General features: G+C 45.5%; 182 protein-coding genes, 1 tRNA gene and 2 riboswitches (1 of these 185 cut by a window edge). Of the genes, 96 read left to right on the top strand and 87 right to left on the bottom strand.

Translation table 11 applies throughout. The annotated features are described in order from the left end of the window. Positions 1-238 precede the first annotated feature (238 nt). The gene (locus SHAL_RS04270; protein WP_012275962.1) at positions 239-934 is read right to left on the bottom strand and encodes a VC0807 family protein; all 696 of its coding nucleotides are present in this window, start codon (positions 932-934) and stop codon (positions 239-241) included. 817 nt (positions 935-1751) lie between these two features. On the opposite strand from SHAL_RS04270, the gene SHAL_RS04265 reads away from it, so the two are divergent. Continuing rightward, complete coding sequence (locus tag SHAL_RS04265; protein WP_012275961.1) at positions 1752-2288, top strand: DUF3016 domain-containing protein; 537 nt, start codon at positions 1752-1754, stop codon at positions 2286-2288. 202 nt (positions 2289-2490) lie between these two features. On the opposite strand, the gene SHAL_RS04260 is transcribed toward SHAL_RS04265, so the two are convergent. The 3 genes from SHAL_RS04260 to SHAL_RS04250 all read right to left on the bottom strand — a co-directional run bounded on the left by SHAL_RS04260 (position 2491) and on the right by SHAL_RS04250 (position 4202). Further along, a complete protein-coding gene (locus tag SHAL_RS04260; RefSeq protein WP_150102056.1) occupies positions 2491-2877 on the bottom strand; it encodes a hypothetical protein in 387 nt (128 codons plus the stop codon). Between the two features lie 408 nt (positions 2878-3285). Further along, the gene (locus SHAL_RS04255; RefSeq protein ID WP_012275959.1) at positions 3286-3636 is read right to left on the bottom strand and encodes a hypothetical protein; all 351 of its coding nucleotides are present in this window, start codon (positions 3634-3636) and stop codon (positions 3286-3288) included. Positions 3637-3644: 8 nt separating this feature from the next. Then, on the bottom strand, positions 3645-4202 hold the full coding sequence (locus tag SHAL_RS04250) for a GNAT family N-acetyltransferase (RefSeq protein WP_012275958.1): 558 nt from the start codon (positions 4200-4202) through the stop codon (positions 3645-3647). Positions 4203-4489: 287 nt separating this feature from the next. On the opposite strand from SHAL_RS04250, the gene SHAL_RS04245 reads away from it, so the two are divergent. Further along, positions 4490-5410, top strand: coding sequence for a GGDEF domain-containing protein (locus SHAL_RS04245; protein ID WP_012275957.1), 921 nt, complete (start codon positions 4490-4492; stop codon positions 5408-5410). Positions 5411-5578: 168 nt separating this feature from the next. Here the strand turns inward: SHAL_RS04245 and SHAL_RS04240 are convergent, their stop codons facing one another. Further along, positions 5579-5788: a hypothetical protein gene (locus tag SHAL_RS04240; protein WP_041415843.1), complete on the bottom strand. Its 210-nt coding sequence runs from the start codon at positions 5786-5788 to the stop codon at positions 5579-5581. A 77-nt stretch (positions 5789-5865) separates the two neighbouring features. Between SHAL_RS04240 and SHAL_RS04235 the strand changes: the two genes are divergently transcribed. Continuing rightward, a complete protein-coding gene (locus SHAL_RS04235) occupies positions 5866-6279 on the top strand; it encodes an META domain-containing protein (protein WP_012275955.1) in 414 nt (137 codons plus the stop codon). Between the two features lie 157 nt (positions 6280-6436). On the opposite strand, the gene SHAL_RS04230 is transcribed toward SHAL_RS04235, so the two are convergent. Both SHAL_RS04230 and SHAL_RS04225 read right to left on the bottom strand, forming a co-directional pair. Further along, on the bottom strand, positions 6437-7735 hold the full coding sequence (locus SHAL_RS04230; protein ID WP_012275954.1) for a dicarboxylate/amino acid:cation symporter: 1299 nt from the start codon (positions 7733-7735) through the stop codon (positions 6437-6439). A gap of 169 nt (positions 7736-7904) precedes the next feature. Further along, positions 7905-8243 carry a hypothetical protein gene (locus SHAL_RS04225; protein WP_012275953.1) on the bottom strand — a complete coding sequence of 113 codons (339 nt, stop codon included), beginning with the start codon at positions 8241-8243 and terminating at the stop codon, positions 7905-7907. Positions 8244-8400: 157 nt separating this feature from the next. On the opposite strand from SHAL_RS04225, the gene SHAL_RS04220 reads away from it, so the two are divergent. Next, entirely contained in the window at positions 8401-8844 is a 444-nt protein-coding gene (locus tag SHAL_RS04220; protein WP_012275952.1) for a GNAT family N-acetyltransferase, read from the top strand. 104 nt (positions 8845-8948) lie between these two features. On the opposite strand, the gene SHAL_RS04215 is transcribed toward SHAL_RS04220, so the two are convergent. Both SHAL_RS04215 and SHAL_RS04210 read right to left on the bottom strand, forming a co-directional pair. Continuing rightward, a complete protein-coding gene (locus SHAL_RS04215) occupies positions 8949-10316 on the bottom strand; it encodes an L-serine ammonia-lyase (protein WP_012275951.1) in 1368 nt (455 codons plus the stop codon). A 176-nt stretch (positions 10317-10492) separates the two neighbouring features. Continuing rightward, positions 10493-11779 carry an aromatic amino acid transport family protein gene (locus tag SHAL_RS04210; RefSeq protein WP_012275950.1) on the bottom strand — a complete coding sequence of 429 codons (1287 nt, stop codon included), beginning with the start codon at positions 11777-11779 and terminating at the stop codon, positions 10493-10495. Between the two features lie 556 nt (positions 11780-12335). Between SHAL_RS04210 and yjjX the strand changes: the two genes are divergently transcribed. From yjjX to SHAL_RS04185, 5 genes are all read left to right on the top strand, one after another. Further along, positions 12336-12875, top strand: coding sequence for an inosine/xanthosine triphosphatase (gene yjjX, locus SHAL_RS04205; RefSeq protein ID WP_012275949.1), 540 nt, complete (start codon positions 12336-12338; stop codon positions 12873-12875). A gap of 92 nt (positions 12876-12967) precedes the next feature. After that, the gene (locus SHAL_RS22500; RefSeq protein ID WP_012275948.1) at positions 12968-13909 is read left to right on the top strand and encodes a bifunctional helix-turn-helix transcriptional regulator/GNAT family N-acetyltransferase; all 942 of its coding nucleotides are present in this window, start codon (positions 12968-12970) and stop codon (positions 13907-13909) included. Positions 13910-14014: 105 nt separating this feature from the next. Beyond that, on the top strand, positions 14015-15058 hold the full coding sequence (locus SHAL_RS04195) for an NADP(H)-dependent aldo-keto reductase (RefSeq protein WP_012275947.1): 1044 nt from the start codon (positions 14015-14017) through the stop codon (positions 15056-15058). Positions 15059-15154: 96 nt separating this feature from the next. Beyond that, complete coding sequence (locus tag SHAL_RS04190) at positions 15155-16366, top strand: cysteine desulfurase (protein ID WP_012275946.1); 1212 nt, start codon at positions 15155-15157, stop codon at positions 16364-16366. Positions 16367-16679: 313 nt separating this feature from the next. Then, positions 16680-17126, top strand: a complete 447-nt coding sequence (locus SHAL_RS04185) for a SufE family protein (protein WP_012275945.1) — start codon at positions 16680-16682, stop codon at positions 17124-17126. Between the two features lie 52 nt (positions 17127-17178). Here the strand turns inward: SHAL_RS04185 and SHAL_RS04180 are convergent, their stop codons facing one another. The 5 genes from SHAL_RS04180 to nagB form a co-directional block, all read right to left on the bottom strand. Beyond that, positions 17179-17553 (bottom strand): PH domain-containing protein, encoded by a 375-nt coding sequence (locus SHAL_RS04180; protein ID WP_012275944.1) that lies wholly within the window; start codon positions 17551-17553, stop codon positions 17179-17181. Between the two features lie 80 nt (positions 17554-17633). Beyond that, a complete protein-coding gene (locus SHAL_RS04175; RefSeq protein ID WP_012275943.1) occupies positions 17634-19583 on the bottom strand; it encodes a peptidase U32 family protein in 1950 nt (649 codons plus the stop codon). A gap of 131 nt (positions 19584-19714) precedes the next feature. Further along, positions 19715-20032, bottom strand: a complete 318-nt coding sequence (locus SHAL_RS04170; RefSeq protein ID WP_012275942.1) for a cupin domain-containing protein — start codon at positions 20030-20032, stop codon at positions 19715-19717. 64 nt (positions 20033-20096) lie between these two features. Then, positions 20097-20768: a nitroreductase family protein gene (locus SHAL_RS04165; protein WP_012275941.1), complete on the bottom strand. Its 672-nt coding sequence runs from the start codon at positions 20766-20768 to the stop codon at positions 20097-20099. Positions 20769-21002: 234 nt separating this feature from the next. Further along, positions 21003-21794, bottom strand: a complete 792-nt coding sequence (gene nagB, locus SHAL_RS04160; RefSeq protein ID WP_012275940.1) for a glucosamine-6-phosphate deaminase — start codon at positions 21792-21794, stop codon at positions 21003-21005. Positions 21795-21974: 180 nt separating this feature from the next. On the opposite strand from nagB, the gene SHAL_RS04155 reads away from it, so the two are divergent. Continuing rightward, entirely contained in the window at positions 21975-22586 is a 612-nt protein-coding gene (locus SHAL_RS04155) for a pseudouridine synthase (RefSeq protein ID WP_012275939.1), read from the top strand. 45 nt (positions 22587-22631) lie between these two features. Here the strand turns inward: SHAL_RS04155 and SHAL_RS04150 are convergent, their stop codons facing one another. The 3 genes from SHAL_RS04150 to prfB form a co-directional block, all read right to left on the bottom strand. After that, positions 22632-25091 (bottom strand): putative bifunctional diguanylate cyclase/phosphodiesterase, encoded by a 2460-nt coding sequence (locus tag SHAL_RS04150; RefSeq protein ID WP_012275938.1) that lies wholly within the window; start codon positions 25089-25091, stop codon positions 22632-22634. 702 nt (positions 25092-25793) lie between these two features. Beyond that, a complete protein-coding gene (gene lysS / locus SHAL_RS04145; RefSeq protein ID WP_012275937.1) occupies positions 25794-27299 on the bottom strand; it encodes a lysine--tRNA ligase in 1506 nt (501 codons plus the stop codon). Positions 27300-27311: 12 nt separating this feature from the next. After that, positions 27312-28410 (bottom strand): peptide chain release factor 2 gene (prfB, locus tag SHAL_RS04140; RefSeq protein WP_190273621.1). Its coding sequence is split into 2 segments (ribosomal slippage): positions 27312-28334 and positions 28336-28410, totalling 1098 coding nucleotides; the frame shifts between segments, so codons are not numbered across the junction. Positions 28411-28720: 310 nt separating this feature from the next. Here prfB and SHAL_RS04135 point away from each other — a divergent pair. Next, on the top strand, positions 28721-29713 hold the full coding sequence (locus tag SHAL_RS04135; protein WP_012275935.1) for an ion channel: 993 nt from the start codon (positions 28721-28723) through the stop codon (positions 29711-29713). 304 nt (positions 29714-30017) lie between these two features. Then, positions 30018-34343 carry a formate dehydrogenase subunit alpha gene (fdhF, locus tag SHAL_RS04130; protein WP_012275934.1) on the top strand — a complete coding sequence of 1442 codons (4326 nt, stop codon included), beginning with the start codon at positions 30018-30020 and terminating at the stop codon, positions 34341-34343. A 78-nt stretch (positions 34344-34421) separates the two neighbouring features. Here the strand turns inward: fdhF (SHAL_RS04130) and chrA are convergent, their stop codons facing one another. Together chrA and SHAL_RS04120 are read right to left on the bottom strand one after the other, a co-directional pair. Further along, positions 34422-35630 carry a chromate efflux transporter gene (gene chrA, locus SHAL_RS04125; protein WP_041415840.1) on the bottom strand — a complete coding sequence of 403 codons (1209 nt, stop codon included), beginning with the start codon at positions 35628-35630 and terminating at the stop codon, positions 34422-34424. Between the two features lie 165 nt (positions 35631-35795). Continuing rightward, positions 35796-36971: a glycerol-3-phosphate dehydrogenase/oxidase gene (locus tag SHAL_RS04120; protein WP_012275932.1), complete on the bottom strand. Its 1176-nt coding sequence runs from the start codon at positions 36969-36971 to the stop codon at positions 35796-35798. Between the two features lie 239 nt (positions 36972-37210). On the opposite strand from SHAL_RS04120, the gene SHAL_RS04115 reads away from it, so the two are divergent. The 3 genes from SHAL_RS04115 to SHAL_RS04105 all read left to right on the top strand — a co-directional run bounded on the left by SHAL_RS04115 (position 37211) and on the right by SHAL_RS04105 (position 40219). Then, positions 37211-37627 carry a hypothetical protein gene (locus tag SHAL_RS04115; protein ID WP_012275931.1) on the top strand — a complete coding sequence of 139 codons (417 nt, stop codon included), beginning with the start codon at positions 37211-37213 and terminating at the stop codon, positions 37625-37627. 334 nt (positions 37628-37961) lie between these two features. After that, positions 37962-39386: a thioredoxin domain-containing protein gene (locus SHAL_RS04110; RefSeq protein ID WP_012275930.1), complete on the top strand. Its 1425-nt coding sequence runs from the start codon at positions 37962-37964 to the stop codon at positions 39384-39386. Positions 39387-40021: 635 nt separating this feature from the next. After that, positions 40022-40219 (top strand): hypothetical protein, encoded by a 198-nt coding sequence (locus SHAL_RS04105; protein ID WP_012275929.1) that lies wholly within the window; start codon positions 40022-40024, stop codon positions 40217-40219. Positions 40220-40301: 82 nt separating this feature from the next. Here the strand turns inward: SHAL_RS04105 and SHAL_RS04100 are convergent, their stop codons facing one another. The 4 genes from SHAL_RS04100 to SHAL_RS04085 all read right to left on the bottom strand — a co-directional run bounded on the left by SHAL_RS04100 (position 40302) and on the right by SHAL_RS04085 (position 45080). Next, complete coding sequence (locus SHAL_RS04100; protein ID WP_223296240.1) at positions 40302-41405, bottom strand: GGDEF domain-containing protein; 1104 nt, start codon at positions 41403-41405, stop codon at positions 40302-40304. Between the two features lie 88 nt (positions 41406-41493). After that, positions 41494-43068 carry an alkyl hydroperoxide reductase subunit F gene (ahpF, locus tag SHAL_RS04095; RefSeq protein ID WP_012275927.1) on the bottom strand — a complete coding sequence of 525 codons (1575 nt, stop codon included), beginning with the start codon at positions 43066-43068 and terminating at the stop codon, positions 41494-41496. Positions 43069-43364: 296 nt separating this feature from the next. Beyond that, a complete protein-coding gene (gene ahpC, locus SHAL_RS04090) occupies positions 43365-43934 on the bottom strand; it encodes an alkyl hydroperoxide reductase subunit C (protein ID WP_012154009.1) in 570 nt (189 codons plus the stop codon). 402 nt (positions 43935-44336) lie between these two features. Then, positions 44337-45080 (bottom strand): spermidine synthase, encoded by a 744-nt coding sequence (locus tag SHAL_RS04085; protein WP_012275926.1) that lies wholly within the window; start codon positions 45078-45080, stop codon positions 44337-44339. A 297-nt stretch (positions 45081-45377) separates the two neighbouring features. On the opposite strand from SHAL_RS04085, the gene SHAL_RS04080 reads away from it, so the two are divergent. After that, entirely contained in the window at positions 45378-45902 is a 525-nt protein-coding gene (locus SHAL_RS04080) for a DUF3332 domain-containing protein (RefSeq protein ID WP_012275925.1), read from the top strand. A gap of 134 nt (positions 45903-46036) precedes the next feature. Here the strand turns inward: SHAL_RS04080 and SHAL_RS04075 are convergent, their stop codons facing one another. Further along, positions 46037-46774, bottom strand: coding sequence for a dienelactone hydrolase family protein (locus SHAL_RS04075; RefSeq protein WP_012275924.1), 738 nt, complete (start codon positions 46772-46774; stop codon positions 46037-46039). A gap of 204 nt (positions 46775-46978) precedes the next feature. Further along, positions 46979-47968: a 2-hydroxyacid dehydrogenase gene (locus tag SHAL_RS04070; protein WP_012275923.1), complete on the bottom strand. Its 990-nt coding sequence runs from the start codon at positions 47966-47968 to the stop codon at positions 46979-46981. A gap of 450 nt (positions 47969-48418) precedes the next feature. Between SHAL_RS04070 and SHAL_RS04065 the strand changes: the two genes are divergently transcribed. The 5 genes from SHAL_RS04065 to asnC all read left to right on the top strand — a co-directional run bounded on the left by SHAL_RS04065 (position 48419) and on the right by asnC (position 51313). Continuing rightward, positions 48419-48829 carry a hypothetical protein gene (locus tag SHAL_RS04065; protein ID WP_012275922.1) on the top strand — a complete coding sequence of 137 codons (411 nt, stop codon included), beginning with the start codon at positions 48419-48421 and terminating at the stop codon, positions 48827-48829. After that, a complete protein-coding gene (locus SHAL_RS04060) occupies positions 48789-49349 on the top strand; it encodes a class I SAM-dependent methyltransferase (protein WP_049763868.1) in 561 nt (186 codons plus the stop codon). Before SHAL_RS04065 ends, SHAL_RS04060 begins: the two co-directional genes overlap by 41 nt. A 39-nt stretch (positions 49350-49388) precedes the next feature. After that, on the top strand, positions 49389-49679 hold the full coding sequence (locus tag SHAL_RS04055) for a hypothetical protein (RefSeq protein WP_012275920.1): 291 nt from the start codon (positions 49389-49391) through the stop codon (positions 49677-49679). Between the two features lie 113 nt (positions 49680-49792). Then, a complete protein-coding gene (gene rluA / locus SHAL_RS04050; RefSeq protein WP_012275919.1) occupies positions 49793-50470 on the top strand; it encodes a bifunctional tRNA pseudouridine(32) synthase/23S rRNA pseudouridine(746) synthase RluA in 678 nt (225 codons plus the stop codon). A 381-nt stretch (positions 50471-50851) separates the two neighbouring features. Beyond that, positions 50852-51313, top strand: coding sequence for a transcriptional regulator AsnC (gene asnC / locus SHAL_RS04045; RefSeq protein ID WP_012275918.1), 462 nt, complete (start codon positions 50852-50854; stop codon positions 51311-51313). Positions 51314-51383: 70 nt separating this feature from the next. On the opposite strand, the gene SHAL_RS04040 is transcribed toward asnC, so the two are convergent. From SHAL_RS04040 to SHAL_RS04030, 3 genes are all read right to left on the bottom strand, one after another. After that, positions 51384-52490: a succinylglutamate desuccinylase/aspartoacylase family protein gene (locus SHAL_RS04040; protein WP_012275917.1), complete on the bottom strand. Its 1107-nt coding sequence runs from the start codon at positions 52488-52490 to the stop codon at positions 51384-51386. Positions 52491-52546: 56 nt separating this feature from the next. Continuing rightward, positions 52547-53932, bottom strand: coding sequence for a lysine-sensitive aspartokinase 3 (lysC, locus tag SHAL_RS04035; RefSeq protein ID WP_012275916.1), 1386 nt, complete (start codon positions 53930-53932; stop codon positions 52547-52549). 144 nt (positions 53933-54076) lie between these two features. Next, a riboswitch (Lysine riboswitch) is annotated at positions 54077-54259 on the bottom strand. 101 nt (positions 54260-54360) lie between these two features. Then, the gene (locus SHAL_RS04030; RefSeq protein ID WP_012275915.1) at positions 54361-54789 is read right to left on the bottom strand and encodes a DUF3293 domain-containing protein; all 429 of its coding nucleotides are present in this window, start codon (positions 54787-54789) and stop codon (positions 54361-54363) included. A 560-nt stretch (positions 54790-55349) separates the two neighbouring features. Between SHAL_RS04030 and arcA the strand changes: the two genes are divergently transcribed. After that, the gene (gene arcA / locus SHAL_RS04025; protein ID WP_012153996.1) at positions 55350-56066 is read left to right on the top strand and encodes a two-component system response regulator ArcA; all 717 of its coding nucleotides are present in this window, start codon (positions 55350-55352) and stop codon (positions 56064-56066) included. A 429-nt stretch (positions 56067-56495) separates the two neighbouring features. Here arcA and SHAL_RS04020 read toward each other — a convergent pair whose 3' ends face one another. Next, entirely contained in the window at positions 56496-58742 is a 2247-nt protein-coding gene (locus SHAL_RS04020; RefSeq protein ID WP_012275914.1) for a S9 family peptidase, read from the bottom strand. A 238-nt stretch (positions 58743-58980) separates the two neighbouring features. Between SHAL_RS04020 and SHAL_RS04015 the strand changes: the two genes are divergently transcribed. Beyond that, on the top strand, positions 58981-59970 hold the full coding sequence (locus SHAL_RS04015) for a class 1 fructose-bisphosphatase (protein ID WP_012275913.1): 990 nt from the start codon (positions 58981-58983) through the stop codon (positions 59968-59970). A gap of 572 nt (positions 59971-60542) precedes the next feature. Here the strand turns inward: SHAL_RS04015 and SHAL_RS04010 are convergent. From SHAL_RS04010 to SHAL_RS03975, 8 genes are all read right to left on the bottom strand, one after another. Continuing rightward, a complete protein-coding gene (locus SHAL_RS04010; RefSeq protein ID WP_012275912.1) occupies positions 60543-61139 on the bottom strand; it encodes a hypothetical protein in 597 nt (198 codons plus the stop codon). Between the two features lie 75 nt (positions 61140-61214). Beyond that, positions 61215-61994: a DUF2971 domain-containing protein gene (locus tag SHAL_RS04005; RefSeq protein WP_012275911.1), complete on the bottom strand. Its 780-nt coding sequence runs from the start codon at positions 61992-61994 to the stop codon at positions 61215-61217. Between the two features lie 636 nt (positions 61995-62630). Then, entirely contained in the window at positions 62631-63596 is a 966-nt protein-coding gene (locus SHAL_RS04000; RefSeq protein ID WP_012275910.1) for an ABC transporter permease, read from the bottom strand. Between the two features lie 3 nt (positions 63597-63599). Then, a complete protein-coding gene (locus tag SHAL_RS03995) occupies positions 63600-64730 on the bottom strand; it encodes an ABC transporter permease (protein WP_012275909.1) in 1131 nt (376 codons plus the stop codon). Next, on the bottom strand, positions 64727-66316 hold the full coding sequence (locus SHAL_RS03990; RefSeq protein ID WP_012275908.1) for an ABC transporter ATP-binding protein: 1590 nt from the start codon (positions 66314-66316) through the stop codon (positions 64727-64729). The genes SHAL_RS03995 and SHAL_RS03990 overlap by 4 nt, the downstream gene beginning before the upstream one ends. Positions 66317-66457: 141 nt before the next feature. Continuing rightward, on the bottom strand, positions 66458-67462 hold the full coding sequence (locus SHAL_RS03985) for a BMP family lipoprotein (RefSeq protein ID WP_012275907.1): 1005 nt from the start codon (positions 67460-67462) through the stop codon (positions 66458-66460). Positions 67463-68479: 1017 nt separating this feature from the next. Next, complete coding sequence (locus SHAL_RS03980) at positions 68480-69457, bottom strand: hypothetical protein (RefSeq protein WP_012275906.1); 978 nt, start codon at positions 69455-69457, stop codon at positions 68480-68482. A gap of 607 nt (positions 69458-70064) precedes the next feature. Continuing rightward, positions 70065-71855, bottom strand: a complete 1791-nt coding sequence (locus SHAL_RS03975; protein WP_012275905.1) for a flavocytochrome c — start codon at positions 71853-71855, stop codon at positions 70065-70067. A 434-nt stretch (positions 71856-72289) separates the two neighbouring features. On the opposite strand from SHAL_RS03975, the gene SHAL_RS03970 reads away from it, so the two are divergent. Further along, entirely contained in the window at positions 72290-74317 is a 2028-nt protein-coding gene (locus SHAL_RS03970) for an ATP-binding protein (protein ID WP_012275904.1), read from the top strand. A 103-nt stretch (positions 74318-74420) separates the two neighbouring features. Next, positions 74421-75803, top strand: coding sequence for a sigma-54-dependent transcriptional regulator (locus tag SHAL_RS03965; protein ID WP_012275903.1), 1383 nt, complete (start codon positions 74421-74423; stop codon positions 75801-75803). 103 nt (positions 75804-75906) lie between these two features. On the opposite strand, the gene SHAL_RS03960 is transcribed toward SHAL_RS03965, so the two are convergent. The 6 genes from SHAL_RS03960 to SHAL_RS03930 all read right to left on the bottom strand — a co-directional run bounded on the left by SHAL_RS03960 (position 75907) and on the right by SHAL_RS03930 (position 86450). Further along, positions 75907-77163 carry a dicarboxylate/amino acid:cation symporter gene (locus SHAL_RS03960; protein WP_012275902.1) on the bottom strand — a complete coding sequence of 419 codons (1257 nt, stop codon included), beginning with the start codon at positions 77161-77163 and terminating at the stop codon, positions 75907-75909. A 492-nt stretch (positions 77164-77655) separates the two neighbouring features. After that, positions 77656-78876 carry a hypothetical protein gene (locus SHAL_RS03955; protein ID WP_012275901.1) on the bottom strand — a complete coding sequence of 407 codons (1221 nt, stop codon included), beginning with the start codon at positions 78874-78876 and terminating at the stop codon, positions 77656-77658. A 1-nt stretch (position 78877) separates the two neighbouring features. Beyond that, positions 78878-79531, bottom strand: a complete 654-nt coding sequence (locus SHAL_RS03950) for a condensin complex protein MksE (RefSeq protein ID WP_012275900.1) — start codon at positions 79529-79531, stop codon at positions 78878-78880. Beyond that, positions 79531-83220 carry an ATP-binding protein gene (locus SHAL_RS03945; protein ID WP_012275899.1) on the bottom strand — a complete coding sequence of 1230 codons (3690 nt, stop codon included), beginning with the start codon at positions 83218-83220 and terminating at the stop codon, positions 79531-79533. Before SHAL_RS03945 ends, SHAL_RS03950 begins: the two co-directional genes overlap by 1 nt. A gap of 444 nt (positions 83221-83664) precedes the next feature. Further along, positions 83665-85035, bottom strand: coding sequence for an alanine/glycine:cation symporter family protein (locus tag SHAL_RS03935; protein ID WP_012275897.1), 1371 nt, complete (start codon positions 85033-85035; stop codon positions 83665-83667). Between the two features lie 204 nt (positions 85036-85239). After that, positions 85240-85373: riboswitch (glycine riboswitch) on the bottom strand. 372 nt (positions 85374-85745) lie between these two features. Further along, positions 85746-86450, bottom strand: a complete 705-nt coding sequence (locus tag SHAL_RS03930; protein ID WP_012275896.1) for a DUF3581 domain-containing protein — start codon at positions 86448-86450, stop codon at positions 85746-85748. 246 nt (positions 86451-86696) lie between these two features. On the opposite strand from SHAL_RS03930, the gene SHAL_RS03925 reads away from it, so the two are divergent. The 4 genes from SHAL_RS03925 to SHAL_RS03910 all read left to right on the top strand — a co-directional run bounded on the left by SHAL_RS03925 (position 86697) and on the right by SHAL_RS03910 (position 92611). Beyond that, the gene (locus SHAL_RS03925) at positions 86697-88886 is read left to right on the top strand and encodes a TonB-dependent receptor family protein (protein ID WP_012275895.1); all 2190 of its coding nucleotides are present in this window, start codon (positions 86697-86699) and stop codon (positions 88884-88886) included. Between the two features lie 580 nt (positions 88887-89466). Next, a complete protein-coding gene (locus SHAL_RS03920) occupies positions 89467-90219 on the top strand; it encodes a hypothetical protein (protein ID WP_012275894.1) in 753 nt (250 codons plus the stop codon). Between the two features lie 270 nt (positions 90220-90489). Continuing rightward, positions 90490-90915: a GNAT family N-acetyltransferase gene (locus SHAL_RS03915; protein ID WP_041415836.1), complete on the top strand. Its 426-nt coding sequence runs from the start codon at positions 90490-90492 to the stop codon at positions 90913-90915. A 523-nt stretch (positions 90916-91438) separates the two neighbouring features. Continuing rightward, a complete protein-coding gene (locus SHAL_RS03910) occupies positions 91439-92611 on the top strand; it encodes a sugar transporter (protein WP_041415835.1) in 1173 nt (390 codons plus the stop codon). Positions 92612-92721: 110 nt separating this feature from the next. Here the strand turns inward: SHAL_RS03910 and SHAL_RS03905 are convergent, their stop codons facing one another. From SHAL_RS03905 to hrpB, 3 genes are read right to left on the bottom strand one after another with little or no spacing between them, the layout of a single operon-like run. Next, positions 92722-93222: a hypothetical protein gene (locus tag SHAL_RS03905; protein WP_012275891.1), complete on the bottom strand. Its 501-nt coding sequence runs from the start codon at positions 93220-93222 to the stop codon at positions 92722-92724. Beyond that, positions 93215-95575: a penicillin-binding protein 1B gene (gene mrcB / locus SHAL_RS03900; protein WP_012275890.1), complete on the bottom strand. Its 2361-nt coding sequence runs from the start codon at positions 95573-95575 to the stop codon at positions 93215-93217. Before mrcB ends, SHAL_RS03905 begins: the two co-directional genes overlap by 8 nt. Before the next feature lie 24 nt (positions 95576-95599). Continuing rightward, the gene (gene hrpB / locus SHAL_RS03895) at positions 95600-98137 is read right to left on the bottom strand and encodes an ATP-dependent helicase HrpB (protein WP_012275889.1); all 2538 of its coding nucleotides are present in this window, start codon (positions 98135-98137) and stop codon (positions 95600-95602) included. Positions 98138-98287: 150 nt separating this feature from the next. Here hrpB and thpR point away from each other — a divergent pair, with 150 nt between their 5' ends. Then, positions 98288-98821, top strand: coding sequence for an RNA 2',3'-cyclic phosphodiesterase (gene thpR / locus SHAL_RS03890; RefSeq protein WP_012275888.1), 534 nt, complete (start codon positions 98288-98290; stop codon positions 98819-98821). 66 nt (positions 98822-98887) lie between these two features. Next, the gene (locus SHAL_RS03885; protein WP_012275887.1) at positions 98888-99199 is read left to right on the top strand and encodes a hypothetical protein; all 312 of its coding nucleotides are present in this window, start codon (positions 98888-98890) and stop codon (positions 99197-99199) included. A gap of 277 nt (positions 99200-99476) precedes the next feature. Here the strand turns inward: SHAL_RS03885 and SHAL_RS03880 are convergent, their stop codons facing one another. Both SHAL_RS03880 and pepB read right to left on the bottom strand, forming a co-directional pair. Continuing rightward, positions 99477-100472, bottom strand: a complete 996-nt coding sequence (locus SHAL_RS03880) for a winged helix-turn-helix domain-containing protein (protein WP_012275886.1) — start codon at positions 100470-100472, stop codon at positions 99477-99479. 169 nt (positions 100473-100641) lie between these two features. Beyond that, on the bottom strand, positions 100642-101919 hold the full coding sequence (gene pepB / locus SHAL_RS03875) for an aminopeptidase PepB (protein ID WP_012275885.1): 1278 nt from the start codon (positions 101917-101919) through the stop codon (positions 100642-100644). A 272-nt stretch (positions 101920-102191) separates the two neighbouring features. On the opposite strand from pepB, the gene sfsA reads away from it, so the two are divergent. The 8 genes from sfsA to SHAL_RS03835 all read left to right on the top strand — a co-directional run bounded on the left by sfsA (position 102192) and on the right by SHAL_RS03835 (position 109034). Next, the gene (sfsA, locus tag SHAL_RS03870; protein ID WP_012275884.1) at positions 102192-102896 is read left to right on the top strand and encodes a DNA/RNA nuclease SfsA; all 705 of its coding nucleotides are present in this window, start codon (positions 102192-102194) and stop codon (positions 102894-102896) included. A gap of 158 nt (positions 102897-103054) precedes the next feature. After that, a complete protein-coding gene (gene dksA, locus SHAL_RS03865) occupies positions 103055-103498 on the top strand; it encodes an RNA polymerase-binding protein DksA (RefSeq protein ID WP_012275883.1) in 444 nt (147 codons plus the stop codon). A gap of 54 nt (positions 103499-103552) precedes the next feature. Continuing rightward, positions 103553-104431, top strand: coding sequence for a tRNA glutamyl-Q(34) synthetase GluQRS (gluQRS, locus tag SHAL_RS03860; RefSeq protein ID WP_012275882.1), 879 nt, complete (start codon positions 103553-103555; stop codon positions 104429-104431). Between the two features lie 180 nt (positions 104432-104611). Beyond that, complete coding sequence (locus tag SHAL_RS03855; RefSeq protein WP_012275881.1) at positions 104612-105904, top strand: polynucleotide adenylyltransferase PcnB; 1293 nt, start codon at positions 104612-104614, stop codon at positions 105902-105904. Continuing rightward, positions 105904-106398, top strand: a complete 495-nt coding sequence (gene folK, locus SHAL_RS03850; protein ID WP_012275880.1) for a 2-amino-4-hydroxy-6-hydroxymethyldihydropteridine diphosphokinase — start codon at positions 105904-105906, stop codon at positions 106396-106398. The genes SHAL_RS03855 and folK overlap by 1 nt, the downstream gene beginning before the upstream one ends. A gap of 135 nt (positions 106399-106533) precedes the next feature. Beyond that, positions 106534-107328: a 3-methyl-2-oxobutanoate hydroxymethyltransferase gene (panB, locus tag SHAL_RS03845; RefSeq protein WP_012275879.1), complete on the top strand. Its 795-nt coding sequence runs from the start codon at positions 106534-106536 to the stop codon at positions 107326-107328. Positions 107329-107391: 63 nt separating this feature from the next. After that, positions 107392-108243 carry a pantoate--beta-alanine ligase gene (gene panC / locus SHAL_RS03840; protein ID WP_012275878.1) on the top strand — a complete coding sequence of 284 codons (852 nt, stop codon included), beginning with the start codon at positions 107392-107394 and terminating at the stop codon, positions 108241-108243. Between the two features lie 272 nt (positions 108244-108515). Next, positions 108516-109034, top strand: a complete 519-nt coding sequence (locus SHAL_RS03835) for a hypothetical protein (RefSeq protein WP_012275877.1) — start codon at positions 108516-108518, stop codon at positions 109032-109034. 200 nt (positions 109035-109234) lie between these two features. On the opposite strand, the gene SHAL_RS03830 is transcribed toward SHAL_RS03835, so the two are convergent. From SHAL_RS03830 to mpl, 5 genes are all read right to left on the bottom strand, one after another. After that, positions 109235-110005, bottom strand: coding sequence for an ABC transporter permease (locus SHAL_RS03830; protein WP_223296275.1), 771 nt, complete (start codon positions 110003-110005; stop codon positions 109235-109237). A gap of 2 nt (positions 110006-110007) precedes the next feature. Next, on the bottom strand, positions 110008-110952 hold the full coding sequence (locus SHAL_RS03825; RefSeq protein WP_012275875.1) for an ABC transporter ATP-binding protein: 945 nt from the start codon (positions 110950-110952) through the stop codon (positions 110008-110010). A gap of 136 nt (positions 110953-111088) precedes the next feature. After that, entirely contained in the window at positions 111089-111622 is a 534-nt protein-coding gene (gene hpt, locus SHAL_RS03820) for a hypoxanthine phosphoribosyltransferase (RefSeq protein ID WP_041415834.1), read from the bottom strand. Positions 111623-111629: 7 nt separating this feature from the next. Further along, on the bottom strand, positions 111630-112283 hold the full coding sequence (locus SHAL_RS03815; protein ID WP_012275873.1) for a flavin prenyltransferase UbiX: 654 nt from the start codon (positions 112281-112283) through the stop codon (positions 111630-111632). Positions 112284-112289: 6 nt separating this feature from the next. Then, the gene (mpl, locus tag SHAL_RS03810; RefSeq protein WP_012275872.1) at positions 112290-113675 is read right to left on the bottom strand and encodes a UDP-N-acetylmuramate:L-alanyl-gamma-D-glutamyl-meso-diaminopimelate ligase; all 1386 of its coding nucleotides are present in this window, start codon (positions 113673-113675) and stop codon (positions 112290-112292) included. Positions 113676-114017: 342 nt separating this feature from the next. Here mpl and SHAL_RS03805 point away from each other — a divergent pair, with 342 nt between their 5' ends. The 3 genes from SHAL_RS03805 to SHAL_RS03795 all read left to right on the top strand — a co-directional run bounded on the left by SHAL_RS03805 (position 114018) and on the right by SHAL_RS03795 (position 116943). Next, a complete protein-coding gene (locus tag SHAL_RS03805) occupies positions 114018-115334 on the top strand; it encodes an anaerobic C4-dicarboxylate transporter (RefSeq protein WP_012275871.1) in 1317 nt (438 codons plus the stop codon). Positions 115335-115446: 112 nt separating this feature from the next. Continuing rightward, entirely contained in the window at positions 115447-116118 is a 672-nt protein-coding gene (gene bluB / locus SHAL_RS03800; protein ID WP_012275870.1) for a 5,6-dimethylbenzimidazole synthase, read from the top strand. Positions 116119-116232: 114 nt separating this feature from the next. Next, positions 116233-116943 (top strand): oxidative stress defense protein, encoded by a 711-nt coding sequence (locus SHAL_RS03795; protein WP_012275869.1) that lies wholly within the window; start codon positions 116233-116235, stop codon positions 116941-116943. 81 nt (positions 116944-117024) lie between these two features. Here SHAL_RS03795 and SHAL_RS03790 read toward each other — a convergent pair whose 3' ends face one another. The 4 genes from SHAL_RS03790 to SHAL_RS03775 all read right to left on the bottom strand — a co-directional run bounded on the left by SHAL_RS03790 (position 117025) and on the right by SHAL_RS03775 (position 122622). Continuing rightward, the gene (locus SHAL_RS03790; RefSeq protein ID WP_012275868.1) at positions 117025-118206 is read right to left on the bottom strand and encodes a porin; all 1182 of its coding nucleotides are present in this window, start codon (positions 118204-118206) and stop codon (positions 117025-117027) included. Positions 118207-118432: 226 nt separating this feature from the next. Then, the gene (locus SHAL_RS03785; RefSeq protein ID WP_041415833.1) at positions 118433-120322 is read right to left on the bottom strand and encodes a GGDEF domain-containing protein; all 1890 of its coding nucleotides are present in this window, start codon (positions 120320-120322) and stop codon (positions 118433-118435) included. Between the two features lie 378 nt (positions 120323-120700). Beyond that, the gene (locus SHAL_RS03780; protein ID WP_012275866.1) at positions 120701-121981 is read right to left on the bottom strand and encodes an O-acetylhomoserine aminocarboxypropyltransferase/cysteine synthase family protein; all 1281 of its coding nucleotides are present in this window, start codon (positions 121979-121981) and stop codon (positions 120701-120703) included. A gap of 116 nt (positions 121982-122097) precedes the next feature. Next, positions 122098-122622: a DUF3087 domain-containing protein gene (locus SHAL_RS03775; RefSeq protein WP_012275865.1), complete on the bottom strand. Its 525-nt coding sequence runs from the start codon at positions 122620-122622 to the stop codon at positions 122098-122100. 415 nt (positions 122623-123037) lie between these two features. Here SHAL_RS03775 and SHAL_RS03765 point away from each other — a divergent pair, with 415 nt between their 5' ends. The 3 genes from SHAL_RS03765 (at position 123038) to SHAL_RS03755 (ending at position 126071) form a co-directional block, all read left to right on the top strand. Next, complete coding sequence (locus SHAL_RS03765) at positions 123038-124456, top strand: Na+/H+ antiporter NhaC family protein (protein WP_012275864.1); 1419 nt, start codon at positions 123038-123040, stop codon at positions 124454-124456. A 156-nt stretch (positions 124457-124612) separates the two neighbouring features. After that, positions 124613-125329, top strand: a complete 717-nt coding sequence (locus SHAL_RS03760) for a DUF998 domain-containing protein (RefSeq protein ID WP_012275863.1) — start codon at positions 124613-124615, stop codon at positions 125327-125329. Between the two features lie 7 nt (positions 125330-125336). After that, positions 125337-126071 carry an RNA pseudouridine synthase gene (locus tag SHAL_RS03755; protein WP_012275862.1) on the top strand — a complete coding sequence of 245 codons (735 nt, stop codon included), beginning with the start codon at positions 125337-125339 and terminating at the stop codon, positions 126069-126071. Positions 126072-126128: 57 nt separating this feature from the next. Here the strand turns inward: SHAL_RS03755 and SHAL_RS23555 are convergent, their stop codons facing one another. From SHAL_RS23555 to SHAL_RS03745, 3 genes are all read right to left on the bottom strand, one after another. Continuing rightward, positions 126129-126254, bottom strand: coding sequence for a hypothetical protein (locus SHAL_RS23555; protein ID WP_263053411.1), 126 nt, complete (start codon positions 126252-126254; stop codon positions 126129-126131). 32 nt (positions 126255-126286) lie between these two features. Next, complete coding sequence (locus SHAL_RS03750) at positions 126287-128443, bottom strand: S46 family peptidase (protein WP_012275861.1); 2157 nt, start codon at positions 128441-128443, stop codon at positions 126287-126289. A gap of 305 nt (positions 128444-128748) precedes the next feature. Beyond that, entirely contained in the window at positions 128749-129948 is a 1200-nt protein-coding gene (locus tag SHAL_RS03745; RefSeq protein ID WP_012275860.1) for an amino acid permease, read from the bottom strand. A gap of 677 nt (positions 129949-130625) precedes the next feature. Here SHAL_RS03745 and SHAL_RS03740 point away from each other — a divergent pair. Beyond that, positions 130626-131180 (top strand): TMEM165/GDT1 family protein, encoded by a 555-nt coding sequence (locus SHAL_RS03740; RefSeq protein WP_012275859.1) that lies wholly within the window; start codon positions 130626-130628, stop codon positions 131178-131180. 125 nt (positions 131181-131305) lie between these two features. Here the strand turns inward: SHAL_RS03740 and katB are convergent, their stop codons facing one another. The 6 genes from katB to SHAL_RS03710 form a co-directional block, all read right to left on the bottom strand. After that, a complete protein-coding gene (gene katB / locus SHAL_RS03735; RefSeq protein ID WP_012275858.1) occupies positions 131306-132772 on the bottom strand; it encodes a catalase KatB in 1467 nt (488 codons plus the stop codon). Between the two features lie 520 nt (positions 132773-133292). Continuing rightward, entirely contained in the window at positions 133293-133547 is a 255-nt protein-coding gene (locus SHAL_RS03730; protein ID WP_012275857.1) for a YgjV family protein, read from the bottom strand. Positions 133548-133765: 218 nt separating this feature from the next. Further along, complete coding sequence (locus tag SHAL_RS03725) at positions 133766-134203, bottom strand: PaaI family thioesterase (protein ID WP_012275856.1); 438 nt, start codon at positions 134201-134203, stop codon at positions 133766-133768. Positions 134204-134626: 423 nt separating this feature from the next. Next, positions 134627-135337 (bottom strand): purine-nucleoside phosphorylase, encoded by a 711-nt coding sequence (gene deoD / locus SHAL_RS03720; protein WP_012275855.1) that lies wholly within the window; start codon positions 135335-135337, stop codon positions 134627-134629. A gap of 98 nt (positions 135338-135435) precedes the next feature. Continuing rightward, entirely contained in the window at positions 135436-136662 is a 1227-nt protein-coding gene (locus tag SHAL_RS03715; protein ID WP_012275854.1) for a NupC/NupG family nucleoside CNT transporter, read from the bottom strand. Positions 136663-137233: 571 nt separating this feature from the next. Continuing rightward, the gene (locus tag SHAL_RS03710; protein ID WP_012275853.1) at positions 137234-137869 is read right to left on the bottom strand and encodes a DUF2238 domain-containing protein; all 636 of its coding nucleotides are present in this window, start codon (positions 137867-137869) and stop codon (positions 137234-137236) included. 235 nt (positions 137870-138104) lie between these two features. Between SHAL_RS03710 and serA the strand changes: the two genes are divergently transcribed. Then, entirely contained in the window at positions 138105-139334 is a 1230-nt protein-coding gene (gene serA / locus SHAL_RS03705) for a phosphoglycerate dehydrogenase (protein ID WP_012275852.1), read from the top strand. A gap of 309 nt (positions 139335-139643) precedes the next feature. After that, positions 139644-140615 (top strand): tRNA-modifying protein YgfZ, encoded by a 972-nt coding sequence (gene ygfZ / locus SHAL_RS03700; RefSeq protein ID WP_012275851.1) that lies wholly within the window; start codon positions 139644-139646, stop codon positions 140613-140615. Between the two features lie 77 nt (positions 140616-140692). Here ygfZ and SHAL_RS03695 read toward each other — a convergent pair whose 3' ends face one another. Continuing rightward, positions 140693-141712: a response regulator gene (locus tag SHAL_RS03695; protein ID WP_012275850.1), complete on the bottom strand. Its 1020-nt coding sequence runs from the start codon at positions 141710-141712 to the stop codon at positions 140693-140695. Between the two features lie 104 nt (positions 141713-141816). After that, complete coding sequence (locus SHAL_RS03690; RefSeq protein WP_012275849.1) at positions 141817-147102, bottom strand: PAS domain S-box protein; 5286 nt, start codon at positions 147100-147102, stop codon at positions 141817-141819. Between the two features lie 323 nt (positions 147103-147425). Here SHAL_RS03690 and SHAL_RS03685 point away from each other — a divergent pair, with 323 nt between their 5' ends. From SHAL_RS03685 to SHAL_RS03650, 8 genes are all read left to right on the top strand, one after another. Further along, a complete protein-coding gene (locus SHAL_RS03685; protein ID WP_012275848.1) occupies positions 147426-148094 on the top strand; it encodes an ABC transporter ATP-binding protein in 669 nt (222 codons plus the stop codon). Continuing rightward, positions 148087-150615: an ABC transporter permease gene (locus SHAL_RS03680; protein WP_012275847.1), complete on the top strand. Its 2529-nt coding sequence runs from the start codon at positions 148087-148089 to the stop codon at positions 150613-150615. The genes SHAL_RS03685 and SHAL_RS03680 overlap by 8 nt, the downstream gene beginning before the upstream one ends. Next, positions 150612-151712, top strand: a complete 1101-nt coding sequence (locus SHAL_RS03675; protein WP_012275846.1) for a lipocalin-like domain-containing protein — start codon at positions 150612-150614, stop codon at positions 151710-151712. Before SHAL_RS03680 ends, SHAL_RS03675 begins: the two co-directional genes overlap by 4 nt. Positions 151713-152072: 360 nt before the next feature. Then, positions 152073-152348: a chaperone NapD gene (locus SHAL_RS03670; RefSeq protein ID WP_012275845.1), complete on the top strand. Its 276-nt coding sequence runs from the start codon at positions 152073-152075 to the stop codon at positions 152346-152348. After that, entirely contained in the window at positions 152338-154818 is a 2481-nt protein-coding gene (gene napA, locus SHAL_RS03665) for a nitrate reductase catalytic subunit NapA (protein ID WP_012275844.1), read from the top strand. The genes SHAL_RS03670 and napA overlap by 11 nt, the downstream gene beginning before the upstream one ends. Before the next feature lie 60 nt (positions 154819-154878). Next, positions 154879-155613 carry a ferredoxin-type protein NapG gene (gene napG, locus SHAL_RS03660; protein WP_012275843.1) on the top strand — a complete coding sequence of 245 codons (735 nt, stop codon included), beginning with the start codon at positions 154879-154881 and terminating at the stop codon, positions 155611-155613. Continuing rightward, positions 155610-156518, top strand: coding sequence for a quinol dehydrogenase ferredoxin subunit NapH (gene napH, locus SHAL_RS03655; protein WP_012275842.1), 909 nt, complete (start codon positions 155610-155612; stop codon positions 156516-156518). Before napG ends, napH begins: the two co-directional genes overlap by 4 nt. Further along, complete coding sequence (locus tag SHAL_RS03650; protein ID WP_012275841.1) at positions 156515-156940, top strand: nitrate reductase cytochrome c-type subunit; 426 nt, start codon at positions 156515-156517, stop codon at positions 156938-156940. Before napH ends, SHAL_RS03650 begins: the two co-directional genes overlap by 4 nt. 73 nt (positions 156941-157013) lie before the next feature. On the opposite strand, the gene SHAL_RS23395 is transcribed toward SHAL_RS03650, so the two are convergent. After that, positions 157014-157187 (bottom strand): adenine nucleotide alpha hydrolase family protein, encoded by a 174-nt coding sequence (locus SHAL_RS23395; RefSeq protein WP_263053418.1) that lies wholly within the window; start codon positions 157185-157187, stop codon positions 157014-157016. A 122-nt stretch (positions 157188-157309) separates the two neighbouring features. Then, positions 157310-158194: a universal stress protein gene (locus tag SHAL_RS03645; protein WP_012275840.1), complete on the bottom strand. Its 885-nt coding sequence runs from the start codon at positions 158192-158194 to the stop codon at positions 157310-157312. A 277-nt stretch (positions 158195-158471) separates the two neighbouring features. Between SHAL_RS03645 and SHAL_RS03640 the strand changes: the two genes are divergently transcribed. Then, positions 158472-158732, top strand: coding sequence for a DUF5062 family protein (locus tag SHAL_RS03640; RefSeq protein ID WP_041415827.1), 261 nt, complete (start codon positions 158472-158474; stop codon positions 158730-158732). 248 nt (positions 158733-158980) lie between these two features. Here the strand turns inward: SHAL_RS03640 and SHAL_RS23195 are convergent, their stop codons facing one another. Beyond that, positions 158981-159130 (bottom strand): hypothetical protein, encoded by a 150-nt coding sequence (locus SHAL_RS23195; RefSeq protein WP_190273620.1) that lies wholly within the window; start codon positions 159128-159130, stop codon positions 158981-158983. A 129-nt stretch (positions 159131-159259) separates the two neighbouring features. On the opposite strand from SHAL_RS23195, the gene SHAL_RS03635 reads away from it, so the two are divergent. The 3 genes from SHAL_RS03635 (at position 159260) to SHAL_RS03625 (ending at position 164234) form a co-directional block, all read left to right on the top strand. Beyond that, the gene (locus SHAL_RS03635; RefSeq protein WP_012275838.1) at positions 159260-160162 is read left to right on the top strand and encodes a LysR family transcriptional regulator; all 903 of its coding nucleotides are present in this window, start codon (positions 159260-159262) and stop codon (positions 160160-160162) included. 133 nt (positions 160163-160295) lie between these two features. Continuing rightward, positions 160296-162887 (top strand): cation-translocating P-type ATPase, encoded by a 2592-nt coding sequence (locus SHAL_RS03630; RefSeq protein ID WP_012275837.1) that lies wholly within the window; start codon positions 160296-160298, stop codon positions 162885-162887. A 102-nt stretch (positions 162888-162989) separates the two neighbouring features. Beyond that, positions 162990-164234 carry a cation:proton antiporter gene (locus tag SHAL_RS03625; RefSeq protein ID WP_012275836.1) on the top strand — a complete coding sequence of 415 codons (1245 nt, stop codon included), beginning with the start codon at positions 162990-162992 and terminating at the stop codon, positions 164232-164234. Positions 164235-164383: 149 nt separating this feature from the next. On the opposite strand, the gene SHAL_RS03620 is transcribed toward SHAL_RS03625, so the two are convergent. Further along, a complete protein-coding gene (locus tag SHAL_RS03620; protein ID WP_012275835.1) occupies positions 164384-168937 on the bottom strand; it encodes an ATP-binding protein in 4554 nt (1517 codons plus the stop codon). 122 nt (positions 168938-169059) lie between these two features. Between SHAL_RS03620 and SHAL_RS03615 the strand changes: the two genes are divergently transcribed. The 10 genes from SHAL_RS03615 to SHAL_RS03570 all read left to right on the top strand — a co-directional run bounded on the left by SHAL_RS03615 (position 169060) and on the right by SHAL_RS03570 (position 180585). After that, a complete protein-coding gene (locus SHAL_RS03615; RefSeq protein WP_012275834.1) occupies positions 169060-169971 on the top strand; it encodes a LysR family transcriptional regulator in 912 nt (303 codons plus the stop codon). A 211-nt stretch (positions 169972-170182) separates the two neighbouring features. Next, positions 170183-171343, top strand: a complete 1161-nt coding sequence (locus SHAL_RS03610; protein WP_012275833.1) for a PA0049 C-terminal domain-containing protein — start codon at positions 170183-170185, stop codon at positions 171341-171343. A gap of 315 nt (positions 171344-171658) precedes the next feature. Continuing rightward, a complete protein-coding gene (locus SHAL_RS03605; RefSeq protein ID WP_012275832.1) occupies positions 171659-172243 on the top strand; it encodes a SprT family zinc-dependent metalloprotease in 585 nt (194 codons plus the stop codon). A 195-nt stretch (positions 172244-172438) separates the two neighbouring features. Continuing rightward, complete coding sequence (locus SHAL_RS03600; RefSeq protein WP_223296272.1) at positions 172439-173143, top strand: endonuclease; 705 nt, start codon at positions 172439-172441, stop codon at positions 173141-173143. Between the two features lie 13 nt (positions 173144-173156). After that, a complete protein-coding gene (gene rsmE, locus SHAL_RS03595) occupies positions 173157-173888 on the top strand; it encodes a 16S rRNA (uracil(1498)-N(3))-methyltransferase (protein WP_012275830.1) in 732 nt (243 codons plus the stop codon). A 144-nt stretch (positions 173889-174032) separates the two neighbouring features. Further along, positions 174033-174986: a glutathione synthase gene (gshB, locus tag SHAL_RS03590; RefSeq protein ID WP_012275829.1), complete on the top strand. Its 954-nt coding sequence runs from the start codon at positions 174033-174035 to the stop codon at positions 174984-174986. A 14-nt stretch (positions 174987-175000) separates the two neighbouring features. Next, positions 175001-176311, top strand: a complete 1311-nt coding sequence (locus SHAL_RS03585; protein ID WP_012275828.1) for an alkaline phosphatase — start codon at positions 175001-175003, stop codon at positions 176309-176311. A gap of 171 nt (positions 176312-176482) precedes the next feature. Continuing rightward, positions 176483-177508: a methyltransferase gene (locus SHAL_RS03580; protein WP_012275827.1), complete on the top strand. Its 1026-nt coding sequence runs from the start codon at positions 176483-176485 to the stop codon at positions 177506-177508. Between the two features lie 185 nt (positions 177509-177693). After that, complete coding sequence (locus tag SHAL_RS03575) at positions 177694-179358, top strand: flagellar assembly protein A (protein ID WP_012275826.1); 1665 nt, start codon at positions 177694-177696, stop codon at positions 179356-179358. A gap of 102 nt (positions 179359-179460) precedes the next feature. Further along, positions 179461-180585 (top strand): site-2 protease family protein, encoded by a 1125-nt coding sequence (locus tag SHAL_RS03570; protein WP_012275825.1) that lies wholly within the window; start codon positions 179461-179463, stop codon positions 180583-180585. Between the two features lie 59 nt (positions 180586-180644). Here SHAL_RS03570 and SHAL_RS03565 read toward each other — a convergent pair whose 3' ends face one another. From SHAL_RS03565 to SHAL_RS03555, 3 genes are all read right to left on the bottom strand, one after another. Next, the gene (locus SHAL_RS03565) at positions 180645-181028 is read right to left on the bottom strand and encodes a hypothetical protein (protein ID WP_012275824.1); all 384 of its coding nucleotides are present in this window, start codon (positions 181026-181028) and stop codon (positions 180645-180647) included. A 20-nt stretch (positions 181029-181048) separates the two neighbouring features. Continuing rightward, the gene (locus tag SHAL_RS03560; RefSeq protein WP_041415826.1) at positions 181049-181417 is read right to left on the bottom strand and encodes an adhesion domain-containing protein; all 369 of its coding nucleotides are present in this window, start codon (positions 181415-181417) and stop codon (positions 181049-181051) included. Positions 181418-181501: 84 nt separating this feature from the next. Then, positions 181502-181822 (bottom strand): hypothetical protein, encoded by a 321-nt coding sequence (locus SHAL_RS03555; protein ID WP_398364916.1) that lies wholly within the window; start codon positions 181820-181822, stop codon positions 181502-181504. A 399-nt stretch (positions 181823-182221) separates the two neighbouring features. On the opposite strand from SHAL_RS03555, the gene SHAL_RS03550 reads away from it, so the two are divergent. From SHAL_RS03550 to SHAL_RS03490, 13 genes are all read left to right on the top strand, one after another. Continuing rightward, on the top strand, positions 182222-182863 hold the full coding sequence (locus SHAL_RS03550; protein WP_012275822.1) for a 4Fe-4S dicluster domain-containing protein: 642 nt from the start codon (positions 182222-182224) through the stop codon (positions 182861-182863). 29 nt (positions 182864-182892) lie between these two features. Continuing rightward, positions 182893-185112, top strand: coding sequence for an aldehyde ferredoxin oxidoreductase (locus SHAL_RS03545; RefSeq protein ID WP_012275821.1), 2220 nt, complete (start codon positions 182893-182895; stop codon positions 185110-185112). A gap of 4 nt (positions 185113-185116) precedes the next feature. Further along, on the top strand, positions 185117-185635 hold the full coding sequence (locus SHAL_RS03540; protein ID WP_012275820.1) for a YdhW C-terminal domain-containing protein: 519 nt from the start codon (positions 185117-185119) through the stop codon (positions 185633-185635). Positions 185636-186445: 810 nt separating this feature from the next. After that, the gene (locus SHAL_RS03535) at positions 186446-187678 is read left to right on the top strand and encodes a serine/threonine protein kinase (RefSeq protein WP_012275819.1); all 1233 of its coding nucleotides are present in this window, start codon (positions 186446-186448) and stop codon (positions 187676-187678) included. Positions 187679-187974: 296 nt separating this feature from the next. Continuing rightward, positions 187975-189195: an arginine deiminase gene (locus SHAL_RS03530; protein ID WP_012275818.1), complete on the top strand. Its 1221-nt coding sequence runs from the start codon at positions 187975-187977 to the stop codon at positions 189193-189195. 51 nt (positions 189196-189246) lie between these two features. Then, positions 189247-190188: a carbamate kinase gene (gene arcC, locus SHAL_RS03525; protein ID WP_012275817.1), complete on the top strand. Its 942-nt coding sequence runs from the start codon at positions 189247-189249 to the stop codon at positions 190186-190188. Between the two features lie 84 nt (positions 190189-190272). Continuing rightward, a complete protein-coding gene (gene argF, locus SHAL_RS03520; RefSeq protein ID WP_012275816.1) occupies positions 190273-191277 on the top strand; it encodes an ornithine carbamoyltransferase in 1005 nt (334 codons plus the stop codon). A gap of 165 nt (positions 191278-191442) precedes the next feature. Then, complete coding sequence (locus SHAL_RS03515; protein ID WP_012275815.1) at positions 191443-192672, top strand: RidA family protein; 1230 nt, start codon at positions 191443-191445, stop codon at positions 192670-192672. Positions 192673-193442: 770 nt separating this feature from the next. Continuing rightward, entirely contained in the window at positions 193443-194384 is a 942-nt protein-coding gene (locus SHAL_RS03510) for a DMT family transporter (RefSeq protein WP_012275814.1), read from the top strand. Positions 194385-194412: 28 nt separating this feature from the next. Beyond that, positions 194413-195720: an MFS transporter gene (locus tag SHAL_RS03505; protein ID WP_012275813.1), complete on the top strand. Its 1308-nt coding sequence runs from the start codon at positions 194413-194415 to the stop codon at positions 195718-195720. 164 nt (positions 195721-195884) lie between these two features. Beyond that, on the top strand, positions 195885-196817 hold the full coding sequence (pyrB, locus tag SHAL_RS03500; protein ID WP_012275812.1) for an aspartate carbamoyltransferase: 933 nt from the start codon (positions 195885-195887) through the stop codon (positions 196815-196817). Continuing rightward, positions 196817-197275: an aspartate carbamoyltransferase regulatory subunit gene (pyrI, locus tag SHAL_RS03495; protein ID WP_012275811.1), complete on the top strand. Its 459-nt coding sequence runs from the start codon at positions 196817-196819 to the stop codon at positions 197273-197275. The genes pyrB and pyrI overlap by 1 nt, the downstream gene beginning before the upstream one ends. Before the next feature lie 432 nt (positions 197276-197707). Then, the gene (locus SHAL_RS03490; RefSeq protein WP_041415825.1) at positions 197708-198646 is read left to right on the top strand and encodes a helix-turn-helix transcriptional regulator; all 939 of its coding nucleotides are present in this window, start codon (positions 197708-197710) and stop codon (positions 198644-198646) included. 184 nt (positions 198647-198830) lie between these two features. Here the strand turns inward: SHAL_RS03490 and SHAL_RS03485 are convergent. After that, positions 198831-198915 (bottom strand) — tRNA-Leu (locus SHAL_RS03485). 338 nt (positions 198916-199253) lie between these two features. On the opposite strand from SHAL_RS03485, the gene SHAL_RS22495 reads away from it, so the two are divergent. Beyond that, positions 199254-199388 carry a DUF3149 domain-containing protein gene (locus SHAL_RS22495; RefSeq protein ID WP_012275809.1) on the top strand — a complete coding sequence of 45 codons (135 nt, stop codon included), beginning with the start codon at positions 199254-199256 and terminating at the stop codon, positions 199386-199388. Positions 199389-199480: 92 nt separating this feature from the next. On the opposite strand, the gene SHAL_RS03475 is transcribed toward SHAL_RS22495, so the two are convergent. Then, positions 199481-200098 carry a superinfection exclusion B family protein gene (locus SHAL_RS03475; RefSeq protein WP_012275808.1) on the bottom strand — a complete coding sequence of 206 codons (618 nt, stop codon included), beginning with the start codon at positions 200096-200098 and terminating at the stop codon, positions 199481-199483. A 188-nt stretch (positions 200099-200286) separates the two neighbouring features. Then, positions 200287-201108, bottom strand: a complete 822-nt coding sequence (tcdA, locus tag SHAL_RS03470; RefSeq protein WP_012275807.1) for a tRNA cyclic N6-threonylcarbamoyladenosine(37) synthase TcdA — start codon at positions 201106-201108, stop codon at positions 200287-200289. A gap of 382 nt (positions 201109-201490) precedes the next feature. On the opposite strand from tcdA, the gene SHAL_RS03465 reads away from it, so the two are divergent. Together SHAL_RS03465 and SHAL_RS03460 are read left to right on the top strand one after the other, a co-directional pair. Beyond that, on the top strand, positions 201491-202552 hold the full coding sequence (locus SHAL_RS03465) for a porin (RefSeq protein ID WP_012275806.1): 1062 nt from the start codon (positions 201491-201493) through the stop codon (positions 202550-202552). A 635-nt stretch (positions 202553-203187) separates the two neighbouring features. Further along, positions 203188-204237, top strand: coding sequence for a porin (locus SHAL_RS03460; RefSeq protein WP_012275805.1), 1050 nt, complete (start codon positions 203188-203190; stop codon positions 204235-204237). Between the two features lie 302 nt (positions 204238-204539). Here the strand turns inward: SHAL_RS03460 and SHAL_RS03455 are convergent, their stop codons facing one another. Beyond that, positions 204540-205199, bottom strand: a complete 660-nt coding sequence (locus SHAL_RS03455) for a thiopurine S-methyltransferase (protein WP_012275804.1) — start codon at positions 205197-205199, stop codon at positions 204540-204542. Here SHAL_RS03455 and SHAL_RS23010 point away from each other — a divergent pair. Further along, positions 205179-205358 carry a hypothetical protein gene (locus SHAL_RS23010; protein ID WP_150102053.1) on the top strand — a complete coding sequence of 60 codons (180 nt, stop codon included), beginning with the start codon at positions 205179-205181 and terminating at the stop codon, positions 205356-205358. The two genes, SHAL_RS03455 and SHAL_RS23010, sit on opposite strands and share 21 nt — an antisense overlap. Before the next feature lie 42 nt (positions 205359-205400). On the opposite strand, the gene SHAL_RS03450 is transcribed toward SHAL_RS23010, so the two are convergent. Continuing rightward, on the bottom strand, positions 205401-205742 hold the full coding sequence (locus SHAL_RS03450) for a hypothetical protein (protein ID WP_012275803.1): 342 nt from the start codon (positions 205740-205742) through the stop codon (positions 205401-205403). A gap of 243 nt (positions 205743-205985) precedes the next feature. Here SHAL_RS03450 and SHAL_RS03445 point away from each other — a divergent pair, with 243 nt between their 5' ends. After that, positions 205986-207803 carry a protein kinase domain-containing protein gene (locus tag SHAL_RS03445; protein ID WP_041415822.1) on the top strand — a complete coding sequence of 606 codons (1818 nt, stop codon included), beginning with the start codon at positions 205986-205988 and terminating at the stop codon, positions 207801-207803. 2 nt (positions 207804-207805) lie between these two features. Here SHAL_RS03445 and SHAL_RS03440 read toward each other — a convergent pair whose 3' ends face one another. Next, positions 207806-208441, bottom strand: coding sequence for an FxsA family protein (locus SHAL_RS03440; RefSeq protein ID WP_012275801.1), 636 nt, complete (start codon positions 208439-208441; stop codon positions 207806-207808). 338 nt (positions 208442-208779) lie between these two features. On the opposite strand from SHAL_RS03440, the gene cutA reads away from it, so the two are divergent. From cutA to SHAL_RS03400, 8 genes are all read left to right on the top strand, one after another. Further along, entirely contained in the window at positions 208780-209103 is a 324-nt protein-coding gene (cutA, locus tag SHAL_RS03435) for a divalent-cation tolerance protein CutA (protein ID WP_012275800.1), read from the top strand. Further along, entirely contained in the window at positions 209100-210926 is a 1827-nt protein-coding gene (locus tag SHAL_RS03430; protein ID WP_012275799.1) for a protein-disulfide reductase DsbD, read from the top strand. The genes cutA and SHAL_RS03430 overlap by 4 nt, the downstream gene beginning before the upstream one ends. A 206-nt stretch (positions 210927-211132) precedes the next feature. Further along, positions 211133-212899 (top strand): cation:proton antiporter domain-containing protein, encoded by a 1767-nt coding sequence (locus SHAL_RS03425; protein ID WP_012275798.1) that lies wholly within the window; start codon positions 211133-211135, stop codon positions 212897-212899. A 95-nt stretch (positions 212900-212994) separates the two neighbouring features. Further along, on the top strand, positions 212995-213948 hold the full coding sequence (locus tag SHAL_RS03420) for a TolB family protein (RefSeq protein ID WP_012275797.1): 954 nt from the start codon (positions 212995-212997) through the stop codon (positions 213946-213948). A 62-nt stretch (positions 213949-214010) separates the two neighbouring features. Continuing rightward, the gene (locus SHAL_RS03415; protein ID WP_223296239.1) at positions 214011-217226 is read left to right on the top strand and encodes a glycoside hydrolase family 2 TIM barrel-domain containing protein; all 3216 of its coding nucleotides are present in this window, start codon (positions 214011-214013) and stop codon (positions 217224-217226) included. Between the two features lie 93 nt (positions 217227-217319). Next, on the top strand, positions 217320-218741 hold the full coding sequence (locus SHAL_RS03410; RefSeq protein WP_012275795.1) for a solute:sodium symporter family transporter: 1422 nt from the start codon (positions 217320-217322) through the stop codon (positions 218739-218741). 335 nt (positions 218742-219076) lie between these two features. Beyond that, on the top strand, positions 219077-220231 hold the full coding sequence (galK, locus tag SHAL_RS03405; protein WP_012275794.1) for a galactokinase: 1155 nt from the start codon (positions 219077-219079) through the stop codon (positions 220229-220231). Between the two features lie 11 nt (positions 220232-220242). After that, a complete protein-coding gene (locus SHAL_RS03400; RefSeq protein WP_012275793.1) occupies positions 220243-221274 on the top strand; it encodes an aldose epimerase family protein in 1032 nt (343 codons plus the stop codon). Positions 221275-221321: 47 nt separating this feature from the next. Here SHAL_RS03400 and SHAL_RS03395 read toward each other — a convergent pair whose 3' ends face one another. The 6 genes from SHAL_RS03395 to guaD form a co-directional block, all read right to left on the bottom strand. After that, complete coding sequence (locus SHAL_RS03395; RefSeq protein WP_012275792.1) at positions 221322-221738, bottom strand: hypothetical protein; 417 nt, start codon at positions 221736-221738, stop codon at positions 221322-221324. Between the two features lie 650 nt (positions 221739-222388). Next, positions 222389-222574 (bottom strand): hypothetical protein, encoded by a 186-nt coding sequence (locus tag SHAL_RS03390; protein WP_041415821.1) that lies wholly within the window; start codon positions 222572-222574, stop codon positions 222389-222391. Between the two features lie 105 nt (positions 222575-222679). After that, positions 222680-227053, bottom strand: a complete 4374-nt coding sequence (gene fdhF, locus SHAL_RS03385) for a formate dehydrogenase subunit alpha (protein ID WP_012275791.1) — start codon at positions 227051-227053, stop codon at positions 222680-222682. A gap of 220 nt (positions 227054-227273) precedes the next feature. Next, the gene (locus SHAL_RS03380) at positions 227274-228026 is read right to left on the bottom strand and encodes an outer membrane protein OmpK (RefSeq protein ID WP_012275790.1); all 753 of its coding nucleotides are present in this window, start codon (positions 228024-228026) and stop codon (positions 227274-227276) included. A 47-nt stretch (positions 228027-228073) separates the two neighbouring features. Then, entirely contained in the window at positions 228074-229450 is a 1377-nt protein-coding gene (locus tag SHAL_RS03375; protein WP_012275789.1) for an NCS2 family permease, read from the bottom strand. Between the two features lie 224 nt (positions 229451-229674). Then, positions 229675-230686, bottom strand: partial view of a guanine deaminase gene (gene guaD / locus SHAL_RS03370; RefSeq protein ID WP_012275788.1) — the 3' portion only. Its footprint extends 305 nt past the window's final position; only the last 1012 of its 1317 coding nucleotides appear in the window; its start codon lies beyond the right edge, outside the window; the stop codon is at positions 229675-229677.

Here is a 230686-nt window from a genome sequence, read left to right as displayed (position 1 = left end):
TGGTTCAGGCTCGGGGGGACATAGATGTCCCATCTGAGCCGTTAGGCAATTTTTATTGGAGCATGAGGCCCGTATCTAATGCATGTAACTTCGTCGGGGCGTCATGGTGGATGCAAGGAGGATAAGGACGAGCAGTCCTCCTTGCCCTGGTGTGGGATGGAATCCCACGACCTTTATCAAGCGCAGCTTGATTGCTTATCGCTGTAAAGCGTAAGTCAGGCGCAACCTGACACAATTATTACTGATTGGCCAAAACCTCTTCCAGCTTAAGCCCAGTTAAATCATGGATAGTGCGCCATAGGTAATAAAATATTCCCATCATCATCACCATAGAAGGCAAGGCTATCATGGGGTAACTGTATAGGGTCAACTCTCCCAACTGTTCATTAAACTCAGGGGTACCCGTTGGGCTAGTCACTATCCATTTAGCCAATATGTAATTCATGGTGGCTGAGAACGCAAACGAGCCCGCAACCAAATAGGTGGCCTTCATCAATCGCTGTTCAAATGCCGCCACACAATTGTTCTGTTGCAGTCGCTTAATGATCTTGTCAACGTCCATTACCGCTGGATTAAATACAATGGCTTTAATTAGTGGCTTAGAGGTAAAGGTCGAAATAAGTACTGCAATGCCGATAGCGGCTGGAATAGCGGCCTCTTTGATTGCCAACCACTTAAGGTCAAGTTCCAGTAAACCAATGCCACCGGTTAACAGCACATTGGCTAATCCAAGCAAGGCAATAAAATTAAACTTCTTATACTTTATTAGCTCAAATATGCCCCACCCCAGCGGAAAGCTTAACGCCACCATTAATCCACCACTCGCCCCGAGCTGATCTTCACCACTTAGCTTCATTAGAATAAAAGCAGGTATGGCGATGCTCACTAACAGGTCAACCATAGGCCGAGGTTTATGTGTCGATGTACTACTCATGTGTTGTTTTCCAGGCGAAGTATGCAAGCTTCGCTAAAATTTTAAGATAAAAACCAGTACTGTTGCTTGTATGATGCCAGTTCTCTGATGCTAGCTTAGTGCTTCTAAGATGCCAGTATTGCGACTCAATAGCGTATAGCGACGTAAAAATACCTTGTTCTACGTCAAGTGTCACTCTTCATCAAACATTGCTGAGACCGAGCTAACTGGTGACTGCAACATAAATGAGGGGCAGAGTAAACTTTCTAGAACTTCTATGCTCAATAGCCATTGCTCACAGAAAACACCGATTCCCCATCGAAGGTGCCGAAGTGCGTTGAAAACTCTTTAATAAACGAGAGTCGCAGGATGTCGACAGGGATGTCGGCGTAGCTTTCGCGGGGCAAACCGTTCTATGGCATCTGACCTATAGGGATATTGGAAATGTCATTATGATGTAGGGAACATCATTGACCATGCCATCACGACATTTGCGAATCCATTTACATCAGATGCCCCATCGGAAGCGTTAGACTATTTCGAATAAGCACGAGCAGTCCTCCTTGCCGAGTGTGAGCTGGAAGCTCACGACTTTAATTGTTAGACGTAGTCTAACTTAAAGGTCAGGCATAGTCTGATATGTGGCAAAGCCACGACCTTTTATCAAACGAAGTTTGATTGCGTCCCCCTCATAAGTGGCGAAGCGCCACGACCTTTATCAAGCGCAGCTTGATTGCTTCAAAGCGTAAATAGTTAGATGCTCCCTAACTAAAAATAAACTCGCATTATCAGAGATCTGAGTTATAAATAGATAAGCCTGAAATCAAATGGAGCCAACATGAAACACTTTCTAATGACAGCAGTTATTGCCGCGATATTAACAATAAGCGGTTGTGCCCAAAAGCAAGAACCAACCGTCCCAGAAAGCTTTTTGACCAATGATGGCAATGTTAATATTCTTTGGCAAAACCCAAGTGACTATAGCGATATCGAAGCAACTATTGGTTTACAGTCTAAATTTGAACAATACCTTTTTACTCAACTTACTGATGAACTTGGAAACCTAGCTAATAAACACTTAGCTAATGACCAACAGCTCGACTTGACCGTGACAAACGTAGACCTAGCCGGAGATGTACAACCAACTTTTGGTGCGGCCGCTAACGAAATTCGCATTGTTAGCGATCTGTACCCGCCAAAAATACGTTTTGATTATGTGCTAACTCAGAATGGAAAAGTCATAAAATCCGGAAGTGAACAACTTAATAACATGGGCTTTCTATATGATATCCAACCCATAACCAATGATGCCTTCCCCTACGAGCGAGACTTACTGATTGATTGGTTTAAAAAGACAATAATGCCTGCGTTATAATGCAGAATAATGCCGACTCCCCAGTTTAATCTGGGGCGGCAGGGACTCTTTTGTAAGAATTAGGCTGGAGGGGCTTGCTTGTGCCCCTTCTTGGCTGAGTGTTAGCTGGAAGCTTATGACCTCAAACGAAGTTTGACTGATTTAGCTGTTAGAGGCAGCCTAACGGCAAGCTCAACTGTGCTGAGCTAACTTAAACGAGTTGTTAGTTTAATTTGCTTGAAGAACTACTGTAACCGTCTTCCATTATCAAATTTTTGGCCTTTTCAATATCAAGTTCTTCTATGGGCAAACTTAAATAATAGGGCAAGGATACAATTCTTTTACTCAGCTGGATAATCTTACCCTCTTCCAATCGTTCAATTACTGAGTGCAAGGTTTCCTCCAAATTTTCTGGAGCTCCCTGATATTGCCTGCTCATATAGTCAATCATTTGCTGAATAGTATGCTGGCCATCAGCGAGCGAGACGACAACGCCTAACCACTCATCCAAGGGGGTTGCTCTATCGGGATAGTCTATATCAACTAAAGATACCCTTTTGTTTTTGAAAGAAAAAACAGCATTTCGGTAAAAGTATTGCGTATTATCCATAAGACTAACCATCTCCATAACTACTTTGAAGCTCAATATGTGTACTGCTATTTGATACGGCTATCTAAAGCTAACGCTGTATTCAATTGCAGCACGATAACGCTTTTGGTCGCTCGATTAACGCACTAAAACTACCATTGCTAAGTGCCTGTTGCAAATCGAATATTTCTAGCCTTTCATCAATGTACAGCTTGAGGCTGATTAAATATGGCCTTAAAGTGATTATAGATTAGCGACAGTTCACGACGTTAGCGCATCCGTATGCAGCTCTAGCAGCAAACCCTAGCTACAAACCCTAGTTATAAACCCTACTTATAAACCAATAGAGCCACCAATGTTAAACGCCAGTTAAGTGTTTGCAATCACTCGATAAGTTAAACTTATCGCAAAAGTTCACAGTAAACACCTTTAACAATGGTCAAAGTGTGCATTCTCCATGCACATAAATTCCAGCTGTCGCATAGAAAGTACTGGTGGCTGCAGCACCTGAATCGATTCGGCTGTAATCGCTTCTAAGTCAGCGACTTCATCGATTTGATTAGCGTAAGAGTTAGTGCGGCCACAATAGATAAAGTGATGGTTCCAGCGCACTAGATAAGCAGTTTGCTGCTTACCGTCAACAGTCAGCTCAGTTTCTAGGGCGTGACACTCTTCACCTCTATCCGTTAATACCGCAACCACTAACTTAAGGTTGTCGAAAGCCGATAGATTTAACGTTAGGTATGGAGTAAAGATTGAGGCGACAGATTCAGACAACATAAAGATCCTTAGAAAAAGCTTTCGTTAGTTGGTAACACTAATAGGTAATAATCACGCCCATCGAAGCTGATATAATCGACAACTTGCATACCACCTTTACGAGTATGGGCGGCAAAAGAGCCTGCATTATCTTCGGCGATAAAGGTCAGCATGTAAGGCAGCTCGTTGGCGACCAGCTTCTTAACGAAGGTCACTAACGCTTCGAAAATACCTTGGCCGCGATGGCGACTGTCAATCCATATAGGCCCATATTGACAGCAGTTCTTCTCGGTAAGTTTCGCGCGATCATAATCGAGACGAGGTAAACGATTGAGTAAATTACGATAGATAGGCCATTGCCTGAAGAAAGACCATCGCCCCGCAATGACATAACCTACAATTTGTCCCTCAACTTCAGCTACGACGACCCAATGCTGGTTAACCAGTGTGGTTAAGTCTGCTTGAGTGAAGGACTGGCCATCAAGCGAATTGTCACGCTTATCCACTGCAAGCTCGTCCTGTAGGTGCTCTTGCTCCAGCGCAACCAAGGTTGCAATGTCAGCCTTTATAGCCCGTCTTATATTCATCTCTGTCTTCTACACTCAGTATCTACGCTCGGTCTCGACTCTGTTGGAGTAAAAACACTAATCTTTTGCTAATTATATCCGAATTACGGCTAAGGTCATTAGGCTTCAACTTATTGATCAATATCTGCCATATAAGCACTTTTACCCAAGTGCTCCGATGAGCACTATTCAAACATTCACAGATCAAGCTTTTACACTTTTAACATTTTAACAACCACAAAAAGTCCGTATAGTTATTCAAGCTTGATAAAACTATTTGCTGCCCTAAAAAATAAGCGAGCTCACTCATGTTAGCCCAAAAAATTAATCACAACATTTGGATTAGAGAGCAAGACCACCCCGCTATTAGCTTGCCAAGGTGGCAGCAACAAGTCGACTTAATTGACGACCTTTATCAATCTAAAGCCACGGTTATTATTCAGTCTAACGGTAATCAGGCCCAGATAACCTGCAGCAGTAAGCAGGCTGACAATATCTTCTCCGGTGGCGATATGCTCCAAAGAGAAGGACTCATCGATGCAATCTGTGAAACCATCAGCTACGGGCTAGTCCCATTTGAGCCCTCTAAAGTGGTTGGCAGCTTTGCTTGTTTCAACATATTGCTAGCTATCAAACTCAATTGGCCAGATGGCAGATTATTTGGCTGCCTAGTGATTTGCGATCCCGCGGCTGATAAAGTTAGTGCGACCTCTGCAGCTGTCTGTGAATCAGTGAAAGCACTGATTCAGGGTGAGTTGAAACAGATGTACCTGATGGAGCAACTGCAGAGAATGTCGGTACAGGATGAGTTTACCTGTATGCTCAACCCTTACGGCTTTAACCTAATGGCTCCTAGGCAATTGAGTTTAAGCCGCCGCTTCGGTTCTCATGCTGGAATTATTGTATTAGAAGATATGCCAACCCCTGTGCATCAACAAAAATACACTGAGTCACAACGGATCCGAATTATCGCTAGAGTCATTTCAGAAAGCATGCGTGAAGCCGATATTTCTGCTCGAATTCAAGATGAACAATTTATTATTCTCGCCTTTGTCGACAATGAGTCTAACCTCGATAGTTTAATTGCACGGTTACGTAAACGACTCAATAAGGAAGCACCGGAAATTAATCTCGTGACGGGTAAATGCTTTTTTACTCCTGACACTCAGCTGACATTAATTCCGATGCAACAAGAGGCGATCGCAGATCTTGAGAAAAATAGGAAATAATAGGTTCTAGGAAAAGCTAAGACGAATGAAGCCGATAGAAGCTGAGACGGCAAAGGCTGGTAAGGCAAAGACGAGACAAGCAGAAAAGCAAAACCACATCTATCCAATCCAATTGATAACACTTTTGCCCTTCTTTATCCTAGTACCTGATTTTCCTAGAACCTTCTTTTAATTTTGCTTGCGTGCCCACTCGAAGAAGAGCGCAATAGGAAACGGCGACATCATCACCATCCCCAGACCCGCTAGACTGGCAATAAGTACCATACCTTCTACTTGTTGCGACATATTGGACAAAAAAAGGACACCAACGGCACATAGCAGCATGCTTAAACCTATCCAATGCAATATTTTTAGTGTTTTAATTACATTTTTTTGCACTGCAAACCGCCTTTTTCTATTGATTTTAGACTAATATATTCACAATTAATTGATATTAACTACCTCGGATCCAGAACATGATAAAACAATCCTTAATCGTAGCAAGTTTGCTATTGGGTTTAGCAGCTTGTCAATCAACGCCTCAAGTTCAAGTAGAGGATTTAGCCATTGAAGGTACATGGCACATTGAGTCAGCACAAGGCCAGCCAGTCATCGATTACAGCCCTGCAGAACTGATTTTTGATGCAGATGGTAATCTAACAGGCAACAACAGCTGTAATAACTTTTTCGGTGGCTATGTACTATCGGGTCAGTCACTGCAGCTACAACCTGCAGGTAACACAATGAAAGCCTGCGTTGACGCACTAATGGCGCAGGAGCAACGTGTGATGCAAGTGATGCCTACGGTTACCCAAGCTCAAATGGAAAAAGGTAAGCTAGTGCTAAAAGATGCTAGCGACAATACCGTTATGGTACTCAGCAAAAAGTAATATCAATCGATATCAGTGCTGAGCAAGATGTGTGTTAGCAGCTAGAGTAGACTTTTACCATCCATGGTAAATCGTCATAAATGTTCCAGACATAAAAAAACCGCCTTTTGGCGGTTTTTTTATGCGTTAACACAATGGTGAATAATTAATTAAGCAATTAAGACTTTAACCTTTCAGCCATCTCTGCACTTTCTTCGGCATTGGCGTTGTAATGCTCAACGTCGATTTCGCCTTCAGATTTTGCAATCACAGTGGTCGCGACTAAGTCACCAGACACGTTCACAACCGTGCGCGCCATATCCAAGATACGGTCGATACCGGCAATCAGGGCAACACCTTCAAGCGGTAGACCCACTGTGGTCAATACCAAGGTTAGCATTACAAGGCCCGCTCCTGGCACACCAGCGGTACCAATTGAGGCTAACGTTGCAGTTAAGATGATAGTGATGTAATCGACCCAAGTCAGATCGATACCAAAAGCTTGCGCCACAAACAGTGCCGTAACGCCTTGGTAAAGCGCGGTGCCGTCCATGTTAATCGTGGTACCTAGAGGCAGTACAAAACTTGAGATCTTCTTGTTAACGCCTAAGTATTCGCTGGCACATTTCATACTGGCTGGCAGCGTGCCTGCAGAACTAGAGGTGGTATAAGCGACAGCAATCGCATTGCTAATACCTTTGAAAAATTGAATTGGATTAAGCTTAGCAAACACCACTAAAACAAAACTGTAGAAGCCAACAACATGCAAGAAGCAACCGATATATACTGCCACAATCACCTTGATTAACGGCATCAACATATCCACGCCGTATTCGCCCGCAACCCAAGCCATCAAACCAAATACGCCGTATGGTGCAAGCTTCATCACTAAGTCTGTAAGCTTATACATGGCTTCGGCTAGACTTTCGAACACCTTAATTGCTGGTTTGCCATGCTCGCCAATCAACACCAAGGCAATACCTAGGGCTACCGCAAATACAATAACTTGTAAAATCTGACCACTAGCAAGTGCAGCAATCGGATTAGTAGGCACGATATCAATCAAGGTTTGCATCACAGATGGCGCTTGCTTAATTACTTCAGCTGTTTCATGAGGCACCATATCTAAACCAGCACCAGGCTGCATAAATTGGCCAACCGCTAAACCTAGCGTAATGGCGATAGAGGTTGTGCCTAAGTAGAAAGCGAACGACTTGAAACCAATGCGGCCCATCTTTGCAGTATCTTGCATAGAGGTCACACCGACAATTAAAGAACAGAACACGAGTGGCACAATCAACATCTTGATCGTGTTAACAAATAGCGTTCCAATTGGTTTCAAGTAGGTCGCCTGCTCACCTAAGCCTATGCCAGTTAAAATACCTAATAGCATACCAATCATTATCTGTAGCCATAGGGGCACAGACATCCAGCTCGACCACACTTTTTTCACCAGTGAAGGTTGTTGAATTGACATATTTAAACCTTGAAACAATTGAAGGGGGGACTACCAGCGCATGACTAGCTCAAAAATAACGCGGCAGTTTAGCATAAGCTTTAGAAGCGAGAGATGATCTGTATCACGCTGATACATTCCATGGATTAGCCATAACAATAACAACTAGTGCACTGAGGAATTCATAATTTTATGCATCAAATTTTGAGTTTTTGTTATTTTTGGAGAAACGCATTTGATAAAGTGCAGCGGGAGGCTGATCACGTTCAATAAGATAACTCCAATAAGCATCATCAAAGCCTGAAAAAATCGCTTTGCCTTCGGCACGTAAAATCAGCCACCACCAAACGATCCCCCAGAGCCCTAGTGTGAGTAACGTCAGTACAAAATGCCTAGCATGCTTAATCTCTTGTGTCTTAACCACTGTCCGAGGCTGGTTTTTATATTTAGCAGATTCAGTCGATTTTATTGAAGTTTTTGTGGCTCTTGAGCTTGTAGCTCTTGAATCCGTTGATTGCGCTTTTTTCATCGCGACTCCACTTATACGAAGGCCATAGAAAAAGTCTAGCAGAGTTCGACTTTAGTCGAATAGCAATGACTAGACTTTAGTCGAATAAGAATGGTTAAAAAAATACCGGAGAAGCTTAAGCTTCATGCTAAAGTGGGCGAAAAAAGGAACCCGACAGATGATAATTCGTAAAGGACAGATAGCAGATCTGCAAGCGCTAGTTAACTTTAACCAGGCGATGGCACAGGAAACTGAAGGCTTAGTCTTAGATGGACAAGTGCTAACAAAAGGGGTGAACACCCTACTGACATCACCCGAAAAAGGCTTCTATCTGGTCGCAGAGATTGACGGTGAAATTGCTGGTTCTCTCATGGTGACATTTGAGTGGAGTGATTGGCGCGCTAAAGACTACTACTGGATCCAGAGTGTGTATATTCGCCCTGAAAATCGCCGCCAAGGGATCTATGGCAAACTTTACCAAGCGGTAAAAGATATCGCTGCTGAGAACGGTGGTGCTGCTAGCTTTAGACTCTATGTTGAGCAAGACAACACTAAGGCTCAGCAAACCTATAGTGCCTTAGGCATGGAGCAAAGCTACTACTTGATGTACGAACAGAAATAGTTGCTATCGCCGCTCCTCGACTTGAGCAAATGACAGACATTAAAAAGGCCATCATTTGATGGCCTTTTTGCTACTCATGCCAGACAGAATCTGGCAATAAAAAGTTAACCGCAGATGCTGGTTACCTTGATAGCCAAACCGCCTTGGCTGGTTTCGCGGTACTTAACGTGCATATCTTTACCCGTCTCGTACATAGTCGCGATAACTTTATCTAAGCTCACCTTTGGTGCGCAGTTACGACGCATAGCCATACGCGTAGAGTTAATCGCCTTAACAGCAGCAATCGCGTTACGCTCAATACACGGTACTTGTACTTGGCCTGCAACTGGGTCACAGGTCAAACCTAAGTTATGCTCCATGCCAATCTCAGCCGCCATACAAACTTGCTCAGCATTAGCGCCCATGACTTCAGCAAGACCTGCTGCCGCCATAGAACACGCTACGCCAACTTCACCCTGACAACCGACTTCAGCGCCAGAGATAGAAGCGTTGCGCTTGTATAATGAACCCACTGCAGCCGCAGCGAGAAAGAAGCGCGTGTATTCTTGCTTACCAACAGGTTTAATGAACTTGTCGTAATACGCTAGTACTGCAGGAATGATACCCGCTGCGCCGTTTGTTGGTGATGTAACTACGCGGCCACCAGCAGCGTTTTCTTCGCTAACAGCCATAGCAAACACGTTGATCCAGTCAACGATTTCCATTGGGTCGCTTGATAGACGTTCACCCGTTTGTAACTGGCGGTAAAGTGCTGGAGCGCGACGAGCTACTCGTAGCGGACCGGCAAGTACACCTTCAGTTTGACAGCCTTTTTCAATCGCCTGATGCATGGTTTCCCATACTGCACCAAAGCCATCGTAAATAGCTTGTTCACTGTTGAATGCCAATTCATTCTTGAACATGATGGTGCTGATGCTTAGACCGGTCTCTTTACAGATCGCCAGTAGCTCATCAGCAAAATTAAACGGGTATGGCACTTCAACAGGGTTTTCAACATCTTTGCCGAATTTTGACTCTTCAACAATAAAGCCACCGCCTACTGAGTAGTAGGTCTTACTAAGCACAACTTCATCGCCTTTATAAGCGTGTAGCATCATGCCGTTTTCATGCAATGGTAATGCGTGACTATGGAAAATCACCGCATCGTGACCAAAGTCTACCAGCTGCTTTTCGCTGCCCATAGGTAGCTTCTGAGTCTGCTCAACGTCAGCAATAAAACCAGGGATAGCATCAATATCAACGCTCTCAGGTGAGTTACCACCTAGGCCGACAATAATGGCGATATCGGTATGGTGGCCTTTACCGGTTAACGATAAAGAACCAAAAATCTCAACACTTAAACGAGTCACTTGCTCAAACTGACCGGTCTGACGAACATCATCGATAAACTCTTTGGCGGCCTTCATCGGCCCGACAGTATGAGAGCTCGATGGGCCCACACCTATCTTAAAAATATCAAATGCGCTAAACATTAAATCACCTCGGTAATAGAGGAGGACCAAGAGAACTCCTAGCCCATAGTCAAACAATATGGAACGATAAAACTTAACTGATAAAGCCTAGGCAAGAGCGCTAGGCTTTAAAAAAATCGGGCTATTTCAGTGTGCTAGCACATCTTGAAAACAGCCCAGCTTTTACAGTTATCTTATTACATCAAACCAAACAGAATCGCAGTCATTGCAAGTAGACCCGCAATCACAACGAAGATGTTGCTGAAACGACCACGGTATGCAGCTAAGGCTGGAACTTTGTGAATCGCATACATTGGCATTAGGTAAAGAATCGCAGCGATGATTGGACCACCTAATGCTTCAATCATACCCAAGATGCTTGGATTAATAATTGCTACGCCCCAGATAGTGAAGAACATGAAGCCTAAGATAAACTTGTTTAACTTAGAATCTGATACTTCTTTATTTGATGAACGTAATTGCTTAGTAATAATACCTTTCATGCCTTCAGTTGCACCCATGTAGTGACCGAAGAATGAAGAGATAATCGCAACGAAAGCAATGAATGGACCGAAGTAGCTTACAAATCCACTTTCATGCACGTTTGCCAAGTAAGAAAGAATTGGCAAGTTCAGCTCTTTCGCTTCAGCAAGCTGTGCTGGCGATAGTGCTAACACACATGAAACAACAAACATCATCACGAAACCTACCAACATAAATGTGGTGTTACGTAGAATGACATCGGCTTTACGTGCTGCATTTCCACCATGTTCACGCTTAAGTGACACAGAGAACTGTGAGATCGCTGGCGAGTGGTTAAAGGCAAAAATCAGTACTGGGATGGTTAACCAAACCGTACCTAAAAAGTCAACGGTGCTTGGCACAACTTTTAGTGCATCCATCTTCCAATCAGGAATAAGATAAATTGACATGAATGCCAAAATCGCAACTAATGGATATACCAATAGCTGAGTCACCTTAAGCATGAATTTCTCACCAGCAACCATCACTGACATCATGCCAAGAATAAGCACGCCTGACAGGATGAAGCGTGGAGGCGAAGCCATACCAAGCTGGTTAACGATAAAGCTATCAACCGTGTTGGTAATACCCACACCGTAGATTAAAACAATTGGGTAGATAGCAAAGAAGTAAAGCAAAGTAATTGCCTTGCCCGCACCCACGCCAAAATGTTCTTCCACTACGTCGGTGATGTCGCTGCCTGGCTTGCTTGAAGAACAAACAAAGCGTGACAAACCACGGTGAGCGAGGTAAGTCATTGGACCAATGATGGCAACCATCATCATTAGCGGCCAAAAACCGCCCATACCAGCGTTAATTGGTAAGAATAAAATTCCGGCGCCTACAGCGGTACCGAATAAGCTCAACATCCAAGTCGTATCTTGACGTGTCCAAGGCATTGACTTAGTCGTTGCCGTATCATTTTGTACCACTTCTTGTGCACTGATCGCGTCTTTTTGCATTCTTTGTACCTTAAAGGTGCTGAGAGGCACCGTTTAATTTTGATCTCAGGAGTAATTTCGCGGTTAAGAATATCCTAATGCATACTCCAAATATTGATCTGGGTTCACATTCTGTAATTGATTTTCAAATCGTAATCAAATTGAGAGCTAGATCGCTTAAATCATGTAATAAGTTTTCATTTGATCATCACGAACGCAACACAACCGAACCTTAAGTTAACATTAAGTTTACGTAAATCATGAATTACTCATGTACAGCCTCGAATCGTGAAAACTCAGTAGCGGACATAAGTCGCAAAAATATCAATTTGCCGACACACCACACCAATTCAGTATCGGTTTTTGAAGTGCGTCACAGCTTTTAAAGGCAAAATTCACCCTGCCATTAGCTAATCTAATGATGATTTTTGTTAATTTTTATTAAGCATTAGTTAACCGGGGTTAAATCCATATCAATGATGCCTTTACAGCCCTATTCTTTAATGATGAAAATAAGGAAGAAATACAATAAACTAGTGCGACAAAAGTGTTCCCTACTCGAGAAAACATAACCAAAATGAAAGACACTATTAGCATCATCGTTGGCTCAAAGAATCCCGTTAAAGTAGGCGCCGCTCAAAACGCCTTAGCAATCCTTTTTCCCAATAAGCATATCGAGTGTGAAGGTGTCGATGCGCCGTCATTAGTCGCAGATCAGCCTATGACTGAAGCCGAGACCCGCTTAGGTGCAATCAATCGCGTCAAATATTGCCAAGATAAGTATCAAGCCGATTACTTTATTGCAATGGAAGGTGGCGTCGACTTGTTTGATCATGGCCCCGCGACATTTGCCTATATAGCAATCGCACATAAGGCGCAGGTGAGTGTTGGGCGCGGCGCGCAATTACCTTTGCCCATGCCAGTTTATCAAGCGTTAACTCAAGGCCAAGAGCTCGGCCATGTGATGGATAGCATGTTCAATACCGTTAATATTAAACAGAAAGGTGGCGCAATAGCCTTGCTCACTGAAGGCCATGCGACTCGCCAAGGTAACTATACCCAGGCGATTATTCTTGCAATGGCACCGATGCTGCACCCTCACTTGTACATTAATTAGTCTTTACTTTATTATTTTCATCTTAATACGCTTGATTTTGAAAAAGAGTCCTCGTAAGTTAGATGCTAATCGCAACTAAATAAGAACTGTCGATGAATCAAGCTCAAGCTAATAACCCTTTTGCTGCTTCTCTGCTACGTCGCCTCTCTAGGCAACTTATCCGTCAACTCGGTTTGTTAGGTGCTGCCTGCGGTAACCAGCCTCTCTCCCCAGTTCAAGCCCATACCCTAATTGAGTTAGGCGAAAACAGTTACTCAATTAAGCAACTCGCTGAAATCATCAATATAGACAAATCTAACGCAAGCCGAGCCGTAAGCCAGCTTGTAGAAAAAGGGTTTGCTAAGTCGCAATCGAACCCGAAAGATAATCGTAGTTTAGTGGTACAAATTACCCCGAAAGGAAAGAAGCAGCTGCTTCAGTTAAATAAGCAACAAAACCAGCAGTTCAGCGACATTATGGCCCAGCTCCCCGCAGAACATATTGCAGAGCTGGAGCTCTCACTAAGGCGTTACAACAAAGCCGTGCTGCAGTCTAAGTCCCAGCAAGGCTATAGCATCAGAAGTATTACAAGCGATGACAATGCACAGATGGCCCAAGTGATCCGTCAAGTGTCAGCCGAATATGGCCTAACAGCAGACAAAGGCTATGGCGTAGCCGATAAAACTCTGGATAACCTGAGTGAGGTTTATCAAGCCCAGAATGCCCATTACTGGGTTATAGAGCTCGAGGGTAAGATTTTAGGCGGCGCTGGCATCGCGCCATTGGTTGGACACCCTGACACCTGTGAATTACAGAAGATGTACTTCCTACCCGAAGTACGCGGCAAAGGCTTTGCCAAGCGTCTAGCGCTGCAAGCTATTCGCTATGCTAATGTTCAAGGCTATACATCATGTTATTTAGAAACCACCGCTAACCTTATTGAAGCTATAAAGCTCTATGAATCGCTAGGCTTTAAGCATCTCGACGGGCCAATAGGCAATACTGGCCATGATGCCTGTGAGATCACCATGTTACGTCCGCTGAGCGCTGGTTAAACTATTTATCTGCTGAGGTATTCAAACTGCAGCTAAGTTAATGGTTTTTATTGGTAAAGCTTGCTAGCCTCAAAGTAAGTGGTCTTCGCATATAAGTGAGTTTTTATGGAATATAGACGTCTTTCGCATTCAAGTTTAAATGTTAGTCAAATCTGTTTAGGTACAATGACTTGGGGAGAGCAAAACACCCAAGCACAGGCATTCGAACAACTGGATTATGCTATCGGTGAAGGCATTAACTTTATCGACACTGCTGAAATGTACCCTGTACCACCAAAGGCTGAAACTCAGGGTGAAACTGAGCGCATCTTAGGTAACTACCTTAAGCACAAAGGCAATCGAGAAAACTTAGTCATTACCACTAAGGTGGCCGCCCCAGGTGGTAAGAGTGACTATATCCGCCCCAATATGGCACTCGACTGGTGTAATATCCATGCTGCAGTTAACGCATCCCTTGAGCGTTTACAAATCGATACTATCGATCTATACCAAATCCACTGGCCTGACAGAAACACCAACTTCTTCGGTGAGCTTAGCTACAACCAGCAAGATGAACATGAGAAGCTTACGCCGATTATCGATACTTTAGAGGCACTATCAGATCTCATCAAAGCAGGTAAAATTCGCTATATCGGCATCTCTAACGAAACGCCTTGGGGCTTTATGGAGTATCTGCGCCTAGCCGAGAAACATGACTTACCTAAAATAGTCTCGGTGCAAAACCCCTATAATCTGCTAAATCGTAGCTATGAAGTGGGGATGGCTGAAATTAGCCACCGCGAAGAGGTGCCATTACTCGCTTATTCACCACTGGCTTTTGGTGCGCTATCGGGCAAATACCTTGATAACCAATGGCCAGAGGGGGCGAGAATGACGCTGTTTAAGCGCTTTGCTCGCTATACTGGCACCAAGATGGCAACGGATGCCACAAAAGCCTATGTGGAGCTGGCTCGAGAGTTCAATATGAGCCCAGCGCAGATGGCCTTAGCCTTTGTAAACTCCCAAAAGTTTGTCGCATCAAACATCATTGGCGCCACCAATCTTGAGCAGCTAAAAGAGAATATCGACAGCATTCACTGCGCTATTTCTCCTGAGTTACAACTACGCTTAGATGAGCTAGCACTGATTTATCGCTTCCCTTGCCCTTAAAAGCGATGCTTTTAACAGTCTAAACTTGCTTTAGGCGCTCAGATCTTACAAGATCTGAGCGCCTTTTTATTTTTATCGATAACCTTGGATCAATTAATGGATCTCTCAACGCTGCGGTCACAGTTCCCAACCCTTGCTCAATCTAACGACGGCTACCCTCTGTGTTACTTAGACACGGCAGCAACGAGTCAGAAGCCCCAGCAAGTCATTGATGCCATGAACCACTATTATCATCATGATAATGCCAATGTGCATCGCGCAGCGCACCAACTATCGGCACGTGCCACCAGCCAGTATGAGGCGGTGCGTGACAAGCTCTGCAAATTTATTAATGCCTATCGACGTGAAGAGATCATCTTTACTCACGGCACCACTGAATCGATTAATATTGTCGCCAACGGCTTAACGGCTCAAATTAAGCAGGGTAGCCTGATTTTAATCGATAGCGCCGCCCACCACGCCAATATAGTGCCTTGGCAAGAGCTCGCAAAGCGCACAGGCGCAGTAATTAAGCCTATCCCACTGACGGCAGATTGCCGCCTAGACTTAGCGGCATTTGAAGCGCTATTACAGCAAAAGCCCGCCATCGTGGCGCTGAGTCATGTATCAAATGCCTTAGGTACACTCAACCCGGTTAACGAGTTAGTTGCCAAAGCCAAACAAGCTGGCGCTATCACCTTAGTCGATGGCGCTCAGGCTATCGCGCATATGAAGGTTGATGTTCAAACTATCGATTGTGATTTCTATGTGTTCTCAGGCCACAAGATGTATGGCCCGACAGGCATAGGCGTCTTATATGGTCGCTTCGATATTTTAGATAACCTAAGTCCCTTGATGACGGGCGGCGAGATGATCAAAACCGTCAGCTTTGAAGCAACCGAGTTTAATCAGCTCCCCAACAGACTCGAGGCAGGTACGCCACCGATTGCAGAAGTGATCGGCTTAGGCGCCGCAATAGACTTCATCGAGGCACTGCCAGCTGAACAGGTCCATGCAAAAGAGCGGGAGCTACTCAACTACCTACAAGCATCTCTAAAGAGCCTAGGGGATGTAATACTTTATGGCGCCCATCAGGACAATATCGGCGCAGTCGCCTTTAACCTCGCCGATGAGCACCATCAAGATGTGGGCATTTTATTAGATCAACAAGGCATAGCGGTGCGCTGCGGCCATCACTGCGCGATGCCCTTGATGCAAAGTTTAGGCTTAAAAGGCTGCTGCCGCGCCTCGATTGGCGTTTATACTAATAAGGCCGATATCGACCGCTTTATTATGGCGATGGCGTCGGTGAAAGAGTTATTACTTTAAAAAGAAGGTTCTAGGTTCTAGGAAAGGCTAAGATGGTAGCGGCCGAGTAAAGCAAGAAAAGCAGGAAAATATTAGAGCAACCGCAATCAAAGCCCATTGTAGGTCGGTATTTATGCCGTCACAGGTTAAAAGCAGGTTCTAGGGAAAGCTAAGAGCCGGAAAAGCTAACAAACGGCAAAGGTGGCGCTTTTGGCTTTTGTTGTTCCTAGTAGGGCGTAGCCCGTCCTCGCAGCGAAGCGTCCTAGGTCCTAAGCCCTATAAAAAGCAAAGCACATTTTTATTTAATTATTTATCAATTCAAATTAGGTCGAGTATGAGTCAGCAAGTTCAACCCTCTGCAGAGCAATTTTTAGCATTAACCCTTGAAAGTGATACTGCGGCAACCGTGGAGTTATTTGAACAAGCAGGTAACTGGCAGGAGCGCTATCGTCAGATCATGCTATTAGGTAAGAGCCTGCCAAAGCTTGATGATAACCTGCGTGTTGAAAGCGCACAGGTTCGCGGCTGTGAGAGTAATGCCTGGCTGTATCACAGTGAAATTGACGGTAAACACTACTTTATCGCCGACAGTGACGCCCGCATCGTCAAGGGCTTAATTGCCCTGTTATTGATCGCCTGTAATGGCAAAACCAGCAGCGAAATCACCGCGTTCAGCCCAGACAGTTATTTCACTCAGCTAGGGCTTCAGGGGCAGCTCAGCCCCTCACGCACCAATGGCTTGCTGGCACTCGCCAAGGCAATAAAGCTCGCGGCCGAATAATATCCCAAAAGAGCTATCTAGCTGAGCTAGCAATAAGCCCTATCAACAAGAGCTATAAAGATAGATTAGCGATGGTCTTTTGAATCCCCACCACATCGGTGCCGCGTTTTAGCTCTTTCACTAATGGATCTTTTTGACCCGAGATCCATATTTTTAGCTCAGAATCCATATCGAAAGTGCCTGCGGTTTCCACTTCAAAATGGGTTATCGACTTATATGGCACCGAGTGATAACTCACCTTCTTACCGGTAACGCCTTGCTTATCAATCAAGATCAGACGCTTGTTGGTAAACACGAACATATCGCGAATAACCTTATAGGCTAAGGTTAACGACTCATCATCGGCCATAATTGGGCTTAACTCTTGAGTTAACTCGCTTAAGTTAACCTCAGATGCGTTGCCCATCAGTGAATCTAATAATCCCATTGTCTATATTCCTTTATTCAATAAATCTAAAGCCTAGCCTAAAAGCTAAGCCTTAAATATAAGCGCTAAACCTAACAGGGTTAATCCTTTGAGCGAACTTGCCTGTTTTCACCGACCACCATCATTTCACATTTCGGGCAGTCAAACACCAGCTTTAATACATCTTTACCAATTTCTAGCACCATAGGATCGGCCTTGATCCCAGGCACCTGTTTCGGACACAAGTTGAAGTTAAAGCGCAGGCAGTGCTTAGTCACCATTAATGGCACATCTTCAGTGATACCGTTTTTCTCGTAGGTATCTTGAATTTCAATCACGCCATGACGTTGATAGAACGCCTTAGCCTTTTCGTTCGCCACATTACCTAGATAGCTCAAATGCTTAACAGGGTATACGGCATCTTGGTTATATGACCAAGCCTGAGGACGCTGATAATCGTTGGCTCTCGCCAGCTCTAGTGCCGCCACGGTGTCACGACGAAGACCATTTAGCAGTGATGTTGGGATAAACCAGGTCTCGGCAGTTTCGATGCTGATGTTGTGAGCCTTAAAATCGGTGCTACCCAGCTTTGCCAGCTGCTTGCGCAAGCCTTGCTGGGCTTTTTCGATATCGGTTGCCGCCGTTTTCTCAACGACTAATGACTCAGTGGCACTGTGACCATAAACGTCTGTCATGGTCAGTGACACGCCATCACAGGTATCGGCCAAGACTAAATCTACGCCGATGATGCGCTTAGCCGACTCTTTGGCCAATACCGCTTCAAATGCTTGATTATGATTACGGTAAATCGTCATGCCCACTTTTAGCTCTTTTGGCATGCGCAGCACAAATAACTTCAAGCCGTCGGCGCGGTTTACACGTAGGCCCTTTAGCTTGTCATCTGACTGCTTAGCCTCGGCATAATCACTTGGGAAGAAACACAGACCGTCGCCATTGTTAAAGGTTTCAGTTGAGGTCACTTCAATAAAATCGCTACCAATGTGTTTAACCGTCGCGACCTCTTCACCGATATATTTAGGCGAGCGAAAATCATTCATGCCTTGACTACGTTCATGGACAAAATAGTCTGTCTTACCGCGGTTAAAGGTCTTTTCAGGATCCGGGGTAAAGCTGTGCTCACAACGGCCATGGGATGAGGCGACAAACTCAGGACGCCTCGCAATAATCTTATCTAGCTCTTGACGATAATGGGCGGTGACGTTTTTAACGTAGCTTAAGTCTTTTAAGCGGCCCTCGATTTTAAATGAGCGCACACCGGCGTCGATCAAGGCTTCTAAGTTGTCTGTTTGGTTATTATCTTTAAGGGATAATAGGTGCTCATTTTGTGCCAACACTTCACCCTGACGGGTTTTTAAGTCGCCTGGTAGACGGCACATCTGCGAGCATTCACCGCGGTTGGCACTGCGGTTACTGAACGAGTGACTTAAGTTACATAAGCCGCTAAAGGCCACACAAAGTGCGCCATGAATAAAGAACTCTATCTGCATATTGGTGTTAGCGGCAATATCGCGAATTTGGCTTAAGCCTAGTTCACGGGCTAACACCACCTGAGAAAAGCCGACCTGCTCTAAGAAGGCGACTTTTTCTGGACTACGGTTATCCATCTGCGTACTGGCATGCAGGGCAATAGGCGGCAAGTCCAGCTGCAATATGCCCATATCTTGCACGATAAGCGCATCGGCACCTGCCTCGTAGACTTCCCAGATGAGTTTTTGCGCCGCTTTAAGCTCATCGTCCATCAAGATGGTATTGATGGCGACAAAGACTTGGGCGTGATATTGATGAGCAAAGGTACATAAGCGCGCGATATCTTCGACACTATTACCGGCAGTGGCTCGCGCACCGAAGGCGGGACCACCGATATACACAGCATCGGCACCATGGCGAATGGCTTCGATACCCAAGTCAGCATTTTTTGCCGGAGCCAGCAGCTCTAGACGATTGTTTTGCTTCTCTACAGGAGTGCGCGCACCGTCAGCTGGCTTGTCGCTGGGCTTATCGCTAGGAGTATAGATGCCAACATTGCTCATAAAAATCACTCAAAAAGGGTTAACACAAATATTTTGGGCGAAGATTATAGCAAAATTGGCAAGCTTTGGCGTTAGCTAATATTAAATCAATTTTTAAGCAAATTTGTTTACAACCTTATTTGTTTGCAACCTTAGTAGTGAACCGCTAGCCAGATAGTCTCAACCTCTTCACAGGTCCAGGCCACGCGATGTTTAACGTGGGCGGGTATATTAAGATACTCCCCCGCGCCAAGCTCAATCACCTCACCATCAATAAATTCAAGCCTAGCTGCGCCCTGCATTACCATCACCCATTCACTGCGGTGTTGATCGTACCATTCACCCAAAGGCGTAATATGCGCCTTGGAAATGATGCGCTCAATGAGCAGCTCACCTTGCTCCACCAGTGGCTCAAACGCCTCTTCAATTAAGTCTTGTGGTAATGCTTTTAAGATATTGTGCTTTTGCATCTCGCCTCACTTTTTGTCATTAACCGCCGCGCCAAGCTACGACTATAATAATAGGCTACTGCGATTATAAAATGGTGCAGATCTCCTCTAAGGACTTTTTCTGCAGTGCATGCTCAGGCACGGTCGCATCATCACTTGGGTAGCCGGCAATTATTAGCATATAGGGCCGTTCGTTATCCTTGTCGCGACCACAGACTCTACTCAAAAATGACATAGGTTTTGGGGTGTGGGTTAAGGTGCCAAGCCCGGCATTATGTAGCGCCTGAATAAGAAAGCCAGTGGCGATGCCAACTGATTCGTGCACATAGTAATTGGTTTTCTGCTCGCCCTCCTCTTCACTGCGCTTTTGACTGAAAATAGCAATCAACCAAGGCGCGTGTTCAAGGTAAGGTTTGTCGGCATTAGTCCCTAGAGGTTTGAGTGCATCAAGCCATTCTTCCCCTGCACGACCTGCATAAAATGCTCGCTCTAATGCTTCGGCTTCATGACGAATTTGGGCCTTTATCTCAGGGCTGTTAATCGCGACAAAGTGCCACGGCTGGTGATTGGCACCATTGGGCGCAGTACCTGCGGCGAGAATACATTTCTCAATGATCTCTTTAGGTACGTCTCTATTGGAGAATTTACGAATTGAGTGACGACGTTGCACCTGCTTATAGTTAGCATCGGCACGCTCAAGCATCTCAACTTGTGGGTATTCAATAAAATCATTAAGTGGCTGGTGTGCTTGAGTCATCTCGAATCCCTTTATTACGTTATTTACATCCCATTTATTGACCTAGTTGGGCGATGTCTGCTGCCTTTAACATCGCAAACTTACAATAGACATATTATTGCCGAAATAACAAATATCGGTGCGACAATATTTGGGGCTAAGCCTAAACGTAAGCCTAATCTATACGTAAAAAGACAAGCTCAGCTTGTCTTTTTATAGTGAATTGGCACCTAAACGGGCGTTTACCAATCTAGTCTACAAACCCAATCTCGCCATCAGCTTTTGATTCTCGACTTCGATGTGTTTATAGAAATCTCGGTCTGTCAGCTTAGAAGCTGCGGCTTCGTCGATCACTAGCACTGCATCTTGGTGTAGTTGCAAGGCTGATGCAGGGCAAGCGGCGGTTAATGCACCTTCAACCGTTGCTAAAATAGCCTCAGCCTTATTCTCGCCCGTTGCTAATAGCACGACTTTCTTGGCATCTAAGATAGTGCCAATACCCATGGTGATCGATAGGTGCGGCTGATACTCACCTTCTTTGAAGAAACGAGCATTGTCATCAATCGTCGCTTTAGTTAAGGTCTTCACTCGTGTGCGCGACATCAAGCCCGATGAGGGTTCATTAAAGCCGATATGACCGTTACGACCAATACCGAGTAGTTGAATATCGATTCCGCCTGCAGACTTAATCTTATCTTCATAACCCTGACAAGCTGCAATCGGATTTTCGGCGTCACCAGGAGGAACAAAGGTCTTGCTCTTGTCGATATCAATGTGATCGAACAGCTGCTCATTCATAAAGTAGCGGTAACTTTGTGGGTGCGTCCCCTCAAGCCCTAGGTATTCATCTAGATTAAACGTGGTGACAGCTTTAAAAGAGATCTGCTTATCTTTGTTGGCGGCTATTAAACCTTGGTAAAGCGACAGCGGTGTCGAGCCTGTGGCTAATCCCAATACCGAATCAGCCTTTTTCTGCAGCTGCTTAATAAAAATATTTGCGCCATATTCAGCAACCGACGCACTGTCTTTTAATATTACGATTTGCATAAACTTGATCCAATATCTGTTAGCGGCAGTTAACTATGTAACATTACTATAACCTTATACGAGCCGAATGACAACGCTGTCATTAGCTATTGTTTAAACCGTTTATCCGCTTTCTCGCTACTCAAGCGAAGCGCTTTAATTAACGGTATAATCAATGTCCCCTTGTCCAGAGTCTCTTGTATGTCTGTTGTCGATAAATCTAGCGAACCTAAGCATCAACACTTTTTGATCTACAAGCCCTACGGTTTTCTAAGTCAATTTGTACCTGAAACACGTAAGAGTAAACCGTTGCTCGGTCAGCTATATGAGTTCCCAGAGAAAACAATGGCAATTGGTCGACTCGACCATGACTCAGAAGGCCTGTTACTACTGACCACCGATGGGATGCAGAGCCACCTTATTCGTAGTAAAACCATTGAAAAGGAATACTATGTGCAGGTTGATGGCGAAGTGAGTCAAGCACAACTCGCGAAGCTACGACAAGGAGTAGAAATTGGCATTAGCGGGGGTAAATATCTGACTTTACCCTGTAAGGTTGAACTATTGATCCACGAACCAAACCTTCCAGCAAGAGGAAAAAAGATCCGCGATCCTCGCCACGGCCCAACCAATTGGCTTTCCGTTACTATAGATGAAGGTAAGAACCGTCAAGTAAGAAAGATGACCGCCGCTGTGGGCTTGCCGACGTTAAGATTGGTTAGAGTCAGGATTGGTGCTATTCATCTTAAGCAGATGCAACCTGGCGAGGTTATCCCTGTGACCGGTTTTGCTATCGATACAGAGCATCGATAGCAACGGCTTTAGGTATTACGACTTAACAACCTATAAGGATGGCGATTAAACTCTGTCGTCAGCAATTAAAAACGCTGTCAGCTCTTCGACTAATTTAGGCTTACTATAAAAATAACCTTGAGCGTGATCGCAGTGATTGTCCTTTAAGAAGTCTGCTTGGGCTTGGGTTTCTACCCCTTCGGCGACCACTTGCAAATTCAACGCATGCCCCATCGCAATGATAGCCTTGGCAATCGCGGTATTGTGGGTATCAAATGGTAAGCCAGCGACAAAAGACTGATCGATTTTAAGCTTATGGAGCGGCAGTTTTTTAAGGTAACTGAGTGACGAATAGCCTGTGCCAAAGTCATCTATCGACAACTCGATGCCCATCTGACCTAGTTTCGCTAGATCTTGGCTAACCAGCTCAGGATTGGACATCATGCAGCTTTCTGTCACCTCAAGCTCTAAGCTACTCGCTGGCAGCCCCGTTTGTTTGAGGATCTCAGCGACCTCATCAACAAAGCTACTGCGTTGAATCTGCTGGCCGGCGACATTCACCGCAATTCGGCCAAAACTCACCCCTTGCTTACGCCAGCGTTGCCCCTGCTCACAAGCACGCTTTAACACCCAGCGTCCAATATCTTGAATTAAACCGATCTTCTCGGCCAATGGAATAAAGATATCGGGAGAAATGCTGCCAAGAACAGGATCGACCCAACGTAGTAACGCCTCAAACCCAACCACGTCCCCGGTACGAAAACTGATCTTTGGCTGATACTCGAGATGAAATGCATTCAGCTCTAGCGCATCATGCAGTGCACTCTGTAACTTGAGTTTAGCAACTGACTCTTGAGTCAATGACTCGGTATAAAAGGCATAACTGTTTCGTCCATCTTGTTTAACCCTGTGCATCGCCACTTCTGCATTGACCAGTAATCCGCTGGAGTCTTGTGCATCATCGGGATAAATCGCGACCCCCATACTCGCAGTCAAGCGCGCCTGCCCATGCTCCGCCAGCAGAAAGGGTTGATCGAACATTTTTCGAAGCTTATTAATACTAAGCAGTAACCTGTCGTTACTATCGATATTGGGTAAGATCACCGCAAACTCATCACTGCCCAAACGAGCAACTGTAGCTAAATTGTCTAAGCCAAAATTAAAACGGCGACTCAGCTCAAGCAGGACTTCATCCCCCATGGGGTGGCCATAGCTTTCATTGATCTGCTTAAAGAGATCGACATCGATATAGACTAAACCAAGACGTGTATTGCTATGGCTTGCCTGTTTTAGCTCTTGCTCCAAGCCTGTATTAAGCGCCATGCGATTGGGCAGTTTAGTCAACGGATCGTGAAATGCGACTCTAGCAAGTTCGGCTTCACTCTGTTTTTGTGCCGAAATATCATTAAACACTGCGACAAAATAGCGGATCTGATGCTCGTCATCGTAGACAGCACTGATATTGAGCATCTGCGGAAAAATAGCGCCGTTTTTACGACGATTCCAGATCTCACCGTGCCACTTGCCTTTGGTCAGTAAGTCACTCCATAACTTGGTAAAAAAAACTTTATCATGGCGGCCTGAATTAAACACCCTTGGATTTTTTCCAAGAAGTTCCTCTTTTTCATATCCAGTGATCTCTTTATAGGCACCGTGGGCATCAATAACCGCACCATCAACATCGGTAATAATCACACCCTCTACCGAGTTCTCAAACACTCGTGAGGCCAGCTCGAGCTGATCTTTCGCCGCCTTATGAGATGAGATATTACGTGAAATGCCGAGCACCCCGGTTAACTCTCCATCATCATCCATAATAGGGACTTTGGTTGTCTCGAGCCAAGAGTCAACATCGCCAATGTCCAAGCCTTCACACTCTCCGGCCGATACTTCCACGCCTTTGCGTATAGACTCCATATCGCTGGCGATAAAATGCTTTGCTAAACGCGGCTCAAATAGCTCATCATCGGTAAAATTTAAGATCTGCTCTCGAGAACGATTCCATGCAAGCTCAACACTGTGATTAACCATCATGTAGCGTCCAGATGTATCCTTCATCCAAACATGCTCTTTCATGCAATCGATAAACGTTTGCAAACCCACAGGGCTCGCTTGGTGACCCACATCGCGAACCGAACTTTGTTTGCATTTAAAATCACGATAAATTTTACCCAAGTCCTGCTCTATGCTGTCAGCACATACTTTTAATAAGTGCCGGATCTCGGCCTGTAGCTCGCATACTGAAAGAGTAGAAACTTTATTTGAAGGGGTGATACAGAGATAGCCAAACAAGGCACCCGCAGGCCAATTAATGGGTAGCAGACACCGAATATGACTGTCGAAATAAGAGCTTGTCTCGCCAGTTCCAGTTAATTGGCTATAGCTATCGTGATAGAAAAGCTCAGGACTAAGCTGCTGAGTTTTTAGCTGCTCAAGGCTAATATTGGCATAGCCGATAGCAACAAACTTATCGGTTTGATCTATCTGGAATAACGCGGCCCCGCACTGGGCTATTCGTGCCAGCATATCGATAGATTGCTGCCATTCACCCCGTTGTGCTTGCGTTATTTTGATATTAATCAACTCTATGTCCTATTAATCTTTCCATTGTGATTCAAAAAGTATTCTGTCAGCTATCGATGGCAATAAAAGTGAAAAAACACACTTTTCAAACAAAAATATCAAAAACAGGCTTAACCTTAGTATTTAAGACTAAAAAGATAAAGACGAACCCTAGATAAAATTGCAGGAAATCAGCACGAGACAAAATGGTAATATTTATACTAAAGAATAGTTTTTTCAGACGCGTAATCAGCGCGTTAATCTAACATTTATACTAACAAAATCATAGACATTAGCGTCAACCTATCTCATTAGGCACAAGAGCTACCCCCACTCTATACCATTAGAGGTATGCATTAGTTTTCACCTATATATAAAACAGTGACTTCTTTAGCCCAGTGCTAAATCAAACCAAGATTAAGGTGCGCTAAATTTTATAGCGACACTCTGCATCAGTAACTGAAATAAACTTAGGTCGTTAGCAGCCCAACAAAATACAGGGAATCAAATTATATTTGTTTGATAAACATCAATTAAATCGTGAGATAAACCTTTCATCAACGGCCCCTAGATCACAGAAATGCAAAATTCGAAATTGTGGTATAAAAAAACCAGCCTAGTGGCTGGTTTTTAAAGTCTTATAGGTATGCACCTATATTCCAGAGATTAGTTAGCCTGTGGGCGCATCGCTGGGAATAGGATCACGTCACGAATTGTGTGCGTGTTAGTGAATAGCATCACTAGACGGTCGATACCGATACCTTGACCCGCAGTTGGCGGTAGACCGTGCTCTAGTGCAGTGATGTAGTCTGCATCGTAGAACATAGCTTCGTCATCACCCGCGTCTTTAGCATCAACCTGCGCCTTGAAACGGCGGTCTTGATCTTCAGCATCGTTAAGCTCTGAGAAACCGTTAGCCACTTCACGGCCGCCGATGAAGAACTCGAAACGGTCAGTGATGAAATGGTTGTCGTCGTTACGACGTGCTAGCGGAGAGATGTCTGCTGGGTAGCCAGTGATGAACGTAGGTTGCATCAACTGAGTTTCAGCTGTTTCACCGAAGATCTCTTCGAGTAGCTGACCACAAGTCCAGAACTTCTCAACTGTCATGCCTAGGCTCTTAGCCAAATCACGCATAAATTCAACGTCTTTAACTTCTTCGTAAGTCATCGACTGGATTGTTGCATTGTCAGGGTTGTACTTCTTGATCGCATCCAACATGCTCAAACGTGCATATGGGCCACCAAAATCAACCGTGTGCTCACCGTATGGCAGTTGTGGCGAACCACAAAGCTCAGTGGCGATAGAGCTTAGCATCTCTTCAGTCAAGTCCATTAGATCGTTGAAATCTGCATACGCCATATAGAATTCCATCATAGTGAATTCAGGGTTATGACGTGGAGATAGACCTTCGTTACGGAAGTTACGGTTAATTTCGAATACGCGCTCAAAACCACCAACCACTAGACGCTTAAGGTATAGCTCAGGTGCAATACGTAGGTACATCGCGATATCTAGCGCATTGTGATGCGTCGCGAATGGACGTGCTGAAGCACCACCAGGAATGCTGTGCATCATTGGTGTTTCAACTTCCATGAACTCTTTCTTCACCATGAAGTTACGAATAGCCGAAACGACTTTAGAACGCATGATAAAGGCTTCACGTGACTGTTCGTTAACGATCAAGTCAACATAACGCTGACGGTAACGTGTCTCTTGGTCTGTTAGACCGTGGAACTTTTCAGGAAGTGGGCGCAGAGCTTTAGTTAGCAACTGGTACTCTTCCATGTTCACATATAGGTCGCCCTTACCCGATAGGTGTAGCTGACCCGTCACACCGATGATGTCACCGATATCTAGACCTTGGAATTTCTCTTTAAGATCTTTTTGAACGTCTTTACCCGCATAAGCTTGGATACGACCGCTCACATCTTGAATAACCAAGAATGGACCACGCTTAGCCATAACACGGCCAGCGATTGAACGCTCAATGCCCATGCCTTCAAGCTCTTCTTTGGTGTTGTGACCAAATTCAGCTTGAATGTCTGCCGCTTTGTGTTTTCGATCGAAGTTGTTCGGGTGACCGTTTGCAGGGCAGTTGGTACGAATGTGCTCTAATTTAGCACGACGCTCTGCAATTAACTTGTTCTCGTCTTGTGTTTGTTCAGTCATCTTCTTCTCTCGTTAAAGGCCAGATTTCAGGCTAGCTTCAATAAACTTGTCCAGATCGCCATCTAAAACGCTCTGGGTATTTCGGTTTTCAACGCCGGTACGTAGATCTTTAATACGCGCATCATCGAGCACGTATGAACGGATCTGGCTGCCCCAGCCAATGTCTGACTTGGCATCTTCGGCGGCTTGCTTGTCAGCATTCTGCTTAAGCATTTCTAGCTCGTACAGTTTTGCTTTTAGCTGTTTCATCGCTGCATCACGGTTCTTATGCTGCGAGCGATCGTTCTGACACTGCACGACAGTGTTAGTTGGCAAGTGAGTAATACGAATTGCCGACTCAGTTTTGTTAACGTGCTGACCACCCGCACCTGATGCACGGTAGGTGTCAATTCTTAAGTCCGAAGGATTGATATCAATCTCAATCGAATCATCAATTTCTGGGTAAACGAATACCGAGCAAAAAGAGGTGTGACGCTTACCTGAAGAGTCAAATGGTGACTTACGTACTAAGCGGTGAACACCGGTTTCGGTACGCAGTGAACCAAAGGCATATTCACCGGTAAACTTGATTGTTGCCCCTTTAATACCGGCAACATCTCCACCCGTCACTTCAATCAATTCAGGTTTGTAATCATGGGCATCACCCCAACGTAAAAACATACGCAGTACCATATTGGCCCAATCTTGAGCCTCTGTACCGCCAGAACCTGATTGAATATCTAAGTAACAATCTGACGCATCATGTGGACCCGAGAACATGCGACGGAACTCAAGTTCCTCTAAACGCCTCTCAAGATCTTGTAACTCAGCAGCGGCATCATTGAAGGTTTCTTCATCGTCCTCTTCAACGGCAAGTTCGAGTAATCCCTCGATATCTTCTAGGCCACTGTCCATATCGTCGATAGTTTTCACTACCGCTTCAAGTGCTGCACGCTCCTTGCCTAAGGCTTGGGCGTTCTCAGGATCGTTCCAAACTTCAGAGCTTTCAAGCTCTCGGCTGACTTCTTCTAGACGCTCACTCTTGGCATCGTAGTCAAAGATACCCCCGAAGAAGGTCGGTACGGTCGGCGAGCTCCTTGATTTTGAATTTAACTGGATTTACTTCAAACATGATTTAATCAACTTCTAATTGCTAAGTATTAACGGCCAAAAGCGTTAACGACTATGTTACTACTGATGGAAAACCCGCTATTTTAACCCATGCTTTGCATGAAACATAGCGGCAAAGGGCCACAAAATAGCAATTTTATTAAACAAAATAGCTTCAAGTAGCAAAAAGCAAAACTTCCCTCACAAGCAGGACTGCTAACATCGAGCCTATGCCCCTCAACGAGGATTGAAGCTTGGGGCTAATTCTGCAGATTTGATAGCGGCTGTCTATACTCATTATTACCGAGTCGCAATGATGGTTAACGCTATTTATGCCTACAGATAGCCAAGCATCTAATCTCTGTCGTTATCATGAAAACAATCAACACACCTGCCAAGAAACCGCCGGAGAATCTGGGCTGTGCTACTGGCATGATCCTAATATAATAAAAAACAATCCCGATGATATGCATAAGCTTGAGCTGTATGCTCGCAAGGGTGGCCAACTCAGAGGGATCTGCTTAAACCACGCAAAACTGGCCAATATCGATCTGGTTCGTCATCGAGAGAAAGTTGGTTTCGACTTGAGTCATGCAGAGCTGTACCGCGCCGACTTAAGTGGTGCGCACCTGTTTAATATCAATTTGGAAAATGCCAGCCTAATGAAGGCCGACCTGCGTGAAGCCAGTGTGCACTGCGCTAACCTTAATGGGTGTAATTTACTCGGCGTTAAATGGCTTGGCGCAAAAATCGAAAATATTCATACGGGTAAAACCTTACGCCAAGAGCGCATTGCTCGAGCGGCAGGAAAAGCCGGGGATAAAGACAGGGCTATGGATTACTTCGAGCAAGCCGAAGAGATCTATCGCGACTTACGAAAAGCTGCCGATAGAGAGGGCCTATTTGCCATGTCGGGGCAATATATCCGCAAAGAACTCACTATGCGCCGTCATCAAATGCCAAAACTCTGCTTCAAGCGCATCATATCAAGAGCTATCGATCTGTTCTGTGGTTACGGTGAAGCTCCACTTAGGGTAGTGGGTTTCTCGCTGGTTCTTATTCTGATTAGTGCCATCATGTATTTTTTTAGTGGCCTTAATTATGCGGGTCAGTTACAAGTTTTTAGTCTTAGCAATGATTTCGTTAGCAATTTATTGTTATTCCTCAACTGTATTTATTATTCAGTCGTGACCTTTACCACACTTGGGTATGGAGACTTTACCCCTATAGGATTTTCTAGAGCGATAGCGGCTTTCGAAGCCTTTACAGGTAGCTTTACCATCGCGTTATTCGTGGTGGTGTTTGTCAAGAAGATGACTCGCTAAGCCTATGATAATCTGTTAAAAAACACTCCTAACACTTCCACTTTTCCACGCAAGAGATCCAGATCACAGATTAGACCAGTAGCAACAATTAACGCGCACACTTCCAACACCACCTGTGAGCCAGCCTGCAATTTTAGCTAAAACTTAAGCTGCATTTTCTGCGTAAAAAAAGGCCGCAGGTATACTCGAAGCAATAATGATTTCGCCAAGTCCGTTCTCTGTGAATGCTGATGTTGCGCCTAGGCTCTCAATTCCTAGTAAGCGCATTAATCAAGCTGCGACCCTATAATTAAAGGCCCATGCGATGAAACAAATAATAATTGATGGCAAGACCCTAGTAGCCAATCAACGAGACACTCTGTTAGACGTCGCGCTTAATGCCGATATTGCCATTCCTAACCTGTGTAAGAGCAATGCCCGTTCTTTAATAAAGAGCTCTTTAGTTAATGACAGCAAGCAACACTGTAATCTTTGCCATGTAGAGCTCATTGCTAGCGATAATAGTATTACCAATGTTCGTGCCTGTGAGACCCTTATTGGCGATATCGCAATGCAGAATGTTGAAGTTATCACCCGCTCTGCTGCGCTCAGTAAACAGCGAAAAGCAGCCCTGCATACGATTTTATCAGATCACTTTGCCGACTGCGAAGCGCCATGCCAAACGGCTTGCCCAGCTGGCGTGGACGTACAATCTTATCTGTACCATATCGCTCAGGGCGATCACACCGAAGCCGTTAAAGTCATTAAGCAAACCTTACCCCTGCCACTTTCTATTGGCCGTGTTTGCCCCGCTTTTTGTGAGTCTGAGTGTCGTCGTGGCCTAGTCGACGAACCCGTCGCTATTCGCCAATTAAAGCGCCACGCCGCCGACTTAGATCTCGATGATGCCAACCCTTATGTACCGCCAAAAGCGCCTGCGACCAATAAGAAAGTCGCCATTATCGGTAGTGGCCCTGCGGGTATTTCAGCTGGCTATTACCTGTCTAACAATGGCCATGATGTCACGATTTTTGAGTCCATGCCGCAAGCGGGTGGTTGGTTAAGATACGGTATTCCAGAGTATCGCCTCCCCAAGGCCATTCTCGATAAAGAGATCGAGCTTCTCTGTAAAAACGGTCTAAATATTCAAACTGATACTCGTCTTGGCCGCGATATTCACCTCAATGGTTTGATCGAAGATTTTGATGCCGTCTGTTTAGCCATTGGCGCCCAAAAGGCGGTACCGATGAACTACCCAGGCATCGAGCTAAAGGGCTGCTATTTAGGGGTCGATTACCTCAAAGATTACTGCACCAATAAGCAATACAGCACTGGCAAAAAGGTAGCGGTGATTGGTGGCGGTAACACAGCCATCGATTGTGCCCGCACCGCTAAACGTGATGGCGCCGACGTGACCTTGGTGTATCGTCGTACTCGCGACGAAATGCCAGCAGAGCCCTATGAAATTCACGAAGCCGAGCAGGAGGGGATTAAGTTCCACTTCCTCACCAACCCGATTGAAAACCACAGCGATGAAGCGGGCCGAGTTAGCAGCGTTACCTTTGAAGTGATGGCACTGGGTGAACCCGATAGCTCTGGGCGCCGCTCACCAACACCGACAGGCGAGACCTTTGTCGAAGCCTTCGATACGGTTATTCCTGCCGTATCACAAACTCCAGACATGGAGTTTCTTGAGCATCCTCAGAGCCAGTTAGCCACCGGAGCTGTCGCCCTAACTCGCTGGAATACCTTTGAGGGTTGCGAGCACACCATGTCTGCGGGTCAGTCTGCCGGCCTTGATAAGCTGTTTGTGATTGGTGACTCAAGAACGGGCCCCGCTACCGCGGTTGCTGCTGTTGCCGATGGGCGCAAGGCGGCGGATGCCATTGAGAAATTACTCACACAAGGCCTAACTTGTGAGTTAGTAAAGCAGCCTTTTAATTCGACCAAGGCGGCTAAAACTAGCGCACTGAAATCACTTAAGGTGGACGCGCTTTATCCATCGACTAAGGTACAGGCTCGTAGCCAAATGCCTGAGCTTGATAAGCTACAACGTGCGCTTAACTTTAGCGAAGTGGAGCTTGGCTTTGAAGCCGATGAGGCGATGAAAGAAGCGGCGCGCTGCCTCGAGTGTGCCTGTCAGGCCAACACCGACTGTAAGCTGCGTGATTACGCTACCGAGTATAAGGTCAAGGCTAGTGAGCTCGATATAAGCCAAGCACAACACTTTAGTATCGACAGCAGCGCACCATTTATCACCTTCGATGCTAACCGCTGCATTAGCTGTGGCGCCTGTGTTGAAACCTGTAAAGGCGCTAGCGGCCATAACGCGATCTCTTTTGCTAAAGATCACTACCAAGCTATCCCTATCTCATGTGCTAGCTCATGTGACAGCTCATATGACAGTGATGAGCGCAAAGCGCCGCGTGTAGGCTTTAGCGCCAGCATGAATGACAGCGATTGTGTGCAGTGTGGTAACTGCGTACAGGTTTGCCCAACGGGCGCACTGGTTGATGCTCGCGATAAAACCCAAGGTTTAACGCCGGCACAAAAAGCACCGCTTAAAACCGTCTCTACCATCTGTACTTACTGCGGTATTGGTTGCCGTATCAACATGCAAGTGGATGAGCAAAAGAACCAAATTCGCCATATCGATGGTGATATCTCATCGCCGGTAAACGAGGGGATGCTGTGTGTTAAAGGCCGCTTTGGCTTTGACTTTGTCGGCAGTGATAAGCGCCTGACCACACCACTTATTCGTAAAAATGGTGAGCTAGTTCCAGCAAGCTGGGACGAAGCTATCTCTGTTGTGGCTCAGCGCTTTAGCGAGATAAAACACACCTATGGTGATAAAGCACTAGCGGGGCTATCGTCAGCTAAAGCCACTAACGAAGATAACTTCGTATTCCAAAAGTTCTTCCGCAGCGTGCTGGGTAATAACAACATCGATCACTGCGCTCGTTTATGTCACGCATCAACGGTTACTGCACTTCGCGAAAGCATAGGTAGCGGTGCGATGACCAACGATATTCCAAGCATTAAAGATAGCGACCTTATCTTTATCATTGGCTCGGACACCGAAAGCGCTCACCCAATTATTGCCTCTCGCATCAAGCAGGCAGTAACCGATCATGGCGCCCGCTTGATGGTTGCCGATCCAAAACGCGTCTCTATCGCCGATAAAGCCCAGCTTTATGTGGCACAAAGACCGGGTTCGGATGTGATGCTACTGAACGCCATTATGCAGCAGATCATCAAAAACGACTGGCATGACTTAGATTACATTCAAGCGAGAGTCGAGGGCTTCAGCCAGCTCTATGATGAAGTGATGAGCACCGATTACAGCCCTAAAAATGCTGAGCTCATTACTGGCGTCAGCGCCAGTGACATCATTGAGATGGCTCGACTGATTGGCACCGCTGAAAAAACCGCTATCTACTACGCCATGGGCGTGACTCAACATACCTCGGGTCACGACAATGTCACGGCTATCTCTAACCTGCAGCTATTGTGCGGCAACATAGGGGTAAAAGGCGCAGGCATTAACCCACTGCGCGGCCAGAGTAACGTGCAAGGTGCCTGCGATATGGGCGCACTGCCAAACTACTTCAGTGGCTACCAGAAACTTGACGACCCACTAGTACAGATGCGCTTCCGTGATGCTTGGGGCAAGGAAGATCTCTGTGCAGATATCGGATTCTCTGCAACCGAGATGATGCATGCCCTGACCCATGGCGAACTGAAAGGTTTGTATGTGATGGGTGAAAACCCAGTGCTCAGCGACCCGGATCAGAAGCATGTACTGCAGGGCTTAGCCGCAGCAGAATTTGTCGTGGTGCAAGATATCTTCTTAACCGAGACCGCCGAGCTTGCCGATGTGGTGTTACCTGCTGCGGCCTTCGCCGAAAAGCTAGGCCACTTCACCAATACCGAGCGCCGAGTACAGCAATTATTACCCGCTGTAACTCCGCCGGGGCTTGCTAAAAATGACTGGGAGATCATCCAGCTAATTGCCGTTCAGATGGGTGAAGAGTGGACATACCAAAATGAGCGACAGATTTGGCATGAGATCACCGATGTGACTCCGCAATATCGCGGTATTACTTGGAAAGTGATCGATAGCTTAACGGCAAATGGTCGTCTAGGCCTGCAATGGCCGTGTCCGGCTGAAGGTCACCCTGGCACGCCTATTTTGCATACCAATCAGTTTACTCATGGCAAAGGTAAGATGCGTGCTGTGCATTATCGCCTGCCGGCAGAGATGCCATGTGAGGAATACCCACTGGTATTATCGACGGGCCGTTTGTTGGAGCAGTTCCATACAGGCACCATGACTCGCAAGACTCCAGGCTTAAACCTGCTTGGATCTCCAAGAGTGATGATTTCAGTCTATGACGCTGAAAAGCTAAGTGTGAATAACGGTGATATGCTCAAACTCAGCACCAGACGCGGTGAGATTGAGATCCAAGCCTTCGTCACTAAACGTGCACAAGCTGGGGTATTGTTCCTACCGTTCCACTTTGCGGAATCCGCGGCCAATAAGCTCACTAACAACGCCCTCGACCCTGTGGCGAAAATCCCAGAGTTTAAGGTGTGTGCCGTCAAAGCGGAAAAAGTGGCTGAGAAGCTAGCCGAGGCAGAACTCGTCTAGCTAGAATCATAGTCGATCAAAAAAGGCGGTAAGAGCATGCTCTTACCGCCTTTTTATTTATCTGGACCTCTAAGGAGGCTAGCCAGCAAACGCGCCTATTACCGCCCCTGTCACGCCAAAACCTGTCACTAAGATAAAAATATTGGGCTTAAAGATTTTAAACAGACCAAAACCTAATACTACCAAGGCCATATCCAGTGGCGATAACACTGCGCTGATAAAGATGGGGCTATACAGCGCCGCCAACAAGAAGCCCACCACGCAGGCATTGACTCCTGCAACGGCGCCAATCACTTGTGGCCTTGCACTGAGTGCATGCCAGCTTTTAAGTGCCACCAGCATGAGTAAGAAGCCCGGCAGAAAGATAGCCAGTGTAGCTACTAAGGCGCCAATTAACGGCTGCTCCACCCAGATCTCAGCCCCTAAAAATGCCGCCAAGGCAAACATAGGCCCCGGTACCGCCTGTGCTAAGGCGTACCCCGTTAAAAACTGATCGTTACTCATGGTATCGCCAACACTCGATTGTAGTAGAGGCAGCACCACATGCCCACCACCAAATACCATACTACCCACTTGGTAGAACTGGCTAAACAACTCAGTTAAATTCGAGATCCCTGCTTGCTTAGATAGGCCGATAACCACCAATGACGCGATCAATAAGCCACTGAAGAGACTTAACCAAAAGAAGTTAAGCTTTATCGGTTGCTGTACTGTGGTTTTTGTTGCGGCTTTCGTTGCAGTTGTAGCCACGCCCTCATCCGGCTCAGCAGATAGGTAATATCGCCCCACCATGGCGGCGCTGATGAGCAAGCCAAACTGCACTAACATCGAAGGCTGCAACAAGATAATCGCGCAGCTTAGCAGCATCAATAATTTAGCCTGCTTACGCTGACAAAACTGCTTGAACATGATCCAAATCGCATCAGCAACTACCACTACAGCCAATAACTTAAGCCCGTGGATAATCCCTTGAGTAAATGAGTATTCCAGCCATTGACTACTGGTGACGGCAAGCAAAAACAATAGAATAAACGAAGGTAAGGTAAACCCTATAAAGGCAGCAATAGCGCCCAACAGACCACCGCGATGATAACCGATGGCAAAACCCACCTGACTCGAACCCGGTCCAGGCATAAACTGACTTAGCGCAACGAGACTGCCATAGTGTTTGTCATCGAGCCAATTAAGCTCCTGCACAAAAGTCTGTCTAAAGTAACCGATGTGCGCCGCGGGTCCACCAAATGACACTAACCCTAACGAGAAAAAACGTAGAAAAATTTGAAACATAACCATCCATCTGTGCGCTCATGCACTTTAAAAACAAACTATTCAAAATAACAACCCATCAAGAATATGACACTAAGGTTACAGAATAATGAAACTCATGAGCTTGGCATCATTTCAATCACCTCGCTACTGCCGCTATCTTTTTAAAATCGCATTCAAGGTTAATTAATCGAGTTGCAGTTTATCGAAATTGGCTAAAGATGGTCGCTCACCAATGGCATCTTCAACCCACTCAATCACTTCGGTTGCCGTGGTTCTATAGGTCGTGAGTTTACCGCCGTAAAGACTTAATAGCTTAGGATGGCTAAGCTGGCTTTTTTGCAATGTATCTCGCGGCTGGTCAAACGCATTGCCCGACAGTTTAGGTAGCACTCTCACACCACAAAAACTATCGACAACCCGCGCCTTCAAAGCGTCTATATCACCCAGACAGGCAAAATAGTGTTGATAAATGCCAAGCAAATACTCTTCCTCTGCGGCGGTGATCTGAGGTTTGTCGCTTAATTCATCAAGCACTACCTCAGTCGTACCAATTAATGTTTGTCCATTCCAAGGCATCACAAAAATAACCCGTTTGTCGAAGCAAGACTCCAGATAAAGGATGCCATCATTAGCTGGAATATCGAGCAGCAGATGACTGCCCTGCACCCACTCGATAGGCTCTGCTGCGATAGGCGGAAACACATTTTCAAGCACCTGATTCACCCATGGACCCGCCGCATTCACTACTGCCAGCGCTTCTACCTCTTGCGCTATTTCTTCCGTTTGATAGCGCACCACACAATGGCTCGGCAAATGCTCGATATGCGTACATTGAGCATGCTCAATCACATGCGCCCCTAAGGCACGAGCATTTTTTATCACGGCTTGTGTCAGTCGCTTGTCATCTGTTTGCGCATCCCAATATTGGTAAACGGCTTTTAGCCCCTTAAGTTTGAGTCCTTTAATTTTCGACCAATCTACAGAGGGAACTGATTTAAACAGCCCCAGCTCATCGAAATCACTGAGCACGGCATACAAACTAAGCCCCGCTCTTATCGCCCACGAACTACGATGGCTGGTGTCATACACGGGAATATAAAATGGGATTGGATTCACTAACGAGGGAGCCAGCTTAAGCAAGGCTTTTCTCTCGGCCAGAGACTTTCTTACCAAGGGAAGTTGGCCAGATTCGAGATAGCGCAGCCCACCGTGGATGAGTTTACTGGAGTTAGCCGACGTCTGCCCCGCAATGGTGTCTTTCTCTAACAGCAATACACTATAGCCAGCTGCAGCTGCGCACTGAGCGATACCCGCTCCATTGATCCCACCACCAATGACGAGAAGATCGACCGTCGCCATTTTTGCTCCTTGATTAGATTGATCACTCATTACCATGCATAGCCCAATAATTGCACCATGATGAACAGAGCAAACTACGCCACAAATATCTTCTAGAGCTGTGCAGAGTGCAGTTCATCATTAGAACATTTAATCTAAAGGTGATTGTATTTTCTCTAGTAATAGCATAAATTTTCGCACAATGGAGTAGCACTAAACCGCTCTTTAGGGTGATTTTAAGCTTAGCAAGGAAGTACGGTATGAAGTGGATAGCCGCAGTTTGTTTACTATTTGCCACAAGCACGATGGCTCAATGTGATAATAAAACTCACATTATCGATATTATTTATCCCAAAAATAGCTCTTATTTCTCAAGCCAGTACACATCTCAACTCGATGAGCTAACCAAAAGTACTCAAATCAATACAGGCTATTTACTACTTGAATTCAAAGTGAATCAAACCCAAGCGACAGAAGAAACACGTAACTATAATAAGTGGCTAGCAGAAAGACGTATTGAAAGAGTAAAAACCTATCTTAATGATGTCGCTTACCCTGCGCCGATTATCACTAAAATATTAACCGCGAGTACCGACGAAAACCGTAATGTGAGCCTAGTGTGGTGTACAGATGAAGCCGAACAACCGCAGATCCAAATCGCCAGTAAAGATGAGTAATTCTACGGGTTAAGTTTACGTTCAACGTGTTAACCAGCATTACAGCTCAATAGCAGTAAAGAAAACTCAAACTCAAACTCAAGCAAAACGAAACCACAACCACAACCACAACCACAACCACATAAAGTACATCAACAAAAGCTTAATCAAGCTTTTATAATTATTGCTAAAAGTTTAACTTTATTGTTAAAAATTGGTTGTAGTTCCCAAAAGTAAATTATTCGAGATTTAACCTGCAAAAACAAAACATTAATTTAGCCATTCCTAAGCATTAAAGTAGAGTATTAGTAACAAACACGCTTAATTCATGGCTAATACGTCTGCCGGAGTTCGCATGCCTAAGTCTATTATTCTTTTTATTGCCCTTTTATTATCTTGCCTATCTCTGCCCAGTTTTGCCGCTACAGAAGCGACAGCGACGAACAACATCTGGCATTACACCAATGCGCAGGGAGAGCTTAAGGTTAAACTGTATTTCTTCTGGTCTAAGACCTGTCCTCACTGCGCCGAGGCGCACCCTTTTATCGATAGCCTACCCGAGCGCTACCCCTGGATAGAGGTGGAAGATCATATGATCACCGCCGCGAATACGATGGAAGTGTGGCAAAACGTCGCTAAACAGACGGGAACCGAAGCGCGCTCGGTGCCCTACTTTGCCAGTGGCGAAAAAGCCGTTGTCGGTTACAGCAGCCAAGCCGTTACCGGCGAGTTTTTAGTGCAACGATTAAAGTCCTATTACGTTTCGCTTGGTGGCGTATTAGCACCAGAGGTCGAGGGCGACTACGCCACAGCTGCGCCTGTTTCAGGCGGCTTATTTGAAACCTGTAGTGAAAGTAGCAGTAAAAGTGGTGAAGGGATTTGCGATTTGGGTTTAGATACCAGCAGCAAACTCGCTTCTTCTGATGTACAACCCGTAGAGTTACCACTGGTTGGTGTCGTTCACCCTGAGCAGATGTCGCTGCCATTACTAACGGTGGTACTCGCAGGCGTCGACGCCTTCAACCCTTGCGCTTTCTTCGTATTGCTATTCCTGCTCTCTATCATGGTTAACGCTAAGAGCCGCACTCGCATGCTGATTGTTGGCGGCATATTTGTGTTCTTCTCAGGCTTTATCTACTTCATTTTTATGAGCGCTTGGCTCAATATCTTCCAACTGCTTGGTGCAGGTAGCGATGGCGGCTGGATTATTCTCGGTGCGGGGATGTTAGCGCTGGTAGCAGGGGCGGTGAACATCAAAGATTACTTCTTTACCAAGGGAGAGGTCACCCTGTCGATGTCGGCCAAAAATCGAACTGGTTTGATTAAACGCATGGGTAAACTCACCAGCGCCAGCAGCATGACCGCCATGATAGCCGGTACTGTAGTGTTATCTATCTTAGCCAACGCCTATGAGCTGCTATGCACCGCAGGCTTCCCGATGATCTATACCAGCGTATTGTCGATGCATGACTTAGAGACCTTCGAGCGCTATATGTATCTGGTGATGTACAACGTAGTTTATGTCATCCCACTCGCGGCTATCGTTATCGCCTTCAGTGTATCTCTAGGTAAACGCAAGCTCACCGAGAAAGAGGGTCAGACCCTTAAGCTGATGTCAGGCATCATGATGATGGGACTCGGTGGCATGTTGGCAGTTGACCCAACAGCGCTGCAGAATGTGGCCTTAGCGATCGGCCTTATCTTAAGCTCTATCGTGTTGACGGTGATTATCACGCTTATTCGTAAGAGTATTGAGAAGGCTCAAGCAGCAAAGTCTTAATGTTAATTACTAAAGGCCTTAGCTTGCTGTAAAGCTGAGGCCTTCGTTTTCTAAAATAAGGACCTAGATCCTAGGACGCTTCGCTGCGAGGACGGGCTGCGCCCTACTAGGAAAATCAAAAGCTGAAAGCACCGTCTTTGCACTTTCTTAGCTTTCCCGCTTTTACAATCTCTGCTTTTCCGTAGGTTGGCATTTATGCCGACAAGCCTTATATAAAACCAAAACTGATGGGCTAAAGTCTAACCTACAAATGAGCAAAGCAATGCCTTTCCCGTCTCAGCCTGAACCGTCTTTTCCCTTCGTTTTTCCGTCTTTGCTTTTCCTAGGACCTAGAACCTGCTTTTCCGTAGCTCGGTATTTATGCCGACAAATCTAGTATAAAACCATGATTGATGGGCGAAAGCCCAACCTACAAAAGACAAAGTGGTGCCTTTCCCGTCTTAGCCTGTTCCGTCTCAGCTTGAACCTTCTTTGCCTTTTGCTTGTCCGTCTGTGCCTTTCCTAGAACCTACTTTTCCTAGCACCTGCTTTTCCGTCTTAGCTTTACAACCGATACACTCTGTAACACGACAATCCTCAAGCCATGATGTGCCACGCCGATAACCGAATAACATTCCTACTTAATTGAGAAAAATATGGCTGTAACTATCTCTAGTGCGAATCTTCAACCGAACATGAGTCATGGTGATGTTGGCGTGAAAGTCGCTCAAATGGCTAAAGATCAACAAAAGATTGAGGGCGATATTGCATTAAGCTTGATCAATGCGGCGGCCCCTGAAGCGGCGAAGGCGCCTGTGGGTAATACTGGCCACAATATTAATACTACGGCCTAAGCGACGGTTTCACACTCAAGCTCCTCTCAGAGAGATCCCTACTCTGGGAGCGCTTTTACAGTGAAGGGGGGACTAAAGAGCCTTACTCTGAAAGGTAACAATCTCTACCCGCTGACTTGGCTTGATATAACAAACTGTCGGCGGTCTCTAGCAACTGAGCTGGTTCCATCCCCTCGTGCCACTGCGCAATGCCTTGAGAAACAGTAATAAAGTCTGAGACTCCTGAGCCAGGGTGCGCAAGCTCTGTATCGGCTATTGCCTGTTTAATCTTTTCGGCGACTTGAGTGGCACCGCTTAGATCAGTATCTGGCAGTGCAATCACAAACTCCTCTCCGCCGTAGCGGGCAACCAGATCCCTTGGCCGTTCGAGTGCGCTATTTAATACACCTGCGATCCTCTTTAAATATTTATCACCCACTTGGTGGCCAAGACTGTCGTTAAGCGGCTTAAAGAAGTCCACATCGACCATGATGATAGACAACGGTTTATTATTTCTAAGTGATGCCTTTATCTCTTGGGTTAGCACCTCGTCAAAATGGCGACGATTACTGATATTGGTCAAGCCATCAATCATGGCTAAACGCTTAAACTGCTGTAACAATTTCTTTTTTTCAATATTACGGCTCACCGCTTTGAAAAACCAACCCGAAATAATTTTTTGGCCTGATAATATGATGCCCAAAAAACATAAAAATTTAGTCAGCGGGTAAATCAGCACCTGAGAATACTGCATAGAGTGATAAACAGCGCTAAAGGCTAAAAAAGGAAATATGGCGAAAGCCATCACATTTCGATTAGGAAACAGCGCCAGTGCAAACACTAACACCAGTACATCGGCTAAAGACTCAATGCCCGGCATGTTCTGGTCAGATAGCAAAGCTAAACCCAAAAGCACATAACTCCAACCACTAACCAACAAGATTAAATAGAGATACGTTTGTTTTACTCCCACGTTTTCAAATCCAGCGAGCTTAATCGTTATTAAACCTAGTAAGAGCACTATAAATAGCGGGATAAACTTAAATTGTAATGAATGAAGATCAAAGTAAAAACCATCAAAAAAATAGCTATTTAGCAGTACAACAGATAATAGTACGCAGCTGACATAGGTTGCCCACAGAATACCGCGCTTTAAAATCGTAAAGGCTTCTCTCTTCAACTGAGGTTGGTACTGATATGACTTCAAAGGAATCCCTTCACTTATCATTATTATTCTGTGACTAGCTCAATAAAAAAGCCAGCATCTGCTGGCTTTATATTAACGAGTAATCCCTTTAGGCTGCAACATTATCTCGGCTAGACTCATCGACATCGTGACGAATTAAGTAGTCAAATGCACCCAGTGATGCCGTTGCACCACTCCCCATGGCAATAATAATCTGCTTATAAGCTGAGTTTGTCACATCACCCGCAGCAAATACCCCAGGTAATGAAGTTTCGCCTTTTGCATCGACAACAATCTCACCGCGCGCTGTCATATCTATGGTGTCTTTTAGCCACTCAGAGTTTGGTACCAAACCAATCTGTACAAAGATACCTGCCAGGTCAACATGATGGCTCTCGCCTGTGGCTCTGTCGGTATAGTTAAGGCCGTTAACACGCTTACCATCGCCAGTCACCTCAGTGGTCATCGCCTCGGTAATGATATCAATGTTGCCCATCGACTTTGCTTTACGCTGCAGCACTTCATCGGCACGCAATGTTTTATCAAATTCAAGTACGGTAACGTGCTCAACAATATTCGCTAAATCAATTGCCGCTTCAATACCAGAGTTGCCACCGCCAATAACCGCAACACGCTTACCTTTAAACAGTGGGCCGTCACAATGTGGGCAGTACGCCACACCACTACCACGGTATTCTTGCTCACCCGGTACGTTCATTTCACGCCAGCGTGCCCCCGTTGCCAGTAATATTGTTTTACTGCGCAGCACCGCGCCGCTTTCAAGCGCTAACTCAAACAGCTCACCCGACTTTAGGCTCAACGCGCGTTGATTATCCATAATATCAACATCGTACTCATGTACGTGGGCCTCAAGATTAGCCACCAGCTTAGGGCCTTCTGTCGCCTTAACTGAAATGAAGTTTTCGATACCCACGGTTTCAGCGACTTGACCACCAAACTTATCGGCAACTATGCCAGTACGTAGACCTTTACGTGCCGCATAAATTGCTGCCGATGCGCCTGCTGGGCCACCGCCAACCACTAATACATCAAACGCTTCTTTCTCGTTTAGCTGCTCAGCTTTTCGACCCGCCGCATTGACGTCAAGCTTGTTTAAGATCTCAACCGTGCTAATGGCGCCCATTGAGAACGGCTCGCCATTGAGGTACACAGAAGGGACCGCCATGATGTTGCGCTCATTCACTTCATCTTGGAATAGTGAACCATCAATCATCACGTTAGTAATGTTCGGGTTAATCGCCGCCATCATATTCAGCGCTTGAACCACTTCAGGACAGGTTTGACAGCTTAAAGACACATAGGTCTCGAAACGATACTCACCCGGTAGCTGGCGAATTTGTTCAATCACGTCGCTATCTAGCTTGATTGGGTGACCGCCGCTATGCAGAAGCGCAAGCACCAAGGAGGTAAACTCATGACCCATAGGCAGGCCTGCAAAGGTGATCTGACTATTCAATTGTGGATTGATGACTGACATCGAAGGAGTACGCTCACCCACTTGATCTATTACTGAGATGAGTGGAGACAAGCTATCGATATCTGCAGCAAGTGACTTTAACTCTTGGGCTTTTTTACTGTCATCAATAGATACAACCAGCTCAACTGGATGCTTGAGGTTTTGCAAATAAGTGCTCAGTTGATTCTTTACGTTTGCATCTAACATGATGACTCCTAAATATGTGAAAGCTAATCTGATATAGGTGAGCAGCAGGCAGCATTAGCCACAAGCAACTAAATGCTCACTAAAAAATAAAAAGTGGTCTTAAAAATAAATGTGTATTGCGACTAGCAAGTGTTCTGAAAAATAGTTCTGTAAAAACAAGTTCTGTAAAAATTTGTTCAGCTTAGATTTCAGGGGGGACACTAAGCTGAACAATGGAGATGAAATCGCTTGATAACTATCTAGGACATTAGCGAGAGGTGGATCTCGCTAACACACTGCTATCAATTATCTATCGCTTAAATCTTACCAACTAGGTCGATTGATGGTGCAAGTGTCGCTTCACCTGGCTGCCATGCTGCTGGGCATACTTCACCGTCGTGAGTTGCTACATACTGAGCAGCCTGAATTTTACGAACTAGTTCAGCTGCGCTACGACCAATACCTAGGTCATGTACTTCAGCAACTTTGATCTCGCCTTCAGGGTTGATAACAAATGTGCCGCGTAGTGCTAGACCATCTTCCTCAATCATCACACCGAAGTTACGTGTGATAGTACCCGTTGGGTCACCAATCATTGGGTACTGGATTTTACCAATGGTGTCAGAGCTTGAGTGCCATGCTTTGTGAGTGAAGTGAGTGTCAGTCGATACTGAGTAAACTTCAACGCCCATAGACTGTAGCTTCTCGTAATGGTCAGCCATGTCGCCTAGCTCGGTTGGGCATACAAATGTGAAATCAGCTGGGTAGAAGAATACAACAGACCACTTGCCTAGAAGATCTTGCTCTGTCACAGGGTGGAAGTCACCGTTGTGAAAAGCAGTTGCTGAGAATGGCTTGATTGTAGAGTTGATGATTGACTGATGCATGTGATGCTCCATTTTATCTGTTTTAATCGTTAAAGTTGAAAATACTATGTCTTAAAATTCAACAAACTGAGATGAGTGATGATGAGTCTCTTAAAGCCAGTTCGTTTTCGATGGGAGAATAGTAACGGAGCGCATAAAATTATGATAACGGGTAAAAACTATCAATCTAATCTATTTTTCCGAATAGGATTAACAAAGCTGAGATATTAGATGTTTAACAGTCACTTATATAAGAGCTAGATAAGAATTGGATAAGTGTTAGCGGGGATATGTCGAGAATAAACTCCTCTAACTAGCAGAAAATGAAGTTATTAACGAAAAAATCGATTAACGCGCCCCCCTAGACAAAGGACTCGCTAATACTAGAGCAGTATTAGCGAGATGCGAGCTAACCTACAGGGCTTACTCCCAAACATCGAATCGCGTCAGGGATCTGCCAAGCTGGAAGTCCAGTTGCTGCGACAAGGCCTGCGCCTTAGTTTTTAAGCCGCTAGTACTGATTTCACGCTTGGCCTTACCCGCAAACACCACCCAATTACCACTCCCTGTGAGGCAGGCGCGAACTTCGACGAAGTACTTATTAAGATAAGCCAGCAACTCACGGTTTTGGCTATGCTCTTTCCAGCAATTAAGCACAAGGTAACCATCGGCTTTAATTAAGGCGGCGCATTGGCCAATAAATGTATCCGACACCTGAGCAGAATCAACACCTTCGGCACTATAAATATCGGCAAAGATCACGTCGACGCGCTTATGATCGCCAGCCTCTAAAAACTGTTTCGCATCCTGATTAATCACCTTAAGCTTTTTGCTCAAAGGCAGCTGAAAATAGCGTTTAGCCAGCTCAATTACATCTGCTCTAAGCTCAACGGCGGTCAGTTTGATCCCCGCATCGAAGTGACGCAGTGCATGGATAAGCCCACCACCGCCTAACCCGAGTACGATAGCGCTTTTAGGTTGGCTATAGAGCAACACCAATAACATAGCTTGCACATAGGTGTGCTGCGGAATATGGGGGGCAGCTTTGAGTAACTTACTCTGCTCATCATTTTCACCAAATGCCAGAATTCTCGCCTCCTTATCTTCTAACACGATAAGCGGGCCATATTCATCTTGGGTTTGGTGCAGTACTTGGTAATCAGACATGGGGTCTCCAGAAATTGGAGCGCTATTATGCGTTAAATTCTGCTTTAATAAAATGCCACTGTTATCGCCACAAAATCCGATTGCAGCGAGGCTAAACAGTAACAACTAATACACATCAACGAGAAAAAATCAGCACCAAACCAACTTTAGAGATAAACACCACAGCGACCAAACAAATCACCGAAATAACACCACAAACAAAACATTTTCCCAACCCAGAGTTGCGAGCCTTGTCACATCTCAATTTTTACCGATACATACAATCAGCGCCATTCTCAATTCAGTAAGATTAAACCAATGAAAAAGACAATCTCTGCAGTCGCGCTAACTGCAATCCTAAGCACTCAACTTACCGGTTGTATGGGCCAAATGGGCCTAAGCGCCATGGTAACTAAGGCTAACCTTAGCGCTGTAGACAACCGTTACGGTCGTGCAGGCCTGTTCATCTTAATGAGCCCAATTTATGGCTTTGCTGCTACTGGCGATCTATTTATTATTAACAGCATCGAATTCTGGACTGGCACCAACCCTGTAACAGGCCGTTCACCTGCGGTTGTCGACATGCCAGTTGAAGCGATTTTCAAGGTTAACCAACACATCGATGGCGACCTAACAACCGCCCCGCTAAAGAACGTTAAGTTAACTAGCGCTTCAATGGTTGCAACTGACGAAAATACCTTGGCAATGACACTCATTTATGAAGATGGTAGCCAGCAGGTTATGTCTGGCGTTAAGCAAGATGAGCATGTTGATTTCTATCTAGATAACACATTCATTGCGCGCGTGAGCACTGATGAGCTTGCCGCGTACCAGCAAGGTTAATACCAATAGGTATAATGAATAACGCTTACTCCGTGATCTGAAAAGGGCCAGTCATACTGGCCCTTTTTTTATCCGTGTTGATTCAAAACGATTAACGCTTGCTGCGTTACTTGAGCGTATTTACTTGAACGTAGTTACTTGAGCGTTCGTTGAAAAAATGCCACCGCCTGCAGATACATCTGCAGTGCGAGCGCCGGGTCATGCCTAATATCTTCATCACGCATAAAGGCGTGTTGAGCGTTGACTTCCAACCAGTTAAACTTAGCCTCAGTTGCTTCAAGCTTGTCATACACCAGCTTGCGCCCCTCGCTTGAAACATGGGGGTCTTGTTTACCAAATATCATCACTAACTCGGCTGCTATATCGCCGGTTCGGCTCAAGGAGTCATTGCCTTTGTCACAAGGCAAAGTGTTGGAATGAATATCGGTTGGGTACAAACAGAAGGCTCCTTGAATATCGGGATTTAGCGCAGCGCGATAGGCTAAGTGCCCGCCAATACACACCCCCATGCTACCGATATGACTACTGCAAAAAATCAAACTACGAGCAAAGTCGACCAGTGCTTCGGTGTCACTGTCATGATGTTCAAGGCGCTTAGCAAACTTGTCAGCATTACCTTTGTCTTTACCGATATCGTCGTACGCCAGCACGGTGCCAATAGGATTAAGCTCGTGGAATACTTCAGGCACCAATACCACAAAGCCATGACCGGCGAGGATCGCTGCCGCACGGGCGATAGGCGCCGTTTGCTGAAAAATCTCTGAGTAGAAAATAATGGTGGCGAATTGCCCTTCGCAATCGGGACGATATAGGTAGGTCCGCATGGTTCCTGTCGCGGTCGAAATATCATGGACTTCTTGAGTAATGATCATCGGCTCTTTCCTTAGACGCTGTTAGCTAAGCTATGACTCGCCACATTTGCGACAAGCGGTAAGATAATGGCTATCTTCTTGTATCGATTATAATCTATCCTCTAAATAGCTTAAGCAAGTGGTTTATCGCTATAAAAAAGGCAGTAGCGCTCAAGTTATTTGCACCTAAGTCGCTCCTGCCCACTTATTACCTAACAAATTATTTTAATACAGCTGGTTGGGGCACTCTTCTCCCGCCAGTAGCTGGGTGACATTTGTCAGTGTCGTGTGTGCAATCGCACCTAATGCTTCTTCGGTTAAAAATGCCTGGTGACCTGTAAAAATCACGTTGTGACATGCAGACAAACGTCTAAATACGTCATCTTGAATGATTTCACTCGACTTATCTTCAAAGAAAAGCTCTTTCTCATTCTCGTATACATCTAATCCTAGTGAGCCCAGTTGTCCTGACTTCAGAGCTTCCATTGCATCGAGCGCATTAAGCAAACCACCACGGCTGGTATTGATGACCATAACGCCAGGCTTCATTTTTACAAAGCTGCCCTGGCTCAATAGATGAAAGTTATCTTTGGTCAACGGGCAATGCAGGCTAATGACATCACAAATAGGATACAGCTGCTCAAGTGTGAGGTACTCAACGCCTAAATCGATCACGTCTTGGTTAGGGTAAGGATCGTGGGCCACCACTTTACAGCCAAAACCCAGCAATACTTTAATTGTCGCGAGGCCTATCTTACCCGTGCCGATAACCCCAACCGTGCGGCCATGCATATTAAAGCCCACGAGCCCATCTAGTGAGAAGTTCGCATCACGGGTACGCTGATAGGCTTTATGAATTTTGCGATTAAGAGTAAGCATGAGTGCTACTGTGTGCTCTGCAACCGACTCAGGAGAGTAAGCAGGCACATTAACGACCTTCATTCCTAAACGTTCGGCGGCTTCTAGATCGACATTATTAAAGCCAGCGCAGCGCATAGCAATAATCTTAGTGCCACCTTGAGCGAGTTCAACTAGCACTTCTTCACAAAGAGAGTCATTAACAAAGGCGCACACGACCTCAAACCCTTCAGCGAGTTTTACAGTTTGCATACAGAGGCGGTAATCAAAATACTCGATACTGGCACCAAAGGTCGTGTTGGTTCGATTAAAATGCTGCATATCGTAATGTTTGGCGCTAAAAAAACCAATTTTCATTGTAGAAACCTTATCTAAATGAGGAAGAAATCTAAAATAGTGTATTTGATATTAGCAGATTTGTCTTGAGGGCTATTGATCTAAGCATTGTTGGCGGCTATAGAATTGAAGAAAAAAAAGCGAGCTCCTGACAGCTCGCTTTCCAGCTTATTCTGAAGGCTTTGCTAGGGAGTTAAGGATAAGATATCTCCAGCATTCAGATCGAAGCTATTATTGACTGAGCATAAAAATATCAATAATAGCAAGGAGTAAGCATATGCCCACCATATTAGCACTATCTATAAAGAGGTACCGCCAACTGTCTCACAAATTTGCTGTACAAATGGGTATTAGAGCCGACTAAGTCAATAAAACCTCTTGTTAATCTGAGCTTGTGATCTGTCAATGCTTTTCAAATAGTCATTTCCTGATAAGATTTACCGCAACCTAGCAGCACAAGACTCCTTAAATATGGCCAGAAAAGAACTCACAGAAAAACAATTTATGGTCCAACGTTTTTCTAAGACAGCCCTACGCGCTTTGCATATCTTGGGGATCACCGGAGCTGGCGGTGGCATTTTACTGCATGTTCCCCAGGAACAATGGCTGCTCTACTGGATCATGGCCATGAGCACAGGCTCTGCCATGATGCTATGGGAAATAGTGCGTGACTGGCGCTGGCTAATTCAGCTAAAGGGTGTGCTGACTCTGGTAAAGCTCGGCTTGCTAGGCTTGTTTATCCCCTTTGCCGCATACAAGCCTGAGTTGCTGATCGCTATCGTGTTATTATCTGTGGTGGTATCTCACGGCCCTGCAGGGCTAAGACATTTTTCAATAGTACATGGACGCAGAATTGGTGGAAGAAAAGAAGTTAAGGGCTAACAGCGCAGAGCTTATAACTCAGTTTTCAGCGCTGACTGACTACCTCAAACCCGGTTGTCAGGTACTCGATCTTGCCTGTGGTAGCGGCCGCAATGGTCAGTGGTTTACCAACAGAGGATGCCATGTTAGTTATCTAGATAGAGACCTATCCGGGCTTGATGTGGTAACCGATGATGCCAGCTCCATAGAGTTACTCAAGTGGGATCTTGAAAATGGCTGTGCGCCTGCATTGCCTCAAGAGCGCTACGATATCGTTCTGGTGTTTAACTACCTACATCGACCACTGTTCGCGCAGATCATCGATAGCGTTAAGCCCGGTGGGCTGATTATTTACGAGACCTTTACCGAGCAACAAGCGCAAATCGGTCGACCACGCAATCCAGCCTTCCTGCTTAAAGCGGGGGAATTAAAGGCATTAGTTGCCAATTGGCGCACTCTCCATTACGCTGAAGATCTATTCACTGAATTACCCACGGCAAGCTATAAGGCACAGCTTATTGCTCAAAAGCCGCTGGTATAACAGCTATTGCTATAAAACAGCATGAAATGGAGGCTAGCTATGTTCCCCTATCCAGAACCGTATCGAATTGCGCTGCCACCAATGATCACAGGCTTTATGGTTATCTGGGCACTGCTCAGTCGGTTAGTGTTTGGCGATGCCAGCATATTAAGCCTGTATCCACTATTAGCTCTGTTTCCCATTATTATATTGCTGCATCTATATCTGATCTGGGATGCCAGAAGTATGGGGCGCTTAGATCAATCTTTCTATGCCTTGATCCACTGTGCACTGGCATTTGTGGTTTGGACCTTTGCCATCATGCATGTTAATGGCAGAGGCTTCTCCTAAGCCTTCATGAGCCACAACAGTCAAGTCGATTTAATAACGACGCTCTCGAATCTACTTGCATGACGAACGATCAAAGAGGTATCTTTGCCGCGCATTTTTAATAAGGTTCCATCATGACTGATTTCGTCTACTCACCTCCCACAACGCCTTGGCTTGAAATACTTCACCAAGATAAAGACATTATGGTCGTTAACAAGCCGTCGGGGCTGTTATCTGTACCGGGTCGTGATCCTGCCCACGCAGACAGCACCTATAACCGCGTACTAGCAGAATTTCCTCATGCAAAAATAGTACACCGCTTAGATATGGCAACCTCGGGTGTCATCGTGGTCGCTTTGCTGCGCAGCGCCGAATCAGAGCTCAAGCGTCAATTCAGAGATAGAGAAACCGAGAAGACCTACTATGCGAGAGTGGCAGGTCATGTTAAGGAGACCCACGGCACTGTTAATCTGCCACTTATTTGTGACTGGCCCAATCGCCCGAAACAGAAGGTCGACCATAAGATAGGTAAACCATCACAGACTCACTATGAAGTGATCAGTCGCGGAAAACGCTCAACCTTGGTAAAGCTCACGCCTATCACCGGACGCTCGCATCAGCTACGTGTGCATATGATGGCATTAGGCCACCCAATTTTGGGCGATAACTTCTATGCTGACCCATTAGCCAAGAGACTCGCACCACGCCTACTGCTGCATGCACAATCGCTAACGATTACCCACCCTTACACTAAAGAGCGAATGACCTTTAGCTGTGATGCGCCGTTTATGAATGCCGAGGGCGAGCAGTAACTTTTCTGGCTCCGAAGCAGAATGTTCCTCATTAGTCGTGCTTATAAATAGTGCTCATAAATAGTACTTATAAATAATGCTCATAAGAATGATGCGTCAACGGCTCCTCCCTTTAAGCGCTGACGCATTATATATTTATAATGATAATCACAACTTACTGAGTGTTAGACCAATTTTTAAGACCCTAGTGCCTACACGACCGTAGGCGCTAACGCTAAAAACCCAATAAGCGTTAACGCTAAAAACCCAATAAGCGTTAACTACGGCACGCCTTTGATGCTAGATGAGTAATCACACTCACTTCTTTGACAAATCAGTAGAATATTCATCAAAAAATACGTAAATTGTTTAATTAACCAATAAGCAATTGACCTATTTATTATGGAAGCCCCATTTCAAAGAGACTCACTCGACAATCAAATTTTGTCGGCATTAATGAAAGAAGCAAGAACGCCCTTCGCCGAATTGGCTAAACGTTTTGGAGTGAGTGCTGGCACCATCCATGTTCGCGTCGAAAAAATGAAGCAAGCAGGGATCATCACAGGGGCGCAGATCACCGTTAACCCTAAAGCCTTAGGTTACGATGTATGCTGTTTTATCGGCATTAATTTAAAGAGTGCCGGAGACTATCCTGCAGCCATATCTAAACTCAATGCACTTGAAGAGGTGGTTGAGGCCTATTACACCACAGGTAACTACAGTGTTTTTGTAAAGGTCATGTGTCAGTCTATCGATGGACTGCAGCATGTATTGATTAATCGTATTCAGTCTATCGATGAGATCCAATCGACCGAAACACTGATTAGTTTACAAAACCCCATCGTACGGGCGGTTAAGCCTTAGCTCTTGTCTAGATGACAATAAAAAAGGCTAACTGATGTTAGCCTTTTACATATTATGAGCTCGCTCATAGTTAAAGCTCAAACAGATTGGTCATTACCTTGTAGAGTTCGGTGCCCTGATAGACAGAAGCTGATGCAAAATGCAGGATAGGCACACAATCTTGCTTAAGACTTAACGGAGTCAACTCGTTATCAGTGCCATACAGATCCAGCCTTAAAATATTTGCCAGAGTCTCACCCGTTTGCAATGGCTCACCCAGCTCAGCTTTATACTCAACCATCCCCGCCGTTGGCGCATGAAACTTCTTATAGTCTTTTAGATAACAGCCGTACCTTGGCATTTGAGCTGGTGCAACTTTATCGCTGACCACACCACGATGACTCAAGTAGGCTAAGATCCCCTGAGCATCGTTAAGGGCATCATCCATATCGATACGCTCTTGGCTAGCTAACTCCAAAGTAAATGCAGATACAGGAACGCCTAGAGTGCGTCCCTGTGATTGCGCATAGTCAGCCAGCTGCCACCAAGGGCAAAACACCGCTTCATCCATGGCGCCACCAAAATCATTAGGGATCACAAGAGTAAAGGGAATAGAGAAATACGATGCTGAATCCACATCGTATTCGGGACAATACATATGCTTACAAGACTTAGGGCCAGTATGCAGATCGATAACGATATCGGCTGCATGGGCCATCGACTGCAGCGTCACCGCAAGGCGTTTGCCTGTGGTCACGCCCCACTCACTATTTAAGTGAGCCTGACATGACTCAATCAATAACAAACGGTATGCCTTGATCAACGCCTTGTCTTCTAGATGAGCATTCTCTTGATACCAACTGGCGACATCGAGTTTGTGATCTAGATATTCTCTGTTCCAGTTAACCCCAGTGATAGGATCGAAACGCCCAAGGGTGAACTCACCACTTTTTTGATTAATCCCTAACGGGTTAGCCAAGGGAAGTAACGTCACTTCCCCCTTAACATCCATCGTCTCCAGCTGCTTCATCAACTGAAAAATCACCGCGTTACCTTGCACCTCGGCGCCATGCACATTGGCCTGAATAAATACGCTCGGCGCACTAAGGTCCTGTGCAGGAAGTCGGTAAACAGGAACATTAAGCTCCTGCCCCGTAGCCAACTCACCTACCTTTAGGCTCGATTGGGTAAATTTCATCAATGACTCGGTTACCTTTCATCTCTATCTGTTAGCAGTTATCTGTTATCTGTTATCTAGGCTTCAAACAGGTTTTCATGCAGGGCGCGAATAACATTGGCCGCCTCTGATTCATCCACCAGAATACACAAATTATGTGGGCTCGCGCCTTGACAGATCATGCGTACATTATAGGTCTCCAGTACTTCAAACACTCTTCGGCACACGCCAGCGGTCGAGGCGATGTTGTTACCTATCACCGCCACTAAGGCTAAGCCATCTTCGACGCGCACCCGACAGTGTTGTGATAACTCTTGCAGCAGTGCCTCACTCAATAATCCTTGGCCGCTAGAATCTGACCCGGTTTTATCTAATGTCAGTGCCACGTTAACCTCGGAGGTGGTGATCAAATCGACACTGATCTTATGCCGTGCAAGCGTGGCAAACGTCTCGGCGAGAAAGCCTTGCGCATGTAGCATCTGCAAGCTGTGTAGATTGAGTAGAGTTTGATCTCGGCGCACCGCGACGGCACGATAAACAGGCTCGCTTTCAACCTTATGGCGGATCCAGGTGCCACCCTGCTCAGGTGCCCAGCTTGAGCCAACGAAGACCTGAATCTTTTGCCTCACCGCAGGTAAGATAGTTGCCGGGTGTAGAACCTTGGCACCAAACGTCGCCATCTCGGCGGCTTCGTTAAAGCTGATTTCGGCGATCGGACTCGCATTCGGGGCGAGACGAGGATCGGTGGTATATATACCCGCCACATCGGTCCAGATCTCAACGGCATAGGCTTGCAACGCCTCGGCTAACAATGCTGCAGAGTAATCACTACCACCACGGCCAAGGGTTGTGGTGTTACCTTCACTATCGGCACCAACAAAACCTTGAGTCACTATCACCTGATCGGCGAGCAAAGGCTTAAGATTAGTTTGCACTAGCTCAGCAATTTGCTCGATTTGTGGTTCGGCGCGGCCATGATGGCTATCGGTTCTAAGCACTTGACGCACATCAAAAGCCGATGCGCTAGCCCCCTTCTCTCGCAATACGGCGGCAAAGAATATTGAAGAGCACATCTCACCTTGAGATAAGAGCTCATCCATTACAGCCTTGCTGCGGATCAGCTTTAGTCGCTCCACTAGAGCCGAGATATGGCTGAGAGTGCGATCAATCTTTGCGGCCACATCACTGGGGTTACCGAGCTTATCGAGGATCTGATATTGAATTGAGGCGATCTTCTTGATCAGCGCCTTTGACTCATCACTACTGATTTCAGCCTGAGTGAGCGCGACTAACTGATTGGTCACGCCACTCGATGCACTCACCACCACAACCCGTGTTTGCGGGTTAGCAATAATAATATCGGCGCAGCGCTGCATCGCAGCGTAATCGGCAACCGAAGTGCCGCCGAACTTAGCAACCGTTAACTTAGAAACTGATATTGGAGATTCTGATGCTATAAACATAGTACAGCCTCCATGCAAAATAGAGATGACTGACACAGACAGAAATGGGTATTTTGAATAACTAACATGAAAAAGCTCCGAACTAACTTCGTCCGAAGAGCCTGGTGCTATTGATTGCACCCCAAAAGATGGGAAACAGCGATCGCAACCAGAAGCTCTCCACCATAAAAAACATTGGTGACAATCGACAGGATTCAGCCTGAACAACCAACATTCAAGCCCGACCAAATGGCTATGAATATCTCGGCGCTAATCTCCCTCATAAGCCATCATTGGGGTTTGGCCCCCTCCAACTTACTACCTAGTTAGCGCTCCTCTTCTGTAGTTATTTTGTATACCTGCATTATCTGCTTTGTATACAAAATAACAGAGTAAAAAATATCAAAAAATAACCAATTAAGTCAACGGAAATCTAAATAGATTTTATTTTAACCAATATCAGGAAATTCTAACAGCAGCTTGACCCGTGGCGAGAACGCACCTAAGTGAGCATCGAACTTAGCTACTAAACAGGGAATCAAATGTAAACAGTCCGCTTCAACATAATAGATGGCATTTTGGTTAAACTGACAACCCAATTTAACCGCTTGAGCCTTATCAATGACAACTGCCCAACTCTTCTCCATATGTTTTCTGTCATGGGAGGTACCTATCATAGCGCGATAAGGAAGACCTAATCTGTGTATTTCATGCTGAAGTTTCCGGTCAAGCAGACCATTTTGGCAAGCCGTTAGCACCTCTCCACAGGGGTTATATGCGGTGATAATAGCGAACGATAATTGCGAAGATAATATTTGAGTAAACAGAAATTCAGTTTCTTTATAAAAGCGCCACAGCGTTTCGATAGAGTCATTCATACTAACAATTTCTCAAATTGAGGTGGAATTATTATAGCAAACTCGTTAGCACCTCCTAACAGTGTGATCTGCATCACTATTTGCAATTCTATCAATTTCAATATAATCAACAGCATAGTTTTCAAAAAGTGATCTAAATCATATCGTCGAGGAATTTTGTTAACATTTCATTTGTTAACAAATGCCTAAAACGAGTACAATGGGCTTGTTGATTGGCTCACCTCGATACATGTAACGAACACATTTTGTTACACATATCTGAAACAGATAGAAGAGTAATCCACACAGCAGTATCAAATGTGGCCTATGTTTGATTTAACATTTAAACTTCATACAAAACGGTAGTTAAGGAACTTTTTCCTACTATTGTTAATCAAAGTTTATACAGTTCACGTTTTTCCATATGTGAGATACCCATACTTTGCTTATCATGCAGTGTGTTGCTGTTTCGAGCCAAATTTGAAAGCACCTACGTGTATCAGTGAGTTATCAGCATAACTAGATGGAGTATAAATATTATTATACTCATGGTTAGAATTGACAGAGATTAGGTAATTAATATGCAAAACCCGCACATTCTTATTGTTGAAGATGAAGCAGTAACAAGAAACACACTTAGAAGTATTTTTGAAGCAGAAGGATATGTGGTAACGGAAGCCAATGACGGCGCTGAAATGCATAAGGCTATGCAAGACAACAAAGTTAACTTGGTCGTTATGGATATTAACTTACCAGGCAAAAACGGTCTTTTACTAGCTCGTGAACTTCGTGAAATTAATAATATCGGTCTAATCTTCCTAACGGGCCGTGATAACGAAGTAGATAAGATTCTAGGTCTTGAAATTGGTGCTGATGATTATATCACTAAGCCATTCAACCCACGTGAATTGACTATTCGTGCTCGTAACCTATTAACTCGCGTTAATAGCACAGGTACAGATTCAGAAGAGAAAAGCGCAGTTGAGTTCTACCGTTTCAACGGTTGGAGCCTTGAAATCAACAGCCGCTCTCTAGTAAGCCCACAAGGTGAGTCATACAAGCTACCACGCAGTGAGTTCCGCGCGATGCTTCACTTTGTTGAAAACCCAGGCAAGATCCTAAGCCGTGCAGACCTTCTAATGAAGATGACTGGCCGCGAGCTCAAGCCACATGACCGTACTGTTGACGTAACAATCCGTCGTATCCGTAAGCACTTCGAAAGCTTGCCAGATACGCCAGAAATCATCGCAACAATCCACGGTGAAGGTTACCGTTTCTGCGGTAGCTTAGAAGATTAATTCTAAGCTACCCAAGCTGTACTGCTAGCGCTGCAGTGAATAAAAAGCCAGTCGATTGACTGGCTTTTTTTATGCTTAAATTTCGACACTATTGTTCTAACATGCATATTTAATATATGCTTAAATTAGAGTATAAACTTAAGTAAAACTGAAATTCACTTAGGATAAAACCTAATTATCAGCCATAAGAAATGATAAACCATTCAAATGTATACCTATAAAGCAATAGAGTCTCATATAATTCTACGCTCTACTTCCCTACGGCTAAGCATATAAATACAGATTTCGATTCAAGCCAGCCTTGTTGTTATTAATGATATTTAATTTCAAATTAACCTTAATAAAAAAGGCGTGGTCTATTAATTGCAGTCTATTAACCACAATTAACAGTACCAACGCCTGATTTATATCACACTAGCCATTGCGTTATTACTGCTTAAGTTCTCGATTTAAAAAATCTGCTAGTGAGCGATATAAATGTACTCGCACCTTTTCACCACGCATCGAGTGTTTCGAGCCTGGGTAATCGATCATCTGGAATAACTTGCCCTCATCCTGCAGCGCCTTATAGACTCGAGTGCTGTTCTCAAACAAGACATTGTCATCGGCCATGCCGTGGTACATCAACAGACCAGATTGATAACCACCAACATACGGCAACACGCTACTGGCCTCATAACCTTTGGCATTGGTTTTAGGGTGGCCCATATAACGCTCAGTATAATGGGTGTCATACAGAGACCAGTCTGATACTGGCGCACCAGAGATCGCCGCCTTAAAGTAGTCTGGCGCTTTAAATAGACTCATCAGTGCCATGTAGCCGCCATAGCTGTGGCCATAGATAGCGATATTATCAGAATCAACATACGGCAGGGTGCGCAGGTAATCCACACCGACCTTTTGATCGTTCACTTCAACCTCGCCAAGCTGCTTATAGATCACATACTCAAACTGGGTGCCACGATGGGCCGAACCGCGGTTATCGAGCTGATAAACGATATAGCCTTGCTGTAAAAGATGCTGAGTAAAGTAGTCTTGATGACTCCAGCTATTGACCACCAACTGTGCATGGGGGCCGCCATAGACGCGTACTACCACCGGATACTGCTTTGAAGCATCAAAGTTGGTCGGCTTGAATAGGCGGTATTGCAACATTTGGCCATCTTCGACTTTCAGCTCACCAAACTCCGGCACCTGCCACAGACCAAAGTAGTCATAAAGTGGATGGCCTTGTTTAACTTCGTTTTGCTCAACCCAAGCTAAGCGTTCACCACTTTTATCATGCAGGCTCACCTGTGGCGGCTGTGACAAACTGCTGAAGTAATCAAGGTACACAGGTTTATTGTCGGCAAATACCGTGGAGTGCATGCCGCTACGCTGACTGATGTCTTCAACCTTGCCACCAGCTAGTGCCACGCGGTAAAGCTGCTTCTCTATCACCTTGGTTTTACGACCAGTAAAGTAAATCTCCCCGGCTTTTTCATCGATATACTCGACCGCATCCACCGCCCAGTCACCTTGAGTTAACTGACTAATCACCTTGCCATCTAGGCCAATTAAATAAAGATGGTTAAAGCCATCTCGCTCTGACGCCCAGATAAATGCCTTTTGCTGCTTTAAAAAGTGCAGGTCGTCATTAAGGTTTACCCAAGCCTGACTGCGCTCTTTAACTAAGTCTCTATCATTTTTAATGTCATCAATCGCCACCACACGTAGATCTAGCGCTTGCTGATCGCGGCTCTGCCACTGATAAGACAGATGCTTACTGTCTGGTAGCCATTTTACTCGTGGTAGATAGATATCGGTCTCTTTGCCTAAATCGACCCAAACTACTTTTTTATCTTTAAGGGTCACAACCCCAAGTTCAACCTTGACGTTGTTTTCACCTGCGTAGGGATAACGCTGCTCGGTCAGCTTAATTCCGTCGGCGTAAATTTCGTTACGAGTCACCAGCTCAACACCCGCCTCATCGATGCGAGTGTAGGCAATCGCTGACTCATCGGGCGCCCACCAGTAACCCGTCATTCTGCCCATCTCTTCTTGAGCGACAAACTCAGCCATGGCATTTTTAATCGCGCCGCCACCATCAGTGGTTAAGGCTGTGATTTTCTGGGTTTTCAGATCCAATACATACAAGTTTTGCTCTCGCACAAACGACACAAAGTGGCCTTTAGGCGACAGTCTGGCGTCGGTAGCGAAGCCTTCACCCGTTGCAAGCAGCTTGACCTTGTTATCTGCAACTGAGTAGTAATACAGTTGACCTGCTGCAGGGATTAAAATCGCAGCGCTATCATCAGACCAAAAGTACTCCATGATCCCCTGACCATAAATACGCTGGCGCTCACGGCGCGCTTTCTCTTCGTCAGACAATTCACCCGCCTCCAGCTTATCGGCATCGATAAGCAGACTCTGCTTACCCGTTGCCACATCCATCTGCCACAAGTCGTAGAGATGCTGATCCTCTTTACGGCCCGCAAGGTAGGTGACGCGCTTACCATCGGGTGACAGTTTAAGTCCACGCGGGCTGCTTCCAGCCAAGGCTGGAGAGGCATACATGCGTTCAATGGTAAGAGGTTGCGTGCCGCCAGTAGGCGCAGGAGAGGTTTGGGCAATAGCCGCTGGCGCTAACACTATCGACAAAGACGCCAACAGTAAACTCATCCAATTTTTTTTCATTATTATTCCCTGGATAATACACCTCAAAGGTGCTTGGCTGAAAATTCGACTACATTGTGCCTTAATCATCACTAAAACAAAAATTGTGCAATTTTTTGCCAATCATTCCAGCCGAAAAGCCAATCTTTACAGCTGAAAAAACTGCCATACTCAGGTATCATCGCGTCAATAATAAAGAATACACTTTTGTCCTGACCTCAAACTCAATTTACTCACGTAAAATTGTATAGGAAACAAGATGCAAACTCTGGCTGAAAACCTGACATCACAAGCAATTTCTCCTACTCTTGAAAAGCTGATCCTGACCCTAGCTAACACCTCAAAAGAGATTAGCCATGCAGTACGCCACGGCGCACTCGCAGGCGTGCTAGGTGCAACAGAGCAGGAAAATGTTCAAGGCGAAACACAGAAGAAACTCGATATCATCACCAATGATATGCTCAAAGATGCCCTAAAGGCCGACGGTACAGTGCGTGGTATCGCCTCTGAAGAGGAAGACTATGTGGTTGAAGCCGATGCCAACGGTGAGTTCCTAGTCTGTTTTGATCCGCTAGATGGTTCTTCAAACATCGACATTAACTCACTTGTCGGCACCATCTTCTCGGTATTACCAGCGCCAGCAGGCGAGCTAACAGAAAAGAGTTTCCTACAAGCAGGTCACAACCAAGTTGCCGCAGGTTATGTACTATATGGCCCATCAACCATGCTTGCGCTAACTACAGGTCAAGGCGTACAGCTATTCACCCTAAACCCAGAGACTAACCAGTTCTTGCTAACCAATGCTGCTATGGCTGTCAGCAAAGACACCGGCGAATTTGCCATTAACATGTCAAACCAACGCTTCTGGGAAGCGCCAATGCAGACTTACATTAGCGATTTGCTACTAGGTAAAATTGGCCCACGTGAAAAGTCATTCAACATGCGCTGGATTGCAGCCATGGTTGGTGACGTGCACCGCGTACTTTGTCGCGGCGGTATCTTCACTTATCCGACAGATAACAAAAATCCAGAGAAGCCATACAAGCTACGTTTAATGTACGAAGCTAACCCAATGGCATTCTTAGTTGAGCAAGCAGGTGGTAAAGCGTCAACGGGTTATGAAACCATTATGGATATTGAGCCAACTGCAATTCACCAACGTGTTGCGGTGATCTTAGGCTCAGCCAATGAAGTTGATGCTTGTCTTGAATATCACGGTATTGATTACAGCGAAGAACCAGCTTTATAGGTTCTAGGAAAGGCTGAGACGGTAAGAGCCGAGAAAGCTAAGACGGTGTAGGCTAAGACGGTAAAAGCCGGAAAAGAAAAAATCTAAAAGAAAAGCACAATCCTATGTTAGTTAGGGTTGTGCTTTTTTTTGCGCCGAACTTTTTGGCGCAGGGAGCTTGTTGTTATCAGGCTACGCCTGACTTTTAAGTTAGACTGCGTCTAACAACTAAAGTCGTGAGCTTCCAGCTCACACTCGGGCAAGAGGGGATCAACAGCAATCCCCTCTTGCATCACCCCTGCCGCCCCGACGAAGTTACATGCATTAGATACGGGCCTCATACTTATGGATAAATAGCTAACGCTTCCGATGGGGCATCTGATGTGAATGGATTCACAAATGCCGTGATGGCATGGATGCCAAGGAGCGGCCTGTCCCGCGAAAGCTATGCCCACATCCGTGTGGGCATTACGGTTATTTCTTCAACGTACTTCGGCAACTTCGATGGGGAATAGGTGTTTTCTGTGAGCTAAATAGGGGAAGTTAAATTAGGTATTTGAATGCTTACTCTGATCCTACATATCTTAGAATGTTTACTGGTCCCACATATCTCTAATTATCCTGTCATTTTGCTTTTTAAGCATCAACGTTTCCGCGGAAACTTTCATATCATGCCAACAGGAAAATGAAGTATTGGCTGTAATAAATTCATCCCAAACTTCTAATTTAAGATCATCTTGTGTTTTTAGTTGTATGCCTGAACTCTCAACCATTGACTCTAAATCTGAAAAACTTGAGTTTTTTTGGATGAAGTCTGGAGAAAGAAGTTGGTTCAACAAGAATGTACTTTCGGCTCTTTTAGAAATTTGCTTTTCACATTTAACACATAGGAAGTACGATTGAAACTCACCTGCCAACTCTGCAATCTTCATGCGTGTTGTAAATGACTTATTACAACAAGAGCAATTTTGCGCTTTTAATGACGCTTGTTTATTTGTGCGGTTGTAGCACTTTTTACACAGAGCGAGCCGTTCTCCACCTTTTTCGAGAAAGTATCTATTCTGCTTTCTATGGCTAATAACTTCATCACACTCACAGCAAACCGAATGCTTTTTATCCATGTAGTATATGCATACCAAAAGAGTCACAATACCGCTAAATATCAAAGCTATAAGCTCATTATTTTCCAATTAGTTGCTCCGAATGTATAACGCCCGCGTCATTTGCCGCAGCGAAGCGGAGGTCAAATGCACGCGTTTGTTATATCACTCTAAATTACGAATCTTAATACTACTTTTCGCCACATAAGCTTGTTTAAACTTTACCTTATAGGGCAAATTTTCTTTGATGTATGACTTAGTCTTATCTGAAGTTCTGCACCCGAATATTATCGATTTAATCCATTCTGGCTGATATTTTACTAGTGCAAATTTTTCTCCCTGCTTCGAAATCAGGTGATCCATTGCATGGCTCATTTGAAATCGATACTCTGACTCATACTCCCATTCATCCAGCTTAATTAGAAGAGATTCCCAGATACGGATACCTACATCATCTTTAGACATCGATCCACAGTGAATTTTTATCAGGTCGAGAAGCTTAAAATCAGCTATATCACTTTGATAAGTTACCTTTTCAGCTTTGACCATGTTCGCGTCCCACTCTATACAAAAGCCAGCGTGTGAGCTTGCATAGTGTGACCACATCAAATTGCTTGTTTCACAATCTGTGACGCAGTAATACAGGTAACTGTCGAACAGTTTTTCAATGTCATCGTTAAATTTACGAATTTTTGCCTGCCAGTCTTCACCTAAATACAAGCGTCTGAATTCAGCTCGCTTTGAAGCAGGCAAGCTTCCTGCTATCTTTTTCAGCTGACTTCTATCAGGGGAAATGAAATTGATTTTTGAATCAAACAGATCATTGAAGTTCTTCCTCGTTGAGAATGTAACTTCGGAGTTAAAAAGATTGATCAGTGAATACTCTTGCTCAAAGTTTTCATCTTGATCAACAGGGCAATACTTATAGAAACTTGTATTGTTCAATTACTGTCTTCCTTGGATGATATAACAGCTTATTATCTAGCTGCTCGATAATGTTCCGTTTAAAATTCAACCTAGCTGCTACCACACCATACCAAATGGCTGTTTAATAATGAAAAAGTATGAAGCGTATAACTAAAATCTTTAATACCAAGCCCGAAAAATTGAGCGTCTTTATGTAGAGGTCTCTACATTCTTTTACCAATCATCATAAATTCAATAAGTTATCAAAATAGTGGAAGTTTATCGAGCATAGAACACCTGATTTTTTTTTGCGCACTTTACCAACTAGTTAGCAGACAGATAAACCTCTCTCTGTAATAAGCAAAAAGACAAACTCAGACACCACACTCACAGAAAACACCAAATCCCCATCGGAGTTGCCGAAGTACGTTGGAATAAATCGCGTGATGCCGACATGGATGTCGGCGTAGCTTTCGCGGGGCAGGATGCCCCATCGGAAGCGTTAGCGATTTATCCATAAGTACAAGGGAGACAACTTCGTCGGGGCGGCTGGGGAGATGCAAGAGGGGGAAGCTGTTGTCCCCCTCTTGCCCGAGTGTGAGCTGGAAGCTCACGACTTTAGTTGTTAGACGCAGTCTAACTGATTGACTTCAACAACGATAAACCACGCTATCGCTAGCGAGACTTAACATATGGTTGACCAATCGCCTTAGGCCCAACTGCGCGGCCGATAAAACCTGCTAGTAACAACACAGTTAAGATATACGGTAATACCTCAATCGCCTGTACTGGGATCTCGCCGACAAGTGGTAACTCAACACCTTGCAGACGAATCGCAATAGCATCAAGGAAACCAAATAGTAGACAACCAAATAGCACTGGAACAGGTTTCCACTTACCAAAAATCAACGCAGCTAAGGCGATGAAGCCTTTACCCGCACTCATATTAGGAACAAAGCCAGCACTGTGGGCTGTCGATAGATAAGCCCCCGCAATTCCAGCTAGAATTCCGGAAATGATAAGTGCACGATAGCGGATCCAAGCAACTGAAATACCTGCAGTATCTACAGCATGTGGGTTTTCGCCCGCAGCACGTAACCTAAGGCCAAAACGAGTTTTATAAATAACCCAATAACAGACTGGAACGGCAAACAGCGACAAATAAACTAAGAAATTATGGCCTGAGAAAAGTTGGCTATAAAATTGGCCGAACACAGGAACATCGGCTACCGCCTCAGCTCCCGGCAGAGTGATAGCGGTAAAGCGTGAGCTGTCAGTTAGCGCTGGTGTCTGCCCGCCTAAACCAAACCAGAAACGACCTAAGGTTACTGTCAAACCAACCGCCAGCATATTAATTGCCACACCGGATACGATCTGGTCGCCTCGGTGAGTAATGGATGCAAAGCCATGGATAAGTGCCAACAGCACTGAAATACCGATACCAGCCAATAGACCAAGCCAAACAGAGCCCGTTACGGCAGCCATTGCCGCTGCGGCAAAAGCGCTAGAGAGCATCTTACCCTCCAGTGCAATGTTGACGATGCCTGAACGCTCAGAGAAAAGTCCGGCGAGCGCAGCAAGAATAAGTGGAGCCGATACCCTTAGCGTTGCATCTAAGATCAGAATGATACTCTCAAACATAATTTATGCCTCCGCCTTAACGCCGTTTAGGGGCTTCTTCTTTTGATCAAGAAACACAAATAGCTTTTCAGCTGGTTTGACTAACATCAATGCCAATGCACCACTGAACAGAACAACAAGCGCCTGTACGACCTGAATCATCTCACGGTCGATATTAGGGTAATCAAAAGATAGCTCCGCACCACCTTGATAAAGTACACCAAACAGTAAGCTTGCTAAGATAATACCTATCGGATGACTGCGACCAATCAAGCAAACGGCAATACCGGTAAAGCCGTAACCGGCAACAAAATCAAGTTTTAGCTGCTGACTGTACCCCTGAACTTCATTCAAGCCCATCATGCCAGATAGCGCACCAGAGATAAGCATCACGACGATGATTAACTTCTTGTAGTTGATTCCGCCATATTCTGCGGCACTTGGACTCGCGCCCATTGCTCGAATGGCATAGCCCCAGCGAGTACGCCACAGCAGTGCCCAAACTAATACACAACAGATAAGTGCAATAAAGAAGCTTAAGTTCATTGGTGACTGTGAGAATGAGATCCCAAACCACTGGGTCATCTCATGAAACATCGGTAAGCCAGCGCTATCTTCAAATACTCGAGATACCGGTGCCATCTGCCCCTCAAGTTTAAGCACGTTTACCAGTAGGTAAACCATCAACGCCGAGGCGATAAAGTTAAACATGATGGTGGTGATCACGATATGGCTACCGCGATACGCCTGTAGATAGGCTGGGATCAGCGCAAAAAGCGCACCAAATAACATACTTGCAAGCATAGTGATTGGCAGCAGGGCCCAGAAAGGCAAGGTACTATCCAGTGCTAAACAGGCAAGTCCCACACCTAAGCCACCCATATAGGCTTGACCTTCACCACCAATATTAAATAGGCCTGCAGAGAACGCGACCGCAACGGCTAAACCGGTAAAGATAAAGTTAGTTGCATAATAAAGCGTGTAACCAATACCCTCTTGGTAACCCAAGGCGCCGCGTACCATTACGCCAGCAGCTTCTATCGGGTTCACATCAACCGCAATAAAGATGCCAGCCGCAAAGGCAAAAGCAAACATGATATTAATCAAAGGCAAAACAATAATATTTACCCATGATGGGATTTTAGAGTCATTCATACCTGACCTCCATTATCCGAAGCCAGCTCATCAGGCAGTATATTTGCCATCATCATTCCTAAAGTTTTCTCATCAGCCTTGCTGGCATCAATCTCACCAACCACATGGCCGTCAAACATCACGATGATCCTATCCGCAAGCGACATCACTTCATCGAGCTCAACAGAAACCAGTAATATCCCCTTACCCTGCTCTCTTAACTCGATAATACGTTTGTGAATAAACTCAATCGCACCGATATCGACACCACGGGTAGGCTGACCGATAAGCAAGATATCAGGATCTTGATCCACTTCACGGGCAATAATTAGCTTCTGCTGGTTACCACCAGAAAACAGTGAGCTTCGCAGCTTAGGATCGCGGGGTCTAACATCCCACTCCTCCATCAAACGGTTACACTCAGAGGTGATGTACTTAGGTTTATTAAGAAGCGCGCCGTTATACTGAGCCTGGTTTTGATGACCCAGTATCGATGACTCTTCTGCCGAGAACGACTTGATTAGCCCCATGGCCAGTCTATCCTCTGGAATGTGACCAACCTTAAGTTGACGCATATCGTCGGCGCAGCTTGGGTTTTCAGCATCGATAACCCTACCTGCGATTTTAATTGAACCACGTGTCGGTGTGATAAGCCCAGCAAGTGCACTTAATAACTGTGATTGACCATTACCAGAGACACCCGCAACACCGACGATTTCACCGGCTCTAATCTCAATCGACACCTCTTTAAGACGGTCGACGCCCATACTATCGGTATAGGTTAGGTTATGTGTTGAAAGCAGTACATCTGTTGGGTTAGCATCGCTTTTTTCAGCTTGAAGGCGAACCTTACGGCCAACCATTAGCTCAGCGAGCTCCTCTTTATTGGTTTTGCTAGTCTCTCTATGAGCAACCATTGCGCCTTGGCGCATAACTGACACATTATCAGTGGCCGAAAGGATCTCTTTTAGCTTATGGGTGATCAATAAGATAGTGACGCCTTGAGCACGCAAAGCATCAAAAATATGGAATAGGTGCTGGGTTTCTTGAGGAGTCAGTACGCCAGTTGGCTCATCGAGAATGAGGATTTTTGCACCGCGATAAAGCGCCTTTAAGATCTCGACTCGCTGCTGTAGTCCTACTGAAAGATCTTCAATTAGGCTATCAAGTGGCACATCGAGTTGGTACTCTTTGGCTAGACGTTCAAGCTCCTGTCGTGCCTTCTTTAGACTAGGTTTAAGTAAACCGCCCTCTTCAGCACCTAATATGACATTCTCAAGCACGGTAAAATTGTCAACCAACATAAAGTGCTGATGAACCATGCCGACGCCATAGCTAATGGCTTCTTTTGAATTAGCAAGCTTGCGCTCAATGCCATCAATCAGTATCTCACCTTTATCAGCGGTGTAGAAACCATAAATGATATTCATCAAGGTGGATTTGCCTGCGCCATTCTCACCGATAATGCCGTGAATGGTGCCAGCAGGAATTTTTAAGCAGATCTCTTTGTTCGCGTGAACAGCACCGAATTTTTTGTCGATACCACGAAGCTCAAGTGCTGTGGGACGGTCATCGGATTTTTCTTTTGAGTGTATGGACATGGTCATAATTCTCTCAAATGTCCTAATAGGTATTGATGAATAAGCATTGATCAAAAAGTGATTTGGAAATTAAACTCTTAAAAATTGCCACTTTACAAAAAGCTCCCTAGTCAAAAAACTAGAGAGCTTCATCTAACTTAGTACGGCTTAGTATTTACAGCTGTTGTCTTTCATATAGTCATGAACAACGATATCGCCCGCGATGATCTTTTTAGTAATATCGACCATTTTAGCTTCCATCTCAGGAGTCACAAGTTCACGGTTATACTCATCAATTGCCCAGTTAACGCCATTTTCTTTAAGGCCACGGCTATCGATACCGGCAACAAATTTACCTTGTTCAGCATCTTTAAATACTTCAAATGTTGCAACACCAACCAGCTTAACCATAGAGGTTAGCATTACACCTGGGTGTATGTAGTTTTGGTTTGAATCAACACCAATTGCGTACTTGCCTTCATCTTTAGCAGCTTGATAAACACCAACACCAGTACCACCAGCAGCAGCGAAGATCACGTCAGCGCCTTTAGTGAACTGACTCTTAGAAAGCTCTGCACCACGTGCAGGATCATTCCATGCAGCAATAGTAGAACCAGTCATGTTTTGGAAAACTTCAGCATCTTGACTGATGAACTTCGCGCCCTGCTCGTAACCACAAGCAAACTTACGAATTAGAGGAATATCCATGCCGCCAACAAAACCAATCTTGTTAGTTTCAGATTTCATCGCTGCAAGTGCACCGACAAGGAATGAACCTTCGTGCTCTTTAAAGACCAGTGATTTAACATTTGGAAGGTCAACGACTGAATCGATAATAACGAATTCAGTTTCAGGGTATTTCTTAGCCACTTTTTCAAGTGCTGAGCCATACATAAAACCAACAACAACGATTGGGCTAAAGCCACGACGTGCTAAACGTTCAAGACCCTGCTCACGCTGCGCATCATTTGAAGGTACGAATTCACGCACTTCAACATCTGAGCTTTCGTTAAACTTCAATACACCATTTTGATAAACGGCTTGGTTGAAAGATTTATCGAACTTACCAGTTGTATCAAAAGCAACAGCAGGCTTAAAATCTGCAGCTGTAGCAGCAAACGAACACATTGCTAGAGTAACTGCGGCAGCAGTTGCGCTCAGGATTTTCATCATTCTCGTCCTTTATTAGGTGTAGGTATTATTTTTGGTATTATCGACAGCTCTAAGCAGTTAAAACCCCGAGCTCGAAGCCATCATTTAAGATCAAGAATCCAGAGCTTACAGCAGCACTGAATATGATTACTAGTGCCACATTGCACGCAAATTAACGATAATTAAACAAGTCGTCACTTGTACTTTTAGTACAAATAACGGCTCAATCATGCTTCAAATCACTGTTTTAATCACACCAAACCGAGACGAGACGGCCCTACTTTAATCTCAACAGCATTATCCCACCAATAGAACGACCAACCCAAAACAAGCGCAACTTTACCAATAACATACAAGCACTTATGCTCACGCACAAAAACCAACCAGCAAACAGCCGCAGCACTGTCTTATATTTAGGATAAACCTCGGCATGAATTAAAATTACTAAACTTAAAGTTAAAGTAAGCTTATTTGGCCGCCTGAAGCGAATATCGGTAATTTAGCAACCAAAAAAACATCAGCAAAATCAATATTAAAAATTTAATTATTTTTACTATTTTTCCATTTGTTTGAGCTGCATCAGTATTTGAAGTATCACATCACAGGCTAACGGTAGTGGCACAATGAATTTGACCACGAGTAAACTCACTCACTTTGTAGCAGCTTGCGTATTTCGGCGATGGGGATCACCCACTCGGCTGAACCTGTAAATAATTAGCTGTACATTTGATGCAATCAGGCAACGTTTGATAAAGATCGCCTAACGGCTAAAATGGAATATCTGATGTGCATGGGCTAATTTTTTAACTGAATTTTTTAACTTAAGCCACCCATGTTAAATCAACAAGATACTACAGTTTCCCAGCCTTAGGTCCCAAGGCGCACTAAGCTATCGGCTCATATTCTTATGGGGGGCTTGTTAAAGATGGCAAAACACGAGCTGGTAATGGTTTAAGCGGTAGAGTGATGGATTTTAGGCAGCAAAAATTGGCTCATCGATTAACTCTATGAACAGAGGTGATTGTTTGAATGAATTATTTAGCTTGCCTGAAGGTACTGGCAACAATGTGAAAAATGCCGTCGACGCTTTTCTAGATGTTCACAATAATGAGTTAGCTCTTGTAAAGTCCCTACAGGCCCATGAAACAGCTTACCAAATTCTGAAGTAACCTTTATCCAGTTATCACTCGGAATATTGAGCCTATTCAGTATCTTTTCGGCATTAGCTGAAATTGCCCCACGCTTGTCATCACGAATGACTCGCCCCGTTTCATCAACAAGCGTTAAGTAATCCTGAAGCGAGAAATTAAAGCCTTTTGATTGCTGCTTTTTCTCGTTGCCAATAAAGGGCAATAGCTTAGCGGGTTGCTTGCCTTTTAGCGCTGCTTTCACTCTCAGCTGTAAACTGGTGTAGTCTGACTTTTCAGGCGTCTTGGCTATCTTAGCTCTGATGGGATTAAGTTCGACATAAGCCATACAGGCCAGCACTGCAGCTTCATCAAGTAGCGCTTGTGACTTAAAGCGCCCTTCCCAAAAATGACCAGTGCAATTGTCCTCATAATTAGCTTGCCTTGCTATCGGCTCATTGAGACAGCGCATAAACCAACTGATATCACTTAGGCGCGAACGGTAAGTAGCAATGAGGTGTTTTAATGTTGCTACCATGCACTCTTCAACCACGTCACCTTTAGTAAACTTTTGCGTTAAATCCGTACCGTTAAATAGCTTATGCCACTGTTCAACAACCTCTCTATCTGACCAACTATTTACCGTTTCTAAGTCAATGTAAAGCACTACATGCAGATGATTACTCATCACTGCATAGGCGGCTACATCAATCGCAAACACCTCCGTTAATTTCAGTATTTGCGCTTCGACCCAGCCACGGCGATGATCATAGTTCTTGCCAGTGTGCTCATCGTCACCACACAAATAGGCGCGCCGAACTACACGGCTACAACAATGATAATAGGGCGTATCTTCAAGGCTAATTAAGGTACTTCTTGCGCGGGGCATAACAACCTCCTACTTCAGCAATACCTAAAGTTTAGTAAGAGATCTCAAAACACTCCATTAAGGATGGGTGTCTAAGAATCATCTTTTGCTCCCCATCGAAGTTGCCGAAATGCGTTGGAAACTCTTTATAAACCAGAGTCGCGTGATGCCGACATGGATGTCGGCGTAGCTTTCGCGGGGCAGGCCGTTCTTTGGCATCCATGCCATCACGGCATTTGTGAATCCATTCACATCAGATGCCCCATCGGAAGCGTTAGTGATTTATCCATAAGATAGGAGGGAGACAACTTCGTAGGGGCGGCTCGGACTCTTTATAAAAGAAATGGTCAAGAGGGGGAAGCTGTTGTCCCCCTCTTGCCCGAGTGTGAGCTGGAAGCTCACGATGTTGGTCAGGCGTAGCCTGATGCATTAGCAATGTGGAGCAAAGCGCCACGACCCTTATCAAACGAAGTTTGATTGCATTAAACGCTAAGCAACTAAACGCCAAAGTAGCAGATACAAAAAAGCCTCCATCTATAAGATGAAGGCTTTTGCTTCTTAATCGAAGGCTGAAACTTAACTCAAATCTCAACCCCGACTAACACTTCCAAGATTAATCTAAAGAAGACTAGTTCTTCTTAGAGTACTCAGCTGCATTCTCACCAGCCATTCTACCGAAGGTGACGATATCAGAGATAGCGTTACCACCTAAACGGTTAGCACCGTGAACACCACCAGTTACTTCACCCGCGCCATATAGACCTGGGATAACTTGCTGCTTCGCGTTCATGATTTCAGCTTTAGAGTCAATCTTCACGCCGCCCATAGTGTGGTGAACACCAGGAGTCACTTCGATTGCATAGTAGTTACCTTCGTTAAGGGCACGAGGTAGGTTAGGACGACCGAAGTCTGCGTCCTTACCGCTCTTAACAAAGCTGTTGTAGCGTGCAACGGCTTCAGTAAGGGCTTTACCATCAATCTCTTCCATCTCGCCCAGCTTAATTAGCGAGTCAGCGCTTGGAGCAACACCTAGACCGATATACTTATCAATCTTACTCAGAGACTTACGTACTGAGTCATCGAAGATTAGGAACGCAGACTTACCTGTTTGGTTCAGAATCGCTGCAGAAGCCTTATCACGTGTAGTGATTTCGTTGACGAAGCGCTTACCTTCACGGTTAACTAAAATTGCACCGTTACCACGAACCGCTTCAGTTACCATCACACCACCTTTAACAGATAGCGTTGGGTGAGCTTGAATGTACTGTAGGTCTGTCATCGCAGCACCTGCATTACCTGCTACATCGATACCGTCACCTGTTGCACCGGGTTGGTTAGTTGAGATGAAGCCTTTTAGCTTAGGATCAAGCTTAGCGACACGATCGTTGTTCTTAGCAAAACCACCTGTTGCTAGGATAACTGCGTCAGCTTTAATCCAGTAGTAACCCTTGTACATACCTTTAACGAGCAGACCCTTAACGTTGCCTTTATCGTCTTTAAGGATTTCAATACCACGGGTGTTCATGCGCATATCAACGTCACGCTTAACCGCGTTATCGTATAGTACTTGGATTACGTGAGCACCCACACCTGCACCACCGGTTGGACGGTGTGAACGGTTAGCTGAAGCGCCACCCATACGACCTACGTCATTTAAATCTGCGCCCATGGCAGTCAACCAATCAACTGAACCTTTAGAGTGTGAAGTCAATACTTCAACTAGCTCTGGCTCATTTAGGTCACGACCACCTTTCATGGTGTCTTTGTACATAGACTCAACGCTGTCTTTGATGCCTTTTGCTTTTTGCTGATCGGTCCAAGCGGCGTTCATGCCACCCGCAGCAAGCTTAGCGTTACCACCAATGAGTGGCTCTTTTTCAATAAGAATAACGCTAGCGCCGTGATCGTGTGCAGATACTGCTGCAGAGAAACCTGCACCACCTGAACCTACAACGACAACATCAACGGTGTCACGCGGTGCTTCAGCAAGCGCCGCTTGACGATCTTCAGTGTCTTTTAATAGCTCATCGATGCTTGGCTCGTGACGTTCCCACTTCTTAGTGTAAGGCATGTCAAAGTCGAAGCTATGGCAAGAGTCACAGTAGACCATAGATTTTTCGTGAGCGCTGTGACAAGAAGTACAAGCCACTTCGCCAGGGAAATGAGAGTCATGGGCATTGTAGTGCTCATGTTTTGTTTCTTCAGCAACTTCAGCGAGTGTGCCGTGACAAGCTACACATTGTGCGTTCTCGTAGGTTAAGCTATCGTTTGAAAGCTCACCGTCTGGCATGTGGCAGCTATCACACTCTTGGTTTTCACCGTGGAACTCTGCCAAGTTATCAGCAGCAATGGCGTTAGACATAAAGCCTGCTGAGCCTAGAAGTGTTGCGATACACACTGCTTTTTTAAAGTTTTTCATCTCATTTCCTCGCCTTTTTATTGCTGCAATCAGCAGCGCAAAAAGCTATCACGTTATATACGACAGTCATAAATGCTGTCTTAAATACTCAATTCGAGGTAATTGTCTGCCTATTGAGATAAGTCAGCAACTGCATCTGCTCAATAGCGATGGAAACTGAACACTCGATCACAGCTTGTAAAAGCTATCATGCAAACATGCATAACCTTCTAGGCAGTTATGCAAAAATGCATAAGCTGACGTTAACAAGATCACAAACGGGCCAATTCAAAACCCGAGTATTCAAAAGCTGAGCCTTCAAAGTATGACTATTCTAGAAATAAGAAAAACCGGTTAAACCAAGAACTCAGTCGTTTTCAAAGCCTATTTATCTTGATTTAAAATCGAGAAATCCCGCACAGTTATCTTGTATAAGCTCATGCTAAGATTCCGTTATGAAAACATTTGTTAACTTAGTTTGCAGCTTTTGTACGCTTTGTGCCGTTGCATTAGCGGGGCTATCGCTGCCGGTATACGCAGACGAATCCTATGAAAGCCAAAGTATCGTCTTTGGCGTTCACTCAAAGACCGCCCCTCTAGAGTGGCGCAATAATGGTGTCGACCAAGGCTTTAACCTTGAGTTGATGGACCGCATCGGCCAGCTCATGGGCAAGCGCATCATCATTCGCCGTAAGAGCTTTCAGCAACTTTTAAAAGACGTGCACGACCGTGATTCTCTCATTGATGTCATTGCCGTAGTCAGCCCGATTACTGTCGATAGAGAGCTGAGTCAATCAGATCCTATTTACGCCACCCACGCCAAAGCCTATACCCTACAAGGTAAGTCCTTTATCAACGGCTGGAGCGATCTGGAAGGTAAACGCGTCGCCATCAAGAAAGGCGCCTTTGTCGATGTGTACATTTCAGGAAAAAAGCAGGATTTTACCCGTGTCGATGTCGATCTCTATGAAACGGGTTTTCAAAAGCTAATAAAAGGTGAAGTCGATGTGGTCATCGCAGAGAACTTTGTTGCTAGGCGTCTGATGCCACTGTACCCCTCTGTCCGTAGCTCTAGCGATCCTCTTATTTACGGCGCATTTAACTTTGTCAGCAACGAGAAGAATGCTGAGATGATGGCGCAGATCAATGACGCGCTCAGACAACTTAAGCTTTCGGGGGAATACGACCGTCTCGTCAATAAGTGGTTTGGTACCGGCCGTGAAAAAGTCGATCTCAACTCTGCTCAAAAAAGAATGTTGTCACTCGCTATCTTTGTTAGCTTGCTGTCGGCCGTCGGTATGCTATTAACGGGTTTTATCAGCCTCAGCCTACGTAAGCGCTCTAAGGCGCTTAAAATAGAGCTAGCCCAGCGTAAGAAAGCAGAATTGGCAATATCTAGCCTTTCTAAGCAGTTCCAATCCGTGCTCGACGGTATTCCCCATGGTGTGACCCTGTTTAACCAAGACGGTGAATGCCTGTGGAGTAATGATAATAATAACGACCTGCTGACTGATCCACTGTTTCACTATATTGATGGCGAAAGCTTTAACTTGAGCCATGCGCTATCGGATGTACTAGTTGAGCAGAAATCGCAAACTGCGGATATGCAGATCAATGACCAATATTGGCAGTTGCAGCTACACCCTATTAGCAAACAGCAGGTGGTGATTCTGTTAGAGGAAGCCACCGAGCAACACAGGCTGCGTCAAGCCAACGATGAAGCTAGCCGCCTCGCATCACTCGGTGAGCTCTCGGCCGGCATTGCCCACGAAATTAATAATCCAACCGGGATTATCGTTCACTCTATCGCCTTTATTAACGATGCGCTTAGAGATCTATCTGAGGCCAGTAATCATTACCAGAAGCAGAATCCCTTCTGGAGTGTTGCCGGACTCGCACCGGATCTTGCTATGAGTGAGCTCGAGTTAAGCAGTCAGTCTATTCATGAAGGGGCTGAGCGTATTAGTCGTATCGTTAACGACCTCAAGCGCTATGCATTGCCGACCTTAGCCGACGAATATCAGCCTATTAGTCTTAATGAAGTGGTCGCGGTATCACTGCGCCTTACAGCCAACCAGACTAAGATTTTCAATGTCACTACCGATCTGCTCACTCCCTCTCCTATCGTGATGGGGGATGCGCAACAACTACACCAAGTGCTGATTAATCTTATTCAAAATGCCTGTCATGCCATAAGACAGGACGCTGAGTGTTATGAATGCGGTAATCACATCGACATCAAGACCTGTGTCGAAGATAAACATATCTGCTTAATTGTCAGCGATAAAGGTGTGGGTATGGATAGAGCAACATTACAAAGAATTACCGAGCCATTCTTTACCACCCGTCGCTCAAGTGGCGGAACAGGCTTGGGTTTATCGGTCTGTAGCCGCATCATAAAAGAACATAAAGCCGACATGCAGATCACCTCCCGCCTTGGCGAAGGAACGGTGATTAAAATACGCTTTCCGTTGGAGTATTAATTCCTGAAATATTTACCAGCACAGCACTAATATACAGTACGGCACCGAATTAAAACCTGAGAAGCTCTGAACTGAACAGATATTTAATAGGATTGGTATCACCATGAAACTTGCTAGAAACATTCTCCTAGTTGATGACGAAGCCTCTTGGCTACGAACCCTGTCTATCACCCTTAACCGATTGGTGCCTGAAGCCAAAATTGATACCTGTGTCGATAGCCGTCAGGTGATGAGTCGGCTGCAGACGGGTGATTATGCCTTGGTGCTGCTGGATCTGACCATGCCGTTTCACTCCGGTGAAGATCTGCTAGAGATGATCCGTAGCGAGTTTCCTAAGACCCGTGTACTGATAGTCACAGGCGTAAACGAGGTCGACACCGCGGTGCGTTGCATTAAAAACGGTGCCTATGATTACTTTATCAAAACCGATAAGGTCGACGACCTTGCCCGCACCGTGCGCCGTGCACTTGAAGTGGTAGGCCTTGAACGTAACTATCTGCGCATCAAAGAGAGCTTTTTAAGCCGTACCTTAAGCCGCCCAGAGGTATTTAATAATATCCTCACCTGCGAGCCCGCACTGCTAGATCAGTTTCGTTATCTGGAGGCGGTGGCCTTAAGCCCAGAGCCTATCCTTATTCAAGGTGAAAGCGGTACCGGCAAAGATGAGTTTGCCAAGTCTTGCCATCAGCTTATCTGCGCCGACGCCCCCTTTGTTAACGTAAATTTAGCAGGGATCGGCACCTCGGCATTCGAGCTACAGCTATTTGGCCAACTCCACACAGGCGAAGACGGTCAGATCAGCGCGCAAGCCGGGGTGCTGCATCAGGTGCAGTCAGGACTGCTGTATCTAAATGAAATTGGCGACTTGCCCATTGAAGCCCAAGCTAAGCTTGTGGATGTGATTGAGCATAAGCAGTACTACCCTATCGGCAGTGACAGAGCCTATCCGGTACTGTGTAAGATCATCACCTCGACTCAGCACGACTTATTAGCCCTTAACCAAGCGGGTAAATTTAGAAGCGATCTGCTCTATCGCCTGCGTTCTCACACCATCAAACTACCACCACTGCGGCAACGTAAACTGGATCTGTCGATGCTGATTAATCACTTTATCAGTTTGGCGGCCAAGGAGATGGGACTGTCAGAGCCACAGCAACCCGCCTCCCTTGCCCAGCAACTCAGTGAATATGATTTCCCCGGTAATCTACACGAGCTTAAGGGGATGGTGTTTGACGCCGTTAGCCGCAGTGACGGTATTGCACTGAATATCACTCCCTTTATGGAAGCGATTAATCTCAGCAAGTCGAGTCATGCAACACAAAGCGATCAGATACTCTTCCCCAAAAACCTACCGACATTGGCGCAGATGAGTGACGCCCTCATTCAAGAAGCGATGAACCGCACTGCTAATAGCCAAACCGCAGCGGCGCAGATGCTAGGTATAAGCCAGAGTGCTTTGAGCCGGCGCATCACTAAAGAAAAATAACCAAAGATAAGAAACTAAAGAAAAGAAACAAGAAGCAGAAAACAAAAATGCCAGCAAGTTGCTGGCATTTTTTATCTTTAATAATAGAGGGCTCTACAGCGGATTATACTTGAGCCTGCGCTGCGACTAACTTAGCGTCGCCGCTCTTTTCTGTTTCATCAACAATAGTCAGTACTGCAGTGTCACCCACGACGTTACAAGAAGTCAGCACCATATCGATTAAGCGGTCTAGGGCTGCCACAATTGCGAACGCTTCGATAGGTAGCCCCATCTGATGGATAAGCACACCAATCATCACCATGCCGCCGCCAGGTACGCCACCAGCGCCGACTGACAGTAAGAAAATACTAAATAACAATGCGGGTAGCTGCTCCATCGGAATTGGCGCGCCAAATGCGTTAGCCACAAAGAAGATAGCGATAGTGATATAAATCGATACGCCGCCCATGTTCATGGTCGCGCCGAGCGGTACGCCAAAGCCTGCAACAGAGCGATTAACACCGAGCTTCTCGGTTAGGGTGCGCATAGTCACTGGAATGGTCGCATTTGAGCTAGCAGTCGACAGTGAAAACAAAATTTGCTCACGAGTCTTAGCGCGAAACTCTTTTGCCGATATAGGAGTAAATAGACTAACGGCGAATGGGTAGACCACAAAAATCCACAGTAATAATAGGCTTAAGATCAGCGCTAGGTATTCAACCACGCTGCCAAATATCGCCGCCTCTAGTGTCGCACCAAGCTTTAGCATCAGTGCAAATACACCGATTGGCGCTAGCTGCATCACTACACTTATCAGCTTCATCATGATCTTGTTTGCCACTTGGAAGCCGTTTACCGCGCTTTGCGCCGCCTCACCAAGAGATTTAATCACGCCACCGAGTAACAGTGCCATAAAGATAACTTGTAGCATGTTACCCGAGCCAAATGCGGTAATCGGGTTGCTCGGTACGATACTCACAATCAAATCGACAAGATTAGGTAGCTCCGTTGCGACGATATCGACACCGCCACCGCTAGACATATCAACGCCCTTACCAGGAGCGAGCAATAACGCCACGCCCAATGCCGCGAAGATCGCCACTAAGGTGTTGATGATGTAAAAGCCGAATGTTTTACCGCCTAGGCGGCCGAAGCTGTTGAGATCTTTAAGCTCACTCACGCCGCAAACGATACTAACAAAAACTAAAGGTACCACTAACATCATGATCATATTAACGAACATGGTGCCTGCGCCTGAGGCTAAGTCAACGATAGTGCCAGAGAAAAAACTAATGTCTGCGAGGAAGTATTGAATGATAGAGCCAAAAATTAGCCCTGAAAATAGACCGATAAAGATCCGAGTCGAAAGTGATTTTTTCATTTGCTTGCCTTATTGGGACATGTCTTAGCGCATGCCTTCTATTGCCTTCAATTTTGATGAGTTATAGGTTTTCATCTCTTTGTGTCGAGGATAGTGAAACATGCTGGCAAAAATTTCAATCTAAAAGGGACAAATAGTTTTGAAACAGCTTAGTAACGCCGACAAAAACAATGGCGCAAGCATCTGTTTTTATTAGAATTAAAACCTAAACCCACAAAGCAGCATTAGGCATAACTTTTACAACAGCAACATTTTCATATCATTTTAAGCACGAAAACTTAAAAACTACACAGTCAATTGCACTAGGCGTAACTGGTGCAACAGTTGATTCGTCTACAAGCCACACTGCAAAAAGTGATAACCGTTACGCACAAGCCAATACACCGATTAATGCTCATAAAAAAAGCACCTTTAAAAGGTGCTTTTTTTGTATCATTTACAGACCCCATCGCCATAAGTTAAAGCCTGTTAGCCCACGCTAAACACAGGTTATTACGCCAACCACAGCTCCACATCTTTGATGATAAAGTTACCACTATAGACTGGGTCAGGCTCACCGATATGCTCAAGCTCGAAGTAACTACGATGCTCTTCAGGCAGTCCCTCATAGCCGCAGATCACCTGATACAACCATGACTCTCGATCCCAAGCGAGCTGATGCTCATCGAGGTAATCCAGCGCCGACTGACTCTTACCCGAGTCGATGACCGCGCAGAAATAACCATCAACCGCCAGCTTGAGCGGGTTATCCGGAATATCGAAATCTTCCACTTGGGTTAGGTCTACAGAGACATCATGCTCACGCTGACTGCTCACCTCATTTAAGCGGTCGATGCGCTTAATGTTAGAGACTACCTCAAACAGCTCAGACTCCAGGCTATGGTTATGCACGTCCACGGCAGCCGGAGCCAGAAGGCGCTCGGCGATATTAAATAGCGCCGGCAGTTGCTTGTGACTGACATGGTCCGCAGGACGATAGTCTGGATGCAGGTCGGTATAGAGCAACCAACCTTTTAGTAATCGAGTACGGCCACGAATTTGGCGGAAACGTCCCAATAGTTCTAGCAAACGCGCCTGCACTACACTCAGCTCCTGAGTACAATCACTCAAGGTCTCTTGCAAGGTCGTCACCAGCAGCTTTCTTAACTCGCGAATATCACCGGCTATCTCACCGAGTTCGCTAAACTGAAACATCTCAAGACCGTTTAGCAGCTCTGTCACCTGACTCTGAGCCAACTCGTTCTCACGAATTTTGGCATTGATACTGCCCACATAACCAAACTCGTTGTTGATACGGCTCCACAGCACACGAATCGAGTAACGCAGTCCATCGGCGAAGCTATAAACATGCTCGCTCAAGTCGGCAAGATAAGCCTCTGAGGCACTGAAATCCACATTATGGCGCGCCTCTTTATAGTGGTCGGCCAAGGTCTTGATGGTCGCAAGTGATGAGCCCACATTAGAATCGATTTGACGGTTACGCTCATCGCTTAAGGCTTCCTCAAGCAGGGCCCGCACCGAGCGCTTAAGACGTAGCTCCTGCTCAGGCTCTGGTCGCCACAGGATATCGCTTTTCTGTAGCTTATCGATGGCTGCAGCGTTGCTCTCATCGACCGATACTGAGCCCGACAGATAAACGTCCATCACCAACTCTGCATGGCGTCCAAGCTGTTTTAGCAGCTTAACACCAGCTTGGTGTAAGTTACTGCTCATATTAGATCAGATCCCTTTGAGTTGCGGTCTCGGCCTGCGCTTCAAGACTTAAGCCTTCGGTCTCGTCGATAAAGCGGATCACCTCATACAGATAATCTAACTTACCGGTGGCGATATAAATTTGCTTCTCGCTGTTGGGACGAGTCAGATAACCCAGCTCCACTAAGCGTTTAAATACCAGCTTTATCTGGGCATCCACGTTAGTACTGGTAGAGCCAAATAGGCGGTAATGACTGATTTTTGCTAACTGCTCACGAAACGCAGGGGTATCTTCGATACGGGTTTGCAGCTCAGTTAAACGCACGGCGACGCCTTCAGATAGCGGCGCATCTTGACCACTGCCCTCTTGCACCAGCACTAACCACTCCACCAACGGAATAAGCGCGTTACAGATATCTTTAAACTGCGATGAGATCACCTTACGCTCGCTATCACCTAGCTGTTGATAACCACAGAAGAACACTTCACCTTCGCCTGCCGAGCCGATGGTGCGGTTGATCTGATTCAGATACTGCTCAACATGTTCACGAGTCGAGGGGCTTTTCAGTGCGCGCCAGCCGTCTTCATCTGTAGTGCGACAGATAAACTGACCTTTAAGCAAACGTTCAATAAGGGCGCTAGTGCCAACGATAGTGGTTTCGGTTGCTTGGCTCATTACACGGCCTCCTGAGTGCGTCGCTGATTAAGTTTTTCGGCGATAGGATTAACTTGAGGCTTAACCACCTGCAGTTTCTTGGTTTGTTTATTGATGATGTAACGGTTAGCAAATAAGCTCAGTACCTCAGACTCTGGATTCGGGAACGCCCCCAGCACCGAGATATTGTTGTTCTCACAGGCATCGAAAATCTTCTTCACGTTACCATGGTGCAAAGTCCCTAGCTCATCGATAGGCCAGTGAATGGTTACCTCGGCGCGACCACGTAGCAGACGGGTAAACGCCAGCAGGAACTTACACAAGATCAGGTACGCCATACCGTGACTCGATGATTCATTTAGCTGTCTATCGGTGCGAATAACCAGATCGCTATTGCCCTCTTTGAGACGCAGCTCAATTTCAAGCAGCTTAGCGATACCACCTGACAGTGCAGCTCGGCCGATAATGTCTAACGCGCGGCGCATGCTGTTGGTGTAATCTTCCCCCGGCAGGTCGTTAAAGCCGTCTGCTTTCCAACGCTTAAAGGCTTTTACAAACTGCTCCAACTCAGGCCAGAACTCTAGCTCACTGATGCGCGAGCGAATTTTAACTGCAGATTCTGATACGCCATCGAGGAACAGCTCTTCACCCACTTCACGGGTAATGCGCGCACTTTGCGAGGCGATGCGGCGGTCGATATCGGCGAGTACATCATAAAAAGCGGTCAAGTCGACACCAAAAATACGCCCCTGCTCACGCAGCGCCATAATTGACTGCGGTACCATGACGTTAAGCAGCTGCTCAAGTTGTGGCACTAGTTTGCGGTAATCAAGAATGCGGATGCCTTTGTCATTAACAAAGCTTGATTCTTCACGGGCACGCTCCCAAGTTTCAGATAAGCCTGAACCAGACTTGCTGGCAATAACCGAGTCAAAATGCTCAACATATTGCTTCACCGAGCCCATCATTGAATCACGCTTTAGCAGCTGATCTTCACCTTGACGTAGTCGCTCAGTCAAACTGCCTTGGGCATCATCATTACTGGCTGGTAACTTAAGCTCACTCAGTTTACGCATCACGCTGCGCAGCTTAGTTAAGTTCTCTGAGGCTTCAATTTGCACCACATCCGAGCGCTTACGCTCACCATCGAGCTCATTACGCTTAGCTTTAACTTCGTTGGCCTTACTCTTTAGCTGCTGCTCTAGATCTAGGCTGGCGTGTTTTACCTTACTGAGCTCTGACTGCAACTTAGGCTTACGCTTAAGCCAAGTGTGTTGGTACCAGTCTTCATAACGCAGTACTTCGCTGCGGCGCTGCTCCGCCTTGCTGATACTACTCTCGAGGGTGCGAATTTCTGCCTTAAGGGCGACGATTTTCGCTTCGTCGACGCCACGAGATTTAAGCTCGTTTTTGTACCACTGCTCACAGGCCTTTTGCTCGCTTGCAGCGTGGTCACGACGGCTCTGAATATTACTCTTAACTTGGTTTAGCTGACTGTCTAAGGCGCCAACCACTTCTTGCCAGTAAGCATTCTTTTCCATGCGCGCTTCAAGCGCTTGCTCTTTTTGCTCTTCGAGCCACTCTTGCTGCTGGCCTTGTAGCTGCTTGATATCGCTGTCGATACGAGCCAGTTGCTTTTGTGACGCCGCTTTACGCTCGTTTAGTGCAAGGTTTATCTTCTCCTGCTCGGCGCGCTTGTCATCAAACAGGCGGCGCAGGTCATCACGGCTATTCTTATAGGCGGTGCGGGCAAAAGTCAGCTCACGCAGTAGTTTATCGAGCTCGGCGTTGCTGGTAACCAAGGACTCTTCGGCTTCGGCCTGCAGCTCTTTAGCGCTAGCCAGCATCTCCTTGGCATTTTCATGCTTCACTCTCAGCTCTTGCTCTGAAGCTGCATACTCTGGCGCGTCAATGGCTTTTAAGTCCAGCGCGATGCCATATAGGGCTTCGAGACTTTCAGCATTCAGTTTGTCAGCAATCAGACTTGGGTGTAGGTCGCTACGGTGCAGTAACTCAGAGTTAATCACCTTACCGAGCGTGTTTTCCCAGCCAGTGGCCTCTTTGCGTAGAAACTCAAGCAGAGTGTGCGACTGTGGGAACAAAATATGAGTCAGCTCTTCAAGCTCACTTTGGCGCTCGGTAACACGAATACCAGCCACGCGCAGACTTTCGTTGGCCTGATCGCGCTTAGCTCGAAGCTTACGCTCTTCACTTGTTAGACGATCCACTTTAGCGTTGCAGGCTTCTTGCTCTTCGTCGGCGCGAGAGATGCGCTCATCGAATACCGCAAGCGCCAGCTTTTCCTCTTCTGAGTAAGTCACGCTGTCGACACGCACCTTTAGCTCGGCGGCATTGACCTTAAGCTGATAGGCTTGCTCGCTAAACTGCGCCTGACCTTTCTCGGTCGACTCACGCCACTGCGCTTCCAGCTCTGCTAGCTCGCTGCGGCCAATCTCTCTTTGCTTATCGCGCGACTCACGTAGGCTATCTTGCTCTTGATGCAAGTTTTCTAGCTCACGGTTAAGGCCTTCACCAATTTTACTGCGGCGAGCATTGTAAGCCGCTTCAATATCTTGATGCTTCTCGGTTTGCAGCTTATGACGCTCAGTTAGGTTCTCTAAACTGCCGCGCCAGCTCGGGAGCTGCTCTAGATCTAATTTAGCCTGCTCGATATCGGCATCTTGGAAGCTAGCATGCTGATCTTCAATCGAGTCCAGCTCATGCTCACATTTGGCCACGTCACCTTTGGCAGCCGACAAGTCTAAGTTAAGCTCATCGCGCAGCTCTTTCCACTCATCATCGAGTTGACGCAGCTGAGCATTAAGGGCTTTAGAGAGGTCTTGATGATGCTCTTGACGTTCAATCTCTGTAGTTTCATCTTTGCTGTAACCACGGCGTAGACTGGCAAGGCGTTGCTCGGTGCTAAGCAGTTGGTCAAACTCCTGCTCTAGCTTTTCAAACTCAGGGCGAATTTGCTCAAAGCCTTGGATTAGTTGGCTCTCGCGGATCCAGGCTTCGACCCGTTGCGGATTTAAGCGTGAGCTTGGCGGATTTACGCCATCTTCCTCTAGGATGGCCGCGATCATCGACTTGATCGTCTCCATCTTGCCCTCTTTCGAGTGCACCGCTTTAGCCAGCTTTTCGATATGACGCAGCGAGTGTTCCGCTTCACACAGTGAGAACTGACGCGCATAGTTACGCAGCTCATTACGATTACTACCCGTGCTTAACAGGGCACGGTCATTCTGGATAATGGCGCGATATTCGCGGGTATTGAGTAGGTTAGTCACCGCCACACCAGCGCGCTTCATCTCACGGCCAAGCTCAGCCATGGTAAAGCACTGAATGCTATCGCCTTGCTTGGTTTTGATGTAATCGTCTAGCTCAAAGCCTTTTGCGATAAAGCGGTAGTTAACGCCTTTGCCGTCGCCAGCAGAAGCCAGTACCGCCTGATAGGCTAGACCATCTGACTTGATATATTCATAAATAATAAAGCTTGAATCATGGGGCAAGTACCAGCGCTCGAAGCTGTCACGGGTTGATGGCACCACTCGACTCGGGTATTCACCATAAAAAACGGGGACCAGACGCTGCAAGGTGGTTTTACCCGATGCGTTAGTGCCGCAAATATTGGTGTGGCCATCCAGCGCCAGTTCTACCACGCCCGGTAGGTGAGTATCGATAAGTATGATGCGATTTAAGCTTGGCATTGCATTCCTTAATCCAAACAGAGCCGTAACGGTAAGCACGGTGGGCTTACATTAAGCTATAGGTGTCAGGTCTAATGTTAGGTCTATAAAAGTTTTGATGGTCACTAAATTAAAGGAAAGCGCTACGCTTGGCAATTATGCCAAAGTGACTAAAGCGGCGGTTTCTGTAACCAAATATCAGAAGCGAGATCATACGCCATTTTTAGGCATTTTGATGCTCAATCAATCGGCAGTTAACAAGCGACACTTGCAGCCAATAACTTTAGCCTTATCAAATAAAGAGCTGAATAAATTATCGAATAAAGAGCCCAAGAAAAAGCCCATCTCACTATTGATGAGATGGGCCTAATTTTGCTTTGATTAATTAGCTGAACTTTAGAGAATTTTCGGCTTTTAAAACTAATAGTCCTAAACGCTCAATGGTCTCGCAGCAATGACCAAGGCTTAAGCCTGCGAGCCTTGGGTCGCTAACACTTGCTGCTTAGCAAAATATTTGCGGGTCTCTTTTAAGATCACATGCCTTAGACCAATAAGTGCAATCAGGTTAGGAATAGCCATTAGACCGTTAACGGTATCGGCTAACATCCAGATAAAATCCAGATGAATAAAGGCGCCACCAGCGATTAACCCTAAGAAGGTAAATTGATAGATTTTGACTCCCTTCTCACCAAGACGGCTACCCGTTAGATAATACCAGCAGCGCTCGCCGTAGTAGTTCCAACCTAAAATAGTGGTAAAGGCGAAACAAACCAAGGCGATGGTCACCACATATTGACCTACAACCACTGAACCACTCGCCGCAAATGCCGCGCTGGTCATGGCCGCACCTGCGGTATCCCCACTCCAAACGCCGGTAATAATCAGCACTAAACCTGTCATGGTACAGATCAAGATAGTATCGAAGAAGGTTCCCGTCATGCTCACAAGACCTTGCTCAACCGGTTCGTTAGTCTTAGCCGCTGCAGCGGCAATGGGCGCGCTGCCTAGGCCCGACTCATTGGAGAACACACCGCGAGCAATACCAATTTGCAACGCTTGAGCAACCGTCGCACCTAAGAAACCACCCGCGGCAGAGATAGGTGTAAAGGCTGAATGAATAACCAACTCAAACGCTGGAATGATCTGATCACTAAAGGTAAACAGTACCCACATACAGGCTAATACGTAACCGATTGCCATGCTAGGAACGAGTTTTTGCGCCACGTTAGCGATGCGTTTAACGCCGCCCAGTGTTACCGCTGCAACCATAAGAGTTAGCACCACGGCGGTGACCCAAGCTGGAATTTCAAAGGCAATCGTCATGGCATCACTAATGGCATTGACCTGAGCAAAGGTACCAATACCGAAAAATGCGACACCGACACCGAAGATGGCGAAGATTTTAGCCAACCACTTAAGGCCTAGACCGCGTTCGATATAATACATAGGGCCGCCGGCAATATTACCGCGAGCGTCAGTGGTGCGGTACTTTACCGCTAGCATACATTCGGCATACTTGGTTGCCATGCCAAAAAAGGCCGCTAACCACATCCAAAATAGTGCCCCTGGACCACCAATTTTAATCGCGGTGGCGACACCCACAATATTACCGGTACCAATGGTTGCCGACAGCGCGGTACATAGCGCAGCAAAGGAGGACAAGTCACCTTTGCCAATTGCGGGTTTAAACAGTAAACCCAGTGCCATAGGTAATTTGAAGACTTGGATCAATTTCAGTCGAACAGTGAGATAGAGGCCGGTTCCAACCAATAAGCATAGGGTGATAGGTCCCCAGACAATGGCATTGATATCGGCTAAAAGCGCGTGAAAATTCATGGTATTCCTCGAGTATTAAACAACAAAACTCTCTAATTAAGAGTTATTAATAATCGGAGGAGGAAAAGAAATGGCTGTTGCAGATCACTGACGTATGCAACGAGCGATAGAGTCCACCTAGCTTCACTAAACGTGATTTAGGCAGAAAAAGGCGCAGCGACAAACGACAGTGACTTTATGTAGTTAATAATAACTAACACAGTCATCCTCTCCTCTGTCCTTTTGCCTGAGCGTTTCGCGTAAACTCAATGATAGAGTTTGCACTTTCGCCTTCGGCGCTGTGTGACAATTAAGCTTACGAACACTTATCTGCTCACAGTCTCTCCAGAGGCTCGTCCAGTAACAGTCCTCACCACCATGTGGCACCTGAAAGAGTGCTTTGTTAACGCGTTAGCAATAACAAAGTTGCCTCGTCGGTGTGGGGTTACTCCCCACTCTCCTGCTACCTTCATCCGAACGGATCCCAATCCTTGTCTCACCATTAGGGTCAGCAAGCGATAGGGACAGATAGAATGCGCCCTCGGCGCGCTTGCAGCAAGTGAGCTTAGTCACATTTTTAACACTAGCCATTTATTTGCACGCTTTTAACTCAAGTTGGTGCAATTTCGTTCTAAAATCCAAATCTCAAAATCTGGCACTTAAAACTAAAAAGCCACTTAAGCAAAATTGCGTTAAGTGGCTTTAACTAGAATTAACTGTAGTGACAGTGTTTAAGAGAATGCGATTCTGCGCCCCTCATAGGCATCAAACATCTGCTGCGCAGGCTCATCTTCATATGGACGCAGTCCGCTCATCACTAGCGTTTTGACACCAGTGCCCACGACGGCATCACCGCTGAGTAGCTCAAAGGTTAGGGTCACATCACCGCGCTTGCCTTCGATCTCAAGCTCTTGCTTAACCAGTTTCAGGCTCACCTCGGTAAAATCGAGCGTGGTTAAGTCAAACGACATGCTCTCGTAGATCACCAAAGGGCGAGCTGGATTAATCATCATCTGATGTTGTTTCATCATCGGCACCAGAATGTGCATGAAGTTCAGCCCAGAGAACGCCACATATTTACGAATAAAAGACTCTATCTGGGTCTCGCAATGACGTACATCACCACTGCTATGTACTTTGAGATAGCACTTATCTTTGTCATCTCGAATATCAAAGTCTTCTTTTACCGCATCTGGAAACTGCAGTTTGACACCATCACCCACCATACCGGCAAAGTTAAAGGTCATTTTCTGGCTTAAGCCATATTCATTCAATACTAAGGCAAAAAGCAGATCTCCTGGCACACAAAAACGCTTAGCGGCTACATCGTGGATCGGGTTGAAATCTTGCGCAACGATTTTGGCAAAATCACTCGCCTGCTGAGGAGTGATGGATACAGATTGATTTTCTTTTTGAAAATAAGAACTTAAAAACATATTCACTCAAACATCTAATTAGCCATAAAAATGACTCGACAGTGTATACCAAGATTTGATTTTGACTCACCCGATGACTTACTCCCCCATCGTGGTCTTTGACATAGTTGAGCGTTAACAAATGTAAAGATTTACACCATTAAGTTAATTTCAAGCATCGAAGGCTAAGATCTTGTTGAAAATGAGAATGAATAGCATTAAGATTCCGAGAAATTATTCGAAGCCTATACCCAATTGGGAGTTTCTATGTCACACCGTAAAACGCTATCTTTAAGTTTACTTTCAACTGCACTGCTCACTGCGCTTTCGCCTCAAATAATGGCACAGGAGTCAGACTCTCAGGCGACCATGGAGCAGATAAGTATCTTTGGTAAGCAAAACCCACTCAATACCGTTCCTGGTAGTGCATATAAGATCAATCAAGCCGAGCTAGATACCTTCAAATACACAGATATCATGCGCACACTCGCGAGTATCCCAGGCGTGTATATTCAGGAAGAGGATGGCTACGGGTTAAGACCGAATATTGGTATGCGTGGCACAGGACAAAACCGCTCTGAAAAAATTAGCATTATGGAAGATGGTGTCTTAGCGGCGCCAGCCCCCTATGCCTCCCCCGCCGCCTATTACTTTCCAACGCCTGGCAGAATGCAATCAATCGAAATTCTAAAAGGTAGCTCGACCGTTAAATATGGACCAAGAACCACAGGGGGCGTGATCAATATGCTCTCTCGTCAGATCCCAGAGGAGGAGCTAGCAGGCAAACTCGATGTTGCTGCAGGCCAAGATGGCTTCGGAAAGCTCCATGCCTATGCCGGTGGTCAGGGAGAACGAGTCGGTGCGGTAGTAGACTTCTATCGCTATCAAGCCGATGGCTTTAAACATATCAACGGAGTCGGTGGCGACACCGGCTTTGAGAAGAATGATGCACTGGCAAAAGTGAGCATTCGCTCCGCAGACGATGCCAAATATGCGCAGGTGCTAGAGTTTAAGCTGAAATATTCAGATGAGGTTTCAAATGAAACTTACATGGGATTAACAGATAGCGATTTCGAAACGACACCCTATGCTCGTTACTCGGCCTCGCAAAAAGATGTGATGAACACCGAACATAAGCAGTTGCAGATCAACCATATTATCGACTTTAGCAACAACCTTACCCTAGGAACCACAGCCTATTACAACGATTTTGCCCGCAACTGGTATAAAGCCGATCAAGTCGACGGGCTTAAACTCAATAAAGGTGGCATCGAAGCGGCCTCTGCATTTGATAAAAATCCATCAACGGCGCCAATGGATGTACGCGTTAAGGCGAATAACCGTAGCTATATTTCACAGGGGATCCAGACTGAACTTAACTGGTATCTCGATAGCCATGATCTGGCCTTTGGCGCTCGCTATCATGAAGATGAGATGGATAGATTCCAGTGGGCCGACCATTATAATCTAGACTCGAATCAGGTGATGACATTAACCGAGAGTGGTATCCCCGGCAGTGACTCTAACCGCGTAGATAGCGCAAAAGCCTTGGCGCTTTACGTTCAGGACAAGATCCAGCTAGGGGATTTCAACATTACTGCAGGAGTTCGCTACGAAGATGTTAAGACCAATCGTACCGACTGGGGTAAAGAGAACCCAGGACGTGACGGTCAGCCAAGCAAAGATATCGACAATAGTTTCTCGGCAACCTTACCTTCACTCTCGGCAACCTACCAGATAAACAGCGAGTTCTTAGTGCTAGCTGGCGTTCAGAAGGGGTTTGCGCCTGCTTCTCCCGGTAATTCCGATAAAAAAGAGGAGCAGAGTTGGAACTATGAGGCCGGCGCCCGCTATAACGCTGGCGAGCTTAGTTCAGAGGCGATCTTCTTCTACAGTGATTACAGCAATATGCATGGTGAATGTACGGCATCTATCGGTTGTGATGATGACAATATTGGTAACCAATACAATGGTGGCGAAGTCGATGTTAAGGGATTGGAGTTTAGCCTAGATTATAGCTTTAACACTCAAAACGATATCAGCTTTCCAGTGAAGCTTGCCTATACCTACACAGATGCCGAGTTTGCTAATAGCTTTAAGTCTGATTTCGACCCATGGGGTGATGTAACGAAAGGAGATAAACTTCCCTATATCGCTGAAAATATGTTGTTTGCTTCAGCTGGTGTCAAAGTCGACAGCTGGGAGCTTACTGTTGCAGCCCGCTACAGCGATGATATACGCACCAAAGCTGGCCAAGGTGAAATTGCGCAAGAGGATCTAATCAAAGCGAAAACCATTGTCGACTTATCTGCCCGTTATTTCATCAGCGAATCGCAGGAGCTTTACCTCACCGCTGAAAACCTATTCGACGAAAAATATGTCACCTCAAAAGTCCATGGTTCCAACTTTGTTGGCAAGCCGTTGACCGTGTCAGTAGGCTATACATATACATTTTAATCCAAACAAAAAGGTGAGCATTAAGCTCACCTTTTGTCACTTGGTGGGAAGCAAAGAAGGTTCTAAGTTCTAGGTGCGAGAAAAAGCCAAGACGGGAAAGGCCGGATAAGAGCCGATAGAGGCTAAGACGACACAAGCCAGAAAAGCAAAACCATATCTAGTTCAATTAATAGGTCATAGTTAATTGGTTATAGTTAATTGGTCATCTGTGATGGGCTAAAGCCCAACCTACATCAAAAATAGTTACAGGCTCTTGACGGTATAGCTGGACGCAGTCAGCTCTAGCCGCGAAGCGTCCTCGCAGCGAGTATACGAGCGCCCTAGGCTTTTTAGATTTTAGTAAGATAGAGTAAAGCCAAAACAATAACAAAATACGGAAATTAACCTGAGCGACTTCGAGTAAAACCATGCCATATAACGGCACAATATAACTTCAGTTCTCAAGCATGCTCTCTGTTGCACCACCGCCGCTTACACAAGGATATGCTAATGCTATATCAGAGTAAATATCACTACTCTTATCAATAAAAACAGTGCTAAATTATAGTTACCAATCGCTTTATCAATGGCAGAGTAATTAATGAATTTTAAAGTCAAAATCCTCGTGACTAGTTTGTTATGTCTTAACATCAGTGGCTGTGAATATATCGACAATATATTGCACCCTGACGATGGTGATGAAGTGATCGTCGATAAAAACTTCAGAAGTGATGCGCTACAACTCGGCTTATCTGATGACACCATAACCCGTTTATGTACAGCGACAAATAAGATTAGCGTTAAATGCATCACCGAACTTAATGTTGAAACAAGTCAACAAGAAGTCAGAATTGAATACGCTTACAACGATGTTATTCAGAAAAATAATTACGCCAAAAGCACGGTTGCCAGCCGAGTTATTTTTCATCTTCCCGCAGACGGTGCCACTGCCAATATTGAATTTGAAAATAGCCGAGCTTACCAGTTCAATGATGGTTATCAGTACACATGGCAGGAACCCTCTGATTTTGCTACCGCTGATTTGGTAAATGATGCCAAAGAGTCAATTGCAACACTCGCTAATTTTTCTGTGACAATTCGTGTATCTGATTCTGAGCTATCAAATATTTCAGCAGCTTCAATAAGTAATGATGATTACTCATTAACTCAAGCGCAAGATTTGATTAATGTAGCCAACACAGTGTTATTTCCCGAATTAATCGTCAATGTCACTAGCAGCGAACCAACAGTGCCTACTGATGCATCATTTGCGATGTTTACTGCGGGTCATCGCGCTATTTTAGCTGATTATTCTTCTGTTTTTTCAACCGCGATAGAACAAAGCTGGTTCTAGGTTCTAAGTTCTAGGAAAAGCAAGGTTCAAGCTAAGACGGGAAAGGCCAGATAAGAGTCGATAGAGGCTAAGACGACACAAGCCGGAAAGCAAAACCATATCTATCTATTTCAATTGGTAACACTTTTGCCTTTCTTTATCCTAGTACCTGCTTTTCCTAGAGCCTTCTTTAATTGTAGGTCGGCATTTATGCCGTCATTCTTGATGGGCTAAAGCCCAACCTACATCAAAAAGCAGAGCCAAACTAAAACAATAAAAATGGATGTTAAGATGAACATAGACGTGCTCCACGAAGAGGCTCCCGCAATCTTTGATGCCTTGGTCGATGGCGTTCGGCAGCATAACTTTGCCCATATGGGACCTGAATCCTCCAAGCCGCTAGCGGTTGTGGCTCATGATGGTGATAATAATGCCAGTGGCAAGTTGATTGGCGGTGTCGCGGGGTGCACTATCTATGACAACTTCTTGATTAACGTGGTGTGGGTCGATGAAAGCGCCCGAGGCACAGGACTTGGTCGCGATCTTATGCAGCGAGCCGAAGTTGAAGCCAAGCAGCGAGGCTGCACCATGGCACAACTCGATACCCTCTCCTTTCAGGCACCGGTTTTTTATCAAAAACTCGGCTTTGAAATTATCGGTACTGTGCCAAGCACAGCAAAAAGTCCAGAGCGCTATTTCTTATTGAAGAGGTTTTAAAAATTAAAAGAAGGACCTAGGTTCTAGGTCCGAGGAAAAGCAAAGACGATATAGGCTAAGCCGAGAAAGACCGGATAAGAGCCGATAAAAACAAAGACGAAGAAAGCCGGATAAACAAAACCATATCTATCCAATCCAATTGGTAACACTTTTGCCTTTCTTTATTCTAGTACCTGCTTTTCCTAGAATCTTATTTTAATGTAGGTCGGCATTTATGCAGTCATTGCTGATGGGCTAAAGCCAAACCTACATCAAAAACAACTGCAGGCTCTTGACCGTATAGCAGGACGAAGTCCGCTCTAGCCGCACAGCGTACTCGCAGCGAGTGTACGAGCGCTCTAGGGCTTTTAGCTTTTAGGACCTAAAAAACTGAAGCATAACAACTAAGACAAAACTGCTGCGCTGCTCACAAATCGCACATCCCACAACCTGCACCTTCACCTCCACTCTCGCCAAAAATCTCGTTTGGGCGTAGACTTGCCGCCCTTTCAATTTTGATTTAGACCCAATGAAACCAGACCCGATGAAACAGCGCCTTCTCAATTGGGCACCAGTATGGTTACTGGCTCTGACCGCCTTCGTTTTTGTCTCAACTGAATTTGTCCCGGTAGGCATCTTAGCCGCCCTCGGCCAAAGCTTTAATATGAGCGCCGTCGCTGTGGGTCCCATGCTTACCGTGTATGCCGCCGTAGTTGCGCTGGCATCTCTGCCTGCAGTGCTATTGTTTGCCCGCTTTGAGCGTAAAAAGCTGCTGTTAGGAATAATGGCGGTGTTCATCATCAGCCATGGGATCTGCGTCTGGGCGCCGAGTTACGACATTCTACTATCGGGCCGCATCGGTATCGCCTTAACGCACGCATTATTTTGGGCGATCGCCCCTGCTTTAGTCGTACGGTTAGCCCCTGAGGGACAAGGCGCCAAAGCCTTAAGTATCTTCGCTACTGGCTGCGTACTAGCGCTGGTATTGGGCATTCCACTCGGACGAGTAATAGGCCAATTAATCGGTTGGCGTAGCATTTTTGCCTTAATCGGCTTGCTCACATTCGCCATGATGTTACTGCTGTGGCGCGGTCTTCCTAATTTACCCGCGACCCATGGCGGCAGTTGGCGCAGCCTGCCCGCATTAGCACGTAACAAAGCCCTGCTCTGGTTGTATCTGTTAACCATGACCCTCGTTACCGCTCACTACAGTGTTTACACTTATCTGGAGCCACTGCTGCAAGAGCATTTTGGTTACTCGGCGAATATCACCACCATGATCTTGCTGACTTTTGGTGGGGCAGGCTTAATTGGTAGTGCGCTATTTAGTCGCTATCAGGCGCGTAATGCTCAACAGTTGCTGATGATCGCGATAGCATCGCTCGGCACTTGCATGGCGATATTACCGTTTATCGCGAGCCAAATATGGCTATTGCTGCCACTGTGTATTTTATGGGGCACTGGTATGATGTTGATGTGTCTGTCGCTGCAATCTAAGGCGTTAAAACTCGCACCCGATGCCACCGATGTGGCAATGGCTATCTACTCGGGTCTATTTAACGTGGGGATTGGTAGCGGCGCCCTGCTTGGCAGTATCGTTGCGGCGCAATATGGCGTCGTTCAAAATGGCACCTGGGCAACCCTATTGGTACTACTGGCTTTAGTGCCGCTGTTCTTTTTACTGCAAGCACGCCGAGCAACACTGGCGGTTCACTAATACCCTTTAATCTATTTACGCTGTGGCCATTTTATAAGCCAGAATGTATTAAGCCACTGTGCATTAATCCACAATGCATTAAATAATGTTGGCTGCGAAGCTTCTGTTTATTAAGAGTTTCGCAGCGAGTTTAGCTCTTTATGCCACAGTTCCCATGAGATAGCTCTTCCAGGAAATGCCACTTTAGCGAAAGGCCAACTCTCTGCCAGCCAATCAATAACGGTTTGATACAGCAGTTCATCTAACTCGATACTGTCGTCTCGAATCCAAAGGTGAACGTCGCAATCATAGTGAGCAGACTGGCTTGGATCTATGTATATAGAGCCCAAGCATTTGTCTTTTGATTTATTAAGCACTGAGTAAGCAAAAGCTTTACCTAAATAAAACTCCTGCTGATGAACTTGCAAGCTCAAGCTATTCTCAGCGAAAGTCATATCACTTCGAGGCCAATCTGATGCTGGGCCAAAAATGCCCTGTAGTCGTTGCTGGCTCGACATGACAGCGTCAAAGTCTAACGCTGCCACTTGATCTTCTAATACTCTGAAGTGAAAGTATGTTGATTCAAAACACCTTGGTGGCTCGAAATTATCGGCAATAAAGGGCTTAGCCACCTATCAGTTTCTTCCACCAAGGCAGTGGCTCACCGCAGTTAGCCACTGGCTGATAGCTTTCTCTCAGCGCAGGCACCTTTACCACATTGGCGCATTGTGGCTCTTCCGCCTTACCCGTATTGCGTTCAAAGTAACCTTGAACCACGCCATCGACAGGCGCCATACGTAAGCTCAATGGCGCACGGTTATTTAAGAAGGCCTGATACACCGCCATCGCGCCGCTACTACCGTATAGCCCCGTCTTGCCGTTATCATCTCGGCCAACCCAAATAGCGGCCACGTTTCGCTCATCGAAACCGGCAAACCAAGAGTCGCGCGAGTCGTTACTGGTACCGGTCTTACCCGCTAAAGTTACATAGGGGAATGCACTGCCCAAACGTCTCGCCGTACCCGACTCTACAACTTGGGTCATGGCATATTTAACCAAGTAGTTACTGGCAGCAGGAATACCCTGTACCGCTTGCGGCCTAGAGGCTGCCAGCGGTTGGTTTTCGGCATTCAATACTGTCGTCACCGAATTTAAGTGGCGATAGCGTCCATCATCGGCAATGGTTTGGAATACCTGTGCGACCATTAATGGCGAACCATTCACCGCGCCAAGTAGCATAGAGGGATATTCAGGGATCTTATCCTTCCAGCCTGCTTTATCTAGCGTTGTTGCCACACTACTCACACCAATCGCCATCCCAAGGTTAACCGTCGGCACGTTCATCGATTTTTTAAAGGCCGTTAACAGTGGCACTTGATCACGGAACTTTTTATCGACGTTCTGTGGTGACCAAGTCTTGCCTTGGCCATTTTTCAGCGTAATAGGTTGATCTTTTAGAGGCGACATCAAATTGTATTGCTTGCCATCACTCAAGGCCGTGGCATAGACAAATGGCTTGATTAATGAGCCTATAGGTCTGCGAATTTCTACCGCGCGGTTAAAGCCTTTATAGCTTGGTACCTTATCGCCCACCATAGCGGCAATGCCCGCCGAATATTTATCGGTCAGTACCATGCCCACTTGCAGGCTTTTATCGTTTTTCCCTAGCTGCTTAAGGGTCTGTTCAACCGCTTTTTCAGCGGCCTCTTGCGCCATAGGATCCAGTGTGGTGTAGACCTTTATTCCAGATTCCTGCAACAGAGCATCGCCATAACGGTTAGCAAGTTCATGCTTAACCACAGAGAAGAACGCAGGCAGCTTTTGATGCACTGACTTGTTGGCTAATCGAAGCCCCAGAGGAGACTCTACCGCCGCTTGATACTGGGTTACATTCAGGTCGCCCGCTTCCATCAGCAAACGCAATACTAAGTCGCGTCGCTTCTGTGCACGCTCAGGGTAACGCCACGGGTTGTAATAAGAAGGCCCCTTAATGACCGCCACCAAAAATGCCTGCTGCGGCACCGTTAGCTCAGCAATTGGGCGACCAAAATAAAACTGCGAAGCTAAGCCCATACCGTGCACGCCACGGGCTTTATCTTGCCCCATATACACTTCATTAAGATAGGCTTCTAAGATCTCATCTTTCTCATAACGAAAATCGATAATGATCGCCATCAGCGCTTCGCGAAGCTTGCGGCTAAGCGAGCGTTCACTGGATAGGAAGAAGTTCTTCGCCAGCTGCTGAGTCAGGGTCGAGCCACCTTGTACAGTACGTCCCGCGCTGATATTCACCATAGCGGCACGAATAATGGCAAACGGATTAACGCCGTGATGCTCATAGAAACTGCGGTCTTCAACTAAGATAAGCGCATTAACGATAGGCTTAGGGATCTTATCGGTCGCCACAAACAGCCTATCTTCACCGTCACCGGTAATAATTCTGTCCAGCAGTACCGGCTCAAGATGGAACACGGCTAACTGGCGCTTATCGCTGCTACGGGCGACCGACACCACACCGTTACTGTCGAAGGTGATCATCACCCTCTGCTCGGCTTGATCCCCTTGAGGGTGCAAAAATGGTCGACGCCATAGATCGATTTTAGTCTTAGATGCTGAAAATTCACCGACTTGACGCGGGTTAGCCACCTTACGATAGCCAAGCAACTTAAGTTCTGACATCAACTGGCCATGGCTCACCGCAGCACCAGGATAAAGTGCCATCGAGCGGCTAAACACCTGTGCCGGTAGATGCCACTTTTGCCCCTCAAATTTTCGAGCAATAATTTGGTCGAGGTAGATCCCATAGGAAGCAATAGCCACAGCTAAAACTAAGCCCAGTTTCCAGCTGATCGACCAGAGCTTCTTGCCCCAACTCACACCCGCTTTCTTTGGAGCTGACTTTTTAGCTCGCGGTTTTTTAGCGGCAATTCTCTTCTTCGCTGGCGCTCTTTTAGCGCCTGTTTTAGGTGTAACTTTATCTGTCATTATCGGTCCGCGACGTGCTCAAGCTTATTGCGAGCTAAACGTCTTCTTTTTAGTAAATTTGGTCGGTTGGGTATTGGCGGGATCATCTGGCCATAAATGCTTCGGATACCTTCCCTTCATCTCTTTCTTAACATGCTCATAGGGGCCTTGCCAAAAACTCGCAAGATCGGCGGTTAACGCTAACGGCCTATGCGCGGGGGACAACAACTCCATCGTCACGATGAGTTTGCCCTGTGCAAGTACTGGGCTTTGTGCCATGCCCAATGCTTCTTGTAGTCTTACGCTCAACAATGCGCGGCCGTTAGTATCATAATCGATTCTAACTTGAGTCCCCGTCGCCATTGGCCAGCTTCTTGGAAGTAACGCCTCAAGTTGCTGCTGCAACTCCCAAGGTAATAAATTAAGCAGCAGAGTATAACAATCTATTTGCTGTAATTGTGCCAAACTGCGCACGTCATCCAAGTAAGGGGCGAGCCAGGTATCAAGGGTATTGAGCAGTGAGTCATTATCGAGAGCTGGCCACGCATGTTCTGGGCAGTATTGTTTGGCTAAGGCGACACGATTTTGCAGTCGCTGGCATTTACTGTCGAAATTAACTAATGCTAAGCCCTTTAAGCTTATCTGCTCTAATATAGCGCCCTTGATTAAACGTTTATCGACGACTTTTATCGCCTCTTTGGTTAATAAGATCTGGCCAACTTTACGCTGTTTTTCAGCGTAAAAACGGCCTTTAACATCGTCCCAGCCGCAATACTCTATGCTATCAACCAATCCGGCTAACTGTGCATCAAATAATTGCTCATTCAGCGATGCAGCAAGATACACCTTGCCCTGACTGCGGCCTTCTGTTTCTTGAAGGTCAGCAACCACTAACCAACTCGCTCCCGCTAGTGCATCGTCATTGGCCAGTTCGACACCACTGCCATTGGCCAATTGATAGCCGCTTACCCCACGGGCCTTGGCGATTCGGTCAGGAAATGCAAAAGCCAGTAACATGGCGATATTATCATTGCTGGCATGGCGCACCGCATCGCTAAGTTCGATATTGCCTAATGCGGCCAGATTTAGCGTGCTAACCCAATTTCGGATCTGCTGGCGTGTCTCGCCTTGAATGGCTTCATTTAGGTAACGGCTAATATCCGCACCTTGCCGGCTACGACTACGCGACTCAAGGGTCGCCGCTAAAATACAGGCCAGTACGGCTAAATGAATATCTTGTTGTTGCTTGGCTTGCTGCTTAGCAAGCAATAACATGTGCGCCAGTCTCGGGTTACACCCGAGCTGGTGCGCAGCGCGGCCGTGGCGAGTGATCAGCCGTGAATCGTTAACCATCCCCATAGTATGAAGTAAGTGCCAACTTACATTTTCATTTACCGCCGATGGCTCGGTAAGCATAGGTAGCTCGCTCAAGGATTTAACTCCCCAATAGGCTGCATCGAGTACCATTGACAGTAGATCACTATGCACAATCTCAGGCTCGTCGGCCTTTAATAACCGCCCATGCTCCTCTTGGCTCCATAATCGAGTACAGAAACCCGCCATAAGACGACCTGCTCGACCCGCACGCTGCGCTGCCGATGCTTGGCTAATTCTTTTTAACGATAAACGAGTGACACCCGTTTTAGGGTTAAAACGTGCCTGACGCTTATAACCAGAATCGATAACCTGAGTAATCCCCTCAATAGTCAGACTCGACTCGGCGACGTTAGTAGCGAGTACCACTTTTCGCATGCCACTTGGCGCGGGAGCTATCGCCAAGTCTTGTGCCTTAGCGCTCAGACTGCCATAGAGCGGGCAGATAATAGACGTCTTTGAGTCTAAACGTGCGCTCAACATGGTGTGTAAACGGTTGATCTCGCCCTGACCAGGTAAAAAAGCCAACAAAGACCCCTGTGAGTGTTGATCAAGACTATTGATGATCACCTTGGCCATATGTTCGAGCCAGTGCCCCTGGTTGGGGACGCTGCTATAACTATGCTCAACAGCAAAGCTGCGGCCTTCACTCTTTAATAACGTGGCTTCTGGCATTAACTCAGACAGAGGTAAGCCAGACAGGGTCGCAGACATGGCGAGGATCTTTAGGTCTTCGCGAAAGCTCGCCTGGATCTCTAGCGCCAGCGCCAAGCCGAGATCTGTTGTGAGGTGCCGCTCATGGATCTCATCGAAAATCACCATCTCGATCCCCGATAATTCAGGATCTTGCTGGATCATACGGGTAAGAATACCCTCGGTAACTATCTCTAAACGCGTATTGGCACTGACCCGCGAGTCACCTTTGACTCGATAGCCCACCTCTTTGCCTAATTCGCAGCCCCGCTGTTTGGCAATAAACTGCGCTACATTACGCGCAGCGACTCGCCTAGGCTCTAGCATCAAAATCTTACCGCTTATCTCTGACCAATCGAGCATATCAAGCGGCAGAGCGGTCGACTTTCCGGCACCCGTTGGCGCTTCGAGGATCACCTGCTGCTGACACTTAAAAGCGTCACGCAGTGGTTGTAGCAGTGCATGTATAGGTAATGAGGTCACGAGAGGGTCTGTTACCGTTATGTTCAAATTCATGTACTCAGTGATAAACCTAAATAAACTTGGTAGCGTCAACGAAGAGCAACACGAATGGACTGGTTCTGATTGCCCACTAGTGTACTCTAAAAGGGGCTATAGACTAAACTGCTAGTATTATCGCAGCATTAAAAATTCAGGAAACCTTGGATGCCTAACAATACAAAGAGCCAAACTAAGCGTGTCTTCTTAGGTTTCTCTCTCGATAGTCTTCAAACCCAGAGCATCATCGCGATTCAGGGCCAACTTCCCAATAGCGTCCGCTTAGTACCTAGTGCTAACCTGCATATGACACTCGCCTTTTTAGGTGCCGCCACCCCAGCTCAAATAAATGCCATTATCGATAGTGTCGATAAGATGAGTCGACCTAAGTTTAGCGTTATGCTCGATAGCTTAAGTCATTGGGAAAAGCCAAAAATTCTCTGTCTTAGAGGTGATGCGACCGATCCAGGCTTACGCCAATTCGCACAGGATGCGCAGTGCATTGCAGCAGAACTTGGCTTACATTGCAGCGAGTATCACTATAACCCCCATATCACGCTTGCACGCAAGACTAAGGCAGAAGTAAGAGGAGTCGACTACCCGCCCTTAATCCTAGCCCCGTCGCAACTGCAGCTGTTTGAGTCATATTCCGGCCTTAATGGGGTCGAATATCCAACACTTCACTGTTGGCAACTCGCTTAAGCCTTTGTCATCGATTCAATCTGAGCTACCCTATGTAGCATTAAGTTCTAGCTATTTGAGATAACCATGGAAACGACCGAAATAACTAAAGCACAACTACTTGCCTTACTGACTTCTTGGAAGCTAGGTGAGATAGATGCCGAAGCGCTACAAAACTGGATGGTGACTCACTACGATCCACCAGAAGTGAAAATTGGCACTGGTGAAGCGGAGTGGACTCAAGAAGCGATGAATATCGTGATGAATGAGTATGAAATTGCCAAAATCGCCAAGTTCAGATTAGACAACGCTCAATACGCCATCGATTTTGTTAATTGCATTGAGAGCAACTTTAATCAGACTAAGCATCTGTTTATTCAAGACGGCTTTAGCGATTAACTTCCAGAGTTTGTTCGGCTAAAAACAGGCGAAAAACAGACAAAAAAAGGCCACCTCTCTCTAGGTGGCTAATCGAAGAACCTTTGTAACAACAGAGCACTCTTAATTAAGATCTTTTAACTTAACTAGTCAGTAATAAGAGCCCTGTCCCCTTGCTGCATCACTAAACAGCAAGTTAACAACCTGTTAAATCTATAGGTATCATAGCTTCTCTCAATTACCTACTGAGAAAATTTGAAATTGTTTGAAAAGTTTTGAATTTGAATCGTTTAGCCATTTATTTCTGTTCAACGTGGCTCAATACCAACTTATAGAGCGATTCAGAATCGAGCACCACGGCCTGTCCGCCACTTTCATCGATCGCATCTACAACCCCCGCCGACTCGACATAGGTGTATAGATAAAATGGAGTCTTGTTGCCACTCGCCCTAATGGATTGCAATAACTTGAGCCCCGCTAACGAGTCGCCGTGACGTCCCATGTCCGAGATCACCGCTTGATAGTGATACATAGATAACAGCATCAAAGCTTCTTCTGAGGTCACCGTGCTATAAACTCCAATCCCCTTTTGCTCAAAAAAGGCTTTTTCTACCAAGTTATTTTCCGGGTGATCATCGACCCACAGTATTCGGCCAGTCGCCCCATTTAGCTCGCTGTAAGCCAACTGCCTTGCGGGGGCTTTATCATGATTTAAACCGTCAACATGCTCGTGACTTGAACCGCTAACATGCTGATGACTTGGACTACTCGCATGCCAAAACTGAAATATCAGACCGATCACCAACAATAACGCGATCAGCGCTTTAGCAAGGTTTTCCCACCAGGCAGATTGATTGGAGGTTTGCGTTTTTTGCTGCAAAGGAGGCTCAGCTGACTGGGCGCTCTTTTCAGGCTCAACTGTTCCTTGAGCGGCATCAGATTCTTGCGCTTGGTTTTGCAGTTCTAACGGAACCGGCGCCACAAGTTGCTTACCCAGCACATGCTCTAAGCGATAACCGCGGCCATGAACCGTTTGAATAAGCGGGCCTTGATAGCCTGCTTGATTAAAGAGTTTTCGAGTATCGGACACAAGCTTAGATAAAGACATATCCGAAACGACAGTCTCTTGCCAGATCTGGCTTAAACAGTCTTGTTTACTGCAGTGTTCAGGGTAGGACTGCGCCAAGATAAGCAACAGAGTGACATTTCGTTCATCGATAGCAACGCTTTGATTGCCGACATGCAATTCAAAAGTTTCACTGTCGATAGAGAATTCACTAAAAGTGAGCTTCATATGCAGAGGAGCCTTTGCTAGTGGTAACCAATAATAAAGTAACAATAGTGCAACAATAATGAGGTTTTAGCAAAGGCTGTTTGCTCGGGCTACTCGAGCGTCCATCGATGGCGTCTGTAAATAAAAACCCTACAAAATGCAGGGTTTACAGTGACTCATGCCGTAGCGATTAGTCTTCTAATAGGCCTGCAATGGTTAATACGCCGTGGGTCGTCGCACCCGCTGACCATAAGGCATCCCCCGTATCTGAAAACGCCGAAGCTAAATCGATATGCAACCAGTTGGCTTCTGGTGCAACGAAGCGCCATAAGAAACCAGCAGCATTTGATGCACCGCCCGCTCCGCCGCCTTTCATGGGACGACTATTTGCGGTATCAGCGTATGCACTTGGGCAATTATCTTTATGCCAAGGGTCTAGCGGCAGTGGCCATACACGTTCCCCCACAGCCAATGCTTTTTGCTGTGCCAATGCTAGCACTTCAGCCTTTGGTGAGAAAATCGCATTATAGTTAGTGCCTACCGCCATAACCGCGGCGCCTGTAAGTGTCGCGGCGTCGATGATCAACGGTGCCCCGGTTTCAGATGCCGCTTGTAAACCATCGGCTAACACTAGACGACCTTCGGCATCGGTGTTAACCACTTCTACAGTGACACCATTTTTATATTTAAGAATATCTCCGAGCTTGTAAGCGTGGCCACTAATCAAGTTTTCTGCGCAGCATAAAAACAGCTTTACACGTTTATTGAGACCAGACTTCATCGCAAGACCTAGCGCCGCCGTCACGGTTGCAGCGCCACCCATGTCGCACTTCATGCCCAGCATACCTTCTGAGCCTTTAATGCTATAACCGCCTGAGTCAAAGGTGATCCCTTTACCAACAAGGGCAACGGAGACTGCGGCATCAGAGCCTAACGGATTAAAATCTAGCTCTAGCAATGCCGGTGGACGCTCACTGCCACGCCCAACCGCATGAATACCAATCCACTTTTTCTCTAATAGCGCTTCGCCTTCAATAATCCGGTAGCTAACCTTGTCACCACCGATAGCGCTTAGCCACTTTGCCGCTTGAGTCGCTAGTGCCACTGGCGATAAGTTTTCAGGAGTTTCATTAATGAGATGGCGCGCAAAAGTGGCACTTTCCAGGCGGCTGGTTAGCAAGGCCTGAGTAGCGTCATCACCCGTCCAGTGAATAACAGGAGTGGTCAGTGCGGTGGCAAACCCTTGGGCAAATGCCCATTGCAGATCTAAGCTCCATAACTCACCAGTAAGGGCAACCTTAGTCACCCCTTGAAGCTCTAACTTACGCGCCGCCTGCTGTACATGCAGCAGGACGTCTCCCTCTATTAAATGAATAGAAGCGACATCCCCTTGAAAAGTCACATCGGCTTTCCCCCAATGGGCGGCAGCGGCTTCGTGAGTCAGGGTGACTTTCATTAAATCTGTCATTCTAGGTCCTTATTATATCAATCTATGTTCCGATAACTGCAGCTATGTTGCTTGAGTTATCGTCAATTAGCCTATTTTTAGTGCAAGCAGTCTACTGGATCCTTACCGATTTCTAAAGACTAGAGAGATAACAAGCACTGATAACAAGTGGCACTATATAAAGACAGATAAAAGCCGCTAGGTTTTGCTGCACAAAACCACAGCAATTCGCCGCCAACTGAAGCTGAAACTCTGTTAACCTACCGCAAAACAAATCAAATAAAGATGACTTTATGGAATTTAGTTCCGCTTTCGAAAGTGGTGTGCTGCTGCAACGCTATAAGCGCTTTTTAACTGATATCACGCTAGATAATGGTGAAGAGGTGACGATTCACTGCCCTAATACAGGCTCGATGAGAAACTGCTTATTTGTTGGTGAGAAAGTCTGGTTCTCGGTGTCTGATAATCCTAAGCGCAAATATAGCCGTACCTGGGAGCTAGCCCAGACGCCAGAGGGCCACATCATAGGGATCAATACCGGCCGTGCCAATGCGCTAGCAGAAGAAGCCATTAACAACGGCATCATCACCGAACTGCAAGGCTATGGCTCACTGCGCCGAGAAGTAAAATATGGCAGCGAAAATAGCCGTATCGACATTCTGCTCGAAGACGCTGATAAAGCTAACTGCTATATAGAAGTCAAAAGTTGTACCTTATTAGAACAGGGGCTGGGATACTTCCCCGATGCGGTAACCACTCGTGGACAAAAACATCTAAGGGAACTGATGGAAATGGTCGAGCAAGGACAACGTGCAGTCCTGCTATTTGTTGTTCAGCATTCGGGCATAAATTGTGTGCAAGCTGCCGCACATATTGATCCAAGTTATGCAGCACTCCTTAGCGAGGCTCATGCAAAAGGTGTAGAGATTATCGCCTATAAAGCCGACTCATCGCCTATAGAGGCACGCTTGGTTAAATCCTGCCCAGTTAGGCTTTAAATCAAAAGATAGGGTTGAAATTGTTCTTAATAGCGGACATAGTCAAAGAATAGACCCCGATTAACACAAATTATTTGCCTAGTATAAAGCTTTCTGGTATAGATAGCGGCCGTTATTAAAGACGCCCTACAACGCAAATGATTAACAGGAGATGCGTTATGCCTCAAGGCACTAGAAAACTTGGCGTGCTCGCTATCGCAGGTGTAGATCCTTACCAGGAAAAACCAGGTGAGGAGTACATGAACGAGGCTCAATTGGGTCACTTTAAGAAGATTCTTGAAGCATGGCGTAACCAATTGCGCGAAGAAGTTGATCGTACCCTTAATCACATGCAAGACGAAGCTGCTAATTTCCCAGATCCTGTCGACCGTGCAGCTCAGGAAGAAGAGTTCAGCTTAGAGTTACGCGCTCGTGATAGAGAACGTAAGCTAATTAAGAAGATCGAAAAGACAATGCAACATATCGAAGAAGACGATTTTGGCTTCTGCGAATCTTGTGGTATCGAAATCGGTATTCGTCGATTAGAAGCACGTCCAACAGCCGATCAGTGTATTGACTGTAAAACGCTTGCTGAGATCAAAGAAAAGCAAATGGCAGGTTAATTTCTGCCTAAAGTGCGGAGCTTAGGCTCCGCTCTTTTGTTTTATTATCAGTAAATGGTTAATACGACTCCCTATATAGGCCGCTTTGCGCCTTCCCCATCTGGTCCTCTTCATTTTGGTTCATTGGTTGCTGCCCTCGGCAGTTTTTTGCGTGCCCGCTCCATGGGCGGAAAATGGTTGGTTCGTATCGAAGATATCGACCCGCCACGAGAGATCGCAGGCGCAAGCAGTGCTATTTTGAAAACCCTTGAAGCCTATGGCTTAGAGTGGGATGACAGCGTGCTCTATCAGAGCCAACGCCTTGACGTATATCAGGCTAAAATTGATCAGTTACTATCTGATAACCAAGCTTATTATTGTCAATGTACGCGCAAACAGATCCAGACCATGGGCGGAAGCTACGATGGCCGATGTGGCGCACTATTACAGCCACTGACCCAAGGCGCAATTAGAGTTCGTAACCCGCACGCAATCGATCATTTTGTCGACCTGCATATGGGACGAGTATCTGTAGATAAAGGCTTTGCTGCAGAAGACTTTATTATCAAGCGTAGCGATGGGTTATATGCTTATCAGCTCGCTGTCGTGCTCGATGATATTCATCAGCAAATTAGCGAAGTGGTAAGAGGATGCGATCTGCTTGAGCCAACTTGTCGTCAAGAAAGCTTATATCAAATCCTAAAAGCACCCGTGCCCAAGTGGCTACACTTGCCATTGGCCTGTGCAGAAAAAGGCAGAAAACTGTCTAAGCAAAACCATGCGGCTGCAATCGATAATTGTCACCCGCAAGCCAGTATTAATGCGGCCTTAACTTTCTTAGGCCAACGTTCGGTGACTATGGAGTCTCATGTCAGTAAGATGATTGAACAGGCCGTGAGTCAATTTGATTTGACCAAGGTGCCAAAACAATCGGAAATACTGCTTGATACGTGAGATCAATCGTATACTCATTAAGCTTTAATTGAGTTATCATAGCCCACTTGTTTTTACCCAAATTAAGATCCAAATCAGAGGTGTCCCATTTTTCGCCGTATTAGCCAATTCTGTAAACAGCTATTTGAAGATACTCCAAAAGCTGAAGAAAACACGCAGACAGGTCTTAGTTTAGAGGTCGTGCCTAGAAATGCGCACGCTATTTCTCGCAGACAGATCAGTGACAATGCGATCAAAGTACTCTATAGACTGCACAAGTCAGGCTTCAAAGCCTACTTGGTAGGCGGTGGTGTACGCGATATTTTATTGGGCTTACAACCGAAAGACTTCGACGTTGTTACCAATGCCACCCCTGAAGAGATTAAACGACTATTCCGTAACTGCCGTTTAGTTGGTCGTCGCTTCCGCCTCGCTCATATCGTTTTTGGGCGCGATGTGATTGAAGTTGCGACTTTACGCGGCCATCACGTAGATAGCGAAGAGAAGATCTCTAAGACCAATGAGTCTGGCCGTCTATTGCGCGACAACGTCTACGGCAGTATCGATGAAGACGCCGAGCGTCGTGACTTTACCGTTAACGCCCTATATTACGACATCAGTGATTTCTCTATTCATAGCTACGGCGGTGGGTTACAAGATCTAGAGTCTCGTACAATCCGTTTAATTGGCGACCCAGAGACTCGCTATCGTGAAGATCCTGTGCGTATGCTACGTGCAGTGCGTTTCGCGACTAAGCTGGATATGACCATTGAAGCGAATGCCGCAAAACCGATTAAAGGTTTAGCGCGATTGCTTAAAGATATTCCTGCTGCTCGTATGTATGAAGAAGTACTGAAGCTGTTTTTCGCCGGGAAAGCACTTGAAAACTTCCATATGATGCGCGAGTTTGGACTATTTGAACCGCTATTCCCTCAGGTTGAAGCACTGTTAAAAGAATATCCAAGCGGTGAAACCGCTAAGTTATTGCAAGAGATGATGACAAGTACCGATGAGCGCGTCGCACAAGACAAGCCGGTTACCCCAGCATTTTTCTATGCAGCGCTGCTTTGGTACCCACTAAGTCAGCGTGCTGACGATATCGCCCTAGAAAGCGGTCTATCAACCTATGACGCTTACACTGCGGCCATGGGTGATGTCATGGAGCAGCAATGCCGCACCATTAGCATACCGCGCCGCTTTAGCACTGTGACCAAAGATATTTGGCAGCTACAACTTAGGTTCGAACGTAACAAGGGCACCAAGGCATTTAGATTCATTGAGCATCCTAAGTTTAGAGCCGCTTATGATCTACTCTTGCTACGTGGCCATGCCGAAGGTGGTGCTACCGCGAAGAATGCCGCATGGTGGAAGAGCTTTGTTGAAGGCAATGAAGATCAGCGTAATGTGATTGCACGCTCAGCCAATAAAGGGGGTCGTAACCGTAACACTAATCAACGTCGACGCCGCAAGCCTAGCACCAAACCTGCAGAATAATGGCTCAAGTCTACGTTGCGTTAGGCGCAAACTTAGCCGATCCGATAAGCCAGCTCAATAGCGCTTGTGAAGCCTTATTGAGCTTGGCAACTGTGGACTCACTTGCCACCTCCCCCTATTATCGTTCAGCCCCCATGGGCGATGTCGAGCAACCTGATTACGTCAATGCTGTCGTGGGATTTCAAACCATGCTCGCGCCTATCGAGCTACTCGATGCATTACAAGCTATTGAAAACCAGCAAGGCCGCTTAAGAGAGCTACGCTGGGGTCCAAGAACACTCGATTTAGACCTATTACTTTACGACGATCAATCTATCGATACTCCTCGTTTAGTCGTGCCTCACTATGGCATGCGTGAACGCAGCTTTGTACTGGTGCCTCTGAGTGATATCGCTCCAGAGCTCATCTTGCCAGACAAAACGCCATTATCGAGTCTCGTCAATAAGTCATTGAAAGCAGAGTTAGTATTGGCACAAGCGCCAACTGTGAAATAAGTGACATTCAGCCAATGTTGTTTTCTGCTAGTATGGCCAGTATCCGTTTAAAAAAACATTCGACACCGAGAACATTGAAGTTGAGCCTTTATTGGCATATAACAACGTCACAAATTGGGTTTTAAAATTACCATTATGTCCAAAATTACAAGTTCTACACTGCGTACCTTTAAGCAAGAAGGTAAGAAATTCACTGCATTAACGGCCTATGATGCCAGCTTTGCCAGCGCGTTCGATAGCGAAGGTATTGACGTGTTATTAGTCGGTGACTCAATGGGAATGGTACTACAAGGACATAGCGACACTCTGCCGGTCACGGTTGACGATATTGCCTACCATACCCGTTGTGTACGTCGTGGTATTGAGCATTCACTGTTGATCGCCGATATGCCATTTATGAGCTATGCCACACCAGAGCAGACCATGGTTAACGCCACCACGCTAATGCAAGCAGGCGCAAGCATGGTCAAGGTTGAGGGCGGACATTGGCTACTAGAAAGTGTCGCCATGCTGACTGAACGCGGTATTCCTGTCTGTGCCCATTTAGGCCTAACGCCACAATCTGTTCATGTTTTTGGTGGCTTTAAGGTACAGGGTCGTGACGCCGATAATGCACAGCGCATCCTTGATGAAGCTAAGGCGTTAGAAGCCGCGGGAGCACAACTACTGGTAGTTGAATGCATACCCGCATCGTTAGCAAAAGCGATTACCCAAGCCCTCACGATACCTGTTATCGGTATTGGCGCAGGTAAAGACACCGATGGTCAGATCTTAGTGATGCACGATGTGCTTGGGATCTCCAGCGGCTATATTCCCCGTTTTTCTAAAAACTACCTCAAGCAGACTGGCGAAATCCGTGCAGCCGTTCGTGCCTATATTGACGAAGTGGCTCAAGGTGTTTTCCCAGGCGATGAGCATACCTTCAACTAATGATATGCTCTCGATCCCCTGATTGAGAGCGCACTTTCAAATTAGTGTTAGAGCAATAAAATCATGATCACGACTCAATCTATTTCTGATATCCGTGCCCAAGTTAAAGCATGGCGTCAAAAAGGCGAAACCGTTGCATTTGTGCCGACGATGGGCAACCTGCACTTAGGCCATATCACTCTAGTCAAAGAAGCTAAAACACGTGCCGACCATGTAGTTGCTTCTATCTTTGTTAATCCGATGCAATTTGGTCAAAACGAAGATCTCGATGCCTACCCAAGAACCTTAGCCGAGGATCAGGCCGCATTGACTGCTGCGGGCGCCGAACTACTGTTCACCCCAACACCTGAGATCATCTATCCAAAAGGCATGGATGCACAAACCTATGTTGAAGTGCCGAGTATTTCAGATCTGCTTTGTGGTGCTAGCCGTCCTGGACACTTTAGAGGAGTGGCAACCGTCGTCTGTAAACTGTTCAACATAGTACAGCCAGATATTGCGGTATTCGGACAAAAAGACTTTCAGCAATTATTGGTGATACGGACCATGGTGGACGACTTGTCTATGCCAATTGAGATTGTCGGTGTTGATACCATACGCGAAGCCTCGGGTCTTGCCATGAGTTCACGCAATGGTTATCTCAGCGCGGAGCAAAAAGATCAGGCTTCGCAGATAAAGCGCAGTTTAGACAAGATGGCCGAGTCGCTCAAAGCTGGCTTAGCGTTCAAGGATATTATCACTCAGGCGCAAACAGAGTTAGCCGAGGCAGGCTTTAGAAATGATTATCTAGAGATTAGAAATGCCAATAACTTCGCTATCGCAGACGCTGGTGATGTTAAGTTGGTCATTTTAGTTGCCGCCTACATGGGCTCGACTCGACTTATCGACAACCAAGTCGTTACGCTCAACGCCTAAACGACAACGACTCCACTCGACTCTACTCTACTCTACTCTACTCATAGAAACAAAAAAACGGTATAACCTAGAGTGTTAAGCCGTTTTTTTATCGCTCCATCATAACTCTCAATTTGCCATCAAAAAACTGGTGTTATTATGTTACTTACGCCATAGTATGCGTACTGTTAAAATTGTGGAACTATTGTTAATTTAAAGCGATAACCTCAAAATTGGCATAGCTTGTACCTGTCATTAACTAAGCACCAAGCTCGATAAGGATATTTAGCCGGATGGCGAGAGTTATTTTCACACTGGTTTGCCTTATGCTAACAGGCACAGCACAGGCAAATAGTATTTTTAAGTGCATAAAAGACGATAAAATCGTCTTTAGTCAGCTGTCATGTCCAAAAGAATTCCGCCAGCATAAAATCGAGTACCAACTGGGGATCACTACCGAAATCGATTCAGATAAACGCATTAAAACCCTAGATCCGCTGCAAGCTTTACTCAACAAGAAAACTATCTCTAAAGAACGTTTACTCCAACTGCTGGATAGTGAAGTGTATCGCCTACGCCAAGAAAATAGTTACTACGAAATACTCAGAGCGAGTGAGTTACAGAAACTTGAACGCAATCGTTATTGGCAGAAGAAAGAGACTGACGATCCTGAGTATATTGAATCGCTTAAAGAGATGAACCAACACTTCGACAATCTTATCGCCAATAATACCAAGGTTATAAATTTATTAGGCGATCACAAACAACAAATTGAACAGGAATCCCCCTCTATTCAATTGATAAGTCGCTAGCCACAGCTTATGAGTTGCTCTAGCCTTTGATAGCTGCAACTCCTTCAGCTAAATCCGCCTGAAATATTTAATAGTCTGCCCAAAACAGTCTATGGCTTGAACACACGCAGATGCAATGGGTATAAGCCTATTTAAGCGACACATAAAAAAACCAACAGCAAGCTGTTGGTTTCTAGAGAAGAAATAATTACGAAATAAAGCTAGCTTCTAAGGCCGATACCACGAGAGATCAAGTAGTACGCCACACTCCACAGACCGACACAGAATCCCACCATCACAGCAACGGATAAAGGCACGCTAATATCGGCGTATCCTAAGAAGCCATAGCGGAATACGTTAATCATATAAACGACGGGATTTAGCGCCGACACGCCCTGCCAGAAATCGGGTAGCAGAGACAGCGAGTAGAACACACCGCCCAGATAAGTTAGCGGCGTGAGCACGAAGGTCGGTACGATACTGATATCATCGTAAGTCTTGGCAAATACCGCATTGATTAAGCCACCTAAGGCAAACAGTATCGCCGTGAGTAGCACGGTCACCATCACTAAGCCTACATGATGGATACTAATATCGACAAAGAACATTGCCACCATGGTAACGATAGCGCCCACGCATAGGCCGCGTGCGACACCGCCGCCAACATAACCTGCAATAATCACATAATGCGGTACGGGCGCCACGATCAGCTCTTCTAAATTGCGCTGAAACTTAGCGCTGAAAAATGAGGAGGCCACATTAGAGTAAGAGCTTGTGATCACCGCCATCATGATAAGACCGGGTGCGATAAACTCCATATAGGAGACGCCGCCCATATCACCGATACGCTTGCCGACCAAGTTACCGAAGATCAAAAAATACAAGGTCATAGAGATCGCAGGCGGCACTAAAGTTTGCACCCAGATACGGGTAAAACGGTTAATCTCTTTGGTTAAAATACTTTTAAAAGCCGTGAAATACAGCGCCTTCATGTTCATTTCACATCTCCGCCATGCTTACCTTTCTCAACTAGCTCAACAAACAACTCTTCCAAACGGTTTGCCTTGTTGCGCATCGATAGCACCTGAATACCTAGCTCATTAAGCTGCACAAACACGCTGTTTAAGCCCTGCTCCTTGGCAACATCCACCTCTAGCGTATGGCTATCGCTCAAGCGACACTGTACACCGCTAAGCTCAGGCACTGAGTTGAGATCATCTTTCAGATCAAGAATAAAAGTTTCCATATTCAAGCGGCTTAGCAAAGACTTCATACTGGTGCACTCCACCAGCACGCCTTTGTCGATAATGCCTATATTACGGCATAACATTTCCGCTTCTTCTAAATAATGGGTAGTAAGAATAATCGTCACGCCTTGAGCATTGAGCTCAGTAAGGAATGTCCACATTGAACGGCGCAGCTCAATATCGACACCAGCCGTTGGCTCATCAAGGATCAGCAGCTTTGGCTCATGCATCAAGGCACGGGCAATCATTAAGCGACGCTTCATGCCGCCAGAAAGCTCACGAGCTGCACTATTGCGTTTTTCCCATAAGTCGAGCTGACTTAAGTACTTTTCGGCTCTAGCAAGTGCTACATCGCGTTTTACGCCGTAATAACCAGCCTGATTGACCACAATTTGCAGTACTGTCTCAAATTGATTGAAATTGAACTCTTGCGGCACTAATCCAATACACAGCTTCGCTAGTTCTAACTCTTTATCGATATCGTGTTCGAACACCGAGACTTTGCCAGCGCTCTTTTGCACTAGTGAGCTAATCACACCTATCGTAGTCGATTTTCCTGCGCCATTAGGTCCTAAAAGTGCAAAGAAATCACCTTTATTGACCGTTAAGCTGATCCCTTTAACCGCTTCAACTCCGCCTTTATAGGTTTTCTTTAGAGAGTCGATAACGAGGGCGGCTTCTGAATTTGCCATGCTTGTTTCAATCCATTTGAGATATATAAAAACTCCCGCGATTGCGGGAGTCGATAGTCTAATTGCATCCCTAATAGCAGCGCAATCCGTTAACTTAACTAACGAGTCACTTTAAGGCCGATATTAGGGCTGAAATTTAGTCCTCTAGCGGCACAACTTTAGCGATGTACGGCAGATTACGGTACTGCTCCGCGTAGTCGATACCATAACCAACGATAAACTCGTCAGGGATAGTAAAGCCAATAAAGTCAACGGGTACATCAACTTCGCGGCGTTCAGGCTTATCCAATAGCGTACAAAGCGCTAGGCTCTTTGGCTCACGGATCATCAGCATTTCGCGTACCTTGTTCAAGGTATTGCCTGAATCAATAAGATCTTCAACGATCAGTACATCACGCCCCTGAATTTCAGACTGGACGTCTTTTAAGATTTTTACATCGCGGCTGCTACTCATCTCATTACCGTAGCTTGACACCGACATAAAATCGATCTCAACGTGACCTTTAATGCGTCTGCAAAGATCTGCCATAAAAACAACAGAACCTTTTAGCAGGCCAACCATAAGTAGGCGGTCGCTATCGGCGTAATGAGCATTGATCTGCTCTGCCAAAATATCCAATTTTTGATCGATCTCTTCAGCAGTGATCATCACTTCAGTGGTGTGTTTCATAAAACTCTCAGTAGTCGATGTCGCTAACGTTATGCTTGTCATAACCCCAACGATTCGTTAGTGCATGGTTAACGCCCAAATGGTCAAGAATTCGAGCGACCATGAAGTCTACCAGATCTTCGACCGATTTGGGATTATGATAAAAGCCTGGTGCGGCAGGCATGATGGTCACCCCGAGCTTAGAAAGCGACAACATATGCTCTAAGTGTATGGCGCTAAACGGAGTTTCTCTTGGTACCAAGATTAATTGGCCACGCTCTTTTATTACCACATCGGCGGCTCTTTCAAGCAAATTATTACTCATCCCGCTAGCAACTGCCGCTAAAGTCCCTGTGCTACATGGACAGATCACCATCTGCTTAGGTGCTGCAGAGCCAGATGCCGGTGGTGAAAACCACTCTTCTTTGCCTAATACTATCAGCTCACCAACGACGTCGCCAAACTGGGCAAGTAGCTGCGCCTTGGCTTTTTGGGGGTTAGCACTGAGTTGAAGCCCTTGCTCCGTTGCCAGCACGACCCGAGCGGCAGAAGAGATCATCAGAAATACCTGATAATCACTATTCAATAAACACTCTAGCAGCCTAAGTCCGTAGGGAGCGCCAGATGCACCTGTCCATGCCAAGCTGATTGACTTTTCTGCTTTACGATATGTCACACTCATGACTAATTATTTACCCATTTGACTGCGAAGTTTAGCAAGCAGCTTTTGATGTAATCCACCGAAACCACCATTACTCATTACAATAATAGTATCTGTGCTACAGGCTTGAGCAGCGACCTTGTCAACAATCTCGTCAATATCATACAAGACCTCAACCGGAATAGAGGCTGAACTCATAGCAGAACGCATGTCCCAGTCAATATTACCCGCTTGATATAGATAAGCATTACTGGCCAACGCTAACGAGTTAGCTAAAGTATCTTTATGCACGCCGCTTTTCATGGTGTTAGAGCGGGGCTCTAAAATCACTGTCACCTTAGCTTCGCCTACTCGAGCACGCATGCCACTCAGTGAGGTAGTAATCGCCGTTGGGTGGTGAGCAAAGTCATCATAGACTTCGATACCATTAACCGTATCGAGCAGTTCCATGCGGCGCTTAGGCGGTGCAAATTGCGTTAATGCCGCAATCGCCGCATCGGGTTTTACGCCCACATGCCTTGCTGCAGCTATCGCCATAACGGCGTTTTCAATATTGTGCTGACCGATTAACTGCCAGTCTAAAACACCTTGCGACTCACCATCGAAGAAGACTTCAAATTTGTGGCCATCTTGGGTTAGGTTCACCGCATGCCAACCCTGTGAGCTTGGTGCAAGATGATAAGTCTCTTGCTCGCTCCAGCAACCCATTTCGATCACTTGCTGCACACTGACCGCATCGGCTGGCCATATGATTTTGCCTTCTCCCGCTACGGTACGTATTACGTGATTAAACTGACGTTGAATGGCTTTTAAATCATCAAAGATATCCGCGTGATCGAACTCTAAGTTATTAATCACTAAGGTGCGCGGCTGATAGTGGACAAATTTAGAGCGTTTATCGAAAAATGCACTATCGTACTCATCGGCTTCAACGACAAAAAAGGGTGAGCCACCAAGACGAGCCGATACACCAAAGTTCTGTGGTACGCCGCCAATCAAGAAGCCGGGCTCATAGCCGCAATCTTCTAAAATCCACGCCAACATGCTCGAGGTCGATGTTTTACCATGGGTACCCGATACCGCTAACACCCAACGCTGGGGCAGAATATGCTCGGCAAGAAATTGCGGACCCGAGGTATATTTAAGGCCGCGATTTAATACCGCTTCGACGCAAGGGTTACCTCGGCTCATAGCATTACCAATCACGACCAAGTCGGGTGCGTCGTCCTCAGAGCTTCCCAGCTGAGACGGATCGAAGCCTTGAATAAGCTCAATGCCCTGCTCTTCAAGCTGAGTGCTCATCGGAGGATAAACATTGGCATCGCTGCCCGTTACCTTGTGCCCTTCTGCTCTAGCTAATAGCGCTAAGCCGCCCATGAAAGTGCCACAAATTCCTAAAATATGTACGTGCATGCCTGTCACTCTGATGAATGAAAAATCTGCCTCATTCTACCCAATTGTGACAAGCTTTGTCAGTTAACTCGCGTTTAAATCGACGCAATTACAACAGACGGGCTACGAGCTGCAGCAATAAAGCTTTAGTAAGCCGCTATGTCCGAATTTTTTCATCAGTTCCAGTTCACATTCTTTGCAAAAAGTTGATCAATTCAATGCGCCCTATCACCTTGTGAAACTCCCGCTATTTAAGCATTCATTAACATACGGTATAACCAGCTTTTAGAGGCCGACATCATGGACAGTGTCTATGTCAGCACTCTGTCAACGAGTCGCTTATCCGCTTAAAGGAACCCCGCTATGTTCTTCATACATATGCTCTTATTATTAACTGTTATTTTTGTAGGGATCCGCCATGGTGGTGTGGCCTTTGGTCTACTCGGTGGCTTAGGGGTATCGATATTAGCCTTTGTATTTGGCATTGCCCCCGGTACTCCCCCTATCAACGTGATGTTGATTATTTTAGCGGTAGTCGCTGCATCGGCGACACTAGAGGCGACGGGCGGCCTTAAATTACTGGTGCGTTATGCAGAAAAGCTGCTGCGTAAACACCCAAACCAAATCGTATTTCTCGGTCCATTGTGTACTTACTCACTCACCGTTTTGGTCGGTACCGGTCACTCTGTTTATCCTCTACTTCCGGTTATCTATGATGTTGCCTATAAGAAAGGCATTCGCCCTGAACGACCATTAGCTGTGGCGACAGTCGCCTCACAGATGGGGATTACCGCCAGCCCTATTGCAGCTGCGGCGGCTGTAGTGATTGCCACCTCAATGGAGAATAATCTCGATATCAGCTTAGTGGACGTACTCCTAGTCACGATTCCATCGACATTAATCGGTGTGTTAGTCGCGGCCACTTGGAGCCTTAATCGCGGTAAAGATCTCGATAAAGACCCAGAATTTCAAGCTCGTCTGCAAGATGAAGACTTTAGAAACAGCCTAGTTGATACCGAAATTGAATCTAGCGATGTGGCGAAATCAGACAGTACCGCCAAGAAAGGCCTAACCATTTTCCTACTGGGTATACTATCTGTGATTGCCTTAGCGATATTTAGCGACCACTTGCTACCTGAAGGCGTGAAAATGTCGGTAGCGATTCAGTTTATGATGCTATCTGTGGGTGCGGTTATCTTGCTTGCAACCAAGATAGACCCGAAAAAAATCGTCCACAGCAATGTGTTTATCGCTGGTATGACTGCGGTGATCATTATCTTCGGCATCGCTTGGCTAAGTGACACCATTATTGGTCACCACAAGGCTTACTTAATCGAGTCGGTAAGCGATATCGTCCATGCCCATCCGTGGTCATTTGCCATCGCCATGTTTACCGCCTCGGTATTCCTTAAGAGCCAAGCTGCAACCCTGACGATCATGCTACCACTTGGGTTCTCTTTAGGTATTCCAGCCCCAGTGCTTATCGGTGTCTTGCCTGCTTGTTACGCCTATTTCTTCTTCCCATTTTATCCAAGCGATCTGGCGGCCATCAGCTTTGACAGAACTGGCACCACTCATATCGGTAAGTATATAGTCAATCACAGCTTTATCATGCCGGGATTTATCGGGGTTATTACAGCAACCGTGATAGGCTATTTCATCTCTATGATGGTCAATTAGTTTCAAGTTTACCTACCGCTGATTTAGCTGCATATTACAGCTAATACGGATATGCTTTAGGCGCCCTAATGGGTGCCTTTTTTATGCTTGCCCTTTCACGATAGAGACAAATATGAGCCGACAATTTACGTTAGATGATAGCCAGTTACTCGCCGACATTATTCAGCTAAGACGCGATGTGAGAGGTAATCGCTTTCTATCAAAGCCCATCGATGATGACACTTTAGATAAACTACTCGATGCCGCACTCAACGCCCCTTCCGTTGGTTACTCTCAACCTTGGCAGTTTGTGGTGATCCGCGAAGATGCCGTTAAACGGCAAGTGCATCACTCTTTTATTGAAGAAAATGCCTCAGGTGCAAAACTGTTTAATGGTGAAAAACAGAGGCAATATCAAAACTTGAAGCTTGAGGGGATCTTGGAAGCCCCGGTCAACCTCGCGATTTTTTATCGACCTAAACCGGGTGCGGTACTGGGACAAACTAGCATGGCTGACATGGGCCGATTTAGCGTGGTATGCGCCATTCAAAATCTGTGGTTGATGGCTCGTTCACTCAATATCGGAGTCGGCTGGGTCAGCATTATCGACCCAGAGTCGGTAAAAAAGATCCTCAACGCACCTCAAGATGCCGAACTTATTGGCTACCTCTGCATAGGTTATGTTGAAGATTTTCTGGCCGAACCTGAGTTAAAAACCCTTGGATGGGAAAAACAAAAAACCAAGAGCCAAGTGATATTTAAAGAGACCTTTAATTCGTCTTGCACGGAGGGGCAAAGCGCTTGATGCGGGCAACACCAAAAAAATCATAAAAAAAAACTCTTTTTTTAAAAGGCTCCGTTTGTACTAAACAAGACAAGCAACTAATACTTATAATCAGTTTTTACTTTTGGAGTCATTATGAAATCATCAATTATCGCCGCACTTATCTCAGGCTTTATCGCTTCGACTAGCATGGTCGCCACAGCTCAGGCTGCCGATGTCGATTTTCCTAGCCTGAATACTGTAGGCAGCAGCCAACTCACCGTAGAGGCCGACATGGCTGAAGTAAATGTTGAAGTGGTGATTAAGGCCAAAACTGCACTAGAAGCCAAAACTGCGTCAGACAAAGCGGTAGCCAACTTTTTAGCACGCCTTGAAAAGTCCGGTATCGATAAAGAGCTTGTGCAAAGCGCCAATATCAACCTGCAGCCGCAGTACCACTATGAAAAAAATAAGCCTAATCAGCTTATCGGATACAGCGCTAGCCGTCGTATTACGGTCACAGTAATGGATCTAGCCAACCTCAATCGCATTCTCGACTCAGCCCTCGAGCAAGGCATCAACCGCATCAATAATATCGCCCTTAAATCGAGTAAAGAGGCGCAATATGTTGAACAGGCGAGAATGGCTGCAATTAAAGATGCCCAGCAGAAAGCTAAGATATTGGCCGAAGGCTTTGGTGAAAAGCTCGATGGGATTTGGCAGATCAGCTACTTTGAGCAGCGTCCAATTCAACCTGTGATGCTAAGAATGAACTCAGAAGCAAAAGGCTTTGACGCGGGCCAAAGTTACCAGCAAGGCCAAGTGACTATCCAAGATAGAGTCGAAGTGACCTACCGTTTGAAATAGTCTTAGGCTAATCAATCAAAAAAGGCTTATCAAGCATCTAGATGAACTTGATAAGCCTTTAATATAAAACATTAAGTTAGCCTAAAGAACAAAACGTACACCTATCGCTACGCCATCATCTTCTGGTATACCCATCATCTCTTCCTGCACTTTATTGGTACTGTCAAAGTTACTTAAATCTTTACGCCCTTCAAGATAGAAAATAACACTGTTATTCCAAATATAGTGGCCACCTGCAACGAGTGATTCACGCTCAAAAATATCGCCGTTATAGGCAGCCTCATACTCATCACCAGCCTTTAAAATATTGTATGAGAGGAAAACCTTGAAATCACCTTCAAATAGATAGGAAAAAAGTGACTCGAGACCGGTTGCATCAGGGATCATACGTCCAAGGTTATCTGTATCGTGGTATTCTTGTTGGTTAGCATTGAGCGCTGCATAAACCCCTTGATCGTCCCATGACCCCCAAGTCACACCACCACCATAAACATAATCAGTTTCGGTCAGTCGCGAACCATTAGAAGCTCTTGCTTTAAACTCACCAAAGTTAGCACCCGCTGTGAATGTTAGTCTATCGGTTGCATCTAGAGTAAGACCCGCACCATAGGTATAGTTATACTCTACATGAGTCACTGTTGTTGGAGTCGTTACCATTGCAGCAGCTTGGTCTACCGGCTCTATGACATCGAAGGAATCATCTTTTAATTGCACCTGCAGCGCAAAACTAAACATACCGAAGCTATTACGGTACTGCACCGCTTTATCGGCACGGCCTGTACCATTAAAGGAGCCATCTCCTTGATAAGTGTACGTACCTGATGCATTACCATCCCATACAAAGCCATAGTTAGTATTGTAAACAACGTCATACCATGCGCCCCACTGCTTACCTATTGCGAGAGAGCCTAGCTTGTCATTACTCACACCAACATAACCTAAACGGTTGCTCAGAAAATTATCTGTGGTTGTCTCAAAGAAACTCTCACTGCTATATGACAAGTTGGTGTCACCAAAGGGGTTTACCCCCCACTCTAGCTTGGCATAAGCCTTCCAGTCATCAGACATTTCACGGGTAAAGCCAATATTGACTCTAGAGCTACCGTTTACGACTTGAGTCTGACCTTGGGTATCAATAATACGAGCATCAATATAGCCGCCAATTCCTATAGAGTTTTTATCATCCTTATAGATTTCAACAGCAAGAGCCGATGGCATTAAAACCATTGTGGCAAGGGGGAATATTGCTAGCGCTTTTTTCATGGGATCTCCAACCTTGGTTATCAATTTATCAATCCGTTCAGCGAACATCCTAGCTGGCATCGTATCGCGCTTTGGCACGAACACACTTCAGCACTCGCTAAATAAAAAACATAGCAAACAAATGACTTAATACAAGTTTGAGCCCCTGAAATTCTCAGGAATGAAGGCGATAGCTCCATACCGAGAATTAGGCTTAGGTAGTAATTAGGTAGTAATCAAAGCGGGATTAAGCGAACTGCTCAACAAGATAGACTTGATTCTTGCCAGAAAATTTAGCCTTATAGAGTCCTTTATCTGCTTGATGGATCAAATCAGTCAAACTCATTTGAGGAGATTTTAATCCAGCGACTCCTAGGCTCACCGTTAATTCAATAATCACATCATCAAATTGAAATGGTTGTGCTGCGATCCCCTCACGTAAGCGTTCAGAAATAGCAGATGCCTCCGCGTTACAGGCATCAGGCAGGATAATTAAGAACTCTTCACCACCAATTCGACCAATTAAATCGCCCCCTCTCAGCCAACGGGCACCGCGTTTAGCAACGGCTTTAATTGCCAAATCACCAATATGGTGACCATATTGATCATTGATCAACTTGAAATTGTCGATATCAAAAATAATCACAGCGAAGCAACTCTGCTTCTTAATTGCTTTATCGAGCATTCGCTGGCCAAATTTAAAGGTATGTGCGCGGTTAGCGATACCCGTTAAAAAATCAGTTTGAGCACTATGCTTAAAGGCTTTACGAGATTGCCACAGAAACAAGATTGCAATTAGGAGCACCATAGCCACCAAGAAAAAGATGCTTAGCCTTAAGTCATAGATCCGTGCTTTATCCGCTACCGCCGCTAAGCTCAGCTCGTTAATCGCCAACTGGTTAGCTAACAACTGATTCTCAAAATCGGCCAGCTTAGCGCTATGCTCTAGCGCTGAATCGATCACCTCATTGTCGATAATCTGCTTATTATTTTGTCGTTCCTCATCGATCACTTGGAGCAAAGTATTCATCGCAGGTAAATATTGATGCTGCTCAAATGCAATAATAGCGTCTGCAGTTAACATCATGCTGGACATATTTTTAGGGAAATTCTTGTCTTGCCTAAATACGCTTGCCATTTGCGCCGCTTTTTTTACATCACCTACACGCAGATACGCTAAGGAAAGAAACTGATAGCTACTGCTAATAAAATACTGCTCACGAGTTGTTTCTTTCAAAGATATAGCATGCTTAAGATGTTCTATTGCTTCTACATAATGATGTGTCGCTAACTCGACTCGCCCAGCATTTAGGTGGGCAAAAAAACCAAAATCTGCAAATTCAGGTGTAGATCTAACCAAAGCAAACTGTCGTTCAATATTGTGTCTCGCCTTCTCCCAATCCCGCAGCTTAATCGCCTCGCTGATCATGTTATGCAGCATATTAAACATGTCTTGAGTATCATCGACCTCACTCCATGCCTGGTAGGCTTTTTCAAAATTCATATAGCCGCGCTTATGCAGACCCACGGTGCGATAGAGAGAACCAGTCGCATTATAGATCATCGCCTTACGGGTATGATTTGCACTGCCGTCGGTGTTGATAATCAGCATAGCTTCATCAAGCAAGGCGAGCCCTTGATGAACGTTGGTGACTTTGTTATAGCAAAATGCATTCTGAGTTAACGTCTTAGCTAGCAGCTCGTTATTACCTTGCTGCCTAGCGAACACCAAGGCCTTTTTTCTATCGACACAATAAGCCTCGGGATCGTTAGTCTTTAAGTAGAGGACGAAAGAACGTTCGAGATGACTTTCAATGAGTAGATCCGATACACCTAATGGCTGCATCAGTGCAATCGCCTTATCATAGCTGGCTATCGCCTGATCTAGCTTACGGTTTCGCTCATATTGCTTGCCATATAAAAAACGTAATTGGGCTAACTCTTGAATGCTGGCGTTGTCAGCGTCGAGTTTAAACTGACCAAGTAAGATCAGCGCATTGGCAGGAGATGAGTCTTCAAGATCTTGCTCTAATTGAACAAAAGGATCGGCTGCATATCCGCATAGGCTCGTCAAAGAGGTAAAACTCACCAGCAAAGAGAGTACCATTATCTTGAGCCATTTTTTTACTGTGTACACCCGAAATCCAGATTATTTACAATGAACCTCAAGCAGCTTAACACATCGAAATACTATATTTACAGTGCTGAATTAAAAGACATTATTTGATAATGGATCCAGTCAGAAAAATAGCGATTTATCACAAGCTATCACCATAATTAAACACAAGAGACTAGTCGATAGGTTTAAAAGAAGGTGCTAGGTCTTAGGCAAAGCCAAGGCGGGAAAGGCCGGATAAGAGCCGATAAAAGCTAAGACGAAAAAGCTAAAGCGAAAAAACCATTGTAGGTCGGCATTTATGCCGTCATCGACGATGGGCTAAGACGGACAAGCAAAAAAGTAAATGCAGCCAAACCAGCTTAGTGCTTTGGCTGCATCTGATAGGGTTCGCTAGTCTTAAACCGCTTTATCCAGTGCCTGCGCCACGTCGCTAATAATGTCATCGATATGCTCAATCCCCACAGAGATGCGTACTAAGTCTTCACTGACGCCCGCCTTAGCAAGCTCACTGGCATCGAGCTGCCTGTGAGTCGTCGACGCTGGGTGACAGGCTAACGACTTAGCATCGCCGATATTGACCAGTCTTAAAATCATCTGCAGCGCATCGATAAAACGGCCACCAGCGACCTTGCCATCATCTGCTTTTATGCCGAAGCTGATGATCCCCGACGCTTTACCGCCAGTGATCTTGTGGCAGTTATCTTGAAAGGGGCTATTTTCCAGCGCGGCGTAATTAACCCAGCTCACCTTAGGATGAGACTCTAAATACTGGGCCAATGCCAAGGCATTTTCACAATGGCGCTCCATTCTTAATGCTAGCGTTTCTAACCCTTGTAACAGCAAGAAGGCACTTTGAGGCGATAACGCTGCGCCGGTATTACGCAGTGGCACCACGCGGCAGCGACCGATAAAGGCGGCTGGGCCGAAGGCTTGGGTATAAATCACGCCATGGTAAGAGGGATCCGGCTCATTGAGCAGTGCAAAACGCTTAGGCTCTGCCGCCCAGTCAAACTTGCCGCTATCGATTATCGCGCCACCTATGGTGGTGCCATGGCCGCCAATATATTTGGTCAGCGAATGGATAACAATGTCGGCGCCATGTTCAAATGGCTTACACAGCACCGGAGTCGCCACCGTATTATCAACAATCAGAGGAACGCCGTGCTTGTGAGCGATTTCGGCTAAACGCTGTAGGTCGACAATATTGCCCGCGGGGTTACCGATAGACTCACAAAACAGCGCCTTAGTGTTATCGTCAATCAAGGCATCGAGCTGTTCGAAATCATCGAATGCAGCCATACGCACCTCTACGCCTTGGCGCGGCAAAGTATGAGCAAACAAATTATAGGTGCCACCATAGAGCTGACTGGTACTAACGATATTGTCGCCCACCTGAGTCAATGCTTGAATCGCATAGGTAATCGCCGCCATACCCGATGCAAGTGCGAGTGCTCCTATGCCGCCTTCTATCGCCGCAAGGCGCTGCTCGAGCACATCTGTGGTGGGGTTCATGATGCGAGTGTAAATATTACCCGGTACTTTCAGATCGAACAGATCGGCGCCATGTTGAGTGTTATCGAAGGTATAGGAGGTGGTCTGATAAATAGGAACGGCTGCAGCCTTAGTGGTCGATTCCGATTCATATCCGTGGTGCAGCGCTAAAGATTCGAGTTTCATCGCGTCATATCCTATTTCATTGATTGAAATAGCAACATAACAGCTGGCCATCTAGAAGTCTAAATAAAAATACACCACTCACTAGATGGCCGATAGAGGCGATGGTCCAAACGGGATTAGATCTGCTCTAGCATCTGTGGCTCAAACTGCTCCGGAGTAATGGTTAAACCCAGTGCCGCAATTTTGTTATTTAATTGCGCAAGATCATTGTCGACCGTGGATAGTGTCAGCGTGTTGTCATCGAGCGTGTAGACCTGCTTTAAGCTGACAAAATAGAAACTCAAGATAATAAAGGCGTTCACCTCTTCATTGTCGGCGGCTAGTTTTATCTTGGCCAACTTTCGATAAATTTGATTATGTAGCTGCTTTAAGCGCCAAACGTAATACACCTCGCGCATAAAAGGCTTCTGCTTTTGGGTATTGAGTACGCCACCACAGGTGAAAATGGCGAGAATGACACCCATCAGATTCAGGTGAAAGTTACCGGTAGACTCGCCGCTTACCGCCTCGGTTGCGCCGAAAAAGTGGATCAATACAGCGCCGTATACTAGCGCCAATATCGCCAGACTCGCCACAAAGCTCATGATCACTAGATTGGTATTCTTACGGTAGGTTTGTTTATCAATATCCATCAACTGCATGATTCATCTCTTTTATTATTTGGTCTTCCACAATGACTTGTGCCTCTCAAAAAGCACACACTCATTAAGTACGTTAGCGCGATCGCGTCACCGATTGTGTACTAGAGCTTAGCATTGAAAGCTAAAGCCTAAATGAACTTTTGTTAAATTAAATTGCTGCACCGCCCAGCTTATGAACAGTTTGCAGTAAGTGCAAATATTGAAAAGGCTTTGTGTTTTTCCGCCAAAGTTGGCAACTTAAGCCATTACTTAAGAGTTGACTTAAATAGCGATAACTAAGCCAACCGAGTTCACAAGTTTCATCATTTACTCGATTAGCAGTAAAAACATCTAGACGTCTAAATTGACAGACGTCTTTCGATCTCATATCCTCTCAACTATTGAGATGTACCATTCTATGATTTAGCAAACACTAATGACTAGTCTGTTCCAGCTAGGAGGGCGATGGGAACAATGGTTCGAAGATAGATTGAAGATAAGAGAGATAACATTGACGACTTCCAGTAATGCCCAAAATGCTGCAGCGACCACTGCACCATCGTTTTTAGCCCTGACGCCACTATTTCTGTTCCTTGCACTTTTTATTGGTGCAGGCGTTTACTTTCAAAGCCAAGGCGTAGATTTTGCCTTTTATCAATTACCAAGCGTAGTGGCAATTTTACCGGCCATTATTTTTGCCATTTTGATTTCAAAGCAAAAACTTAACCAAACGATTGAAACCTTTATCGCAGGCATTGGCCACTCAAATATCATCGCCATGTGTATGATTTATTTGTTGGCGGGTGCCTTTGCCGCAGTCGCTAAAGCCACTGGTGGTGTCGATGCCACTGTCGCCTTAGGTCTGTCGCTAGTGCCATCTAACTTACTGCTACCAGGCTTCTTTGTGATAGCGGCATTTATCGCAACAGCCATGGGTACTTCAATGGGCACCATCGCAGCGGTAGCGCCGATTGCACTAGGTGTCGCCAACGAGGCACAAATTGACTTAGCCATTATGGCGGGTGCGGTGATCTCGGGCGCACTATTCGGTGACAACTTATCGATCATCTCTGACACCACTATTGCAGCCACTCGTACTCAGGGCTGTCATATGAGAGATAAGTTTAAAGAAAACCTTATCTTTGCTATTCCTGCTTCAATCATCACTTTAGTGATATTTACCCTTGCAGGACAAGGCCAAGCGGATGTTGCCCCACAAGATGTCGACTTTATCAAAGTCATCCCATATCTAACGATTTTATTCTTAGCCGTTGCCGGTGTTAACGTATTTGTTGTACTGACAATCGGTATCTTACTCGCGGGCGTTACAGGCATAACCACTATGGATTACGGCGTGATCCAGTTCGGTCAAGATATCTACGCGGGCTTTGGTAGCATGCAAGAGATCTTCATCCTGTCTATGTTAGTCGGTGGTTTAGCGGCACTAATGCAGCAGCAAGGTGGCTTAGCGTTTGTTAGCCAACAGATTGAAAAGCTAATCGGTCGTTTCTCTAAAGCTAAAGGCGAAGCATCATGCCGCGCATCAGAGCTTGGTATGGCAGCTATTGTGGCAACGACTAACACTTGTGTGGCAAATAACACGGTATCGATTGTCGTTACAGGCGATATTGCTAAAGACTTAGCACAGAAGCATGGCGTTACACCAAAGCGTGCGGCCAGTATTTTGGATATCTTCTCCTGTATCATTCAGGGTCTTATCCCATACGGTGCACAGGCGCTATTAGTGGCCTCAACCTTTAGCCTATCTCCGCTTGAAGTTGTCAGCCACGCTTGGTACTGCATGATTTTAGCAGTAGTCGCCGTTGCGATAGTCATCTTGCGCAAACGTCATTAATCAGGCTGTTTACTCGTTCGCGGTAAAAAAAGTGTGTTCAAGATGAACACTCTCATATAATTAGAGGAGTACATGTAGATGTGCTCCTTTTTTTATTGCTCATACACAGAGCATTGCTAAAACTAAAGAATAATAACTTAAATTGCGAAGGCAAACATGGACGATAAATTACAGCACCAATCGATACAGTATGATCTTCACCGCTTAGTGGTGTTGATGATTTTTATCGGTGCCTCAATTGCAGCAACGGGCGTGTATTTATCCGTCTGGTTTGAATATCAAAATATAGGTATCGACGTCTTAAATCATCGCGCCGATTTTCTTGGAGACTACACCAAAACGCCCTATGCCTTTATCTACAATATGTCCTTAATGGTTGCAGGGCTTTGTACTTTACTATCGATGACAGGTTTATACCTGCTACGGCTCAGCTCCTTTAGTCGTTACTTGTCGCTTAGCGGCTCTGTAGTGGGTTTATCTATTGTCTTAATGGGTATGTTCCCCATTAATTACCTTGAAGTTCATCGATTAATATCGACTTGCTACCTCATCGGTACGGTAGTGATGTTTTTTCTCTGTATAAGCGACAAGTTTAGTCATAATTCAGTTTGTAGCTGGCCAGTATTCTTTTTAAGTGTCCTAGGTTTTATCGCTGCATCTGGGCTGGTGCTTCAACTTAACTGGCACACCTTAGACTATACCCCTTGTATCAATCACACGATTAAACAGCATTACTGCTGGGTTGCTATTACTATGTGGACCCTGACCAATATCATCATGCTTTGGTGTCTTGCATTCGCTTGGAGCATACGTAATATTGCGATTAAAAATTACCTAGAACTGTCACAGCGCTACTTAGCTGGAGAGTATTAAGCCCCTCATGAGACTCGCAAAATACCTTGCCCTAACCGGCTGTTGCTCCCGTCGTGCGGCGACCCGCTTGATAAGAGACGGCCAAGTTCGCATTAATGACCGACTCGCAAATCATGTCGATAGCGTCAGCCTCATCGACACCCCAGAAGGACAGCGCAGCGCCGAGCAGATCTATGTTAACGATGAGCTCGTTTGCCCTATCGAAGCCAAGGCCTATTGGTTGTTTAATAAATCCGTCGGCACAGATAGCCGCTTGCTCGCTCATCTACCAAACAGTCTAATACACCTTTTGCCAGAGACACCGCGGCTCTACCCCATCGGCCGTCTCGATAAAGACAGTCGTGGCTTACTGATCTTAACCAACGATGGTGAGCTGACCCATAAGCTAATGCACCCCGATTTTGGCCATGCTAAGACTTACCATGTGCAGCTCGACCGTGATTTTGATGATGCTTTTCTGGCAAGCATGGCCGCCGGGGTGAGTTATAAGGATGTCACCACCTTGCCGTGTATCATGCAGCGTTTAGCTGCTGATAAGTATCAGATTACGTTGACCCAGGGGCTTAATCGTCAAATACGCCGTATGTCTCAGGCTTTGGGGTTTAAGGTTATCGACCTTAAACGGGTATCGATTCAGAGTTTGCAGTTAGGGGATTTGGCAGAAGGGTCGATGAGACCTTTGAGTTCTGCAGAGTTAGCAGATTTGTTGGCTTCTGTAGCTTGCCCAGAAAGCAGCGCTTGAGCTTGGAGTTAGACTTTGTCTAACAAGTTCTGTTGGAGGTAATCAAGCTGCGCTTGATTAGCTTACAATGGTTACACGCAGTCTAACTGAAAGCTCAATACCAACCTTGGGCGTATGACCACCACCAAACAAACCACCAAAGATCAAAAAAGCCGAAACACTTTCATGTTTCGGCTTTTGCATCCAAAAGACCTATCTAACCTTGGTCTATAAGGTTAATTAACAATTTCCATCTCTTCTAATAGGTTATCGGCATTATCTAAGTACTTCATTACCCAAAGCATATAACGGCTATCCACTTGGATAGAACGGTTAGTCTCAGTATCGTAACCCCAGTCACCGATAATGCTCTCGTACACACCGTCAAACAGCAGGCCAACCAACTCGGCGCGACCATTCAAAGTGGGTGAACCAGAGTTACCACCAGTGGTATCGAGAGTCGATAGGAAGTTAACTGGCACTGAGTCCAGAGACTTTACATAGTAATCACCGTACTGCTTGTTCGCGATAAGCTCTAGCTCTTTAGCCGGTGCGTTAAACGGCTCAACACCCGTGTCTTTCGCTAAAATACCCTCTAAACGAGTAAACGGCTCTGCGTAAAGGCCATCTTCAGGTGAGTAACCTTTCACATGACCCACGGTCACACGTAGGCTTGAGTTGGCATCGGCGTAAACTGGCTTACCTAGCTCGCGGTTATAGGCGATGATGGCGTCCATATACATAGGACGCACCTTCATTAGCTCACCCGCTAACTGCTTTTTCTCTTTTTCACGCTTCATGCGCTCGTCATAAGTCGCTACCGCGTACTGAATGAACGGGTCTTTTGAGTTGTTGAACTCAACTACAGACTTCTCCATCCACGCTAGGCGCACTTCTTTATCAGAAAGCGATGTGTTGGCGTACATCTTATCAAGGGTCTTGTTGAGCTTAGCCGCATCGAAGTTATCGGTGATCCCAAAGGCTTTATCAAACGCGGGTAGGCGCTGATCTTTCGGTAGCGCTGCGTAGCGAGTAATGAGATCCGCTAGCATGGCTTTATCAACACTGGCCGCATAACGGCGCTCGATACGCTCCATGCCCGAGGTAAAGCGAGTCATATCACGGTCTTGGTAACCTGGCTCACGCTCCATATCTGGCAGGGCTTTTTCATTGGCGAGACGATATAAGCGATTTGCCGTGCTCATCATGGTGCTGTAACCCATGTAGCCTAGTAGTAGATCACGCTCTTGGTCTTGCTGGCTCTTGGCGATTAACTTATCCAGCTCTGCGAGCACTTTACCGTATTGCTGCTTACGCTTGCTGTCAGCATTAATCCAGTTAGCCAGTTTTTGCTCGAGCGCCTTACGGTCATCAAGCATGGTTGATTTGCCGTAAAACTCGATCATCGAGGTGAAGTTTTTAGCATAGTTAGCAAGGCCTGCAATTGAGCTTTCATACTTGATGCGCTCATCGCTGCCCTCTGGCGCGGTTTCTTTGATGATCTCGATTAGGCGCTCACGTAAGACTTTACCTTCTGGATACGACCACTCAAACTGGTTTTCCACTTCGTAAGCGGTGCGGTAACGGTTGGTACGGCCGGGATAGCCTGCGACCATCACGAAATCACCTTCGCTGACGCCTTTAGCCGAGACTTTCAAGAAGCTCTTTGGCTCAAATGGCACGTTGTCTTTGCTGAAATCTGCAGGCTTGCCATCTTTCGATACATAGGCGCGGTAGAATGAGTAGTCGCCTGTGTGACGTGGCCACATCCAGTTATCGACATCGCCGCCGTACTTACCTACGCTTGCCGCTGGGTTATATACTAGGCGCACATCGCGAATTTCTAACTGCTTAACTAGGTAGTACTCGAGGCCGCCGTGGAAGCTGTATACCTTACAGCGGTAACCGTCCTCTTTCTCACATTCGGCCACTAAGCCTTTCTCTTTTTGCTCTACGCCTTTGTAAAACGCATTACCGATTTTGTTTTCAAGGCCATCTTTTACCTTGTCGGTCACATCGACAACGCTTTCTGTCACGTAGACACGCGAGCCTGGGGTTGCCGGCAGCTCATCGGCAAATGTCTTAGCGAGAAAACCGTCACGAAGCAGATTGTTTTCTGGTGTTGAGTTGTACTGGATTGAGCCGTAAGCGCAGTGATGGTTAGTTACCACTAGCCCTTTGGGTGATACAAATGATGCCGTACAGCCGCCAAGGCTGATCACGGCGTTCATTGGAAATTCGGTCAGTTTTGAAATTGAGTTAACGTCAATTTCTAATCCCTTCGCTTTCAGTTCGTCTGCCATGGCAGGAAGTTGATGAGGCTGCCACATACCTTCGTCAGCTACGGCACCAAAAGAGGTTGCGATAGCCGCTGTCAAAAGCCATTTTTTCATTTTATAAGTCCATTTCTTATTTATTTATTTATATTATTTTTAAAATTTTTGTTGATTGCTTGTCTCTCGATATTCAATTTATAGCACTTGGATAAGCCAGTTATAGCGTTAACCCCGTACTATTCTTGGGCCGTAAAAAGCAAAAAAGCCGAGCCCAATATTTTCATATTCGTGCTCGACTTTATCATAGGTGGCTGCGTTGATAACAGCTTCTGAATTAATCTCTTACAAAGCTATAACTTTGTATAGGTAAGAGTCGCTAAGGTTGTTACAGACTGATGCTGTCATTTATTAAAGTGCAACGATTAAAGTGCGACCCATAGCTGAGCCAAGATAATAGTTAAACCCGCAACGGCCGCTAAGCCTAGCGCCGCGTTGCCACCAGATACCTGATAACCACCCAAGTTTTGCTTACGTAGGCCCAATGCCATCGCTATCGGTAGGAAAATAATCATCACTACCAGTGGAATTGCCGCAAAGCCCAGCACCTTGAAGAAGCCATCTGGATAGTAAAGGGCACACAATAGCGGTGGTATAAAAGTCAGTAACCAAGTCTGTGCACGTCCCTTCCAGCTCTCTTTCGCGCGAGTCAGCTCGGCAACATAATCAAACAGACTCATGGTTACGCCAAGGAATGAGGTCACCAGCGCAAGGTTGGCGAACAGATCGATAAAGTGCTTCAGGATTGAAGACTCGGCAACGCCTTGCAGCGCCGTTACTAGCAGTGGCAGTGAGCCATCAAACTCATGAACCGTTTTGCCGCCTAACGTACCCAAGGTCACCACTAGCCACAGGATATAGCACACTAGCGGAATGGTTGAACCGATAATCAATACCTTACGCAGCGACATGGCATCGCCGTCTAAGTAACGCACGATAGTGGCGATACAGACATGGAAACCAAAAGAGGTAAACACGATTGGAATAGCCGCCAGCCATAGGTTAGTCAGATCACGCCCGTCGACTAAGCTATCGGTAGTGTTGGTCATCATCATGCCCATGTCGACTTCTGGCATCAAGTACGCGACGACAACGACCAGCAACGCGATCATAGTGGTAAACAGCACACGTGAAACTTTATCAATCCAGCCGACACCAACGGCAATAAAACCACCGAAAATCAAGGTGAACAGCAGCACTGCAAACTGATTGTCCATCTTCATGCCAACCAGTTCCATTTTAGACTCAAGCAGCGAAGAGCCGCCCATCAGATAGACCATGGTAAGCGCAAACAACAGGCTTAAGAATGAGCCGCCTTGAATAAGCTGACCTAGCTTACCTAAGGTTTTACCCGTGATGCTATGCAGGTTTAAGCCAACACCAACACGTAGGTTAATTTCAAGCATTAATAGGGAGGTATAGATAGATACACCCCAAATCGTGATAAGTAACAGCAGCGCGGGAATGGTACCTAATGAAGCAGTAGCCAGCGGTAATGCCAACATGCCACCACCAATTGCCGTTCCGGCAACAATGGCGATAGAGCCAAGTATTTTTGAGTTCACAAAATTGTCCTGTTAAATTTTATTTATTTATTTAGATAGGTCAGATTTAGAACGACTTTGAGGGAGAGGATTTTGCAAGCTAACAATATCATTAACAGCCCCCAATCGAATCTGGTCATCATCGACCTTGCGATTCCAATTGGCCCCAACGGCTAGTTAAATAATACGTGTATTCACCTTATCAACATAGCCACTGAGGCTGGATAAATCGTGGAAAATACAGATTGAATTGCTTCATTACGGCTCTACTCTAAAATTGACTGAGTTGACATTAACAGCTGCGCCCCCTGCTAGCAAGCCATCTAGAGCAGTTAAAACCAACTCGGCACGAGTTGGTAACATAGCTGCAAAACTTAAGCAGCAGTTACATTACGTTCCGCTTATTTTGCTAGGAATTTCACGCCACACACTCGCTAACATTGATAAAAACAAGCCAGTCGCTATAATGCCGCCTCCGCTTCAGGGGAGTAGCTATCGGTAGAGTGACTCAAGGATTACTTAAGTCTTCTACTGAGTATGTATCAACATAATTGGCCTAATGCCATGGTGCATACAGCAGCTTGATGTGCAGCAGCACATCGAGTTTGCCCAGCAAGACCTGAGCACCGCACCTCTTAATTTGGGGAAGAGTTGCAGTGCTTAGAGTTTGCTATTTGCCCCCATTATAGGATTGAACCTTGGAAGCCCTGCTCGCCTCGACGTTTACCGTTGCCATCGCCGAAATCGGTGATAAGACTCAGCTATTAGCGCTTATCTTAGCCGCTCGCTTTAAAAACAAGACAGCCATTATTCTCGGCATATTTCTATCGACTCTAGTTAACCACTTTGCTGCGGCATGGCTTGGTCAATGGGCTATCTCTTGGATCAGCCCTGAAACGGGACGCTACTTAGTTGCCGCCTCTTTCTTTGCCATCGCGCTATGGGTATTAATTCCTGACAAAGTCGATGCAGAAGAAAGCCATTTCTATTCAATGGGGCCATTCTTAGCCACCTTTATTTTGTTCTTTATCGCCGAGATGGGCGATAAGACTCAGATAGCCACCGTAGTGCTATCGGCCAAATACGACGCCTTAGCCATGGTGGTGATGGGCACGACCTTGGGGATGCTCATTGCCAACGTACCTGTGGTCATTGCCGGACACTTTAGCGCCGAGAAGCTTCCCATGAGCTGGATCCACCGCGGCTGCGCAGTCCTGTTTGCACTGCTCGCTGTCGCGACTTTGGTTTTTTAAAGAAGAGCCGAACCGAGACGGCTTAAGCTGGGACGATACTGGCTAAGACGAACAAACAAGAAGTAAAAAGCCTGTGAAGATAAACTCCACAGGCTTTTTCTTTTCCGGCTCTTACCGTCTCTGCTTTATCCGGCCTTTAACGCTTCTTTGACTCGCTGACCGTAATCGCTATCGGCGGCGCTGAAGTGCTCGACCATCTTATTTTGGGTCGCTTCGCTCACTACACTTAACGTGCTAACGATGTTAGCAACCAATCTTGCCTTCTCATCTTCAGGCAATAAACGGTATAGATCACCGGCTTGACTGAAGTCATCTTGGTCATAACGGCTGTAACGGTCAGCTTCACCATCTAAACGCAATGGTGGCTCGGCAAATTGCGCCAGTTCTTGCAGACCATCATTGCTGTTAGGGCCATAGTTACTGCTTGCATCGCCACCAGTCTGGCTGCCTGAGAATGGGCATTGTGTTCCCGCCATCGCACCACCACGTTGGTGATGATTAGCCGTAGTTGCATGGGGGCAGTTTACTGGTAACTGGTTATAGTTGACGCCTATGCGGTAACGCTGGGCATCAGCATAAGCAAATAAACGCGCTTGCAGCATCTTATCTGGTGATGCACCCACTCCTGGTACTAGGTTGCTTGGCGCTAACGCTACCTGCTCAACCTCAGCAAAGTAGTTTTGCGGCATACGGTTAAGCTCAAGCTCACCAATTTCAATCAGTGGGTAATCTGTGTGTGACCATACTTTAGTCAGGTCAAACGGGTTGATCTTATAGGTGTTCGCATCAGCTTCAGGCATAATTTGCACGTTTACCGCCCACTTCGGGAAGTTACCATCGCTAATGGCGGCAACCATATCGCGCTGAGATGAGTCTGGATCGATCCCTTTTAGAGTATCTGCCTGCTCTGCCGTTAAGTTGGCGATGCCCTGCTTAGTCTTATAGTGGAATTTAACCCAGAAACGTTCACCTTCTGCATTCCAGAAAGAGAAAGTGTGCGAACCATAACCGTGCATCTGACGGTAGTTTGCAGGAATACCGCGGTCTGACATTAAGATAGTCACTTGATGCATGGCTTCAGGGTTTAGTGCCCAAAAGTCCCACATCGCATGAGGATCTTTAAGGTTGGTTTGCGGATTGCGCTTTTGAGTATGAATAAAGTCTGGGAACTTAATGCCATCACGCAAGAAGAAAGTCGGCGTGTTGTTACCCACGATATCGTGATTACCACGTGTGGTATAGAAACGTAAGCCAAATCCGCGAGGATCACGCTCGGCATCAGCGCTGCCCATCTCACCACCTACCGTTGAGAAACGCACGAAAGTTTCAGTCTGCTTGCCCACACCGTTAAAGTGATCGGCAATGGTGTATTCGCTCATGTCACGGGTTAGCGTAAATGTGCCATACACCCCGGTTCCTTTTGCATGCACGATACGCTCAGGAATGCGCTCGCGGTTAAAGTGGGCAAGCTTCTCAATTAAATGCCAATCTTGCAGCAAAAGCGGGCCACGCTCTCCAGCGGATAGTGAATTTTGGTCATCGCTGATTGGTGCGCCATTTTGTGTGGTAAGAACTCGGTTATGCTGACTCATTAATTACTCCTCAATCTTGGCGTGCTCGAGCCAAGTTTCAATTAAATCAAAAATTGTGGCCATGGTTTATCCCCTATATGCGATATGCTATGGCAATACAGCATAGATGCCGTATGTCGATGAACAGATAATAGGCCCACAACAACAAACAATAAAGCGATTAAAGGCGATAAGCTTAATCTAAATAACAGGTTAAACTTGTAACGAACGACTGGTTAAGCGATGCGTTGTGAATTGCTCAAAAAAACATAGATAAAATGTTATTTAATTAAGTGGTTGCAGAGTAATCTTGATAATGATTAGCAATTGTGATGTTAATCAATAAATTGAATGTTTGAACTTATTCGCTAATAGGTAGCTAACTTGTAAGTGCCAAATACTGGCAATTGCGATTTAAGTTAACAAGAAATAGTAGGAATTATTTTATTTAAGCGTTTTCACGCCATTTACATTTGTTAAAAAGGAGGTAAATAGATTATTTCCTCCTCAGTTAACTGTACTTCAATGTATTAAAACCCTTTTAGAGTTCTGTAGAATCTTTCATATGTGAGTCAGCTTTGTACAGTTTCACCAAATAATAGGCATCAATAAGCACAATAAAGAAGTTAACCAGAGCCACCGGAATCGCATCAATAGCTAATCCATAGGCGACAAAAAGTGCCGCGCCGATTAGATTCCACCAACGTAGTTTTTTGATGTTTGCCATCATTAGCGATATCGCGACAACGACCGACGCTAGATACCCGACCCATTCCCAAATTGTTGCGTTATCCATGCGCTATCCTCATTGGTTTTTGTCGAAGTAAGTTATGCAGTAAACATAACTTGAGAGTCCAATAAGTATGAGCAAAAATTAGCTATTAAAACAGCCCGTAGCCAAATAAAATTGCTCACTTCTTCGCAGATAGTTACCGTCGGAAAACAGGCCTAGAAGTTAACCACGCCCTTTTTTTGGCCTAACCATTAAGCCTTTAATGCTTAACTATTAACTCTTTAGCGCTTAACCACCGCGGCTGTCATACGAGAGATACAGCACAGCTCCCCTGCACTATTATGAATGAGCACTTCCCATACCGAGCTGCGCTTACCTAGGTGAATAGGCTTAGCAGTGGCGGTAAGTATGCCATTACGAGAGGCTTTAAGATGATTAGCGTTGATCTCTTGGCCAACACAGTAATAATTCTCAAAGTCGACAGCAAAATTTGCCGCGTAACTCGCAACGGTTTCAGCCAATGCCACATTGGCCCCCCCGTGAACAATCCCTAGTGGATTATGTACCGCTGGTGACGCAGGCATGGTTGCCTTCATATAGTCATCACCAATCTCGGTAATAGTGATCCCCATCGTCTGCATTAAGGTGCCTTTACCATGCATACCGGCGTCCATTTTCGCGCATACCTCAAGACTTACAGGCTTAAACCAAATCGACATATTTAATTTCCACTATTGTTGTTATTCATTCTTGACGTTTACTGCTAGTACTTATTTCTTAGCGCTTATTCTTAGCACTCATTCTTAGCACTGGGCACAGTCTACTTTGTCAGACAGGATCTTTAAACAGGTAAGATGAGTGACTTAAACTGGCTTATTGAAAGTAATTGCTAACAGATTGTGTCTTGCGCTCGCTTTGTGAGGCACTAGGTCGTGCATGAAGAGTATCAATGCCGAGTGAGTAGGAGTGAAGAGTAATAATGAGAGAGTAAGTTGGCCCGCGAGAATACTTAATATTTTTTGTCGATTACGTAAACGTACAACTTAGTGTGCATAATCGCGGGCCAGAGGGTAAAGAGATACGCTGTTCTATTTTTCTTTGTAAATAGTCGCGCAGCCTATCTTGCCAAGCTGAATTCTTTATTAAAGAAGATCTTCAACAGCATCTAATGTGAGCTTTATCATATCGTTTAGTGTCTGCTGACGCTCTTCGGCCGTTAGGTGTAAGCCTTGGCGAAGGTGATCGGTTACCGTCATCATAGCCAGTGCGTTAGCACCAAACTCGGTCGCTACACCATAAAGACCTGCTGCTTCCATTTCGACACCTAAGATGCCGTACTTTTCCATCAAGTCGTAACGGTTCTCATCGCTGCTATAGAACAGGTCTGAAGAGTACAAGTTACCCACATGGTAGCTAGCACCTAACTTTTCAGCAGAGTCTGCAGCACGCTTCAACAAGTTAAAATCGGCAATCATAGCAAAATCTGTGTTAGCAAAACGGGTTCTGTTAACGGCAGAATCTGTGCTCGCGCCCATCGCCATTACCACATCCATCAACTTAATATTGTTACTTACCGCACCACATGAACCAATGCGGATAATGTTCTCAACGCCATATTCGGTGATTAGCTCTTTGGCATAAATTGAGATCGATGGGATCCCCATGCCTGAACCCATTACAGAGATCTTCTTGCCTTTGTATTCACCGGTATAACCCAACATATTACGAACATCAGTCACTAGTACTGCATTATCTAAAAAGTTGTCTGCAATGTATTTAGCTCTTAGCGGATCGCCAGGCATTAATACGGTTTTAGCAAATGCGCCATCAGCGGCATTGATATGTGGAGTCATGATATTTTCCTCAAAAAATTTAGGTGCTTGCTTGCGCTATGTAAGCAAGCACTTTTCATCTAAAAACTAATAAACAAACACATTATTTACCCAGCGAGTTAACCCGCTAAGCTATATAGTAAACCTGCGATGGTACCGCTCATTAAGTTCGCTAGAGCAGCGGCAATCAGTGCCTTCATACCTAGAGCACTTAAGTCATGGCGACGTTCAGGGCAAAGTGCCGCTAAACCACCAATGACCATGGCCAGTGAGCCGATGTTAGCGAAACCGCACAGTGCGAAACTGATAATGATTTGGGTCTTTTCTGATAGCTGGTCAGACACTTTTAAGAAGTCGATATAAGCAACGAACTCGTTAATCACCATCTTCTGGCCGATAAACGACGCCGCTTGTGTCGCTTCACTCCAAGGCACACCCATCACCCATGCAAGTGGTGCAAGTAGGTAACCTAATATAGCCTGCATGGTTAGGTCTTCAATACCAAACCAACCACCTATGCCGCCTAAAATACCGTTAACCATGGCGATCAGTGCGACAAACGCTAATAGCAGCGCTGATACAGACAATACTTGCTGCATGCCCATTGCTGCGCCGCCCGCTGCTGCATCGAGAACATTAGCTGGCTTGTCAGTCACATCGTCCATCACTTTCTTGATGTCGTTTAGTGGTGTTTCGGTCTCAGGCCATATCAACTTAGCAAACAGTAAACCTGCTGGCGCCGTCATAAATGCAGCAGTAAGCACGTATTTAACGTCAACGCCCATCTGGATATAACCAATCATGGTGCCGCCAGCAACCGATGCCAAGCCGCCAGTCATTACTGCGAATAGCTCAGAGCGAGTCATGTGCTTTACAAATGGGCGTACCATTGAAGGGGCCTCAATTGGGCCTACAAAGATATTGGCTGTTGCTGATAGTGATTCCGCACGGCTAGAACCCAGTAGCTTTGATAAACCGCCACCAATAAGGCCAATAATCAATTGCATAATACCAAGATAATAAAGTACGGCGATCAATGAGCTAATGAAAACCACAACAAATAGCACGTTAATAACAAAAATGAAGCCAACACCAAATTTAGCCAGATCACCAAATAGGAATGCTAAGCCTTCATTGGCATAGCCGATAACGTGCATCACACCACTTGATGCACCATCAAGCACTGCCTGACCCATAGGAACGTACATAACAAAGGCACCAAAGGCGACTTGAAATGCCAGCGCACCCAGTACGGTTCTAGGGTTAATTGCTTTTCTATTTTCTGATAATGCAACCGCTAAGCCCATAAGGCAAAGCATGCCGAACAAACTGATGAAAACTTCCATACATTTATTACCATTTAAATATCAATATGACGGCAGTGTATACAGACGGAATTTTGCTGCAAGGAAATTGCTCTAGTTTGGCGAAGATAAACGATGTTTTTATCGGCTTGGACAACAAATCTTAATGAAACGGGTGAAAAACAAATAAAACACAACAAGCAGAAAACACAAAGGCAGTACATGACTTACAATAAGACCACCAACACACATAACTTTAAACATAAGAGTTAAAATTTAGGCAGCTTATAAACAGCCTAATTTGACTCTTAAAGCACAAAAAACAGATCAAACAACTACAAAACTGAAAGTTTACCACCTAAAAAGTGAGGTTCAATGAATTCATTTAGCAAAGAAGTTGTGGTTTTAACTCCAATCTTTGCGCCATTATTAGCTAACTGATCTTAAATCGAGGTTAAGGCATACTAGAAATTGCACCTTTCCGTCTTAGCTTTTCCTAGGGTCTACAATCTGCTCTTCCTAGAACCTGCTTCTAACCTGTGACGGCATAAATGCCGACCTACTTTAAAAGAAGGACCTAGTATAAATAGGTACTAGGCGCAAGGCAGGTCGATCATAATTTGTCTTCAGCTAGTTTTACTCGTAACTGCTTATCATGTACACGACTGAGCAATACAATGGCAGATATTGCTCCCACCAGCGCCATTGCCATATCGGACTGGGTGTCCCACACGTATCCTTGCGTGCCTAAAAACGCCTCGGCATCCTCACCTGTCAACTCGGCAACCCACCACTCTATTAGCTCATAAAAAGCAGAGAATGCTAAAGTAAAACAGACTGCAAGAAAGTTACACCAAGCACCTAATTTAACAACACTGAGGCGTATAAACACTTCACGCGCCAAAATAGCGGGAATAAAACCTTGGGCAAAATGCCCGACCTTGTCGTAGTTATTACGCTCCCCGCCCGTCCAATCGCTAATCCAATCAAACAGCGGCACCTCGGCATAAGTGTAATGCCCACCGACCATCAAAATAATGCAGTGAACCAAGATCAAGCCGTAGGCCAAATTCGTTAATGTGAAGCTATTGCGGGTGTAGATCAGAATAGGCAGGGCGATTAAGGCCGGTACGACCTCTAAAAACCAGGTAAATTGATCCTTAGGATTAATCCCTGACCAGATTAATACGGCGAAGAATGTCACTAGCCATACAGCACTTTTATTCAAAATTTCGCCCTCATATACCATATTGTTCTAAATTAAGAATAAACACTTTAGCCATCTAGCCCTCCACAGCCACCATAAAAAGTGCTACTTTGTTACCTCTGTTACGCTTTCGAAGTAAATTTCAGTTGTGAAGGCTTTGCAGTCCTTAGTACATTGGTAGTCTATACCCAAACCACTCCTACAACGTAGAGTTTAGTCGTCTCTGCGGTGGCATTAAGTATACATAATACATATAAACTAAAAGGGTACATAAATCATGGCGAAACATTCGCTGGACAAGGATAAAATTAAGATCCTGCTGTTGGAAGGCGTCCACCAATCTGCGGTAGATGTATTTGAACGTGCGGGTTACACCAACATTGAATATCACAAAGCATCACTAGCTGAAGATGAATTACAAACAGCGGTTAAAGATGCACACTTCATTGGTATCCGCTCCCGTACCCAATTGACTGAAGAAGTATTATCCCAAGCCGACAAACTCATCAGTGTTGGTTGTTTCTGTATTGGTACCAATCAGGTCAGTCTCGCTGCGGCTGAAAAGCTGGGGATCCCGGTATTCAACGCGCCTTTCTCAAATACCCGTAGCGTAGCGGAACTGGTATTGGGCGAGATCATCATGCTACTGCGTGGGATCCCACAGCGTAATGCATTGGCTCACCGTGGTGGTTGGCTAAAGAGTGCTTCGGGAAGTTATGAGGCTCGCGGTAAGACCTTAGGTGTCATCGGCTACGGTCATATTGGTACTCAGCTTGGTATTCTTGCAGAAACTTTGGGTATGCGCGTTATCTTCTTCGATATCGAAGACAAGCTACCACTGGGTAATGCACAGCAAGTGCACTCTCTACAGCAGCTGCTATCACTTGCCGATGTGGTGAGTTTACACGTACCAGAAACACCACAGACCAAAGAGATGCTCAGCTATGAAGAGCTGGCCTGTATGCGTAAAGGCAGCATTTTAATTAATGCTTCTCGCGGTACCGTTGTCGATATTGATGCGCTCGCGGCTTCATTAAAAGAGGAGCACCTTGCTGGCGCCGCCATCGACGTGTTCCCTATCGAGCCTAAGTCGAATGACGATGAATTTATCAGCCCACTACGCGGCTTAGATAATGTGTTGCTGACGCCACATGTTGGCGGTAGCACGGCTGAAGCTCAAGAGAATATCGGTATCGAAGTCGCGGGTAAGTTGGCTAAATACTCAGACAATGGCTCGACCATGACGGCGGTGAACTTCCCAGAGGTGTCACTTGCTCAACACTCTGGTACGTCGCGCTTACTGCATATTCACCGTAACCGCCCTGGAATCTTGATCCAAATTAACTCCGCGTTTGCAGAAAAAGGCATTAACATTGCTGCTCAGTATCTACAAACAACCGCTGAAATTGGCTACGTGGTAATGGAAGTCGATTCAGATCAGGCCGAAAATGCATTGGTTGAATTGCAAGCGATTGAAGGCACGATTAGAACCCGTTTACTTCACTAAAGCTGGGGAAATCTGGGTAAATCAGAGTCATGACTAATTCAGAGTCATGACTAGTCGATTCAGGCTTAGGTTAAGAACAGAAGATGCGTTGGTTGAGTTGCAAGCGATTGAAGGCACGATTAGAACCCGTTTACTTCACTAATAAACTTGTACTTGGTTTAAATCGATGAGTAAGGCCGTATAATTCACATTATACGGCCTTTGTTCTTTATATATATTGAGTAGCAATAGTTTGAACTGCTGCGCTTGCACGGCAAGATTTTAGCGGTACAATCATTGTCCTTATTGGTTTAATTCTTGGATCCTCATATGACGCTGTCAACTTCTCAGCCAACTTGGCCTCTTAATGGACAACAGCCTGAACTGCTTTTTTCTGAATTAACACACCTAGGTTTAATCTCAGTCACTGGGGAGCAAGGTCGCAGCTTTATTCACGGCCAAGTCACTACCGATATCAGCTCGCTTGAAAGCGACCAATGGCGCTGGGGCGCGCATTGCGATCCTAAAGGTAAGATGCTGGCCAGCTTTAGAACCTTCGCCAAAGGTGACACCCTTTTCTTGATGATGCCAAAAGAGACCTTGGCACTGGATCTACCTCAGTTGCAAAAATATGCGGTATTTAGTAAAGCTGAGCTGTCTGATGCCAGTGATCACTGGTTATTGTTAGGCGTGGCGGGCGAACAAGCTAAAACATGGTTAACGGCTCAGTTTGGCGAGCTTACCGATGAGCTAACCTTAATCGATAACGGCATGATCATCCACGATGCGGGTCGGTTTATCCTCGCGATAGAACAAGACCAAGCCGCATCACTTATCAGTGCTATCGAACAACCTATCTATGATGCTACTGCATGGCAGGCACTGGAAATCGCTGCCGGTTATCCAAACCTAGGTGCTAATCATCAAGGACAGTTTGTACCGCAGATGTGTAATGTCCAAGCAGTCAATGGGATCAGCTTCAATAAGGGCTGTTACATGGGACAAGAGACGATTGCTCGAATGAAGTACCGCGGGGGTAACAAGCGTGCGCTTTACATTGTTAGCGGCACGGTATCAACACCTTTAACAGCCGATAGCCAGCTTGAAATTGCACTAGAAGACGGTGAAGGATTTCGCCGCGCAGGCACTATCATCGAGGCTGTTCAACGGGGTGACCAGGTATTATTAACAGCGGTATTAGCTAATGATACTCAACTTGATGCTAAGTTAAGAGTTGCCGATGATGCGAGCTCTGAACTGACATTAATTGCGCTGCCTTACTCGCTAGAAGAGCAAGATTAATCCAGCCCCCAATTCGTTCGTAATAGAAAAGGCGCTTTATGCGCCTTTTTGTTTATCCCGACTAATCAAGACTAAATCTAACCCGTCTCATTGTGAGCATCGCGAACTTTAGTCAGCTCATCAACAATCTGCTTAAAATGCTGCACTAACTTTGGGTCAAACTGCTTTCCAGCTTCACTCTCGATTAAGGTCATGGTCGCCTCCACTGTCCACGCTTTCTTATAGGGGCGAATCGAAGTTAAGGCGTCAAACACATCGGCAATCGCCACTATCCGACCCTCTATTGGGATCTCCTCAGCCGACAGCCCATTGGGGTAACCGCTGCCATCCCATTTCTCGTGATGTGTTAAGGCGATTCGACGCGCCATCTCCAGCAATGGATCATTGTGCTCACCGATGATCTCGGCGCCGATTTCGGCGTGAAGCTGCATCTCCACCCACTCTGTAGCATCGAGCTTAGCTGGCTTTTTTAAAATAGAGTCTGGTGTGCCTATTTTACCGATATCATGCATAGGCGCAGCATTGTAAATCAGCTCGCAATAGTATTCAGGTAAACCCGATTGAACCGCCAACAAGCGCGCATAGTGACTCATTCTGACAACATGTAAGCCAGTCTCGTTATCTTTATATTCTGCTGCGCGGCCCAGACGACGAATGATCTCGAAACGTGTTTCTTCGAGCTCTTTAGTTCGCACTTTAACTTCCTGCTCGAGTAGACATTTTTGGTCGTAGAGAGCCAAATGGGTTTTTACCCTCGCCTTCACAACAGGCGCACTGACGGGTTTTGTAATGTAATCGACGGCGCCAAGCTCAAACCCTTGCGTCTCATCGGCGACATCGCTAAGGGCGGTGACAAAGATGACGGGAATATGGCAAGTTAATGGTTCTTGCTTTAGTCGCTTACATACCTCATAGCCATTCATTCCCGGCATCATCACATCCAGAAGAATAAGATCCGGTGTGGTTTTACTCGCCAATGCAAGGGCTTTGGGGCCATCAATCGCAACCTTAACTCGGTAGTCCCCACCTAAGATCCCAACCAAAATATCAATATTCTCGGGGGTATCATCCACAACTAAAATGGTGGCCTTATCCATTAAACCATCTCTCCTTTTAGTATTCACGCTAGCAATCAAGTATAGCTGCTCGCTTATTATGCTTGGCACTAAAACAGCTTAGGTTACCTATGATATTTTTACTGTCACGACCTGTCTTTAAACTGCTCTTGAATCAGCTCTGCCGCCTCATCAAACTGGTAGCTGTTAACCATGGCTACTGCAGGGCTCATCTTCTGCCATTGCAATTCAGTGACTCGCTCCCTGATGTCATTCATTTTATCAACCGCATCGGAGTCAGCCTCCTCTAGCATCTGTAATAGCTGTGTCACTTCCTGACTTAGTTCCTTATCCGACAACAAAGACTCTGGTGCGCCACTTGCCTCGACCTCAACAGCGTCATCCAAACTCGCCTGCCAGCTCGCTATTGCCGCACATATCGATGTCGTTAGCTCGGCTATCTGACTCAGTTCATCTGTCACATCTGCCTTTGGTGAGTCTTGCAGCTTAGCCTCAAGCTGACTGGCTAGATCGACCAATAGAGGCGAGCACAAATTACCAGACACGCCTTTAAGGGTATGGGCATAGCGGATCGCGTCAGCGGTCTTACCTTGGCTAAGCGCTGACTCTATCTCCTCGGCGATATTACTTTTACCACTATGGAAACGTTCCAAGATCCTGCGATAAAGCCGCACAGAGTTCTGTACCAGCTGCAAACCTTTGTCGATATCTAACGCCTCATGCTGCGGCCAAAACGGCACATTTTCGCTCTCCTTACCGTCTAAGTTGGTAAGCGTAATGGCCTGCTGACTATCGCCTAAATACTGCAGCAAGGTGCTATAGAGTCTCGCCACCTCAATAGGTTTGGCGATATGGTCATTCATGCCTACTCGCAGACACATCTCCTTGTCGCCTGCCATCGCATTCGCCGTCATAGCAATTACTGGTAACTTTTCTAGCCCTGGCATTTTCCTTAGCTCTCGCGTGGCTTGATAACCATCCATCACCGGCATCTGACAATCCATCAGCACCAGATCGAAGCTTTGCGTTGCCAGTTTTTCCAGTGCCACTTGACCGTTCTCGGCGATAGATAGCACCACCCCAACCTGCTCAAGAAATTCGGTGGCCACCTCCTGATTCATATCATTGTCTTCAACCAACAAAACTCGCTTGCCCTGCAACTGCAAAAGCAACTCTTGGCTGATGTCGCTCCCTTTGCGACGAACCACCATTGCGCCATTTTGGCCGAGCGAAGACATGATACCGTCAAGTAAGCGCGAAGCACTGATGGGTTTAGTGATGTAACTGGCTATGTCACTGTGCTCTACCTGCTCGATAAACTCGGCATTGGCATGGGCCGAGACGATCAATATTTTGGGGGGATGTTCTTTCCCAGATAGAATTTTCTGCGCGGCCTCGATTCCATTCATCTCCGGCATTAACCAATCGATCAGCGCCACCGGATAGTCAGTATGTTGACAATGCTCAATCGCTTCGGCACCACTCTTAACGGCATCGACCTTAAAGCCCATGCTCTCAAGGGTGGTACGCATAATATCTCGAGCGGTAGCGTTATCATCCGCCACCAAGATCCGCATCCCTTCAATCTCACGTTTCACTTTTAACAGCTGATTATTGGCAACCTTCAGCTTCACGCTAAAGTAGAAGCTACTACCATTGCCAAACTGGCTTTCAACACCAATCTCGCCGCCCATCAGTTCCACGAGCTGCTTACTGATAGCCAAACCTAGCCCTGTGCCGCCATACTTTCGAGTGGTTGAGGTATCCGCTTGGCTAAAGGACTTAAACAGTCGTTCACGCTGCTCTTCGGTGAGACCTATACCGTTATCTCGCACACTAAATCTAAGCACGATGTCATCTTCGATGCGCTCTAGCTGACTGATGGACAGCAGCACCTCTCCCTGCTCGGTAAACTTAATGGCGTTACTCATTAGGTTGATAAGCACCTGACTTAGGCGCAGTGGATCGCCCTGCAACTGCCTTGGAATATTAGGAGCAACCGCGAAGAGCAATTCTAGCCGCTTATCGGTTGCCTTGACCGAGAACATGTCACTCAAGTCTTCGAGCAGGGTATCGAGCTGAAAGGGGACTGACTCGATATCGAGCTTGCCTGCCTCTATCTTAGAAAAGTCCAGAATATCGTTAATGATCCCCAGCAAAGACTTAGAGGCTCTATCAATTTTCAGCACATAGTTTTGCTGCTTTCTGTTCAGCTCAGTCTGCAAGCAGAGCTGTGACATACCAATGATGGCATTCATCGGGGTGCGAATTTCGTGAGACATATTGGCTAAGAAATCACTCTTTGCCTGATTGGCCGCATCGGCACTGTCTTTAGCCTGCTTTAGCTCTTCTGAAAGCTGTTTCAGCGAAGTGATATTGGCCATAGACAGCACAACAGAGGTTAACTTGCCTTGAGGATCTTGCAGCTTAGTCAGGGTGATATCCATCCAGATACACTCACCCGATTGGTTTAGCAATCGTAGCTCGGTGAGCAGATTATCACTGCCACCCTCGGTAAGGTCGGCAAATACTTCTCTAGCCTTTTCACGATCATCTAGGTGTTGAAAATCAAAGAAAGAGCAACTCTTTAATTCGGCTACACCTGTCTGCATATAAAAGCTAAATTGCTCGTTGCAGTCGAGAATATTACCGCGCTCATCGACATTGACGATACCGATCCCCGCATTATCAAAAAGTGCTCTAAAGTGAGCCTCACGATCTTCTAACTCCTTATCAATCTGTTTGCGATCAGTAATATCCATTAAGTAACCGTTCCAGATAATACAACCATCGGCCTGCAGATCTCCGCGAGCGCCAGCTTGAAGCCAGCGGATCTCACCAATCGGGTGGCGGTACCTAAACTCTTCGGTCCACTGCAGCCCTTTACTCGTTTGGCCCGAGAGCGCCTCAATAATATGCGAGCGCTCCTCGCTGATAATACACTCGGCAACTAAGTCAAAATCATTCATGACTTCGTCACGGTGAAAGCCTAAGGTGGTGATGCAGGCACTAGATAGGAAGGTAAATGTACGCTCACCGCTACTGCACCAATGCAACTGGTAAACCGTACTTGGTATCGATTCGGTAATCGTCTCCAGCTGCTGTTGAGACTGGACGATCTCCTCTTGAGCTAACTTACTACTGGTGATGTCATTAATACTGCCATCGAACCAAAGCACGCCCCCCTCATCACCGTAACTCGCCTTACCTTTCTCATGGACCCAATGGATACTGCCGTCTCGGTGCTTGATTCGATATTGAATTTCGAAGCTTTTTTGCGCTAGCAGTGCCTCCTCAATAGTACGAGTTGTGGCCTCAAGATCTTGCTCGATAATCAAACTAGCAAAACTACGACTGCTATTTTCAATAAAGTCCGATGCGGGAAATCCAGTAATATCACTAATATTATTGCTGATATACTCCATCACCCAGCTCTCGCCGATCCGAGTGCGGTAGACAGCTCCAGGAATATTAGTCACTAAGCCTCTAAAGCGACTTTCGCTATCTTTTATCCGCTGAGCAACCTCAAGCTCAACCGTCATGTCTCTAACCGTTGCTGCCACTTGACGCTTGCCATCATCGGTTACTGGCAGCAAGCCTAAACTTATCTCTACAGGAAACTCACTACCGTCACTCTTACGCGCATTAAGCGTCTGCCCCTTGCCCATCTTGCGATCGCGTCCCTCCGCTATAAACTGAGTTCGCAATGCAGCATGTCGATACCTAACACCGTCGGGAACTAACTCATCCACTGACATCGCCAACATCTGCTGCTTATCGTAACCAAACAGCTGTTGGCAGCGACTGTTGGTAAACACCAGCTGTCCCGATTCTTCGACAATCAGCATCGCCTCTGGTGCAGACTCGAGTACCGCATTTGACCAAGCGACGGCAGAGAACTGCTCAGTCACATCATTAAATAGCATCTCAATCGAAAGCAGTTCCCGATTGTCAGATAGCAGAGGCTGCATAAACAGATCCAAGCGGCGGAGCTTACCGAAACCATCGATCATCTCTATCTGGTGCGGCGGCACATTCTCACCAAGCAGAGCCTTGTCCATATACTGCCAATTTAACTCGTTAATGGGATTGTCAGAAAACATCCTTTGATACTTACGCTTGAGGAGTTCAGGGGTGACCCCCAATACCTTTTCAACGCCATCACTCACTTGATCAATCACTCCATTTGGAGCCACAGAACAGTAGAAAGACTTATCACTCATACCATCGATCAACTTGGCAAAACGATTGCCACGAGAGTCCAGCAGCGCCTCTTCCCGCTCCTCCAACACCTCAGCCATATCATTGAATTTATCCGTTAAGGTAGCGATTTCGCTCATCGCACCAATTGGCTTTTCAATCCGTTTAGTTTTTCCAGCACCAAAAGCGACAATGCCAGCTTCTAACTCTTCAATCGGTCGAGTTAAGCGTCTAGCAGTAATATACCCAGTCAATAAAAGTAAGACTGAAAGTAATAGTAAGTTGAGACTCAATGAGGCTATATCACGAAAAAACTCGTCATAAAGTAGTTGCTCGGAAGTCATGATAACCACCCGCCAGTTCAAGGCTGGAACCACCCCGATACTGGCAAGGTATTTTCCCCCAATGCTGTCTTCTATATAGGCGTAACCCGGTTTACCACGGTGAACTAAATCGATAAATTTTTGGTTTTCTTTTGACTGGGAGAGCCAGTTATCGACCCCATTCTTAAGCAATAAGTCGTTATTTTGATGATAAATTAGCTGACCTTTGTCATCGATAACCACAATGCGATTTGCTGAGTTCCCCACCATTTGTGGAATAGAGTTAAGGGCAAGATCGACAGTCACTACCCCCAAAAAAGGCCGCGGCTCACCAAATGGTTGCGAGAAGCTCACCATTAAGACATTCCCAGCACCTTCATCTAAATAGGGTTGTGACCAGTAACCATCTTCATTATCAATAGCTTGACTCCACCAACCCCACTCACCATTAGTGTAATCGTAACCCTCAACACCGATATCTATCATGCTAATCTTGGATTTATCACGATAAGCGTAAGGCGCAAACAGTTCACGTCCCTCGACAAAAAACTTTTGAAACGCAATTGCACTGCCGTAAAAATCGCTATGGCGTTCGAGACGGTGGCTTAACAGCAGCTGAAGCTTTGCTTTGTCGGCCAACTCCTCTCGACTCCCCATCTCGGTCAGCAGCTCGGCAAATGAGCGGGTATCGGTTTCAGCGGTGACAAGAAAATGATCTAATCTCAAGGCTGCATTTTCGGCAATTTTCCCGATATGCTGATAGATATCTTGCTCTTCATCTTGAAAATTAATCCAAGCATTAACGCTAGAAACGGCAGCCATAATTGCAATCAAAGGCAAGGCTATTTGCGATAAAATTCGGCTACGAAAGGTGCGAAGTCTGCTCATATCCCTGATCCATAGTGACTAACGTTTTATTGGCTTACAGCAAAGAGCGGCCTTATTCTCACATTAAACGGCCCATCGCATGCCTTACCTAAAATAACTCAAGCTTAGTTTAGGTAAGACTGTGACTTCACACCGAATAAAAGAGATCCATTCACTTTTAAAGATGCTAACTCTATGATGAAGTTGAAATAACACATTTATTAAATCACCTTAAACAACAGCATTCAATATAAAAACCGTTTATTTAATAAGCTACAACATCAGTAAAGCATGTTAGATTACTATTTGAATTAAAGGATAATAGTGCAGCGACAGGGGTGATAATGGGGAGTGAAATTGTCTGGCTGAGTCGAGTCTCAAAAGGCTTTAACGATGGTGACAAATATCACCAAGTTTTAGACGATATTAACCTTAGGCTAGGTACTGCCGACACCGTTGCATTAACCGGCCCTAGTGGCAGCGGAAAAAGCACCCTGCTCAATATCATCGGCGGCTTTGAGTTCATTAAACAGGGCCAGCTATATCTCAACTCGAGTAACACTTCTAGCTGGCAAGATAAGCAATGGAGCCAATTTCGACGCCAACACCTAGGGATGGTGTTTCAGCAATTTAACCTATTAACGCCACTCAATGTTAAAGACAATATCGCCTTTTCTCTACGATTAAACCAACAACAATGGACCCCTTGGTGTGACTACCTCATTGAGCAGCTTGGATTAGAGGAGGTTAAACATAGAAGTGTAGAAACCTTATCCGGCGGCCAGCAGCAGCGTGTCGCCATCGCTCGCGCTCTTGCCCATAAACCCAAGTTATTACTCGCCGACGAACCCACGGGTAACCTAGATGAAAAAGCGGGTCAACAGGTAATGACCCTGCTTACTCTGCTCGCTAGAGAATCTAATACCGCAATCTTAATGGTCACCCACAGCAGTGAGTGCGCCGCCTTTATGAAAAGGCGCTGGCACCTCGAAAAGGGTAAGATCCATGAGTAGCCTAGCGGGACAGGAGCTGTGGCTTACGATGCGTTTAACTCTGAGCGTATTTATGCGCCACTATCTAAAATCCCCACTGCAAGCTGGAGCTATTTTACTCGGCATCATTTTGGCGGTCACTCTACTTATTGGGGTCAGAGCCACCAATGAAAATGCGGTGCGCAGTTACTCCGAGGCGACCGAGCTCCTAAGCCAAAGAGCGCAACTGCTACTCACGCCTCTGAGCGGTAACAAATCAATTGAGGAATCGGTTTATTTCACCCTGAAACAAGCCGGTATAGCCCAAACGTTAGCCGTTTTAACTGGCACTGTCACCGACGATAGAGGTCAGCGCTGGGATATCCAAGCGAGCGATCTTGTTGCCGCCTTATCGATACAAACTAAGGGCTCATCTACAGGTAGCGAACAGCAGAAAGCCGCGTTATTTTCAGAAAAACTCCCCCTCGCCAAACTGTTATCGGGCGAACCTATCATCCTAATGAGTCAAAGCCTTGCGGCGAAGGTCGCCCCTCAAGCAAAAATGCGGCTATATGGCATCTCCCTTAAGGTGATTTCATTAGACGATGATCTTGGACTCGGCAATGCTATTCTAATGGATATCTCACTCGGGCAAAGACTGCTAAATCAAACAGGAGAGCTCAGTTATATCGCCCTGTTTGGCGATCCAGATAACTTAACGGAGCAGATCTACCGAGCCTTTAATCAGCAAACGAGTAAGCACTTTGAATTGACCCCTCAAGATGGCGGCGAAAGCCTGACGAGTCTCACTCGCAGCTTTCACCTAAATTTGAGCGCAATGAGCCTACTGGCATTTATTGTCGGGTTATTTATTGCTTATAACGGCGTGCGCTACAGCCTATTGAAACGCCAGAAACTATTGGTACAACTGCAACAGCAAGGCATACCACAACGAGCCTTGTTGCTGGCACTGTTACTTGAGCTACTCGCCTTGGTGCTAGTGGGGTCTATGGCCGGGTTTATTCTTGGCTTGCAGTTAAGTCACTGGCTACAGCCGATGATTGCACTGACACTCGAGCAGCTTTACGGTGCAAGGCTGATGCCTGGAGTCTGGCAGTGGAGCTGGCTATATCAGGCGATTGGACTCACTTTTGTTGCGGCTCTACTTGCCTGTTATCCACTGTTTAACAGCTTAGCTAAACAGCCGCTGGCTCGAAGTGCCAGCCGATTCGAACTACAGAGTCATGCAAGAAGACAACACCTAAGACTCTTTATCATTGCGATAATACTGCTCGTTATTGCCGCGGGACTATTTCCACTGACACTGGAATACCAACAAAGCCTCGTCCTGCTAGGCGTGGTTACCATCGCAATTCCACTACTACTGCCACAGGTGTTGCATGTGGGATTATCCCTTGTCGAGCGAATCACTCCTGCAGGACTGTGGCAATACGGCGTGGCAGAAAGCAAAGAGATTATCGGCCCGCTTTCTCTCGCCATGATGGCAATGCTATTGGCGCTGACCGCCAACATCTCCATGAACACCTTAGTTGGCAGTTTCGAAATCACCTTAAAACATTGGCTCGATGACAGGCTCTATGCCGACCTGTATATCCGCCCTCCAAGCGACAAAGTGGTCGAAACTAAAGCCTTACTGGCAAGTTTACCCGATGTCAGTGCTATCTATGGTCAGTGGCTACACACGAGCCATTATCAAAACGATCCTGTGAGCTTAATGACCCGCGATACGCACTCGCTGCGAAACAGTAATCAGATAAAGGCTCAATCGAGCGATCATTGGCAAGAATTCTTTAATGGTAAGACACTGATGATCAGTGAACCGATGGCGATTAAGTACCGCCTCAATATTGGCGATAAGATCTCACTGACAGAGTTTGAAAGAGCCTCGCTACCTCCTCTGCCTATTGGGGCCATTTTTTATGACTACGGCAATCCCACAGGCCAAGTGATTGTCAGCCAAACCACTTGGCAACAGCTGGGCTTGCCAGCCGCTCCTAGCAGCATTGCCGCCGATTACGATAAGCAGATCGGTGAACTTGAATCGATACTGCAAACTCAGCTGTCGCTGTCTGCCGCGCAGATGTATAGCCAAACTAAAATCAAGCTTCGTGCACTGCAGATCTTTAAGCGCACCTTTTCCATTACCTTAGTACTCAATAGCCTCACCTTACTGGTTGCCGCCATCGGTCTATTTAGCGCCTGCTTGATGTTGACCCAAGCTAGGCAAGCCCCCCTAGCAAGGCTCTATGCTCTGGGAGTGAGTCGAATCCAGCTGCGCACTATGGTTTCAGGGCAGATGTTACTGATCGTGCTATTCACCTGCTTGCTTGCCCTGCCAACGGGAGCCTTACTCGGTTACCTGCTGATTAATAAAGTCACCCTACAGGCCTTTGGCTGGAGTATCGCAATGGTGTGGGACTGGTACGCCTATTTCCGAATGTTAGTCATCGCCATGATCGTCAGCGCCGTCGCGGTGATCTTGCCGCTGCTGTGGCAGACCCGGCGTCCATTGAACAGTCGCTTGCAACAGGAGGCGCTATGAAAACGTTTTACCGTTTAGCTCTACTATTTCTGCTTAGCGGCTGCGACTCTGAACCAAACTCGTTATCTACTGGTATGGGACAACTGCTCGATGGCAATATTCAGGGTTACACAGCCGTAACTGAGGGCAAGCAGCTATCGTTTCCTCGAGATCACCAGGCGCATGATGACTTTCGGCAAGAGTGGTGGTACTTAACTGCCAATCTAACCACTGAGACTGGTGAGCATCTGGGTTTACAATGGACTCAGTTTCGTATTGCGCTTGCTCCGCCCGCTCCAGATACAGCTAATGGCAATGGCCTGCCATCTAGTTGGCAAACAAAGCAGCTATATATGTCGCATACTGCGCTCACCAGCAAGCAACAGCATTTAGCCGAGGAAAAGTGGTCTCGGGGCAACCCACACTTTGCCGGCACCCAAGTGTCGCCACTTGCGATCCAACAAGACAATTGGCAATGGCGAAGCAGCAATGATGAGTTGTTTCCAGCCACTTTGTCAGTCGCAACCGACGAGTTCAGTTACCAGCTCAAGCTCGAAAGCCAGTCACCTTTGCAACTACAGGGCGATAACGGCTACAGTCGTAAAAATGCCAGCGGCACAGTGGCGAGTTACTACTACAGCCAACCTTTTATCAGGGTAAGTGGCACCATCGAACGAGATGGGAAAACAATGATGGTAACCGGAGATGGCTGGCTAGATAGAGAGTGGAGCTCACAATTTCTTGCTAAGACTCAGCAGGGCTGGGATTGGTTTGCCCTAAGGCTAGATGATGGCTCTGCGCTGATGCTGTTTCAACTCAGGGATAATAGTGATCCTAAACAACATTTTTATAGTGGTAGACGTATGTACCCCGATGGGCGCGGTAACAACATTAATCATCAGCAGATTTCCATGACTGCAACCGCTTGGCAGCAAACACAGTCAGGCCACTATCCTGTAAGTTGGCAGATCGCCATTCCCTCAGAAGATATTCAACTGACCACTCAAGCCCTCAATGCCAATTCAACCATGCCGCTGTCTATCCCTTATTGGGAGGGGCCCATCAAAATTAACGGTAGTCACAATGGCTTAGGCTATATGGAACTCACAGGATATTAATCAATATTTAATAACATATTTACCTAAACCCTGATATATTCCCAATTCGTTTACACAGCCAAAACCAAGTGTAAATGAAAATCATTATCAATAATTAAGCATCTGAATATCAAACCTTTTTAATGTAGCGCAAGCTAACATTTCGAATGATCAAAATTCAAACAACACGCCGCTATTCATTGATAAATCTGTGAATCAGATCACCATGAAAAAGTTGATCTCGGTCTACAAAAACTACCAATACCCCTTGCGAGGTATACCCACAGTTTCTGTGAGGTCTAGACTCGAGATAAACCTTTGGTAGAGAACATCGGTATAACCCACCTAGGTGAGTTAGCCAAATCAATAAAAGGTAGAAAGATGAGCCAAGAATTTCATATTACCAGCCTAGTCGTGCATGCCGCACCGGGTGCTGTGACTGAAATTAAGAATAAAATATCAGCTCTTGAAGGCACCGAGATCCATGCCGTTACCGATGAAGGCAAGTTTGTGGTCACCATTGAAGGTGAAACCCAACGCGCCATCCTCGATAACGTTGAAGCGATAAACGCCCTAGAGGGCGTGTTAAATAGCAGTCTAGTTTATCATCAAGTCGATCCAGTAGAAGAAAAGAGTGAGGAACACCATGAGCATTAGCCGTCGCGAGTTTCTAAAAGCCAACGCCGCCGTTGCAGCAGCAACAGCTGTAGGCGCGACTCTGCCAGTTAAGATAGTCGAAGCTGCAGAGCAAAAAGATAACATCAAGTGGGACAAAGCACCTTGCCGTTTTTGTGGCGTAGGTTGTAGCGTTCTCGTGGGCACAGATAATGGCAAAGTTGTCGCCACCAAAGGTGATCCAGAAAGCCCTGTGAACAAAGGCCTTAACTGTATTAAAGGCTACTTCCTTTCTAAGATCATGTACGGTAAGGATCGTCTAACTACGCCGCTTTTGCGTATGAAAGATGGCCAATATGATAAAGAAGGTGAATTCACTCCAATCAGCTGGGATAGCGCATTTGATATCATGGCTGACAAGTGGAAAGACACCCTTAAGACTAAAGGTCCAACTGCAGTTGGTATGTTTGGTTCTGGCCAGTGGACTGTTTGGGAAGGCTACGCCGCCTCTAAACTACACAAGGCGGGTTTCTTAACCAATAACATCGATCCTAACGCACGTCACTGTATGGCATCAGCGGTAGGTGGCTTTATGCGTACCTTCGGTATCGATGAGCCTATGGGTTGTTACGATGACTTAGAAGCCGCCGATCAGTTCGTGCTTTGGGGCGCCAACATGGCTGAGATGCACCCAATCCTTTGGGCTCGTCTATCAGATCGCCGCCTAAGCAGCCCAACGAGTCGCGTACACGTATTATCAACTTACGAAAACCGTAGCTTCGACTTAGCCGACAACGCCATGGTCTTCCGTCCGCAGTCTGACTTAGTGATCCTTAACTATGTTGCCAACTACATCATTCAAAACGATGCAGTAAACAAAGACTTCGTTAACAAGCACACTAAGTTTGCACTCGGTACTACCGATATCGGTTACGGTCTACGTCCAGATCATCCACTAGAGAAAAAAGCTAAGAACCCTGGCAACGGTAAGTCTAAGCCTATCAGCTTCGACGAGTACGCCAAGTTCGTTAGCTCGTACACCCTAGAATATGCAGCCGAGATGAGTGGTGTTGAGCCAGAAAAGCTAGAGCTTATGGCTAAAGCTTATGCCGATCCAAACGTGAAGATGATGAGCCTGTGGACCATGGGTATCAACCAGCACACTCGTGGTGTTTGGGCCAACAACATGCTTTACAACATTCACTTGTTAACCGGTAAGATTGCCACTCCTGGCAACAGTCCGTTCTCACTAACGGGTCAGCCATCGGCTTGTGGTACAGCACGTGAAGTCGGAACGTTCGCGCACCGTCTACCTGCTGACATGGTAGTAGCGAATCCTAAGCACCGTGAGATCACCGAAAAGTTATGGCAAGTTCCAGCGGGCACGATTCCGCCAAAGCCGGGTTTCCACGCAGTATTGCAAAGCCGTATGCTTAAAGATGGCAAGCTGAACTGTTACTGGACTATGTGTACCAATAACATGCAGGCCGGTCCAAACATCAACGATGAAATGTATCCAGGTTTCCGTAACCCAGAAAACTTCATCGTGGTATCGGATCCATACCCAACAGTAACAGCTATGGCGGCTGACTTGATCCTACCAACGGCGATGTGGGTAGAAAAAGAAGGGGCCTACGGTAACGCTGAGCGTCGTACTCACATGTGGCATCAGCAAGTTAAAGCACCAGAAGGTGCTAAATCTGACTTGTGGCAGCTAATGGAGTTCTCTAAGCGCTTTAAGGTCTCTGAAGTATGGCCTGCAGAGCTTATTGCTAAGCAACCAGAACTTGCAGATAAGACACTATTTGACGTGCTTTATGCTAACGGCGTGGTCGACAAGTTCCCATCGTCTGAGTGTAAGGGTCAGTACAACGACGAAGCTGATGCATTTGGTTTCTATGTCCAAAAGGGTCTATTTGAAGAATACGCTCAGTTTGGTCGCGGCCATGCCCACGACTTAGCGGACTTTGATACTTACCATGAAACCCGTGGTCTACGCTGGCCAGTGGTTGATGGTAAAGAAACCTTACGTCGCTTCTCAAAAGGTGACCCTTATGTGAAAGGCGATAAAGAGTTTGATTTCTACGGTAAGCCAGACGGTAAAGCGGTGATCTTCGCGCTACCATTTGAGCCCGCAGCAGAAGAGCCAAACGAAGAATACGATATCTGGTTATCAACTGGCCGTGTGCTTGAGCATTGGCATACAGGTTCGATGACGGCTCGCGTTCCTGAGCTATATCGCGCCTACCCAGATGCACAGATCTTTATGCACCCAGAAGATGCTAAAGCTCGTGGTCTTAAGCGTGGCGATGAAGTGATCGTTGCCTCACCTCGCGGTGAAGTGAAGACCCGTGTAGAAACTAAAGGCCGCAATAAGCCGCCAAGAGGCGTGGCATTTATGCCATTCTTCGATGCGCGCCAGCTGGTCAACAAGTTAATACTCGATGCGACAGATCCGCTGTCAAAAGAGACAGACTTCAAGAAGTGTCCAGTTAAAGTGATGAAAGCATAAGCTTTTCACTAACAAACTTAACTTTAATCGCTTAAGCAAAAGCGGAGAAAACTAACGCAAATGAGTACGGTCAATCAAAGTAAGTTCGCAGCCAAAGGCGTTAATCGCCGCCAGTTTTTAGCCACATCGGCAAAAGCTACCTGCGCTATGGGCTTACTAGGAATGGGGTTAACGGCGGTTGCTAAGCAATCTAGTCAGTTAGACCCGCTCGCGATAAGACCGCCAGGTGCATTAAGTGAAGACGATTTTCTCTCGGCCTGTGTACGCTGTGGTTTATGCGTAGAAGCCTGCCCCTACGACACCCTCAAACTGGCTCGCTGGTTTGAAGGTGCGCCAACGGGCACGCCCTACTTTACTGCACGCAATACTCCCTGTGAGATGTGTGAAGATATCCCCTGTGTTAAAGCCTGCCCATCGGGCTCGCTGAACCATGAACTAACGGATATTGACGACTCAAAAATGGGTATTGCAGTACTGACCGATGAGAAGAACTGCCTTAACTTTAAAGGGTTGAGATGTGATGTTTGTTACCGGGTTTGCCCGCTAATCGATGACGCTATCACCCTAGAGATGCAACACAATGCTCGCAGCGGTCACCACGCGATGTTCCTGCCCAAGGTCAACAGCGACAGCTGCACTGGCTGTGGGAAATGTGAACATGTGTGTGTACTAGAAGAGCCTGCGATTAAGGTGTTACCGACTCATATTGCTTTAGGTAAAACGGCTTCACACGATACCTATATCAACACCGAAGAGACTACGCTTGAGATGTTAAACAAGGGGCTTGAGTTATGAGCCAGACACTAAAGCAAAAACCGACAACACATGGCTTTGCCAAGGCGGCAATTAAAGAGTTAGGATGGTGGCGCGCCCACAAATTCCTATTTCTTCGTCGCCTATGCCAAGTCTGTGTCTTTGCACTGTTTGCCATTAGCCCTTTCATCGCAACGTGGGCTGGTGTTTGGTTGCTTAAGGGCAACCTCTCTGCCAGTGAACTCTTCGGCGTTGTCCCTTTGTCTGATCCACTTGCCAGCTTGCAAGTATTGATGACAGGACATTTACCCGAGCTGAGCTTATTACTTGGCGCCGTCATTATCGCTCTGCTGTATGCAGTGCTTGGCGGTCGAGTATTTTGCAGCTGGGTTTGCCCCGTAAACATGGTGACAGATCTCGCCAGCTGGTTACGACGTAAAATGAACTTGCCTCGCACTACAGAGATGCCAAGAAACTTACGTTACTACTTGCTTGCACTCGTACTGATCTTACCCGTACTGACTGGCCTTACTGTTTGGGAGTGGGTAAATCCCGTTCCTGTACTGTATCGCGCGGCACTGTTTGGTGCTGGCAGTGGTTTATGGATCTTGGCCGCCATCTTCTTACTGGACATGTTTATCAGTGAGAGAGCATGGTGCGGACACTTGTGCCCAACGGGTGCACTCTTTGGCCTTATCGGCAAAGTGAGTCCGGTAAAAGTATCAGCCGTAAACGCAAAAGATTGCGATAACTGTATGGATTGTTTTGTTATTTGCCCTGAAAGACAGGTATTAAAGCCTGCACTCAAAGGCAAGCAACCCATGATAACCGACAGTGATTGTACTCAATGCGGCCGTTGTATCGACGTTTGCGCCCAACGCGTTTTCCAGTTTCAGAATCGAAAGAACCAAAATCGAATTGCCCTAAAGGCGGAGAACAACCAATGAAAAAAGTACTCACCTTAGCTGCGCTAGTGATGGCGCTTAGTGCTTGCTCTGGTCAGCAAGCAAACACTCAAGCCGAACCCGTTAATGTTATTTCACTAGGTAAGTCTGAGATCACCGATATTCGTGCAGCCGATCCTGCGCCGCTTTATCCAAAGCGCGGTAAGTCTATCGAGCGTACCTTCGTGCATCAGCCTCCTATGATCCCGCATAAAGCCGATTACCCAATCACGCTGAAGAAAAACGGCTGCATCAGCTGTCATAGCCCAGCAAAAGCTAAGCGTATGAAAGCGACTGCAATTGATCCTTCTCATATGTTGGCCAACGGCAAGCTAAACAACGAGTACTACAACTGTACTCAATGTCATACACCGCAAGCTGAAAATAAGCAGCAGTTGGTCGAAAACGACTTCTCTGTTCAATAAGCTTTAGCTAGCTTTAAACCATTAAAAAACCACCTCAATTGAGGTGGTTTTTATTTTATTCACTCAGAGATAATTATTCCAAAGGCTCCAACTTCCCTTCGCGTGCCGGAACAATCAGGACATTGGCGCGAATACGACTAAGTATAGATTCAGCCATATTGCCAACGACAAAGGCGTAGACTCCTTGACGCTGCACCGTACCAAGCACTAAATAGCGTACCTTATGCTTACAAGCTAATTGATAGATACACAGATCGGGGTCGCCAACGGTAATATGAACACACTTAGGGTCGATATTGAGCTTATCAAACAGCGCTGATACTTTGCCCGAGACTGTCTAACCATTGCATGGGTGTAAACTATCTCCTATCAACTATCTCCTAGAGGCTGCAATACCCCCTCGCGCGCAGGCACAACCAACACATTACTGCGGATACGACTTAATATTGATTCTGCCATATTGCCAACCACAAAGGCGTAGACTCCTTGACGCTGTACCGCACCAAGCACTAAATAGCGTACCTTATGCTTGCAAGCTAATTGATAGATACACAGATCGGGTTCGCCAACGGTAATATGAACACACTTAGGGTCGATATTGAGCTTATCAAATAATGCTTGATGCTTTTCTCGAGCTTTTTTTATCATCGCATAGGTATCGACGATCTCCATATCATGGATCACCTGAGGCAATCGGATCACAAATGCAAGATGTAGCTCGCAGCCAGTCGCTTTAGCCAACGCGATAGCTTGACGAATAACAGATTGATTTAGTTGCTGCTTTAAAGTTTTTTTACTGTCAAGATCTAAGGCCATCATCACGGTGTTATTCTTCTGTACCGGATGATCGGTCAGTAGCATCAATGGCACTCGGGTGTGACGGATAAGATTCCAGTCTACAGGTAAGTAATGATCGGCATGGTGCACCGCTTTAACGATAAGATCGAAGCCATGGCGGTCTGAATGATGACAAGCATGCTCATAAAGATCTTTGCTCCAGACACTGTGGATTGGTGTATCGGCGGCATCGATACTCTCTAACTCCAGTTCAATCTTAGCCATGCGTTGCTTCATCACGTGCTTTTGCGCAACAGCAACAAACTTGGGATTGTAATATTCGGCATTACCAAAGTATTCAAAACTATAAGCAAATACTTCGGCGCGCTTTCCTAACTCTCTGGCAAGCTCAACCCCTGCCGATATCGCATCGACATGAGCCTCTTCTCTCTGGGAAATAATGAATACTTTGTCCATCGCACTCTCCGGTTACTACTACCTAATACTAGCTTAGACAAGTTTGTCCCTATGTGCCGTTAAACCGATACGATTAACGATCCGGATCAAAACATGAAAAAGCTACCTCTTAGGTGGCCTAGCCTCAGTAGGACTCGTCACCACGGTGACCTAATCATCGACAACAAGCTTGGAGTTTTCAATAGATTAAACTGCCGTTATCAACGCTATGTCACTTGCTATAGTCCTATTTTCAGGTAACGTTATAACAACATCAATTGACATAAGAAGCGTTAATATGAAGTCAGGTAAGCACGATGCACAGCTACTCAAACTTGCGTTAGAAATTGGTGTTGGCTACGCCAAGAAGAGAGGTTTTGCCGATTTTGGTCAAGGGATCTCTCCAAAAGACAAAGTTGAATGTATTTATCGGTTACTGGTGCAAGATAACCTTATCCAAGCATTATCAAAAGACAAAGAAGATGGCCCCAATATGAAACACAAACTGGTGTTATGGATCAGCCGCCAACTGCCACCAGAGCATGAACTGCTTAACTGATCATTACTTGTCACTATCAATCCACCTGCTACGCTCAGTGGCAGGTATTACTCATCGAGGTCTTCCCTCAAAAAAGCAGTAGCTTAAACCTATTAGGTAAGGCCTAATGCAGGGAATATGACAAAGTCATCTTTTATTTTAAGCAAAATACTCACGCCAAGTTTGAGGGATTTTGACGCGAGCAAGTGCAACTAAAGATGCAAGGTTTAACGCAAACCTTTATCAAGCTAAATCACTAAGCAATAATGTTATGAAGCCAGTTTACTTGGCTTTGTCTGCTCTTGGGCTAAAGATTGCTGCTGGCGAGAGGCATTCTCGAGCTTTTGCTTTTCGGCTTTATCCATTGGTTTAGCGGCTAAATATAGAGCTTGAGCGAATAAACCTTGATATGACTTCATTTTTTTTCCTGTCGTTACTATAAAAGTAGTTGCGATAAAATAGTCGAAATAGTGTGCTTGCGGTCAAAGTAATCCTTATCCTACTATTAGTAAAATGAATAATAACCATCAACTAAATTCCATTTAAGCATGAACATACAGATTAAGAGCTTGCACTGCTTTGTGACCTTACTAGAGGTTGGTAACTACACCCGCGCTGCAGAAAAATTACACCTTACTCAGCCGACACTGAGCAAGATGATCCAGCGCTTAGAAGAAAATTTAGAGCAACCGCTATTGATTAGAAATAATCAAAAAGTGATCGCAACTGAAGCCGGACGAATGCTTGCCAATAGCGCTCAACAAATAGTTGGACAGTGGCATCGATTACAAGAAGAGTTGAATAGCTTGAATGGCCTGCAAACAGGACAGTTACGATTGGGTGTCTGCCCCATGATGGGTGAGATGATTATTAGTCTGCTCAGCGAATATCGTAAACGCTTCCCAAAAATTGAGGTCAGCATCGTCGAATTAGGCGGCTTCGGTGCAGAGCAAGCACTACTCAATGACACCTTAGATCTCACCTTTACCGCGCTTCCTACTACACACTCGCAGGAGTTTTATAGCCATAACCTTAAGGGTTACCCTCTATTAGCATGCATACCCAACGGCCATAAACTTGAAAAGTCAGAGGCTATTACATGGGCCGCTATTGAGCCTCACCCCTTTATTCTCTATAACGATGATTTTTCTCTTACAAAACTTATCCATAGATTAAGCCGCAAGGCCAATGTGGAACTCAATATTGCGGCCCAAAGCGGCCAATGGGATTTTATTGCCGCTATGGTAGAGGCCCAGATGGGAGTCGCCATCTTGCCAAAGCCTATCTGCGACAAGGTAACCTCAGACAAGCTAGTTTATCGGCCATTGTCGCCGAACTTAACCTGGGATCTGGCGCTGATTTGGCGTAAAAACTTACCACTAACGCCTGCAGCAGAAAGCTTCATCAACTTAAGCCGCGAGCTAAGTCCTGATACCCCTCTGTATAAATAATTTTGACTCCTTAGATCCTTTAATCCTCGTCACAACCAAGCCTTGATGCGATCAAGCCCCAAACTTTATTTCTTTACCTATAATTATTGACTATAGAACAAGGGATAAACAAATCTGGATAGCGGGGGATAATGTGGCTGTGGCAACTCAAGGACTGACGACCGTTCAGGCACTGGCGCGGTTGCAACAGTACGGTAAGAACTGTTTGCCAAAACCCTCAAGAAATAGCTTCTTATCGCTATTTCTACTCCAGTTTCGTAGCGCATTTATCTACGTACTACTGGTGGCCGTTATTGTCTGCTTGCTGCTGGGGCAACTTATTAATGCATTCTTTATCTCAGCAGTATTACTGATCAACGCTCTCATTGGCACCATTCAAGAGTACTCGGCGCAGCAGGCTGCCGATTCATTGGCTCATATGGTACCCCAGCAAAGTCGTGTTTTGCGTGATGCTCACCCTATACTCATTCCCAGTGAGGACGTAGTTCCTGGTGATTGGCTCATACTCAATAGCGGCGACCGCATCGGTGCCGACATAGCGCTTAAACAATCCACCCAGTTTCAGGTCGATGAGTCAGCCCTAACAGGAGAGTCAATCTCAGTTAGCAATACGAAACAAGCATTTGCAGGTACTTTAGTCACTCATGGCCGAGCAGAAGGCGAAGTCATCGCTACAGGGAGTAAGACTCAAATTGGCCAGATAGCCAAGCTTGTCCATCAAGGCGAGCCAACCAAGCCGCCGCTAATGCAGAGGATCGATCAGTTTACCCTGCGGATCGCAATCGCGATTCTCATCATCATCGCCTTTATATTTGGCCTCACTCTCCTGCGTGGCGCCGCCCTCTCTGAGGTCTTTCTACTCGGCGTTGCATTAGCCGTATCGGCCATCCCCGAAGGTCTCCCTGCAGCGATTACCGTGGCGCTTGCCATCGGTATGAAACGCATGGCGAAGGCAAACGTCATCGTGCGTAAACTGGTTGCGGTTGAGGCGCTCGGCTCCTGCACCTTTATCGCCTCTGATAAGACTGGCACCTTGACGGTCAACGAGATGACCATAGGTCAAATCTGGCTGGCAAACGACCAGCTATATGATGTAACAGGAGAGGGGCTGAGCCCAACGGGTCAGGCATACCGTCACGGACACGATAGCCCGGTCGACTTGCAGCATGAAACTGCACTCAAACAGTTAGTCACCGTTGGAGTCTTTGCCAATGAGGCACACTTGGTCTTTGAGGAGGATAAGGTTCATGCCGATGGTGATGGGGTCGATCTGGCATTTCTCATTTTAGGCCACAAGCTTAAAACTCTCCCCGATACAAGGCGTAAGCGGCTGACTCTGTTTCCCTATGAGTCGGAGAAAGGTTTTGGTGCCAGTGTCGATGAAACAGAAGCGGGTCCCGAGATCTCGGTAAAAGGGGCGGTAGAGAAGATCCTACCCATGTGCTCAATGAGCAAAGAGATGCGGCAAACCATTCTTAGCCAAAGCCACTCTATGGCTAAGCGTGGTTATCGAGTCCTCGCCTTGGCTCATGGTACAGGCACGCCACTCGATGATCACTTCAATGGCCTGAAATTTCTAGGCTTAGTCGCCATGAGCGATCCCTTAAGGCCCGATGCTATCGATGCGGTAGCTGCCTGTCGACAAGCTAAAATCAAGGTGGCGATGATCACAGGAGACCACCCAGCGACTGCACTGAGCTTATCACAACAGCTCAAAATTGCCGGTGAGACCGATAGCGCAATCACGGGTCAGCAACTCGAACAAGCAAGGCTTGAGGATATCAATTCCTTTGATCGACTGGTGGCTAACCATAGAGTGTTTGCCAGGGTAAAGCCCAAACAGAAGATGGAGATCACCGAGTCGCTTATCAGACAGGGCGAGTTTGTCGCCATGACCGGAGACGGCGTCAATGATGCTCCAGCACTAAAGCACGCCCATGTGGGGATCGCCATGGGTCTTAGGGGGACCGATGTGGCCAGAGAAAGCGCATCCTTGGTGCTCACCGATGATAAGTTTAGCTCCATAGTAAAGGGGATTATCGAAGGGCGCATCGTCTATAACAATATCCGTAAGGTGATCTACCTGCTTATCAGCACTGGAGCCGCTGAGATCTTGCTGTTTATCCTCAGCGTATTATTTGCACTGCCAATTCCCCTCTTCCCGCTTCAGATCCTCTGGCTCAATATCGTCACCAATGGTGTGCAAGATGTTGCGCTTGCCTTCGAGCCTGCCGAAGGCAGAGAGTTATCTCAAGCCCCGCGATCACCAAAGGAACCCATTTTCGATCGACTCATGCTTGAGAGAGTCTGCAGCAGTGCTCTCACCATGGGCTTGGTGGCATTCGCTCTATTTGCGAGTTCGCTACATATGGGCGTCGATGAAGTTGAGGCTCGAAATCTAACATTAATGTTGATGGTGTTATTTGAAAACGTTCACGCACTCAACAGTCGCTCTGAACACAGATCTTTACTGCGGACACCTCTGTTTAGTAACCCAATATTGCTTATCGGCATTCTTGTGGCCCAAGGGATCCATATTGGTGCCATGTATACACCTGGACTCAGTGATGCACTGCAGCTCAGCCCTATTAGCCTAGAACAGTGGCTTGTCTTGCTCGCCACAGCCTCAGTGCTCTTCGTTGTGGACGAAGCACATAAAAAGTATTGGCACACTAAGCATCATCCTAAATCAGCAGTCTCGATAGCTGAACATCCGCGAGAATAGTAACGATTTGTAAGGTGGAGTACCGTGACTAGGTCAAATATTAGACTTAATACAGGCCCACAACTATTCTAATATTAGTCAACCAGAGGGTTGGAAATACAGATGCGCTTTCTATATTTAGTTCTTGTATTGCTAACAGTTACCCGAGTATTTGCGGTGCTAGCCAAACGGTTAAATTTGCCGCCAATCGTGGGTGAGCTGGTGTCAGGGATCGCACTGGGGCTGTTTCTTCACCGTTTTCAAGACCTATTCCCCCTGCTATGGCAGGTGACTCAAGGTGAAGCGTTTGAGGCGCTGGCCGATCTGGGGATGTTTTTCCTCATGCTATTGGCGGGCGTGAGAATGAGCCCACTGGACTTTAAGAAAACATCCAGCTCAGCCCCCGCTGTGGCGGTCGGCGGTATGTTAGTGCCTATTATTGCAGGCACCCTGATAGGACTGATGCTATTTCCTGAGTCCCCCTTCAAGACAGTCCAAAGTTGGTTCTTAGGCACTGCCCTTGCGGTTACCGCCGTGCCAGTAACCATTCGAATGCTGATGGAGTTTAACCGCTTAGATACCGAAGAGGGCAAGACCATTGTCGCCGCGGCGCTTTGGGATGACTTGTTAAGTTTATTTATCCTCGCACTGTTGTTAGCGACCATCTCCAATGGTGGCACCCTCTCTTTTAGCTTGGGCTTATGGGGCCCGCTGTTAGCCAAGGTGCTGTTGTTCTTCGCGATTACCATCCCTGTCGGTTACTACCTGTTTCCTGTGGTCGGCCGTTACCTTAAGTACGTCAATATTCCCGATATCGATTTTAGTATGCTGTTGATCGCCTCTCTGGCGTACGCGGTGCTGGCGGAATTGCTGGGGCTACATTTCATTATCGGCGCCTTCGTCGCAGGCATGTTTTTTCATCCTGCCGTGGTGGAAAAAAAAATATATGACCGAGTAGAGAGGCAGACCTCCGGCATCACCTCCGGCTTTCTCGCACCAATCTTTTTCGTGTCGATAGGGTTCCATCTAAACTTAACCGCTCTGGTCTCTATCCCCTGGTTTGTCGCGTTACTCATTATCGTCGCCGTGCTCAGTAAGTTAATAGGAGCCGGACTCTGCGCGCGCGCCACAGGCCACAGTACCCAAGAGTCGCTGCGGATCGGAGTCGCGATGAGTGGCCGAGGAGCTGTCGAGATTGTTTTAGCAGGTGTTGCCTTGCAAGCCGGACTATTCAACCACCCAGACCCTACCCCGCCGATTATCTCTGGACTCTTCTCAGCGATTGTGATCATGGCAATTGCCACCAGCATTATTACCCCACTGTTATTAGCCTTTCTAATTCGCTATCACGGCGTCGATAAACAATAAGTTTCAGATACCCCCCTTCCTACGCAATCCCTGCGTTCAGGGATAAGTAGTTCCATGTACAAAAAAATACCCACATTACGTGGGTATTTTTAGTTGATTAACTTTCCTCTATTACCTTCAATCAGGCCTATAGGGGAATAACTAAACGGTTAGGCAACGGGTGATACTACGAAGAGTAATTCACCTTGAGACACCTGTTGACCGTTACTGTTAAGAATACGCTCAATACGATACTGCTGATCTTCAGGGTAAAGTACTGCATTCTTACGGTTAAAGCCGGCTAGCGTCACCTGCGAGAACATCTTCATCGCTTCTGTAAGCGCTAAAGTCTGATCTACAGTAACGATGTCGCCTTCCTTAACGAAGTCAGCTTCACCCGGTGCTGGAGAGGTATAGAAGATACCTGCGCCTTGAGCCATAACTTTAAGCTCATTACTCTCACCCACGCGAAGTGATGCTGTATCAACACCAACAGTCTCTGCAGCCGCTTCCATTTCAGCAATCATCTCAGACACGTCTAGCTCAGCCATAAAGCGTGGTAGATAATTAGTATCGTATACGCCTTCATTGAAGGTGCCATCTTTAAGGATGCGCGTTAGCAATGGAATATTGGTCGCGATACCTTTAATCACGACTTGATTTGCTAGGTAGTCGTGTAACTTAACAATCACATCTTCACGGCTCTCACCACGGCAGATGATCTGGGCAATCAAGCTATCGTAGTAAGGAGAAACCTCTTTACCTTCGCCAGCGATTGAGATGATTTCAATGTCATCGCGCTCAGGCATCTGGTACTCAGTGATTAGACCTGGGTACGGCAGTAACTGCAGTACGCCATGGCTATCAAGGGCGGCTTTCTCTGCCGTTACACGCACTTCCATCGCGTAGCCGATATTTTGTGGCTCTAGCTCGGCAATCGAGCGACCCGCAGCGATATCAAAACCAGCACTGACAATATCGATACCTGATGTGGCTTCAGTAACGGGATGCTCAACCTGTAGGCGAGTGTTCATCTCCATAAAGTAGACTTCATTCGCGTCTAAGTTATAGATAAATTCAACGGTACCCGCGCCCATGTAATCAGTGGCATCACCCAATAAACGGGTATATTCCATCACGCGCTGCTTAAGCTCATCTGGCAACATCGTTGAACCAGACTCTTCAACCACTTTCTGGTTGTTACGCTGCACAGAACAGTCACGTAGACCCAGTACCTTAGTGTTACCAAACTGGTCACGTAGTAACTGGACTTCGATGTGACGTAGTGAAGTCACATATTTTTCTAGGTAAAGATCACCATTACCAAATGCAGCTGCCGCTTCAGTAGAGGTCTTTTGGAACAAGGAGATCATGTCGCCTGGACGCTCAACAACCTGAATACCTTTACCGCCACCACCTTGTACCGCTTTAAGCAGTACTGGGTAACCGATTTCGCTCGCAACGTTTACCGCTTGCTCAGCATTAGTCAAAATACCATGGCTACCAGGTACAACTGGCACGTTTTGCGCCTGTGACGTCTTAATCGCATTCGACTTGTTACCCATAGTCGTCATGCTGTGCACGCTAGGGCCGACAAAGTTAACGCCGTTGTTGACACAAAGTGCAGCAAACTGCGGGCTCTCAGATAAGAAACCGATACCTGGGTGCAATGCATCAACGTTTTCGTATTCGGCGACTTTAAGCACCGAATAGGCGTTTAGATAACTTTCATCTGAAGTGTTACCACCGATACAAACTAGCTTGTCGTTGTCTTTTAACATGTCTGCAGGTACAGAAGTCATATCTGGGTCTGATGCAACCAGTACGACCTTGATATTGTTATCATGGGCCTTACGGATAAGCTTAACCGCGGTACAACCACGAGCATGAACCAGTACTTTCTCAATCGGCTTCATTAGCTGACGAGGGTCATCCTGAACAATCACTTCTTCAGCGATCAATCTTTCAGGTACCAGTGTCGATACCGCGCTAGCAATCACATCAACAATCTTAGCCGTTGGCTTAGGCATCAATGGATCGATGCTTTGTAGTTGATCGTCAATCGTGTCACTAAATGGGTTGGTAACTAGGGCATCCATCGCGCCAGGTACTTTAGACAAGTAGTTAGATAGCGTTGAAGTAGACGGTAAGTATGCCGGAACAACCATTTGACCAGCAAACGGCATGTTAGTACCTGATAGGTAATAAGTTTGCACCAGAGGGTGAGTCACAAAACTCGCCTGTGCACCACCAGTACAGTCACCGAAACCAAACATCAATACTGGCAATTCGTTATCGCGAATAAAGCGAGTAATACGATCGTTTACAACAGCCATAGAGAATAGCGCCGCAGCACCTTCTTTAGTCTGCATACCACCCGAGCTGATAAAACAGATAACGGGCAGCTTACGCTTAGCACACTCAATCAATAGCGCACTAAATTTCTCAGCTGCCGCCATATCGAATGCACCCGCTTGGAATGCCGTATTTGATACCGCCACACCCACGCGCATTGGCTGACCGTTATGCTCGAAATCCGCAAGACCGGTGATTAAACCACATGGGCGAATGCCCCTGTCTAATGCATCTTCGATTGAAAGACGAAAGCCAGGGAAGTTCAATAAGTTAGCTGAAATCTTATCACCGTTAATCTCTTCAAATTCGGTGAAGAACTTAGCGACAATTGATTCCCAACCCATTTTGCCTGTGCGCTTTTCGTCACGTAGTACTTTCTGGATTAGCAAATCTTGGTAACCCATAGTCAAACGGTTCCAGAAGTCTTTACGACGACCGATACGCACAGGGTTAATTGCGCCAGTGTATTCACCGCTCTCTTCTTCGCTGTCGAAGTATTCAGGCAGTAAACGCTCGAAGAAGTAAGTCAAAATAACGAATAGACTATCGTTCAACTGTGGGAAACCAACACTCTTCCACTGCTCGGTACGAGTCAGTAGCTCGGCGCGGTTTGACTGTGACATAAAGTACTTCAGCCACTTGTAGAACTTGCTCTTGTCGTTGGCAACATTTTGCGTTGAAAGCGCACGGTCTATCGAGTCGTGTAGCAGGTTATCAACTGAGTTACGTGACAAGCTCTTAGACATCATGGCTTCTTTTGCGATAGACGCAAGATTGCCCACGACGTTGTCGTAAAGCGCATCAAATACCAAGATATTATGGCACTGCCAGATGAAGTCTTCACGAAGCTCGTCATGAACAATCACATCTAACACGGTTAACTTGTTAAGCTCTGGCCAATCAGCTTGAGTCACTTCAGATGGTAGTGTCTCTAGGTAGTGAATTAGCCCCTTGAAGTTGTTTTCAGCGTTACCTTTCCAGCGATGGTATAACGACCAGCTAATATTAAAGATCAGCGCCTTACGGGCTTTCTTATAGTTCTCTTTTGGTTCACCCAAAATCAAACGCGTTAGCATGTTACGCTCGGTAGACACATCATCACGCTTAGCGATGAAGTTGCCCCATAGCTTGTTCAAATCTTCGTCATAAACCAGTTTATCAGGGCTTGATAGCCAAGATTGGAACACTCTGTCTTGCTCTTGCTGAATACGTGCAAGCAAGTCCCCTTCAGGCACGCTCACCTTAGATAGGCGACCATACTGTTCTAGTGAGATAGAGTGAATACGACTACGCAGCGTTAAGTAACGCAAATAACGGTAAGCACTACCAAATAGATTCAAATGCATGGTTGGGTTGTTAGCAACCGCCAATTCTGCATTAAGCTCTAACGCTTCTAGACTCTTAGATGGGTTTAAGAAACGAGCTAAACTGCGGTTGTAATGCTCACGTAAGTCTTCTGACTCACTAACAAAGTTTATCGCTGCTTTCTCTACTGCTTCGATGCTGCTGATGATTGCACGGCGCAGGTTATGTTGACGCTCATCTTTATCTGATGGCGAGAAGTCGATGATGCCATCGATGCAACCAGAGGTATAAAGCTCTTCTGGCGATACACCTACAGATTTCGCACATTCCTGCCAAGACAAGTTGTACTTACGCGCAATGCTTTGCAAACCTTGTGGCTGAATGGTGTTAAAAATACCATCACGTAGCGATAGCAAGATGTTTGCGGCGGCGAGTGGTATAGCGCCGCCAGAGTAGCCCGCACCGATAACGATACCGACAGTTGGTACGTCAACGTTGGCGCTCTCGGCAATCGCTTTAGAAATAGAGTGTGCTTGGTTCTGGCTGTTGGCGACTTCACCCGCGTCGGCACCAGGAGTGTCGATAAGGTAGACAATCGGCATAGACAGTTCGGCGAAGTGACGAATGGCTTTACAGCAAGCGATGTGATGCTCTGGCATCCACGCGCCGTTTGCCGTTGTACGCTCTTGGGCTACAAAACCGATACGGCGAGTACGAGATCCAAAATTCAGTTCAATCTCTGCACTATAAAAAGGGCCGATATGGGTTTCGGTAATGAGCTTACCTTTAAGGTCGGCAATGATGCGCTTAGCACCAGGGCGATTTTTATCTTGAGTCGGTTGGATCACCTTAGTGACATAACCATCAACGTCTAACTGAGCCAAGTCTTTTAGGTTAGCTTGAATCGCGTCATCGTCTAAAAGACCTTTAATCTCTTCTGAAAGCGTCTGCTTGCTGTGCTCTGGGAACAATGAAAAGTCTTTCGCTAACTGCTCTGCTTTTAGAAAAAGTGGATCGGCAGTTTGCACTTGAGTCATGTTAGCGGGCTGATTTTTGCTGGTCATCGAAAGATCCTCTGCTTTTAGCCTCTGAAATTTTTAGCCCGTAAATATAACTTTGTTATCCTGTCAATTGCCATTAAACTGCACTAGACGCTTTGTTCCATATTTGAGACAGTGGAGATAACATGCCTGATTTAAACGGTATGATGCTCTTTGCGGCAGTTGTTAGAGCTAAAGGTTTCTCTCAAGCTGCCCGTGAAATAGGCATGCCAAAATCAACCATTAGTCGCAAGGTTGCCCAGCTAGAAGAACAGCTCGGCGTGCGACTCTTGCAACGAGACACCCGTAATCTGAGCCTAACTCAGGTCGGCGCGCTGTTTTTTCAGCATTGCTCCAGTATAAGCGATGAAATAGAGGCTGCCAAAGCCACAGTAGAGAATACCCATAACGACGTTTCCGGCTTGTTGCGTATCGCAATTCCCGTCTCTTTTAGCCAAGAGTTAATTGCCACATTGTGTAGTGGCTTTCTGCGTCTATACCCCAATGTTGAGCTCGACGTGCAGTTTACCGACAGCGACGTGGGTCTAGTGGGTGAAGGTTATGATATCGCCATTAAATATGGCCCACTACAATCGTCCGATTTAGTGGCAAGACTGTTGTTTGAACGTCAACCGATCTTGGTCGCAAGTCCAGGCTACTTAAAAATACATGGTACTCCTGCAACACCTCAAGATTTAGCCGAGCACAGTGGTATTTTATTGGGGACGTCACGTTCTGCGCCTATCTGGCCTTTAGGCAAAGGCGCTAGAAAAACCATGGTCAACTTTCAGCGTAAAGTGCGAGTCAATAGCGCTGTTATGGTTAAACAATTCGTTATGGATGATTTTGGCATCGCCATGTTATCTAACTCTGTTTGTAAAAACGAATTGGCTAGCGGTTCTCTAGTGCCACTCTTGCAAGAGTGGCCAATGGAAGCATTTAAGGTTTACGGGGTGTATTCAAGCAGACGACAACTGGCCACTAATATTAGCGCCTTCTTAGACTTCTTCCATAAACGTTTCACCAGTCAGGAATCTCTGCAATCATTGATGATGTAGAAGCCTCTCAACTTACCCGCGTCGAGACGCAATAGGATAGCCAACCTAACTATATCGCTAGCGCATAATTCACACGACTTTCAATGATATTTATTGTGGTGCATACTGAGCAATACAGATCTCAAAAAACAATGTAAAACTGCAACTTACTCTACACTAAGCCTGAAATGGATAAGCTTGTGTTGCAGCAATAATATCAAAGGAACTGGCAATGAAAAAAACTCGTTCAGCACTGCTTCTTAGTGCCTTCACCGCGCTTACGCTGCCTCATAGTGCCTTTGCTACACTCGACATTGAAGAGTCGAGACTTGCACAAGCGAACCAAGCTATGCCACAGGTAGTCAAGCGCTATCAAGCCTTTGTTGGCGGCTTAGGCGAAAAGTATCGTCAGCATTCCGATGAGCTAAAAGTCACCCAGATGGTAGCCCATCAAGGGCTTAGATTATGGCAACAAGCGGTGAGAGATGTGCAGTCGGGCCATTTAGATGATCGCTCTCTATATTGGAATCGCCTCGCTATGCGTGAGCTACTCAAGACCCAGAAACCTGACTTCAATATCGCTTCCTGGCAGCAAGAGATCTTGATTAAAGCCGTTGAGAAGTCATCACGTGGTTTTAGCGATCTCGACTTTAAAGACGACGCTCAGATAAGAATTCTACTCACAGGCTTTGACCCTTTTTTTCTCGACCGCAATATAGAACAGAGCAACCCGTCAGGACTCGCAGCGCTGGCACTAGACGGTTACCGCTTTAAGGTCGATGGTAAACAGGCACAGATAGAGACCGTAATGATCCCAGTGCGCTTTGCCGATTTCGATGAGGGCATGATTGAGTCGCTGCTCACCCCCATCTATCGTGATAACAGCGTCGATATGATCTTTACCGTCAGTATGGGACGTGATGATTTTGATATCGAACGCTTCCCTGGCCGCAATCGCAGCGCCGCAGCACCCGATAACCTCAATGTGCTAACAGGCGCAAGCAAACAGACACCGATTGCACCTAAATTTAATGGCGGCAGTTTAAATGGCCCAGAGTTTGTTGAATTCTCTCTGCCTATTACGGCAATGCAAACGGTAAAAGGCCCGTGGAAAGTCAATGACAACCACACGGTTTCAACTCTAGAACAGGGTGAATTTGAAGCCCGCTCCCTAGCGCAACTACAAGCTGCCACATCGGTAGAGGGTTCTGGTGGAGGTTACCTGTCAAACGAGATCTCATACCGCGCTATATTGCTGCAAAAGCAATTTAACAGCAGCATTCCTGTAGGGCATATCCACACTCCGCGTATCACCGCTTTTGATGTCAAAACCGAGAGTGCTATCGTGACACAGGTTAAAGATATGGTGATCACGGCAGCCAGCACTCTCTAAATTGTAACTAGGCTTAATCTAGCTCGTTTGTGTACGCGTGTGCTTAAACGAGCAAGCAAGATAGTTAGACAGTACTTAAATCAGTAGCAGTGCTCAAGTCAGTAGACAGTACTCAAATCAATAGACAGTACTCAAATCAATAGACAGTGCTGAGCACAAGCCTAAACTCGCCCTCCCCCATAGACTCGAGTTACGCTGGTCTGCCTCCTTCCTCTAGGGTAAAATAACCAAGCTTAGCTTGTTGAGTGCTATTATTTCAGTCCAGTTTTCAGTCCAGTATTTCAGTTTGGAATTTCAGTCCAGTTGTGAGAATAAATGTTCAAATCGCTTAATCTTTTCAGATCCTTACCGGGTATAAAGTCATCGCTACCGACTTTAAAGTCTCACCCTGTCGTGACCTTTTCAGATCCGTTACAGCAACAGCTGGCTCAGCAAGTCGAGCATTGCTACCAAATCGCAGAATCTAAGCTTGGCAAACGCTTTCCTAGGCCGGAGATAAGTTTTGCTCTGCGTGGCAAGAGTGCTGGCACCGCTCATCTACAGTTAAACAAGTTACGCTTTAACCCCAAACTACTTAACGATAACCAGCAAGCCTTCCTTGATGATGTGGTTCCCCATGAGATCAGCCATCTACTCGCTTACCAACTCTATGGTCGAATAAAACCCCATGGGCTTGAGTGGCAACATCTGATGCAGCATATATATGCTAGGGTTCCGCGCACAACCCACAGCTTCGACACCCGCAGCGTCGAGGGAAAAACCTTCGAATATCACTGCCAATGTGGTCCTGTGGATCTGAGCATTCGCCGTCACAACAAGGTGATTAGAGGCGAAACCCAGTACCGCTGCCGCAGATGCCGTCAACAATTAACATCTGAGCCAGTGTCCTTATCTAAGTAGCGTCTCACGGCAGTTTATCTGCTTATCGACTCGGTATCTTTTCCCCGTAACATCGCGACAAATCTAACATTGCGACAAACCGGCCGCTCACATACAATCCTCGGCCAGCGAACAAACGATTCGTTATTTAAAGTTATTTTTTAGGGATTTTTTTAGATGTCATTTATTAAAGTGCTCACCGTAGCGCTCGGCCTTATGTGGCTGTTACCTCAAACAACGCAGGCTTCCCCCTCTCATCCAAAAAGCTTTAACCAAGCGAAAAAACTGGCCAGAAGCATTTATCTTAAAAACTTACCCCAAACCAGTTTTTATTGCGGCTGTGACATTGAAGTCAAAGGTAAGAAGTGGACTACCGACTTTGAACGCTGCGGCTATGAAGTTAGAAAACAGGAAAAACGCGCCGCGCGCATCGAGTGGGAACACGTTGTCGCCGCGTGGGAATTTGGTCACCAACGCCTTTGCTGGCAAGAGGGAGGACGTAAGAACTGTGGCCGTAAAGACAAGGTCTTCAAGAAGATGGAAGCCGATCTACACAACCTAGTCCCCGCTATTGGCGAAGTTAACGGTGATCGCAGTAATTATCGATTTAGCCAATGGAACGCCAAGCCGACACAATATGGTCAATGCCAAGTGAGTGTCGACTTTAAAGGCCGTAAGGTTCAGCCACCAGCGCACACGCGTGGCCAAATCGCGCGAACCTACCTCTATATGCAGCAAACTTACTCATTGAAAATGTCCAAGAGCCAATTAAAGTTATTTAAAGCATGGGATAAAACCTATCCAGTTGATACTATTGAATGTCGACGCGATACAGAGATTGCCAAAGTTCAAGGCAATCACAATGAGTTTGTACAAGCTCAATGTCAGCGCTTAAAAGACTCGCAAACATACGCAGAATAAGGCTAGTAAAATCATGAGAGTGCCAAGAATTTATCAAGAATCATCGCTAGTCATCGGCCAGGCAGTCGCTTTAGATGATGAGGCTGCGGGTCACGTTGGTCGCGTCCTAAGAATGTCCGTTGGCGAGCAAGTTAGCCTTTTTAATGGTGACGGCAATGACTACCTAGCCGAAATCATCAGCGCCAGTAAGAAAAATGTCGAAGTCAAGGTCCTCTCTTGCGAGGCCAATAACAGCGAGTCACCACTGCACTTACATTTAGGTCAGGTGATTTCACGCGGCGATAGAATGGATTTTACCATTCAAAAGTCTGTAGAACTTGGTGTAAATACGATTACACCACTGTTTTCAGAGCGCTGCGGCGTTAAGCTTAGCGGTGAACGCTTAGAGAAGAAAATTCAGCAGTGGCAGAAGATTGTGGTCAGTGCTTGTGAGCAATCGGGTCGCAGTGTCGTTCCTGTAATTCGCCCAGCTATGCAGCTTAGCGATTGGTGCGCCGAGCCGTCCGATGCCGTCAAACTCAATCTACATCCAAGAGCCTCTCACGGCGTGAATGGCCTAACCTTACCGAATAACAGAGTAAGACTCGTTATCGGCCCAGAAGGTGGGTTATCCGCACCCGAAATCGCCATGACCGAAGAGCACCAATTTACCGATGTATTGTTAGGACCACGCGTACTGCGCACCGAAACTGCGGCACTAACAACAATCAGTGCTCTACAGCTCAAGTTCGGGGATATTGGATAAGCCCACGGGTATTGCTACACCTCAAAGCGGTGGCCTGTATCACGCACCGCTACATAGAAACGTTTATGAGTACAACGCTAGAAAATAGGCTCACTCGCCCCCATATTTATCGTTGAAACGAATACAAGATAAGGAATACGCTCCATGATTAAACTCGGCATCGTGATGGATCCCATCAGCGAGATCAACATCAAGAAAGACTCAAGCTTTGCCATGTTAATGGCTGCCCAGTCCCGTGGTTATCAGCTTTTCTACATGGAGATGAAAGATCTTGCCATGGTAAACGGCCAAGCGATGGCGACCATGAGCGCACTGACCGTTAAAAATGATCCCCAGCAGTGGTATCAGCTCGAAGAAGCTATCGATACACCACTTGCCGATCTAGACGTGATCTTAATGCGTAAAGACCCTCCTTTCGATACAGAGTTTATCTACGCGACCTATATGCTTGAGCGCGCCGAAGAGCAAGGCGTACTAATTGTTAATAAACCGCAAAGCCTGCGTGATGCTAACGAAAAGCTGTTTACTGCTTGGTTCGCTGAGTTTACCCCTGAAACCATCGTGACCCGCGATGAGCAGCGCATTCGCGCCTTTCATCAAGCCAAGGGCGATATCATCCTCAAGCCACTCGATGGTATGGGGGGCACATTGATTTTCAGAATGAAGGCTGGCGATCCTAATACGGGCGTGATCATCGAAACCTTAACCGAGTACGGACAGCGCTATGCGATGGCGCAAGCCTTTATTCCCGATATCACCTCAGGTGACAAGCGCATCTTAGTGGTCGATGGCGAACCGGTACCCTATTCGTTAGCACGTATACCACAAAAGGGCGAAACCCGTGGCAACCTAGCCGCCGGTGGTCGAGGTGTGGCGCAGCCGTTATCAGAGTCAGATTGGCATATTGCCCGCACAATTGGCCCTGAACTTAAGAGGCGCGGCCTTATCTTTGTCGGCCTAGATGTTATCGGTGACAAGCTTACCGAGATAAACGTTACCAGCCCTACCTGTATCAAAGAAATTGAAGCGGCGTTTGATGTCGACATCACCGGCATGTTGATGGATGCTATCGAAGCACGCATTAATAAGTCGGCTTAGCCAAAGGATCCGGCATGAACTTAACAAAAACACTCACTTGGACCATTAGCGCCCTAGTTTTGTTGCCCCTATTTGCAGCGGCTAACGTCGATATTCACGATGCGCCATCACGCCCTAAGAATATGATTATTATGATAGGTGATGGCATGGGCCCGGCGTACACCAGTGCCTATCGTTACTACCAAGATAATCCTGATACCGAAGAGATAGAGCAAACTGTTTTTGATAGGTTACTTGTCGGCATGGCATCGACTTATCCAGCAAGGAAAAGTGGTTATGTGACTGATTCTGCCGCCTCAGCGACGGCGCTTGCCACTGGCGTTAAGAGCTATAACGGTGCCATCTCGGTTGACGTAGACAAGCGCCCGCTAACCACCATTATGCAGATGGCTAAAGCGCGCGGCATGGCAACTGGCGTGGCCGTCACCTCTCAAGTCAATCATGCTACCCCCGCCGCGTTTCTTACTCATAATGAAAGCCGTCGTAATTACGACGAAATAGCGCAAAGCTACTTAAGCTCTGATACCGACGTCATACTCGGTGGGGGACAGAAGTTCTTCCCTGAAGCGTTACTTGAACAATTTACCGCCAAGGGTTACCAGCATATTAGCCAGCTTAGCCAGCTCGATACGCTAACCCAAGGTAAAGCCTTAGGTCTGTTTGCCGAAGTGCAGATGCCATGGGTTATCGATCAACAAGACTCGGCTCAGTTAAGCTTGCTGACCCAAAAGGCCTTAGAGCTACTGTCACAAAACGAAAAAGGCTTTGTACTACTGGTTGAAGGTAGCCTAATTGACTGGGCGGGGCATAACAACGATATCGCCAGCGCCATGGGCGAGATGCATGGCTTTGCCAATGCCATCGAAGTTGTCGAGCAATTTGTGCGCGCTAACCCAGACACCTTGATGGTTATTACTGCCGATCATAATACCGGCGGCCTCTCTATCGGAGCCAATGGCGAATATGCTTGGGATACCGCTTTACTCCAAGGTATTCAAGCAAGCCCTGCTACCATAGCAGAGCAAGCGATCGCCATCGATGATTGGCAAGCGTTTGTGAGTCAACAGCTAGGCTTTGAACTCAAGCAAGATGAATTGCAGCGCCTGAGTAATGCGCGTATGCAAGGTAAGGTCGCACTCGAAACCAGCCTAAAACAGCTTATCGATAGTCGTAGCTTCACCGGCTGGACCACCAGTGGTCACACGGGTGGCGATGTACAGGTTTTTGCCGCGGGCCCTGCGGCCGATCTGTTTAAAGGCAATCAAGACAATACCAATATCGCCGAAAAAATGATGAGTTTATTGCCACGTCAGGAGCAGCCGTAGTCAATACGCTTATCATTTAATACGCTTCACTTAAATCAGGAAAGGCCGCTGTCATCTGCGGTCTTTTTTATACCTATCCAATCTTCGTCAACACGCAAAAGAGTGCCAAACTCGCATTCGAAGGCGGTTTGGGTATAATTACAGACAATTAAACTTCGACCTTGAATACTCATGCTAACCAACGCTTCGCAAGTCCTTCTCAGAAACCGTGATTTAGTCAAAGACCAATCTGTATTGGTGCTTAACTATGAAGGCGACCATCTACCCAAAGAGCTTTTGAATACAGCCCGCAGCGTATGTGGATTAGCATTAGATTATCATCATCACTTGATGATGCAGCCATATGCGGCGGCTAATTTAACACTCCACTTTGGCCATCAACTCCCCAATGATGAGAGTTTCGATACGGTTATTGTGTACTTTCCAAAAGCCAAAGCGTTAGCGCCATACCTATTTAACTTGGCGGCAAAACACCTTAAGCCTCAAGGCCAGCTTATCGTCGTGGGGGAAAATAAAGGTGGCATTAAGTCTCTGCCTAAACAGTTACCAAGTTACTTTGATAAACCCTTTAAAGCCGATAATGCCCGTCACTGTATCGTATTTTTAAGTGAGCTTAATGCAGCTGCTCCGACATTAAAACTAACTGACTGGATAAGCCGATATCAACTCGACACCCCACAAGGACAGGTAACCATCTGTAATTTAGTGGGTGTATTTAGCGAGAAAAAACTTGATGAAGGCACAAAACTGTTACTTGAAAATCTACCTAAAATGCGCGGCAAAGTACTCGACTTTGGCTGTGGTGCAGGCGTTATTGCCGCCGCATTACTCAAGGCTCAGCCTGAGCTAACCCTTGAGTGTGTTGATATCAATGCGATGGCACTAGCCTCCTGCGAGTTCACCCTACAAGCCAATGGATTTAATGCCAAAATCTTCGCATCTGATGGCCTAGCACAAGCCGCTGGCCGCTATGACGGTATTATTTCCAATCCACCATTTCATGATGGCCTCGCTAGCACGACTAACATCGCCACTAATTTTGTAAAAGACAGTGCAGCAAACCTAACCACTGGCGGGTTATTCCATATTGTCGCAAATCGCCATCTGCCTTATTCAGACACCATAGCAGAACACTTTGGTTCAGTTGATGTCACTGCCGAGAACAATAAATACAAAATTTATTCCAACGTAAAATAACTACCCGCAAAAATCAGCTCTATGGCATGAGCTCTATCATGTCTTAGAGCCCTTATCTCACGCCCTTGATTCACACTATTTATCACAGACGCTTTTTAACCAAGCTTTTATATGGTTATACTCGCTAAGCAGTCTCTTATACCTATTGCATTAATAAAAATAATAAAAAAACAGCGGGGTTTTTTATGTTACGCCCAGAGCTCATTGAGTTTAGTCAAGATAACCAAAAAGCCGAGTTAAGAATCGTCCCCAGCCTCCATGGACCGATCACCGAGGATGACCTACGACAACTGTTGGCTCTACCTGACTTCTCTTGTTTGGGCCCTTTACAGGCAGCGATCACCCAAGCGGTCATTCAAGTCAACCAGTTGCACCCGAAAGATGAGGGTAAAATTGAGCTATTTTTTGAAATTGGTGAAAGGCGTGACGCCGAAATAAGCTTCGATGTCTCCAGCGATAAAATGCAGGCCAGCATGATATTGACCGCAGCCTTCGGAGGCAAAGACTTAGGGCTTAGAGATGTACTGCGAAACCTAAAGCTACAACGCATTAGCATGGGGCTTAGCAAGGCCAAAATTGATGCGCTACTTACCGAATTTGCTACCCTTTTACCCGGCATAAAGTGTCATGGCATTATCGCTAATGGTCGAGCCGCTGTGAACGGCACTTCAGCTAAACTAGATCGAAAAGTGTCCCTCGCTAGGGAGCGATTGCTACAACCGCAACAAAATAGCGATGGCACCGTCGATATGCGTAATCTCGGCGCAGTTATCATGGTCAAGCCTGGCAACCTGCTCATCGTGAAACACCCAGCAACCCAAGGCGTTGACGGCTACAACGTCTATGGCGAAAAGCTAAATGCTAAGCCAGGCAAAGATATTAAATTCACCGCAGGCAACGGCACTGAGTTCAGCCCAGATGATCCTAACCAACTCATCGCTACCGTTGCAGGGCAACCCGTTGAAACGCCATCGGGAATGCAGGTCGATGATGTACTGCAGATAAAAAATGTCGATGTTGGCTTTGGTCATGTCGATTTTAAAGGCAGTGTGTTGATTACTGGCGATGTGGGCGAAGGTATGGTCGTAAAAAGCCAAGGTGATATAACAGTAATGGGCTTTGTCGATTCAGCCACCTTAGAGGCTAAAGGCGATATCACCGTCAGTAAAGGGATCATTGGCCGCCAACTTAAAGACTTAAGTTTATCGACTAAGTTAACCGCTCAAGGTCAGATCAGCGCTCAATTCGTGCAGTACTCCCAACTTAACGCTCTAGGCAATATCCTCGTTACCAAACAGCTTTTGCATAGTCACACCAAGACAGAGCAGCAACTGATAGTGAGTGATGCCAGCGGCCGCCGTGGCGATCTTGTTGGCGGCAAGGCTGAAGCGAATAAAGGTATCAAAGCTGTAGCACTAGGTGCGACTGCAGACACAAAGACAGAAGTCTTTTGCGCCATGGAGCTGACTGATTTGAAAGAACAACTCAAGCAGTTAGATCAAAGTATTAAATCGATGGTTGTCGCAGGTTTAAATATCGAGGCTCAACTAAGAAAACTGCCGCCAAAGACACAGTGGCAAGGTGACGCCATGATGGTAGAACAAGTGACAGTGATGCTTGATGAAAAGCGCCGAATAAGCGCAATAAGGGCACAAGAAGAGCTCGAATATGACACACTAAAGATGGAAGTGGACAATTATTACAAGCACTATTACATCGATGCGCGCAAACACGTCTTCTCCAATGTTGAACTCCATATAGGAACCGCGTTTCAACGAACCCAAAGAGAGCATGGACCTTGCCGTATTAGGAACCAGAATAAAGAAATAAACTTCGATTACAGCCATTAACGGTTAATTATTACCTACTCAGGAAAGTTCGACAGCTTTCGACTTTCCTTAAGCTGGAGATCCACGGCATAATTAGCCTACTTTTCTTCTTTGAGATTTAACGTGGAATTATTGAAAATCGATTGCCTTGGAAAACCGCTGCGCCTTGAAGGCTCTTTGGCAGGATGGCAACAGCTATTTTGGGGCGACACCTTAGTCTCAGTTATTCAAGCCAGCCCCGATAACGAAGGCCTAAAGAGCCATAGTTTTGAGCTATCAATTCAAGATCCCGCTTTTGTGGCGGCGATTGATGCCGAATCAGAGCCTGCTCAGACAGTCACAATCACCCTTGAAACCGACCTACAGTGGCAACCCTTTATCATTGACTACCGGCTGCTAAAAGACGGTGAGGTGATGACTACGGGTCAGCGCACCACTAAAGATATTGAACGCCAAACGCCTACGACTCCCATCCCAGAGAAGAGACAATTTAGTGTGGTGGGTCTCGCATCACTGGGCTTTAAACTGCTAAAGAGTGCCAAGATGATTAAGGTGCTTTTGGCTGGGGCGAGTGTCGCCGCATACTCTTGGCTATTTTCATTCCAATTTGCACTGGCGCTTATCGCCTGTTTAGTCTTCCATGAGTATGGCCATATTCGCGCAATGAAATACTTCGGTATGAAAACCAAAGGCATTTACTTGATTCCGTTTATGGGCGGCCTCGCCTTAAGTGATGAGAAGATAAATACTCGCTGGCAAGATGTGGTGATCTCCATCATGGGACCGACTTTTGGTCTATTTATGTCTCTAGCATCACTCGTCGCTTACTGGATAACAGGTAATATATTCTTTGCCGGTTTGGCCACGTTTAACGCCCTACTCAATCTATTTAATCTGTTGCCTATTTTACCGCTCGATGGTGGTCATATCCTTAAAAGCATCAGCTTTTCGATGAACAGTAAGATGGGATTGGTGGCCTGTATTCTTGGCGCCGCCGTTGGTGTCTATATCAGTTACTCATTGGGTCTAGCCCTACTCGGTTTCTTACTGCTTATTGGCAGTGCTGAAATTGTGTTTGAGTGGAAAACCCGTCACCAGAGTCATCTTCTGCCATTGGATAGATATGGGCAGATTTTCTCAGCAGTTTGGTACTTCTTAACCGTTGGTGCCCTCATTGGCATCATCTGGTACTTCGCCGCCAGCGGCGATGAGATGTTGGCGCTACCGTTAGAGATCTTAAAGAGCTAACGGCTACCGTTAAGGCAATAAAAAAGGGCATTATTGTATGCCCTTTTTAAATTGATGATTCATAAAGGCACGCTTTCAGAGCTAACATACGAAACATAACAATGGCGTTCATCACTGTTGCAAACACAGTTCGCATTGCACAATAACACCGCATAATGCCCACCTAAACGAGATGGTGTTGACGACCAATAAGCGTTCGCGCTCGTCGGCCAGCTCCAATCGCTGTTTTTGCTTAGCCAAAGGTGCAGTTCATGTAGTTCTGTGGATGTGGGTAATCGTTTACCTAGCTTTTTAGCCAAACCGTTAGCACTATGAAAATCCATGTCAGCAAAGCCCTGCCACTCATCAGATTCTATCTCAAATGTATCTGCAACTGCTTTTGACACTATAGGAGAGAAGCTTAATTTTGCCCCCCAACTGGTTTCAAAGGTTACTTCATTCATAGTAGTTTCCTAGCAATAATTTATGAGTCACTAACACAAGAAACAAAGCCATAGTAATTGTCATCAATACTGTATGACTTGCCGTTATGCAGCCGGACTGAATAATGAGTCCCATCGCTAATAGTTGTAGAAGACCGATAAATATTATGTGGCGGCCAATCCTGCTCAGACTGCTGATTAATCCATAGGTGTAGCTCATAGAGCTCTGAGGATGTCGGTAACCGCATCGCACATTTTTGTGCGAGAACACTTGCAGAGTCAAAATCGAGATCGGCAAATCCCTGCCACTCTCTACACTCTATTCCAAGCGCTCGCACCGCCGCAGCAGTCATTGGGGGACTAAAGGTTAGCAAGCTTCCCCAGCTAGTTGTAAAGCTGATATTATTCATATTGATTCGCTCCTTTTCACTCTGGTTCGATAATCACTTTGGCTCTGCAGCGATCGCCAAACTAAAGCCCTTTTATTTTGACGTTCACAACTTGCGAATGCTTGCCACTGAAGGGACTTTCTGTTTGTTCCAGCCAGGTTCAAGCTCGTTATCAGCAACATCACCGGGTTGTACTAGCCTGTTAATGTAGCGAGTCCACTGCGGCTCAAGTTCATTTTCTAAGACCTCTGTTTCGATAGCATCATTACTGCCATTAAATGGTCTCACTCTACGCTGCAGCTCGCCAAGCTTTGCAATACCTAGCCCTAAAGCGGGAATAGAGCCGAGTTTCTCTACCCCAGTAACCACCACCCCATTACTATTACTAATATAAAAATCAACAGAAACATTTAGTTTCTCATTAATATTAACTGACTCTAGCTGATCCTTTAATGATTTGGCTTCACTGATGGCGACATTATATTAATAAAAAGTAATTAAACCTGCAGCTAAAACAATAATAAATACATTAAAATATTATTGTGACAAGACTCAACTTAGCTAGCATTAAGTGCATTTATTTGAACAAACCTATACAACTCATAAAAACAAGATCTAAATTCAAATGCAAAATCAATATTTCAATTATTAGAATTCAAAAAAACCATCTGTGACACAAGGTGTATAGTTTAAAGATAAAAACCGCCAATTGGTTAATTGTGACCACAATCAATTTGTTCAATTATTAGTTAGTAAATACTCAAAGCCCAAAATAAACACCCTAATTACATTTTTAATTTTATATTACTAAAGAGGAAATCAAAAATGATTACAAGGAGAGCACTTCTTTCTAATGGAGCCAAGGTCGCTGTAGGGACAGTTTATTGTGGGTCCTTGGTTAGCTTCCTTACAGGTTGCAATAGCGATGATGACAATATAAAAATAGAAGTTTTACCTGGCGGTTTAATGGTCGTTGATCCTGTACTTTGCGTGGGCTGTAGGCGCTGTGAAATCGCCTGTAGCTGGAGCCATGGCAAATCTGCTGTAAGCCCAAATACAGCTCGAATTAAAGTTGTCAAAAACCTCAATTTTGGCCCTCATGGTGTACAAGATAATTACCATCAACAGCGAGGTGAAGAAGGCGATGGCACTATCGTTCCAGAGACTTGCCGACAGTGCAATGTGTGTATGGCCGCCTGCCCTCAACAAGCCATTTCAATCGATGAAGCTACCGGTGCACGTGTGGTTGATGAAGAACTTTGTATAGGCTGTGGCTACTGCGCAGAAAACTGCCCACAGCAAGTTATTACAATCGATAAGCTCACTGAAAAAGCATTAAAGTGCGACCTCTGCCAAGGTAAACCCAACTGTGCTGAAGTTTGCCCTACTGGTGCAATTAAATTTTATACATGGGAAGAAGCTGTCGCTGAAGTTGAGCACCATGAAAAGTATCTAAAACTAATTTAACTATTTATAAATGTCATAGGGACTTATATATGAATACCGAATTTGGCGGTTGGGCCGGTTATGTCTTACGTGTAGACCTCACAAACAATATTATAAAAAAAGAAAGTACAAATAAATACCACAACTATATCGGCGGGATGGGCATTGGTTATAAAGTATTATGGGATAACCATAAGGATGGAATTAAAGCCACAGATGAAGGAAATAGATTAATTATATCTGCTGGACCATTAAGTGGTTCAGGAGCTATATGTTCAGCAAGAACGACTATTACTTCTAGAAGTCCTGTAATTAGACAGCATTTAATAACTGACGGCCATTTTGGTGGTCATTTTTCGCCCGAATTAAAATATGCTGGATATGATGCGATTATCATTGAAGGTAAATCACCAACCCCAGTTTGGCTAAAAATAATAGACGATGAAGTCACGTTAGAGCCTGCCGATACGATATGGGGCAAAGGTATGTTTGATACTTTTGCCGCTGTGGCCAAAATGATGGGACAGCAAGCCCAAGTTGCTGCTATTGGGCCAGCGGGTGAAAACTTAGTTTCTCAGTCAACTATTCAAACACAAGGTGGTCACTCTGCAGGCGGCCATGGGGCAGTATTAGGCTCAAAACAACTCAAAGCCATCGGCGTCATAGGTAGCGGTGTAGTGAATGTAGTCGCTAACAATGAACAGCTCAGGAAGTTAGATGATCATATCTTAGGCATTATTGGTGCAAACAACCAAGGTGTTGTTCCTCACCAACCTCAGACTTGGGCTGAGTATAGCTCCAGTATTAGTCGCTGGCGCGGCGGACCTGGCGTCAAATGGGGCGCAGCCGATAATCCTGTCGATGTTGGTGAAACGCCGTGGAATGATCGCCAAAAAGTGGGGATGCGCACCTCAATGGCTGAAATGTATTTCGGCCGTGAAGAAGCAAATAAAATCTTTAAGCGTCCGAGTGGCTGTCATTCATGCCCTATTCGCTGCTTTTGCGAAGTTAAAAACCCGAAAATGAAGACTGAATACAAGCTGCCAACCGACAATATTTCCAATACCTGCATGGGATTCCTCGACCCTTGGTATGTAATGGGCCTACCTGGAAACTCTGAAAAAAGAACAGATATTCAAACAGTTGGTGCTTACCACATGGATAACTACGGCGTATGGAGTGCTTACGGCCAGCTATCCCATATTATGCGGGAGTTTATCACCCGTGATTTCTGGAAAGAGCTATTACCAGCACAAGAATTTGCTGCGATTAACTGGCAACAGCAAAAAGATCTCGACGCCCATTTTATGGAAGATTTCTATACTCGTCTCGCCTTTGGTCTGCAATATAACGGCTCCAACATTCTTGGGCGCTTCCTCGGTAAAGGCGTGCATGAGTTTATTAACGAAGAGGGCGAGCTCTACAACATCCAAGATGTTCTCAACGGCGTTGAGACACCGCGTATGGCGAAGCTAAGCTTTAATCTTGAGAGCGATGCAGCCTATGGCTTATTAGGTAAAACTTACAGCGTATTCCTCGATAAAGGCGTCAAAGTCTTCAACCGTTCTATGGTTGGTGGAACCCACCATGCGAGTGAAACAGCGGGGCAAGTTGGCGCGCTACTCAATACAGTATTTAACCGAGATCCTCAGTGTCACTCACACATCAACTTGGTTAACTGCGGCCTACCCTATGGCAAGATCTCAGAGGTAGCCGACAAAATGTGGGGCGCGGGCGCGTTTGACCCAGTTAAACACTATAAACCAATGAATATTGCAAAAGCCAAATTTGCCAAATGGTGCTTAGTTAAAAACGTCTTACATGACTCGCTAACATTATGTAATTGGATGTTCCCTCTGATTGTTTCGCCCGATGCCAAGAAAGACTATCAAGGCGATAGCTCAATTGAGTCACAAATGTTTAGCTTAGTTACCGGGATCCAAACCAGTGAGCAAGAACTTGACGACAAGGCGGAGGGGATCTTACAACTTCATAGAGCACTTTCAGTCCTTCAGATGCAGGAGATGGATCAGCGCAATCAACATGATGTGCTAACAGAGTGGGTTTACGACTTAGATCCTGACAAAGTCTTTGGTGATGAAGGCACGATTAAAATGGGCCGTGAAGATATGCAGCTTGGTCTAGACCTTTTCTATGCCGAAATGGGCTGGGACAGAGAAACTGGGACGCCCACTCGTGCAACGCTAGAGAAGTTCAAGCTAGGTTACGTTGCAGACAAACTTGAAAGCTTAGGCTTGTTACCGGCATAAGCATATGGAATCTTTAGTCGATTTTATTCGCTTATTGAGTGAACACGGCCGCCTAGCGACGGCCAATCAAGTGATTGCAATTGCTGGATTAGAGCTAGAGATTGATGATCCAGAAGCTGCGTACCTGAAACTTGTTGAAGATATTCAGTATAAGGATATCAAGCTAATGGATGGAGACTCTCAGAGCTACTTTTATTCTGATAGATACATAGTCGATAGCTACGCTAAGCAATGGCTAGGTGTTAATGAGGGTAAGTTAGCCTTCACTATGGCTGAATATATTAGGCGTTACTCGGCATTGGGTGAGCTGGTTCCTGAGGACAACTTTAGCCATGCACCTTATAGCTTATCGACAGCAGAATTAAAACTGCTGCCAACACAACTCGGTGAATCAAGCCACTGTAATGATATAGCCTATCAAAAGGGCAAAGACGGTGCGGGGTACTACTATTCGTTGCAGCACATCACAAGTACTTATGCCCAAGTACTTGCTAACCACGATCCATTCGAGTGGTCGGTATAGTCAAACAGCAGCTAGGCAATCATGCCTAGCTTCTTTAGCAACGCAATCAGATAAAATATCTGCAATCATCTATCAGTAACTGTGGGGGAAATATTTTGTTGATGGAATGGAACTGAAAAAAATAAGAATAAATTGTTTTTTATACTAATCGATTTAACAAAGCTGAATCTGTTCTGGTAAAGTATATACTCATCTACAGTTAGACAGTGAATCCACCTAATAAAAATAATTGTTGGATAAATGCAAGATAAAATATAAACCCATCGATACTCTAAAAGTCAACCTCACTCTATTTCAATATACAACATCACTACCCCTATCTTTAGTTAATACTTTCAAACCTATTAACCTTTAACATCCATAAGTATATATAGTCTATTTCTATAAAGAGTATATAGCATCCTAAACCACTACAGTTTTAGCAATGAAAGTAGGGAAACAAACTCACCCTCATAGGAAAATAACTTTGTGTGCAACAAAACATAGATACCCATCGGTTCTCAAAAAAACCGTGTCATATATTGCATCACTAACGTTTCATATCCGAGCAGCATTCCGTTAATAGTAAGCATGATTTCGATATTAACATTAGGGTTTAAAGGTAATTATAATCACCATTGAAAGGGTTAAAAAGAATCACCATTTCAATCGCAATATATTGTCATATAACTGGAAAAAGCCATAGAGCACCAAATTAAGATGCTGGTATGGATGGATTTTTTCATTGCCAAACAGGAACGGCAAATAGTCCAGTGATATGCATTAACCAACTATTTTATTATCATGTTTCATTCTCTTGGAGAGTTTGTAATGAGTGTTTCTAATGATCTATACCCGAATGCTTCAGCACCACTAGAGCGTAAAGAATCTGGTGTTCCTCACGTCCGCAAAGGACTTAAAGTTGAATCATATAATGACTTTGACCCACTAAAGCACGTGATTGTTGGTATCGCAGACAATCAGTATATTCCTGAAGCATGCCCTGCAAGTAACGAAAAAATTCCTGCTGACTCACCAATGCGCGGTGGTAAAGCCGGTCGTCGCACTCAAGAGAGTATTGATCAAGCAAACGAATGCTTAAATGGTTTCGCTAAACTGCTTGAAGGTCGCGGTATTATTGTCGACCGCCCAGGTGCTGTTGATTGGAATGCCCGTGTTACAACGCCTGACTTCTCTATCAGTTCTGGTTTCGGTGTTATGCCTCCTCGTGACTGCCTATTAACTATGGGTAAGAGTATTCTAATGGCACCAATGAGCTTCCGCAGCCGTTACTTTGAATATTTAGCGTTTACCGATTTGCTACGTGAATATTTTGAATCAGATCAAGAGTGTTTAATAGAGCAAGCACCACGTCCTCGCTTGTCTGATGATAGTTTCCGTATGGATTATGTGGCAGCTTATGAGTTCCTCTCTGATGAAGAGACAATGGCACGCTCTTGCCGTAAGGAATATTCAACCAGAGAAACAGATATTTTGTTTGATGCTGCTGATGTTATGCGTCTAGGTAAAGATATTTTCGTTCAGCATGGCTTAACCACTAACCTAGCGGGTATTCGCTGGATCAAGCGTAAGTATGAGCCACAGGGATATCGCGTTCATACTTTAAGCTTTAAAGATAACCACCCTATACACATTGACGCAACATTCTGTCCATTACGTCCAGGCTTGATGTTGTTGAACCCACATCGTCCTCTGTTCGACGGTCAGCGTGAGATCTTTGAAAAGAATGATTGGCAAATCGTAGAAGCAGCTCAGCCTGCTTGGGATACGCCACCACCACTATGTTACTCAAGCACTTGGTTATCTATGAATACTCTGATCCTTGACCATAAGACAGTGTGTGTTGAAGCGACTGAAACCGCTCAGATGGAACAGTTCGATAAGCTTGGTTTCAACGTTCTTCCTGTTAACTTACGTGATGCTTACGCCTTCGGTGGCGGTTTACACTGTGCTACCGCTGACGTACTTCGTGAAGGTACGTGTGAAGACTACTTTGCAAACCAATTCAAAGGGGCTCATAACATCGAACATTGGGAATATTAATACTCGATATTAGAGAATAGATATTGAAACTGAAGGCCTCTTTATTTGAGGCCTTTTTTATGTAAATTTCACATGGCAATAATAAATATATATTCTTTAACACTGTATATTTGACTTAAAACTTAACTCCCCACTAGCAGGATTCCGTTAAACCATAGCGTAATTCCGATATTAACCTCGGAGGAATCAGGCAAAATATATAAAAGGTCATGAATTAAGTCATACAAAGACGAAAATTCATCGCACCTGTTTAATATTGGAATTACTTAATTTAGCCTATAAAAAGAGAATAGATCATGGTTAATCATTATGTGGGTTCAGAAGTTGGTCAATTACGCAGTGTACTACTGCATTATGATAATCTGGCATTTGAACGGTTAACGCCATCAAATTGTCACGAGTTATTGTTTGACGATGTGCTTTCCGTAGATAAAGCCGCAGAAGAGCACAAGCAATTTGCAACTATATTAGAGCAGCAAGGTGTTAATGTTTTATATTTAAATAAATTATTAGCTGAAACGTTAGCATTACCAGAAGCTCGTCAATGGCTACTCGATACTCAGCTCAGTAATTATCGCTTGGGAACAAGTTTAGCGAGCAGTGTAAAATCTTGGCTTAGTGAATTACCCAATGAGCAGATAGCTAAATATCTTACTGGCGGTTTGGCTTATAATGAAATTCCGGAGCCATTTTTTAAACCTTTGTTCGATTCTTATGACTGGGAACATTTTATTCTAAAGCCGCTTCCTAACCACCTATTTACTCGTGACACATCGTGCTGGATTTATAATGGGGTCTCACTTAACCCTATGGCTAAATCTGTCCGTCGTCGTGAGTCAAATAATTTAAAAGCCATTTATCGTTGGCACCCACTGTTTGAAAAACAAAATTTCAATTACTACCTAGGTAATGAAAACGTGAACTACGATAACGCCACTATTGAAGGTGGGGATGTATTAATTATTGGGCGTGGTGCGGTTTTAATTGGGCTTTCAGAAAGAACCTCACCGGAAGGTATTGAAGCATTAACACGTTCATTATTTAAAACAGGCCAGGCAACTAAAGTCGTGGTGCTTGAATTACCCAAAGATCGTGCTTGCATGCACTTAGACACAGTATTAACTCAACTCGATATCAATGTTTTCTCGGCCTATCCTGCCGTTATTAATGATTCAACACGCTGCTGGACACTCACCCCAGGTGTTAACGATAAATTAGATATCAAAGAGGAAGCGGGATATCGGCAAGCAATAATGAGTGCATTGAGTTTAAGTGATATCAAAGTCATTACCACTGGCGGCGATATATATGGTCAGGAGCGTGAGCAGTGGAATGATGCCAATAATATGCTGACTATCCGTCCAGGTGTTGTTGTGGGCTATGAGTGTAACACTCTAACGAATGATAAATATGCAGAGGCCGGCATTGAGGTACTGAGTTTTCCAGGAGATCAACTCGGCCGAGGAAGGGGCGGTGCCCGTTGCATGAGCTGTCCACTCGAACGTGACAATATTTAATTAACTGATTGTTCACTTATTTATTTACTTATATTAGTTAGGATATTAAAAATGACAAAACCGACTCTTGTTGTTGCCCTTGGTGGCAATGCCCTGTTACGTAGAGGCGAACCTCTAGAAGCTGATGTTCAACGCATAAACATAGCATCTGCCGTTAAAGCTATTGCAGCACTCACGGCAGATTGGAATGTAGTGCTGGTTCATGGTAATGGACCACAAGTTGGTCTACTGGCTTTACAAAATTCTGATTACAAACAAGTGAAGCCTTACCCACTGGATATTCTGGTTGCAGAAACCCAGGGGATGATCGGTTATATGTTACAGCAAGAGTTACAAAATGCGCTTCCAGAAATATCCATTGTAACAATGCTAACCCAAGTTGAAGTAAACAGTAAGGATCCGGCCTTTTTGATGCCAACTAAATACATCGGCCCAGTCTACGACAAAGTGGAAGCCGACGTATTATCAATTGAAAAAGGCTGGGAGTTTAAAAATGATGGTGATTATATCCGTCGGGTTGTGCCATCTCCAAAGCCGCTAAATATTATTGAGTCCGCAAGTATTAAGCAATTAATCAGCCATGGTAGTTTAGTTATTTGTGCTGGGGGCGGTGGAATACCTGTAGTCCGCAAAGATAAAAAACTGCTAGGTGTTGAAGCTGTGATTGATAAGGATCTCTCTGCAGCATTTTTAGCGGAACAGATAAACGCCGACGCCCTATTAATTTTAACTGATGCTGACGCAGTTTATATTAATTGGGGAACGGATAAGCAAATGGCATTGAGTAATGCCCAACCGGAACAGCTGGAAAAAATGGAATTCGACGCGGGCTCTATGGGACCAAAAATTAATGCCGCATGTGAATTTGTTAATGCCACAAAAGGTAAAGTGGGGATCGGTTGCCTTGCCGATGGTTCGCAGATTTTAAAAGGTCTTAAAGGCACATTAATTACCGAAAAACCTGTTGCTAAAAAAAATAACATCAAGCTTTAAAGTGCGTTAAATTTCATCTCAGTTAATCCAGCAGACCATTTCTCTGCTGGAATTAAAATCTCAATATTATTAAGGATATTAATCATGGCTTTTAACTTAAAAAATCGTAATTTTCTAAAATTATTAGACTATACACCTGCTGAAATCATGTTCCTGCTTAATTTATCAATTGATCTTAAAAAAGCCAAGTACGCTGGCATTGAGCAAAAAAAACTAGCGGGTAAAAACATAGCACTAATTTTTGAAAAATCCTCAACCCGTACCCGCTGCGCTTTTGAAGTAGCAGCTTTCGATCAAGGTGCATTCGTGACGTATCTTGGCCCAAGCGGTTCGCAAATCGGCCATAAAGAATCCATGAAAGATACCGCCCGAGTGTTAGGCCGTATGTATGATGGCATCGAATACCGTGGTTTTGGTCAGGAAATCGTAGAAGAGTTAGGTCAATATGCAGGCGTTCCTGTTTGGAACGGTTTGACTGATGAATTCCACCCAACTCAGATCTTGGCTGACTTTATGACCATGATGGAGCATTTACCAGGCACTCCGTTAAACAAGATCAAGTTTGCCTATATGGGAGATGCACGCTTCAACATGGGGAATTCACTGATGGTAGGTGCCGCAAAAATGGGCATGGAGATCCACTTAGTAGCGCCTAAGGCATACTGGCCAGATGAGAAGTTAGTCAGGGAATGTCTTGATATAGCAGAAACAACCGGTGCCAAGATTGTGCTAACCGAAAATGTTGAAACCGGTGTTGCAGGTATGGACTTTATCTACACCGACGTTTGGGTCTCTATGGGTGAGGCAAAAGAAGCATGGGCTGAGCGTATTCGCGTAATGACACCTTATCAGGTGAATATGGACGTGATTAAGCAGACAGGTAATCCTCAAGTTAAGTTTATGCACTGCTTACCCGCATTCCATGATGAGCATACCACTATGGGTAAAGAGATCGAACAAACCTATAACATGAAAGGCTTAGAAGTCACCGATGACGTGTTTGAATCCCATCATTCAATCGTATTTGATGAAGCTGAAAATCGCATGCACACCATTAAAGCTGTGATGGTGGCCACATTAGGGGCTTAATTCACTAAGGCGCTAAACAAGAGTCAATTTTAGCGCCATTGCTAACATATGTTTAGACGTAATAGAGCGTAAAGCAGGTTCGGGCTCCTTAACTCCGCATCGTTTGCGACTGAACCTGCCAACTAAATCAATATAAATACGTTGTTACAAAAGGATGAATATAAAATGAGTAGCGATATCATAAAGCTTTCAAGAAACACTGAAAATGCACCAAAAAATGCTGTATCGACACAGACTGTCGCTTTTTCTCATTACAATAATATTTCAGCTCAATTACCTATCGATCCTAAAACGGGTGAAATTGTAATTGGCTGTATAAAAAATCAAGCGAAGCAATGCTTAGCAAATATTAAAGCAATTGTAGAGAGCATCGACCACGTTATGGACGACGTCGTTAAAATCAATATATTCGTTAAAAATATCTCAGATATTGATCATATAGACGAAATTTATACCGAATTTTTCCAAGGCCCCCTTCCTACACGGACGGTCGTTGCAGTTGCAGCCTTACCAATAAATGATGCTTTAGTGCAAATTGATGCACTTATCTCAAACGGAGAAGGTACAGCTCCACAAGCCCCCTGTGCTCTGGTTAAAGTATCAAGAAACACAGCCAATGCACCTAAAGGCTTATATTCGCAAACTGTCGCATTTTCTCATTATAATAATCTTTCATCTCAATTACCTATCGATCCAAAAACAGGTGAAATGATAATGGGGGGGATAGAAGAACAGACTGAGCAGTGCTTAAACAACATTAAAGCGATTTTGGAAAGTATCGACCACGTTATGGACGATGTAGTAAAAACAACCATATTCGTTAAAAACATCTCGGATATTGAAGCTGTAAACAAAGTTTGCATGAAATTTTTCCCAAGCTATGTTCCTGCACGGACAATAGTTAACGTTTCAGCTTTACCTATGGATGCTTTAATACAAATTGATACTGCTGTGTCACATGGAGATGGTACCCCACCACAACTTCCTGAAGATACCCGTCTACTTATCATAGAAGCAAGCAATACGGAACATGCACCAAAAGTGCCATACTCACATACTGTCGCATTTTCTCATTACAATCATATTTCAGGTCAACTACCTTTAGACCCGAAAACTAATAAAATAATCGTTGGTGATGTAGCAGCACAGGCTAAACAATGTTTAAAAAATATCCAAGAAATTGTGAAAAGTGTCGATCACGTTATGGACGATATCGTAAAAATAAATCTTCAACTTAAAAATATTGCAGATATTGATGTTGTAAACAACGTTTACAACACATTTTTTAAGAGTGATCTTCCTGCAAGAACAGTCATTGGCGTTTCAGCTATCCCTATGGATGCTTTAATACAAATTGATGCCGTTGTTTCTAATTGTGAAGGTACACCGCCATAGACATGACAGGCATATGATTACTGATGGGTAGTCTTCAGTCTTTGTAAGTTGAATTCAACTTACAAAGACTTGGGTTGAGTTTTATTGTTAATAGTTTAAATGACGATCACATGATAAAAATCAGCCCATTTAAGCTCAATCCCATCAACACCAAAACGCGCAACCTAATAGATTTTCCATAATAAAATCAAGAAAATACATTATTAACTTTCAACGGAATATTTAGGAGCGCACACTATATTGAACTCGAGCAGAATTCCATTAATAGTGAGCATGATTTCGATATCTATCTAGATGCTTATGCATAAAATGCTTAAATAACAAAGGTAAAAATAGACTACACGTTACAATAGAGAGTTTCAGTTCATTATTAGAGAGGAAACAACCTAGATTAGAGCACTGACTTAGATAACAACGGGTTTATTTTTGGACACCGTAAAATAAACTTAAATTACCAGTTGCTTATTTAAATAAATACAACAAAACATATAGTCACTATTAATCAAAGATATCAACAAGAAAAGCAACCACTATTCAAACACATGAACACAATATTCAAATTAAACCCAACAGACAACCGATTAAATAAGTTCGAGGTTATTTGTAAAGGCATTATTACATATTGCAATAGAAACGATTAAGTTTCATTTAACTAAACCTCTCTATCGAGTAACGCTATGACTTAGACACAGGGTATAGCAATATACTCTCATAACAGTGTTTTTGATAAGTGAGCAGAAAGTAACATTTACATTTTATAAGGATTCACCATGAACTTTTTAAAAAATGCAAAACATGTTGGTTTTGCCAGTGCTTTCGGGGCTGCAACCCTAATGGGGTTAGTTGGTTTTTTTGCCCGAAATATTGATGCACAAGGTGATGTAATTGCTTTTTCTAGAATGCTATTCGGTATGATACTTTTTTTTATCATTCTAAAATCTTTAAATCGAATCGGAGACTTGAAAAAATATAAACTATCACCTTCCATGGTATTTAGTGGTATATTTATGGGTGTATGCTTATCTGCTTATGTTGCATCAACTCAGCTCACGTCAATAGCAAATGCAGTTTTCTTTATCTATATTGGCCCTATCATCTCGACTGTGTTAGCCATTATTTTTTTAAAAGAACCTCTTAAGCCTATTACCATATTCTCAATAGCCTTTGTATTCATTGGAATGATGTTTATTGTTGGGTTAGTCCACTTTACACCAGAGGGTATTTCATTTGGCATGAGTTTCTCAAAAGATACTTTCATCGGTGATATGCTTGGTTTAGCTTCTGGTGTTGGTTATGGTCTCTTTTTATTCTTAGGAAGATATAGAACTGAGGTCCCCGGTGATGTTCGTTCATTCTGGAATTTTTTATTCGCACTAATTGGTATTTGTTCTCTATTTTTATTTACCAATCCTTCCACTTCACAAATGACAAGTAGTGATTGGGTATGGTGGATAGGGATTGGTTTAGTCTGTGGTTTCGGTGCACTATCTCTTTGTACCATTGCAACTAAAAATCTATTAGCAGTTGAATTTGCTTGTATCTCATATTGGGAATGTGTAGTCGCTTCAATTATTGGTATTCTCGTATTCACTGAACCACTGTCAGGAGTGCAGATGGTAGGCGGTTTACTGATTATTATTGGAGGGGTAAGTGAAATGGTCGTGAGTTTGCTACAAAATACCAAGAAAAAAAGATTGGCAGCAAGTCTATAATAATCCATCACAAGAAGCTGGATAACTTATGATATCTCATATTAGTTCACTGACTATTGAGCCTAATGTATCAAATGATACTGAACAGACAACTTTAAAGCGAGCTTCAACAGCTTGCTTTATTGGTAATTTCGTCGAATGGTTTGATTATGCATCATACGGCTTTTTAGCAACCATTATTGCTGTATCATTTTTTCCTAATTACGATACAACTAGCGCCCTAATGGCTACTTTTGCTATTTTTGCTATTTCATTTATTGTTCGCCCCCTTGGAGGGATATTTTGGGGGCATATTGGTGACAAGATTGGTAGAAAAACAGCACTTTCAATGTCGATTATCATTATGTCTTGCGCCACATTTTGTATTGCCTTACTACCTGACTATAACAGTATAGGTATAATGGCACCTCTCTTGCTGTTAGTTGCCAGAATGTTTCAAGGATTTTCAGCTTCAGGCGAATATGCTGGTGCAGCAACATTTCTAACCGAAATCGCTCCTAAGGAAGAAAAAGGTTTCTATGCTAGCATAGTCCCAGCCAGCGCTGCAGCAGGACTGTTATTTGGTTCGATATTTATATCTATCCTATATGCATTTCTATCATCAGCACAATTGCATGAATGGGGATGGCGCATCCCATTTTTATTAGCTGCGCCATTTGGATTAATTGGTTTATACATTAGAGTTAAGATTGAAGATTCACCACAATTTGTAAAATTTAAAGAAGAAAATAAAGAAAAACAATCACCAATTCCATTACAAGTAATATTAGCACATCATAAGAAGCCATTACTATTAGGTTTTCTTGTGACTAGTTTGAATGCATTGGGATTTTATTTATTACTTAGTTATATGCCAACGTATATGACAGTACATTTAGAGGTAAAAGATACTACGGCTTTCGCAATATCATCGATAGTATTAGCTTTCTACATTTTATTTGTTTTTAGCATTGGTAAGTTGTCCGATAAATTTGGCAGGCGAAAATTACTTATGTTAGCTTCGCTTTGTTTCATATGTTTGTCTATCCCAATATTTATCATATTAGAATCTGCAAATATTTTTCAAATGACATTAGTATTAATTTTATTTAGCGCCTTTCTAGCATTAAATGATGGCTGTTTATCTTGCTATTTATGTGAGCTGTTCCCAACTAACGTCAGATACACTGGATTTGCTCTATCATTTAATAGTGCTAATGCCCTATTTGGAGGTACTGCACCATTTATCGCTACAACTTTAATTGCAGTAACAGGATTAAGTTACGCCCCTGGATTTTACTTAATGTTAATTGCATTGATGACATTTATTGCAATATTCAAATCGTATAAACAATGACACTTAAGGAGTAGCCCTGTTCTACAGCAATCTAGCTGTACCTGAGAGGACTTATTCATTACTTTTTTGCATTGAGCTCTCAGTTTGTGACAAAACCGACACTCGGCTATACGAAGCGAGTAATATTCACCTCGTTCTACGCATCGAAATAGAAGACTTACTATATGACTAATACTATTTATAATAAAAATATAATATCGATCTCTGATCTGTCTCGTTCAGAACTTGAGCTTATTGTTGCCACAGCAAACGAATTGAAACAAAATCCACGTCCTGAATTATTGAAAAATAAGGTTGTCGCAAGTTGTTTTTTTGAGGCTTCGACGCGTACTAGGCTATCTTTTGAGACTGCAGTACAACGGCTAGGGGGAAGCATTATTGGCTTTCCGGATGGAGGTAACACTTCATTAGGCAAGAAAGGTGAAACCTTGGCCGATTCGGTACAAGTAATTTCTTCCTACTGCGATGCTTTCTTTATTCGTCATAATCAAGAGGGTGCCGCTCGCCTTGCGAGTGAGTTTTCATCGGTACCCGTTATTAATGGAGGGGATGGTTCGAATCAGCATCCGACTCAGACCTTGCTCGACTTATTCAGCATTTATGAAACACAAGGTACCTTAGAGAAGTTACAAGTGGCTTTTGTCGGTGATCTAAAATATGGTCGCACGGTACACTCTTTAACTCAGGCCTTATCCCTTTTCGATTGTGAATTTCATTTTGTTGCTCCTAAAGCACTATTAATGCCGGACTATATTATCGATGAACTTAAAGAGAAAGGATGCAAATATACTCTGCATGAAACGTTAGATGAAATTATGGATAGCCTAGATATCTTGTATATGACTCGTGTACAGAAGGAACGTTTTGACGAAACTGAATATCAACACTTAAAATCTAGCTTCATTCTAACTGCAAACATGCTTAAGGGTGTGAAAGATAATCTAAAAATCCTACATCCTTTGCCTAGAGTCGATGAAATCACCACTGATGTTGATAGCACACCTTATGCATATTACTTCCAACAAGCAAAAAATGGTGTATATGCCCGTCAAGCTCTACTCACCTTAGTTTTAACAAATGAATTTGGAGACCTGTGATGAAAAAACATCTCAAGGTAGAAGCTATTGAACAAGGTACTGTAATCGATCATATTTCATCCGGCCAAGGTATCAAAATATTGAAATTTTTTGAACTCAGTAAAGGGCTACAACGCGTTACAATAGGCTTGAATTTACCGACTTATAGTGGTGGAAACAAAGATTTGATCAAGATAGAAAATACAGTATTTGATCAAAAGGAGGCTAATCAGCTATCTCTATTCGCGCCACAGGCCACCATTAACGTGATCGAAAACTTCGAAGTTGTTAAAAAGTTTAAGCTGGCATTACCTGAACAAATATCAGGTGTATTAACCTGCCCTAATAGTAACTGTATTTGCCATAACGAACCTGTTGATAGTCGCTTTAGCATCAGGCAAGAGCCCGTTGCAGTGAAGCTAAAATGTCACTACTGTGAAAAATCATTTACAGCTACATCCTTTCAAGAGCTGCGCTAATAGCTAATCAATCAGCCTTTATCACTTATCAAATGAAGGCCGCGATTTCTATATCGTGGCCTTTTATTTGGGTCGACACCCAAGGGCGAGTCTATAGTTTTCAATACTAACCAACACACAGGGACTAGCTTGAAGAGTCAGTTGCTTATAAGCCTCAGGCTCTCACACAATCCGCCAAGGTCACCACTGAAATGGGCAACCAATATAAGCAACTGGCACCAAAAGAAAGAAAATAGATAGAACCAGTTAGTAAACTTCGTCGAAGTAATCAAACGATTTCCAACAAATTCTCTTTGCCACTTCTAAACTTTCCCAGCAAAGCTTGATCTTCCCCCGTATTAATTAAATGCAGGCAGTGCTAATGTCACAAATTCAATATTAATACATAACTTTAGCTACGGTAATTTTTTTGAATTGATGAGATAAGCATTTATGCCTACAAAGATCGTTTCTAATACTCCCAAGTTCGTTGTATTTGATTTGCAAAAATTATCCGCAACACAGCATATGATTTTTGGTGCTGATTATGTGTTAATACGCCCCAAAACAACGGGATGTACTTTACACCTGACTAATGCTCATTACCGACTTAATATTGGACAGATTGTCCTGCTTGCCCCCTTTAACCCATTCCGACTTTCTCTAGATACCAAATCATCGTATCGTAATAAAACTTTGGATTGTGATGTACTGCACTTCAGATTAAATGGGATGGGATTGACCTTCATTGACAGTCAGCAGTTCGCTAAGGTGAAGTCTATGTTGGAGAACGCCAGATATGGATTATTATATGAAGGGGAGCAAATAACTGAAATTGGTAAAGTATTCAACCTGATAGACAACTCCTTTGACTTTTCTCAGATATTGAACATTCTCGGTATACTCGACAAATTATCCAAACACGAACCGATGAAATGCCTACTGAAAGATCATATTGAAATAAACCATGTCAAAAAGATTGAAGATAAACTTAATACATGCATTAGCTATATTCAAGAACACCTTACTGAACCACTAACGGTCGCAATGGTAGCTAGCCACATATACATGGGAGTGAGTACCTTCTCACGCTTCTTTAATGCCAATATGAGCATTACCTTTTGGCAATATGTTATTGAACAGAGAGTTAGACGATCGGCAAGGTTACTGGTTAAAACCGACAACTCCATTTCCTATATTTGTGCAGAAGTAGGGTTTACGTCGATCTCGAGTTATAACACTAAGTTTAAAGAGCTAATGAAACTTACACCAAAACAATACAGAATTAATCATATGGATATGAGAAGTGGGATAGAAACATCTTGTATAGTAGAAACACAAATTAACAAGCATGTTGCATTAATCCCGACTAGATCTGACATATCAACTTAATTAGTGAGGAATGCTCACTTCCTATGACTTGAAAGACTATAAGCTTCTGGCTGGTGTCGTCAGAGGCGTTAAATTCAAAATGGGGGGATTACCTCAGGACTGAGCCATTACAGCTGAAGAGGCTAAACTAAGCATTTTACAGGCATAAAAAAACCTGCTCGATGGCAGGTTGCTTTGTTGATAATGGTACCTGAGGACGGACTTGAACCGTCACTTCTTTCGAAATCGGATTTTGAATCCGACGTGTCTACCAATTCCACCACTCAGGCATTATCAACAATACTCAAAGAAATCTTCTCGACCTCAGTAAGTGAACGGAATTATACCTACCAGCTGATGAATGGCAAGCACTTTGAATTGAGTTTTGTATCAACTGGGTGTTTTTCACACTCAAAGGTCTATAAGCGCTCACTATACACACAAAGGCATGAGCTATCGATTAGCGTCGCTGCCTACGCAGAATTAGCAAAACATGATTTACAGCACACCCATTAGCAATAACCACTCATTTATTTAACAACTTAAACCGTTTTTGACTAAGATCAAAAAATACACAGCCACTGAAGTGTATGGTTAACTGGAATTAAAAAGAAAGAGGATTTCGCAAATGGCATTCTGGTTAGATTTGATGTTTGGCAATCCAATAGGGTTACTTTCAATGATTGTTATCTTCAGTACGATTGGCATCATCTCGTATCTAATGTGGATGTTCTATACCATGTCTGCGGATCCCGAGAATTAATTTTCGATATTAATACTAATGCAGGGGGCTATGTGCCCCCATTTTTTTGTCTAAATTTCGTATGTATTTACGCTGTGATGGCTAATTGCATATTAAGCGGCATGCTTTCGCGGAGTGACAAAGCTGTTGACGAAATGTGGCCTAGCCTTAATCAAGTTCTTCATATCTTCAGGGCTTGGCTCTCCTACTGGAAAACGCAAAACTTGACGATTAAGGTGAACGCGAGCACGCATTGAAATCTTAAAATCTGCAGTCGATCCTTGGATGGCGTAGTGCTTCTGGTTACCTAAGTGCTCCAAAATACCTGCCTTCAATAAACTTTTAACGGCAGTCTCTTGCTCTGGTAAGGTTAATATCGTTTCACCTTGTAAGAAAAACTCCCTTAATAGGGCCCTCTCCGTCGGATCGAGCAGCTTTACTTTTTCCTCAATAATTTCAATGGAACGCTTATCACTTAAGTGGCTAATCGCCTCATCTAGGAAATAATTTAAAATCTGTGTCAATAAAAAGGCAGCACCAATGATTAAACCTAAACCAATAAAGTGTGCATGCTGTTGAGAAAAGTCATTAAGGCTTAATGAGGTCAACAAAGCTTTAGGGGCAAATAATAGTGCAGCACACGCCAGTGCAAGCCATAGCATTGCTGTAAAAATCATTTTTTTTACCGACATCATTTTAAAAGAAGATAGTTTTAAAGCCACTTTTTGCATACCCGTACCCAGTGTCAGAAATCTGTTCCTGCCCAGATAAAAGCAAAAATAGTGCCAATATTCACACTGATATAGTGTTAATTTAGCGAGTTTAAGGCGATAGAAAATAAACAGAAAATAAAAAAGGCGTCCTATGGACGCCTCTGCAATACAGAGCTGTTGTTCTAATTTCTGTCAATTAACGCCTTTTATTTAGCGTTCGCCTTAGCAGCAAGCTTGGTCAGTACCCGACTCGTCGCAACAAAGCCAAAGGTTCCTGTCACTACGGTGACGGCTCCAAAGCCAGAGGCGCAATCCATTCTCATACTGCCTTCAGCCGTTGCCTTGGTACTGCATACAGTGCCATCGGCTTGTGGGTAAACCAGCTGCTCAGTGGAGAATACCGCCTCGATTGAAAAGCGGCGAGCCACATTCTTAGAGAAGTTATATTCACGTCTTAATTGGTTACGCACTTTTGCCAATAAAGGGTCCTGATAAGTCTTAGCTAAATCAGCAACCTGAACTTGAGTCGGGTCCATCTGGCCGCCAGCCCCACCCACGGTAATAATGGGTAGCTTTTGACGCTTACACCAGGCAATTAAAGCTGTCTTGGCCTTAACTGCATCGATACAGTCCACCACGTAATCTATGCTACCGCCCTGTTTTTTCCCCTGAAAATATTCAGATAAGTTTTCAGGGGTAATGAAGTCTTCTACCTCATTAACGATACACTCAGGGTTAATTTGTTTTAGGCGCTGCGCCATCACCTCGACCTTAGACTCGCCGATGGTGTCTTTTAACGCGTGAGCTTGCCTGTTGGTGTTAGTCACACAGATATCGTCCAGATCGATGAGGGTGATCTGTCCGATACCACTTCTTGCCAAAGACTCCGCCACCCAGGTGCCAACACCGCCGATCCCAACAACGACCACATGGGCCTGTGCAAAAAAGCTTAAAGCGTGTTGGCCATATAAACGACCGATACCTGCGAAGCGATTCAAGTAAGCGTCTGACAAGGTGTGATTATTCAAAATGATACTCTATGTAAAAAAGTCAAAAATATAGAAAGCGAAACCGCGTATAGATTTTATCTTAAAAGCTGGCAAAACTCTAAAAAATTATACCGCACCACTGAAACATTTGTGAACGATTCTAAATGAAAGCACGCGTTAGACACCTGACTTGTATCAAGCGTTAATTTGCATGCAAGCTATTGTTTAATAGCGGTAAATGCATACGACCAATATCACGCATTTTCCAGTAAACGTGATAGACATCACAAACAAAAAATCTCATTCCGTGCAAGAATCCACCCCGACAAATACAGCTTCACTCTTGTTGGCCCACGATATAGGGCTAACGATTATTGATAGCCTGCAAACTCAAATAGCAATTCGCTACAGGAAGATAAAAATGAAAAAAACTGTTCTGTCTGCCACCATTATTTCAGCACTAGCCGCCACCTCTTTTACAGCACTAGCTGATGGCCCCAATTTCTATGGCCGTGCCGATCTTGCCATCACTAACTCTGACATGGGCATTGCAACGCAAAACCAAAAGTCAGGTACTGTTATTGAGAACAACTTCTCATGGTTGGGTGTGAAAGGTACTGAAGCGATCAACAGCGAGCTTGAAGTGGTTTATCAGATGGAGTTTGGTGTAAACAACTTCGATAACTCAGGCAACACTTTCTCTGCTCGTAACACCTTCCTAGGCCTTAAGTCTGCTACTGCAGGTACTATCCTAGTGGGTCGTAACGACACCGTATTTAAAGCTTCTGAAGGTGGTTTCGATATTTTCGGTAACACTAACTCAGATATCGACCTATTCGCTGCAGGTCAATCTCGTAACGCCGATGGTTTCACTTACTACTCGCCAAAAATTGCCGGCCTAGTGACATTAAATGCTACGTATTTAATGGACGATAACTATGCTCAAGAAGTTGACGGCAAGAAAGTTGACACCGACAACATGTATGCCCTAAGTGCAACGATTGGTGATAAGGGCTTAAAAGCCCAGAACTACTATGTTGCAGCTGCATATAACGACAGCATAGATAACGTTAAGGCTTACCGCGGCGTGGCTCAAGTTAAACTTGGCCAGGTTATTCTAGGTGGTTTCTACCAAAACAGTGAGCACGTTGACAGCAAGTACGCCAACCTTGAAGGTGACACTTACTTCGTAAACGCTGCATACGTTATGGGTGACCTAAAGCTTAAAGCTATGTACGGTAGTGACGACTCTGGCTTAGGTAAGTATGTTAGCCGCTATGTCGGTAGCGTTGACGGTGCCACACTAGAAAATGTTAGCGATGTCGATCTACAGCAGTTCAGCGTGGGTGCTGACTACCGTCTAAGCAAAAATACCTTAGTATATGGTCACTACACTAAGTACGATGGCGACATAAAACTAGCTGGTGCAACGCAAGATCTAAGTGATGATATCTTCACTGTTGGTATGCGCTTCGACTTCTAATCTATTGGTTAGAAAGTTAAATAAGCTTTAACAAATAGACTTTAAAGGCAGCACTAGCTGCCTTTTTTAATTTTGTGGTTCGTCTAAAATCAAGACTCCCCCCCAAAAAAAATTAAATGCCAAAGTACGACTTTTAATAATGCTCAATGTTGAAGGCGGCAATTTTATAGATGATTTAATTTTCGGCATGAGCAACTCGCCAACACACAAGGCTTTTACAACAAAAACACAACATTTACCCTCTTCTCTCTCATTTTCGCCTTATAACCGTCACCGGCTAATTTTTCAACAGCAGTATAAGCGCAGAAACAAGCCATTTACAGCCTTAGTAAATACTAAATAAGCAGGGCACTTTATAGTTACAACCTGCGGAAATACTCCTTTAGGGATACATTTAAGTAGTTATTTCCAGAGAAGATACCAAATAAACAACCAAACTTCTCCAAACATCACAAAAAAGTAGCAATTACATGCTTGACCATTGAAAACATGATCTAGTCCACAATTTCAAATCCACAAAACTGTAATATCTAGCCCCACAATTGTTGTGAGCTAGGATGCTTGTAGCAAAAACAAAAGTTTATGCAATAAACCATAAGAAACGAATAGGAACTTAGGTTCTGGGAGCAAATGATATGAAAAAGACACTAATCTCTGCATCAGTGGCATCAGTTTTAACCCTAGCTTCTTTCGGCGCGCTAGCCGATGGTCCTGGCTTTTACGGCCGTTTAGATCTAGCCGTAACAAACTCTGATACAGGTGCAACAACTCAAAACGGTAAATCAGGTACTGTTTTCGAAAACAACTTCTCTTTCGTTGGTGTTAAAGGCACTGAAAGCCTAACTAACAACATCGACGTTGTTTACCAGATGGAGTTCCAAGTTGAGAACACAACTAACTCTGGTGAAACTTTTAAAGCACGTAATACTTACCTAGGTCTTAAGTCTCAAGCAGGTACCGTACTTGTAGGTCGTAACGATCACGTATTCAAGCAGTCTGAAGGCGGCGTTGATATCTTTGGTAACACAAACGCCGATATCGACCGTCTAGTTGCTGGCCAAGACCGTGTTGCTGATGGTATCTGGTACTACTCACCAAAGATTGCTGGTCTAGTAACATTGAACGCGACTTACCTAATGGAAGACAACTACATCGATGCTGATGATAAAGATGCAGTTGCCTCTTATGACGCACAGTATGCACTAAGTGCAACTATCGGTGACAAGAAACTTAAAGAGCAGAACTACTACGTTGCAGCAGCTTATAACACTATCAAAGGTATCGATGCATACCGTGGTGTAGCTCAAGTTAAGTTAGGTGACTTCAAAGTAGGTGGTCTATTCCAGAACACTGAAAGCCAAACAACTGATCAAGAAGGTAACTCTTACTTCGTCAACGTTGCTTACAACCTAAACGGCGTTAACCTAAAAGCTGAATACGGCATGGACGAAGGCGGTTTCGGTAAGTACTACCAAAACTCTGTACCAAAAGTTGATGGCAGCAAAGTAATTGGTACTGATATCAACGTTCAAGTGATCACTGTCGGTGCTGACTACAAGATCTCTAAGTCAACTATGGTATATGGCCACTATGCTATGTACGAAGGCGACCATAAAGTTGCTGGTAACAAATTTGACCTAAAAGATGACAACGTATTCACCGTTGGTCTACGTTACAACTTCTAATCGATTGAGTCATCAGACTCTATAACGATTTTAAGCCATAAAAAAGCGACCTTAGGGTCGCTTTTTTGATCTGGTTAGATGATGAGAGAAGGTTCGAGGACGCCCTTCGGGCTACTAGGACGTTCGCAAGCTCACTGCTAGAGCGGACTGCGTCCTGATTGTCGCTTTTCCGTAAGCGAAGCGTTCCGTTATCGTTGAGCGAAGCGTTCGCTAGGCCGCAGGCCGTTCTGCTTTTATCGTCTTAGCTTTTCCGTCTTTGCCTTTGCTAGTACCTAGGACCTGCTTTTCCTAGAACCTTCTTGTCAGCCTTTTCGAATTAACCTATAGACCGATTCAGTCAACCAGGAAACCTGCTTTTTAACAAAACGAGGGTTATCTCTGAGTACATCTTCACTCGCGAGACGTTCAATCTTAAAGTCTTGGCTTAAGTTGGCCTGAACCCAATCATCAGATACCGCAAAAGGCGGACCATTTAACTCGGCTTGGGGGTAATCTAAGGTGATCAATAAGCCCACACTATTAGCTGGAATGAGCTTAGCAAGCTGACGCGCATAGGCTAAACGCATCTCCTCGGGCCAGGCGATTAATGCCGCACGATCATAAAAAGCTGTCGTACTAGGCATCTCAGCAACATCAAGGCTAAAGATATCCCCCTGATAGATGGTCACCTGCTCGGTATGGAAACGCTGATGCTCTGCAAGCTTAGTGACATCAAAGGCAAGTGCGTTTTCTCGATAAAACTGCTGCACAGCCAGCTCGTTTAACTCACAACCCAAAACATCGTGACCTTGCTCAGCCAAAAAGCACATATCTAAAGACTTACCACAAAGGGGAACAAAAACCTGAGAATCGGCGTCAAGTTCAAGCTGTTGCCAGTATTTTACAAGAAGGGGGTTTACCGCACTCAAATGAAAGCCTATCTGCTGGGCATCCCATTTTTCATGCCAAAAACTTGGCTGCATATTCAAGATCCATATCAAAGAAACCAAGGTATGACCGAGTACTTGAATAAAATTAGGAGAGGAGCTAGCAAGATCTCACTAAAAGAAGTGATGACTCAAGACTGGGTATACCACTATGGCCTTCACTCTATAGACAGAGTTGAGCAGAAGCAAAAATAAATGCGGTTCACTTAAAGTACTCACTCCAAACTAGACACTCATTTACACATTGAGCACTTGTTGCACTTTCTTTAACCATACACAGTTTTCACATTCACATTGGCGACGGGATAGGTGATGTGGAGTTAAACTCGAATCAATAAAATCAACCGCAACTAATAGCTGTTGCTTCAGATCTGCAACCGACTTTCTCTCAACGGCAATCGTTTCATCGTTATGATTCATCCAAGTACATTCCATACCCTGGTGGCAATTAATACACTCCATATCGGTGTGATTAAAGAACCCAGCATGGGGACAGTAGTTCAGCTCCATTGACTGAAGAATTCGACGCCTAGGGTATTCAAGCAATTCAATTAACTGTGTTTTATCCAATCCTGACATAGCCACCTCTGGTTGATATCCAAGCCTTTTACCTGGCTTATATCATTTATACTAGTACGAGTTAAAGATTACCCTCCTCTTATTCCTGCAGGTTTGATGTGTATCAATATCTCACCCGAAAATATTGGCTAGGTGTGACCCAGATAGGCTTTTTACACCTTAGCTGCAAGCTTCATTATTCTATGGCCTTGGACTTTATTACAGCTTATTGATTTAATGGGGTTAACAAAAGAGGGATCTCACTTGCAAACACCAGAACTCCAACACTTTTACATATCAGAAGAGCAATCTGTCTACCTGCTGGGTGCGCAAGATGCCCGTAAACATAGAGCTTGGATCCGCCTGTGTAAACAGCAGCTCGGTAAGTTAGGATATCAAGAGCTAGAGCTCGTCGGTAAAGGCGCTTATGGATTTGTGTTTGCAGGAGTCAATAAGTCTGGACAGGCTCATGTGTTTAAGTTCTCCCGCTTAACCTTACCGCAGCATATTCAAGATAGGCTTGAAGAGGAAGCCTTTATGCTTTCTCAGGTGATCCATCCTAATGTGCCACCGGTAATCAAGTTTGAACATGTAGGTAAGCAAGGGATCTTGGTGATGGCAAGGGCTCCAGGCGAAGACCTCGAACGGCTTTGTGTCAGAGTCGGCGCTCTGCCCGTTGCCATGGTGATGAATATTGCCCGCCAACTCGCAGCCATCTTACAATACCTGCATCACGGTAGACCGCTCATTCATGGTGATATTAAACCGTCAAACCTCGTCTATGACATTAACACCCAACACCTCTCCCTGATTGATTGGGGCTCGGCGGTATTTGCACAGCGAGACACCCAAGGTAACCCCGTTAATGGCAATGTGATGGACTTGATGTCGAGCGATCAACAACACACTAATGCCCGCATGGGGGATGTATATTTTATTGGTGAGGAACAACTTAATGGCGCCCTCTCTAGTCCAAGATTTGATGAACAAGGCGTTGCAGCCACCCTTTACGCTTTAGCATCGGGGCAAGCGAGCCGTTTCGGCAGTAAAGTAATCCCGGCTACCAGTATCGGCTTGCCAATCGAGCTAGCTCGAACCTTAGATGGCATGCTCAGCGATGACCCACAGCAACGCAAAAAAGCGGGCGATTACTTCTTAAAAAGTATGGCTCACAGCCACCGTATGCACCTGCCAGAAATTGACACCACACCGCTCGTTGCTGAAATTCCGGTTTGGAATCTTCCTAGAGATAAAGAGGTTGAGACCGTGAGCTACAGCTCGCGAAAATCATTTCTAAAAGAGCACAATGGTGACGATCCCATAGCCAAAATGGATGATCTACAGTTAGAAAAATACTACCGCAATTTTATGGCGGGAATGGGGGATACTGAAAAAGGTTTTATTGCAGCGGTTGGCCGCCTAAGCCAATATGCTATTGTTGGCGGACTGGCGATTCACTGGCGTGAAACCGGTGTGTTTATCGACTCTAACTTGGCTATTTATAAGGCTGAACAAAAACATGCTATTACGGTTGCCGTCAACAATATGGTGACGCTTGCTCGTGGTATTCGCCGCATTGGCGTATTTAAAGCCTGCTTCTTTAATGCTCGCGACACCTTGCACATCGAACGCCAAGACAGCACACAACCATTTGTGACTGGCTGCGATCTCCAGCTCCCCTTTGAGGTGGGTAATGTGCCATCGCTTGAAGATAAATCACGACTACATTCCTACTTTGAAGATGGCCGCGATCCAGAAGAGAACTTAGAGTTACCAAAAGAGATCATGACCGAGCTTGGCTGGATAAACCAGATCCATCATACCGGTTGTATCATTTTTGAAGTGCTGCCCAATCACATGAAGATCCACAGCTACTTGCGCTTACTTAACCCCAGAAAGCAGGCCGCTTTTCGTGCCAGCTTAGATAGGATCTTAGCCCATGTAGATAAGATCCAAGGCAAAGGGGTGTCAGGCTTTATGAAACTGCCTTATAAAAACACCCGTAAATTTAACCTGATAGAACGACGTGCCGACCACTTTTACCCTCGAAACCCTAAGCAATTAGAGCATGAACAACCATAGCGTTAGTGCTTTGGCAGTTGTTTATCGTCGGACTCTTTATCCGTTTTACGGGTAACGGTTTCGCCCTCAAAGGTCGATCCCTTTACTTGATGGCTCTCTGGGCGCTTATCACTTGGGTCGGCTTTACGTTCAAAGTCACCATCGAAAGTATTACCTTGATCAAAGGGTGACTGACCACTCTCATTTTCAAATGGATGTTCAAATGGGTTTTTTCCTTGTGGCCCCATTCCAGCACCAAAGCCTGGGCCAAAACCTGACTGGAAACCACCTTTTGCCTGCACTTTATGCTGCATACGTTTATAGAAGAACCTAGCAACAGGAATACGCATAAACGGTGTGAGTAGCAATAGACCAATAAAGTCGGTTACAAAACCAGGAATAAGCAACAGTAAGCCTGCGACCGCTAACATCATTCCTTCAACAATCTCTTGGCCTGGTGCTTCGCCACGAGCCAGCTTCTGCTGCACTTGCATCAAGGTGCTAATGCCTTGGCTGCGCACCAAAGACACACCGACTACGGCAGTAAAAAGAACCAATGCGACCGTTGTCCAGCTGCCTAACACTTCACCCACGCGGATCAGTACTGATAGCTCCATCACAGGAACTAAAACAAAAATTAATAACAAAATAAAAAACACACTGACCTCACATTTTTTGCTGGTGATGAAAACTAAATTGGGGTAACTCGGTCTATTTTCAAGTAGCTGCCTGTTGAGAGACTGCAATTACCTGCTGTTAGCCTGTAATTAATAGTATAAATCCTAACAGGTGCCTCAATTAGGAGACTAATTGTAAGCAAAAACTACTGGCATCACTATTTTAGCGATGCCTTAATGCAAGCCTAAGTTAAAACACGTAAAGTATCGATTAGCTTTTTAAAGCCGTTCGCCTTATTGATAGCCATTGTACCTTGATTGGCATAATACAATAGTTGGCTTAATACAATTTTAATCTGTTGGACAATAGAAATAGTTTAATGCAAAACGAATTTTTGTTAGTGATCACCAGCTGCCCCAGCGAGGAGCAAGCCAAAATTCTTGCTCGTGAGCTGGTTAAAAACAAGCTTGCTGCCTGCGTACAGATCTCTCAAGGGATCACCTCCGTATATGAGTGGCAAGGAGAGCTGTGTGAAGAACAGGAGTTCAGTTTGCAAATTAAATGCTTAGCGCAGCATTACAGTGCTATAGAGCACACACTCTCTAAGCTGCACCCCTATGATGTACCCGAGCTAATTGCAGTTCCTGTTACCCAAGGACTGCCAGCCTATTTTGATTGGATAAAAGAAACTACACAGCCATGAAAAGAATCATAAACCTGTTTTTAGCCTCACTACTGCTGCTTACGCCACTGGCGCACGCTGACGGCATTTTCAGTAGTAATAAGTTTGACTTTTTAAAGGGTGAGCCAGAGCTCATGCCTGTCGACCAAGCATTCGTGTTCGACTTTAAACAGCAAGGCGATAAAGTAAAAATTAGCTGGGTCATTGCCGACGGCTACTATATGTACCGCGACAAACTTAAATTTGAAGCCGCTGATGGCGCCGTTTTAGGTGAAATAGCGCTACCTCAGGGCAAGCCTCATACTGATGAATACTTTGGCGAGCAAGAGGTTTACTACTCTTATGTAGAGATGCCAGTTGCGATTAAAGAAGCCAGTGCTGGCAGTAAATTATATGTCACCTTTATGGGCTGCGCCGAGGGCACACTCTGTTATCCGCCAACTAAGAAAACGGCCGAGTTAACGGAGGTCATCGCTAACGACGGCTTGCTTAGCGATACAGACAAAGCCTTAGACGCATCAGATGCCACAGCCAATGAAAGCGCAAAGGCACCAATTACCCAACAAGATACCCTAAGCGCTATGCTATCAGGCGACAGCCTTATCTGGACCTTAGTTATCTTCTTTGGTCTGGGTGTCGGCCTTGCGCTAACTCCTTGCGTGTTCCCTATGTATCCAATCCTATCAGGGATCATCGTCGGTCAAGGTAAGAAGCTTTCTACCGCAAAAGCCTTCAGCCTATCTATGGTTTATGTCCAAGGTATGGCTATCACCTACTCGCTAGTGGGTCTTATCGTTGCCTCTGCAGGCATGAAGTATCAAGCGGCGCTTCAGCACCCTGCAGTACTTATTGTGCTAGCGATACTCTTCTTTGTTTTGAGTTTATCTATGTTTGGTCTGTATGACCTGAAACTGCCTTCTAAGTGGCAGGAAAAGATGAATTCATTCTCTAACAACCAAAAAGGTGGCAATGTCATAGGCGTGTTCGTCATGGGCATTATCTCTGGCCTAGTAGCGTCACCTTGCACCACCGCGCCACTGTCAGGTGCGCTTATCTATGTGGCGCAAACGGGCGATCTACTCCAAGGCTTCTTAGCCCTTTACGTGCTCAGTATGGGTATGGGTCTTCCGCTACTGATTATTGGTACCTCTGGCGGTAAGCTGCTACCAAGAGCCGGTCGCTGGATGGACATCATCAAGACTTTCTTTGGCTTCCTACTCATCGCCGTATCAATTGTGATGTTAGGTCGAATTTGGCCAGGCTTTATCTCAGACTTACTTTGGTCAATCTGGGGAATTACATTAGTCGGTTATCTGATGCACCAGAACAAACTTACCGAGTTTAACTGGAAGCAGACCACTCGCTCGGTATTACTGATGTTAACGCTACTCGCTAGCTTCTCTTATGGTATGCAAGCGGTTATGGCTAAGCTGGGTTTTAGCTCTCATACTGCGGCAATCGCCGGTAGCGAAGCCCAAAGCCACGGTTTTAAGCGCATTAAGTCATTAGACGATCTAAATACTGAAGTTGCTGCAGCCAGCGCTGAAGGAAAGACTGTCATGCTAGATCTTTATGCTGATTGGTGCGTTGCTTGTAAGGAATTTGAGGCTATCACCTTTAAAGATCCGCAGGTGTTAGAGCGCATGAATAAGATGGTAATACTGCAAGCCGATGTCACCAAGAACGATGATGTCGATATCGAACTACTCGAACACTATGACGTGCTGGGCTTACCAACACTATTGATGTTCGATGAAAACGGTGCGATTCGTGACGATCTTCGTGTAACAGGCTTTATGCGACCAAAGGCCTTTGCCGAGCATTTAGATCACTTAGTTAACTAAGTCGTTATCGCAAGTCTAAGCTTATCCCTAGAAGCCCGGTTTATCAGTGATAAACCGGGCTTCTCTTTAACCGTCCCTAGCTCACAACGCAGCTAATAACCATTAAATTTAATCACAATTTTCAGTTCAACTTCATAAATTTCTTATACAATGGTGCATCACTATACCCTGGAACCTGGGTATCTATTTTATTGAAAAGGAGCATCATGGAACCCGCTATACTCATTATCACCTTAGCCTGCGGTATGTTAGTTAGCCGCGTGGGACTGCCCCCCTTAATTGGCTATCTTGTTGCGGGATTTGTGCTGTTTTTGTTCGGTATTGAAGAGTCCAGTTTGCCTATGCTGGAGCAACTTGCCAACCTAGGTGTCACGCTACTGCTCTTTGCCATTGGTCTTAAATTAGATCTGCGCAGCTTATTTAAAGCAGAGGTTTGGGCAGGCTCCAGCCTTCATTTAATCGGTTCAATGCTCTTTTTTATCCCACTGCTGAAACTGCTGGGTATATTAGGGCTTGAACAGCTCACTGGCCTAGAGATAGATCAGCTAGCGCTACTTGCCTTTGCATTGAGTTTTTCCAGTACGATTTTTGCGGTAAAAATACTGGAAGATAAAGGTGATATGCAGTCACTTTATGGCCGAGTCGCTATTGGTATCTTGATTATGCAAGATATCTTCGCCGTTGCTTTCTTAACTATCTCTAAGGGCGATATTCCCTCATATTGGGCACTAGGCTTACTGTTACTGCCGCTAGCAAAGCCTCTCATATATAAAGCCTTCGATCGCGTTGGCCACGGTGAACTGCTAGTGCTATTTGGCTTAGTGATGGCACTCGTGATGGGAGCGGGCCTATTTGAGCTCGTCGGTTTAAAGCCTGATCTTGGTGCGCTAGTCATAGGTATTTTACTGGCGGGGCACCCTAAATCATCAGAGCTGGCTAAATCACTGTTTTACTTTAAAGAGCTATTCTTAGTCGCCTTCTTCTTAACCGTTGGCCTCAATGGCTTACCCACCTTCTCCGATATCGGCTTAGCTGCGATTTTAGTACTAATAGTACCGATTAAAGTCATTCTATTTATGTACTTGTTAACTCACTTTAAGCTGCGTTCTCGTACCGCATTAATGAGCTCGTTTAGCTTAGGTAATTACAGCGAATTTGGCTTAATCGTTGCGGCAGTTGCGACCTCAAAAGGTTGGCTTCCACCACAATGGATGGTTATTCTCGCTGTTGCACTCAGCTTTAGCTTCCTGTTTGCCGCGCCGCTCAATACCGCATCTAATCGTTTATATCAGAAATTTCAAAGCAGACTCAAGCGACTAGAGAAACCCCCTCTGCACCCAGAAGATAGGCCTATACCTGTAGGCAACCCACGCTTTTTAATCTTAGGTATGGGCCGTATTGGTTCTGGTGCTTATGATGAGCTTAGAGCCCGTTATGATGGTGAGATTTTAGGTATTGAACATAAGCAAGAATTAGTGGATTTCCATATAAAGGAAGGCCGAAACGTGGTGCAAGGTGACGCCTCCGATACCGATTTTTGGGAAAAGCTCGATAGAGCCCCTAACCTCGAATTGGTGTTGCTGACCATGCCTCACCACGTGGGTAATCAATTTGCGGTTGAACAACTTAAGCTACTGGATTACCAAGGAAAGCTCAGCGCCATCGTTAAATTTAAAGAAGATGCTCAATCACTTAGCGAGTCAGGGGTGCATAGTGTCTATAACCTCTATGAGGCTGCAGGTGCAGGTTTGGTTGAACATTTAGTCAAAGAGTTGCTAGCCCCAAGTGGTACCGCACCAGATAACCCCAATGCAATTAACCATCAAAATGAAGCTAAAATTCCTGCAGACACTGATGTTATCAAGCATCAAACTGAAGCTAAAACTCCTGCAGATACTGATGTGAGCAAGCAGAAAAAACAAGCAGATAACACCGATACTGCAAATGTTACCAAGCATCAAAATGAAGCTTGAACGGTTGATATCTCGCAAAAAAGCTGATTGTATACATTATTCGCTTTATAGCGTATGTTATTTGTCATCGAGTATAAGATGACCAATAACATCCAATGCCAAACCATAATAACAATACGACTCTGGCGGGTTATGGGGTTTTAACGGCCCTACTTCTAGTCCCCTGCAGCGCCCTAGCTGCAGGGTTTGATATCTGGATCTACAAACTTAATTACCAAGATAATCAACAGCAATGGACTGTCACTGATGGTCGTCCCGTCACAGAGCGAGACGGTTACGATAATCAGCCCAACTTTAGCCCCGACAGCTCACAGCTACTCTTCACCTCTGACAGGCAAGCAGCGCCCAATTCAAACTCGCAAACTCCAGCTGCCCACAATGATATTTATCAGTTTCAGATAGCCGATAGTCACATAGAGCAGTTAACCTTTACCCCTGAGCAAAGCGAGTACTCTCCCCAAGCCTTTAAAACAGATAAGGCAACCAAGCAAATTACTTATGTGGTCGAGCAAGGTGTGCCCCATCAAAGTGTGTGGCAACAAACAGGCAATGCACCACGTAAGCGAGCTATCAAGAGTTTAATTCCAACGGGTTACTACGCTACAAACGAAAATCTAGGCACGCTACTTTGGGCTAGATACGCCTATAGTCTCTACTTCGAGCCCAATGGCGAAACCGCCGATGAACGTCACTTTGTGGTAGCAAATGTAGGCAGAAGTATTCATGCAATTCCTAATGATGAAGCCTTTAGTTATCTACATAAGCAGCTAGATGGCGACCGACTCATTAAGCGCTATTCACCAAAAGATAACAGCCACACAGCATTAATCGCACTCCCAAATAGTGCCAGTGAAGACTATGCCTGGAGCCAGAATAACTGGTTATTTAACATCGATAATGGCCAGTTAGTAGCCTGGAATCGAGCAAGCAAAAATAGCTGGCAATTAATTAGCTCAATCCCGCTGCCAAATGCGAATTACCTTAGCGCATCAAGGATAACCATTAGCCCTGACAACCAGCATTTAGCGATAGTTTGGCAGCGAAAATAGCCAGCACATTATAAAAAGACCTAAACAACAACAGAATAATAATAATGAAGAGTCACACCTTTATGAATCCCCTACAATCGATTACCAAAAAAACCACTCTAAGTCATAGGCTTACCGCTCTATTTGCACTTTTAGTTTGCCCGGTTAGCTTTGCCAGTGATACGCCTGAGCGCTGGCAAAACCATCAGATTTTTGAGCAGAATAAACAAGCTGCCCACGCCAGTTTCTTTGGTTATTCGAGCTTAGCCAAAGCGCTAAAAGATCAGCCTAAAGACAGTAGTAACTTTATCGACCTTAATGGTCGATGGCAGTTTCATTACGCTAGAAACCCTTTTAGTGTTCCAAAGGATTTTGCTCAAGCAGAGGCTAACCTTGAGAGCTGGCAGAGTATTCAAGTGCCCGGCAACTGGGAGACTCAAGGGTTCGGCCATGCCATCTATTTAGATGAGCGCTATCCATTTACCACGACTTGGCCCGATGCACCGGAAGATCACAACCCAACGGGAAGTTATCGTCGTGAGATTAAGTTCCCTGACGGCTGGCAAGATAAGCAAGTTTTCTTGCATATTGGTGCTGCGCGCTCGGCACTGACGGCTTTTGTTAATGGCACCGAGGTGGGATATAGTCAAGGCGCTAAAACCCCCGCCGAATTTGATATCACTCCCTATTTGACCCAAGGAAAAAACTTACTGGCCTTACAAATTATCCGCTGGAGTGACGCAAGCTACTTAGAAAGTCAGGACATGCTGAGGGTCAGTGGTATTGAGCGTGATGTCTATCTCTACGCCACCGAGAAACAGCGCATAAGCGATATCGACGCCAGCTACAAGATGTCAGCAAGCCTCGACAAGGCCGATGTAACGCTTAAACTAAAACTAGAAAACCATGCTAAAGCCAAAGATGTCAGTCTAAGCTATCAACTGCTGTCGCCCCAAGGTGTTGAGGTTAGCAGCGGTGAGCAAGCGGTCACCAAGCTCAAAAAACAGCAGAGTCATGAGATCGATTTTGCCCTTAAGACTCCCAAGCTTTGGAGTGCAGAAACCCCTAACCTTTATCAACTTATCGTTAGCCTTAGCGACAGCCAAGGAAAACTGCTGCAAGCCAGCAGTCAACAGATAGGCTTTCGCCGTGTCGAGATAAAAGGTGGCCAACTCTTAGTCAACAACAAGGCGATTACGATCCGCGGCGTCGACAGACACGAAACTGACCCAGATACCGGCCACGTCGTGAGCCGAGCCAGCATGGAAACCGATATCCGCTTGATGAAGCAAAACAACATCAATGCCGTGCGCTCAAGCCACTATCCAAACGATCCCTACTGGTTAAGCCTCACCGATAAATATGGCCTGTATGTAGTAGATGAAGCCAACATTGAGTCCCATCCATTGGCGATTGATGAGAAGACTCAACTGGGTAACGAGATGAGCTGGCTACCAGCCCACAAGGCGCGTGTTGAGCGCATGGTAGAACGCGATAAAAACCATCCTTCGATCATCATCTGGTCACTGGGGAATGAGGCTGGTGAAGGCAAGCTATTTGCGGCCCTTTATGACTGGATAAAGCAGCGCGATCCTAGTCGTCCAGTGCAATATGAACCCGCAGGCCAACACGCCTATACCGATATTGTCGCGCCCATGTACCCATCGATTGAGCGAATTGAAAAGTATGCTAAGACGCATACCGACAGACCACTTATCATGATTGAATATGCTCACGCTATGGGAAATTCTGTCGGTAACCTACAAGATTACTGGGATGTGATCGACCAATACCCTCAGCTGCAAGGTGGCTTTATTTGGGATTGGGTCGACCAGTCTCTCGCCTTTACCAATGACAATGGCCAGCGCTATTGGGCTTACGGCAAAGACTACCATCCCGATATGCCTACCGACGGTAACTTCCTCAATAATGGCTTAGTGGATCCTGACCGCAACCCACATCCCCATCTATTTGAAGTGAAAAAAGTCTATCAGCCATTTAAGCTGACGGGATTGAGTATTAAGCAGCAAAACGTCGAGTTCACACTGAGCAATCGCTATGACTTTATCGACACCCAAGGCTTAAACTTAGTCTGGACAGTGCAGCAAGACGGGCAGTCTGTGGCTAACGGGTTATTGGCTCTGCCACAAGTAAAAGCCGATACGAATAAAGCGATTCGTTTTAGCTTACCTAAGGCCACGATGCAGCTAATGCAGCAAAGCCCGGAGTTCGAGTATCAACTCTTACTGGAGGTAAAAGTCGATACGCCACAGCCTATGTTACCCAGCGATCACCTGATCGCCTTTGAGCAATTCGAGCTCCACACGCCTAAAGTTGTGGCGGTAAAAACCATTGATGCAATTGAAGAAACCAGCAAGAGTTGGATATTAGGTAACGGTAAAAGTCAGTATTTTATCGCCAAAAGCAGTGGCTGGCTCAGCAAGATTAAAGCTAATGACGAGTTACTGCTCGATAGCCCACTCATGGCAAACTTCTGGCGGGCCCCAACCGATAACGACTTGGGTAACCAGATGCCCAAATGGGCCGATATGTGGCAAGACGCTGCTACAGAGCTAACCCTAACCTCTATCACCCATAGCAGTGGAAAAGCACCTGCGCTCCACGTAATCCACCAGCATCCCACGCTTGGCTTTAGCTTAAAGACCCGTTACAGCGTGAGCCTGCAAGGTAAGCTGCTAGTGAATAGTCAGTTTATTCCAGGTAGCATCGAGCTTGCCGACCTGCCTCGGTTTGGCTTCTCAGCTAAGCTGCCTTTCGAGATGCGCTTTATGCACTACTTTGGCCGCGGCCCTGAGGAGACCTACGCCGATAGAAAAACGGGGAATCCTGTCGCTTGGTATAGCCTCCCCATCGAGAAAACCTTCCACCGTTACTCAAGACCACAAGAAACCGGGCAGCGCACCGATGTACGCTATGTGGCGGTAACAAACAGTAAAGGTGCGGGCTTACTTGCCCAAACCACCATGGAAAACGAGTTATTGCAAACCAGTCTATGGCCATTCGCTCAAGCCGATATCGACTTTAGAGACGGCGATGCCGAAGGCTCAGCCTCGGGGTTAGTACCTGTAACCGCCAACCATGGCGCCGAAATTCCAATTCGTGACTTTGTCACCTGGAATATCGATTACAAGCAGATGGGCGTCGGCGGTGACACCTCATGGGGGCGCCCTGTGCATACCCCATATCGGATCGCACCAGAGGCGATGTCGTTTGGCTTTAGCCTCACGCCACTTTCTGCTCAAGGTGACATAAAAAATCAGGCGAGAATCCAACTATAGTTTATGGCCAATGATGCTCGCACAAGCTAGTGTCTAAAACGAATTTAGCTGAACAACGGATATTAAAACTAAAAATAGCAGTGAAGGATCAACATGGAACAGACTATTCAACTGGTTATATTTTTTGGCTTAACCGCCTTGGTAGGCTTAATCACCTACTTAAAGTGTCGCAAAATCACCCGCAATACGAGTGATAGCAAAGATTACTTTCTGGCTGGCGGCGGCTTGAGCTGGGTCGTCGTCGCGGGGTCTTTGATGATGACCAACATCAGCGCCGAGCAAATTGTGGGGATGAACGGCGCGCAAACCTTACTCGTGGCATGGTGGGAGATCGCCGCAGCAGTGGGACTCATCATCCTAGCGAAATGGCTGATTCCGATCTATTACAAATATAACTGCACCACCACCACTGAGCTACTTGAGCGCAAATATCAAGATAAAGGGATCCGCGCCATGGTGTCGGTACTATTTATGCTTGGTTATGCCTTCATCTTGCTACCTGTCGTACTTTATACCGGCTCATTATTTATGAAGTCGATGTTTGGCTTATCGATTTCAGTGACAGTACTCGCGGTTATCTTTGCAGTCGTCGGCGCTATCTATGCTATTTTTGGCGGCCTAAGAGCCATCGCAATTTCAGATAGCCTCAATGGTGTTGGATTGTTATTCATGGGGGTCGTGGTTTCTTACCTAGCGCTTAATGCCGTCAATTGGGACCTATCAGGGATCCCGATTGAGCGCATCAGCTTGATTGGCGACAGTCAATCCGATATCCCTTGGCACACTCTGCTAACGGGTATGATCTTTATTCAGATCTTCTACTGGGGCACCAATATGGTGATCACCCAAAGAGCTTTGGCAGCCAAATCGGTGAAAGAAGCCCAGAAAGGCCTTTATGCCGCAGTCGTTATGAAGCTTATCATCCCTATTATCGTGGTATTACCTGGGCTTGTTGCCTATAAGCTTTATGGGGATGTGGGTGATGTAGCCTACGGTAAGTTAGTTGGTGACATCTTACCAAGTTGGATGTCTGGCGCATTTGCCGCCGTGATGGCGGGGGCAGTATTGAGCTCGTTTAACTCATGCTTAAACTCAGCAGCTGCACTTTATACCTGTGACATCCACCAAAACTACGTTAACCCTAATGCCGATGTACGTAAGATAGGTACCCGAGTGGCGTTAGTCTTTACGCTTATCTCATTATGCTTAGTGCCGGTATTTGCTCAGTCGGCTAGCATCATCTCCCTGCTGCAGCAGCTAAATGGCCTCTACTCCATGCCGGTATTAGCCGCCTTTATCTGCGCGCTTGCCTTTAAGGATGTCAATGCAAAAGCCATTAAGATAGGTCTAGTATTTGGTGTACTGGTGTATGCGGTATTTACCTTTGTATGGAGCCCTCTGCACTTCATCCATATGATGGCAATAACACTCGCCGCCACCATATTGGTCACCCTAGCACTGAGCAAGTTTGTATTTGGGCCCCAAAGCATCAATAGCCAACTTGTAACCGACTAACTCTAGCGATAACTCTTATGCCCTGCGATAACAGTAGGGCATAAACGCCTTTTGTCTACAGCGTTCTATTTGCAAAAAAACTCAGTTACACAATTTACAAAGTCATGCTATAAAACAAGAGATGGATATTGAGCAATATAATATGACACAAGTTTAAAAACCTGAAGTCACTAAAACTAAGCCTCATCTCCGCTCAATAAAATGTAACCTATTACTATTAATTTTATGTATGCCGCTGTTATTAAATTGGTCACCAGAATCAAACTCAGCAACCAAAGAGTTTATTGCAATGTTTTGTGCTAAACGTAAATATTAACATTCGGAAATTTGAAATTATGTCCAATCCAGCTCAGCGAGCAAACAAACTGTTTGTGCAAACTTTTGGCACCCAAGCCGATGAGCTTTATTGTGCCCCTGGACGCGTCAACCTTATTGGTGAGCATACAGATTACAACGATGGCTTTGTACTTCCCGCTGCTATCAACTTCCACACTGCTATTGTAGTAAAACGCCGCGATGACTTACGCTTTCGCGCCGTCTCCGATGCCTTTCCCGGTGAGATTGAGGAGTGGATATTTGGTGAAGAAGGCACGCCAGTTAAGAATCATTGGTCGAACTACCTAAAAGGCTTTACCGCAGCAATGGCCACCTCGGGCCTAACGGCAAAAGGACTCGATCTGGCCGTTGTCAGTAACGTACCAATGGGCGCGGGCCTTTCATCCTCCGCAGCCTTAGAGATTGCTTTTGGCACCGCCGTTAACGATTGCAGCCAAATACAACTCTCACCACTTGCCATCGCTCAGCTGGCCCAGCGCGGAGAGAATCAATTTGTCGGCTGCGCCTGCGGCATTATGGATCAGATGATCAGCGCACTGGGTCAGCAGGACCATGCGCTGCTTATCGACTGTCTCGATTTAGACAGTGAAGCGGTCAGTATTCCCGACAGCCTAAGCCTGATTATTATCAACTCGAATGTTCAGCGCGGTCTCGTTGACTCCGAATATAACCTTCGCCGCGAGCAGTGTGAGCAAGCAGCAACTCATTTTGGCCTTGAGTCACTACGAGATCTTGATTTGGCCAGCCTCGAAGCTGGTAAATCTGAATTAACTGCAGCTTGTTATAAACGAGCAAAACATGTGGTCACTGAAAATCGACGCACCCAAAATGCCGCATGGGCACTAGAGTCTGGTGACATAGGAAAAGTCAGTCTTTTAATGGCACAGTCGCATGCATCAATGCGTGATGATTTTGAGATCACCACCAGCGAGATCGACTACCTTGTCGAGATAATATCAGAAGTCATCGGTAATCGCGGAGGTGTACGCATGACAGGTGGTGGCTTTGGCGGCTGCGTTGTCGCGCTAGTCGATCACGAACTAACCGATTCAGTTGTCTCGATCATTGAACAAAAATACGCAGATAAGACTGGGCTAGAAGCCGACATATATCTGTGTTCAGCCAGCGATGGTGCTAAGCGCATCGATAATTAACAGGACTAATAATGGTACGTATTCGCTCTCTCGAACCTTGGACCGATCCACGTGGTGGACAAATTGAGCGACTGCTCATCGACAACGGCACGCTCGCCATTGAGGTATTAAGCCTAGGTGGGATTATTCGCTCTTTATGGGCTCCGGATAGAGACGGCGAACGCGCCAACTTAGTTTTGGGCTGTGATAGCGCCGAGGGTTATCTAACACAAGACGCCTACTTAGGCGCTATTGTTGGCCGATATGCAAACCGAATTGCCAATGGGCAATTTAATGTTGGCCAAACTCAGTACCCTCTCGATACCAACCAAGACAGCAACTGTTTACACGGCGGCAGAGAAGGCTTTCACCGCCAGCAGTGGCAACTTGGTACTCTCCCCGATGGTGTTCGCCTCAGCCTAAGAAGCCCTGATGGGGATATGGGCTTTCCGGGAAACTGCAATGTGCAGCTAGATTATCGCCTCGTGGGCAATAATCTCTATGTGGAGATCTTAGCCAGCTCTGATAAACCTTGCCCCATCAGCTTAACTCAACATAGTTATTTCAATTTAGATGCCAGTGAATCAAGCCTAGATCATCAACTGCAAGTCGATGCGACTCAGTATCTCGAAATGAATAACGTGGGAATCCCTAGCGCAATTCGCCAAACCCATGGCAGCGGCTTAGACCTGTCTTTACCGACTCAATTACAGTCGCTAATAGGTAGAGAAGAGTTAACTACGACATCGGGAATCGATCACTGCTTTTTAATGCCAAGCACTGAGTCGAAGTTACAGCGATTTGGCAGTTTAAGCTCACCGCTCAGTGGTCGCAGCATGACGCTATATACTAATCAGCCTGGTGTACAAGTATATGGAGGAAATGGCTTAGAGGGTGTGGTTGGTAAGAACCAACATAGATTGAATCAGTATCAGGGGGTTTGTTTGGAGCCTCAACAGATCCCAGATGCACCTAACCAACCGCATATTGCGGGTGATGCCTTGATAGCACCGGGGGAGATTTATCATCACATCAGTCGCTATCAATTTGAAAATGATGCTTAATCAAAAGAAACAAAAAAACAGCGCCTAGGCGCTGTTATTTTTATTGATTAATCATCGTAATCGTCTGACCAATCATCATCGTAGTCATCGTCGTCTGCAGATGCTAACTCTGGCTCATCGTCGTCAGCGACAGGTGCAGCCTTTGGCTTTTTAGGTGCAGCTGCACTCTTAGGGTTATTTGCCTCAACCCAGCCTTGATGCTTAGCCATAAACTCTTCTCTTGCAGCAAACCAAGCGGCGCCACAAGTTTTATCTACCTCAGCTATCGCCTGCTCATCAAGCTCATGCAAGTTAGGCTTAACGATATCTTCTGCATACTCAATGATTGACTCTCGAGTCGCGTTATAGAAGTAAACACGTCCAGCTGAAGCATCAGGAAACTGTTTATCATGAATTAGAATGGTATTGCCACGAGCCGTTCTTAGCTCGCCGTACCAAACTGGTTTTTTTGTCGTCTTATACATATATGTTAATGCCCTTAAATCAACACATACAAAATAAATAAGAAGTAAATTGCGCTAACATTTACTTCCGTTTTCCCTGTATTTCGCCATCAGAGACAGAAGCGGTATTTTTACAGATTTTTGCCGAATATCAATAGTTGAAAATACGAAATATCACTATTAGAGCTGAAATAAATCACATAAATTATTCAGTCCTTATCGAATTTAGTTCAAAGCAGCCGTTATTCAAGTTTTTCGTTATCAATAAATTCAAAAAATCACCGACTAAGTTAATAACCCTCACAACATCAACCGTTTAAATAACAACAGCCGAATAAAGGCAACAAGCTATTTCGTTGATAGAAAAAGCCTACCACTATAGTGTAAATGCAGTATGACAAGCGCACGCCGACGACCAGAATATGAGTACTCTTTGGCTAAGAGAAGCGCCGCTTTAAACATCACTCTAATGGAAGGTTTAGCGTTAAATCGAGCTATCCCCCTCCTTTCTTGAAACAATTTTGATAGATTAATCTCCCTTTACTCCATTTGATTTCAAGCATAAAAAAGCGACCATAGGGCCGCTTAGTATTACCGACTAAAATTACGACTCACTAATAGTATTGTTCACTAAGCAAACCTAACAAGTGGCTTGGTTTAGCTATCAATTTTTAAATGATATGAATAAAGCATAAACCATAAGCTACAGCCCCAACTTCTATAACGGGAGCAGCAGTTTTGATAGCGGCTACAGTAGATGTGGCGTCGCCAGCTGACATTTGCGTTACAGCAGTATCTCCAGAGTCTAAAGATCCAATATCATCAGTGGCTGTAGAACTTTTAATATTATCAGTCATTATTCTATTCCTAACGTTATTCGCCATCACTTAAGGTTAATGAACACTAGACTGACAGAGTCTCAAGTCTGCCAGTCTAAGTCCTATGCCGTACTTACTTCAGGGTTAACTCACTTCCATATCATGCTCTGTCTCTGTCTCAGCTCTAGCCTTAGCCACCTTTGCGACTTCAAGTGTGGATATATTTTCAGTCTTATTGACTTCAACCTTTGCGACTTTAATGGCGCAGATCTTAAACTCGGGGATCTTAGCGACAGGATCGAGCGCATTGATGGTGAGCTTATTGGCTGCGGCCTCGGCAAAGTGGAACGGCAGGAACAAGACGCCAGCTTGAGCACGCTTAGTGACGAATGCGGCGATCTCAATCTCACCGCGGCGAGAGGTGATCTGCAGCATATCGCCATTAGCGATGCCAAGCTTCTCGGCGTCATAGACTGAGATCATCACCCGTGGTTTACCCAACTCATCGAGTCCAGCCGTTTTGCGGGTCAGGGTTCCAGTGTGAAACTGTTCCAGCAAGCGTCCAGTCGACAAGGTTAGCGAGTACTCACTACAAGGCGGTTCGGCAGGCAATCGATAGTCCATCGCTCTCATCTGGGCGCGACCTCGAGTAAACTCTTTCATATGCAATATCGGCGTGCCTGGATGACCAACCTCTGGACAAGGCCACTGCAAACCTGCGATACCTTTGTCACTGTTTGGATCCATAGTTTCCCAGCTAATACCGCGATATTGTGGCGTTACTTGGGTTATCTCATGCCAAATCTGCTTCTCATCCGTATAGTCCCAGCTCCCCCCCAATGCATTGGCGATGCTCTGCACTATCTTCCAGTCGAGCTTGGCAAGTCCTGGCGGCTTTACAGCGACTTGGAGCTGCTGTACGCGGCGCTCGGTGTTGGTGAAGTGGCCGATTTTTTCGGCGAATGACAGTGCCGGCAAGACCACATGAGCCATGGCGGCCGTTTCAGTTAAGAAAATATCCTGAACGATTAATAGCTCAGCCTCTTTCAGCGCTTCGATCACATGGGTTTGATCGGGATCGCTTAACGCTGGGTTCTCCCCCATAACATAGAGCGCTTTGAGCTTGCCCTTCATCAGTGCATGCATCACTTCAGTGGCGGCTAAGCCTATTTTGTTTGGCAACGTCTCACAATCCCAAGCTTGCTTGAAGCGTCGCTGCACCGCAGGGTCGTCGACCTTTTGGTAGCCCGTGAAATAATTAGGTAGAGCCCCCATATCACAGGCACCTTGAACATTACTCTGGCCGCGAAGTGGATTGATACCTGCGCCGCGAATGCCGATATTGCCACACAAGAGTTGCAAGTTGGCAATGGCGGTGACGTTGTCATGGCCCGAGGTGTGTTGAGTTATGCCCATGGCGTAGTAGACAGCGGTTTTCTTGGCAGTGCCTATCATCTTGGCCAAGGTGGCTATTTCAGTCGCATCGACTCCGGTGATGAGTTGCGCATTCTCTAACGAGTATTTCTCCTTCATGACCTCGCTGTAGAGCGCTTCAAAACCATCGACTCTAGCTTCAAGGTACGCTTTATCATGCCAGTTATGCTTAATTATCTGCTGCATCATGGCATTGATTAACATCACATCGGTGCCCGGCTTGTGGCACATATAGAGCTCGGCGTGATCGGATATATCGACGCGCTTAGGATCGGCAACCACCAAACGCGCACCATGTTCGGTGATCGCCTGCTTGATCTTCGAGGCTATAATCGGATGAGCATTGCTGGTGTCAGATCCGAGGATAAAGATTAGATCCGATTCTTTAATATTGGGAATATCATTGGTCATGGCACCGCTACCGAGCACGTCATATAGGCCTGTTACGGTCGATGCGTGACAAAGACGGGCGCAGTGGTCGATATTGTTGGTGCCGATAATGCTTCTAAACAGCTTTTGAAAAACATAGTTATCTTCGTTGGTCGCCTTGGCAGAGGCGAGTCCAGCGACGGCATCGCCGCCATGGGTAGCGATGATGCTACCGAGTTTATCACCAACATAATCGATGGCTTCATCCCAAGATACTGGGATTAACTGGCCATTTTTACGAATAAGTGGCTGTGTTAGTCTTTGCTCACTACCAATAAAATCAAAGCCAAAGCGACCTTTAACGCATAACATGCCTTCATTAACCGGAGAGTTACCATCACCGCTGATGTGCTTGAGGGTGTTATTTGCCGTATCCACATGCATGATCAGGCGGCAACCTATTCCACAGTAAGTACAGACGGTCGATACCTGAGTTAATTCATCGGTCACGCCCTGAGTCTTGTTTCTAGCATCGACAAGTGCGCCAGTTGGACACACTTGTATGCAGCTACCACACTGGACGCAATCACTGTCTCTCATGGTGACATTAAAGCCAACACGTGGTGCGCGGCGCTCTGGTGACAAGCTTGAGTCTGGTAATACCTGATAGTGGTTTTCGGACTCGAAGCTAATGGCACTATGGCCGCACTTGTTATGACAGATATCGACACAAGCGCCACAACTAATACAGCGATTAGCATCAAAAGTGATAAAAGGACTAGAGTCATCGACACTAAACTGACGCGGCGCATCTACAGGGCTTTGAGGTACGAGTGATTTACTGTCGACTTTATATTCAGTGGCGTAATCGCGCAGCTTACAATCGGTATTGGCCTGACAGGCACACTCAAGGCAACGCGCGGCCTCTTTCATGGCTTCGTCGGTTGCAAATCCTAGCTCAACTTCGCTAAATCCCCCCATTCGGTGTAACAGGCTAAGCTCAGGCATTTTGGCCTTAGCTTCAACCTTGGTATGAGGGTATAAGGCCGATGACAGTGAGGCTGTCTTACTCGCCTTGGTGGCATTGAACTTAAATTTAGTCAATTCACAGGTCAGGCCTTGGTTGAGCAACTTATCTATGGCAATAGCGGCTTTGCGTCCATCGGCGACAGCGGCAACTGCAGTGGCAGGGCCTGTTCGCGAATCGCCAAGAACAAACAGTTTTTCAGTGCCTGATGAGTGACCCGCAGACATGGTGTGGTCGCATCCCTCGAATGTATTCCAGCGAGTGAGGGCAAGCTTGCCCGTTGATAACTGACTTTGTGGATGGTTAAGAAAATCCATATCCGGCATCTGAGACACGGCGGGGATCACGGTATCAAAATCTTCAGTGAAGGTTTCACCTGTCGCTACCGGAGCGCGTCTGCCTGAACTATCTGGCTCACCAAGAGCCATTATCTCAAAAGTTACACTCTTAACGCGGCCTTGCTCATCACTGTGATTTTCAATCGGATTGGTAAGGAAATGGAAGTTAACGCCTTCGTGCTCAGCTTCGACTATTTCATAATCTTCTGCAGGCATCTCCTCCTTGGTACGGCGATAGATCAAGGTGACGTCGGCACCTTCACGCTTGGCGGTGCGGGCACAATCGATGGCCGTATTACCTCCGCCGATAACAGCCACTCGTTTGCCGGTGGTAAATCTCTTATCCAGACAGTGATCTTTAAGGTAATCGACGCCTAAGTAGCACCCCTTGAGATCTGAGCCTAGGTAGTTCATCGGTACCGCTTTTTGCGCACCGATGGCGAGACAAACCGCGTCGAAGTTTTCTACCAGTTGCGGGAGATGGAGCTCATGGCCTAATCTCACATTGGTTTCAATGTTTAAGCCATTTTGGCAGAGCAGGTCTATCTCTTTATCGAGTATGGCCTTTGGTAGGCGATACTCTGGGATCCCATATCGTAGCCAGCCCCCCGCCTTTGGCATCATTTCATAAATGGTAACTTCATGGCCTGCGTTTGATAGAAAATATCCGGCACTAATGCCTGCAGGTCCGCTGCCTATAATAGCCACTTTCTTACCTGTAGCAGGCGCTCTTGGCGGTATATAGCTCTGGCTATCATTAAGGTCGAGATCGGCAGCGTGGCGTTTCAGTTGCCTAATGGCAACGGGCTCATCGACTAAGCCCCGACGACACTCTACCTCACAAAATGCCGGGCAAACTCGCCCTATCGAGAGAGGCAGTGGCAGCATTTGCTTAATCACCTTAATTGCTTCTCTATGGTTACCTTGTGCGATATGGAAAAGATAAGATTGCACATCGACGCCAGCAGGACAGGCTTGTTGGCAAGGTGCTTCGCAGTCGGCAAAATGGTCGCTTAGAATTTCGGTCAGTGCCGCTTGTCTTAGTAAACTCAGATGAGCAGATTGAGTGATAATCTCTATTGTCTGTTCATCCGCTGAATAGAGAGAGTTGAGCTGGGTATCACAAGCCCGGACGGTCACGGACTCATTGTGTTTGCTATTTCCTGAAATGCGTACTTCCACCTGACACAAGTTACAGTGGCTTTTCTCTGTACTCTTTGTGGAAAAACCAGTGTCATTATGTTGATGACATAGGTTAGGAATAGTGATCCCCGCTTTTTTTGCAATGTCGAACAAGGTTGCTTCGGGACTAACTGTGAGTTGATTACCATTAATTATAATATTTTTCATGGCCTTACCTTATCATTCCATCTCAACATATGCCCTTAATGAGGAAAGGGTACGACCATACCTGTGATCAAGAAAAAGAAGACAGCCAGCGTGATCCGTTGAAGCTTGGTAGTTGAATGCGTCTTGGTGCTTATTTTAGCCCTTTGAGGGCCTCATCAAATGAGCCTCCGGCTTTGCCGGAGGTCATTTACTTTATTAAGTCTAAAAAACTTAGACTGCTCTATAGATGATATTTAACAATGAATGAATAGGTGTTTTGATCGATCCCTTCGACACCATATTTATTCTTCCAGTAGTCATACTCGATACCCACATATAGGTGGCCTTTATTGCCCTCACCCATAATGGCAGCACCTAAGTCATATTTAAGCTGCGGGTTAACGTGTACACCTGTAGAGTAATTCGCATCATCTACTGCAAAGACCCAGTCCACATAGCCATCAAATACGATGCTTGAATTACCGACAGGGAACTCGATCTTAAATGAAGGAGATGCTTGCCAGCCATCACTAATATTGTCATCGCTGATAGCCGAACGACGGTATAGATTTAGGCTAAAGAAACTAAAATACGGGATATCAATATCTGAGCCGATACCGTAAAGAAAGCTCTTAACCGGTCCTTCACCCTCTTCTAAACTTAAGGCTAGGGATAGATCCGTTACTGGGCCAAAACCCACCTTAGTATCGAAGATTTTCCCCGCACTGAAGCGAGTGGTTATTTCACCGTAGGTAGTTTGTTCCTTACCCACATTGGAACCATTAAAGTAGGTGAAATCCTGGAAGGCAAACCAATCACCGTATTTCCAACCGCCAGCGGTTTCAAAGGTAAGCGTGGTTTGCTTTTCTGAAGGAGCAAGATCATAATTTTCGCCATATAGCGCGGATAAACTTACATCCCACCAGTGAATGATATCGCCAGCAAAAGCCTGTGGTGTTAATAGTAGAGTTGCAAAGATCCATTTATTGTTCATTTTTCTGACCCTATAAAATTGATTAATTGTTATTGGTTAATTCAAGATTAAATCGCCCAGCCACCTGCATAAAAAATTATTAAAATGACACTAATAGTTACAGTTCCTATATTGAGCTTGCGCCAGTCACCAGAAATAACCCGGCCTACCACAAGTGAAGTAAAACCAAGCATGATACCGGTAACGATATTGCCAGTAAGTACGATAAACACGGCGCAAACCAATCCAGAGAGGGCATCGACCGAGTCATTCATATCCAGTTTGCTAACATTGGACAGCATCAGCAGTCCCACATACATCAAAGCGGGTGCGGTTGCGTAAGCAGGCACAAGATAACTGATAGGAGCTAGGAAAAGCATGCAAGCAAAAAGGCCGCCTACAACCGTGGCTGTTAAGCCTGTTTTGCCGCCAGCTGCGGTACCTGCTGCAGATTCGATATAAACTGCTGCTGGTGCGCCGCCGACTGCACCGGCAAAAATGCTACTGATAGAGTCTGATGTCAGCGCCTTACCACCATTGATAATTTGGCCTTTGCTATCAAGCAAGTTTGCTTGACCTGCAACGGCGCGAATGGTGCCAGTGGCATCGAAAATAGCCGTCATCACCAAGGCTAGAACACTCGGTAAAATGATTGGATTAAGCGCACCCATAATATCCATGGTGCCGATTAGGGAGTTTTCGCCGCCAAAACTTGGCATAGCAAAGAAGCCCTGATACTTGACGTTAGGATCGAATATTAGCCCTAAAATTGAGATAGCAATGATCACCAATAAAATACCACCAGGGATGCGACGCTTCTCAAGTCCTAAAATTGCCGCTAAACCTAACACTGACATTAAAATTGGCAGGGAGGTGAAATCACCGAACGCTACCGGTAAACCGGCATGAGGGTTTTTAACCACCAAACCAACACCGTTAGCAGCAATCAGGAGTAAAAACAATCCAATACCGATACCGGTGCCATGGGCAATACCATGGGGTAAGTTAGTTAAGATCCACTGTCGTACGCCTGTTACTGTAATTGCAGTAAACACGACACCCATAAGGAATACCGCGCCAAGCGCAACGGGTATACTCACCCCTTGACCTAGCACTAAGCTAAACGCGGTAAATGCGGTCAGCGATATGGCGCAGCCAATCGCCATAGGTAATTTGGCCCATAAGCCCATTAACAGGGAGCCAAAAGCGGCAATTAAACAGGTGGCAATAAAGACCGCACCGGGATCGAACCCCGCGGCGCCTAGCATACTCGGCACCACAATGACCGAATAAACCATGGCCAAGAAGGTGGTCACTCCGGCAATTAACTCTTGTCGGACTGAGCTCCCTCGCTCTGTGATTTCAAAATAATTATCTAATTGATTCCGTGAAGCTAACTTATTTTGTTGTAATGATTCATTGTCTACCGTATTAGTATCTGACATCTCATCTCTTCCTTTATTGCCACAAAAGTGGGCGTTAACACCATCTTGCAAGTGTCTATTTGACTTCAAGTAAGGTCGTCACGGCAAAGCACACTAGGATTTAATCCGTGACTTGGTGTTTAAATAGCGCATCAATTTTGAATATTGATTTATATTTTTAGCCCACATTTCCCGAATATGCCTAATTAGCAAAGCTAGGCATGCCTTTGAAATTATTATGTAATTTACGTACGTTCAAAAACCAGGCGACCATCAACATAGGTACGATAAATACTGCGATCGTCGCCTAAGGTGATCAGCACAAACAGCTTCTCAGCTAAACATTTTGAATTGTCATATCTTAATTGCTGCAAAGGTGTGGAGCAGGGATCTATCACCACAAAGTCAGCTTCTTTACCGACATCAAAGTTGCCAATGACGTGGTCCAACGACAAGGATTTTGCTCCACCTAAGGTTGCCATATAGAAGGCTTCAAATGCCGATAGGCGATACTCTTGCAGCTGCATGACCTTGTAAGCCTCATTCAAGGTCTGCACTATGCTAAAGGTGGTTCCAGCACCAATATCTGTGCCTACGCCAACCTTTACATTGCGCTTCCATGCCTCTTTGAGATTAAACAGACCGCTACCGAGATAGAGGTTAGAGGTAGGGCAAAACGACACGGCGGAATCGGTTTTTTGTAAGCAATCCCACTCACAGTCTTCGAGGTGAATACTGTGGGCAAACATACTCTTAGGGCCAGTTAGGCCGTGATGGTGATAAACATCTAAGTAGCTAGTACGGTCAGGAAACAGCTCTTTGACCCATTTAATCTCTGATTTATTCTCACACAGATGGGTATGGACATAAGTATCAGGGAACTCCTGCTTAAGCTTGCCGGCCATGTCGAGTTGTTCAGGCGTTGATGTAGGAGCAAAACGCGGGGTAATGGCATAGAGTAAGCGTCCTCGTTTATGCCACTTCTCAATCAGTGCCTTACTCTCTGAATAGCTAGTCTCTGGGGTGTCGACAAGGTAGTCAGGTGCATTGCGATCCATCATCACTTTGCCTGCAATCAGGCGCATATTGATGTTCTCAGCCACTTCAAAGAGCGAATCAACAGATTCAGGATGCACGGTACCAAATACTAGCGCTGTGGTGGTGCCATTACGCAGCAGCTGTTTGACAAAAAACTCAGACATCTCCCTGGCATATTCTTTATCTTTGTAACGAGCTTCGGTGGGAAAAACATAGTTA

This window comes from Shewanella halifaxensis HAW-EB4, from assembly GCF_000019185.1.
Taxonomy (GTDB): domain Bacteria; phylum Pseudomonadota; class Gammaproteobacteria; order Enterobacterales; family Shewanellaceae; genus Shewanella; species Shewanella halifaxensis.
Note: the sequence above shows the minus strand (reverse complement) of the source record. Positions and strands in the feature narration are given on the sequence as shown.

Excerpts from the sequence above, each read along its gene's own strand:
- SHAL_RS04270 (WP_012275962.1), bottom strand. The coding sequence starts at position 934 with ATGAGTAGTACATCGACACATAAACCTCGGCCTATGGTTGACCTGTTA.
- SHAL_RS04265 (WP_012275961.1), top strand. The coding sequence starts at position 1,752 with ATGAAACACTTTCTAATGACAGCAGTTATTGCCGCGATATTAACAATA.
- SHAL_RS04260 (WP_150102056.1), bottom strand. The coding sequence starts at position 2,877 with ATGGATAATACGCAATACTTTTACCGAAATGCTGTTTTTTCTTTCAAA.
- SHAL_RS04255 (WP_012275959.1), bottom strand. The coding sequence starts at position 3,636 with ATGTTGTCTGAATCTGTCGCCTCAATCTTTACTCCATACCTAACGTTA.
- SHAL_RS04250 (WP_012275958.1), bottom strand. The coding sequence starts at position 4,202 with ATGAATATAAGACGGGCTATAAAGGCTGACATTGCAACCTTGGTTGCG.
- SHAL_RS04245 (WP_012275957.1), top strand. The coding sequence starts at position 4,490 with ATGTTAGCCCAAAAAATTAATCACAACATTTGGATTAGAGAGCAAGAC.
- SHAL_RS04235 (WP_012275955.1), top strand. The coding sequence starts at position 5,866 with ATGATAAAACAATCCTTAATCGTAGCAAGTTTGCTATTGGGTTTAGCA.
- SHAL_RS04230 (WP_012275954.1), bottom strand. The coding sequence starts at position 7,735 with ATGTCAATTCAACAACCTTCACTGGTGAAAAAAGTGTGGTCGAGCTGG.
- SHAL_RS04225 (WP_012275953.1), bottom strand. The coding sequence starts at position 8,243 with ATGAAAAAAGCGCAATCAACGGATTCAAGAGCTACAAGCTCAAGAGCC.
- SHAL_RS04220 (WP_012275952.1), top strand. The coding sequence starts at position 8,401 with ATGATAATTCGTAAAGGACAGATAGCAGATCTGCAAGCGCTAGTTAAC.
- SHAL_RS04215 (WP_012275951.1), bottom strand. The coding sequence starts at position 10,316 with ATGTTTAGCGCATTTGATATTTTTAAGATAGGTGTGGGCCCATCGAGC.
- SHAL_RS04210 (WP_012275950.1), bottom strand. The coding sequence starts at position 11,779 with ATGCAAAAAGACGCGATCAGTGCACAAGAAGTGGTACAAAATGATACG.
- yjjX (WP_012275949.1), top strand. The coding sequence starts at position 12,336 with ATGAAAGACACTATTAGCATCATCGTTGGCTCAAAGAATCCCGTTAAA.
- SHAL_RS22500 (WP_012275948.1), top strand. The coding sequence starts at position 12,968 with ATGAATCAAGCTCAAGCTAATAACCCTTTTGCTGCTTCTCTGCTACGT.
- SHAL_RS04195 (WP_012275947.1), top strand. The coding sequence starts at position 14,015 with ATGGAATATAGACGTCTTTCGCATTCAAGTTTAAATGTTAGTCAAATC.
- SHAL_RS04190 (WP_012275946.1), top strand. The coding sequence starts at position 15,155 with ATGGATCTCTCAACGCTGCGGTCACAGTTCCCAACCCTTGCTCAATCT.
- SHAL_RS04185 (WP_012275945.1), top strand. The coding sequence starts at position 16,680 with ATGAGTCAGCAAGTTCAACCCTCTGCAGAGCAATTTTTAGCATTAACC.
- SHAL_RS04180 (WP_012275944.1), bottom strand. The coding sequence starts at position 17,553 with ATGGGATTATTAGATTCACTGATGGGCAACGCATCTGAGGTTAACTTA.
- SHAL_RS04175 (WP_012275943.1), bottom strand. The coding sequence starts at position 19,583 with ATGAGCAATGTTGGCATCTATACTCCTAGCGATAAGCCCAGCGACAAG.
- SHAL_RS04170 (WP_012275942.1), bottom strand. The coding sequence starts at position 20,032 with ATGCAAAAGCACAATATCTTAAAAGCATTACCACAAGACTTAATTGAA.
- SHAL_RS04165 (WP_012275941.1), bottom strand. The coding sequence starts at position 20,768 with ATGACTCAAGCACACCAGCCACTTAATGATTTTATTGAATACCCACAA.
- nagB (WP_012275940.1), bottom strand. The coding sequence starts at position 21,794 with ATGCAAATCGTAATATTAAAAGACAGTGCGTCGGTTGCTGAATATGGC.
- SHAL_RS04155 (WP_012275939.1), top strand. The coding sequence starts at position 21,975 with ATGTCTGTTGTCGATAAATCTAGCGAACCTAAGCATCAACACTTTTTG.
- SHAL_RS04150 (WP_012275938.1), bottom strand. The coding sequence starts at position 25,091 with ATGCTGGCACGAATAGCCCAGTGCGGGGCCGCGTTATTCCAGATAGAT.
- lysS (WP_012275937.1), bottom strand. The coding sequence starts at position 27,299 with ATGACTGAACAAACACAAGACGAGAACAAGTTAATTGCAGAGCGTCGT.
- SHAL_RS04135 (WP_012275935.1), top strand. The coding sequence starts at position 28,721 with ATGCCTACAGATAGCCAAGCATCTAATCTCTGTCGTTATCATGAAAAC.
- fdhF (WP_012275934.1), top strand. The coding sequence starts at position 30,018 with ATGAAACAAATAATAATTGATGGCAAGACCCTAGTAGCCAATCAACGA.
- chrA (WP_041415840.1), bottom strand. The coding sequence starts at position 35,630 with ATGTTTCAAATTTTTCTACGTTTTTTCTCGTTAGGGTTAGTGTCATTT.
- SHAL_RS04120 (WP_012275932.1), bottom strand. The coding sequence starts at position 36,971 with ATGGCGACGGTCGATCTTCTCGTCATTGGTGGTGGGATCAATGGAGCG.
- SHAL_RS04115 (WP_012275931.1), top strand. The coding sequence starts at position 37,211 with ATGAAGTGGATAGCCGCAGTTTGTTTACTATTTGCCACAAGCACGATG.
- SHAL_RS04110 (WP_012275930.1), top strand. The coding sequence starts at position 37,962 with ATGCCTAAGTCTATTATTCTTTTTATTGCCCTTTTATTATCTTGCCTA.
- SHAL_RS04105 (WP_012275929.1), top strand. The coding sequence starts at position 40,022 with ATGGCTGTAACTATCTCTAGTGCGAATCTTCAACCGAACATGAGTCAT.
- ahpF (WP_012275927.1), bottom strand. The coding sequence starts at position 43,068 with ATGTTAGATGCAAACGTAAAGAATCAACTGAGCACTTATTTGCAAAAC.
- ahpC (WP_012154009.1), bottom strand. The coding sequence starts at position 43,934 with ATGCATCAGTCAATCATCAACTCTACAATCAAGCCATTCTCAGCAACT.
- SHAL_RS04085 (WP_012275926.1), bottom strand. The coding sequence starts at position 45,080 with ATGTCTGATTACCAAGTACTGCACCAAACCCAAGATGAATATGGCCCG.
- SHAL_RS04080 (WP_012275925.1), top strand. The coding sequence starts at position 45,378 with ATGAAAAAGACAATCTCTGCAGTCGCGCTAACTGCAATCCTAAGCACT.
- SHAL_RS04075 (WP_012275924.1), bottom strand. The coding sequence starts at position 46,774 with ATGATCATTACTCAAGAAGTCCATGATATTTCGACCGCGACAGGAACC.
- SHAL_RS04070 (WP_012275923.1), bottom strand. The coding sequence starts at position 47,968 with ATGAAAATTGGTTTTTTTAGCGCCAAACATTACGATATGCAGCATTTT.
- SHAL_RS04065 (WP_012275922.1), top strand. The coding sequence starts at position 48,419 with ATGGCCAGAAAAGAACTCACAGAAAAACAATTTATGGTCCAACGTTTT.
- SHAL_RS04060 (WP_049763868.1), top strand. The coding sequence starts at position 48,789 with ATGGACGCAGAATTGGTGGAAGAAAAGAAGTTAAGGGCTAACAGCGCA.
- SHAL_RS04055 (WP_012275920.1), top strand. The coding sequence starts at position 49,389 with ATGTTCCCCTATCCAGAACCGTATCGAATTGCGCTGCCACCAATGATC.
- rluA (WP_012275919.1), top strand. The coding sequence starts at position 49,793 with ATGACTGATTTCGTCTACTCACCTCCCACAACGCCTTGGCTTGAAATA.
- asnC (WP_012275918.1), top strand. The coding sequence starts at position 50,852 with ATGGAAGCCCCATTTCAAAGAGACTCACTCGACAATCAAATTTTGTCG.
- SHAL_RS04040 (WP_012275917.1), bottom strand. The coding sequence starts at position 52,490 with ATGAAATTTACCCAATCGAGCCTAAAGGTAGGTGAGTTGGCTACGGGG.
- lysC (WP_012275916.1), bottom strand. The coding sequence starts at position 53,932 with ATGTTTATAGCATCAGAATCTCCAATATCAGTTTCTAAGTTAACGGTT.
- SHAL_RS04030 (WP_012275915.1), bottom strand. The coding sequence starts at position 54,789 with ATGAATGACTCTATCGAAACGCTGTGGCGCTTTTATAAAGAAACTGAA.
- arcA (WP_012153996.1), top strand. The coding sequence starts at position 55,350 with ATGCAAAACCCGCACATTCTTATTGTTGAAGATGAAGCAGTAACAAGA.
- SHAL_RS04020 (WP_012275914.1), bottom strand. The coding sequence starts at position 58,742 with ATGAAAAAAAATTGGATGAGTTTACTGTTGGCGTCTTTGTCGATAGTG.
- SHAL_RS04015 (WP_012275913.1), top strand. The coding sequence starts at position 58,981 with ATGCAAACTCTGGCTGAAAACCTGACATCACAAGCAATTTCTCCTACT.
- SHAL_RS04000 (WP_012275910.1), bottom strand. The coding sequence starts at position 63,596 with ATGTTTGAGAGTATCATTCTGATCTTAGATGCAACGCTAAGGGTATCG.
- SHAL_RS03995 (WP_012275909.1), bottom strand. The coding sequence starts at position 64,730 with ATGAATGACTCTAAAATCCCATCATGGGTAAATATTATTGTTTTGCCT.
- SHAL_RS03990 (WP_012275908.1), bottom strand. The coding sequence starts at position 66,316 with ATGACCATGTCCATACACTCAAAAGAAAAATCCGATGACCGTCCCACA.
- SHAL_RS03985 (WP_012275907.1), bottom strand. The coding sequence starts at position 67,462 with ATGATGAAAATCCTGAGCGCAACTGCTGCCGCAGTTACTCTAGCAATG.
- SHAL_RS03980 (WP_012275906.1), bottom strand. The coding sequence starts at position 69,457 with ATGCCCCGCGCAAGAAGTACCTTAATTAGCCTTGAAGATACGCCCTAT.
- SHAL_RS03975 (WP_012275905.1), bottom strand. The coding sequence starts at position 71,855 with ATGAAAAACTTTAAAAAAGCAGTGTGTATCGCAACACTTCTAGGCTCA.
- SHAL_RS03970 (WP_012275904.1), top strand. The coding sequence starts at position 72,290 with ATGAAAACATTTGTTAACTTAGTTTGCAGCTTTTGTACGCTTTGTGCC.
- SHAL_RS03965 (WP_012275903.1), top strand. The coding sequence starts at position 74,421 with ATGAAACTTGCTAGAAACATTCTCCTAGTTGATGACGAAGCCTCTTGG.
- SHAL_RS03960 (WP_012275902.1), bottom strand. The coding sequence starts at position 77,163 with ATGAAAAAATCACTTTCGACTCGGATCTTTATCGGTCTATTTTCAGGG.
- SHAL_RS03955 (WP_012275901.1), bottom strand. The coding sequence starts at position 78,876 with ATGAGCAGTAACTTACACCAAGCTGGTGTTAAGCTGCTAAAACAGCTT.
- SHAL_RS03950 (WP_012275900.1), bottom strand. The coding sequence starts at position 79,531 with ATGAGCCAAGCAACCGAAACCACTATCGTTGGCACTAGCGCCCTTATT.
- SHAL_RS03945 (WP_012275899.1), bottom strand. The coding sequence starts at position 83,220 with ATGCCAAGCTTAAATCGCATCATACTTATCGATACTCACCTACCGGGC.
- SHAL_RS03935 (WP_012275897.1), bottom strand. The coding sequence starts at position 85,035 with ATGAATTTTCACGCGCTTTTAGCCGATATCAATGCCATTGTCTGGGGA.
- SHAL_RS03930 (WP_012275896.1), bottom strand. The coding sequence starts at position 86,450 with ATGTTTTTAAGTTCTTATTTTCAAAAAGAAAATCAATCTGTATCCATC.
- SHAL_RS03925 (WP_012275895.1), top strand. The coding sequence starts at position 86,697 with ATGTCACACCGTAAAACGCTATCTTTAAGTTTACTTTCAACTGCACTG.
- SHAL_RS03920 (WP_012275894.1), top strand. The coding sequence starts at position 89,467 with ATGAATTTTAAAGTCAAAATCCTCGTGACTAGTTTGTTATGTCTTAAC.
- SHAL_RS03915 (WP_041415836.1), top strand. The coding sequence starts at position 90,490 with ATGAACATAGACGTGCTCCACGAAGAGGCTCCCGCAATCTTTGATGCC.
- SHAL_RS03910 (WP_041415835.1), top strand. The coding sequence starts at position 91,439 with ATGAAACAGCGCCTTCTCAATTGGGCACCAGTATGGTTACTGGCTCTG.
- mrcB (WP_012275890.1), bottom strand. The coding sequence starts at position 95,575 with ATGACAGATAAAGTTACACCTAAAACAGGCGCTAAAAGAGCGCCAGCG.
- hrpB (WP_012275889.1), bottom strand. The coding sequence starts at position 98,137 with ATGAATTTGAACATAACGGTAACAGACCCTCTCGTGACCTCATTACCT.
- thpR (WP_012275888.1), top strand. The coding sequence starts at position 98,288 with ATGCCTAACAATACAAAGAGCCAAACTAAGCGTGTCTTCTTAGGTTTC.
- SHAL_RS03885 (WP_012275887.1), top strand. The coding sequence starts at position 98,888 with ATGGAAACGACCGAAATAACTAAAGCACAACTACTTGCCTTACTGACT.
- SHAL_RS03880 (WP_012275886.1), bottom strand. The coding sequence starts at position 100,472 with ATGAAGCTCACTTTTAGTGAATTCTCTATCGACAGTGAAACTTTTGAA.
- pepB (WP_012275885.1), bottom strand. The coding sequence starts at position 101,919 with ATGACAGATTTAATGAAAGTCACCCTGACTCACGAAGCCGCTGCCGCC.
- sfsA (WP_012275884.1), top strand. The coding sequence starts at position 102,192 with ATGGAATTTAGTTCCGCTTTCGAAAGTGGTGTGCTGCTGCAACGCTAT.
- dksA (WP_012275883.1), top strand. The coding sequence starts at position 103,055 with ATGCCTCAAGGCACTAGAAAACTTGGCGTGCTCGCTATCGCAGGTGTA.
- gluQRS (WP_012275882.1), top strand. The coding sequence starts at position 103,553 with ATGGTTAATACGACTCCCTATATAGGCCGCTTTGCGCCTTCCCCATCT.
- folK (WP_012275880.1), top strand. The coding sequence starts at position 105,904 with ATGGCTCAAGTCTACGTTGCGTTAGGCGCAAACTTAGCCGATCCGATA.
- panB (WP_012275879.1), top strand. The coding sequence starts at position 106,534 with ATGTCCAAAATTACAAGTTCTACACTGCGTACCTTTAAGCAAGAAGGT.
- panC (WP_012275878.1), top strand. The coding sequence starts at position 107,392 with ATGATCACGACTCAATCTATTTCTGATATCCGTGCCCAAGTTAAAGCA.
- SHAL_RS03835 (WP_012275877.1), top strand. The coding sequence starts at position 108,516 with ATGGCGAGAGTTATTTTCACACTGGTTTGCCTTATGCTAACAGGCACA.
- SHAL_RS03830 (WP_223296275.1), bottom strand. The coding sequence starts at position 110,005 with ATGAAGGCGCTGTATTTCACGGCTTTTAAAAGTATTTTAACCAAAGAG.
- SHAL_RS03825 (WP_012275875.1), bottom strand. The coding sequence starts at position 110,952 with ATGGCAAATTCAGAAGCCGCCCTCGTTATCGACTCTCTAAAGAAAACC.
- hpt (WP_041415834.1), bottom strand. The coding sequence starts at position 111,622 with ATGAAACACACCACTGAAGTGATGATCACTGCTGAAGAGATCGATCAA.
- SHAL_RS03815 (WP_012275873.1), bottom strand. The coding sequence starts at position 112,283 with ATGAGTGTGACATATCGTAAAGCAGAAAAGTCAATCAGCTTGGCATGG.
- mpl (WP_012275872.1), bottom strand. The coding sequence starts at position 113,675 with ATGCACGTACATATTTTAGGAATTTGTGGCACTTTCATGGGCGGCTTA.
- SHAL_RS03805 (WP_012275871.1), top strand. The coding sequence starts at position 114,018 with ATGTTCTTCATACATATGCTCTTATTATTAACTGTTATTTTTGTAGGG.
- bluB (WP_012275870.1), top strand. The coding sequence starts at position 115,447 with ATGAGCCGACAATTTACGTTAGATGATAGCCAGTTACTCGCCGACATT.
- SHAL_RS03795 (WP_012275869.1), top strand. The coding sequence starts at position 116,233 with ATGAAATCATCAATTATCGCCGCACTTATCTCAGGCTTTATCGCTTCG.
- SHAL_RS03790 (WP_012275868.1), bottom strand. The coding sequence starts at position 118,206 with ATGAAAAAAGCGCTAGCAATATTCCCCCTTGCCACAATGGTTTTAATG.
- SHAL_RS03780 (WP_012275866.1), bottom strand. The coding sequence starts at position 121,981 with ATGAAACTCGAATCTTTAGCGCTGCACCACGGATATGAATCGGAATCG.
- SHAL_RS03775 (WP_012275865.1), bottom strand. The coding sequence starts at position 122,622 with ATGCAGTTGATGGATATTGATAAACAAACCTACCGTAAGAATACCAAT.
- SHAL_RS03765 (WP_012275864.1), top strand. The coding sequence starts at position 123,038 with ATGACTAGTCTGTTCCAGCTAGGAGGGCGATGGGAACAATGGTTCGAA.
- SHAL_RS03760 (WP_012275863.1), top strand. The coding sequence starts at position 124,613 with ATGGACGATAAATTACAGCACCAATCGATACAGTATGATCTTCACCGC.
- SHAL_RS03755 (WP_012275862.1), top strand. The coding sequence starts at position 125,337 with ATGAGACTCGCAAAATACCTTGCCCTAACCGGCTGTTGCTCCCGTCGT.
- SHAL_RS23555 (WP_263053411.1), bottom strand. The coding sequence starts at position 126,254 with ATGCAAAAGCCGAAACATGAAAGTGTTTCGGCTTTTTTGATCTTTGGT.
- SHAL_RS03750 (WP_012275861.1), bottom strand. The coding sequence starts at position 128,443 with ATGAAAAAATGGCTTTTGACAGCGGCTATCGCAACCTCTTTTGGTGCC.
- katB (WP_012275858.1), bottom strand. The coding sequence starts at position 132,772 with ATGAGTCAGCATAACCGAGTTCTTACCACACAAAATGGCGCACCAATC.
- SHAL_RS03730 (WP_012275857.1), bottom strand. The coding sequence starts at position 133,547 with ATGGATAACGCAACAATTTGGGAATGGGTCGGGTATCTAGCGTCGGTC.
- SHAL_RS03725 (WP_012275856.1), bottom strand. The coding sequence starts at position 134,203 with ATGTCGATTTGGTTTAAGCCTGTAAGTCTTGAGGTATGCGCGAAAATG.
- deoD (WP_012275855.1), bottom strand. The coding sequence starts at position 135,337 with ATGACTCCACATATCAATGCCGCTGATGGCGCATTTGCTAAAACCGTA.
- SHAL_RS03715 (WP_012275854.1), bottom strand. The coding sequence starts at position 136,662 with ATGGAAGTTTTCATCAGTTTGTTCGGCATGCTTTGCCTTATGGGCTTA.
- SHAL_RS03710 (WP_012275853.1), bottom strand. The coding sequence starts at position 137,869 with ATGGTATATGAGGGCGAAATTTTGAATAAAAGTGCTGTATGGCTAGTG.
- serA (WP_012275852.1), top strand. The coding sequence starts at position 138,105 with ATGGCGAAACATTCGCTGGACAAGGATAAAATTAAGATCCTGCTGTTG.
- ygfZ (WP_012275851.1), top strand. The coding sequence starts at position 139,644 with ATGACGCTGTCAACTTCTCAGCCAACTTGGCCTCTTAATGGACAACAG.
- SHAL_RS03695 (WP_012275850.1), bottom strand. The coding sequence starts at position 141,712 with ATGGATAAGGCCACCATTTTAGTTGTGGATGATACCCCCGAGAATATT.
- SHAL_RS03690 (WP_012275849.1), bottom strand. The coding sequence starts at position 147,102 with ATGAGCAGACTTCGCACCTTTCGTAGCCGAATTTTATCGCAAATAGCC.
- SHAL_RS03685 (WP_012275848.1), top strand. The coding sequence starts at position 147,426 with ATGGGGAGTGAAATTGTCTGGCTGAGTCGAGTCTCAAAAGGCTTTAAC.
- SHAL_RS03680 (WP_012275847.1), top strand. The coding sequence starts at position 148,087 with ATGAGTAGCCTAGCGGGACAGGAGCTGTGGCTTACGATGCGTTTAACT.
- SHAL_RS03675 (WP_012275846.1), top strand. The coding sequence starts at position 150,612 with ATGAAAACGTTTTACCGTTTAGCTCTACTATTTCTGCTTAGCGGCTGC.
- SHAL_RS03670 (WP_012275845.1), top strand. The coding sequence starts at position 152,073 with ATGAGCCAAGAATTTCATATTACCAGCCTAGTCGTGCATGCCGCACCG.
- napA (WP_012275844.1), top strand. The coding sequence starts at position 152,338 with ATGAGCATTAGCCGTCGCGAGTTTCTAAAAGCCAACGCCGCCGTTGCA.
- napG (WP_012275843.1), top strand. The coding sequence starts at position 154,879 with ATGAGTACGGTCAATCAAAGTAAGTTCGCAGCCAAAGGCGTTAATCGC.
- napH (WP_012275842.1), top strand. The coding sequence starts at position 155,610 with ATGAGCCAGACACTAAAGCAAAAACCGACAACACATGGCTTTGCCAAG.
- SHAL_RS03650 (WP_012275841.1), top strand. The coding sequence starts at position 156,515 with ATGAAAAAAGTACTCACCTTAGCTGCGCTAGTGATGGCGCTTAGTGCT.
- SHAL_RS03645 (WP_012275840.1), bottom strand. The coding sequence starts at position 158,194 with ATGGACAAAGTATTCATTATTTCCCAGAGAGAAGAGGCTCATGTCGAT.
- SHAL_RS03640 (WP_041415827.1), top strand. The coding sequence starts at position 158,472 with ATGAAGTCAGGTAAGCACGATGCACAGCTACTCAAACTTGCGTTAGAA.
- SHAL_RS23195 (WP_190273620.1), bottom strand. The coding sequence starts at position 159,130 with ATGAAGTCATATCAAGGTTTATTCGCTCAAGCTCTATATTTAGCCGCT.
- SHAL_RS03635 (WP_012275838.1), top strand. The coding sequence starts at position 159,260 with ATGAACATACAGATTAAGAGCTTGCACTGCTTTGTGACCTTACTAGAG.
- SHAL_RS03625 (WP_012275836.1), top strand. The coding sequence starts at position 162,990 with ATGCGCTTTCTATATTTAGTTCTTGTATTGCTAACAGTTACCCGAGTA.
- SHAL_RS03620 (WP_012275835.1), bottom strand. The coding sequence starts at position 168,937 with ATGACCAGCAAAAATCAGCCCGCTAACATGACTCAAGTGCAAACTGCC.
- SHAL_RS03615 (WP_012275834.1), top strand. The coding sequence starts at position 169,060 with ATGCCTGATTTAAACGGTATGATGCTCTTTGCGGCAGTTGTTAGAGCT.
- SHAL_RS03610 (WP_012275833.1), top strand. The coding sequence starts at position 170,183 with ATGAAAAAAACTCGTTCAGCACTGCTTCTTAGTGCCTTCACCGCGCTT.
- SHAL_RS03605 (WP_012275832.1), top strand. The coding sequence starts at position 171,659 with ATGTTCAAATCGCTTAATCTTTTCAGATCCTTACCGGGTATAAAGTCA.
- SHAL_RS03600 (WP_223296272.1), top strand. The coding sequence starts at position 172,439 with ATGTGGCTGTTACCTCAAACAACGCAGGCTTCCCCCTCTCATCCAAAA.
- rsmE (WP_012275830.1), top strand. The coding sequence starts at position 173,157 with ATGAGAGTGCCAAGAATTTATCAAGAATCATCGCTAGTCATCGGCCAG.
- gshB (WP_012275829.1), top strand. The coding sequence starts at position 174,033 with ATGATTAAACTCGGCATCGTGATGGATCCCATCAGCGAGATCAACATC.
- SHAL_RS03585 (WP_012275828.1), top strand. The coding sequence starts at position 175,001 with ATGAACTTAACAAAAACACTCACTTGGACCATTAGCGCCCTAGTTTTG.
- SHAL_RS03580 (WP_012275827.1), top strand. The coding sequence starts at position 176,483 with ATGCTAACCAACGCTTCGCAAGTCCTTCTCAGAAACCGTGATTTAGTC.
- SHAL_RS03575 (WP_012275826.1), top strand. The coding sequence starts at position 177,694 with ATGTTACGCCCAGAGCTCATTGAGTTTAGTCAAGATAACCAAAAAGCC.
- SHAL_RS03565 (WP_012275824.1), bottom strand. The coding sequence starts at position 181,028 with ATGAATGAAGTAACCTTTGAAACCAGTTGGGGGGCAAAATTAAGCTTC.
- SHAL_RS03560 (WP_041415826.1), bottom strand. The coding sequence starts at position 181,417 with ATGAATAATATCAGCTTTACAACTAGCTGGGGAAGCTTGCTAACCTTT.
- SHAL_RS03550 (WP_012275822.1), top strand. The coding sequence starts at position 182,222 with ATGATTACAAGGAGAGCACTTCTTTCTAATGGAGCCAAGGTCGCTGTA.
- SHAL_RS03545 (WP_012275821.1), top strand. The coding sequence starts at position 182,893 with ATGAATACCGAATTTGGCGGTTGGGCCGGTTATGTCTTACGTGTAGAC.
- SHAL_RS03540 (WP_012275820.1), top strand. The coding sequence starts at position 185,117 with ATGGAATCTTTAGTCGATTTTATTCGCTTATTGAGTGAACACGGCCGC.
- SHAL_RS03535 (WP_012275819.1), top strand. The coding sequence starts at position 186,446 with ATGAGTGTTTCTAATGATCTATACCCGAATGCTTCAGCACCACTAGAG.
- SHAL_RS03530 (WP_012275818.1), top strand. The coding sequence starts at position 187,975 with ATGGTTAATCATTATGTGGGTTCAGAAGTTGGTCAATTACGCAGTGTA.
- arcC (WP_012275817.1), top strand. The coding sequence starts at position 189,247 with ATGACAAAACCGACTCTTGTTGTTGCCCTTGGTGGCAATGCCCTGTTA.
- argF (WP_012275816.1), top strand. The coding sequence starts at position 190,273 with ATGGCTTTTAACTTAAAAAATCGTAATTTTCTAAAATTATTAGACTAT.
- SHAL_RS03515 (WP_012275815.1), top strand. The coding sequence starts at position 191,443 with ATGAGTAGCGATATCATAAAGCTTTCAAGAAACACTGAAAATGCACCA.
- SHAL_RS03510 (WP_012275814.1), top strand. The coding sequence starts at position 193,443 with ATGAACTTTTTAAAAAATGCAAAACATGTTGGTTTTGCCAGTGCTTTC.
- SHAL_RS03505 (WP_012275813.1), top strand. The coding sequence starts at position 194,413 with ATGATATCTCATATTAGTTCACTGACTATTGAGCCTAATGTATCAAAT.
- pyrB (WP_012275812.1), top strand. The coding sequence starts at position 195,885 with ATGACTAATACTATTTATAATAAAAATATAATATCGATCTCTGATCTG.
- pyrI (WP_012275811.1), top strand. The coding sequence starts at position 196,817 with ATGAAAAAACATCTCAAGGTAGAAGCTATTGAACAAGGTACTGTAATC.
- SHAL_RS03490 (WP_041415825.1), top strand. The coding sequence starts at position 197,708 with ATGCCTACAAAGATCGTTTCTAATACTCCCAAGTTCGTTGTATTTGAT.
- SHAL_RS22495 (WP_012275809.1), top strand. The coding sequence starts at position 199,254 with ATGGCATTCTGGTTAGATTTGATGTTTGGCAATCCAATAGGGTTACTT.
- SHAL_RS03475 (WP_012275808.1), bottom strand. The coding sequence starts at position 200,098 with ATGCAAAAAGTGGCTTTAAAACTATCTTCTTTTAAAATGATGTCGGTA.
- SHAL_RS03465 (WP_012275806.1), top strand. The coding sequence starts at position 201,491 with ATGAAAAAAACTGTTCTGTCTGCCACCATTATTTCAGCACTAGCCGCC.
- SHAL_RS03460 (WP_012275805.1), top strand. The coding sequence starts at position 203,188 with ATGAAAAAGACACTAATCTCTGCATCAGTGGCATCAGTTTTAACCCTA.
- SHAL_RS23010 (WP_150102053.1), top strand. The coding sequence starts at position 205,179 with ATGCCAAAAACTTGGCTGCATATTCAAGATCCATATCAAAGAAACCAA.
- SHAL_RS03455 (WP_012275804.1), bottom strand. The coding sequence starts at position 205,199 with ATGCAGCCAAGTTTTTGGCATGAAAAATGGGATGCCCAGCAGATAGGC.
- SHAL_RS03450 (WP_012275803.1), bottom strand. The coding sequence starts at position 205,742 with ATGTCAGGATTGGATAAAACACAGTTAATTGAATTGCTTGAATACCCT.
- cutA (WP_012275800.1), top strand. The coding sequence starts at position 208,780 with ATGCAAAACGAATTTTTGTTAGTGATCACCAGCTGCCCCAGCGAGGAG.
- SHAL_RS03430 (WP_012275799.1), top strand. The coding sequence starts at position 209,100 with ATGAAAAGAATCATAAACCTGTTTTTAGCCTCACTACTGCTGCTTACG.
- SHAL_RS03425 (WP_012275798.1), top strand. The coding sequence starts at position 211,133 with ATGGAACCCGCTATACTCATTATCACCTTAGCCTGCGGTATGTTAGTT.
- SHAL_RS03420 (WP_012275797.1), top strand. The coding sequence starts at position 212,995 with ATGCCAAACCATAATAACAATACGACTCTGGCGGGTTATGGGGTTTTA.
- SHAL_RS03415 (WP_223296239.1), top strand. The coding sequence starts at position 214,011 with ATGAATCCCCTACAATCGATTACCAAAAAAACCACTCTAAGTCATAGG.
- SHAL_RS03410 (WP_012275795.1), top strand. The coding sequence starts at position 217,320 with ATGGAACAGACTATTCAACTGGTTATATTTTTTGGCTTAACCGCCTTG.
- galK (WP_012275794.1), top strand. The coding sequence starts at position 219,077 with ATGTCCAATCCAGCTCAGCGAGCAAACAAACTGTTTGTGCAAACTTTT.
- SHAL_RS03400 (WP_012275793.1), top strand. The coding sequence starts at position 220,243 with ATGGTACGTATTCGCTCTCTCGAACCTTGGACCGATCCACGTGGTGGA.
- SHAL_RS03395 (WP_012275792.1), bottom strand. The coding sequence starts at position 221,738 with ATGTATAAGACGACAAAAAAACCAGTTTGGTACGGCGAGCTAAGAACG.
- SHAL_RS03390 (WP_041415821.1), bottom strand. The coding sequence starts at position 222,574 with ATGACTGATAATATTAAAAGTTCTACAGCCACTGATGATATTGGATCT.
- fdhF (WP_012275791.1), bottom strand. The coding sequence starts at position 227,053 with ATGAAAAATATTATAATTAATGGTAATCAACTCACAGTTAGTCCCGAA.
- SHAL_RS03380 (WP_012275790.1), bottom strand. The coding sequence starts at position 228,026 with ATGAACAATAAATGGATCTTTGCAACTCTACTATTAACACCACAGGCT.
- SHAL_RS03375 (WP_012275789.1), bottom strand. The coding sequence starts at position 229,450 with ATGTCAGATACTAATACGGTAGACAATGAATCATTACAACAAAATAAG.